The following is a 161,636-nucleotide window of genomic DNA, read 5'->3' as shown; positions in this document are numbered from 1 at the left end:
AGCTTCAAAAACTCGTTCCATGGTCAACAGATCTACCCGAATCATGTTATTTAGCTAATCATAAGGAATAACAAAAGTTTAAATGATCCACACCTTGAAAAGCAGGTGTGGATCATTTTACGCTTACGCTTAATTTGACGAAGCCGGTTCATAATTTGACACATATGGTTAATAATTTGACGAAGTTGAATGATAATTTGACATACCTGTGTCAGGCACACCAAAAAAAGACATGCACGCTCGCATGTCTACAAATCCATCAACTTTCTACCCACTCTTTACGGAGAGTAAATAAATCTTTCAGTTCATCTGTTGATAATTCAGTGATCCAATTCTCGCTCTGTATTACCTTTTCAGACAGCTCTTTTTTACTTTCGAGCATCAAGTCGATCTTTTCTTCCAGTGTGCCAAGGGTTATCATCTTATGAACCGTTACAAACTTCTTCTGCCCGATGCGGTGGGCACGGTCGGTGGCCTGGTTTTCAACTGCAGGGTTCCACCATCTGTCATAGTGAATAACATGGTTTGCTTCTGTTAGATTCAGACCTGTTCCGCCGGCTTTTAGCGACAAGATGAAAATAGCATTATCTCCGTTTTGGAAACTGTCTATCATCTCATCACGTTTTTGTTTGGATAAACTGCCGTGTAAGAACAATACAGGTTTGCCAAACTTCTTTTCTACGTACTTCTTAATCAGCTCACCCATAAAGATAAACTGAGTGAAGATCAGACATTTTTCATCCTTTTCAAAAATGGCTTCCAGCAGCTCGATCGTCTTCGAAAACTTAGCTGACTGCTCTTCCAGTTTTGTCAGCTTATCATTCTTCGTATAAAGAGCGGGGTGATCACAGATTTGTTTTAGTTTCCCAAGCATAGCCAGCAGCAAGCCGCGCCTCTGCATGCCTGTTACTTTCTCAAGCTGCTCAAACGTATCCTGTACAAGTCTCTCATATAATGAAGCCTGTTCTTTTGAGAGAGGACAGTATTCTTTGATCTCTTGTTTCTCAGGCAGGTTTAGCTGGACAGCAGGATCCATCTTTGTACGCCGCAGCAAGAAAGGGTGCACAAGCTTCTTTAATTGCTGCAGTCGTACACTGTCATTTTCCTTTTCAACCGGAAGGACAAATTTCTTCTGGAAAGATGGCTCACTTCCCAAATAACCTGGATTAAGAAAATCAAAAATCGCCCATAGTTCAAGCAGCCGATTTTCAACAGGCGTTCCTGTTAATGCGATCTTATGGCGGCCGTTCAACTTCCGGATGCTTCTCGATTGTTTCGTATAACTGTTTTTAATATTTTGGGCTTCATCGAGCACAATCGTCTCCCAGAACGTACCGCCCATTTCTGTAAAATCAAGCTGGCAGGTTGTATACGATGTAATAACAACATCGTAATCCTTATACCATGCCTCGAATTCTTCTCCTTTTTTTCGGTTAGATCCGTAGTGCAATCCAACAGTTAGTGATGGAGAAAAATGCTCCAGCTCTTTTTGCCAGTTTCCAATTACAGACGTAGGGCAAATCAGCAGAAACGTACCTTCCTGTTCCCCTTTTTCTTTTACCTTTAAAAAATAATCGATCGTCTGAACGGTTTTTCCAAGTCCCATGTCATCGGCAAGACAGCCTCCAAGCCCGAACTTCCGAAGAAAATACATCCAGGAGCTTCCTGTCTTTTGATATTCCCTAAGCGTTCCTAGCAGGTTCTCGGCTTTCGGTTCAACCGGAATCGTTTTAATTTCGGACAGTTGATCCATCCAAAGGTTGAGAGGTTCATCCCACTCCATATCGAGCATCGGGCCCTCAAATTCGATTCCTTCAAGTTGATCTTCAGCTGGGTTTGATTCCATATTTAAAAGATGCTGTTCAAGTACATCTTTTAACTGAATCCCTGTACGGTCTACATTTTTGATTAAATGACGGACTTGTTTCATCCATTCTGGGTCTACTCTGTACCATTGTCCGTTTCTGCGGACAAGTCTTCTGCTGCCATCCACAAGCTTACGGAATTCTTCCTCCGAAAGTTCTTCATCTCCAGTTGAAAGCCTCCAGTCAAATTGCATGATTGCATTTAACCCTAAAAAGGACGGTGCTCCGCCTCCGGTTTGAGGTTTAGTTTTGATCTTTGCCTTAACCTTTGGCTGCAGTTCCTGAACGGTTTGCCACCATTCCGGAAGAATACTTGATATTCCAATCTGGCGAAGGAGCTCACTTTTTGAAGTGAGAAAGTCCCATGCTTCTTTTTCTGTGATTTCTTCTCTAATTTCCTTTCGGCTGCCAACCTTAAGCCAGGAAATAAGCTTAGTAACAAGCTCGATATCACTCTCCAGCGTTTCTTGATACGGTTTCCACTCATCTGGTAATAGAGTGCTTTTCCCTTTGTAAGGAACACGAATACCTTCTTCTTTCTCCTGCAAGAAGACATTCAGATTCCATATATCTTTATCTTCCTCATCAGGCTCAGATAGCTCAACTATCAGTTTGAAAGGTTTAGGATCTTCTCTCCAGCCTATTTTAATCAGCCATTCTTCTTCATCCAAATGCCCTAATGCAGATATAACCTGCCTTGAGTTGCCACTTACCATTTCTTTGTTAAAAGATGACGGCATTACAGAAAAATCAGTGTCCGGCAAAGTTGAAAGTGCTTCATTTATCCAAGGAGAGTCTATGCGTTTCCCCTCAGCTTTCCATGACCAATCACCTGATTTCCATGCTTCAAAATCAGGTGACACGAGATCAGCTTTCATTAATTTAGCATAATGGTTTGCTTCTTCAACCAATTCCCAAGAATCTTTTTCCCAATTGCTTTCAGAAAGAAAAAAATCAGGATAGCGATTGAACAGCACAAAAGCTTCTCCCCCGTTTAAATATACATTTTGGTCATCATCTATATCCAGAAGCGTTCCATAAAAAGATGGCTGATGCCACGTAAATAAAAGAGGTTTCCAATCGTTCACATGCACTCTTTTCCTATGTTTGGTGGCCCATAAAACCATATTTCCATGAAGCCATTTTGCGTGAAGTAAAAGATTGCTTGTATCGATCATGAAATAAATTTTCCTTTCCTTAACTCTTCCTGAAATGCTCTTAATCTGCCATATACTGTGGCGATCTGGTTTATATATTGAGAAAAGCGTTCTTCCTCACCAAGATCAAAATAAAGAGTCCGGAGCGTTTTTAGATGCTTAATCGCAGATTGATATGATTTTCTCGTCCGTTCATTGATCAGCCTGTCAATTGTTTGGTGATAGATCGGAAGGACCGTTTCCTTTTGAAAAGAGAGAACTTCTTTTAAATCCTTTCTCTGAATGAGCTCAGGTGAATAACCCATGATTACTTGAAGCTCCACCCATCTCTCATGCTCCCCGATCACCATCAAATATTCTCCATATTCATAAAAGGTTATCGGTAAAAATTCGATAAGCATTTCTTCGTACTGATCTTCATCACCGGTGTGCTGCGCATACTTCCAGAAGTAATTTAAGTACTCATGAAAAAATTCACGTGCATCAGAATGGTAATAATAAGAGCTTACACCTTGTAAAAATTTTGGTTTTAAATAAAGGAGCCATGACAAAAGACGTTCCCATTCCTGCTTATCAACCAAAAGTTTCATCCATACAAGGTAATGCACCATTTCTGCTTTCTTTTCATTCTGACCCAATCGTTCAAAAGCAAGATCATCTTCCTGGCGTGCAAAAGCAAAATGGACAAGAGCGAGCTCGAGCATTTGAGATGATTTGCCTGATTCTTTTTCTTCGAGCAATTGTTTTTCATATTTTTCGATCCAAGTTTTCTCAGAATAGAGAAGAGACCAGCTGATCTGGAATAGATAAAATAATAAATAACCCCATTTAGGCGGGATCTCATAAAGACTTTGAAAGTTTCGGAGGCTCTCTTCGACTAATTTTTTGTTCTCGTTTAGGAGTTTTTCACTATTTATCTCCTTTAATGCCACATAAATCTGATCAGATAATTTTTCAACTGTAGCATCAAAATTCGCCTGTAAATAAGAGGCAACACCATATTGTGCTTCAAACGAAAATAAGCGAATAAGAGTTTCGATTTGCACATGATATCTATAAAGCAATGCAATATCTTCATCAAAAAATTGTCCAGCATTTAAGAGTGCGGGATAATAATCGCGGTAGATATGTACAAAGGTGTAACTCGTATCTTTTCCGTCAGCAAGATCCCGAAAGGAGACGGTTTGCATTTTCCGTTTTTCGAAAGTCTCGAACCGTTCTGAAAAATACTCACGCCACAACTGAACCGAATGTGTATTTTGAACTTTTTTCTCAGGGGAATCATATTGTGTCCGATTTTTTTCATGGTGTTCCTCTGGTTGTTTCATTCCGTCTCCCCTCCTTCAAGTTTTATTACCAATTATAGCAAATTACAGGTTTGCTCATTCATTGCATATCATTTCTATTTTAAAGTAAATCCCCTCTGTTGACCAAAAAAAACAACTTTATTCCTCTTAAACTAATTATTTTCCGTCCGATATCATTAGTAGCAGGTTTGATTTTTTACATCTTTTAATATCTCTGCTGTTGTCTCATTTTGTAATTATTTGTAAACAACGAGTCGTGAATATGATATGCTATGTAAAAAATCGACGAATGAGCAAACTTTTCTAAAGGGAAGGACTCAAACCTATAATGGCTAATTTAAAGGATATGCCAGCCATTTGCAGAATGAACTCCTTCGTCAGTAATAATTGCAAGGGAGATATACATATGAAGGAGAATACCATTCAAGAACGGATTAGCGTCTTAAGGGAAGAACTATATCGTACTTCTCTGCAGCTGAACCATGAACTGGCACATCCGAAATTAGTAAAAGTTAGTCAGCAGCTCGATCAGCTTCTCAACAAATTTACTATTTCACGACAAAAAAACATATAAAAAATGGCCCCTCTTGGCCATTTTTTAAATCTCTTCTTCATAATATTTATTTTTCTTCTGCTCAATCTCATCAATAATCCGCTCAATTTCTTCCTCTGCAAGCTGACTGGAAATCATGTCTTTTCTTAGCAATCTTTCTATTGCCTCGTGTTCAGCATACAAAGCCTCGATAGAAGCAATATGTCTTGTGTCTTCCTCCACTCAGGGTGCTCCTCATACATCGTCATCCCTTGTACTAACAAAGAAAAACACGACAGAGAATGCAAAAATAATAATATCTTCTCGTCCAGGAAATTCTCCCGGTAAACTTAGCGCAAGTGCAATAGACAGGCTAAAACATCCCAATAAGAATGTATGTTTATTTTAGTAGTTGGACTCATAATTAATGAGTGATGCATAATGACCTCCACTCAATCTATTTCTCTAGCTATATTTCCCTTTCCTTTCCAAGCTTAGTCAAATAGGAAACACTGACCATTCGACATACTATAATCGAGTGTTGTTGAATCTTGTAACATTATCACTTCTTTCCACGAAACCCTTTTTCTTTTCATAAAAATAATGCATATTTATTGAGACAAAATCTCTGATGAAAGTTGTGAAATGATACATGCTGCTACAATTAATTGAAGAAAAACGCGAAGTCTTGCTTTGTCTGGGAAAAACATATGGACTTACAGCGAAGGAAACAGTTATATGCAGTCAAGAACTAGATCAACTATTAAACCGTCTTGATGATAAGGAAGATAGAAACGACAATTAACAAACTTTGTCTATTTCCTGGGAAATTTGTCGATAAAATCGTAACCTTCTTAAGAATTTTATCTCCTTCCTCTTCTATCCATTTACTACCTTATTTACCTATTATTATATAAATATAATATTGTAATCTCTTTGTTACCTTCTCCTAACCCGTTTGTCATATTCGATTAGTATAATTGGCAACCGAGGCGTATTTAACCAATTATACATATTAGGAGGAGTTATCATGATAAAAAAATGGGTAATTACAGGGGCTATGGCATTCGGATTGCTCGTTTCTGCTCCCGTTAGCGGAATTGCAGCAATGGGTGATCACACTCTTCGACCAGGTGTATGGGACAACGATGTTTATGAACTTCAAGGCAAATTAAAAGCAATGGGATATTTCGATTTTGCTGTAACGACAGGTTATTATGGCCCAGTTACGAAAGATGCCGTAATTAAATATCAAAAAGCAAAAGGATTATCAGTAGATGGTATTGCAGGGCCACAAACATTTAACAGCATTCAAAACAATATACAAAGAAAAGGTATGACGGTTGCAGCTACGGCATATACAGCGAATTGTGATGGATGCAGCGGAATTACTTCCAGCGGGACAAACCTTAAAGAGATTCCTTACGCAAAAGTAATTGCAGTTGATCCAGATGTCATTCCAATGGGTTCAGTTGTATATGTACCAGGTTATGGTTATGCTGTAGCAGCAGATACTGGGGGAGGCATCAACGGGAACGAGATTGATGTTTACATGAAAAATTACTCAGATGCTGTCAACTGGGGAAGAAAGAACGTAAATATTACGATCATTAACTAATGAAGATGGGGCTCTTTCCCCATCTTTTTTCATTTTTTCAATTCCTTACAAAAATAACTAGAAAAAGAATATGAAAATGCTCTTCTTCTAAACTATAATAGATTTCATGAATTTAAAATAAGTGAAGGTGAATATATGTTTCTTTGGGTTGCAATCATCATGGGTATAATAGAAGGTTTAACAGAGTTTCTCCCTGTTTCGTCTACGGGACATTTAATTATTGCCGGACACATGCTTGATTTTACAGGTGACAAAGCCAAAACCTTTGAGATCGTGATCCAGCTAGGTTCCATTCTTGCGGTTGTTGTTCTCTACTGGAATCGTCTTTGGAGTTTGCTTGGTGTCGGCAAGGTGGCAAAAAAGGAAAACTCTCTAAACCTTGGGCATATTTTTATAGCAATTATGCCAGCAGTAGTGATTGGACTCTTGGTTCATGATTTTATTAAGGCACATCTATTTTCTCCAAACACAGTTATTATCGGACTCGTAATTGGCGGTTTCTTAATGATTTTTGCTGAAAAAGTTCAAAACAAGCAAGGTGTAAATGCTGCAGACCTTGATGATATGACTTATAAACAAGCTTTAAAGATCGGATTGTTTCAATGTTTATCTCTTTGGCCAGGTTTTTCACGCTCTGGAGCAACCATTTCAGGCGGTTTGATCTCAGGATTAAATCATCGTACAGCTGCAGATTTCTCGTTTATTCAGGCCGTTCCGATTATGATCGCGGCATCTGGCCTTGATCTGTATAAAAGCCGTGACATTTTAAGTGCTTCAGACCTTCCATTCTTTTTAACTGGATTTGTAACAGCATTTTTAGTTGCAGCCGTAGCTATTCTTTTCTTTGTAAAATTAATCGCAAAAGTGAAATTAACGCCTTTTGCTTATTACCGTTTTATTATTGCGGCTGTACTGGCTGTATTCTTCTATCTATAAAATCTTTACTCGAGCTCACCATTCTGTTAATGGTGAGCTCTTTTTTCATTACAAAAATTTCAAAAATATTACAATTTATTATTTTCTAAATATTGTAATAATGGTATGGTTATTTTATATACCGCTCGAAAGGAAGATTTTCATGAATATATTAAGCCAAGTAAAATTAGTAAAAAATGCTATTGCTGGAGTTTTAACAGGTAAAGATGAACTAGTTGAATTAACGATGATTGCTTTAGTGAACAAAGGACATCTTTTGTTAGAGGATGTACCTGGTACTGGGAAAACTGTACTTGCTAAAAGTCTCGCACGTCTTATCGGCGGTGATTTCAAACGTATCCAGTTTACACCTGATATCCTTCCTGCAGATATCACAGGTATACAGTTTTTCCATCCAAAACATCAGGAATTTGAAATGCGCCCGGGTCCTGTTATGACTAACATTCTGTTAGCCGATGAGATTAACCGTGCAACTCCACGTGCTCAATCGAGTTTGTTAGAAGTAATGGAAGAGCGTCAAGTAACCATTGACGGTGAAACGTTAAAGCTGCCTTCTCCATTTTTGGTAATCGCCACACAAAATCCAATTGAATCACACGGAACGTTTCCCCTTCCTGAAGCCCAGCTCGATCGTTTCTTTATGAAGCTGCCTTCTGGATACCCTGACTTTGCTCAAGAAAAAGAAATGCTGCATATGTACCGCGTTCAAAATCCTCAAGAGCTTCTCAAACCGGTTTTCAGCCTTGGAGATATCCTTCAGATGCAAGAAGAAGTTCAACATATTTTTGTAAGTGATGAGATTGAAAACTATCTGCTATCCATTGTTCATACTACACGCCAGCATGAGTTTATCGAAAATGGTGTTTCCCCTCGCGGAACCCTTGCTTTTATGAAGGCTGCACAAGGCGCTGCTTATGTAAACGGAAGAACATTCGTTACTCCGGATGACGTACAGCTGGTAGCTCCTTATGTTCTCTCCCATCGCTTGGTTCTTACAATGGAAGGCACCATGAGAAAAACAAAAGAGCAGGTACTAAAAGAAATCCTGGAGTCCATTGATGTACCTGTTGAATCTGAGGCAGGCAGATAATCATGCAATGGATTAATCAGATCTGGATCAAGCCAATTTTTAAAGCGCTTGTATTATTCAGTCCTTTAATTCTCGTTATAGGATTTTATCGTAATATCTCATTTCTTTTTGTTTTAGGTCTGGTCATTTTATTTTTATATGGTGCAACGTTATTACAGTTCAAGTCATCTGCTCAAGATTTGAAACTAGATTCAAATAAGCAGATTTACCGTCTGTTTCCTGGAGATTCTGATGAATTTTATATAAAACTAATTCATAAGGGAAAATGGCCTTCATTCAGGGGTGAACTCTTATTTACACATCGAGATGTTATTTCCGAAACAAATATTGATGCATCTGAGAATTCAAAAGGAAGAATCGAAATAAAACGTCCATTTGCTATTTATAGAAAAACTGCGTATACACTAACCGTTCATTTTGTAGCAAAAAAAAGAGGTACTACAAGAATTTCTAACATTTCTCTGCAGATACAAGATCCGCTTCAGACTAGTGGTCAAGCTTTAGCATTCCAGGAACTATTTCCCGCTGAAATTATTGTTTATCCTAGACCCCTTCCTGTTCACAAGATAGAGCATCTTTTCCATCAAGGAAGCGGTGAAGCAGCACGTCCATTTGCACTGTTTGAGAATGTCTCACTACCAGCTGGAAACCGTGATTATGCGTCTGGAGACTCCTTTCACAAATTACATTGGAAAGCGACAGCCAGAACAGGAACTCTTCAAACAAAGATTTTTGAAAAAACTGTAGTTTACCATTGGACATTTGTATATACTATTCTGCCTGATCATAAAGATATGAAATCTTCTATCCAAATGGAAAGCGAGATTAGTTATCTTGCCTATATGTGTCAATTCGCTGCTGAGAGAAACATTCCATTTGAAGTCTATATCAACTTTAAAGTGCCTGGTCCATTTGGACTCTATCATGTATCTACCGGAAGTGGTCCTCAACATTTAAGTAAAGTACTAGAAGGACTCGCCCGTATTGACCGCTCCAATGTTACCGTAAAACCACATATAATGTGGACAAAAATGGACCGGAACTTAGCTGGATCTGTACCATTTATTATCCTTCTCGGGACTATTCCAAATGATTCAAGCACACAATTCATTACGGATAAATGGATAAAGTCAGGCGGGAAAATCTTTTTAGTGAATCAAACCGGAACTGAAGCATACTTGATGCCATACACTTCAAGGGAGGTAGTTCCATGTTAAATAGACAGAAAATTATTTTATATGGAATGAATTTACTATTTGATTCCATACTTCTCTTTTTATTTTATGTTTTGCTTTTACAAGGTGCATCATGGCTGGATTTTGCCTTATATGCAGCAGTATTGCTGCCTTTAATAGCTTTTAGTGGAGCATTATATATTTTCAAACCTAATCTATTAAAACTGACGCTGGCATTTTCAGTTCTCATATCCACTTTGTTATTTTGGTTTATAACTTCTTCTATTCTTTTATCTGCAATACTTGCTGTCATTCTTACTTGGAGAAGTACAGAAAATTGGCAGGACCCATTAAAAACAGATTTGGAAATTATCTTAACAATTAGTGCCGTTTTTGCACTGTTTCTTTCCTTCTTTTTTAAAGATGGATTCACAGTCATGTATGGAGCCGTTTGGATTCAATTCATGCTAATGCTCGGAATAAAGATGACTGTTCATTATTTTAAGAATTCTGATGCTGAAAAAGTATGGAGAGACTTTTCCGTTCCACTAGCTCTTGTTTCATTGAGCGGTGTTATCTTTGCTTTTTTAGTACCCATTAAACAATTTATCTACTGGCTTTTAGATGGCGTGTTATTTTTAATGTATTACATCTTAGCAGTACCATTATGGAAGTTATTCAGTTTGTTCGCTATACCAATTTCCTATTTAATCAAACTCTTTAAAAAAGAGGAAGAAGAAGGCAAATCAGAATTAGGGGTAGCTGAAGAGATCCTCGAACAAGAGCCTCAAGAGTTACTTTCTACGAACTACACTTTACTCTGGTGGACTGCGGTTGCCTTACTTGCAATCATAGTACTTATTTATATCTGGAGAAAAAAATTATTGTTTAATTTTAGAGCGGACGCAGTGTTAACAGGTAATGTATCAGCATTAACCAGTTCAGATTTAAACGGATCAGCTTTTGGTAAGAGAAAATGGCTCCAGTCAAAAGACAGAACAAGAAAAAAGTTTTTGCACTTTGAAAAAGTGATGGATAAACGTGGATATGCAAGACTTCCAGGAGAATCTGCCCCTTTATGGTTTGAACGATTAAAACTTTTTGGTAAAGAAGCCGAATCCGTTTTACATGCCTATGAAAAGGTGCGTTATGGTGAGAAAAAAATAACTGATGAAGAGTTCAACCTTTACGCAAAGGCCATAAAAAAACTCGAAAAATCAGAGCATCTCCAGAAAAAAAAGTCTGAATAAGGCTTCTTTTTGTGTTCCTTTCTTTTCATTCCTACCTTTCTATATTAGACTTGGTATATAGAAACAGTCGGAATTAAGTAATAAGGAGGGTCACAAATGACACCAAAAATATATGTCATCCATGAAAACAGCGAATGGACGGCACCTTTATTCCAGCGCTTTGAAGAATTAGGTCTTCCCTATGAAGATTGGCACATGTCAAAAGGACATATTGATTTAACAAAATCACCTCCTGAAGGCGTTTTTTATAACCGTATGAGTGCTTCTTCTCATACAAGAGGACACCGGTATGCACCTGAATATACTTCAGCTGTATTGGCTTGGCTTGAGAGCTACGGCAGAAAAGTGTTCAATAACAACCGTGCGCTGCAGCTTGAAATCAGTAAAGTAAATCAATACAGTGCTTTAAAAGCATTTGATATTCCTGTCCCCCGTACCATTGCGGCATATGGAAAAGAAGAGCTTTTAGAAGCTGCAGCCGGCTTTGATGGGCCGTTTATTACGAAACATAACCGGGCCGGCAAAGGTCTTGGAGTCCAGTTGTTTCAAACAAAGTCTGCTCTGGAACCTTACGTGAATGGGGATACTTTTTATGATTCCATCGACGGTATTACCCTCTTGCAAGAATATATAGAAGCACCTGAACCATTTATCATACGCTGTGAATTTATTGGCGGAAAGTTTCTCTATGCCGTAAAAGTGGATACTTCAGAAGGATTTGAACTTTGTCCAGCAGATGCCTGCCAGATTGGGGATCAATTTTGTCCGATTAGCGATCAGCCTGAAGAATCCGAACCAAAGTTTAAAATCCTAGAAAACTTTACCCTGCCTTATCAATCAAACTTTGAGGCATTCTTAAAAGCAAATGGCATTACATTTGCGGGGATTGAAATCATTACGGATAAATCCGGAAATGTGTATGCGTATGATGTGAATACGAACACAAATTACAACCGTGAAGCTGAAGAGAAAGCTGGCATCTTTGGGATGAAAGCAATCGCAGAGTTTTTAGGAAAAGAATTAAAGAATTAAAGAATTAAACCATTAGTTCGTTCAGAAGCAAGATCCGCCACTTATCAATGAACAAAAAAAAGGTGAAGAGGCTTAAATGACGCCCTTCACCTTTTTATGTATGATCCACAACCTCAGGAGTTTGATTCAAACTTTCCCATAAATAATACGTAATGTATGTTCTCCATGGTTGCCAATCTTCAGCTAGGAGCCTCACATCTTCTTCAGTAGGCTTTTCTTGAAGTTTCCAAACATTACGTACTGCATTCCTTAATCCAATGTCGGCTGCAGGAAGAATGTCCGGACGGCCCATGCCGAAAATCAAAAGACATTCGATCGTCCACTTCCCTATACCTCTGATCGGAAGAAGTTTTTGCAGGATCTCCTCATCAGATTTATTCCATAAAGCTTCTAAATCAAGCTGGCCGTCAGTGATCATCCTTGCAAGGTCAATGATATATTCCGCTTTCCTTTGGCTGAATTGCATTTGACGGAGATCTTCATACGTTAATTTCGCAGTACTTTCTGGGGAAGGAAAGATTTGAAAGACATCCCCTCCTACCCCCACCTCTTTCCCAGCAAGCTTGATCAGCCGTTCTGTTAATGTACCCGCAAATGTTAAGTTTACCTGCTGACCGATTATGATTTTAATAATAGCTTCGAACAGGTCTGTTTCAGTTAAAAGCTTCAAACCTTTAAAACGGCTTAGCACTGAACCTAATTGTTCATGATCAGAAAAATGGTCATAAAGCGAAGAGAGATCGAGTTCGGTAGAGAAGAGTTGTTGGATTTTCATCTTTGCTTTTGCTTCTGAAATTTCACCGTCTAACGGAATTACCTCACAAGAAAGAAGCGGTTTCTCAACAGATCCATTTGTGTTGACTTTAACATAGCAAAAAACATGTTCGATACGCACAATCTTTTCATACTGTGTAAAATCATAGGAGAGTTTTAAAACATGCGTCTTTCCGGTGACTGTTAAACGTTTCATCATTTTTTGAAAATCGAATGGCGGCTTAGGTGAAATCGTAAAATTCATTCTTCGTTCCATCTCCTCTAAGACTTTCTAAAGCTATCTGTTCGTTTCTAGTTCTCTTTGATCTGCATCGTTTTTTTCATTTTGACTTTTTAAATAAGGATTATCTTCCAATCTGTCTACCGTATGTTTGTATGAATAACCTTTTGTAATCGCAGCCGCAAAAACTATGACAACAAATATGATAATAACGATCGAAATGAGGATTGAAATCATTAAAGTACTCATGGGTGCTCCTTTTTCAAAAAAATGTCTTTATACATGTATCATAGCATATCTTATTAATAAAAAAGCAGCCTATGCCACTTTATGTGACTATAGACTGCCAGTGTGTTGCTTAAAGTTTTTCTTCGTATTTTTCATGCATGATTAAACGGTTTATATCAAAGCGATCAGTAGGCTTTGCAGGGCCGTCAGCATAACCTAGAGTAATCATCATTACTGGAATGAAACGTTCAGGTATGCCAAGTGCCGGCAGAATAGCTGCGTGATCAAAGCCTGTCATCGGACAAGAATCTATACCAAGCGCTTTTGCTGCTAACATAAGCTGCATAGCACCAAGTGATGCATTTTTAAGAGCTTCTCTTTCACCTAATGGCCGGCCCTGTGAATAGGCGCTTTTGATGTTCTTAAGCAAAATATTTCGCGCTTCTTCAGGTGCTTTTTCAAATACTTCTGCTGCCACTTTATCCGCTTCCGTGTCTCCCAGAACAATCACCACGGCAGATGCATCTAGAACATGCTTCTGATTATAAGCGATCGGAAACAATTTTTCTTTTTGTTCTTTTGAAGTAACCACGATAAAGCGCCAGTGCTGAAGATTCCAAGCAGATGGTGCTTTTCCTGCCATCTCTAAAATTTTATGAAGAGTCTCATTAGGGATCTCTTTATCCTTCTGATAAAGTCTTACTGATGCTCTTTCTTCCATAACTTTAAAAGTTTCATTCATTCTCTCTTCACTCCTTAAAAACAGTAAAAGGTGTCTAAACTTCAGACACCTTTTTTATGATTCCTCTTTAAACGGTTCGTTATCAGTACAAAGTTTATGCGTTGCGTTTAGCAGATGCTAAATCTTTTGCAAGATCAGATGCAGTCTCTCTTGCTGCGTCGAGAATTTCCTCAGCGCGGTCTGGAGCCGCTGCCATGCCTTCTGTATATAAATGGTGATAATCGGTAATTCCGATAAAGGCCATTACACCTTGAAGGTAGCCATTCGTGAATTCAAAGCTTTGAGCAGGTCCTTCAGAATAAACTCCGCCGCGTGACTGAATGTGTACTGCTGTTTTTCCGCCAAGAAGTCCTTCTGGTCCGTTTTCAGTGTATTTAAAAGTCTTTCCAGCCATTACGATGTTATCGATATAGGCCTTTAACATTGGCGGGTAGCTCAAGTTCCACATTGGCGTGTTGAAAACATACATATCCGCAGAAAGGAATTGTTCTAAAACTTCTCCCATACGTGTTGTCTTCTCTACTTGTGACGGAGACAGCTCAACCCCAGCTGCTAATTTACCCCAAGCATCCAAAACATCAGCATCGATTAACGGTATATTTTCTTCATAAAGATTTACTGTTTCGATCTCGATATTTTCATTTTGATTGGAAAGTTCGTTTAAGAAATGACGTCCTAAGCGAAGACCGAATGATTGATCAAGAGGTTTTGGATTTGAGTTAATGTAAAGTACTTTCATGTGAATTTTCTCTCCTTCTGGTGTGTGGTATTTGATTCTATTTGCAGTGAACTTTTTGAATTAACTTCTTTTAAGTAAGTTATTTCTTTTATATCTTAAAACCATCACTTACTTTTGTCAAGCGGTGAACTTTTTATTATTATCATTAACTGAGTTAGTAAAATTTTCCCAATAAAAAACGCTCTCCAGCATAAACTAGAGAGCGAAAGGGGAGCAAATTTGATGTTCTTATTAAAAAGAACTTGTACCTTTATAAAAGTTATATTCTTCGAGGCCGTCAAAACATTGCAAACGGTCCCCTATCGTTAAACCAAAGTCAATGTAAGCATGACTTTTTGCTGTTAAAAAGTTTTTATCTTCAACAATCTGTTTGGACACATACGTACCATTCAGCCAGTTCGCTGTTTTAGTAAACTCTTCTTCTCGTAAAGAAACGGTATAGGTTCTGCCGCTTAGAATACCGGCTCTTCCCAAAATGACTGCACCGTTTCCGATCGCCGCAATTTTCATTCCTTCTCTGTCAAACACTTGCAGTAAATGTAGAAGTCTTGGATTTCCTTGAGTAAACGCTTGCTTCCCGCCTGGTATAATGAGCATCTCGTAATCCATGGGACTAATGTTTTTCATCTTAATGGTAGGCTGCATCATTAATCCGCATTCACTCGTAACAGTTCCCGGTAAAAGTGAAAAAGGTAGCACTTCATATTTTTTACCTATAATAGATAAAGCTGTCATGATTTCCACTTCTCTAAATTGCGGATACAAATAGACAAGTACTTTCTTTTTCACACGATTCACCCGTTCCTGTTACTAAATTCCCCGTCTTTCGTTTGAAAGTGGGTGTAATCTTATTTTAACAGGAGGCTGCCAAGCTTTGTATTGGGAAAATTGAAGGAGAACATGTGCTTTCTTTTTAGTCATAAACAAGCAGTTTTCCCAACTTATGCTGGTAAGAACTGTCCGCATTTAGAAAAAAGTGTGTTTGGACGCATCTGATTGTTTATTTGTATGTAATACTTTTCGGTTAGTATACGCTATGATAAAAGATAGTAAAAACATAGTTGCTACAAGCATGTAGGTCGTACGGATCCCGTATTCCTCAGCAAACCAGCCGAGCACTAAAGTTGCAATACCAAACGTACCATATACGAGTGTACCGTGTGACGCATAAACTTTAGCAAGCTGCTTATCTTTATGTGTCTGTTGAATCAACGTATTTTGCGAAACATCTCTCGCCATTTGGGGAAATCCAAAAATAAATGATACCCATAATGCTGACCAAGCAGATGTAGTGAGTCCAAACCAAACATTTAAACCAAGTAAACATAAGGTTGAAATCATGATAACCGATCCAAGATAAGGTTCCATTTTTTTCGAAAATCGGTACACGACAATACCTGCGACCATCATACCAGCAAAAAAAGCTGCATTGATATATCCCCACCACTCTTCGCCTTTACCGATAGCAGTATCTACATATACATATAAAATAGCTGCGATCCATACACCATGGCCGAAATTCTCCAAGACATCCATTAAGGTAAGTGTGGTTAGCTTTCTTGATCGAAAAATAAGAAACCAGCCTTCCTTAATCGTTAGCCATTTAGAATCGCTTTTTTGTTGCTGAGCACCTTTTTCATTTATTTGAATTTGAGCCGTCAAAATAGAAGAAATCAAAAATAGTCCGAACGTTAGCAACAGCATATTCTGTTCTCCCCATACCACTAGTAGAATGCTCCCCAATGGCCAGGAAAGCAGCATGGATGTTTGATTTGTGATACTAATAAAGCTGTTTGCTTTTACTAGATCTTCGTCTTTTACCAAGTCAGGTATCATAGACCGCCGTGCTGGATTCCCGATCCCTTCGAGCATTGAAATGATGATAATAAATATGTATAAAAGAATATAAGTTATTTGAGTATCTATCCCATAGCTGGCTAACAAACAAAGGAAAAGCAAAAGGAGAGTCTTCGCGGTCAAGGTTGTTGTCAATAAGGTATATCTTCTGTACTTTTCAATGAATAGTGGAGCAATAAATCCTGAGATCAGCAAGGACATAGTTTTCGCAAAAGGAATCAATGCCATATGCAGGACAGATCCAGTTTCTTTATAGACAAGAGTAATCAAACATATGATATATAAAATATCTCCTAAATTCCCAAACGTTTGACCGCTCCATAAAAAATGAAAAGAACGTTTTGCACTGACCACATGGCATCATCCTCTATATGGTAATTATTTGTTTTATGATAGCATACGAAATAGTGGGTTGCGGTAAATGGCGCTCATCCAGCGAGTATAAATCTCGCTGGACGAGCATAAATCTTCACGAGCGAGCATAAATCTTCCCGGGCGAGCATAAATCTTCCCGGGCGAGCATAAATCTCCCTGGTCGAGCATAAATTCCCCCGATCCAATCGTAAAAATAAGCGGATATCCCTTTAAAAGCAAAAAACTGACTCCAAATCTTTTGAGTCAGTTTCGAAAACCTCTTATTTGTGGCCTTTTCCTTTAGTAAGATGGCATGCTACGCCTTTTCCTAGAGCTCCAGGTTTAGACATTCGCTCTATATACTCCAAACCTCTTGCACATTGCGTTTTGCAGGCGATGCATGTTTCGCTTGTGACCATCTTCAGCGTGTGCTGATACTTATTTATTGCACTATCATACTTATTAAATTTCTTCGCTTTCTTTTTCGCCATCTTTATGCCCTCCCCCCGGAATCCTAAACACAGTGTATGTAAGAGGAAGGGCTTTTGACATAAAGAAAAAGTAAAAAACTACCCGATATACAGGTAGTCTTCATCAAATTCCAGCTTAAATTCAACAGCATTAAGTACTGCGAGTGAAAAAATATAATCACTGTCAAACTTATCATAAGAAAGCATAAACTCACGCAATGGCATGTTGTATTTGTTCCAAACGACTTCCATTAGCCACTTCTGGCTGATCTCAAAATACTCACCGTTATAACGGTTAACCTTAATGGTATTGCCTACATACATCCATAACACTCCCTTTCAAAGAGGTTAATTATGCATTAGGTCTACACGGTTGTACCTTCATTATAAGACTTCTGTCAGAAAAGTCAAAAAATAATTTTCTGGATTAAAATACGGTTAGAATTACTACTTGTCACAAATAGTGGAAAGCCAATTCCAACTATTGTAGGGAACAATACAAATAGAATGAATTCAGGGGAAAATTTTAAAATACTACTCATTTCCTATGACAAAACAACCATTATATGGTAATGTCAAAAAGATATATTAGAACGTGTAAAACGTTGTTAAACGGGTATAGAAAATAAAAGCTGATGATATAGACAAAGGAGTAGTTCGTATTGCGTATCGTAAAAGAAAATATTTTAGCATTATGTCTTCTCCTCTCTATCCCTTTGCTGAATATCATCTACCAGGTATTAAATGATGGGGAACGAGGAGCGAGACAACTCATTACAGCAGTAGATCATCAAATCCCTTTTGTAGAGATTTTTGTAGTACCTTACCTTTTATGGTATGCGTTTATCTTTTTAATGTTTGTTTATTTCTGTATTTATGACAGAGCCATTTATTATCGTGCGTTGTTGAGTTTTTGTGTAGGAATGCTGGTTTGTTATGTGATTTATTTCTTCTTTCAGACAACTGTTCCTCGTCCGGAACTTATGGGAAATGGTATACTGACACGAATGGTTCAATATGTATATGGAGCGGACCAGCCGTTCAATTGCTTCCCAAGTATTCATGTTTTAAGCAGTTATTTAATGATTTTAGGAATCCGGCATAGCAAATTGTGGACCATAAAAAAAGATATCATCGTTTCAATAATTGCTTACAGCATTATCCTTTCAACACTGTTTGTTAAACAGCATGTTGTGCTTGATGTAGTGGCTGGTGTGTTATTAGGGAGTCTGTTATTTAAATTGTTCTATTACCTAGAAGCCGAAACAGTATTCAGCTTTTTTAAACGGATGTTTAAAACAAAACTTCAAAGCTCAGAAAAGAGCTAATATAGAAAAGGAACTGCAGCATATTGCCGTTCTTTTTTTTTGCTTAAATTTGACTGTTTTTTGTTGAGCAGGCATATCTCTAAAAAATTTAAAATAAAAATAAAATGGGAAGGAGTGATATCGATGAGCAATAATCAAAATGAAACAGAAGAACAAATTCGGGCAGACAGTTTGCACCAAATATGTAAGCATCATATGCATTACCATGTCATAATTAAAACAAATGATGGTCAGCAAACAGAAGGAATCATCACGGATTTAGACAAGAAAAATGTGTATATGCTTGTTCCACAGGACATGATGCCTGCAGATGAACAAGAAAGTCCCCAATTAGGACAGCAGCAAACTGGACAGCAACAAGGCTCTCAGCAAAATCAACGGCAGTTTGGAAGACCGCGTTTCCGAAGATTTTTCAGGCAAATCTTTCCGTTGGCAACAATAGCGGCTCTGTCTCTTTATCCTTATTACAGACCTTATCCCTATCCACCGTATCCTTATCCTTACTATCCCTATCCGTACCCATATCCATATCCTTATTATTAAAAATGACCGCCTGAAAACACTCAGGCGGACTTTTTATGATTTTTAATTTGCATTTACGGGAAGAGTCTTATAGGCATAACTTTAAAGGAGGTAACATTTTGGCTAACATTTTAGTTGTTTATTACAGTTCATACGGACACATTCATGAGATGGCACTTGCTGCTGCTGAGGGAGTTAAACAGGTGGATGGAACGGAAGTAAAAGTGGTAAAAGTTCCTGAATTTGAAGTTACTAAACAATACATGTCCCAGCAAGAAGCTTATGTTAAATCCCAAGAAGCGCAGGCAGATATAGCTGAAGTAACACTTGATGATCTGAAATGGGCAGATGGAATTGTTTGGGGCATACCTACCCGATACGGCATGATGCCTGCTCAAATTAAACAGCTATTGGATTCGGCCGGTGGTCTTTGGGCTAATGGTGACCTTGAAGGCAAGGCAACTTCAGTTATTACAAGCTCTAACACAATCCATGGCGGTCAGGAATCCACAGCGATAACTTCTTTCATACCGCTTATGCACTTTGGGATGATCTATGTTGGTCTACCTTATGGTGAGAATCCTGAGCAAATGACTGCAGAAGGTATAGGGGGTTCTCCGTATGCGGCTTCAACAGTTGCTGGTGCAGATGGAAGCAAACAGCCGATTGATGCTGAGAAAAAAATGGCTTCCCGTTTAGGTGCACGTGTGGCAAAAGTCGCAAAAGCTCTAAAAGGAAACATTTAAATTCGGACAACCTCTCAAATGTTCAAAATCCCCGTACGGTTGTTGTACGGGGACTTTGGCTATTATTTTTATTTAGTTAGGGTGCTGTGTGAATACCCTCACTCAAGTTGTATTAGTGGGGGTATTACTGATTTCAAAATGATTTACTTATTTAATGGGAATTCAGCAACTTCCTTCATACCATCAAAAATTAAAACTGAACCATCAGAAGCATACTCTCTTACTTTTTTAAAATCTGCGCCCTTTTTAATTTGATATTCAACGCTAAATACAACGCTTTTTTCTATTCTTAAATTACCACCAGTAGATCCTCCAGCTGGAAGCATCTTTAGCTCCTGTGAATTATGAAACTTCTCCATAACCATAACTGAAGAAAGTTTTTTACCCGCAATAACAGCGATTTCTATCGGTGGCATTTGGTAGTGATACCCTCTGAAATTAGGTATTTTTTCACTTTTGAGAGGTTTTTTATTCGTAATTAAGAAGTCGTATCTTAAAGTATTTGCAATACGCAAAACATGAACCTCGTACTTCGCGACTTTAAAATTGCTCTCTGCAGCTTCTGCTCTTTGTATTCCAAAGTGAGTCAAAAGGCAAAGTGTGAAAAAAATACTTAATAACTTTTTCATATACCCTCCAAAACAAATTATTTATTAAATAGTTTTTTCATCGAGCATTTCTTCTATCCAAGAATGTATCAATATAATTGTGTTTACTAATGAATGTACGAAAATAGATATTAAGTTACATAAATAAAAAAGCACCCTTTAATAGGTGCTTCGGTGACTTGATTTTTAGTTTAAGAAGTTATAGCTCTCCATTTTAAGCTTGAGTAGTAAGCTTTATAATGATTTGAAACTTTAAAACCTAATCCTTAAGATTAAATTAGACGTGTATGATTACAAAATCAGTATACTTGCCGATGATGATGCTTATGATAAAAGAAAGATTTCATAGAAGAAGGTGAGTACTTGAAAATCCTAATAAAAATGTTCCTATTATTAGTTCTTTTACCTTTATCTTCATGTGATGTGATCGAATTAATGGATATTAAAGGTGAAAAACTATGGGTTACAGTCCTTCATAGTGAAGAAAGAATATTAAAGATTAACTCTATAACAAAAAATGATAAAGAGTTACAGATTTCTGCGGTAATTGATGCTTATGACCAACAAGGTAACTTTGATTATACGTATATTTTCCAAATGAATGGAGAAAAAGAAAAAGGAATTACAATAGAGGACGGACAACCTCTAACTATTCTTACTGATGGCATAGAAAATGAAATGTCACTGAAATTGAGTAAGGAAGAAAAAATCCGTGTAAAAAAACATGTTTTATCACAATTAATTAAGATAAAGTAACTCTTAACACAATTCCTTTTCCTTCGGTTGAACTTTCAAATAATTGTTAATCTAACAATCTTAACCGAACTTCTTCATTTTCATCACTATATCCAAGACATACGCGTAATTCTGCTTGATTGTTAGTGCCATCTACCAATCCAGCAGTAGAAAACTGATAAAATGGATTCGGATCATACATTCTTTCATTAACTACTGTTTTTGGAGTTGTACCAGTACCATCTTCTTCATAAATAGTTAACATAAAAGAGTTATAGGCTACATTCCCAGTAACTTCAACTGCAAAATCACCACCACCTGAAGAACGATCAATACACCTGGAATCATACATATACAAATGAAAAAAAGAATTATCATATAATTCATCCCACTCACCTGGACCTAATTCAGGTGCAGCCAATACAGCATTTGGAATTAACAAAAGTAATCCTAACATTGCAAAGATACTACTTATAGCCTTTTTAGTTTTCATTTTATCTCCTCCTATGAAAAATTTTTAAAACCTCTTTATAAGAATTCAAAGCAATTAGTTCGCCACCTTTAATTTATTTCAAAATAATGTAAAAATAGTAATATATTACTATAACACCTCAAGTAATCATAAAACAAAACCAAGAACCTATAAGTTCTTGGTTTTGTTGCCATTTTACACTTTTCTGTATTTTTTAAAGACAATGTACGAAAATGGTTATAACCTTACATTCATTTTGTTGAATATAAAGATTTTCATCTTCATCTATCCAAATGTATACTGAAATCATACATTCAATGTACGATTATTAGATGAAAGAAGTGAAGATATGTCAGAGAAAGCCCTTTACAACGTGCAGCCACTCAGAACCCAAGAAGAAATCGACGACTTGAAATGGAGCCTGGAACGCTACTGCGGCCGACGAGACCACTTTTTGTTTGTTTTCGGCATCAATACCGGCTTACGGGTCTCGGATCTCCTTCCGTTAAAAGTGGCGGACGTCCGGGACCGGACACATGTCGTGATCATTGAGAAGAAGACCGGAAAGAAGAAACGCTTTCCCATCATGGCTTTACAAAGTGAGATTGTTCACTATACAGCTGGCATGCGGTCGGATGAATATCTTTTTGCGTCTAGAAAAGGAAATGGCCCGATTACGACCACGCAGGCCTATCGGGCACTCGTAAAAGCAGCAAGTATGATTGACCGCGATGATATCGGTACCCATACGATGCGTAAGACGTTCGGCTACCACTATTACAAGCGAACGAAAGACATCGTGACACTCATGGAGATCTTTAATCACTCTGCGCCTTCCATCACGAAGCGTTATATCGGGATTACACAAGATGAGATTGATCAGAGTTTAAAGGATTTCTTGTTGTAAAAGAAACGTTTTTCACTTCATTTTTTTATTGTCATAACCCGAATTATGTATTAAGTTTTGAAATAAAGAACGCGATGAGAACGTTGTAATATTTTTCTTGTTTGCACTATTGTTTGCAGGAATTACGTTTCGTCTCCATAATTCTATATCCAAAGAACGTTAACAAAGAACGGAGGGATAAAATGGATATTACAGATCACAAAGCCTACGTTACAAATGAGTTAAGTAAGATACTGAACATCGGAACCAGCACATTAAGGAAATGGTGTTTGGCATTAGAGAAGAATGATTATGAATTCATGAGAACGGATCAAAACAAACGCTTATATGTAGAAAGAGACGTTATTGCTCTTCGTCACTTTCAAGCTCTCGTACAGCAGAACAACATGTCTCTGGAGAACGCCGCACTTATTGTTTCATCAAAGTTTAACAAAGACCGTTCTTCTACAGGAACGCCATCTGTTCTCCAAAATAACGAAGAAAATAAACGTTCTTCAGAGCGTTCCGAACCCGTTCTCGAACAATTAGTTGAACACATTAAGATGCAGCAGGAATACATTGAGCGACAAGAACAATTTAACAAAGAACTCCTGACACGTTTAGATAAACAGCAGAAATACATAGAAGAACGCCTTAACGAACGAGATAAAGCGTTGACTTCTTCAATCAGAGAGCTTCAAAAGAGTAATGAGGAAATAAAACAACTGAACGCTGCAGAACCAGAAAAGAAGAGCTTATTATCGAGATTATTAGGAAAGTGACACACTCTGAGGTTAGTTGTCGAAGGAATACGGGAATGTTTTATATGAGCTTGGCCATACTATGAAGAAAGGCTGTATAGGTTCGGACTATACAGCCTTAGAGAAGAAGCAACAGGATTGTTGGGGGTTCGGACCTCAACAATCTTTTTTGTTATCTCATCAATTTATTTAGTTCATCTTTGACTAAGACAAAATTATCATCACAAAGATCTTTTAAATAACCAGCCTTTTGTTGATCTAACACACCTACAACAACATTCTTCCCAAGTTGGCGAACAATATTAATTGCAGACTCATAATCAGAATCGGCACTAAATAGAACAGCTTCATCGTAAGCATTAGTAAACGCTAAGGAGACTAAATCGACAGCAACATTCACATCAGTACCTTTTTCTATATAAAGAGTGGTACCATCTTCTTTTTTGCCATCTGCCTTTAAATATCCCATTTTGGCGATACATTTAGGTACCGTTTTATTTAAGGTATCAACAAATCTTTTTGTACTTGCTGCTTTTTGCTTTTCTTGATCACTTGCAGCCGTATAATAATAAAATTTTTGCAAATATCCAGCGCATTTTTCAGTTGCTAATTTTTTATAATCAATTCTCTGAATACTTCCGTATAACCGAGTTAAAGCGCCTTCAAAGTTATTTCCGTCAATAAAAATCATTACTCTTTTCAACTCTGTAATGCCCCCTAAAAACGTCTAAAGGCGCCAGCTTCGACTGCTGACGCCCTTTAATAGTTCTCTGTACAACCGGATTCCGAATATCCAATTGTCTTAATTCTCTTGTAGGTCCATCTCCGAATGATGAGCCTTTAGATTCTCTGATAGTCAAAGGTCCGAACCCTTCAACTTGTTGCTCTTAGCATACAAAACGTTGAACAACCTGTCAACACTTTTGTTCAACTCTGGACTGGCTTTCGAGCTGTTCGATGTTTCTCAGAGAATACAAATCTTAATACATAATATTCTTCGGTTTTTAAGAATCAATATCGACAAAAACACTGTAGTATGTGCCGTGAACTAATTCCCGATGCAGCACAGACACCCTCTCAAACACAATCTCTTTATTAATCGCTTGAAAAAGTTTAACCTTCAGTTATAATGGTTATAACAGATATAACCGTTAGTCATATTATATAATAACAACGAGTATAACTGTTACAATACGAGGACACACTTGTTGGAAAGGAATGATCAGAAATGAGTGTGACAATGATGCAACCAATCGAAAGAAAGATCACGAAGATCGGAAACAGCCTTGGCGTGACGATTCCGTTGGAAGCTTTAAAAGAAGCGAATGTTCAGTTGGGTGATTCTGTGATCATCAACGTGCAGGATGGAGATATCGTAGTTCGTAAGAACACGACGGTGACGTTGCCGAAAGGAATCAACCCGAAGTTTGCTGAAGCCATGAGTCGTACACTGAATCGTTATGAGGAAACCCTTCGGGCCTTAAAAGATCGTTAATATGAGAGAAGTTATCTATCTAACCGAACAAGATGTAGAGTTGATCAATCACACAGTGATTGAGATGTTTAGTCCTGGAGAAATGCTCGGCGTTAAAGACCGGAGCTTGCTTCAGTCAGCATTAGCCAGACCACAGCAGTCTGTTCTAGGGGAAGATGCGTATAAGAGCATCTTTGAGAAGGCAGCCGCACTGTTTGAATCTCTCGCACAGAACCATGCAATGCATAATGCGAACAAACGAACAGCTTTCACCGCACTCGATCACTTTTTGTACTACAATGGCTATGAGTTTAGGATGGATCCAAATGATGCCGTGGTGTTCACCGTGGATGTCGTGTTGAAGAAGATTCCGTTTGAACAGCTGGCGGAAAAGATTAAATCTCATTCTAGAAAACTTTAATAAGAACTTATCATTACTGGACGTGGCTCTTGGCCACGTTTTTTTGTTGTCAAAAAAAGAAAAGGAAGGGAGAATCCCTTCCTAGATGTGTCCTTTTTCTTTTAAACTCGTGTACTCAGCCTTCGCGTTGATGATCAGGTGATCCAGCACCTCAACCCCGATAACTCTGCCGGCTTCCACCAGCCTCTGTGTGACGGAGATGTCTTCAAATGATGGCTCTGTATCCTGGCTCGGATGCTGATGGTATACGATGATCGATGACGCGTTGTTAAGAATCGCACACTTAAACACCTCGCGCGGATGAACGACACTCGTGTTTAAAGCTCCCACATGACAGCGATGGACGGCTACCACACGGTTCTTTGTGTTCAGGCACATCACGAAGAACACCTCACGGTCATCTTCTCCGATGAATGATGCTGCAACTTTCGCCCCGTCCTCCGGACAGCGAACGATGTAGCTCTTGCCGTCCACCTCCGAGATCACTTGCTTGATGCGTTGGATTTCATAAACTTTCTTCATAGCCTTTCAGCTCCTTTCTTTGTTTGAAGGAGCTTCAATCTTTGCGAAAAGAGGTGTCAAGGGACGTGAAGTTTGTGCAAGTTTTTTGGGGTCTATCAAAAAAGTTCACAAAGTTTGCTGAAGGGAAACGGAAGCATCCCTTTACAGCTCTCATGAGCGAACGATTACACTGAGGAGAACAAAGAAAAGAACCCATATAGTCCGGAAACCAGTGGGTTTTAGTTGTTTTTAAATTATTTTAAACTGTTCCCAATACTAGTGAGCTCATTTAAGTTTAAATTAGTGGCTTGAATTCTATATCCAATATTGTTTTCATTCCATCCTAATTGCAGAAGACTATCATCCCAGCTTCTCTCTGAAGACTCACGTTCATAAACAACAGTACCTTTAACCCAATTAGCTTTAATATCTTGAACTTTAGTGGAGCCACTTGGAATTCCCTTTGGTGCTACAGGAACGTTACTACCACTAAAATAACCTTGAATTATAATGAATTCGTGTTTCCCGTTAGTGTAAGTTGATTGAAGAACATCGTTTTTTGCATGAGCAGATGCTTTAGTATCAGGTCGATAATATTCTATTTTTTGTAGTTTATATCCGGTGGGACTATATCCTGGAGCCTTAACGTTAAAATTAGCTTCTACTTCTTCAAAGGACCTATACTCTTTGCGCTTTGTTTGTATTACAGTGTCGGATTTCTTGGTTTGAGGTAATTTGGCTATAATAATAGGAGATTTAGGATTACTGGGAATAATTTGTGGTTTATCGTCATTCTTAAAGTTATTATTATTTTGAATGGCTGAGGGAACTTGTTCTTCAATTGAATCTAATATAATAAATTCGCGATTTTCTTTTGAAGCATCTATAGATGTAGCTGATTTTGCTTGATTGACTTTTTTTATATCATCATATGTCAAAAACAGAAATAAACCCGCAAGACAGCAGCCACATATACTAAAGCCCATTAATCTTCTGTACTTCTTCATCTTAGTGAACTCCTTTCTTACATCTTTATAAAAAATTATAACATACATATCTTTCCACATGTTCATTGAAACATTCTTGAATACAGTAAAAGAACGAAGAACAATAAAGTTCAACGTCCTAGTAAAAAGTTATTCTTCTAATGATTCACTAATGATAGTTAATTCCTCTAAATTTAGAGCTTCAGTTGTAATTCGATAACCAATTCCTTCCTTACGCCATCCCAATTGAAGTAATTTCTCTTCCCATTCCTTTTTAGCATGTTTTACATCTTCTAAGGAATCTCCACCAGTATACTTAATTGTCCCTTTAGTCCAATTACCTTTTTCATTTTGTATTGAAACTTCACCTTCAAGTGTACCTTTTGGTCCTTTAGGGACATATTCACCACCAAAATAGCCTTGATGAACTTCAAATTCATTTTTACCATCACTATAGGTAGCTAACAACATATCATTCTTAGCTTTTTTAGGAGCACTAGTATTTGGCTTATAATATTCAATTTGCTTTAGACTGTAACCATTAGGAACTTTCTTAGGGATCTTAACAGTAAAATTCGCAATCTTTCTTACATCATCAAAGTTGTTAAATACTGTCCGGTTCACAGTTATAATACCTAGACCAGTCTCAAAAGTATTGTTTGTTACCATTTTTTACACCTCCTTTAATTAGACGAAACAAGAACCGCAGCTTCCTCTATAATCACCACATGGTGAACATGTATCTGCATTACAAGCAGTTCCGTAAACGTATCTAAATTCCGTTACGCTATCACACTTTCGCTTTTGATGTGTCCAACATTGTGTACTACTCCGTGTTCCAGAACAATTTCCATTACAGTCACAATATAAGTCTCGACTTACACATTGCCAAGCTCCACAAGCCATTCATATCACCTCCTTAAAAGAGTAGATTAAGAGAATTTCAAGGTATTCTTTTGTGAATTTGTAAAGGAATAATATTTATCCCATATGTTTCTATACAAAAATCATTAATGCGTATTACTTGCTCTCCTGATTGAAAAGCAAGTTCCTGAAACAGTTTTCTCTCCTCAATAGAACAATTTTCATTAATACAGCTGGCGTAATATAATTGAAAACATCTAGCTTTTAAAATGCATTCGTATATAACATGTGGAACAGCCAATACAAATCCCTTCTCCCCGTTTTATTTATACAAGTAAAAAGGGCTGATAATCATGAATTAACAACCCTTTATTTAACTTTTTTCATAAACTCCCAAAAACCAGGTGTTTGAAACTCCTCGAATCTATCAACAATTTTTATTATTTGAATCTTCATTTCCTGCTCTAAGTCTTCTCGATCTTTAGGAGCAAGCATCTTGCTTGATTTTTTTATTTTCGCATCGAATTGTTTGATGATTTTTCCGTTTGCTTCTTTATTCGATTTTGCTTCCTTTACAAGATTGTATAAACATCCCATTACAACACCTCTATTTATATTTTTTCTATTAGGTCATCAACAATCTGTTCTAAATGTCTGATGTTTTTTTCCATACGAATTAACAAATAAACCGTTACAGCGATAGGAAAACCCAAGCTTCCAATCAAACTAATCCAGATTTCTTCATTCACTGTACTCACTCCTTATAACAGTTTTTGAGTTTTTCTAATGCCTTTTTATAACTTTTTGAAACAGCTTGCTGGGTCACTCCTAACACGGTGGCAATCTCTTTATGTGTTGAGCCGTTGAAAAAATACAATTCTAAAATAAGCATCTGTTTTTCAGTCAATTGTTTGAATCCGTTGTACAGACTGGGATTTTCGATATGATCAAACAACTTATTTCTTCTGTTCATAAAACTTCCATAAACATTTTCATCACTAACACATCTCATTTCTAAAAAAGTATTTTCGGAGTCACCTTTAATTGGTTGATCTAATAAAAGTTGCACACGTTGATTCTCCATTTTTAATCTATTTCTGTAGTTTGAAGCAAAATATTTTAGGGTCTTAGAGATATAATTAATAAATCTTATTTCTGTAAGAAATTTTGAAAAAGCTTGATCTAAGAGAAAATTGTTTTCTTTGGAAGAAAAACAAACAGCATTAACAAAGAGAATGTAATGTTCTTCATTACTTAAAAAACTGTTAATAATGGGGTTTGATAATGGTTGTTGATTTTCACGAATAAATGATTCAAACTTTGCTTTTAAAAGAGGGTGTGTGTTTTCGTAGGGATAGATGTATTCATTCACTAGATTCCTCACTCCTTACTTTTTAAAAAGGGGAATAAACCTAAAAATAACAACCAAAACACAAACATATGTTCTGTTTTTATAATACCATTTAATTTTAGATTAATGAGGCACAAATAAAAAAACGCTGCATGGCAACGTTTCTAAATAAAATTTTATCTTAAATTAAAAAACACCTAACTAGTTAACATAATGAACCTTTTAGGAACCCATCCAAAAACCAAAACCCTGAATTTAGCCGTTTTAGGTCAAATTCAGGGTTTTTCAGGTCGGGAAATAACGTAAAAATACACCTCATCATGAAAAAGGTGGATCTTCCGTTTTCTCTGTATTTCGTTGATTTTTAATGCGATCAGTTCGTTGACAATCCCCCATTTGGTATCAGTTCCTGCCACGCCAGATACCGTGGCAGCCACGACTGCTGCTGCCCATCCTCCCTATATTTAAAAAAACGCTTACCATAAGTAAACAGGAAATATATAGAAAAGGTATTTGAAACGAAAAGTTCCACAATCCAACTCTAATAATGTCTTGGTATTACTCTACAGGTTGAGCATGAAATTCGTACAAAAGACAGCGATACTCTAAACCAATATTTTAATATTGTAGGTATTCTTTCTTTATATTTTCGGTCAACTTCTCAAGCTTATTATCTAAAATTATATAAGTTTCATCACATAATTCCTCAATATCAGCTTGGTTGTGGCTAGTTAACAGAATCGTGTGCCCTTTTTGTTGTAGGGACATGATAATATCCTTTATTTCTCTGTATGATTTAATGTCTAATGCATTGAATGGCTCATCTAATATAATAATATCTTGATTTTCCATAATTGCTTGAGCAATACCTAACTTTTTCTTCATTCCCATTGAAAAATGTTTAACTCTTGTTTTATTATCCGGATCTAATCCAACTAATTCAAGGGTTTCTCTTATTTTTGAGTCATCAATAACGTTATTTATTTTTGCTAAAAATTGCAGATTTTTGAATGCACTATAAATACTTATATAACCTGGATCATTTATTAAGGCTCCAGTATTGCTAGGAAAATCTATATCCTTACCGATTTTTTTTCCACGAACGAATATTTCTCCTTTGTCAGCGTTAATAAATCCTGCAATTAGTTTGAACAAAACAGACTTACCACTACCATTAGATCCTACAATACCGATTGTTTGACCTTTCTTAATACTTAAATCAATATTCTGCAATAAGTTTATTCCTTTAAAAGACTTACTGACATTTCTCATTTCAATAATGTATTCCAATGTAATCACCCTTTATTTATAGATTCTTTGAAAAGCACCATTTCTTATTATTGTGTATATTACTAAACACGAAGTAAGTAACACAGTTATAGAAATTAAATAAGGTACACCAGACTTTCCTATAAATTCCTGTATCCTAGTCAAAGATGACATGCCGAAGGGAAGATATTTTACTATTGGTGTATTAAAAATACATAAGACATAGGTAAAGCCAATAGCTAAGAAACCAAAAGTAATTGTTTTGGTATAGCAGTACAAAAGAAATATACAAAGGAAGCAAACGAACAATTCTAATATCTTTGTACTCAACATGATAAATACTGACAAGAGTGGGTTTACGTTACCAATCTTCAAATCTTTTAAAACATAATCATAACCATCAAATGATAGACCAGAGATAAGAGAAATACTCAAGGTTACAACAATAGTGGTTATTACATATATAGAAATAAATATTAAAGCAGATCGTATTAAAGACATTAACCAGAACGTCTTATGTCTTATTCGTATTAGTATTAAGGAACTTCTCTCTGTACTTTCTTTCTCCAAAAAGTAACATAAAAAGTAAAGCGGAACGCCATTATATACTATCATACGAAGAAAATCTAAATAATAAAAATAACCGGTACCATGTCCAGAAAACTGAAAAAATAGCAAATCAAAAAAAGTTGTAATATTATTGCTTCTTAAAACAGTTGTCAGAACTGTAAAAAGAGATAGAGAAATAATAAATATTAAATTTTTTCTAGAAAGTAATACACTTAAAGTCCATTTGTCGAAGAAGTTCAAAGCTGGCTTCTTAAGATGCAAGTAGATTTTTCTGCTCCAATATTTTTTAATTACTATTAAAATAATGGATATGGCTAACAGCTCCACTATAAATAATCTGTAGTGTTGACTCTCTAACACTACAAAAGCATGATGTAAGATTATATAATCATTAAAAAAGATATACGGATAAGTTAAGTCTAGATCAGAGCGTATGCTTAATAACATTAATATGTATAAAAATACTAGAGATACAATAACAAGAATTTCATTAAAAAATTGTTTAAAAAAAAGAAAAATTACTCCTAAAAACGTAAAGCCTGAAATCATATAAAGAATGATACTTACACTCGCAAAAAATGGATTAGAAAAGTAAGGGACAAATAACTTTATGGTAAACCTTTCATCCATAGAGATATCAGTATATGTATTTTCCAGACTAAGGCCAAATCCAAATATTGAGGTGATCAAAACATGAAAGAATACAAATATGGTTGAAATAACCAATAAAGAAATGATATTCGAGATAAAGTATTTGAAATATGTACCCGATCTAATCCACACTGTTTCTTCATTTTGTCTGAAGATATTAAAAATCAAAAAGAGAAAGCTAAGTATCATAAAATATAAAATGTAATAATGATCTGTTAATGAAAGAATAAAATACTCCCAATAAGAGATATTTTTACTAGCTGCTTCACCTTTTAGATGTATGGAGTAAAGAGAAAAGACTAAACATACAAACCATACATTTCTCGATGTGAATCTGTCTACATTCTTTTTTATTAAACTTGCTATCATAGCAGTGGATTACTCCTTTTAATCATTTCTCATAGATGGATATTTTTTTTATAAACATGAAGTAGAAAACCACACCACAAGTAACCACTAGTAATAACGTTGGACCAACTAGTAGTCGGGGAACAGTAATTACTGTTTGTGATAGAGTATGGGGGGCAAAAGACGTCGATAACCTATAATACGGCACACCAGAAATAGCAAGAATAAAGCTTTCTAGCATAGAGTAAACAAATGGTCCTGTTAAGACGATAAAAATGTTATTTACAAATAAAGAAAGAGAAAATCCAAAGGTAGCTACTAAAAATCCTAGTACCATTCTCCAAAAACTTAAAATAAGACCATACAAAAAAGGATGATTTACAAGGTAGTATCCCCCGAAAGCTTTAATTGCATAATCATCCCCAGCTTTTTGAACCTCAGGTAAAAAAAACAAACTTATAACTAATCCAACGAAAGACACTAAGAAAACGATTAAAGCGCCACCGATTGAAGAAACCAACCATTTAGTTAGAATGTATTTCTTTTGTGATACTCTTGTCTGAGTGTACATTATAAATCCATTCTTTCTTTCAAAGTACATTAGCCAGATAGTGGGAATTACAGCGAACAATGGAAAAATAACTACAAATAGCCCTACGGATTCTTCCCATATTTCAACATTGTAGTTATAGCTATAGCCAGAAGTTACAGGGATAATCATCAAACAAGAATATAAGATAGCGATTATTACACTGATTATGTACGGGTACTTTAATTTTTTTATTTCTGTTGAAATTAAATTATGCATGTTCTACACTCCTTAAAAGATATAGAGCACCTTAGAACACTATTAACTTTAATGTCTAAGGTACTCTATTATAATATAGAATTAGTTGTCACTTTTCCAGGAGCCAGTTACCTGAACATCTACAGGTGTGTTCCAATCGTTTGAAAATTGCAATCTCATTTTATCATCTTTTATGTGATTTACATGTCCATCCAGAGCTGAGTTAGTACCATCATCTATATTACGGTCCCAATCTCCACCATTTCCTTGTGCATCTAGCATTCTAACATCAACAACATAGTCTCCACCTACAGATGTAGATTTTATGTATCCATTTGCTCCACTTGTTGATTTGGTCTGATCATAACCTGTGTAACCACTACCATTAGTGTCACCAACTGTAGTACTATAGCTAGTATAAGACGTACCTGCATACACACTAGCTGATGTTGCTAATGCCAAAACCCCTGTTAATAGTGCTAGCTTCTTTTTCTTCATTTGTAAACCTCCTAATATATTAATCGTATATGTAAACTTTTTACATGATACAAAGTAAATTATAACCATTTTTTACAAATCTTTTATCGGGAAAATTGACTGAATTTAGTATAAATGAAACATAGTGGAAGAGGTCTATTTTCCCAACTTAGATGTTTTATATTGTTCTATGGGTTTATTGGCTTTAATTGTATTTTCTAAATAAATCCCAAAGTGCAAGCTCAATAATATCCTGTTTATTTAATTTATGACCCGCAGCAAATGCATCCAGTGCCTTCCCTACCCCTTTATTCAGCGAAAATGTCTTCCGCACTTTTTCTTCCGATTTGATCTTATCAAATACTAACACGTCGAGCGACGGCAAGAACCAACCAGTTTCTTCAATTCTCTCATTCAAGTACCTACTACTCTTTTTTATACTTTTATAAATCATAAACACTCAACCAATTTTTTCTTTTAAATTCAAAAAATAGCAGCATCCCTAACACCATATATAAAATACAAGCTTTAAAAACACTCTCTAAGCGCTTTTAAAAAATTTCAAATAGTTTTCTTCCCTCGATATAAAAAATCCCTTAAAACAAAAATAAACAACGCTCAACCATATAATCATTATCATCAACGATCCTATCTTCATTTCCAACCTAATAAATTCCAAAAACATCCTCTTTATACATCTGGTGCCCCTCCGTTCAACAAGTACCAAAAGACCTCGTGGACCCATGTACGTTGGGTCTACGAGGTCTTTTGGTGATTACAATGTTTAATGGAGGGGCACCAGTCTCTATACAATAGGAAAAGAGAGCGAAATCGAACCATAAATAAAAAGTAAATTGAGTTCCCTTTCATTTCGTTTTTAGTAACACTTCTAGTTACAGTATTACTTTGCATAAAAAACATGTAATATACAAATCTCTTCACCAACAACGTTTGTTTTATCTATTCTTCTTTAACACTTAACTTTCAAAAGTGGCGGACGTCCGGGACCGGACACATGTCGTGATCATTGAGAAGAAGACCGGAAAGAAGAAACGCTTTCCCATCATGGCTTTACAAAGTGAGATTGTTCACTATACAGCTGGCATGCGGTCGGATGAATATCTTTTTGCGTCTAGAAAAGGAAATGGCCCGATTACGACCACGCAGGCCTATCGGGCACTCGTAAAAGCAGCAAGTATGATTGACCGCGATGATATTGGAACACATACAATGCGAAAGACATTTGGTTATCACTATTACAAACGGACGAAAGACATAGTAACACTTATGGAGATTTTTAATCATTCAGCTCCTTCCATCACGAAGCGTTATATTGGGATCACGCAAGATGAAATTGATCAAAGCTTAAAAGACTTTCTACTATAGAAAAGAAAGAAGCATAATAAAAATGACCTGATTACTGTTTAATAATTTCATTTAAAGTATTTGATTCTGTCTTGTTTAATTTCACATAACTTCCTCTGGAGCTAATAGTAGAAGTTTCATCACCATTATCAAAAACAGAATACTCTACTTCTTCATTCTCATAATGAACAATCAGTAAAATAGTTTCTGTACCATTATTAATTTTTTTATCTTTTTTCCAAGATAGGTCATTAGAAAAATCAGAGAATTTATCTATACTTTTTTCATCCGAAATCTTATGTGCTTTTATATATTGTTTATCTATGACCTCAATACTCTTAATTTCTTTACTGTTGCAACCAACTAAAATTAAGCAATAAACGGTACAAATTAATAGCATTTTTCTTTTCAGATTCATATTTCCCCCCCTTAAAATATGTAGTTTTTAACACTTAACATACAGTAATAAATATAAATAAGATGCGGAAATAAAGTATTTCGCATCTTATTTATATTTAAGTTTTTGTTATTTATTATCCTTCTTAAGGAGTAAAGTTATTTTTAAAAATATGTTTCCATTGACTTCCACGTCTATCATATGTAGTTTCCATAGTTGCTCCTAAAGTTGTACCTTCAGCTATAATTTCAACCCAAGTTGATGGAACTGAAAGATCAAAGGTATTAGTAGTTACTGTATACTCTTTAGTTTGTTGTTTTAAGTAATTAGAACAACCCAGTCTGACCAATCTCTTAGCGATAGTTACTGATGAATCAATTCTTGTCCATCCTCCTGTCGCTCTTGTTAATTTATAATAATCAATACCATCCTTGGTGTTTTTAGTAAAATAAATAGTTGAATATGATTTGTAACTACCTGTAGGATCGGTTTCTGAATCAGCCTGTTGAAGAGATGCTAATGTACTAAAGTCCCCATTAGTTGAAGTTACAGTCCCATCTATAACAAATGTTGTTAATGCTACATCATGGAATACTTCGTCACCTTGTGTTTTATATTAAGAATCTGCGCAGTTGATACTTCTTCTGCGTTTGTTTCAATGGGCAAACTACTTAGATCTACTTCTGAAACTTTATTTTTAGCTTTTTCAAACAACTTGTTTAAATCTTTTTCTTCATCCTTTTGATATAATACTCTGACTTCTTTGTTGTTCTTTGTTTCATCCATTGCAAAAGATGAAGTCGCAAAACCAACAGTTAATAAACATACAACAAAGCTTTTGGTTAATGTTTTGTAAAAATTCAAATAAACACTTCCTTTCAATGTATTATTTATATTCTACCACTATTTCCCATAATATTTTAAATATTGTAAATATTTTAAAACAAGATAGACTCTCCTGACTTCTATTATTCCTTTGTTTAGATTGATTTTCATTACCACTAAAAATAGGAAAACCACTACAAGCCCTCGTCAGGGTAAGGAAAGTTAGCCAACAAGCTACGTACTAACTTGTGAACTGAATACCTTCTCATTCCTATATCGATTATCACTCTTTCTCCGTAATATCAAGCCATTCGATAATCTTTGCGTTCTTTAGGTTATATCCGGCTCCTGGATAGCCTTTTTCTTTGGCTACAGCAAGAGCTGAGTTTAGCTACAAACTGCGGAATTATCCAAGAACGAGAATTAGAATTCGTGTAAAAACCACTGATGGATTATACATCAGTGGTTTTTTAGTTGTTCAATTTTCTTTTAAATTAAAATAAATTGGTGCTTGTTCTTGCGAGTATATGCCTGAAAACGCTAGAAGTAAGAATATAATTCCACAGATAAACAAGATTAAATATTTAAATGTCCTACCATGAACTATCAAATAATAACCTCCATTTCTTTTATATTAATATATTTAAATATTTTGAAAATATTAGTACTTTCAAAAATAAAATAAGCCTCTCCAATTCAGGAGAGGCTTTTATATTAAGCTTTTACATCATAACCTTGCTCTTCGATTGCATCACGCATTTGCGAATCTGTTACCTTTGTTTCATCTACTTCTACGTCTACTGTTCCTGTTTCAAGGTGTACAGTGACATTTTTTACACCCTCAAGTTCTGTTAGTGCATTTGTTACAGCACTTTTGCAATGTCCACAAGTCATACCTTCTACTTTTAATGTTTTCTTTTCCATCATTAATTCCTCCTGTTTTTTAGTTAGGCTGTTTTCGCAAACTTTGTTGTTTTTGAATGTGGTTAATTTCCGCTGCAGTGGCTCGCTTTCCACAGGGCGTGCGGTAAGCCCCCTCCGTACTGCGTACATTGAGTGGTCTCACCTGCCCCGCTCGTCCTGCAGGAGTCTCGCCCTTCCGCTCCAATTAACTATTCAATGAAGAACCTTGAAAATCTCCCAGTAGCAATACTCTTTTAGAAATTAGCCTTTAGTTAAGTTTTATTCTTTTTAATCGTAATGCATTGGAAACAACGGATACTGAGCTGAATGCCATAGCAGCACCCGCTACCCAAGGCTCAAGCAAGCCGAGAGCCGCAATCGGAATTCCGGCAGTGTTATAAAATAGAGCCCAGAACAAGTTCTGTCTAATGTTTCTCATTGTTTTCCGGCTTAATTCAATCGCTTTAGGAATATGATTCAAGTCACCGCCGACAAGCGTAACATCGGCTGCTTCAATCGCTACATCTGTCCCTGTACCGATTGCCATCCCGATATCCGCTGTAGCAAGGGCTGGTGCATCATTAATGCCGTCGCCAACCATGGCAACCTTTTTCCCTTGTTTTTGTAGCTCTTTAACTTTGTTTGCTTTTTCCTCTGGAAGTACTTCTGCAAAAACACCTTGGATTCCAACTTCTTTTGCGATTGCATTGGCCGTTCTTTCGTTGTCACCTGTGATCATATATACTTCAATACCCATGTTAAACAAACGTTTAATCGCTTGTTTAGATGAATCCTTCACAGTATCGGCTACAGCAATGATTATAACAAGATCTCCATCAACTGCTGCTAGCATTGCGGTCTTTCCTTCACCTTCAAGCTGAATAATTGTGTCTTCATGCTGATCATACGAAACGGCTTTTTCTTTCATAAGTTTTCTTGTTCCAACAAGTATGTTTTTACCATCAACAACCGCTTCGATTCCGTGTCCCGGAATAGCTGAAAACGAATCTGCTTCCTTCCAGGCAATATCTTCTCTTTTACCATACTCAACAATGGCTTCAGCCAATGGATGTTCCGAATTTTTTTCAGCTGAAATCACTTCAGCTATAAACCCTTCTTTTAATTCGATAACATCGGTTACTTCTGGCTTTCCTTTCGTAACCGTACCCGTCTTATCTAGAAGAACCGCGTTGATTTTATGAGCTCCTTCCAGATATTCTCCGCCTTTAAAAAGGATCCCTTGTTCAGCACCTTTACCCGTTCCAACCATAATGGAAGTAGGTGTTGCGAGTCCTAATGCACAAGGACATGCGATTACTAAAATAGCTATAGCAACTTCCAGGGACTGCGGCAGGTTTCCTGGTGAAACGAAGAAATACCATGCAATAAAAGCGAGAATGGAAATAGCAACAACAATCGGAACAAAAATTCCTGAAATGTAGTCAGCCATTCTTTGAATCGGTGCCTTAGATCCCTGGGCTTCCTCAACGATCTTAATGATACCGGCAAGTGCGGTTTCTTTTCCGACTTTTTGGGCTTCCATTCGCAATGTTCCATTTTTATTGATAGTTGAGCCGATAACTAATTCATCCTCAGTCTTATCTACAGGAATAGATTCCCCAGTTATCATACTTTCATCTACTGATGAGTTTCCTGAAATCACTTTGCCATCGACAGGGATCTTTTCACCCGGTTTTACAATCAATATATCGCCAACAGCTACTTGATCTAAAGGAATCTTAACTTCTTCGCCATCCCGGATAATAGTTGCTTCTTTAGCCTGGAGGTTCAATAGTTTTGATATGGCTTCTGTCGTTCTCCCTTTTGCAAGTGTTTCAAAATACTTGCCTACTAAAATTAATGTGATCAGCACCGCACTCGTTTCAAAATACAGCTGAGGCATATATTCAGAATTACCGATCGTCTTAAATGCTTCAACAACACTATAAAAGAATGCCGCCGAAGTTCCTAATGCTACGAGCACATCCATGTTCGCACTCTTATTTCTAAGTGCACGATACGCACCAACGTAGAATGGACCGCCAATATAAAACTGAACAATAGATGCCAGCACTAGCTGAAACCATGGGTTCATTAAAAGATGAGGCATCGGCAGCCCCGTATCAAATGGCATGTGAGCGATCATTGTATAGAGAAGAGGGAGTGATAAAACAATAGAAAGGATCAGCTTTCTTTTCTTTGATGACATCTCCTCTTCTTTTTTAGTTTTCTTTGTATCACGATCCTGTTTGATCGAACCTTTATACCCGAGCTTTTCAACTTTGGTTAAAATAGCCTCTACTGATACAACAGCTGGATTATATTCAACTGTACCTGTTTCACCAGTGAGATTAACAGATGCTTTTGAGATACCTTCCATCCGGTTGAGACTCTTTTCAATACGAGTAGAACATGCTGCACATGTCATACCTGAGATGTCCAGCTCCGCTTTTTCTTTTGCAACTCCATAACCCAGCTTTACAATTTTCTGTTCAATATCTGTTAGTGATGTTATACTTGGATCATATTTTACTGAGGCTTTTTCCATGGCTAAGTTAACGTTTGCATCCACACTCTCCATTTTGTTTAAAACCTTTTCGATCCGTACTGCACATGCTGAACAAGTCATTCCGGATATATCTAAATTCGTTTCCTTTTGGCTCATGGTGTTCACCTGCCTTCTTAAGATTTAGAGAACTGTTTAATCACTTTCATAAGTTCATCGATGGAAGCTTCACCATCTCCGGACTTAATTGCATCGGCCACACAATGATGGGTATGATTCTCCATCAATTGAAAGCCTACTCTTTTCAAACCAGCGGTCACAGCTGATATCTGAACAAGCACATCAATACAATAGCGGTCTTCCTCAATCATTTTTTGAAGCCCGCGAATTTGGCCTTCTATCTTTTTTAAACGATTGTTTAAATCCTGTTTGTCACTATCACAGCGATGTGTTTTTTGATTCATCCTTCATCATCCTTCCCTATAGGGATACTTTCTTAATTAAAAATTATACTATACCCCCCTATAGTATGCAAATGATTTGATTATGATCTCACTTTTTTTACAATTACATAAATACCTATAGCTGAAATAACACTTAATATAATCTTTCCTTCAGTGTTCCATTCCGTAACATTGTAAACAGAGTAAGCTTCTAACAGCAGAGCCGGAAGCTTGCCAATTGAACTGGCAGCAACAAATATACCCGCTGACACTGCTCCGATCGCTCCTGCAAAAGTCACGAGACCAGAAGGAACAAACGGAAGCAGACGCAAGGATAAGATTAATATAAATGCCTCTTTTCCTTTTGCTTCAAGAAGCCTTACCACCTGGGGGTAGTCTCCGAGTTTTTTTCTGGAGACTTTTTTAAACCCTTTACGATATAGAACAAATGATACAGCGGCTCCAACCGCTTCCCCTATAAACGATATAAGTGTCCCATTCCAAAAGCCAAAGAAAAGAATGTTAGCAGCTGTCAAAAACACAGATGGGACAACACCTAAAATCGCGATCACAACATTTAATAGAATAGAAATAAGAATTGCCCATTCACTGAATTCTTTAAAAAACGTTACTAGCGATTCAGACATACATGAGATCCCCCTCTAAATTAAGCTCACACTAAAGAAAACTCGGCTGACGCCAAGCTCTTCTAGTCAGCCTTAGTTGAACTTATACTATATACCTAAACGTGTTTCCTGCGTCGTTTATCGGGCAGTTAACAAGTTATACTTCCTTATCGTGCTAAAAAAGCCACGCATTTGCATGGCTTAGTTTCTTATTATTTATTTCGATTATGAAGCAAGACTGTTAAGCTGATTAGTGTAACAAGGATGGTTGCGCCCATATCTGAAAGGATGGCGATCCATAATGTCAGCCAGCCCGGAATTGTCAGAAGAAGTGCAAATAATTTCAATCCAAGTGAGAGTCCGATGTTCCACTTAATAACCGTGTTTACTTTACGAGAAACCTCTACTGCATCTGGCAGTTTTCCTAAGTGATCTTGCATGAGTACAATATCGGCTGTTTCAATGGCACTGTCTGTTCCTTTACCCATCGCAATACCCAGATCCGCTGTAGCTAGGGCTGGTGCATCATTGATGCCATCACCAATCATGGCAACTTTTTGTTTTGCTTTTAATTCTTTTACCTTTTTTACCTTATCCTCAGGAAGAAGTCCGCCAAAGAATGCTGATACACCCGTTTTTTTCGCCACTTTTTCTGCAACTAAGGGATGGTCTCCTGTTAACATGACTGTTTTATTAATACCGTTTTTATGAAGATCACGAATGATGTTTGTACTTTCTTTTCGAATTTCATCAGCAATTGCAAAAATACCTAGTATTTCTCTATCTTTAGCAACAAGTACAATTGTGTTGCCTTCTTGTTTATATTGTTTTATTATTTTTGCGGATTCTTCATCTGCATCTGTTTCACCGATGATTTTTTCATTGCCAAGTCTGTACGTAACACCATCTATCGCCGCTGTAATCCCTTGGCCTGAAACAGTCTTAATCTCATCAACTTCAATTTCAGCAACACCAAGTTCTTTACAGCGCTTGATCACAGCTTTTGCTAATGGATGAGATGAGGATTTTTCAATTGCAAATGCCACCTTGTAGAAATCAGGATGAAAAGATGAATCAGCCACCACATGAGGTTCGCCTAATGTTAATGTACCTGTTTTGTCAAAAACCATTACTTCGATCTTGGACAGCTGCTCTAAATATGCTCCTCCTTTGATCAGAATTCCATTACGGGCATTGACCGTAATCCCCGAAAGGATAGCGATTGGAGATGACAAGATTAGAGCACATGGACATCCTACTATCAATACAGCCAGCCCTTGGTAGAACCACTCACTCCACGCTCCATCCAAAAAAAGAGGTGGAACGAGCATTACAAGTGCCGAGATAATCATAATTGCAGGCGTATAATAGTTCGCAAACCGGTTGATTAACAGTTCTGTCGGTGTCTTGGATTCCTGAGCTTCCTGTACTAAAGCCAGGATTTTAGAAAGGGCTGATTGGTTATACGTTTTTGTAACTTTAACATGCAGGACCCCTTCATTATTGATGCTTCCGCCAAATACAGGTTCTCCGCTTTCCTTTTCAACAGGCAGTGATTCTCCTGTAATCGCAGCTTCGTTTACAGAGCTTTTTCCGGAGACTACCACACCGTCTGAAGGAATCTTTTGACCAGTTTTTACAAGTACAACATCGTCCACCTTTAATGCCTCTAAAGATATGATTTCTGGTTTTCCGTCTTTTAATAAAACAGCTTCCTTTGGAGCAACTTCAAGAAGTGTTTCCATAGATCTGCGTGCTTTCTCCATTCCATAGGATTCAAGCAGCTCATTAATCCCAAACAGAATCGCAACAAGTGCCGCCTCTCTCCATTCACCAATGGAAACAGCCCCGATTAAAGCCACTGTCATTAATGTGTTAATGTCGAATTTTAATTTAGTTAAATTACGAAGTCCCTTTATAAACGTCGGGTATCCGGAAAGTATTGTCGCAATTCCGTAAAAGACTATTGGCAAAGCAGGAAGCTCTGTATACCATTCAGAAGCCAGCGCAGCGATAAACGATGCAACTGAAACATAAAGAAAGATCATGAGCCAGTTCGGTCCTTTTGGCTTTCCATCCGCTTCAAATCGAACCTTTTCTGTAGATAAGATTGAACGGACAGCCTCCATATCCACTTCTTCATTTAACAGGATTTTGCTTGAATTAAACTGAACCTTTGTATCTTCACCGCCAGGCAGCTGCTGAATTTGCTCCTGCAGTTTTAATGCACAATGACCACATGATAATCCCGTAATCTTATGTTCCTTCATAGTTGTTCCTCCTCTCTCTAGTCGTGTCTAGCATGGTGGATCGATTGATGCAAGAGAGTCATCACATGCTCATCATCTATCGAATAGTACAGGGTTGTTCCTGCACGTCTGAATTTTACAAGTCTAAGGTTTTTTAGAAAACGCAGTTGATGTGATACGGTTGACTGCATAAGGGATAGTTCTTCCGCAATTTCGGAGACACTGCATTCTTTTTCTCCTAATAAATGAAGTATGCGAATCCGTGTCGGGTCTGAGAGTGCTTTAAATGTTTGCGATACAATAAATAGTGTTTCCTCATCAAGTTGTTCATATTTTTCTTTGTTTTCATTCATGAACAGACACCCCCATTATCCCTATACTTCAATATATGAATATATGCTCATATATGTCACTCATAGTGTAACGGAAATTTAGAAATTGTGCAAAAATATAAAAAGAAGATGGGGGACCCATCTTCTTTAAGCCGTGCTTTCTTCCGTTCTTCTCAACTTTTGTTTTTTTCCATATGTTAATGTCCGCCATATCCATTCCAGCGGCCCCATGTAGAAATGTTTTAGCCACCACTTTGAGAAAAGCACCTGTAAACCGAAGATAAAAACCGCAAGAATAACGCCTGCAAAAGGACCGTATTTCCCGTAATGGCCGAATCCATAGCTGTAAAAAATGAAGGTGCAGACGATTGATTGAGTTATGTAATTCGTAAAAGCCATTCTCCCTGTAATTCGGAACATCTTAAACAGACGTTTAAATTTTCCGTTTCTATAAAGAAGCACAATCGTGCACATATAAAAAATACTCATCATTGCCCCGCCAAATTCATAACCCCATGACATAAATGTATCATACCGCCAATCTTCTCCTTTCAAAGGAAAGAAAATAACCGGTATAATCTTGCTTCCTGGTCCCAATACGAGAGTCAGTACCCATAGTTTCCATAATGCTCGATTCGCAAATGGCCGCTTATTGGCTGCATAAGCACCGAACAGGAACATAGGCAGTATCCCGAATATAAAGAATAAGAAGTATTGGTTTAGATCTGTCCATTCTCGAATCCGTTCCTGCATGATTTCTGAAAATGTACCCTCACTATAGATTTGTATGGATTGTTTAATCTCCGCTTCATGCTGTCCATTAAGAGTTTCTTGATAGCTTAAACCAGCTCCGCTTGTCCAGTAATCGTAGGTTAATGTGGTCATAAACAGACTGTATGCTGTAATCATTACAAGCCCTGTTATCAAGAGTGCATTCTTTGGTAATCTATAAAACAAAAGCATGATTACTCCTACAGCCGCATATGTGATTAAAATGTCGCCATACCAAAAGAATTGAACATGCAAAATTCCAAACAACAACAGCACAAACTGCCTTCTTAAAAAAAACGGCGCAAACCTCCGATCATTTTCTTCAGCTCTTTCAGCCATCAAAATAATGCCAAAACCAAATAGAAAAGAAAACATCGTAATAAAATTTCCCTGAACCAAAAACTCAAGCAAAACATTTGTCCATACATTGTAAGACTGATCAAAATATTCATAGCTTAATGCTCGAATAGGTGAATCAGGACCTGAAAAAGACTTCATATTCACGAGTAAGATACCGAAAATTGCAATTCCCCGCAGGATATCCAGAGATTCAATTCTTTGCTTTTCTCCTGTTGGTTTCCACTTCATAAATTAATCAACTCAAAATTTTTTTCCATGCTCCCACTCCCTTTGGTTTATTTTACCTCAAATAGGCAAAAAAGTTAGAATACGAATTAATTTTTGCTATTCTATAAAGAACAGATAAAGTGATTTGGGAAGGATGAAACCTGTTTTGAGAAAATACACCTTAACGATTGTTTCGGCTGTTTCAATTGCAGCAACCCTTTTATGGCTTTTCGGTCTTGGCTGGACATTTCAAGATCAATTTTCTTCAAATAAAAAATTTGAGCAGCCTAAAGAGAAAACAGAATCAGCTATATCTAAAAAGCAAGATGGCACGCTTACGATATTCGCCATGGGAGATTCGCTGACACGAGGAACAGGTGATGCTGACGGAAAGGGCTACACCGGATATTTATTAGAACGATTAAAAGAAAAATCAGAACAGGAAGTCAACCTCATCAATACAGCTGTAAAAGGAGAGACCTCTCGTGGTCTTTTTAAACAGCTGCAGCAAAGCGAAATTCAGCGTCAGGCAAAGCAAGCTGATGTCATTGTAATGACAATTGGAGGAAATGATTTGTTTCAGCAGGGTACGACTTTAGAGTCTTTAGATATGAACGCCATCAACAGTAAAAAACAGATTTATTTAAGCAACGTTAAAAAAATCTATAGCCAGCTCCGGGATTTAAATAAAGAAGCTGTTATCTATCATGTGGGACTCTATAACCCTTTCAGCAATCTTCCAGATGCGAAGACCACCTCTTCCATTGTGAGAGACTGGAATTTCCAGACAGCAAATACGGCAGCAGAGTTTGAGAACATCGTCTATGTTCCAACGTTTGACCTTTTTCAGCTGCAAGTTGAAAACTATTTATACACTGATCAATTTCACCCTAACAAAGAAGGGTATAAATTAATGGCAGAACGGGTTGCCTCGCTGATCAATTTTGAACAGGAGGAAAAAGAATCGTGAGCATGAAACCTGCACTAGAAGTTGAAAACCTGACAAAGAAGATTAAACGAAAACTCATTATAAAAGGTGTTTCCTTTACTCTTTATCCAGGTGAAGTATTTGGTTTTCTCGGTCCGAACGGTGCTGGTAAAACGACAACGATCCGGATGATTGTCGGGTTAATTTCCCCGACTTCAGGAACGATTAAAATTGGCGGCAAAAACGTCCGAACAGAATTTACAGAAGCAATGAAACACTTGGGGTGTATCGTTGAGAACCCTGAACTTTATCCGTATCTAACTGGATGGGAGAATCTCGAACACTTTGCAAAAATGGATCCTTCCATTCCAACAAACAGATTGCAGGAAGTCGTAACGCTCGTTGGATTAACGAACCGGATCCATGATCGTGTGAGTACATATTCACTTGGTATGAGACAGCGGCTAGGAATTGCACAGGCTCTTTTAGGAAAACCAAAAGTCCTCATTTTGGACGAGCCGACAAATGGTCTTGATCCTGCCGGTATTCGCGAGATGCGCGAGTTTATCCGCCAGCTTGCAAGAGAAGAAAACCTAAGTGTTCTCGTCTCTTCCCATTTACTGAGTGAGATACAGCTCATGTGCGACCGAGTAGCCATCATCTCAAAAGGTGCTGTTATCCGTACTGATTCAGTACAAAATCTTTTAGCTGAACAAGAAAGAGTTATCTGGAAAGCTGAACCTTTATCTCTCGCTAAAGAGCTTTTACAAGAAGAAACAGAAGTTCAGGAAGGTTTAGATGGTACACTGATCACGCTTTATAACGAACCGCTGCTTCCAGAGTGGAACCAGAAACTCGTACAGGCAGGCGTTAAAGTAAAAGAAATGAGAACTCAGCTTCCTTCTCTTGAAGATTTGTTTTTAGAAGTGACAGGAGGCGAAAGTATTGATTAATCTTGTCCGCAACGAAATGCTAAAGCTGCTTCGAAAGAAAAGGTTGTTTGTAATCATACTTATCATCGCTTTTCTCGTACCGCTTTTTACATACGCACAGTTTAAAGAGATACAAGATCAGCGAAAAAAAATGGGTACACAAGACTGGCGCACTGTGCTCCAGCAAGAGATCACAGATACCCAAAACAGGTTGAGTTCGAGCCGTATTCAAGATGAATGGCGGAAATATTTAAAGATCAGATTATCTCAGCAGCAATATTATTTAGAGAATGATATTGATCCTCGAGCTCCTGGAGCACCAACTTTTATGCGGGTGTTTGTGGAGAACTCGATCGATCTTTTACTGCCTCTTTTAGTTATGGTAATCGTTGCTGATCTTGTTTCCTCTGAAGCCAGTGGCGGAACCATCAAACTATTATTAACAAGGCCGGTAAAAAGGTGGCGTATTCTATTAAGCAAGTATTTGGCTATGCTGCTGTCGGTATCTTTTATTGTTTTATCAGTCGCTGTGCTGTCTTACGCGATATCTGGATTGGTCTTCGGTTACGGAGGCTGGAATATGCCGCTCTTAACAGGATTTGCTGTTTCAGGTGATGAACTGCTGACTGATAATGTACACATTGTGCCTCAGTGGCAATATATCTTGATGGAGTTTGGCCTCGTTTGGTACGTATGTTTAATCGTTGGTACATTAACCTTCATGCTGTCGGTCTTATTAAGAAGCACCGCGGCTGTAATGGGTATTATGCTCGCTTCACTTATCGCAGGAGCAATCTTGATCAATATGGTCTCCTCATGGGAAAGCGCGAAGTACTTTTTCATGGTGAATCTAAACCTCACAAACTATATTAGCGGTATGGCTACACCAATTGAAGGAATGTCATTAGGCTTCTCTATGAGTGTCCTTGCAGTATGGGGCATTGCCGGGTTCATCATCGCATTTGTTACCTTTTCAAAAAGGGATATCTATTAAAAATAAAAACGAAAAAGGAAACCAGTTTGATGACCGGTTTCCTTTTTTTACGATTAATTTGTCCGCTTTGAAAGATAATCTGTCGACTTTTTTAATTAATCTGTCCACTTGAAGGATTAATCTGTCCATTTTCCTGAATAATTTGTCCAATTGGCCGAAGTCTCTCTCTACCTATATTTTAAAGTGTTTAATCATTTCAGATAATGCCTGAGAAGCGTCATTCAGTTCTTCTGCTGACTGCGAAACTGTTGCCAGCGCACGAACTTGTTCTTCAGACGAAGCACTAACTTCTTCACTTGCTGCGGCTGATTGTTCTGCAACTGCTGCAATACTTTGAATGGAGGCAACTACTTCTTCTTTATAGTTGTTGATAATGTCTACTTCACTCGTAATCTGCTGAATGGATTTTACCATCTGATCCATCGTTCCTGCAATTTCATCAAAAGCACGTTCAGTATCTGTGACGGTATTATTTTGATCTTTGGCGATTTGCTTTGTTTGTTCCATCTCCTTAACCGCACGAACAGACTCTGCACCAATGCCTGTAATTGTTTTTCTTACTTTGTCAGCCGCGATTGATGATTGTTCAGCTAGTTTACGGACCTCATCAGCAACAACCGCAAAACCTCTTCCGCTTTCACCAGCTCTTGCTGCTTCAATACTAGCGTTTAAAGCTAGAAGATTCGTCTGCTCAGAAATTTCAGTAATAGACTGAATCACTTGCTCAATTTCTTCTACCTTCCCAGCTAATCCAGAGATCACTTCCTCAATATTGTGAAGCACCTCATTGCTTTCACCTGTTTTCGCACGAAGAACCTGCATTTGTGAAAGACCGTTTTTATTTGCTGTCTCAGCAAGTATGGATAGACGTGCCATCATCTCAGCCTGTTCGTTTACCTTTTCAATTTGTGAAGACAGATCCAAAGTTCTGCGGTTAGTTTCATCAGCATCCTCTGCCTGCGTTGTAGCACCTGACGCGATTTCTGCTACAGCTCTTGAGACTTCTTCACTGGCTGCAATCGTTTCTTCTGAGACTGCACTTAAATTGGAAGTGGATTCATTGACTGTGACAACCGACTGGCTTACTGAAGTAATCAGCCCTCTCATGTTTTCAACCATCGCATTAAAATGGTGGGTCAGCGTACCTACTTCATCCTTGGTTTTTGCTTCTACTGATACTGTAAGATCACCTTCTGCAACAAGCTGAACTTGTTTTTGCAGGTTGCGGATCGGATTCGAAATGCTTTTAGCAAGGAAGTAAGTTACTGCTAATGCAATCAATACAGCAATTGAAGCAAATACTAAAATTATATTAAAAAGCTCTTGAGCATCCTTTAAAAGTTCATTCGTCTCATAAACAAACCCGAGCTTCCATCCTGTGTCTGCAATCGTCGTATAATAAAGTTCACGGTCTTTATTTTGGTATTGGTATGAAATATTTCCTTTTTCATTTTTGTACATAGCCTTGGTAAAAGATTCTTTACTTAAGTCTTTCCCTTGCTGAGTCGGATGTACGAGTGCCATTCCTTTTGGGTCAAGAAGAACGGGATATCCACTGTAGCTTACTTTGGTCTGGTTGATCATGCTGGAAAGTCCCGCAAGGCTTAAGTCCAGACCAACTACTCCCAATACATCCTTTGTTGCAGGATCTAAAACAGGTTTTGCTACTGTTACTACATATTCTCCGGAACTGGCATCTTCATATGGTTCTGTCCACATAATTTTATCAGGTGACTGAACAGCAGTTTGATACCATGGACGCCCAGTGGGATCAAAACCTTCAGGTAGCTCTAATACCGGTGAAGTTTTAAATTGTTTCGTTTCCGCTCCAACATAAAGAACAGCTACGTTTTTGTTCAGTTCTAAGAAATGTTTAAAGTCCTGATCAACGATCGGCCAGGATTCGTTAAGTCCTTTAGCTTCATCCGTTTTTACCGTTTTCAAATAGTCAATAAGCCTGCTGTCGCGGCTATAACGATCGATTGTGTTTCCGAATGATTGTAAATAAAGCTCAGTTGAAGATTTCACGTCATTTGCTAAGCCTGTTGCTTGTTCTTGAACATTCTCAGTGATCTGCTGTTTCGTTTGAAAATAAGAAAATAGTGACGCTGATATTAGCGCTACAGCTACAAGAAGACTTACAGACAGCATGATCTTCGTTTGTATTTTTTTAAACATTTGGTGGCCCCCTATTCTGCATCTCTGCTAAATATCGACAAATAATTACAGAATGTTTACACAATAGGTCTAAACCGGGACGAAAGGATTACTTTTATATAAAAGGCACTAGAAATCTAATGCTTTTTGCCTATAAGAAACATTCATTCAAAAAAAAAAAAAAACGCCCAAAGGCGGTTTTTTTTCTATTATGCTTCGTTATTAGAAGGCTCTGGCGCCTTTTCATTGGCAGCTTTTTCTTCCGCCAACTTCCTCTTTTTAAGAGTACCCAATCCAAGAACAACAACAATCATTAAGATTTCAAATCCATATTTAATAAAATCATTATCAAAGTATGGTTTCATAAACTTCTCGCCAACGATCATCTTTGAAGCTGTCCATGCGAGGACCCCTGCACCGATCGTGATGATAAAAGGATACTTTTCCATCAATTTTAAGAAAAGTGTACTTCCCCAAACAACGATTGGAACTGATATCAATAAACCGATAACTACGAGTAAAAAGTCTCCATGTGCAGCTCCTGCAACTGCCAGTACGTTGTCTAGACCCATTACAGCATCTGCGATAATGATCGTTCTAATTGCTGCCCACATACCGTTTTGCGCTTCAATATCATGATCTTTTTCTTCAATCATTAGTTTGTACGCAATGTATAAAAGAATAAGTCCACCGGCTAATAGCAAACCAGGAATCTTTAATAACCATACAACGGCCAGAGTTGCTGCTGCACGAATTATGATAGCACCGACTGTACCCCACATGATTACCTTTTTCTGGTTTTCTTTTGGTAAGTTTCTTGCTGCTAAACCGATAACAATTGCATTATCTCCAGCCAACACTAAATCTATGATAACGATCGCTAGTAAGGCTGACCAAAAATCTGGTGCGAATAAATCCATTCAAAAAATCCTCCCTGTTGAACATCTGTAGAATAGTATACCCTATGATTTTGTAAAAACATAATGAAATAACTTTTAAAAAACACCATAAAAAGGCTGTCAGAATGTTTTTTTGCCCTGACAGGCTTATCCACTTTTTCATATATATAATGAAAGGGGGTGTTTTTTCATGTGCTCTTGCGGATGTTCTATTAAATGTAAATCATGTATTCTTTTTTGTGGCGTCCCTATACTTTGCCGAAAAGTAAATCCTTGCTGCTGCCCAATTGTTTCAACGCCGTCTACACCTTCAACCTCTCCTTTTATTACTTGCTGCAGCTCTAAATTTTGCTCCAGCCAAACAAGAAGGTCCTCATCCTGCTGCAATGGCTAGGATGTTCCATCTAAAATATATTATCAGTTAACAACTTAACCATACTACGGATAAAAGAACCTTTTGTTTCAAAAAAAGCGTTCTTTTTTTTTATTACGGGAATAATGCAGGATAGGATGATACGCCGCAATCACGGAGGCTTACTTTATGCGCTGGATATTGAAACAGTGGTTCCGCCGTTTTTTTGAAGACAAAGTGTTTGATCTCTCAGCCCAGCTTGCTTATTATTTTCTGGTTTCTTTGTTTCCTTTTATCTTTCTGATTTTTACAGTTTTAGGCTTTTTGCCGATTTCTTCTGCGTATGTGATCTCTCTTTTTCAGTCTATTGCGCCAGAAGAAGCATATACCTTACTAGAGTATAATTTAATCGCCGTTTTAGACGAGTACCGCGGTGATGTTTTTTCAATATCATTAATTATTATGATTTGGCTTGCAACAATAGGCACGCATGCGATTATCCGTGTATTCAACCAAGCCTATCAGGTGGAAGAAAGCCGTCCCTTTTTAAAAGAATTAGCATTGGGTATGTTTTTAACATTCGGGTTAGTTGTTGCGGTAATAACAGCTTTATTGCTGCCAGTTTTTGGTCGGACGGTTGGAATTTACATATTTGAACAGACAGGCTATTCACATCCCGTTTGGCACATATGGGAAACGGCACGGTATATAATTGGTTTCTCAATACTTCTCTTTATCTTTTCAGCTCTATATATGTTCGCTCCAAACGTGAAGCTCTCGTTTCGAAATGTCTGGCCAGGTGCCGTCTTTTCCACGGGAGGCTGGCATATTTTTTCATATCTTTTTTCATCATATGTATCCATTTTTGATTATGGACAAATATACGGAAACATGGGGGCATTGTTAACACTAATGATTTGGTTTTACCTTTCCGCCATGATTTTAATTGCAGGCGGACACCTTAATGCCATCCTGACTTTAAGAAGAACCGTAAGAAAATAAAAAGATTTTTGAAAACTTTCCTTTCTGGAATTGACTTTTTCACTTTATCGTAACATCATTGTGTATATATAAAGAATTTTCATCTCTTTTTCCGGTCATAATGGGTATTAGCCCTCACTTGAAAATACCGGATAATTTTACGGAGATTGGAGCCGGAAGATGACTGTAAAGAACGTTGTTTTGTTACTTTTATTGCTTGCAGGAATCGTCATATTTGTCTTCTACAGTATACCTCTCCTTCTCGCATTAATTACCGCGATAATGCTTGAACCTGTAGTGAAATTGTTCATAAGACTATTTAGAGGCAGACGATTGCTTGCCGTCACTATTTCATTCGTGCTATTTTTAGCTGGTTTTGGAATCCTATCATACTGGCTGACTACGACACTTGTTATTCAAGTGATCGAGTTTATTACAGTTCTTCCATCGTACTCAGTCCATTTGTTTGAAGTGGCTGAAAATACGTTTTATGAAATGGAAAACTTCTATGCAACTCTCCCCCCAGAAGTCGTTCAGACTCTTGAAGAAGGTTTAGTAGGCTTAAAGGAATATGGGGTTGAAACCGCAAAAGGATTAACATCAGGAATTTTAGGATTAATAACCGCTATTCCAGGTATGCTGATCTATTTTATTATTTATGTTGTCGCTGTATTTTTATTTTCATTGGATCTGCCTCGCCTTTACGCAGAATTTCTTAATCTGTTTACAACTTCTGCCCGTGAAAAGGTTGAACTTGTATTCAGTCAACTCTCAAGAGCAACAGTAGGATTTTTTAGAGCCCAGATCATTTTAAGCTTTATTACATATGTTTTAGCTCTAGTGGGCCTTATGATTCTGGATGTTGAATATGCCGTAATCATCGCTCTTTTAATTGTCATTGTTGATATCCTGCCAATATTAGGAACTGGCTCATTTCTTGTTCCGTGGGCTGCCTATTCGCTGTTTATCAACAATAATGACCACCTTGCTTTTGGTTTGATGATCATGTTCGGTGTTATTACGATTGTAAGAAGAATTATAGAACCAAAGATCCTTGGATCAAGTCTTGGCATATCGGCATTAGCTGCTCTCGTATCCCTTTACATTGGATTTCAGCTTCTTGGATTCATAGGGTTAATCGTAGGTCCAGCGGTTGTTATCATATACGAAGCGCTTAGAAGTGCAGGCTTTATTAAAATAAAAATAGACTTTTAAACGGTAAAAACGTGTTTTCTGTTCATAGGAAATGCGTTTTTTCATTTTTTAGGTTAGAAAACCATGTAAGGTTGGGAATTATAAAGAGGAGGTAGAAAAATGCGAAATTCATACGAATAGTTTATATGGTGAATTTTTATTGGAGGAATCTTGATGAGCACAGCAGCAAAAGAACGCGATTATTATTTTGACAACGCGAAATTTATTTTAATCTTTCTGGTCGTGTTCGGGCATTTCATTTCACCGATAAAAAGTCAAAACGAATGGCTTTATACGATCTACAATTTCATTTACACGTTTCACATGCCTGCTTTCATACTTATTGCCGGATTTTTTACAAAAGGTGTTTGGCGGGACGGCTATCTGTCCAAGATCTTTAAAAAAGTTTTAATCCCTTACCTGGTATTTCAGTTGGTTTACAGTTTTTTTTATTATGATCTTTACGGAAAAAGCGAAGTGAAACTTGACTTCTTTTCTCCGCACTGGACATTATGGTTTTTACTGAGTCTAGTATTCTGGAACATTCTTTTGAAGTTATTTGTTAAAATAAAGTACCCACTTGTTCTGGCTATAGGAATCGGTGTAGCTGTCGGCTATATTCACGATATCGGAACATTTCTGAGTCTGCTTCGAACCTTTGTCTTTTTCCCGGTGTTCTTGCTAGGTCATTTGCTCGAAAGAAGAGACTTCAAAAAAATCTTAAAACCGTCCGCTAAAGTAGCGGCTGCGGCATTTTTAATCGTGCTGTTTATCACCTATCATTTTATTTTTCCAAATGGGACGAAGGAATGGCTGCTCGCTTCATCGTCATACTCTGAAATACTCGGATATAACGACTGGTATGGCGGACCGATTCGTCTCGCTATGTATGGCATTATGTTTGCCGCAACATTCAGCTTTTTAGCACTTCTTCCGAGGCGAAAAATGTTTTTTACAGAGTTTGGTGAACGCACATTGTACATTTATCTGCTTCACGGCTTTGTATTGAAGTATTTGTTTACAACCGATCTATTTGCATCAATCGAAGAGAACGGCGCCTACTTTATGCTCCTGTTTCTTGCTGTAATTGTCACACTCTTTTTAGCAAGTAAACCCGTTATCGCTTTAGCACAGCCGTTCATTGAACTCCGCTGGTCAAGACTGAAACGAATGATAAAGCCAAAACCATCACGGCCGCAGGAAAGCAAAAGTTAATAATCACAGAAAAACACCGCTGGACATTCCTGTCCCATGCGGTGTTTCTTTTCTTTAAAAATCTAGTTTAAACTTGCTGCACCAGCACTTACATCTAAGTCGTATGCTCCACTTCCTCTACTCGAGGAAACCTTAACTTGATACACACCCGTTTGTGTCGGCTTGAAAAACGCGTGATCTTGTCTTTCATTTTGCGACGAACTTACAACCGTTTTTCCGCTTGGGTCGATTAGTGAAACAGAGTAGTTATGTGAGGCCGGGAAAATGAACCAGCCTGGGCTGTAGTTTTCCGTAACCACGGTCATAGAAATCGGATATGCTGTAGATGTTACATTTAATGAGAAAGTTTGAGATCCTCCAGAACTTAAAGTACCTCGCTTATAGAAATGATCCGGCACTGAAGGCCCTGAACCAGTGAATCCCCCAGCCGTTTTTACTGCTGCATGACCATCTAAGCGTCCATACCCGTATTCATTGTCTTTACCCGCTTTTCCAAAATCGATCGCTGTTGAGTAAAGGGCATTCTTGATTTGCGGCTCAGTCATTGATGGATTTGCATCATGCATAAGTGCAATTGTTCCGGCTGTAAATGGTGTTGCCATACTCGTACCGCTATATGTTACATATTGATTCCCTGAGTTAGCTTTTGCTGCTGTAATATTATAGCCTGGCGCAAAAATATCTGGCTTTACTCTGCCGTCAGCTGTTGGACCGCGAGAAGAGAAATACGTGATGTTGAAACCTCCTTCGTTTAGATCAGCACCTGCGCCAACTGTGATTGCTTTATCTGCTGCACCCGGTGATCCGATCGTTGAAGCCGAAGGACCAGAGTTTCCTGCTGCAACTGCAACAGCAAGTCCAGCAGCTGATGCGTTATTTACCGCAACAGATGTAGCATCTGTTCCATCTGAACTTCCTGATGTCCCGAGACTTAATGAAAGGACCTCAATACCATACGTATCTTTGTTTTGAACAGCCCAGTCGATTCCCGCCGTAACCGTACTCATGCTGCCAGACCCTTGGCTGTCCAGTACTTTAACACCAACTAATGCAGCTCCTGGTGCAACGCCTTTATGTACAGGATTTGAATCTCCTTCACCTGCAACAATGCTCGCACAGTGCGTTCCATGTCCCTGGTCATCATAAGGGGTTTTACGATTGTTTACAAGGTCCTTCCACCCGATCACTTTTCCGCCATCCAAATCAACGTGTGCAGCATCAATACCTGTATCAATAACTGCTACTACACTATCTGTCTTTGAATAAGAACGCTCATTACCGTCTCTGTCACCCGTTACACCGTAATCAGCCCGGGCTTTTGCCGTTCCGAACCAGCTGTTCGCTGTTTCAAGATTCATTTGAATCGGAGCATCATATTCTACTTGTTTTACAAACGGAAGATGCTCCAGCAGCATGATCTGCTTTTTTGTCATCGTTGCGGCCATTCCATTAATAACCTTGTATTCGAATGATTTTTTGAATACCCCAAGTTTTGATGCAAGTTTTTCAAAAGCTTTACCCGCAGCAAATTCCTCATTAAATTGAATGATAACCGGAACCTTCTCTTCGTCTGTAAGCTCCTGAAGCTTACTTTCCAAGTTATCGAAAAGTTTATTATTATTTAAGTTTACGAGTGCCTCTGTAATCTTTTGGTCCGTTACCTCTTTTGGACTTTCCGCCATTACTGAGAATGGGGTAAGCATAATCGATGTTGCTAACAGTGTTGTAGCTGCCATTTTTTTCTTATTCACCTTAAATAACCTCCTGTTTAATATGAATTCTGAAAATTGTGTCATTTCTTGGTGATTACTTCCATATTAAACAGAAAACGGATAGATGAGGATGAGGTATATGTTTTATTTTCCTTCGTGGGCTATAGAACTAGTTTTTGAGCGATTTTGATGTGTAAACTCATTTTTAGTAGGTTGGTTTCAAATAAAAAGGTGTAAAATCTACTGTAAAGGTACTATGCGATGCCAGATTAAAATAAAGTAAGCTATTTTTGGTTCCATTTCACTAATTTGAAACTAGATTGCTAATCATATAAAAATAGATGATAATCACATAAAAAATCATACTCATCAAATAAAAAGTTAAAATATAGTAATTATTATTGTTCAAGGATGCAGCATAACCAAATAAGAAAGCCTGCTCCACAGGGCAGGCTTCCTTTATCAACGTTCATCCATGTCTATAATATTCTTCTTTTGCTTCAGCAAGCACGCGCAGAGGCAGTTTATCTGCGAGTTTAAATGCGTCTTTTTCGTTAAGTTCTAAAGCCTTTACGAGTTTCTCGATCTTCTCTTCTGAGGGAATCATTCTTCCTTTTTCGATATCTGCCATATACTGCGGCGTAATGCTTAATCTTCTGGCAAGTTCAGATTTACTTAGCCCCTTTTGCTTCCTGGAGTTCTCTATAAATCTTCCAAATTCACTCATTGCGATAACCTCCTTCTCTTTTTGAATAAAATAGTTTAAATTGCATGATAAGGTACGCAGCCAACCGGCTTGTCATATTTCGAAAATCAAGCGTCGGATCGATCTCGACGATATCCATTCCTTTTACAAACGGATTTCCGCCAAGCCATTGAATACCTTCTATCAACGAATCACTGTCTAGCCCGCCAGGTCCAATCGCTGGACAGCCTGGTGCATATGCCTGATCGAGGACATCCATATCCAAAGAAATATATATGTTGTCTGTTGTCTGTTTTAACTGTTCAACTGATTTTTTCAGCAAAGTTAGAAGGCCTTCACGTTTGATGTCTCCCATCGTATAAACGGTAACACCATGATCCTTTGCATAGTCATGATAGAGTTTGCCATTTGAAAAATCCCGAATACCAAGCTGTACAAGCTGGTCGCCGCTGATCACACCATTTTCAATAAGCTGGCGGAAAGGCGTTCCATTAGAAGGTCCTCCGTCTTCTGTGTTTCTCAGGTCAAAATGTGCATCAAACTGGATAATGCCAACCCGTCCTCTGTTCTCCTGAAAAGCTTTTATCGCTCCTGCAGAAACAGAGTGGTCACCACCTAATGTTATGACTAATGCTTCGCTATGTTGCTTTTGAATTTCTTTTAACGCTGAATAAATACGGTTTTGGGATTGAATCAGATCCGTTACATGCATTTCAATATCACCAAAATCGGTAATCATGTTATCCCACATGTCCGCTTCCTCTTCAATGCTATAGGTTGAAAAGGAATGCATCATTGTGCGGATAGTCTGCGGTGCTAAAGACGCCCCAGAATGTGAGATGGATGTCTTTGAAAGAGGAGCGCCTGCGATCGCTACCCCTTTCACTTCCTCACCTGACCAAGTTTTTAACAGCTGTCCTGCCTTCTTAATCCCGCGATCTGTAAATGGCGCCTCACCTGATTTACGAAGAAAGGGTATAGTTTGCATGTGAATCCGCCTTTCCAGCCACCAGTACACCGTTTTTCCAAACTTTATTTACGTGGTTTACACCATAATGATAAGGAACATATTTGTAGTTCGGCACATCCCACAGCACGAGGTCTGCATTTCTGCCTTCCATCAAGCTCCCCCCCACATCACCGCGGCCAATCGCGTAAGCCGCGTTAACCGTTACAGCATTCCAGATTTCTTCTGGTGTCATCTTCAGCTTAAGAGCAGCTAAATTCATAATGAATTGTAAGTTTTCAGTTGGTGAGCTTCCTGGATTAAAGTCGGTTGAAAGTGCAACTGAAGCACCGCTTGAAATCATCTCTCTCGCCGGAGCAAATTGATCTTTCCCGAGATAAAATGTTGTTCCTGGCAGCAGAACTGCAATCGTATCAGACTCCCCAAGCATACGGACGCCTTCCTTGCTTGCTCCTACTAGATGATCCGCAGAAACAGCCCCAATTTCACAAGCCATTTCTGTTCCGCCAAGCGGATCGATTTCATCTGCATGAATTTTTACGCCGAATCCAGCGGTTTTTGCTTTTTGTAAAAAAGTTCTGGACTGCTCTACCGTAAAGACACCTGTTTCACAAAAGATATCTACAAATTCAGCGAGACCTTCTTTTGAAATGTCCTTCAGCATAGAAAGCATTTCTTCTAAAAAAGCGTCCGGTCTTCCCTTATAGTTTTCCGGAAAGGCATGCGCTCCTAAGAAAGTTGAAACCAGATCAATCGGGTGAGATTCATTCAGCTTTTTCGCTACACGAAGCTGCTTCATTTCTGTTTCTTTATCAAGTCCGTAGCCGCTTTTCGCTTCCATAGTCGTAATACCGTATGTTAAACATCTGTTTAAATGAAACATCCCTTTATCAAAAAGTGCTTCTTCACTCGTATCTCTCGTCGCTCGGACAGTTGATAGAATTCCGCCGCCTTTGGCCAGGATTTCCAAGTAAGGAACGCCCTGCTGTTTTAGTGCAAGCTCATGCTCACGTGATCCCCCAAACACTAAATGTGTATGGGGATCGACCAACCCTGGGGACAGAAGCTTGCCTGTTGCATCTACCGTTTCCTTCGCTTTTAAATCGGAAGCTTCCTCACGTGTTCCAATAAAAGCAATCTTGCCATCCTTTATTCCCACAGCACCGTTATCAATAATTTTAAGTTCATTCATTTGGGAACCGCGAAGTGCTCTGCCTTCGCTTTCTGGTACGACAATCTGTGAAGCAAATATTAATGTATCTAGCATTCGTCACACTCCTTTTTAGTGATTATCCTCATTTCTAAAAGATTGTTGCTTTGAATCGATTTCGTGAGTATCCTTCTTTGACAAGTTAATTGGTATCTCCTGTCCTTTATTTATGCAATTTTACGGTACGTGTTCTTATATTTATTACACGTTCGCTCAGACTCATTGAGGTTTCGCTCAAAAACGGCGAGTTACGCTCAAGATTCTCTCGTTTCGCTCAAACTACCTTTAGTTTCGCTCAAAATCTTCCTTTTTCGCTCAAAGTAACAAAAAACGAGGATAGAACTCGAGTGGCTCACCGCACGCCGCGCGGAAAGCGAGCACGTGTGAGCGGAAATCAACCAATTCTGCTAGCAACAATGTCAAATACAGCCTTAGTTATTGATCATCGGCAGATCTACGCCTTTATCTTTAGCCGTTTTAATAGCTAGATCATATCCTGCATCAGCATGTCTGACGATTCCCATTCCAGGGTCACTTGTCAATACACGCTCCAATCTTTTCGCTGCTTCTTCAGTTCCATCTGCCACAACAACCATTCCGGCATGAAGAGAGTAGCCCATACCTACACCGCCTCCATGATGAACAGATACCCAGCTTGCACCGTTAACTGCATTGATCATCGCGTTCAGGATCGGCCAGTCTGCTACCGCATCACTTCCATCCATCATTCCTTCAGTCTCACGGTTTGGCGATGCAACGGACCCGCAATCCAGGTGATCGCGTCCGATAACAATCGGTGCAGATAACTCCCCATTAGCGACCATCTCATTAATGATTTTTCCAAACTTCGCACGTTCTCCGTACCCTAACCAGCAGATACGGGACGGAAGCCCTTGGAACTGCACTTTTTCCTGTGCCATCTTGATCCATTTGCAAAGATGTTCATTATTACTGAACTCTCGTAAAATAACTTCATCTGTTTTTCGAATATCCTCAGGATCACCTGATAAAGCAACCCATCTGAATGGTCCTTTTCCTTCACAAAATAACGGGCGGATAAAAGCAGGAACGAAACCAGGGAAATCAAACGCATTCTTAACACCTTCATCAAAGGCCACTTGACGGATGTTGTTGCCATAATCAAAAACAACAGCACCCTTTTTTTGCATCTCAAGCATCGCCTTTACATGGACTGCCATAGACTGCTTAGACTTTTCGATATACTGCTCAGGGTTTCTTTTACGCAGCTCTGCCCCTTCTTCCATAGAAAATCCTGCCGGCAAATAACCGTGAAGCGGATCATGTGCGGAAGTCTGGTCTGTTACAAGGTCAGGAATCTCACCCATCTCGATCATTTTCGGCAAAAGTTCAGCTGCATTTCCAAGCAGTCCTATGGATAACGGTTCACCTTTTGCTGCATACTCCTTCGCCATAGCTAAAGCTTCATCTAAGCTGTCTGTCTTTTTATCTAAGTACCTTGTATCAAGACGGCGCTGAATTCTTGTTTCATCAACATCAATTGCGATGACTACACCGTCGTTCATCGTTACAGCCAATGGCTGAGCACCACCCATACCGCCAAGGCCAGCTGTAAGAGTAATCGTTCCTTTTAAAGAACCGTTAAAATGCTTGCGAGCTGCTTCAGCAAATGTTTCATATGTTCCTTGCAGAATTCCTTGTGTACCAATATAGATCCAGCTTCCGGCCGTCATCTGTCCATACATCATAAGACCTCTTTTTTCGAGATCACGGAATGTTTCCCAATTTGCCCATGCAGGAACAAGGTTGGAGTTTGCCAGCAAAACGCGCGGTGCATCCGTATGTGATTTAAAAACAGCGACAGGTTTCCCGGACTGTACGAGAAGTGTTTCATCATTCTCAAGTCTTTCTAATGTTTCAACGATTTTATGATAGGAATCCCAGTTACGGGCAGCCTTTCCAATCCCGCCATACACGACAAGCTCATCTGGGTTTTCTGCGACTTGTGCGTCCAAGTTATTCATAAGCATGCGGATTGCAGCTTCCTGCACCCAGCCCATTGCAGAAAGTTCAGTTCCTCTTGCAGCTGATATTGAATGTTTTACGTTTGACATATAAAATTCCTCCTTTTAATGTGCTAATTTTTTCGTTTTAGTTCCAATTAAAATATCATTCCATGAACCATCTAAAATCCAGGATGCAACAGCCTCCATATCGCGGTGGAACATACGGTCACATTGAATCGTCGGACATACTTTTCTGCCATGTTCATAAACTTTCTTTGTCTTTGGTGCAAGTTTTTCAGGTCCTCTGAAATCTGCCGCCTGCATCGCACAAATTAATTCCACAGCAAGCACACGTCTTGCATTGGCGATAATCTGCGCAGCATGTCTTGAAGCGATCGTACCCATGCTCACATGGTCTTCCTGATTGGCTGATGACGGGATAGAATCTACACTCGCCGGGTGAGCCAGCGTCTTATTCTCAGAGACTAGTGATGCTGCAGCATACTGCATGATCATGGCACCAGACTCCAGACCAGGGTTCGGACTTAAAAATCCAGGCAGATCATTTAATTGAGGGTTAACCATCCGTTCGATGCGGCGTTCTGAAATATTAGCCCACTCTGCTGCGGCAAGTTTCAAGAAGTCCATCGCAAATGCGATCGGCTGCCCGTGAAAATTGCCTCCTGAGATGATTTTGTTTCCCTCATCAAAAATAAGCGGATTATCTGTTGCTGCGTTCATCTCGATCTCAAGCTTTTCTTTTACATAGCCGAGTACCTGCCACGAAGCACCATGCACTTGGGGAATACAACGTAAAGAATAGGCATCCTGCACTCTTATTTCTCCCTGCTTCGTCGTCAGCTGGCTTCCATCTAAGTAGTTTCGAACCCTTTCCGCTACATCAACTTGCTCTTTGTATCCTCTTGCAATATGGACGTCTTCATCAAATGCATCTGTAATCCCTCTTAAACTCTCAGTCGTTAAGGAAGCAATCGCGTCAGCCATCAGGCCGATTCGTTCAGCCTCTAAATAAGCGGCTATCCCTTGAGCCGTCATCGCCTGTGTACCGTTAATGAGCGCAAGTCCTTCTTTCGCTGTCAGAACAACAGGCTCGATCCCTGCTCTCTTCAGCGCATCCTGTCCAGGCATGCGTTCTCCCTGGTAATACGCCTCACCCTCTCCTACTAAGACGAGAGCTAAATGAGACAGAGGTGCTAGATCTCCGCTTGCTCCAAGTGAACCTTGCTGCGGAACAACTGGATACACCCCATGTGCAACAAGATCTAGCAATCTTTCAATAACAACCGGACGAATACCGGATAACCCTTTTAATAGTGCATTTGCTCTTAAAATAAGCATGAGTTTGCTGACGGTCTCCGGAAAAGGATCACCGATTCCGCACGCATGGCTTCTAATTAAATTTAACTGCAAGGTCTCCACATCATCTCTCGAAATGAATACATCGCTAAATTTTCCGAAACCTGTTGTAATTCCATAAACAACTTTTCCTGATGCTACTATTTCTTCAACTGCTTTTCGGCTGTAAGCCACTTTTTTCATACTGATCGGACACGCTTCTACCGGTTCATTATCATGCAGAATCCGCTTAATCTCTTCCATTGAAAGCGTATTTCCCGTTAAAGTAACCATCTTTATCCCTCTTTTCTAATATGATTCTCTGTTATAAAACCTCAAAATAATTGTTGATTCGGAAACGAACAACACTTGCACGAGACTGCGAGTTGGGACGAGTAACCCTAGGAAGCATTCTCACCTACATGAGTAACGAGAAAACAAACTGACGCAAGGATTTGCAGCTTATCAATCAAAAAAGAAAACTTGGCTCACGAGTTCTGTCAGCCTTAGTTGCACTTATACTTTCAACCTAAACTTTTTCACTACGCAAATTTACATCTTGTTAAAAAGTTATGCTTGAAAGTGCAAACAAAAAGAGCGCACCGAAAGAAAACCTTCCGAATACGCCCCCTTATCACTAATAACTATGGGCACTTTTTATATATGATTGATTCCAAGACCGATCGCTTCATGCTCAAGTCCTTTTACGGGAGCACCGATCGTTCCATATAATGCAACCGCAATCCAGTCGCCTTCTTCTTTTTTTTCATAAGGATTTCCGCGGACAACGATAAATCGGAGACCAACTGTCCGGAGAACCGTTCCGAGCTGAACCTGCCCTCGTGTCACACCATGAAAAGCTTCCATGATGGCATGATAAAGTGAATGTGTTTCACGATAAATACCCGTCTGAATCACTTTTTCATTTTTGGCCGCGGTTTCGATAGCAGCTACTACCTTCTGAGAATCCATAGAACCGGCTTTGCCTATGCAATACTTCCAGCCCTGTTTTTCAATCTGTGAAAGATAGCTCTCTTCAAGCACACCTAAAATGGCCATCTTTCCAATAAGTTTTTCATTCGATAATGCCATTTCTTCAACACACTCTTTCTTTCTGCTCACAACTATTAACTACCTCTAGTGTATGCGTTTACATTTTGTCCGTCAATTCCCTTTCAACAACTTATCACAGCAGTACAATAAAGAAGTAAAAAGTATGTATAATCTAGCAATCTAGCGGTAAAACTGTTTCTAAGAAAAGAATGGAATGAGGGTTGCTGAATGTTACATGTACAAAAGGAGATTACGCTTGCTTCAATGTCGAGAACACCACAGTTTGAAGAAGATGTGAATGACTTTTTTATTGCTTATGATAAAGAACATAACCCTTTATTGCTTTTACCTACAACAAAGGGCTTTCTGCCAGAAGGACAGCTATACAGCATCTCTTTTATAAAAAAAGAAAACAACTCATATCAGTACACACTTTCAGACAAAATTATGCCATTCCCTCTGGACGACTCAACTTTAATACATGACCAGCTCGGCTTCTTTTTTGGTCCGGAAAACAATATGCTTAAAACCTTTTTTAAAGGTGACATATATGGTGCATATGTAGTCTGGACAAAGCATATGGTTAAACAGCTGATCAATGAAACGCTGCAAGACTGGCATAACAGCTCAGACATTCAGCAGCGTGAAAAACATAGGGACAGGCTCACCCAATTATTACAGGCTTAAAGACTTATGAGGACGATGACGTTTGACCGTTATTCGTCCCTTTCTTTTTGAACTGTTTCCTTATAAATGTTACTGCAAACAGGAGAGGGATATAACTTACTGCAAGGTAAAAACCTATTATGTTCGTGAAGTTATTAATCATATTGATCTTGAATCGCGTATTTAAAAAAATACACGCTGTAAGTACGATTGCCAGTAAGAAGATCAGCGTAAAGATACAAGAAAGATTTCTTTAATTTTTTGCATACCAGTCTCACCCTTCCATTACACTCAGTATCTTGTTTAGCATTCCCACCAGGTTGCTCGTTATCCAATTTTAGCCATAAAAAAGGCTAGTTCTAAAAAGGTTAAACCTTTAGAACCAGCTTTTATTGTTTTATCCTGTAAATACTTCACCGTCAGGATAGCGGATATTTTCTCTTGTTTGTTTTGCAAGACTGAACGCGAGTGTTAAAGGACCGAGTTTACCAAAAACCATTACAGTACAAATGACTAATTTTCCGATGAACGTCAGGTCAGGGGTTAATCCCATACTTAGTCCGACAGTTCCAAATGCGGATATGACCTCAAAAAGAATCATCATAAAAGGATCGCCTTTTTGCACATACGTTACTATAAACAATGCTGCAAAGATAAATAAAATCGAAATGGTCGTAATCGCTAATGCACGGTAAACAATTGCATTGCGGATCGTACGTTTCATCAATACTGTATCATCTTTTCCTTTTAGAAAAGCAACTACAGTAAAAAGAATCACTACGAATGTAGTAAGCTTGATTCCCCCGCCCGTAGATGTACTTCCTGCTCCTACAAACATCAATAGAATCATTAAAAGTGATGTATCTGGATTAATCGCAGTCATATCAATTGAGTTAAAACCTGCAGTTCTTGGTGATACTCCTTGAAAATACGCTGCCCAAAGCTTATCAGCCCCGGATAGCATACCTAATGTTTTTGGATTATTAAACTCAAATAGGTAAACAAACAAAATCGCCAAAATATTTATAGCAAAGGTAGAAATAATCATTACCTTCGAATGAAGAGACAACTCTTTCCATTTACGGCTAACCCATAAATCGACGAGAACTGTAAAACCAATTCCTCCTGTTATAAAGAGAAATGAAATTACAATGTTCACCATTGGATCCCCCACATAACCCATCAATCCATCAGACCAAAGAGCAAAACCAGCATTATTGTACGCAGAGATGACGTGGAAAATACTATAATAAATCCCTTTAGAGAACCCCATCTCAGGTACCCAGCGTAAAGACAAAAAGAAAACGGCAATGATCTGTATACTTATCGAAAATACAAATAAGTTACGGACGAGCCTGATAACTCCCCCTATTGATGGCTGGTTCAAAGCCTCTTGCATCAGGACTCGCTGCTTAACAGATATTTTTCTTCCCATCATAATAACGACGAGAGAAGCAAAGGACATAACACCAAGTCCACCGATCTGTATTAAAAATAAAATAACGATTTCTCCAAATAAAGTAAATGTTGAGCCCGGATCAACAGTTGCTAAACCTGTTACGGTGGCTGCAGATGTTGCAATAAATAGTGCATCAATCCAGCGTAATGATTCTTGATGGGCTGCAGGCAATTTTAATAAACAAGCCCCAAGTATGATTAAAAACAAAAACAGTGTTGCTAAAAATTGAGGAGGGTTTAATTTAATCGGATTATGCAATCTGGATTTATTGACATGCAGTCCCACTGCTTACACTCCCTCATCCTCAAAGCGGTTCAAGTCTTCATTGCGCCCTATCACAACGAGGACATCTCCATATTGAAGAGATACATCTGCAATCGGGGAGACAAGAATGTCATCTCCCCGTTTAATTGCAACGATATTACATCCGAAACGAGCTCGAACATCTAAATCGGTGAGCGTTTTATTTACTATTTTCTCTGTAACACCAATCTCTACAATACTGTGTTCATGTGATAACTCAATAAAGTCGATAATTTTTTCAGAAGAGATAAGCTGTGCTACCCGAAGCGCCATATCACGTTCTGGATGAATAATACGGTCTGCTCCTAGCTTCTCTAATACTTTATGGTGGTAATCATTTTGTGCTTTTACCCAAACTTTATTTACACCTGCTTCTTTTAATAAAAGAGTGGTTAAGATGCTTGCCTGAATATCTTCACCGATCGAAACGATAACATGGTTAAAGTTTCTGATTCCAAGAGACTTCATCACTTTTTCATCTGTAGAATTTGCTTGAACAGCCTGAGTGGCAATTGTAGCAAATTCATTTACTTTTTCCATATCATTGTCTATAGCCAGCACATCATAGCCCATCTTGGCGAATTCCCGGCAGATACTGCCTCCAAAACGGCCTAACCCTATAACTGCAAACTGTTTTTTCATATCATTTCTCCCCTTAAAATCCATGAAGTTTTCCTTCGTTGTTTTCTAGCCTTTCTGGTTAAGAGGTTCACAAAAAGCTGTAAAAAACAAAAAAAGACCACACAAAAAAGCGGGTCCGGTTTTTCACCAATTTGACCTCTCCAGTGACATGACGCTTACGGGGTTAGCTGTCGGATTAGGGATTGGAGTATCCCTTTTTGCTTATTGGCAAAATTCACCCCAAAAGATTGGTTCCCCCGTTTTACAGTTTTCTTTATATAAAGAAATTGACTGTAAATTCAGCGATCTAAAGCCTGCTAAATTTTGAATTACATATACTGTAATCCTCCGACTTTTAATTGTCAATCCATTTTTATAGTGTTAACAAATACTTTACATTTTTCCTGAAAATTGCAGTCCAAGAACGATCAAACCGATAAGCCAGACATAGATCGCAAACCCTTTTAACGTACCGGTTTGCAATAATTTGATCATCCATTTTACTGCAATATACCCAAACAAAGCAGATGCTAATGTACCGATAGCAAGTGCTGAAAAGGAGATCGTCTGATGGGTGCCGGTAAATAGATCTTTTGACTGCAAGACTACCCCACCGGCAATGGATGGAATCGATAAAAGAAAGGAAAAGTAAGCCGCGGCTTTTTTATCTATCTTGCAAAACAGGGCTGCAGCAATCGTTAAACCTGACCTGGAAACAGCAGGCAGGATAGCCGCTCCTTGAAAGGTTCCAATTAACAGGGCATCACGAATCGTTATTTCTTCTATCCCCTTATATCCGTTTCGTTTAAATGAATCTGCCCACCAAAGCAGAAGGCCTGTAAGGAGAAATTCCCATCCTACAGTAACGCCTGTTTTTGAGATTTCTTCAAAAAAATCTTTAAATGCAAGTCCAATAATGGCTGTAGGAATAGTACCTGCAATAAGTAAAATCCCTGTTTTGCTAAAAGGTTTTTTTAAAACCTGTAATATTTCTTTGCTGTACACAGTCATAACGGCGATCAGTGTACCAATATGAAGCATGCTGTCCAGGAAAAGTCCAGCTTCCTCAAGCTCAAAGATCTTTCTTCCCAGCAGCAGATGACCGGTTGAACTTACCGGCAAGAATTCTGTCAATCCTTGTACAATACCTAAGATAAGGGCTTCAATCCAGTCCATAAAAAATCCCCCTCGTTATATGGTCTCGTACAACCCTATTCCTGAGGGGGATTATCTATTCTTGTTTTTTGATAAGCGTCGAATCTCTTCGTCTGTCTTGTTACTCCGATACTCAAGTATGTGGAATACTATCCGTTCCTCGAAACTTCACTTCCTCGACCTTCTTGCTTCTTAAAAAACAACTGTTTTGGATAAGAGGGGAAGCTCTTCTTTAGAGGACGCCCGAAAACAGGCGGGCAAACGATTCTTTCGTCCTTTCCCAAAGTCCTCTTTTATAAAATTCTACAGGACGAATCTTTATTGATTCTTCCATGTCTTCATCATATTGCCCAACCAGATCGTTAACCGATTTGGTATTCATCAAGAACACGTTAACTTCAAAGTTAAGATGGAAACTCCTCATATCCATGTTCGCCGTTCCAACCGATGCGGTGTCTCCATCAATAATAATAACTTTTTGATGTAAAAAGCCTTTCTGATAAGAATAAATTTCAATTCCTGAACGCAGCAGCTCTGGAAAATATGATCTGGTTGCGTATTGAGTCAAAAAGCCGTCATTAATTTCTGGAACCATCAAACGGACTTGAACGCCTTTTTTAGCAGCCACCCTTAAAGCAGTCCGGATCGCTTCGTTCGGCACAAAATAAGGTGTAGCGATCCATATAGATTTTTCTGCACACGATATTAATGAATAATATAAATCACTCATGATCCCAAGCTGTGTATCCGGACCACTCGCAACAACGTGAACAGTTCCGTCCCCCTCAGCTGGGTATGCTTCCGTTAGATGTGGATCTTCGAGCAGATCTTCACCACATACGTATTCCCAGTCCATCAGGAAAATCGCATGCAGAACCTGTACAGCCTCACCTTCCATTACCATATGTGTATCACGCCAAAAACCGATTTCAGGATCTTCTCCTAAATATTCGACTCCTACATTTAGTCCGCCAACAAATCCAATCTTCCCATCAATTACAATAATTTTTCTATGATTTCTGAAGTTAAGCTTCTGATTAAAGAATCCGTACCTTACAGGCAAAAAGGCTTCAACGAGGATGCCCGCTTTCTTCATCCGGTCAATATCATATTGGTGAAGAGACAGACTACCTATTCCATCAAATAAAAACCTTACCTTAACACCTTCATTTGCTTTTTTAATTAAAAGGTCAATAATATCCTTTCCTAATCTGTCAGAACGAAAGATATAATATTGAATATGTATATATTCTTTCGCTTCTTGCAGTCTTTGAATAATTTCGGGAAAGGTCTCTTGTCCATTTTTTAAAATCTTTGTCCCGGTATGCCGGTTAATCTTTGTTAATGTAATGTGGTGTGCATGCTTGGCAAAGCATTGCTGATGTCTTTTCAAATCACTGAAATCCGGCTTCTCATCTTGTTTTGAAACCCTGATCCATTCTTCACGGTCGTTTTTCCGTTTTGATTTGAACAGATGACCCTTCAAATAAAGCTGGCCGGAATACAGATAAAACATATACCCGATAAAAGGAAATAATATAAGAACATAGATCCATAACAGTGTATGCTGTGCAGTTCGGTTTTCCAGCATCAATGAATAGATGGTGTATAAAATAACCGCTATGTACAGGAGCCCGAATGCCGTTTTTATAATGACATATCCTTCTGCAAAGAAAACGATGTATAGGCAGATAAGCAATAGTACAGTAAGGAAAAATTCCCAGATACGTTTCATTCGCTTCATGCAATAGCTCCTTTTTCACATTCTTCTCTTCTCTCTTTTATTCCCTTCCCCTTGTAATTAAAACAAGCGCTTCTCTCTTTTTATACCATTTTTTCTTACTATTTGCAGAATCCATGCTTGTTATGAAAGTGGAATTTACGAATGGGTAAGCGGGAGTACTTTTCCTTAAATATCGTTCAGTTTCGGAGATCGAAACTGTTCCTTATTAATACAGCATGGGGTATTATAAGCAAAATCAACAGAGGTAATCCACAAATTTTGGGCTTCAATCCACGAGCTCTCGGCTTGAATCCAAAAATTCCACCCTTGAATCCACGAGTTTTTATGACTTATCCACGAGTCTACAATCCTCGACAAGTTTTTCCGCTCATATACCCCACACGCAGACCATAAAAATAAACTCCAGAGTGGTTTTTACCGCCTCTGGAGCCAATCTGTTCCTCAGTCTATTCGGCTTTCACATCTTTTTGATTCCAATAGTACTCTGCCACTGCTTCCGCAATGGCCTCGGCACTTCTATACAGCTCATCCATGTTATTATCGACTCCGCCAAATTCGATCAACAGCGAATTATCAGATAGATCCTGGTTATATACTCCATTTGTTCCTTCTGACTTGTTTTTTCCAATGATTCCGCGGCTTAAGCCAGGATACTTTTCATCCAGAATTTTATGAATTTCCTGTGCGACAGCTTGGTTCTTTTCGAAGTTTGGATTTCCTTTCCCAATAACGAACAGCACTTTTGCATAGGATTTTCCCTCTATCGTTGCTGTTGTTGTCTTCTTGCGGGATGAGTCTCTGTGAAGATCAAAAATTAATTCCAAGTCGTTATTGCTGGCCATCGCGCTTTGTACAAGCGTTCTGGACATCGGATAGCTCTTGCGGTAATCCGTGTTGTTCTTTCTTAGGAATTCGGTCATGTCTGTCATATCGACAGAAGCCCCAATTCCCCTGGATTCCAGTTCTTCACCAAGTTTTTTCCCAACCATCGTAATATTTACTTTTGAATGAATGGCATGATCAGGATTCGTCACACCTTTTAAATGGGGCAAGAATGATTCCCAGCTGTGCGAATGATAGATGTAAGCAACCTTTTTACCGTCTGTAGTTTGTCCTGGAGGATTTTGTGGTTCAGAAGGTTCAGGGTCTTCTAGTCTTTCAATATCCTGTACTTCTGCATCTTCTCCACTTAACAGCAGTTCCATCGGCGGTGGTGACTCGTAACCAATATTGGTGTAGTCTGTCCCTTCCCCGGCAACAATGATCGTTGAATCATAAAGTGCAAAACCAGGAAGTTCGTTCCCAAGCAAGCTTCGGATATCTCCAGGCTTTATGCTCGTTGCGAGCTCCAGCATTATACTCGATAAGGCTGGAGGTTCACTTTCCTTTGGAAGCTCTTGCGTAAAATAACGGTTTTCCCAGCCTATAAAATAAACGAGCGCCTCCCCTGAAAATTCTGTTAGCCACTTATGCATTGTGGACGAGCTAAGCCTGTACTTGTGCTCAAAGGAAGTGATGAAACTAGTGGCAATGACAATAAAAAGCATGGCTCCTGCTACTAAAAGAGGTAAACGTTTCATATTTAATTGCGGGGTAAACATTTGTCGTCCTCCACTTCTTAATTCGTTTCTATCACATCCTATGCACTTAGAAATTCAAATAGAATCAAATCTATGAAAAAATAATAGAGAATTCTTGGTGCTGCTCATTCATTCAACCCATATAAAATTGTTAAATACTCTAAAATCTAAATGAAAAAAAACCAGCCTATTTAGCTGGTTTTCGAGGAAAGTATATATTCTTCTGCATCTGCTTGAGTGCCGATTGCTAGCTTTTCATAAATATCTATAAAAGCTCCCAATTCTTCTGGAGATAAATGATTCAGGTAATTGCTGATAGAGTCGACTCTCTCATTTTCAGCTTCCCTTAAAATTTCATGCCCTTCATCAGTGATTTCAAGATATACGATACGACGGTCTAGTTCACTTCGGTAACGACGTACAAAACCACGCTTGTACAATCGATCTGCCCCCACAGTGATTGCACTTGGCTTAACACCCATATAATCGGCTAACTTTGACACTGTCCATTTATTTCTTACACATAACGTTTTTAACAAGACGAATTGTGTTTTTGTTAATTCTTTTTCAATCGCAATTTCCGGGTGCAGCCGCTTCGAAACAATGTAATGTACTCTTTCCAATCTCTCCACATAGGATTTCAAATCCTTATTCCCCATACTGTGAACCTCCAACCTCTAGTTGTAATGCGAACATTATACTAAGATTATACAAAAGTTTTCACAACATTTGAACTATTTTTTACAAATAATGTGCAAAACAATTGACGATTGGCATATACTCCCATTATGATACAATCAAATATATTTGAACGTTTTAGGAGTGTTAAACATGCAAGAAATTTATTACATTCGAGAGATTGAACAACTAAAGATTATTAGTGACCCCTTACGCATTAAAATCCTATGGGAGATCTTGGACGATGCAAAGACAGGAAAAATACTGGCCGACATTCTGGAGGTCCCTGCTCCAAAGATTCACTACCATCTAAAAGAAATGGAACGCGTTGGCTTGTTAAACGTTGAAAGAACGGAAGAGAAAAACGGCATTATACAAAAGTTCTACAGACCTGTCGCTCAATCTTTTTCAATTACGGAGATCCTGCCCGATCAGCGTAATGCAGTAAAAGATGAACTATCTGATGCTTTAAAGGAGAATATTTTAGTTTCCCTTGATAAAACAAAGTCAATGATCCGAAAGTTAGACCCTGAGGTTCTTGCCTATTCAGACTCTCCGCTTAAGTTTGGATACAGACACGTAAAACTTTCACCTGACCAAGTTAAACAGCTCCGTGACAAAGCAAAAGAAATTTCAGAAATGATATCAGAATTTAAAAAAAATGAACAGGAAGAAGGTGAAATGTATCATTATTTCATGCTTTCGTTTCCATTAAAAGATACACCTTACCCAGAAGAGGAGATTGATTAGTATGGCACAAGCAGCTGTAATAGCAGAACAGCCTAAAATAGTATCCCTTTTTAAGCAACGTTCTTTCATATTTATTTGGGCAATAACGATTTGTTCTTCTTTTTCTATCGCAATTTTTCAATTTTCTCAAAGCTGGTATGTCGTAAAAACACTTGATAAGGAAGCTTCACTTGGAATTGTTTTTATTGCGGCAAATGTTCCGCGAATTTTATTTATGGCGATCGGAGGTGTGCTCGCAGACAGAATCAGCAGGACAAAAATCTTATTCGCAGCTAATCTTCTAAGAACACTGTTATTATGCGGCTTGCTAATCATGCTGGCTGCAGGACATTTATCGCTTCTTTCCTTTATCCTCTTCGGATTATTTTTTGGAGCATTAGATGCTTTCGTATGGCCTGCAAATGGCTCTTTGCTCCCAAATGTCGTTGATAATTCTCAATTAACCCGAGCTAACTCAGTTATACAGACCACCCAGCAAAGCTCATTGATTCTTGGACCTATGATAGGAGGAATACTTGTAGCAAGCAGTGGCGGCTACATGTTTTCATTTGGTGTACCAGCAGCTATGTTATTAATCTCTGCGATTCTTGCCTTCTTATTAAATGTTCCTGCTTCAGAAAGTAAGGGCGCAAAAAAAACTGGGATATGGCACTCCATTAAAGAAGGACTTGATGTAGTAAAACAATCCGCCTTTTTAAAAGCTCTCTTTTTAAGTACAATTTTTCTAAATGTTTTTGTAGTCGGTCCTTTAATGATGGGTTTACCCATCTTCGTAAAAAATATTTTGGACGGCAGTGCACTTGATTTTAGTTTTATTGAAGGATCAATGGCTGCTGGTATGCTGATCAGTTCAGTCATTATCGGTATTCTAAACATCAAAAGAAGACGCGGGTTAATGGTAACAATCTCTTTGTTTGCGATGAACATTTTCTTTTTCTGGTTTAGCCAAAGCTCTTCACTTTATCTTTGTATGATGGCAATCTTTTTTATCGGGGTCACCTTCCCCGCTACAAATATTCCGCTTATCTCAGCCGTTCAGTCATCTGTTGATAAAAAGCTGCTTGGACGGCTGATGGGTCTTTTAACAATGGCAAGCATGGGGCTCGCTCCTCTTTCTTTAGCTGCAACTTCCACGCTTATCTCATATGGATTTACCATTGATAAAATCATGGCTGGAGGAGCACTTTCATTAATTATCGTTAACACTTTAATCATGTGGAAACTTCCTGCATTAAGAAAAATGGAATAGGCGGTGTAAATGATGAATGTATTAATCATTGGCGGTACACGTTTTTTAGGCAGACACTTGGCGGAATCTTTTTTGAACAACAAACATGATGTAACGTTGTTCCATCGAGGAAAGACAGAAGCACCAGGAGGTTTTCCAGGGGTTAAAGAAATCATTGGAGATCGGACCAAGGATACCCATCTTTTAGAAGGGGAAAATTGGGATATAGTTGTGGATACTTGCGGTTATTTTCCGAAACAAGTTCGGAAAACAGCAGAAACTCTTAATAAAAATGTTTCTTCCTATATATTCGTTTCTTCCGTTTCTGTTTATGAAGATCAATCAGCCCGAAATATTACTGAAGAAGCTAAGACAGCTGTTTTAAAAGATCCTGATGTAACCGAAATCGGTGAGAACTATGGTGCACTAAAAGCTGCTTGTGAAAAAGAGGTTGAAGCAGTATTTGGTGAAAAAACCTTGATTATTCGACCAGGATTGATTGTCGGACCACATGATTATACAGATCGATTTACATATTGGCCTGACAGGGGTAGTCGCGGCGGAGACATCCTTATTCCTGATATGATGGATCCCACTATACGTTTTATAGACGTACGTGATTTAGTAAATTGGATCGTACGGATGGCTGAAAATGGGGAAAGCGGCGTCTATCAAGCAATTGGTGGAGTTTATAATTTTAATGAGTTTATAAGAAAATGCATCACTGATAAAAATCAATCAAAAACCGTTCCTGTTTCAGAATCATTTTTAACCGATGAAAATGTTGGGGAATGGGTTGAAATCCCGCTTTGGATCGCAAGTGAGGAATATAAAGGATTAGATTATGCAGACGATGCTAAAGCAATTAACAAAGGACTTACTTTCCGATCTGTGGAAGAAACGATCTGTGATACTGCAGAGTGGTCACTTTCAAGAAAATTAACTCCAGATCAATGGAAAGCCGGATTGCATCCAGATAAAGAAAAAACTTTACTGCAAAAATGGAAAGAAAAAGTTAAATAAAACAAAAGCTGGCTGTTAGGTTTCATCCCCTGAATCAGCCAGCTTTATTTGATGAAATTGAAAAATACATGAATGCCCATGGCACTTGTCCATACCATTTGTCCCTTCAAGACATATAGTAGGATTGTGAGATATAAATCTCGCCTGCTGACAAGAGGTCGGCAGAGCAATTCCCTACCCCCATTTCTTCATCATGCGTTCGGTTTTCTTTACCATAATCCTATTCGTTAGGATTATGGCTTTTTTATTGTAAAAGGCGAACGTTTAACCGTATGGTTAAACTGTAGATATTTACTTAAATGGGCAGGAAGGTCTCCTTTTTGAAATACATATTGAATATCTGATAGAGGAATCTCCAATCTTGACAATGCAGGATATAGAGGCAGGATTTCTTTTGGTTCATAATTCTGCTGGTTGCTTGAAATAGCTTCGTTCGTTTCTTTCTCAACAGAAAGCCTGTAGGCATTTATCTCTTGAATTTGTTGTACCATCATTAAGTACTCTGCCTTTAGCCGTTCTAATTGATCAATTTTTTTCTCCATGCTGTTTTTCGCAGCATCCAATTCACGGTCACGCGATTTGTACACTGTTTTTATGTATTCAGAAAGCCTGTCGTCCTTATTCTCTTTTAATTCATCTAAATGTTCCATCGCTGCACGTTCTTTTTCCATAGCAGCAAGATAATTATTTTTAGCTTCTGTTAAATGTTCCATTGTAACTTTCGTATTTCTAACGCCATAGGCATTTAACAATTCTTCATATTCATTAGAAGCCCATTCTTTTTGTTTATGCAGCTGCTGCCACTTTTCATGAGCACGGGCGATATCTACATCATATTCTTTTTTCATTTGCTTAAAATGATTTAATTCAGGATACATAACAATCTCCCTTCATCTTTCAACATTCATATTATTCGGGAAGGATTTGAGTTTAACGTCTCGAAACAAAAAATAACTACATCTATTTAGCGAGGTTAAAATTATGAAAATTATAGCCATAAGACACTGCCGGGCAGCCGGACAAGAAAGAGAAGCTCCTTTAACGAAAGAAGGGGTACTGCAATCAAAAGACCTTGCCCATTTTTTAGCAAAATATCAATTTGATCGCGTCATCTCCAGTCCCTTTAAAAGAGCAATCGATACGATAAAGCCCTATGCAGACATGCATGATACAAAAATTAAACTCGATGAACGATTATCTGAACGCATTCTTTCGACTCAAACCGATCCTGATTGGGATTGGAAGACGCATTTAGAACGGACATACAAAGAAGAACATTTAAAATTCCCTGGAGGCGAGTCGACATTTGAAGCGAAACAGCGAGTGCATTCTTTAATACAGGCACTCCAAGCTGCAGGACACAATTCTGTTTTATTTGTCACACACGGAAACCTGTTAAGTTTATTGATTAATCTTTATGAGCCCTCTTTTGGTTTTAAGGAATGGGAACTCTTATCAAACCCTGATGTGTATTTAATTGATCTCAAAAATAATGGTGTAACCAACTTGTGGGTGTCTTAAACTGGTACATAATTCCAGACCCCCAACCCTCCTACTAAAGTCCCGAAACATGTACACGTAAGATAAATCATTAGGAGGGGAAACATCTTATGAAAAAGATTGTAATTGCATCAGTATTAGGCGCTTCCCTATTCAGCGCAAACGCAGGAATCTCTGAAGCGGCATCAACTTGCCCATTTGCTTCTTTTAATAATAATCAGCAGCAAGCACAAGCTGCTCCAGCTCCAGCACCACAACAACAACAGCAACAAGCTGCACCGGCACCAGCTCCGGCTCCGGCACCTCAGCAAGAGCAAACAAAAGCTCCAGCTGAAGAAGCACCAAAAGCTGAAGCAAGTGCAGAACTTACTGCAGATGAGCAGCAAATGCTTGACTTAGTAAACCAGGAACGCCAAAAGCAAGGTTTACCAGCATTAAAAGCTGATCCAGAATTAACTAAAGTAGCTCGTGTTAAAGCAAAAGACATGATCGACAACAACTATTTCGATCATAACTCACCAACTTATGGGTCTCCCTTTGATATGATGAAGAAGTTTGGTGTTGAATATAACACAGCTGGTGAAAACCTAGCAGGGAACTCTTCTGTAGAAGGTGCTCACCAAAGCTTAATGAACTCTCAAGGTCACCGTGAAAACATTTTAAAATCTGACTACACGAACGTTGGTATTGGTGTAGTTGAGGGTGGACAATATGGTAAGATGTTCGTTCAATTGTTTAAAGGGTAATATTCTTTGAATACAAAAAGCTTTCCCGATTTGGGAAAGCTTTTTATTTTTCTTGATTCAAAGGCAAAGAGATAATAAAGTTTGTTCCTCTTCCCTTTTTACTCTGTACATCCAGTTTACCATTATGATGTTTGATAATATTATTGCTGACCATCAAGCCAAGTCCAGTACCTTCCTCTTTCGTAGTGAAAAAAGGCTTTCCGATCTTTTTCAGAACCCATTCATCCATTCCGCACCCGTAATCGCGTATCTGAATCTGAACATATTCGCTTTCCCTGCAAGTCTTTATGTTTACTTCAACGGCATCCCCTATAGACGATGCTTCAATCGCATTTTTAATAAAGTTAATAAAAACTTGTTTTAATTGCATAGGATCACAAAATAAATGAGGGATATCTTCATCAACATCCGTTAAGATCTCAATATTTTTAATAATTGCCTGTGTGTTCAATAAATCAACAGTATCCCTGATTATTCCTGTAATAGAAGCCTTTTCAAAGTTCTGAGAATTACTTTTGGATAGAACTAAGAACTCTTTAATGATATGTTCAATCCGGTCGACTTCTGACAAAATAATAGATAAATACTGATTAAAATCATCGGTTTGATTTTGAATTAGTTGAACAAACCCTTTTAATGAAGTTAATGGGTTTCGGATTTCATGGGCTACACCAGCAGCAAGTTCTCCTACAACATTTAGTGTTTCTGCTTTCAGAAGTTTTTGTTCAGTCAACTTTTGATCGGTTATGTCTTTTAATATCGTCACATGCAATTGATCAACGATGTCCTTTTCACATGAATATTCAAGTTCTTTTATATAGCCTTCTGGTGTTCTATAACGAAACTCCCCTCTAATTTTATTGCCATGCATGACTTCTTTCCATTTTCTTCGAATAACATCCCTTCCATTTTTCATAAAAAAAGACTCTGCATTTTCGCCTATTAATTTATCTCTGGTAAGTTCCAGCAGTTCACATGCTCTTTCATTCACTTCTGCTATCTCCATATTTGAACGGCATAGAACAATCGCCTCGAGTGCATGATTAAACAACTGTTTAAATTTATTATCTTGGATGACCTGTGGCTGGGCATGTTTTGACAGTATATAAGAAGTACCGACCACCTCATGAATCTCCTCGTTTTCTCCTGAAACAGGGTATAAAGTAGTTCGTAAGGTTTGATCTGCAAGCTTTATATCGGCTGTCTGCATCTGTCCCGAGAAAGCTTTTTCTATTTGAGACGTCCAGCTTGATACTAGATCTTTGGAATATAAGTCGTAAAGTTTTGTTCCTGGAGCTGGTTTAACTGAAACTCCACGAGCATCATGCATTGCCCCTGAAGAATGAGTAAATATATAATCACCTTTTTCTTCTCTTTTCAACCCAAAAAGATGGATGGGGCAATGGGAAAGTGTATTGTGAAAATCTGCAATACGTCTTATATCGACTTCTTCATATTGCTTGTTCATTAAGTTGTCCCCTTCTCTTACAGAATTGATACTGGCTTAGTCTAAAAAAAGGTCGGTCTCTCAGTTATCTCCGTTAATACCTTTATTTCGACAAAAATGAAATCTTCCCTATTGGTCAACTTTCCCATTTTTTCATCTTGGCGATGTAGGTCTTTGGCATTATTTTCACTGATGAAATTTTACATAATATAATAAAAAAACCTTTGTCATTTATCTACAAAGGCTTTTAATGGCAATATCATTAATTCATTTCCTCTATTTCTTCTTCCATAAAGTCATAGTCCATCGGACCTATATGTATCTTCTGAATGAGACCTTCTTCATCGATAAAATAGCTGGTTGGTATAGATACTGCTCTATATTGTTTTCCAATCGTATTCTTCTCATCGAGCGGAATTAAAAATGAAAGGCCGTACTCATGAACAAAATCCTTAATTTTTTCCGGTTTTGTTTCTGAGTACTCCAGGTTAACTGCCAGAACCTCTACATTTTTATTTTTGTAATCATTATAAAACTTCTGCATTTCCGGCATTTCCTCACGGCAAGGCGGACACCATGTTGCCCAGAAATTTAATATAATTTTTTTTCCTCGATAATCTTTAAGTGAGGTTTGTGTACCATCGAGTGTATTAAGGGTAAAATCTGGTGCCTTGCTTCCTGGTTTCAAGCCGGTGTTTTGTTCAGTTGGTGTCTTTTTTGCGGCTTCTTCTTTTTCTTGTTGAGTGGTATAAAATGCAAGACCAATCAGTCCGGCAAATATGAGTATGAGAATAACAGGCTTGAACTTCAAACGAATTCCTCTTTTCGCTATAATTTTCTCGCGCACATTGAATGGTTACATCATATCAAATAGAGACAGGTTTTTGTCTGTGGAAGCTTAGCTTAAATCATACAGTTGTTTATAAAAAATTTTTTACATTATTGTTTTTCATTCTTTTATCATTAAGTTTCCCCTTATCTTTCCGATATAAAAGAATATCTAGCGAGTAGGAGCTTCAGAAATAAAAGATAAAGTGAGGAACATCATTATGGATCGCACAAGCATAATAGGGGTTATACTCGGTATCATTGCAATCGGTGTCGGAATGGTTTTAAAAGGAGTCAGTCCCATATCATTGCTAAACCCTGCAGCCTTGTTAATTATTTTTGCTGGAACAGCAGCAGCTATACTCATCGCATTTCCAATGAATGAAATAAAGAAAATACCAGCTTTGTTCAAAGTGCTTTTTCAGGAACAAAAACTGATTGATATGAAGGATCTTGTAACGATTTTCATTGAATGGGCAACCATTGCGAGAAAAGAAGGACTTCTGGCTTTGGAACCAAAAGCAGAAGAAGTTGATGATCCGTTTTTACAGCAAGGAATTAAGATGATTGTTGATGGGCAGCCGCCAGAATTCATTAAAGACGTTCTTTTAAAAGATCTTGAAACAATGGAAGAACGTCATGCAAGTAATGCTACAATATTTACCCAAGCAGGGACTTACGCTCCAACACTTGGTGTATTGGGTGCCGTCGTTGGCCTGGTCGCTGCGCTTAGTAATATGGCTGACATCGTAGCACTAGGTTCTGCGATCTCTGCGGCGTTTATTGCAACTTTGTTCGGGATTTTTTCAGGGTATGTATTATGGCATCCATTCGCCAATAAATTAAAGCGCAAGTCTAAAAAAGAAGTCATGATTAAAGAGATTATGATTGAAGGGCTATTATCTATACAGGATGGCACATCACCGAAAATTTTAGAAGAAAAACTGTTAACCTATATTCCAACTAGTGAACGCGACCAATATAAAGCGGGTGGTAATGTTGGCTAAAAAGAAAAAGCATCATGATGAACATGTTGATGAGTCCTGGCTCATTCCTTATGCGGACATGCTTACTCTGCTCCTTGCTCTATTCATCGTTCTGTTTGCAATGAGTGAAATTGATGCCCAAAAATTTAAGCAGATGGCAAGTGCGTTTCGCAACGAATTTACAAGCGGGACCGGAGTGATGGAAGAACAGGCGCCCATCCCTACGCCAGACTCAAATCCAATTCCTGATGCACAAAAAGATGTAATTTCAAAGGAAGAAAAAGAACGGCTTGAAGAAGCCAAAAAAGAGCTTGAAGCATTAGAAGATCTTGAAAAAAGAATCAATGCGTTTATTCAGGCGAATAACCTGACCACCAGCTTGCAAACGAAGCTTACGGAGAACGGATTGCTCATCACTATTTTAGACAATGCTTTATTTGATTCAGGGAGCGCAACTGTTAAACCAGGTTCTCGTGAAATCGGCAAAAAGCTGTCTGATCTTCTTGTTACAAACCCCCCGCGAAATATTGTGATTGCCGGACATACGGATAACGTGCCGATTAGCACGGCGAGTTTTCAGTCCAACTGGGAGCTGAGTGCGTTTCGCGGGATTAACTTTATGCGGGTTCTGCTTGAAAATCCAGGTTTAAAGCCGAATCAATTAAGTGCCAGCGGTTATGGAGAATACCGGCCAAAAGCGGATAATAAAACAGCAGAAGGAAGAGCGAAAAACCGCCGGGTAGAAGTATTGGTTCTGCCGAATGTAAACTTACAGTCTGTGAAATAAAGTTAGGTTTTCCTTTATATTTTTGCTAGTAAATCCTGAGTTCCGCTCGTAAATATTGTTAGTTATACATCGTATGAATGAAAAAGTAAAAAAAGCTGGCGAAAACGTGGTTAATAGACCACAATTTATGCCAGCTTTTCGTTATTTAATGAGGATACTCCTCTTTATCAATTGCTTTACCTGTGTTATAGCTGTCTAAAAAGTGGATGCGCTCCAGCATGGTCGGATGGCCGTACAAGAACCACTTCACAATTTTAGGTGGATTCACTTCACTTAACGATACAGTGGCCAGCTGTTGAAAAGCCCCTACTGCAGCTTCAGGGTTCTTCGTCATCTCAATGGCATACAGGTCAGCGTCACGTTCTGCTTTTCTTGAAACGGCATTCTCCACCGGAGATATAGCAAAGCTAAGCAGTGAGAATATTAAAAACAGTACAGGAAGAGCAGCAAGGTCCCCAATCCCTTTTACTCCCCATGACTTTCCGTACTTTTCAACCCACTTCCGATAGATGACACTGCCAATCCATAGACCTAAAAACGAAAGAACAATCGACGAGATCAGGTTCCAGTACAAATGATTCATGACGTAATGTCCCATTTCATGTGCCATGACAAACAATACTTGATTGTCGCTTAATTTATTTAAGGTTGTATCCCAAAGCACGATTCTTAAATTAGATCCAATTCCGTTCACATAGGCGTTTAGTGCGTTTGTTTTTTCGGACATGTTCACTTCATATACGTTTTCAGCAGGAATATCGGCTTTTTCCGCAATGTTAAGGATCTTCTCTTTTAATGCTTCATCTTGGAGCGGATAGAACTTGTTATATAGAGGATCGATAACAACTGGCTGGATAAAGTACAAAAATAAAGTAAACGGTACCGACACCAGCCAAGCATACACCCACCATTTTTTTTCATACTTTTTGATCAGCCAGTACATAACCGCAACCATTATTGTTGTCAGCAGCCAGCTTATCCAAAAATCAACAAAACCGTCCCTCATCCAACTATGAAAGGATTGAACGGAAATGTTATAGCTTTTGGATACCGTAAAACTGTAATAACGCAGCGGGAAAGTCAAAACCCAGCTTGCAAAAGAAAGCAGCAAGACATAGACAGCCGTATGAACAATAGAAAACTTAGTTAGCCCGCTTGATGCCTTGCGAAACCATTTTGACAATCCAAAGCCTAACACAAATAAATAGATCAGCCATTCAAGCGGAACAGAAATAAAGTACAAAAAGTCTTTTATCCTCGAGAAATCGGTGCTCAGTTCCAGCTCTTTCTCCGTCATAAACATGGCGGGGTCTGCCGCTGATCCTTTCAACTGGATAGGCAGTGCAGAATCCGCACCTTGAAAGAGATAATACCACATCAACGCTCCATATATCGCAAAGCCCATCAAAAACAAAAAGGATTTTCTCAAAACACATGCCCCCTTTTTTACCTACTATAAAGTTTAGGGCAATTTGTCCAAATTAGAACAAATCTAAAGATAATTTTTATAAAGCGTTTGTTAATGTAGGTATTACGATCAGATTTTCGTGTTCAACTTCTATTCGATTTGGCTGTATATAGACAGCTTTTAATCCCATCAATAGAGCAGGTGCAATCTCATTAATAAAATTGTCTCCGATTGACACGGCCTCTTGTGGCTGAACACCACACTCATCCAAGATAGCCTGTATCTTTTCCTTTGTTTTTAAAGGCTTCTGTCCTTCTGAATAAAGGGCATGAAAAATCCCGTCCAGCTCCAGTTCATTTAGAAGTCTTTGGACATCTTCTCTTTCACTGTTCGTCAGAAGGACGAGCTTCTTTTCTTCTTTTAAACGTATTAAAGCGTCTTTTAGTCCCGGTGTTTTCGTTAAATTGAACTGATCTGTCACCATATATTCTTTTGTGGCGTTATAGCATTCCCATGTATCGCTTTGCTTCAACCCAAAATGCATAGCTGTCGCATACGGGAGCCACCAACCATCTCCAATAGCAATTAAGCGCTCAAAATCATAAACGAGCTCTCTAGGGTATTCTTTTTTTACTTTTTCAGAGGGCCATTCTTCCCCATCAAAAGTCATCACCTTTGTTACCTGCAGTGTCATTGGATCAACGGTTACGCTGACATCGTTTTGAATATCATAGACCTTCCCGATTGCGACGGGATGATTTCCTTTTTTCATACTTTCATATGTATCCCAAAATGCTTGTTTTTTATCGTCAGCAACACGCTGCTGCATCAGCCTGCAATAATAATTAAAATGGTCGGTATCTTCATAAAGAGTACCGTCCAGGTCAAAAATAAGCAGCTTTGCTTCATCAATCAAGTGTTTCATGCTGAACACCTCCTGCAATTATTGTAGGATTCTGCTTCATCAAAAGTAAAGAAAAGTACATTGACAGGAATTTACTAATCCTGTATGTTATAAGTGTACTATACATAATAATACACACGTAGTTTTTAAAGGTGGGATAATATGATTTTAAATTTAGATCCCCGAAGCAATACGCCAATATGGGAACAAGTCGTCCATCAAATTAAAGAGCTAATTTTGAAGGAGATCTTGCAGCCTGAAGATAAATTGCCTTCGGTCAGAGAATTATCAGGAACATTATTGATAAATCCAAACACAGTAAGCAAAGCGTACCAAGAGCTGGAACGACAAGGCATCATTGAGACGCTGCGCGGAAAAGGCACATTCGTATCTGCTTCTATCACTCCGAGAGCCGATGAACAAAAGATCACCGAAATGAAGCAGCAGATCAAACAGCTAGTTATTGAGGCCTCTTATTTAGGTATCGATCAGCAAACATTGGCCGAATGGATTAAAAAGTTTTCTGCAGAGCTTGGAGGGAGTAACAAATATGTTAAAAATGATTAATGTAAGCAAAATGATAGATGGACACCAGGTATTAGAACATGTAAATATTACACTCGAGCCTGGTATGATTGCAGGTATTGTCGGCAGAAACGGTGTCGGGAAATCTACTTTGCTCAGAACAATTGCTGGGATACTGGACCCTGACGAAGGTGAAGTAACTTTTAATAAAATTAATATTCACCAGCAGCCCGAGATTAAGCAAAAGCTTACCTATGTTCCCGATTCTACTGAAATTTTAAAGACTTACAGTGTTAAAGAAATTGTGAAACTGTATGATGCGATCTATGAGGACTTTGACGTTATGTATTTTTACTCGCTGATGGACCGTTTCAAGCTGCCAAAAAACAGAAAGCTCAGATCCTTTTCAAAGGGTATGAAAGCATTATTTCTTATGATTCTTTCCTTCTCTACAAAAGCTGATTTCATTATTTTAGATGAGCCTACAAATGGACTTGATCCTATCGTGAAACGAAATATCCTTCAATTTATTATTGAAGAAGTGAGTGAACGCAAGCTTTGTGTGCTCATTTCTACTCATCATCTCGAGGAAGTTGAAAAGATCGCTGATGTACTCATCATGATGAAAGAAGGCCGTATCGAGTCAACAACTTCTATCGAAGATGCCAAATCATCTTTCAGAAAAGTTCAGGCTGTTTATAAGCATTCTCTGCCTGAAAGAATCGCAAACTTAAACAATGTTACAATTCTTTCTCAAACTGGTAGAGTGTATACACTGATGATAAAAGGCAATATCGAGGACACTATGGAAAAAATGCAGCAAGAACATCCTCTTTTATTAGAAGAGCTTCCGATGACACTAGAAGATATATTTATTTCATCGCTTGGAGGGGAATCACATGTTTCATAAAGCTTTATGGATGCGAAATCAAAAACTCGGCGGACCTGCCGTTTGGGCAATCTACCTTTCTTTATTCTTTTTTCTTCCTTTTTCTTTTTATGGGAGAGCTCAAAGTCTTCAAACACAAGTAGATCGCTTTCATATAGATGAAACACAATTAAACTTTAGTTTTCATGGTGTTGAAATTGCCTTGTTTATGACGCTGATTCTTGTTGGGTTTGCCTCTTTGCTGATTGGACAGGAGCGAACCACCCATTCCACGGATCTGACATTTTCACTGCCTTTTAATAGAAAGGATATCTTTCTGACGAAATGGATGTTCGGTGTTGTACATATAACAACTGGACTTCTACTTAATTTATTGTTATGTATGCTCATCGTAAGATTTACGATTCTAAATGAAATAGCTGATGCATCATTCTTGCTTGAGTTCATGATTCTAGTCGTTCCTTTTTCCATTGCCATATTCACATTCAGTATGTTCATAGGAACCATAGCCGGCAGCATCATATCTCAATTTATTCTAAGTTTTATTTTTCTGTTTTTCCCAATCGGTTTCTTTTCACTATTGGGTACGTTTTTGATGTATCATGGCGTTCAATTAGACATGAATTACGCACTAAACGGTACTTTTAAATCGTTCGGAGCTTTCATTCACACCGCTACACTACCGATCCCCGTATTTGAATTTGCATATTATACGGATGTGGTGAATGAAATGAATGGATCCGTAACAGATTACACAAGAATGCCAGATTATCTTGTGCTGCTTTCTCCGCTTATTTATTTCGCGGTAACGTTTCCTCTTGGAATTTGGTTGTTTAGCCGTACGAAGAACGAAAATAATGGGAGATTGCTTGTTTTTGAAAAGGGCAAGAGATTCTTTAGCTTTGGTGTAGTGCTTTGTTTTGCTCTTGCTTTTGGTATGGCGGGCGGTGGTCTTTTCGGCTCTTTTGATCAGTCGTCTTTAATCGGCTATTATTTTTCTGCAGCCATAGGCGGAGTTCTTAGTTATCTTGTATTAAGAAAGATCATGAATATTCGATTAGGATTAAGCAAATAAAATTAGAGCGGATCAGCATCCGCTCTTTTTGTTTGCTATTTTTTTCGCTGGGCATCATGTGTAATAGCAACTTGAAAGAGGGATGACAATGGAAGGAATTCTTATCACGATTTACAGGACGGTATTGGGTTTCGCCTTTTTGCTGCTCTTAATGCGATTATTAGGGAAAAAACAGCTCGGAGAACTGACCTTCTTCAATTACGCAACCGGGATCGCGATGGGGAACATCATCGGTGATATGGTTGTTCATAAAGAAATCACAGTTTGGGAAAGCTTAGCTGCCTTAAGCTTTTGGGTGATATCTGTGTTTTTTATAGAATTCCTCAATAAGCGCTCTCCCCTTCTATCAAAACTGACAACAGGACAGCCTACCATTCTCATAAAAAAGGACAGCTCATGCAGAAAGAGATCAAAAAACTTCAATTGTCCATGGATGATTTATTGATGCATTTTACGAATAAATTCTGTTTTTGATATCCAGGAAGTTGAATATGCGATTATGGAACCAAACGGAAAGCTCAGTGTATTGAAAAAGCCGCTTAAGGATATCGTAACAAAAGAAGATCTAAACATTCCTCCAAAGTCAGGACAATACTTGCCGGCAATGCTAGTCTCCAACGGCGAAAAGATAGAGCAGGTATTTCAGGAATTCCATCTAACAGATGAATGGTTTCGATCGCAGCTTGAAAGTGCCGGCTATCAAGATATAAAAGACGTTTTTTTTGCTCAATTAACAGAAGATGGTGAAGTTTACTTTGTTAAAAAAGAGAAAAGCAGCTGACATTACTAGTCAGCCGCTTTATTAGCGCTAGCGTCCTTTTTTCACTTCGTGCAATAGATCAGGAAAGTTTGTAAATATGCCGGTTACGCCCCACTCGATCAGTTTTTGCATTTCTTCTTTTTCATTCACCGTGTAAGGGTGGATCTCAAGTCCATTTTGTACCGTCTTTTGAACATATTCCTTGTCGATCATACCGCTGTTTGGTCCGATTCCAACTGCATATTGTTTAATCGCTTGAATTTCAGCATCTGAAATAGCAGCTGGCGATGTATACCACATTAGCTGTACGAGCTTTATAGAAGGATCGATCTTACTCATCTTTAGCAAACTCTCAGAACTGAATGACTGAACGAGCAGCATATCTTTATTGATTCTGTATTTATCAACCAGCTCTGAAAGTTTCTCTTCCATGCCAGGATAGACAGCTGGTGACTTCGTTTCGATATAGTAGTTGGCGTTCTTTCCGAACGTCTGGAACACTTCTTCTAAGGTAGGCACTTTAAGGCCATTATATTCAGGGTTGGCTTTTTCCGGATATTTTTCATTAAACCAGCTTCCTGCATCAAGGTCTTTGATCTCTTTAAGTGTATAATCTTTTACCAAGCCTGTTCCATTCGTTGTACGGTCAAGCGTTTCATCATGCATCGCGATGAGCTCTCCGTCTTTTGTCATCTGCAGATCTACTTCAATGTAGTCCCCGTGCATCTTTTCGCCCATTTTATAAGAAGTCAAAGTATGTTCAGGTGCATGGCCAGAAGCTCCACGATGCGCTACATTCAAGATGTCTTTTTCTTTTTCAGCCGCAATGGCAGAAAATCCTGACCCAATTACTGTCATGCTTAATGCAAAAGCTCCGATCGTTGCTATAAATCCTTTTTTCATGATTTTCCATCTCTCCCCTTCTGATCAGTGAACTACCATGCCACTTTACCAAGGGAGTATGAACAGCCGGTTACACCTGAGTAAATCAAGTGTAAAGAATCCATAAATAAAAAAAGCCAGTTCGACATTTTCGAACCAGCTTCTGTAAAGGTTATTCTGTTTCTAAAAATTTCTGAATAGCAAACGCTACCCCGCTTTCGTCATTCTCTTTTGTAACAAAAGCAGCCATTTCTTTGATATCATCTACTGCATTCCCCATCGCTACAGGAAAACCAGCAATCTCGAGCATTGAAACATCGTTATAGTTATCACCTATTGCCATCGTGTTTTCCAAAGGTATGCCTTTTAATTTGGCAAATCTTTTTAGAGCGACCCCTTTTTGTGCTTCACTGTTTGTGATCTCAAGGTTGTTGTCAGCTGATGAACTGACTGCAAGTGCATCAACAGCTTGCAAATGCTGAAAAGCACGCTTCAATTTCGCGTTGTCACTTGAAAAGGCAAGAAACTTATAGACTTCTATATCTTTTTGATTCAGAAGTTTTTCAAAATCTCCTACTACACTTACAAGTCCTAAACGGAAACGGCGCAATGCAGCTTTTTGTACATCATCATCAGTCGCCTCAGGATTTGAAGTGATTACGATATCCTTCATCACTTCATAAGCCTTTTCACGATCATCCGTATAAGTTCCTTTGCTTGTATACAATTCATAATAGATATCTTCTTCATCTAAAATTCTTTTTATATCTTCATACTGTGAAAATTGTAAAGGAATCGAAGATAGAATCTCCCATTCTTTTGACCTGATTTCAGCTCCATTCACACAAATAAGCGGCAGGTGCAGCTCAGCATCTTCAAGAGTATGCCTTGCTTCATCATAAGAACGTCCAGTTGCGATAACAACATGATGTCCGTCATTTAAAGCTTCTTTAATAACCTTGCTGTTTTCTTTTGTAACTTTCAACTGTTTATTAACCAGTGTTCCGTCCATATCAATCGCGATCAGTTTCATCAAATCATCCTTTATTGCTTAGTCCATTAGTAAGTTTACCCATAAGTGAAAGAGATCTAATCAACGTATGTGCTTTTCACTCTCGTTCACCAAATAAAAAAAGAGCTTTAAAAGCTCCTTTAAAAATTTCCTGAATTAATCTTTGTAGATAAATGATTGTACCATATCTGTTACAGCGTGAAAAATTTCAACGGCTTGAAATGACAATACAGAAAGAGCTGAGATTGAAAACAAACCTATAAGTACAAATCTTAGTAAATGAGGCATTCTTAATCTCCTCCTTTTACTTGTGATTATACTTTCCTTTGTTATAAAAAATCAATTCATAAGGTTAATTATTTATAAAGTAAATTATGATATTTGTCTACAAAAACGTATAACCGTATAAAACTAGGATTGAAGTTAATACGACCATAATAACATTAAGGTTCAGCCAAGCTGCGATAAATGCAGCTGCAGCACCTATTACACCATACAAAACAGAATCCGGACTGATCGTCAGCACACCTGGAAAAATAAGTGCACCTAAGATAGCAAACGGAACATTTTTCAATATACCTTGAACTCTTGGATGCAAGTTATTCGTGTGAAACAGGACGAGCGGAAGCATTCTTGGAATATACGTTACAATACCCATTCCGATAATTACCCAAATCAGATTATCATTCATTCCGTTCGTCTCCTTTCACAAAAAACTCAATCGAAACAGCTGCGATCAATGTCGATAAAATAATCCCCCAGCCCCCGCTGAGAACCGGGATAAAAGAGAATAAAGAATTTAAGACAGCCGCACAGCCTGCGAGTGCAATGACTTTCCTGCTTTTTTTCGCTGCGGGTACGAGTAAAGCAATGAACATTGCATATAGCGCAATACCCATACTTGCCTGAAGTGATTCCGGCAATCCAGACCCCATCACATACCCTATACCCGAAAAAATAACCCAGCAGCTATAGGCAACTAGACCGAGACCTAACAAGTAACTTCCGTTTATCTTCTTCTCTTGGGAAGTTGCCGCTACCGAAAATGTCTCATCTGTAATAAAAAACGCATAGATCGCTTTCAGCCATTTCGGTTCATCTTCAGCTTGTTCTTTTAAAGAAGCGGTCATCAGCAAATGACGGATGTTCATAATAAAGGTTGTGAGAATAAGTTCAGCTGCACCACTAGCGGCCGCGATCATAGACAAAGCGATATACTGTGAAGCACCAGCAAATACGATAATACTCATTCCAACCGTCTCAAAAAGGCTTAAACCGGCAGCTTTTGCGAGCAGGCCAAACGTGAACGCAACAGGCATATACCCGATTGCAATCGGCAGTCCAGCTTGTAACCCCTTTTTCCAAAAAGCAGGGGTTTGTTCTCTGGGTAATGCAGGGCTAGGAAGCATCTTTATCTCATCTCCGTCTTTATATGTTGTTGTGTAAATTGTGTATGAATTGAAGGGGGTCTGTCCCGGGGACAGACCCCCTTCAATTCTCAAATCATTTATTTACCGCCAGTGATTGTACGTAGAATCAGGTCGACACTATCAGAGGCTTTAAAGCTTTCCATATTCCTTTGCATGTTTTCTTTATCAGTTTTCAATTCCTTTAATGATTGAAACAACGTATCTTTCGTTAAATCTTCCTCATATAGCACGTGGCAAAATCCTTGTTTTTCGAAGGATTGTGCATTTAAGATCTGGTCTCCCCGGCTCGCGGCTCTTGTCAGAGGAATTAGCAGCATCGGGATTTTAAGTGTCAGCCACTCAAAAATACTATTGGAACCAGCACGCGAAATCACAAAGTCTGTAGCTGCAACTACATCCGGCAGTTCTTTTTGAATATACTCAAATTGACGATAGCCTTCTGTTTGCTGCAGTCCTTCATCCATGTTTCCTTTTCCGCAAATATGAACGATTTGATACGAACGGAGCAATTCAGGAAGTGCTTCACGCACAGCTTCATTGATCTTGCGCGCTCCTAAACTTCCTCCCATAATTGTTAATACAGGCAGATGGCTTCTAAAACCTAAAAATGAAAGACCATTTTCTTTTGATCCCTGTAGAAGCTCGTCACGAATTGGGGAGCCCGTCACAATTGCCTGCCCTGCCGCAAAATGCTTTTTCGCTTCATCAAATGTAACAAAAATCTTGGAAGCAAACTTTGAAGAGATTTTATTTGCAAGACCTGGCGTAATATCTGACTCATGAATGTATACAGGAATTTTACGCAGCCATGCCGCTATAACAACAGGAACTGCTACGAATCCCCCTTTTGAAAAAACTGCATCCGGCTTGATTTTACCAAGTTTTAAATAAGCTTGTGCTACACCGGCAGCTACTTTGAAGGGATCTTTAATATTTTTCAGATCGAAATAGCGTCTCAGCTTACCGCTTGAAATTCCGTAATACGGTACATTTGTTCCTTCTTCTATTAAACTTTTTTCTATTCCATCAACAGAACCTATATAATGCAGGTCCCATCCCATTTTTTCTAATTTCGGTATTAATGCTAAATGCGGGGTTACGTGTCCTGCAGAACCGCCGCCAGTTAAAACTAGTTTCTTCAAACTGCATTCCTCACTTTTTTGTAATCCGGCTCTATAAAACGGATTTTATCTTATCGCCATTTTAATATATGTTGCTAAAAAAAGAAAATGGAAATAGCCTGATATTTGTGTGAATTCTCGGTAACTTTCGTTAGTTGATTATTTTAGGATAAACAGACTGTCGAAATATATCTGTTCGTGTCGTTTCGTGGTTATATGTAAATTAACGTGGAATTATTTAAATGAAGCCAGGAATTATCTCTTGTAACGTGGGATTAATTGCAATTTCCGTGGGATTATCTTTTTTTCAAAGGAAAAAGCGGTCCAGATAGACCGCTTTACCACTCTCAAACTGTACTCTTCTCTTTTTTCCGTGCTGGCGGAACATGAATCGCTTTTCCACTTGCACTTTCGATAGCTTCGAGCCACCCTTCGTTTAGTGCCGGATGCGCATATACTGGATATGCGAGATCTTCCTCACGAGCAACCATTTCTAATGCGTAAGTGCCTGCCTGGATCATTTCAACTGCACCTGCTCCCATCATATGAATCCCAAGGATCACATCTGTTTTTGCATCCATTACCATCTTCGCGAGGCCTTCTTTTTGGCCTAGAATAGAAGCAGATCCGTTTCCACTCATAGAGAACTGACCCGTTTTGACCTCATATCCTTCATCCATCGCTTTCTCTTCTGTTAAACCGACTGTCGCGATCGGCGGGTTTGTATGCACCACATAAGGCACTAAGCTGAGATTATAGGCTGTTGACTGTCCTGCCATATGTTCAGCAGCCGTTTTCCCTTGTTTGATCGCTTTTGACGCGAGCTTCATGCCAATCGTACAGTCACCTGCTGCATAGATATTAGATACACTCGTCTGGCTATGTTCATTTACAATGATAAATCCGTTATCATCACGCTCAATATGAAGGGCTTCAAGTCCAAGCCCGTCAACGTTTGGTGAATAGCCTGCTGCATAAAGGACATGTGTAGATTCGAACGAAACTTTTTCATCTGCATCCTTTGTAAACGTTATTGTAACAGAGCCTTCAGATTCTTCAGCGCTTTCCCACCCATGAGTTTTAAATACTTTTATCTTATTTTTCTTTAAAACTCGCAGCAGTTCTTTTTCTATACTGCTGTCAAAGCTAAACCCGTCAGCCGGGGTGATTAAAGTAACTTCACTGCCAAGCTGTTTATAAGCCATGGCGGCTTCTAATGCAAAATAATCATCGCCGTATACAACCATACTTTTCGGCAGCTCATGCAGCTCCCATAATGTATGAGGGGTCATTACCCGGTTTGATAGTTTTGCCTCTTTCGGCAATAACGGGCTGCTTCCTGTTGCAATCAGTGCATGTTCAAATTCATACATCTCAAAATGATGGCCTGAATCAATACCGATTCTCTCACCTGACATAAATGAAGCTGAACCGGTTAAGTGCTCGATTTTATTGGCCTTAATGAGCGATTCTACACCTTTTTGAAGTCCTGTTACTACAGAAGAATAGTAGTTTGTAAATGTTTCATATTCAAATGTCGCTTCAGGTACTGAGATGCCCATATGTTTATATTGAGACAGTCCGGAATAGTTCGCTGCTGTTAGCGTTAAGCTCTTTGATGGAATACAGCCTTTATGAAGGCACACCCCTCCAAGCTTTTCTTTTTCGATCAGCGTCACTTCGAGTCCAAGCTGAGCTGCACGGATAGCAGCATGATAGCCGCCAGGTCCGCCTCCTATAATTACAAGCTGTCTTTTTGTTGCAAAATCACCTACAACCATTTATATCAGCTCCAGTGTCATGAAGTAAGGGTTCTCGATGAGTTCTTTTACACGGTTCGTGAACATAACGGCTGTTGCGCCATCCGCTACACGGTGGTCAAAGGACATAGATACGTTCATCATCGAACGAATGACAATCTCATTCCCTGCCACAACAGGTGTTTTCTTCGTTTTATGGAAAGCCATCAGTGCAACTTCCGGATGATTGATGATCGGTGTTGCTGCGATCGATCCAAGCGGTCCAACGTTTGAAATCGTAAATGTACCGCCAATCATATCTGAACCTTTTAACTTGTTTGTTTTCGCACGAGTGATCTTATCCTTCATATCAGCTGCGATGTCTCTTACGTTTCGCTGCTCCACATGTGAGATGACTGGTACGATCAAACCTTCATCAGAATCTGTTGCGATTCCGATATTTACATTTTTCTCAAGACGGATGACTTCTTTTTCTTCATCAAGCTTCGCATTGAAAATCGGGAAGTCCTTAAGGGCAATCTGAATCGCTTTTACGAAAAATGCTGCAACAGAGACGTTCATTCCGCGCTTATTCTCAGGGTCCATCGCTTTAAGCTGCTTCTTCAAATCCATTACAGCTGTTACATCAATTTCTTCAAAATGTGTAACATGCGGAATCGTTGCAAGTGACTGAACCATTTTCTTCGCGATCTGCTTTCTGCGCCCTTTAAACGGAATCTCTTGCGCATCTTTTGAAGTGAACGATGGAGCTTCACCCGTTCTTTCAGGGGCTGCACCCCCTGTCTTCTCTTCAGCTTTTGTAGCAGAACCATTTTCGATGAAGTTATAAACGTCCTGATCCGTAACACGTCCGCCAGGTCCTGATCCTTGGATTTGTTCGATATCCACACCGTTTTCACGGGCTATTTTTCTTGTGAAAGGAGCAGCGAGAATACGCTTGTTAAGTGTTGCGACGCCTCCTGCAAAGACTGTATTTTTAGGTGCAGCCACGATCTTATCTACTACAGGCTGTTCTTCAATGTTCGCAGGTTCTTCTATTTTTTTCTCCGATTGTATGGATGAAGACGCTTCGATCGTTAAAATGACAGATCCAACTGTTACAACGTCCCCTTCTTTTACCTTAATGTCTTTAATGGTGCCGGCTGCAGGTGAAGGAAGTTCTGCCGTCACTTTGTCTGTTTGCACTTCTACAAGCGGCTGGTCAATCTTAACTGTATCCCCCGCTTTTACAAAAAAGTGAATGACTTCTCCCTCATGCATGCCCTCTCCAATATCATGCAGTTTCACTTCTACCATGTGTTCCACCTCCTAGAATTGAGTGACTTTTTCGATTGCCTGTACTACACGGTCTGCACTCGGCAGGTAGTGGTCTTCTAAAGCAAACATCGGTACTGGTGTATCAAAACCTGTTACACGTTCAACAGGTGCTTTCATATATAAGAAAGATGTATCGTTAATAAGCGACATGATCGTTTCCCCGAGTCCTCCTGTTCCCGGTGCTTCGTGAACGATAACGGCACGGCCTGTTTTCTGAACGCTCTCTGCGATCATATCCTTATCAAGCGGATAAAGTGTACGAAGATCGATCACATCACACTTGATGCCCTTTTCTTCAGCGGCTTTTGCTGCTTTCGTTACAACATCCATCATCGCACCATATGCAAAAATTGAAACGTCACTTCCTTCGTGCAGACGGGCTGCTTTTCCAAGCGGTACATTGTACTTCCCTTCAGGTACATCCATCTTCGTGCTTCTATAACAGCGCATCGGCTCAAGGAATAAAACCGGATCTGGATCTTCAATCGCAGAAATCAGCATTCCTTTTGCATCATACGGATTAGATGGAACAACAACTTTCATTCCAGGCATTCCTGTAAAAAGTGCTTCAACTGAGTCTGAATGGATTTCAGGGGCACGCACTCCTGCTCCAAAAGGTGCACGAATAACCATTGGCACTGTAAAAGCACCTAGCGTTCTTGCGCGAATTCTTGATGCATGTGTCATGATCTGGTTAAAAGCCGGATAGATGAAGCCTAAAAACTGCATCTCAGCAATCGGTTTAAACCCGTTCATCGCAAGTCCGATAGACGTACCAATGATTCCTGACTCAGCAAGTGGGGTATCGATTACTCTTTTATCCCCAAACTCTCCAACAAGTCCGTCAGTGGCACGGAATACGCCGCCATTTTGCCCGACATCTTCTCCAAGAACGATCACGTTCTCTTGTTCCTTCATCATGACTCTCATGCCATCTGTCACAGCTTGAACCATCGTTAATTTTTTTGTATCAACTGCAGTCGTCATTAGCGATCACCTCTTGAATGTGCATATGCTTCTTTTTGGCTTTCAATCGGCCAAGGGTTCTCAGCAAACACATGATCAAATACATCGTTATAATGTGGTGCATCTGTCTCTTCCATTTCTTTTACTGCTGCTTCAATTTCAGCTGTTAAAGACTCCTGTAGGTCTCCAGCCCACTTCTCATCCCACATGTTTTCGTTCTTCATAAAACGTTCTAGTCTAAGAATAGGGTCTGTTTTTTCGCGTCTAGTTGCAGACTCGTTCTGGTCTCTGTATTTAGATGGGTCATCTGCTGTTGTATGTGCGCCGTAACGCCACGTTACTGCTTCGATCAGTGTCGGTCCTTCGCCCTTTCTTGCACGCTCAACCGCTGTACGTGTGTGGAAGTAAACAGCGAACACATCATTACCATCCAATCGGACTCCTTCCATCTCATAAGCAACTGCTTTTTGAGCGATTGTTTTACTTTTCATCTGCTTTTCAATTGGAACTGAAATGGCGAATCCGTTGTTTTGGTTAAAGAAAACAACAGGAGCATTGAACACACTCGCAAAGTTTAAACCCTCATGAAAATCTCCCTCAGATGTAGCACCATCTCCAAAATAAACGATGGATGCACGGTCCGTTCCTTTTAACTTCTCAGCCCATGCAGCACCTGTCGCATGAAGAAGCTGTGATGCAATTGGTACTGCCGGTGGAAAGATGTTCTTCCCTTCAGGCGGAATACATCCTTCTTGACGCCCTTTCCAATAAAGAAATAGCGTTTTTAATGAATGGCCAAATGTCATTGTTGCAGCATGGTCTCGATAAGTCGGGAACATCCAGTCGCCTTCCCCCATCGCCAAAGCACTACCGATTTGAGAAGCTTCCTGACCTTCAAATGGCACGTACGTACCAATTCTTCCTTGACGCTGAAGGTTAACACCTTTACGGTCAAACAAACGTGAACGAAGCATTTTTGTATAAAGTTCTTTTGTAAGTTCTTCTGTTATCTCGCTGCGGTATGTTTCGTCGTTCCATTCACCGTTTTCATTAATAATCTGCAATTTCGGAAATTGCTTTTCCATGAATGAATCCCTCCCTAGTTTCGAACCTGCCATTTTGGTCTTCTGTTATGAGCAAAAAAGCTGTTGCGTTTTGATCGTGCAGCTAATTTTTCTTCACAAAAACGGTTGGCTGCTTCCATAGTCGAAATGCTGTTTTTCGTACTTTCACTGTAAATCTGGATTAAGCTGTCATAGATTGCTCTTGTTTTTGTCAGCACACGTGCTTTGTTTGGTCCATATAATTCATCAGCAACCTGAATCAATCCGCCTGCGTTAACGATATAATCCGGGCCGTAAAGAATGCCTTTTTGCTGCAGATATAAACCGTGTTTATCTTCAAGGAGCTGATTGTTCGCACTTCCTACAATCGCTTTAACCTTCAGCTGTTCAATCGTTTCATCATGGATGATCCCGCCTAATGCGCACGGTATAAAGATATCTGCGTCCACACCATAGATGTCACTGCCTTCAACCACTTCCACATTACCCGGCAGCATTTCAGCTCTTTCCTGGATCTGCTTAAGCGCTCTTTCGTTGATATCTGTAACATAAATCTGTGCACCAGCTGCCAAAAGCTGCTCTGCTACCTTAAAGCCAACTTTACCTAAGCCTTGGATGGAATATGATCTTCCCGCTAGTTCATCCGTACCTTCTAATGTCTGAATCGTAGCCTGCAGACCATAGATGACACCCTGCGCAGTAGGAACTGAAGAGTCGCCGCTTCCGCCGTACTCTTCAGGAACCCCAACAATGCAGTTCGTTTCTTTTGAAGCATGAACAAAGTCATCAGGTGTTGTTCCCATGTCTGTCCCCGTAAAAAAACGTCCGTTTAATGAATCGACGAACTGGCCGAAAGCACGGAAAAGCTCCGGAGAGCGGTCAGTTGTAGGGTCACCGATAATAACTGATTTTCCTCCTCCAAAATCCACATCTGCTCCTGCACATTTGTACGTCATGCCCTTTGAAAGACGAAGGACGTCTTCAAGTGCTTCATCAACTGATGCGTAAGGTCTCATTCTGCATCCGCCAAGAGCTGGTCCAAGGGTTGTATTATGTATTGCGATAATCGCCTTAAGACCTGTGGATGGATCATTACAAAATACGACTTGCTCGTGCTGTGAAATTTTTTCAAACATGCTGAATCCCCCTAGTATGTCTATTTCGCTTTGATTCTTCTTTGCTTTGCTGCTTTAAAGTGAAAGCGCTTTCATTTTTGATTAAAAAAATATTAAGCGTTCATTTCTTTAATTTTTTGTGAGATCGCTGCTCTTGGCAGGATATATTGAGTGACTTCACCTTCACCTGCAAGTGCTTTTCCGTTATGAACGGTAACATCACATATAACTGCTTTACCTTTTAATTCGCGCAATGTCGCTGTGACAATAAGTTCTGCGCCTTCAGGGGTCGGAGCCATATGTTTTGCAGCTACGCCTCCGCCAATGCCTTCTTCATGATCTTCAAGATATGGCAATATGATCTGTCTTGCTGCCCATTCCATATGGTAGACCATACTGACCGTCGAATATGCCGGATGGACCAGCTTACCTTCAAATTGAGCAAACATGTCGGGTGTCACTGTAGCTGTAATGGTGGCTTTTTGACCAACCTCCATACCTGGTTTCATGCATACACCTCATATCTTTCATCTAATTTATATAACGTTTTCTTAACGTTATCATATCATTTTGTGTGATAGTCGGTCAATGAATCGCCAGAATAGTTCCATTTGTAAGAAATGTGAAAAATATGCAAAAATAGTGGTGGAGGTGTAATTATTATGAAAGATTGTTTATTTTGCAACCCGATGAGTTTTCCTGAACAAAAAATAGTTTATGAGAATGAAAGCTGTTTTTTTATTCAAAGTCCAAGGGCACAGGATATTTTGGAAGGTGCGGGCTTAATCATTCCAAAAGCACATACCGAAACAGTATTTGATCTAAGCGAAAAAGAATGGCTGGATACATATGACCTGATGCAAAAAGCGAAGAAATTGCTGGATGAAACTTACGGTCCTGAGGGTTACAGCACTGGATGGAACGTAAAGCCTGTCGGCGGTCAAAGCATTCCGCATGCCCACTTTCATATTATCCCTCGTTTTGCAGATGAACCGTTTGCCGGCAAAGGAATCCGGGCGTGGATCAAATCGGAAGCGAATCGAAGGCCAGGAAGGCAGATTGAGGCTGAAGTGAAGTAGAAACATAGAAGGCCGACTAAAAAGTATAATAGTTGGCCTTCTCCTGTGTTTGTGGGATGATTTTACGGTACGTGTTCTTTTATTTATTACACGTTCGCTCAAAAACGGCAGGTTTTCGCTCGAACACTACTTCTTTTCGCTCAAGAATCCCCCGTTTTGCTCAGGATTCCTCCGTTTCGCTCAAGAACACCTCTGTTTCGCTCAATCCTGTTAGTTTCGCATATTTTTCGGATGGTTTAAGCTAACTTGCTCCAAAATCTCCATCACTCTCGCGTGGTCTTTCGGTGAATCATCCTTGTGCTGCCACAATACTTCTCCATCACGCGAAAACAGCCACGAACTTCCCTGAACGTTTACATCCTGATTTTTAACAGCGCTAAAGAAAAGCTCTCTTTTCTTCTCTTCCTTTGGAATGATGTCGCTTATTTTAGCTTTTCCGCTTAAAATCCCAGCACCGACATACATCAAACTCCTCAATGTAGTGAATCGGTGGTTTCCCATCTCACGGTACACATTCAGTTCAGGATCGCCGTAAATCTCAAAAGGAAATGGACCATGAACGTTTAAAAACTTTTCAATCTGTTCACGATCAGCTGGAGAAACAATGACTAGCTTTACTGAACGAGCTTCAAAAGTATCGTATGACTTGCGCAACTGCGCAAGAAAATGCTGACATAACGGTCAGCCAAGGTGTCTGACTAAAGCAACGAGCGTCTTATCCTCACCAAGCAAATCACGCAGAACAACAGCCTCTGAACTTTCAATTGAAACTATTTTTTGATTCAAGTCCATCGAAAAAGTCTCCCTTTTATACGTTCGGATAATCCTGCGAAAGAGGATGCAGCATGATTTCATCAACAACCATATGCTTTGGTGCGCTTGCCATGTACGCAACTGCCTCAGCAATATCAGTCACCTTCAGCCAGTCTTCTTTAAAATCAAGGCCAGGTTCACTGTCAGCAAAATACGTATCGATTGCCCCAGGATTTACCGTACCTACTCGTACGCCAAACTCTCGAAGCTCTTGAGCAAGCGACCCAGAGAAGCCTTGAATAGCATATTTTGTAGCCGTGTATACGGAACCGTTTGAGATCGTTCTGCGCCCAACATCGGAAGAAATTGTGATAATCGTTCCTTCTTTGCGCTCTTTCATGTGTGGAACAACAGCTGTACTACATAAGAATACACCTTGTACGTTCACCTCAAACATTTTTTGGAAATCAGCTAAAGAGTGTTCTTCAGCCAATTTAAACTGGCCGACACCAGCATTGTTTACCAAAATATCAACTTGTCCAAAGTAATCAAACGTTTGTTTAAAAAGATTTGCAACGTCTGTTTCGTTTGAAACATCCGCTTTTACTGCCAAAACATCAAAACCTTTATTTTTTAACTCATCAGCCGTTTTAAATATGCCATCAGATGAACCGACGACCGTTAATTTCGCACCGAGAGTTCCTAATTTTTCAGCGATTGCTTTACCGCACCCACGGGAAGCTCCTGTTACTAGTGCTACTTTATCTTCAAGTGTCATACGAACCTTCCTTTCACATTCTTTATTTCTCTGCTCTATTAAAACACAAAAAAGACGCAGAACCAAATATGGTCTGCGTCTTAGGGAATTAACCTGTAATCATTTTAAATACGCCAAGTGTGTTCAAGAAAACGATAAAAATAATAATTGGCACAATGTAACGCACAAGCATCAGCCATAGAGCGAATCCTTTCACTGTTACAGATGATCCTGCTCTGAACTCTTGCACTAATAGATCTTTTGGATATCTATAACCTACAAATAAGGCGATAAATAGAGCACCTAGCGGAAGAAGGATATTACTAACCAGGAAGTCTAATAGATCAAAGATCGTTTTGCCGAAAAGTGTTACATCTGAAAGGACACCCATAGAAAGTGCTGATGGGATACCTGCAGCAAAAATCAGCAAGCCGATAATCCAAGACCATTTTGCACGGTTCGTTAACGTACCTTTAGTGATAGATGCAACAATGATTTCAAGCATGGAGAACGCTGAAGTTAATGTTGCAAATAAGAAAAGAGCTAAGAAAATAATAAAGAAAAATTGACCAAAGACGATTTGATCAAATACAGCCGGAAGAACTACGAATAATAGTCCTGGTCCTTCAGCTGGCTCAAGCCCTAATGAGAATACACCAGGGAAGATTGCCAATCCGGCAAGCAATGAAATAAGTATATTAAGTAAAACAATCGTTGTTGCAGATTTCGTTAAGCTTTCATTCTTACCTAGATAAGAGCTGTACGTAACCATTACAGAAATACCTACACTTAACGAGAAGAAAGACTGACCGAGCGCGAATAGAATATCATCTCCGCCGATCTCTGAGAAATCAGGAAGTAAGAAGAACTTAACACCTTCCATTGCATTGTCCAATGTTAATGAACGAACGATCAATACAATAAACAAAACAAAAAGTGCAGGCATCATGATCTGGTTTGCTTTTTCGATACCATTCTTAATACCGCGGCTAACAACAAGGATTGTAATGATCATAAAGATAAACTGTGAAATCAGAACCGGCCAAGGGCTTGAGATCGACTCCCCAAACATTGCTCCAAAATCATTTTTGAAGAAATCACCCGAAAAACTCTTGCCTAGATAAAGTACGATCCATCCGCCGATTACACTATAAAAGGATAATAGAATAAATGCAGTTACTACACCCATTTTTCCAAGCCAAGGCCAAGCTGATCCTGGCGCTAATGCACGGTAAGCCGAAACAGCTTCTTTCTGTGAACCACGGCCGATTACAAATTCAGCCATTAAAAGCGGAAAACCTACTAAAAAAGTAAACAATAAAAAGATAAGGAAAAAGGCTCCTCCACCGCTTGTTCCAACGACGTAAGGGAACTTCCAAATAGCTCCGAGTCCAATTGCGGATCCTGCTGCTGCTAAAATAAAGGCTAACTTCGACGTCCACTGATCTTGCTGATTCATTATCTAAACTTCCCCCTCTAATACATTTATAACTAGCTTATATTAAACGTTTGTTTAACAATCTAACTGTTTCTTTCGCTTCTTGCATCATCGTTTCGAGCAGTTCTTTTACCGATGGAATATCGGATATTGCACCAGCAATCTGCCCGCTGTTAATAAAACCGTTCTCTAAATCTCCTTTTACTGCCCCTAAAATATGACGGTCTTCTGTTGTTTGTTCAAGAAACTCTTCGGGTGTAACACCGTTTTTTTCAAGCTGAATCAGCTTTTGGGCATAAGGTGTATCGTAAATTCTTCTAATTTTCCCTACTGAACGGCCGACGATCATGGTTTTCGTATCATCCGCTTCAAGAAGAGATGTTTTATAAGCCTCGTGGAACGGAGCTTCTTTTGTAGCAATAAAACGTGTACCCATTTGCACCCCCTGAGCACCAAGGGCAAATGCTGCCGCCAGTCCGCTCCCATCCGCGATTCCTCCGGCAGCGATAACAGGAATGGAAACACTCCGGGAAACTTGCGGAAGCAAGACCATCGTTGTTGTTTCATACGGCGAGTTTAAACCTGCCGCTTCATACCCTTCTGCCACCAGCAGATCAGCCCCGGCTGCTTCTGCTTTTTTAGCATGATAGACAGAGGCGATAACCGTAATCACCTTAATTCCGTGCTCTTTTAATTTCGGTATGTAAGGCGCCGGGTTGCCCGCTGACAGGGAAACAACTTGAACGTTATGCTTGATTACAAGTTTAAGAATCTCATTTACATTTGATGCAACGGTTAAAGGTACATTAACAGCAAATGGGCGGTCTGTCATCCCTTTTGTTGCAATTACCAGATTTTCTACCTCAGCAGGTGACATGGTACCGGCACCGATTGTTCCTAATCCGCCGGCGTTCGAGATAGCAGCGGCAAGCTCAGCGTTACTTACGTTTCCCATTCCCCCTTGGATAATAGGAAACTCGATGTTTAGCTTTTCGCAAACCGGATTCAAATTTTTCACCTCCCTTTTAATCCTTTGCTATACTGAACCTATCAACCTATTTTCTAGGGAGGCTCATATGAAATACTCATTTAACGGAAAAACTCCAGAAGTTCATGAAAGCGCTTTTATCGCACCGGGTGCCCATATTATTGGTGACGTCACAATCGGTGAAGGTTCAAGCGTCTGGTTTAACAGCGTCCTTCGCGGCGATGAAGGTCCCATCTCAATCGGTAAAAAAACAAACGTTCAAGACAACTGCACTCTTCACCTCTATGAAGGATACCCGCTTATCCTTGAGGACGAAGTTTCAATCGGCCATAACGTCATTCTTCATGGCTGTACGATAAAAAAAGGCGCACTTGTCGGCATGGGCTCAACGATTCTGGATGGCGTTGAGATCGGCGAACAAGCTTTTATCGGTGCAAACACATTGATTCCTCCAGGTAAAAAAATCCCGCCACGAGTTATGGTCATGGGTTCACCCGGCAAAGTGATCCGGGAACTGAACGATGAAGACTTGAAGCTACTGCGGCTCACCATCGATACGTATTACGAAAAAGGTAAGCAGTTCGCCGCCGAACTAAAAAAGTAAGGAACAAGCACTTTCGTTTATAGAAGCGAAAGTGCTTTTCACTTAAACATTGTCGCTACTAGAAGTGGTTGAAGGTACTCGCTTTCCGCGGGGTGTGCGGTAAGCCTCCTCGGCGCTTTGCGCCCATAGGAGTCTCACCTGTCCCGCTGATCCCGCAGGAGTCTCGCACCTTGCACTCCAATCAACTATTCAGCGATGAACTTAAAAGCATCCAAAAGTAACAATCTTTAAGAAAACAGCCTTTGGAAAAGAACTACTAAGACCGGTTCTCCTGAATGAGCGGATGATTCAGCGCATCAAATTTCGAATTCTTTTTTAGGGCATTTCCATCTGAATAGATGCTTTCAAAGAAACGGCTTGCCGGTCCAGCGAGTGCACGGTAATAATCACTGAACAATGATGCTGCGTGATCACCAAGCCATTCTGCAGGCAGCAGCTCCTGAGGCAAACCTGGATCGATAAAAAGGAACTTGCGGTATTCGTGGACCAGCTTCGTCCGTTCCACAAAGCATTCCCCGTCCGTCATTTCGCCCTTTTCGATCTTATTCTTATCGATTACATACTTTTGTGAATAAGTAACGATGAACTCATTGTACTTTGTATTTATATCGTTTAAATCCCAGCATTCTGAAACAAGTTTTTCGTTCTCGTTCGGACCGTTATAAACAGCCGTAAAGGAATGAACATAGTCTTCAATCGCATACTTATCAATCATTAGCTGAATTTGCTCGGATGACTGGTGAGGCGAGATCCAAAAACTGTTTGCCAGGAGCCCGAACCCGCTCCAGACAAGTTCTTTTCGCAATTCATCACGTATGCTTCTCTTCTCTTCTGGAATGGTATAAGTAAACATCAGCCATTCCCCGTTCCATGGTTCCTGCTGCACTTTGAAGATCCTTTTCGCAGCCTCATCCATACGCTTTTTACCGCGTTCGGTTAAATAATAATAACTTTTGTTTCCTTGCTTTCTAGCCGCGATCCAGCCTTGTTTGTTCATTCTCGATATCGCTGCCCTTACAGCTTGTTCATTATGGCCAAACTCTTCTAAAAGACGGATCAGGCTGCCGATCCAAATTTCGCTCCCATAATGACGGATATAATCCCCATAAAGGGTAAAAATCATGGAACGCGTGTTTAAACTGTTTTGCATTGTATCTAACCTCATTTGTACCTGTAATTGTCTGTACAATCCTACCAGAACAATAGAAGCGAAAACAAGTTACTCTCCTTTAAATACAGGTGGTCTTTTTTCTCCAAAAGCGACGAGCGCTTCCATACGGTCTTTTGTCGGGATCGTCACTTCGTATGCTTTCGCTTCGATAGCAAGTCCTGTCTGCAGATCTACTTCGGTTCCGTGTTTGATCGCATATTTTGCTTGCTGGACAGCGACAGGTCCATTCTTCATGATAAGCGCCGCATAGTTCTCACAGACAGCCATCAGTTCTTCTCTGGATGTTACTTGGTTTAAGATACCATACGAGAATGCCTCTTCGGCCATCATCTTTTTCGCTGTTAAAATTAGTTCCATCGCTTTCGCCTGACCGATCAATCTTGGCAAGCGCTGTGTTCCGCCAGCTCCGGGAATGATCGCCCAGCTAAGTTCGGTTAGCCCCATAGATGCTTCTCTTAAAGAGACGCGCAGATCACAAGCTAATGCAAGTTCAAAACCGCCGCCAAACGCATGACCATTAATCGCACAAATGGTAGGCTGAGGCAAAGCTTCTACAGCAGAAAACACGTCACGAATCTTTCGTACGTTGCGGCGCACTTCTGATTCCGTCAGCGTACGGCGCTCTTTTAAATCAGCACCGGCACTAAAGGCCTTTTCTCCTGCTCCTGTAAAAATAACAACTCGGACATCATTGTTGTGGTGAATGTCTTCAACCGTTTCTTCAAGTTCTTTTAATGTTGCATAGTTAAAACAGTTAAGCACTTCAGGTCGATTCAATGTCACATAAGCAATGTAATCTTTTACTTCATATAAAATGGCACTCATCGGATAACCCTCCTACTCATTGATTGCTTCAATTACTGAAGCGATTCCCTGACCTACACCAATACACATTGTAGCAAGACCATAGCGTGACCCTTGCTTTTTCATTTCATGGATTAAAGTCGTTAATATTCTCGCACCACTTGCCCCAAGTGGATGACCGAATGCAATAGCACCGCCGTTTACGTTTACTTTTTCTGAGTCGAGTCCAAGCTCGTTCATGCAAGCCAACGATTGTGAGGCAAATGCTTCATTCAATTCGATTAAGTCCAGATCACTTACAGATAAGCCTGCACGTTTTAATGCTTTACGTGTTGCTTCAATCGGACCAACACCCATGATCGCAGGCTCTAATCCTGCAACACCTGAAGAAATATATCTCGCTAAGGGTTTTATGCCTAGCTCATCTGCTTTTTCGCGGCTCATTAACAAAAGTGCTGATGCTCCGTCATTAACGCCAGAAGCGTTTCCTGCTGTTACTGTTCCATCTTTAAACAATGGTTTAAGTGTACCGAGCTTTTCAAGAGAGGTTTCAGGACGCGGATGTTCATCATTTGTGATCCATGTTTCATTTCCTTTTTTGTCAACTAATCTCACAGGTACGATCTCTTCTTTAAATCGGTTTAGTTCCATCGCTCTTTTAGCTTTTTGCTGAGAACTATATGCGAACTGATCTTGAGCTACTCTTGAGATCTCATATTTCTTCGCAACATTCTCAGCCGTTTCAGGCATAGAATCTGTACCGTATTTTTCATGCATAAGTGGATTTACAAAGCGCCAGCCGATCGTAGTATCGAACATCTTCATATCACCTCGCGGATATTCTACCTCAGGCTTACCCATTACAAGAGGGGCACGCGTCATACTCTCTGTTCCGCCAGCGATGAAGACGTCGCCTTCACCTGCCATGATAGCACGTGCTGCATAAATGACTGCATCCATGCCAGATCCACACAGGCGGTTGATCGTTGTTCCACCAACTTCAACCGGCAGACCTGCTAAAAGTGCAGACATCCGCGCTACGTTACGATTGTCTTCTCCAGCTCCGTTCGCGTTACCGAAAATGACCTCTTCAATTTCTGATTGAGGCAATGATGCGTTTCTTTCTAGAAGAGCTGAAATAACGGCTGCTCCAAGATCATCCGGTCTTACAGATTTTAGAGACCCTTTATAGCGGCCGATTGGCGTTCTGACAGCGTCAACAATAACGACTTCTTTCATTACTTCTTCACCCCGCTGCCTTCATTGGTGTAATCATAAACCCCTTTGCCTGATTTGCGTCCGAGTCTTCCTGCTTTCACATACTTTACAAGAAGCGGAGCCGGACGGTATTTTTCCCCTAATGTTTTATGAAGGTAGTTCAAGTTGTTTAAACGCGTATCGAGCCCTACTAAGTCTCCGAGCTCGAATGGACCCATCGGGAAGTTCAAGCCTAGTTTAATCGCTTTATCGATATCTTCGGGTGTTCCGACACCCTCTTGCAGCATGTAGAAGGCTTCGTTCCCGATCATGGCAGAGATACGGCTCGTTACAAAACCAGGAAACTCGTTTACCGTTACCGTTTCTTTGCCCATTTTTACAGCTGCTTCTTTTGCAAGTTCAACCGTTTCATCGTCCGTTTCATGGCCGCGCACGATCTCTACAAGAGGCATTCTATGAACTGGATTAAAGAAATGCATGGCAATTACTTTTTCAGGACGCTTCGTAAATGATCCGATTTCCGTCGGGCTCATTGTCGACGTGTTTGTAGCAAGCACACAATGACTTGGTGCTGAATGGTCTAATTCTTCAAAAACAGCACGCTTAATCTCTATATTTTCTGGAACAGCTTCAATGACAAGGTCTGCACCGCTGGCAGCTGCTGTTAGATGCACAGTATAAGAAAGTCTTTCTTGTGCTGCACTTGCATCCTCTTGTGACAGTTTTCCACGAGATACCGCTTTTGAAAAAATAGAATCGATCTCTTTCTTTGCGTTGGCCAGCTGATCTTGCTTTACATCAACAAGCTGAACATCAAATCCGCCAACCGCACAAACGTAGGCAATCCCTCTTCCCATTACACCAGATCCGATGACTACTGCATTTTGCAACATGGTTTCTCCTGCCTTTCTTTTAAACAAGTGTTTAACGTTTTTGATTATACTTTGTTGCATTGAAAGAGGTTAATTTCCGCTGCAGGACTCGCTTTCCGCAGGGTGTGCATTCGCCGCTTTGCGTCATTGAATGGTCTCTCCTGCCCCACTCATCCTGCAGGAGTCTCGCCCTTCCGCTCCAATTAACTGTTCAAAGTAGATTTTAAAGAATCTCTTCGTAGCAACATTTTTTTAGAAAACAGCCTTGTATAAAAAGCGAGCACATCGGCCCGCTTTTGTTTTTTTATGTCTTTTTAAAGGCTTTTAGGACCTTGTTGCTTCATTGACAAGTTGATTGAAGTGCAAGGTGCGAGACTCCTCGAAAATGAAAATCACATTTTCTTCGTGCGATGTAACGCCGCCGAAGCCTTCCTTGTCCTGCGGGACGAGCGGTCAGGTGGAGACTCCTAAGGGCGCAAAGCGGCAGGAGGCTCACCGCACGCCCCGCGGAAAGCGAGCATCCTGAAACGGAAATCATCTACTCCCATGAGCAACAAAGCTTAAACTATAAGTTTTACAGATTAAAAGGATTCAACGGACGAGATCCTGTATAGGAAACGACACTCTTTGTTTCTGTATAAAGGTCAAGCGTTTCAATACAAAGCTCGCGTCCGAATCCAGATTGCTTGTAGCCACCGAACGGTGTACCTGGGAAAGCGGAGAACGGAGAGTTGATCATGATCGTTCCTGCCTGAATCATGCCAGCCACACGCGTTGCTTTTGCATGATCCTTTGTCCAGATCGCAGCAGCCAAACCGAAGTCTGTATTATTTGCTAACCGAACCGCTTCTTTTTCGTCCTTAAATGTGGATACAACGACAACCGGTCCAAAGATTTCTTCCTTAACGACCTTCATGTCTTCGTTTACATCCGTAATGATCGTCGGCAAGTACCAGTGACCATTTTCAAAGCCATCTACTTTAGCACGTCCGCCGCCTAAAGCAATCGTTGCGCCTTCTTCTTCAGCAGATTTCACATAGCTGTCGATCACTTGAAGTTGACGCTCAGAGATGATCGCACCTACATGTGTTCCTTGATCAAGAGGGTTGCCAAGAACAAGTCTCTTCGCCTTCTCAACAAACTTTTCCATAAACGCATCGTAAACACTTTCCTGAATGTAAAGACGAGAACGTGCTTCACAAGATTGACCAGTGTTATAGAAAATACCGAATAAAGAACCATCTACTGCAGCATCAATGTCTGTATCTTCAAAAACAAGGTTAGGAGATTTGCCGCCAAGCTCAAGTGTTACACGTTTAAGCGTCTGTGAAGCTTTCGCCATGATATCTTTACCAGTTCCTGTTTCACCAGTAAATGCCACTTTATCAACACCTTCGTGCTCTGCTAAATAAGCACCCACTGTTGAACCGTCGCCAGTAATGATGTTAACAACACCCTCCGGAACACCGGCTTCGTGGCAGATCTCTGTCATAACAATCGCTGTTAATGGCGTTAAGCTCGCAGGTTTTAAGATTACAGAGCATCCTGTTGCGATAGCCGGAGCGATCTTCCATGCTGCCATCATCATCGGATAGTTCCAAGGAATGATCTGTGCACAAACACCAAGCGGCTCTTTCAGTGTATAGTTCATGAACGGCCCTGGCATCGGGTTCACAGCACCGCGGTGGCTGACGATTGCACCTGCATAGAACTCAAAATCTTCGATCGCCTGCATCACTTGTCCTTGTGCTGCGCTTAACGATTTACCGCTGTTCAGGATTTCAAGCTCCACAATCTCGTTGAAACGAGAACGCATGATGCTCGCAATTTTATTCATTGTACGTGAACGCTTATTAACAGGAGAGCGCTTCCATTTTCCTGTTTCAAATGCTGTTCTAGCCGCTTCAACGGCACGGTCCACATCTGCTTTAGTCGCTTTTGCTACTTTAGCTAACGGTTCGCCAGTCGCAGGGTTGTAAGTAACAAAATACTCCCCTTCAGATCCACCGGTGCTTTGTCCTCCAATTACCATATCGTATTGATCACGCTTTACTGCCTTTACTTCTGTATTTGCTGTACTCATACTCTCCACTCCCTTTTCTATGATGTCTATTTTCCTGTGAATGCCGGTTTTCTCTTTTCTAAAAATGCTGCAAGACCTTCCTGGTGGTCAACTGACTCTCCAGCAATCTTTTGAGCTTGCGCTTCATACTCGAGAACTTCGTTCAGATCGCTTTCCCAGCTTTTATTCATATAGCGTTTAATGAGTCCAATCGCTTTTGTAGGCATGTGTGAAAGCTTTTCAGCGAACGTTTCCACCTCAAGCATGAACTCTTCTTCGCTGACTGTTTTCGTTACGAGACCAAATTCTTTTGCTTGCTGTGCAGTGATTTTTTCGCCAAGCACTGCGAGCTCCATTGCTTTTGCGTGTCCGACTATTCGAGGCAAGAAGTAGAGATTGCCTGAATCAGGAACTAAACCAACATGGATGAACGCTTCAATAAAACTAGCTTTCTCGCTCGCAATCCTGAAGTCACAAGCTAATGCCAGGCTCATACCGGCACCGGCTGCTACACCGTTAACTGCTGCAATTACGGGCTTTTCCATTGCAACAAGCGCCTGCACCATCGGGTTGTATCCTTTGCGCAGAACTTCACCATAATCCGTATCTGTCGTTGAACCAGAAAGATCCTGTCCCGAACAGAAAGCACGCCCAGCCCCTGTAATGACAACAGCTCTTACATTGCTGTCCTTGTTTGCTTCTTTAATCGCAGCGACCATCTCTTTATGCATAAGTGAAGTAAACGCATTTAGTTTATCCGGACGGTTCAGTGTAATCCATGCTGTCTTTCCTCTTGTTTCATAGCTAATCGTTTCAAACATGGTTTTCCCCCCTACTTCCCTTTAAACTCTGCAGGACGTTTTTCAACAAAAGCTTTCATGCCTTCTTTCTGATCCTGTGACGAGAATAATAGGTAAAAGTTTTTTCGTTCAAACTGCATGCCTTCGTATGTTGAATAATCGATAGATTTATAGACGGTTTCTTTAATTAAACGGACCGATAACGGCGCTCTGGATGCAACAAGTTTGGCATACTTTTTTGCTTCTTCTAAAACAAGCTCAGGTGCAACAACACGGTTGATCACACCATATCCCAAAGCTTCATCCGCTGTCATCGGATCTCCCAGCCAGAGCCATTCCAGGGCTTTTTTCTGTCCCATAAGCTTCGTTAACTTCACAGTCCCGCCAGCACCCGGCATGACGCCTAGCTTTATCTCCGGGAACCCGAATTGCGCGTTTTCAGCTGCAAAAAGGATGTCTGCACATAAGGCAAGCTCAAAACCTCCGCCAAAACAGTAGCCGTTAACAGCACCGATAATCGGCTTTTTTATTGTTGCCAGACGGTCCCATTCTTTAAACTGATTTAATAGTTCAAGAGAAACACTATCGTCTTCTTTCATTTCATCAATGTCGGCACCAGCGGCAAATGCTCGGCTGTTACCTGTTAAAACAATTGCTTTCACCTCATCATTACGGTCAAATCCTTCAAAAGCATCTAAAAGCTCCGTAACCATCGGCCGGTTGATCGCGTTAAGAACACGAGGCCTGTTTAATTGAATTAAGGCAATCCCATCTTCAACTGAGGTTAGAATTGTTTCATAATTACTCATTGATTTCCTCACCGATCATGAGCGTTACAAGTTCAGCTGCAAAGCTCATCAAGTCTTTTCCAGAAGCTTTTCCTTCGTCAGATTTCATCGCTGCTTTTAAAGCATCATGGTCGTCATAGTACATTTCACAAAGGATGTGATAGTCGCTTCTCCCCATTGGAGAACCAACAATCTTAGTCACTTCCATTTTGCGAAGTCCAGGGATCTTCTTTGTGATTTCTGTATGATGTCCAAAATAGTGCTCGTCGAACTGTTCTATGTTTTCCGGTGTTTTGTAAAGTGCGATTAATTTTACCATGTGTGTTTCCTCCCTATTTTTAAACTCATATTTTTCGTCTACCCCATATCAGCAACAGGTTTCATTGCTTCAAAAGGGTTCTTGCAGGACTTGCAATACAGGATGCTTCGGCATGCTGTAGGCCCAAAGATGTTTTCCATCGTAACATAGGTTGACCCGCAGTACGGACAGTCTATCTCCCAAGGCTCGCCCATCACGTGGTTTGCCGGAGGCGGAGAAATTCCGAACTCTTTTAATCTCTCACGTCCTTCAGGTGTGATCCGGTCTGTCGTCCATGAGGGTGTAAATACAAAATTCACTTCAGCCGATTCAATTCCTTCTACTGATTCTAATGCTTTTTTAATGTCTCTTTCGATAATGTGCAAGGCAGGACAGCCGGAAAAGGTAGGCAGAACAGAAACTTTTGCTTTTCCATCGGTCACTTCTACTTCGTGTATCATCCCAAGGTCTAATATGCTGACGGAGGCGATTTCAGGATCTTTAACATCCCCAAGCGCGTCCATTACGGTATCGGTCATGCTGTTTTTTATTTCGGACACGTGGTTCATCTCCTTTCTTATCGTCTTACCAGCCAGTTGCAGGGTTTGTAGCATACACTTCTGAAAGTGTTGAAAGTGCTTGTTTCAAATCGTCAGTATGGACACCGTTGCGTCCGTTTCCTCTTTCCATTCGAGGCTCGCCAGGATAGCCCGCTCCAACTTCCTTTAGCACGGCTTCCATCTTGTTCGTCCACCGCTTTTTCATAACCGCTTCATCATCGATGAGGTTAGCTTTAACGATTTCTGCATATGAAGGACCAAGTGTAAGAACTCCTCCGAAATCTTTCCAAACCTTTTCAATGGCTGCGTTCATGCGCTGGATTGCCTCATCGGTACTCGTCATCAGCTGCTTAAACCATATTTCCCAGTGCATGAGGTGATAATATTGCTCTGTCATGATTTTTCTTGCGGCCTCAGCTAATGGCCCATAAGAAGAATGACGAAGCGAATCTAAGCGAATTTGCTTGTGCACCGCATAAAAGTAATTGCGGACAACGGCAAAAGCCCAGTCATATTCAGGTTCTTTCAAATAAGTTCCCGGCCCGTTCACTTCTTCTAAAATGATGGCATTACGGAATTGGTCAGGGGAGCGAAGGTGAGCAAGTCTGTCCGCTTCCCCTTCTCCCAAGTCTTCTAAAAGATGGTAGTAAAGGTTCGCATGACCCATCATGTCCTGGCTTATTGATGAAAAAGCAACGTCTTCTTCAATATGCGGTGCTAGCCCCAGCCATTCTGAACCACGGAACGAGAGAATAAAATCATCATCTCCCATCTGGTAGAGGAGCTCGATCAATGCAGCTTTCTCTTGTGGCTTTAACGTTTCCTGTGTCATTAATTGTCTCCCCTTCCGCCTAGGATGTGCTGTTCTGTAAACTGCTCCTGGTTGTAGTCACGCCATTTTTTCTTTAGATACCCGTATCCTTTTGTCTCTCTGTACTCCTTATCAAGCCTCTTGAGCATCTCTCTTTCATCCTGGTTCAATCCGCGGATGTTCTCTCTTTTCACAACCCATATGTCAGCAACCGTCTCTCTTCTGAAAAAGTTTTCTTTTGCCATGATCAGTGCCATATCTGCGTTAGGCGCGAGCAGGCTGAAGCTGTGCTGGAACGGTGATTTATCTGTCTTTTTACTGAATACTTCATATACGTTGTAAAATTCATTTTTCGGTTCGTTCACGTTGGTTGTCTCTCCCTTCCGCTGTTAGATCGCTTTTTTAGCAGCCAATGCCTCACGTACCCACTCGTTATTTTTGTACGAACGGCGGCGAAGATCTAAACGATTCTGAGATTGTGGTCCGTTTCCGGAAACGATCTGCTTAAACTTGCTCCAGTCAGCATCCATATAGATCCACATTTTGCTTTCTTCATCAAAACGAATCGTGTCATCCGGAATCGTCAGTCCGAGCGACCAAATACGCGGAATGTATTTAGTGAAGAATTCTTGTCTTAGATCTTCATTCGTTTTTGTACGGATTTTGTACATGATGTTCTTATCCGCATTAGAGTTACCTGTTTCTTTTGCCGATTTCGGTCCAAAGAACATGATAAGAGACTCCCACCAGCGGTTAAGGGCATCCTGCAGCATCTGGCGCTGTTCAGGCGTTCCTTCTGCCATCGCTAAAATAATACTCTCTCCATGCTGCGCGTGGAATACTTCTTCTGCACAAATACGCTTCAGCGCACGCGCGTATGGACCATAAGAAGAATCAAGCATCATACTCTGGGAAATGATTGCTGCTCCATCCACGAGCCATGCAATGATTCCAGCGTCTCCCCATGTTGGTGCATCCATATGGAAAACGTTGTGAAATTTCAGTTTTCCTGAAAAAAGATCCTCCATGATGTCGTGGCGTGTCTTTCCAAGCGGTGCCATCAGGTCTTCTGCAACACGAAGCAGCAATTGGCCGTGGCCCATTTCGTCCTGCACCTTGGCCATGATTGCCAATTTCCGGTGTAAAGACGGAGCTTTTGGCACCCACTCTTTCTCTGGAAGCGCTCCCATAATTTCTGAAATTCCATGCATAGAAATCAAACGGATCAGCTGCAGACGGTAATCATCAGGCATCCAGTCATCTGGTTCAATCTTTTCACCAGCATTGATACGGTCTAAAAAATGCTGCATTTTTTCTTCTTCACTAAGTTGATTAAAGCTAACACCAACTGTCATGCTATTCTCCTCCTGTTGTATTACGTTTTATTACCGTAATTATAAAATATCGTCATGCTTTTAAACAATGGTTATACACCCATTTTTTTCTGAGCATGCCTTACAACTCTGATTGCCTTTCCTTCAGAACGCGGTATAACTTTTGGCGGAAACACTTTGATCTTCATCGTTACAAGGCAAGTGTCTTTGATTTTTTTTGAAATGGTTTGTTTTAGCAGCTCGGTCGCTGAGTGTGCTTCATCACCTTTCGTTAGAGCATAAAGCTTCTCACTCATCTCGACATGAAGCTCGATGTGCTCTCTGAATCCTTCTGTCTGTATATGGATCTGATAATGTGGAACGATTTCCTCAACGGAAAGCAGGCAGTTCTCGATCTCAGAAGGGAATACATTAACCCCTCTGACAATAATCATGTCGTCGATTCGCCCCTTAACCCTGCTCATTCGGACAGATGTTCTTCCGCAGGTGCATGGAGTGCGGTCAAGAGAAGCAATATCACCCGTACGGTAACGGATAATCGGAAAAGCTTCCTTCGTTAAACTCGTAAATACAAGCTCGCCATATTCTCCGTCCGGCATTGGTTCAAGCGTATCTGGATTAATAATTTCAGCTATAAAGTGGTCATCCATAATATGCAATCCGTTCTGTGCTTCGTGACATTCCATCGCCACACCAGGTCCCATAACCTCACTGAGACCGTAAATATCCATAGCCTTAATCCCTAGCTTTTCTTCTAGTGTCGCACGCATTTCTTCAGACCAAGGTTCCGCACCAAAAATGCCGTACTGAAGGGAAGTAGCTCTTGGGTCCTTTCCGAGATCCTCCATCTTTTCAGCAATTGTTAAGATATAAGATGGAGTTCCGCAGATGACTTGCGGTTTAAAGTCTTCAATCAGTAAAATCTGCCGCTCCGTGTTACCTCCTGATACAGGAACCGTAACCATTCCAAGACGTTCTGATCCGTTATGGAGACCAAGTCCGCCTGTAAAAAGCCCGTATCCATAGGCGTTATGAAGTACGTTTCCTGGCTCACCACCCGCAATGGCAATCGACCGTGCTACAATATCACTCCATCTTTCTATGTCACCTTCTGTATAACCGACAACTGTGGGCTTTCCGCTTGTTCCAGAGGATGCGTGAAGACGGACCAAATGATCTTGAGGAACTGCAAAAAGACCGAATGGATAGTGATCTCGAAGGTCTTTTTTTACGGTAAAAGGCAGTTTTTTCAGGTCTTCTAGTTTTTCAATAGATGATGGGTGTATCTCTCTTTCGTCAAAGGCATTTTTGTAAAAAGATACATTCTCGTAAACTGCATGTACCGTCTGTTTTAAACGATGAAGCTGCAGCTCTTCTTTCTCTTCACCATTCATGCATTCCACTTTAGGATGAAGAATCATTCGTTGTTCATCTCCTTTCGCGATATGTAAGCGATTACATTTTATTAAGAAAACTTGGCTGACCTTTTTTGTCAGCCTTACTTGCCCTTATACTATGAACTTAAAATTGATACTTCTTCGATTGTCACCTTGTTAATAAGTCATTTTACATAGCGGAATAAAAAATATGACGTTTTTATAGCGTTATTAGATAATAGTGTAATGTAATTTGACTTAAGCTTATCATTTATATTAATTTTCTGTCAAATGAAAATAAGTGCTTAAGTGCCTTGTTTTAAAGTCTATTCGTGAAGACTTATAAATTTTTTTGAGGACTTATAAAAAGTTTTGAAGACTTATAAATTATTTTGAAGACTGATAAAAATTTTTGAAGACTTATAATCAGTGGATACACTTTCCATTTTAAAAAACCGCCCTCAAAAGAAGGCGGTTTTCACATATTGTATCTATTAATATAGAAGATCCAAGAATTCCTGACGTGAAATATTACCGAAGTAATGCTGCAGATCAATGTCTTCGAGTACATTTTCAATCTCTTCACGGTCATAGCGCACACCGTTCAGTTTGTTCTCGATATCGGATACGTCACCTACTCCAAAGAAATCTCCAAAAATCTTACTCTCTTGAATAATTCCTTTTACGATGTGAAGGCGGACATCAACAGAACCTGCCGCAAAACGGTTAGACAGCTCAACATTAAACTTCGGTGACTTCCCGTAGTTCCAATCCCAATTTGCATATCGTTCTCTGGAAATTTTCCGGATTTCTTTCCAGTCACTTTCCGTTAACTCGTATTTTGGAATCGAATCAAACTCCTCAAATAAATACGTTAGAAGAGTTTCTTTAAATTCTTCCATTGTCATGTCTTCATCCAAGTGCTCGCGAATATTCGTAACACGGCTGCGAATCGACTTGATTCCTTTAGACTCGATCTTGTCCATACGAACGTTAAGTGCGGAAACTACATTTTCAATCTCTGAATCAAAAAGCAGCGTTCCGTGGCTGAACATACGGCCTTTTGTAGAGAACTGAGCATTTCCCGAAATCTTCTTGCCGTCAGCCAAGATGTCGTTGCGTCCGCTCAATTCCGCGTTCACACCTAGCTTTTTAAGAGCTTTTACAACAGGGTCAGTAAATTTTTTAAAGTCATGAAAAGAATTACCGTCATCCTTTGTGATAAAGCTGAAGTTTAAGTTTCCAAGATCATGATAGACTGCTCCGCCGCCCGATAAGCGGCGCACTACATGAATCCCCTGGTCACGCACGTATTCCGTGTTGATCTCTTCAACTGTATTTTGGTTCTTACCGATGATAATAGATGGTTCATTTATATAAAAAAGCAAATACGTTTCATTGATGTCCAAATGCTTCAAAGCGAATTCTTCAATCGCCAAATTCACTCTTGGGTCTGTAATATTTTCATTATCAATAAAAAGCATAGTTTTTCTCCTCTTTCAGTCCCTATCTTTAAGCTCCCCACGTCCAGCCGGAAGAGGCAAGCTCCACTTTATTGTTATACACCTCTTTCGCCTCTGTGACAAGCTGTGATAACTGACCAAAATGAGGAAGATGAGTGAGGAGCAGCTGATGGGCTTTTGATTGATGGGCTAGCTTACCGCAATCTTCAGAGGTCATGTGACCAGGACCGCTCCCATCCATTCCCTTATAAAAATTACATTCTGCAATAAGCAAATCAGCATGTTGACTGAAAGCGATCAACTCAGGAATCAATGCAGTGTCCGCCGTGTAAACAATCGTATCTTTCCCATCTGTAATACGCATTGCATAGCATACGGCAGCATGTTTTGTTAGCTGAAATGTAATCGTAAACGGACCGACCTTCAATTCACGCGAAGGATCGTATGACATTCCTTTCGTATGATGAAGATGAGTAAGTGAAAGTAAACCTGCTTCATCTTCTTTATGTCCATAGATCGGCAGAGTCTTCATGCCTTCCTGTAAAAAGGATTGGATAAGCCGGCTGTATTGAAGAACTCCAATATCCGCCACATGGTCTGCATGATAATGAGATAAAACAACAGCATCCAGCTCTTCTGGTTTTATGTATTTTTGTAATTGAGCAAGCACTCCGCTTCCGCAATCAATAAGCAAATTAAAGCCTTCACTTTGTAATAGATAGCCTGAAGTCGCTTCTCCTGCACCAGGATATCCTCCCCAAAAGCCTAAGACTGTAAGTTTCATATTTCGATTTCCTCCGTTTTCTTATTCGCTAACTTTAGACTATCAGAATCATGTTTAGTCTTCCATTTTCAAAACAAAAAACACCGAAAAATCGGTGTTTTATTTATTCCACTTTAATCATTCAGAAACATTCTTTCCGGTCCAACCCGTATATTGATGAGTGTGCCCATCATTAAAAGAAGTTGTACCGGTTATCATATGATAATGTGTTCCATCCGCTGTATAGATGGGAGGTCCGGTTGTTCCCGAAAAACGGTGAACATGACCGTCATCAAATGTAGTTGTTCCTTCATAGTTATGAACATGCCCCATTGTGTTTTTTGCCGAACTTGTCACCCCTTGCACCGTATGTGAATGCCCATCATTTACTGAAGTCTGGGTAGAATATTGATGGACATGAACATTCCTGCCCCTCCATTTTATATGTTGAATATCGTGACCGTGCACTAGACTTCCCCCTTTCATTTTTTCTTCCTATTTCTTTTCTATGTTTGTGATTTTAAAAAATACATAACAAAACAAAAAACCCTGCAGCTCTTTATAAAGCTGCAGGGTATGCGTCCGAAATACTATTCTTTTACCGCACCAGATGTCAGTCCGGAAACAATCTTGCGTTGGAACGCCAGAACCATAATAACGAGAGGTACCGTTACAATGACAGTTGCTGCTGTAACCTCACCCCACGGAATCGTGAACTGTCCTTCAAACATCGCGATACCGACTGGAACGGTTTTATAAGCATCATCTGTGTTGATCGTTAGAGCAAACAAGAACTCGTTCCATGCTGAGATAAATACAAGAATGGCTGTTGTAAAAATTCCTGGAATCGCAAGCGGCAGTATAACTCTCCAATATGTTTGCATCAAAGATGCGCCGTCAATCTTCGCCGCTTCTTCTAGATCAAAAGGAATCTTTCTAAAAAATGTTACTAGCAGCCAGATTGAAAGCGGCAAGGTAAACGTCGTATATGGAATGATCAAACCAAGATAGCTGTTTGTTAATCCAAGGTTCTTCAATACAATATAAATCGGCGAAATCGTTGCGATCTGTGGAAACATCGATACCGAAAGCACCAAGCCTAAGATGAATGTTTTTCCTTTAAACTTTAAGCGTGCAATTGCATATGCGGCAAAGCTGGCAACAAGGACAGCATAAACCGTTGTAATTGTTGAAACTACCAAGCTGTTCCACAAATATTTTAAAAATGGATAGTTTACAAATACAGATTCATAATTTTCCAAGGTCATATTATCCGTAAACGGTATGAACGCACGATCACCAAACAACTCGGCAACCGGTTTAATTGAGCTTGCCAGTACCCATAAAAACGGAAACATGACAAGGAAGACAAACAATGCTAAGAATACATAAAACATTGGGCCCGCTTTTTTGTTCATTTCCTATTCACTCCTTTGTTGTTTCCGTTTTTTATTTATCATTTAAAAGGTCACGACCTAAGAATTTAATATAGATCATGGAAATTATAGCGACACAGATAAACACAATTACGGACAACGCCGAACCTTCACCGAAATTGGTTTGTGCAAACATAACTTTATAGGCCAAAATAGAGATTGTTTCAGTAGAGTTCGCTGGACCTCCGCCCGTTAACACGTAGATCAAGTCAAATACACGGAATGCATCCAATGTTCGGAACAATAAGGCAACAAGAATGCTTGATTTTAATAATGGCAATGTAATTTTCAAGAACTGCTTCCACTTGCTCGCTCCATCGATCGCCGCTGCTTCATACAGTGAACTTGGAATCGTCTGTAATCCAGCCAGCAAGAGTAAAGCCATATAAGGTGTCGTTTTCCATACATCCGCAAAAATTACCGAGAACATCGCACCATTGCTGCTTGTTAAAAGATCTGTCATTCGGTCAAACAGTCCGATTTCCTCAAACGCTTTCGCTACAATCCCGTTTTGGCCATCATATAAATACTTCCACATGAAGGCTGATACAGCTGTCGGAATCGCCCAAGGTATAAGGATTGTCGCACGGACAAGTCCTCTTCCGAAGAAAGCCTTGTTAATCAGGATCGCAATTGCGAGACCAATTACAAGTTCTGCGAAAACAGAAATTACAGTGAAGACTGTAGTATTTGAGATTGCCTTCCACATACGTCCATCAGATAAATTTTCTTTATAATGTTTAAGACCGATAAAATTCGGTGTAATGACTGAATCACTTAATGAAGAAGATAGACCAATAAGATCATCTGGATTCTCCAGCTCACCTTTCAGTTCGCGGACTCGATCTGTCGTATCATCTACTGTCTTTTCAAGATCAAGAGCGACTTCTTTGTCCAGCTTTGCTACAGCAAGCTCCTCACTGACAGGTTTCATAACCATCAGTTTTTCGTCGACCTGTTCATATTGATCCTTTAACTCACTGTCTTTCTTTAACTCCGAATCTATTTTTTCTAAATTTGCCTGAATCTCTGCTAGCTCTTCCTTCGTTTTACCAGTAGCATTGTCTGCTTCTTCCTCTAGCGAATTAATTAAGAACGGATAATTGTCTAGATAAGTATGAAGATTCACTTTGTACGAAGTATAAGCTTCAGACTTCGCTGGATTGTTCAGCCTTAAATCGAACATGCTGTAATAAAAAGATTGGAAAACCGGCCAAATTGCGATAACAAAAATAAGAATCATGGCCGGTGCAATAAGCAGATAGCCGATTGAACGTTCAGACAGCTTCTTTTTGCTCTTTGTTTTCGTTTTTGCCTCAATAGGTTTTGGGTTATTAGGCATTAAGTTAGGTTTCAAAAGGGTCAGCTCCTTGCTATTCGAATGCAATCGACGGACGGGCGTTGAAACGTCCATCCATTTCACTCTTATGGAATCGATACCAGCTATAGAGAAAGGGGAGCCTTCCAACAGAAGGCATGCCCCTATGTCTCAAAAAATTCGTTTACTTTTCAAGTTTCTCTGAAATTTCTTTTTGCATATTCTTTGCAGCTTCTTCAGGTGTGATCTTCTTAGCAATGGCTTGAGATACCTGAACTTGGATGATGTCAGAAATCTCTGGGTAGTTCGGTGCTACCGGACGAGATACCGCAGCTTCAAGAGCTTTTACAAATCCTTCATCTTTGTAGTAAGGGTTTGCTTTTAGAATTTCTTCATCTTCGTAAAGAGAAAGAATCGTTGGTGCGTGTCCGCCTTTGATCGCGTCGATCTTCTGTCCTTCTTCACCAGCCATAAAGCTTAAGAACTTCCATGCTTCTTCAGGATGCTTCGTGTTCTTGTTAATACCAGCCATCCATCCGCCAAGTGTTGCTGCAGATCCTGCATCTCCAGCTGGAAGTGGAGCAGCTGCTACTTTACCTGCAATTTTAGATTGCGTCTCATCGTTTGCTAACGCATATTGATATGGCCAGTTTCGAATAAGACCAGCTTGACCATTGATGAATGCTGTATGAGATTCTGGCTCAGCAAATGTTGTGATGTTTTGCGGTACAACATCAGAGTTTACGATCTCAACTAGCTTAGAGATCCCTTTGATCGCTTCTGGAGAATCTACTTTTACTTCACCATTTTCGTCGATGATTTCTCCGCCGTAAGAAGCGATGAATTCAACAGCGTTACATACAAGACCTTCATATTGCTTCGCTTGCATTAAGTAACCGAACTGAGTTCCACCTTGCCCTTTTGTTTCTTTTGCTTTTGCTAATAGCTCATCCCATGTTTTTGGAACTTCACCTTCTGGAACAAGGTCGGTACGATAGAACAGCATTCCAGCATCGATGAACTTTGGGAGTGCCCATTGCTTGCCTTTAAACTTCGCAGCACTGATTGCACCTTCGTTATAAGTGCCAAGATCAATTCCGTCTTTTTCAATAAAACGATCTAACGGCATCAAGAATCCAGCTTGTGCAAATTCAGCCGGCCAGATAACATCCAAGTCAATAACATCGATTTCATCTGAGTTTGCGTTAAATGATGTTACATATTGATCATGCTGCTTTCCTGTATCCGCTGGCATTTCCTTAAATTCTACGTCAATGTTAGGGTACTTTTTTTCAAAAGCTTCCACCATTGCTGTAGTCCCTTGTGTATCATCTTTACCACGCGCATAAACGATTTTTACTTTTTCGTCTTTATCCCCGCCGCCAGAATTACTGCTGCCTTCTTCTTTGTCTGAGCAAGCTGCAAGCACAAGTGAAAGCGCAAGCGAAGTCGAAATCACTTTTGAAATCTTCTTAAGCTTTTTCATGTTTAATCCCCCTACTCTCCTGTTTTGTAAACGATTTCATTTTAAGCTATGTGGAAGAACGCTGAATCATTTTTAATGGTAAAATGACTTCTTTTCTTACAGATGCCCTTTTTGACTTAATGGATTCAATCATTAATCCCATTGCTTGACTGGCAATCGATTCAATCGGCTGTTCCACCGTCGTCAATTCCATCAGTTCTGCCAGAGGCTGATTATCAAATCCGATAACAGCAAGGTCTTGGGGCACATTCCAGCCTGCATCTCCAGCCGCTTTAACAATGCCCGCTGCCACCTCATCACTTCCCGTAAAAAGTGCCTGCGGCGGATCTTCAAGGTTCCTCAGTGTTTCAAACGTATTTTTTCCGTCTTGCACACTGTAAGCACCACCGAAATACCATTCATCCTTCATCTGGAGCCCCGCTTCATTTAGTGCTTTTAGAAATCCGATCCTTCTGTCATGAGCAACTCTTGAACTCTTATGATCGCCTGTACAATATCCAAGCTTTGTATATCCCTGTTCGATCAGGTGCTTCGTGCCTATGTAGCCACCTTCGATCTGGTCTAAAAAAACGAGGGGAACTTGTGCAGAGTCAGAGTATTCATTGCAAACAACAATAGGACCGTAAGCTAAATAAGGCTCAATCTCACTCCAGTCATTTTCGATTGATGTTAAGATCAAACCATCCACTTGCTTCGTCTTTAAAAGCTCCAAAAAGCTGCGTTCCTGTTCCTTTTTATAACTGGTCTGACACAAAATCAGCTGATAGCCTTTTTTGGCAGCCTCTTTTTCCATCACTTCAACCAAGTGGCTGAAAAAAGGATTTGTAATACGAGGAACATAGACTGCAATCGTTTCAGTTTGCTGTCTTCGCAATCTTCTTGCTGATGAATTTGGAACATAGTTGAGTTCTTTCATAGCTTTTGACACAAGCCGTTTTTTTTCTTCTGTTACATAAGGATGCTGATTGATCACCCTTGAAACAGTAGTACGGGACAGCCCTGCCATTTTCGCCACATCTTGAATGGTTGCCATCAGATTCTCCTCTTTAGAACTTTCTGGAATCGAATTCATGAAATCGTTTTCATAATCAGAGTATAGTTCAACTATCAACTGCAGGTCAATGGCTTTTTTCAGAAAGTTTTGTAATTAAAGATTTATCAGTAAGCAGGATATCTTAAGAAACAGACGAACTTATGATAAAATACATAAACGATTTGCTTACTTGAAAGGAGCCGGACAATGATTAAAGTAAAAAACTTAAAAAAGTCCTTCGGTAATTTGGAAGTATTAAAGGACATCAATGCAGAAATTAAACCACAGGAAGTAGTATGTGTGATCGGTCCTTCTGGCTCAGGCAAGAGTACATTTCTCCGATGCATCAATAAGCTTGAGGAAATAACAGGCGGTCAAGTGTTAGTAGATGGAACAGATATTACGGATCCAAAAACAAACATCAATAAAATTCGCGAAGACGTTGGCATGGTGTTTCAGCAGTTCAACCTCTTCCCGCATAAAACAGTACTTGAAAACGTAACACTTGCACCATTGAAAGTAAGAAATGCGAATAAAGAGGAAGCTCGCGATAAAGCGTTAAAACTGCTTGCAAAAGTAGGTCTGCAGGATAAATCGAACGCCTACCCATCCCAATTAAGCGGCGGCCAAAAACAGCGTGTTGCGATTGCCCGCGCACTTGCAATGGATCCAAAAATCATGCTTTTTGATGAACCTACATCTGCACTCGATCCAGAGATGGTCGGAGAAGTTTTGGAGGTTATGAAAGATCTCGCCCGTGAAGGAATGACGATGGTCGTTGTGACCCATGAAATGGGGTTTGCACGTGAAGTCGGGGACCGGGTCTTATTCATGGATGGCGGATACATTGTTGAAGAAAACGTTCCTTCCGAATTATTCGGAAATGCACAGCATGAACGTACAAAGCTGTTTTTAAGTAAAGTTTTATAACACTATGAGACAAACTGGCTTACAATTGCATGTGAGCTGGTTTTTTTTGTGTTGTAATGAATTGCGATCGAATACCCCTTCTTGTATTTGTTGGATTTTATGGGCCGTAAATCAACATTTTTGAGCCGTAAAATATTTTTATGGGCCGTAAAAATATTTTATAAGCCGTAATTCACCATTTATAGGCTTTTCGACAAATTTACCCTTATCATTAATCAAAAATACCTCTGTAGCCCTGAATGTTCCCTAACAAGAAACAAGAAACTGGACCCCAGCAGGAGTCCAGTTCTTCACCATAATTTTATTTAATCAAACCTTTGCGCTTTAAGAAATCTCTAGCTACTTTACGCGGATCTTCTTTATCCAGATCGACTTTTGCGTTCATTTCAGCCATTTCTTCCTCTGAAATCTTCCCTCCCAGCTCATTTAGCACTCCTTCAAGCTCTGGATATTTCTCCAGAGTTTCCTCTCTAACAATTGGAGCAGCAAAATAAGGCGGGAAGAATTTCTTATCATCCTTTAATGTAATTAAATTAAAACGTACAATCCTACCATCCGTTGTAAACGCAGGAACCGCATCTACTTTCCCTTCTTTAACTGCAGTATACATCAAGTTCGGATCCAGGCTTCTTTTTTCCTTAAAGTTTAATTTGTATGTTTCAACAAACGGATTGTAGCCGTCTTCTCGTTCAAAAAATTCTGTTGGTCCGCCAAATATCAATTGATTTGATTTTGGAGCTAATTCTGAAATCGTTTTTACATTTATTTGTTTTGCCGTGTCAGGGTTTAAAGCTAGGGCATATGTGTTTTCAAATCCAAGAGGCTTCGTCCACTTCAAGTCATATTTTTCTGCATAGCCTTCTTTAACTGTTTCGTAGATTTCCTCAGGACTCATACCGGGATCATACTTCTCTTTTAAAATGGTTAAATATCCTGTCCCGGTATATTCAACAAACAAATCGATGTCACCTTTCTTGATTGCTTCGGTTAAGATAGGCGTCTCACCAATTGCCTCTTTAACCATTACGGGATAATCCGTTTTATCTTTCACATATTCAGAAATGATATAAGGAAGGATATATTGCTCTGTCCACTTCTTACCCGTAATAACGATCGCATCTTCATCAGTACCGCCGCGGAGCGCAAAAAATAGCACAAGTGCTGCAATAGGAACAGCAATGAGAAGAGGTAACTTCCATGAACCACGCTTTGTTGAGGCTTTAGGCTCTGTCGCCGTTTCAATACGGCGCAAAACAAAATCGAATAAGATCGCCAATAAAGCTGCCGGAATCGCTCCTGCTAATACAAGTTCATTTCGTGTTGTTGAAAGACCGCGATATATCAGATCTCCAAGTCCCCCTGCTCCAATAAAGGCGGCTAACGTAGCAACACCAATTGTAAGGACTGTTGCCGTTCGAAGTCCAGCCATAATAATCGGCAAAGCAAGCGGCAGTTCGATCATTCTTAAGATCTGAGAATTCGTCATCCCCATACCTTTACCAGCTTCGACAGCTGACTTATCAACGCCTGTTATCCCTGTGTACGTATTTCTTAAAATCGGCAGAAGTGCATAAACAGTAAGGGCTATGATGGCTGTTGTGCTTCCTATACCGAAGACTGGGAGCAAAAATCCGAAGAGCGCCAAACTTGGTATCGTTTGAAAGATAGCAGCAACACCGATAACAGGTTCTGCAATCCCTTTTCGTCTTGAAATAAAGATTCCTAGCGGGATAGCGATAACAGCCGCTATTAAAATTGATACAAGAGATAGGAATAAATGCTGCTGTAGCCCTGTTAGAATCTCAGGCCACCGGTTCACCAATGTATCCATGAAGTTATTCATTACCCGCAGCACCTCCTTCCAGAGGTTTTTGGGCGGTGATATTTAATCCCGCAAGTCCTCGCATCATCGTAGCACGTGTAATCAGTCCAAGCAGTTTTCCATCTTCTAAAACTGGAATCATATTTACTTGATTTGTTGCAAAGATCTCCGCCACTTCTGTATAGGACGTATTTGGAGTAACAGTGATCATATCTTTCACCATTAAATCTCCAACGGTTTTTTCTTCCTCGGCATAATGCCTTTCAATACTTTCAAGCGTAATAATACCATGCAGCTTATTCTGCTGGTCTGTAATAAGGAGGCTGTCTACTCCGTAACGTTTCATCAATTTTAAAGCCTCAGCAAGCCCTCTTGTTTGCTTTGATGTTATAGGATTTTTTCTCATTAAATCAATGGCTTCAGGCATGGAAGCTTCTGCAGAAAGTCTGTCTTCACCTATAAAATCTTTAACAAAGTCATTGGCAGGATGACGCAGAATTCGTTCTGGCGTATCGAATTGAATGATTTCACCTTTATTTAAAATCGCGATCCGGTCTGCAATCTTAATCGCTTCATCCATATCATGTGTAACGAATACAATAGTTTTCTTAATGGTATCCTGCAATTTTACAAGCTCATCCTGAAGTTGTTCTCTGCTGATTGGATCGAGCGCTGAGAACGGTTCATCCATCAAGATGATAGGAGGTTCAGCTGCGAGGGCACGAATAACCCCTATACGCTGCTGTTGACCGCCGCTTAGCTCAGAAGGATAGCGTTTTCTGAAGGTTTTCGGATCTAACCCTACTAAATCAAGCAGTTCATCTACTCTGCCATCATACTTTTCTTTCTCCCAGCCTTTTAAGCGTGGAACGAGAGAAATATTGTCTTCAATCGTCATGTGAGGCAGAAGTCCGATCTGCTGAATCACGTATCCGATATTCCTCCTCAGCTCAACGGGGTTTTGGTTTGCAATGTCTTCTCCATCAATTAAAATCGTCCCTTTTGATGGTTCGATCAAACGGTTTATCATTCTCATGGTTGTTGTTTTCCCACAACCACTAGGCCCAATCAACGCGACTAACTCCCCTTTTTTAATCTGAAAGTCAATGTTTTTCAGTGCCTCAAAACCGTCAGGGAACGTTTTCCCTACGTTTTTGAAAGTAATCAAATTTTGTTCTCTCCTTTACGTAAAATAAGCTGCATCCATTAGAATGTCCAATTATTATCTTTCCCTTGCTTGCTTGCTTGAAAACCTCTTTTTATGAATGTATCAGTTTAAAAGTTTTCATTCTTTTATTCTTGGACATACCAACTACAAATATATTCGTAGAAAAAAACACTTGGATTTACGTCTCCAAGTGTTTTTTATAAATTATACTGTTAGCACATCTGCTCTTCTGTTCTTTTTTCTCATTTGTACTGCAAAATAACTCCATGTTCCTATCATACATAATCCTAAGAAACCAACCAATATCCATACGTTGAAGATAAAACTGCTCATGTCTCCGCTTGAGATCACGGCTTTTAATCCTGATACTGAATATGTCATAGGGAGCCATGTATTAAAAACTTGCAGTCCGTTTGGAATAAGCTCCAGCGGGAATGTTCCTGCACTCGTCGTAAGCTGAAGAATCAAAATGATAATCGCTACAAATCGGCCAGGATCACCTAAAACGGTTACGAGCAATTGTATAAGTGCTAGAAACGTAAGACTCGTGATAACGCTAAGTCCGATAAATGCGGGTAGACTGCTCACTTCGATGTTTAAACCAAAAAGCAATACTGCATCAGCAATCAGCGCTTGAACAACACCTACCGCTGCTAAAAATGAAAATTTGCTCGCAAACCATCCGAATCCAGATCGAGGCTCTCCTGCTTTATCACGCAGCGGGAACACGATGGACATCAATAATGCTCCGACAAACAAACCTAGTGATAAGAAGTAAGGAGCAAAACCAGTTCCATAGTTTGGAACATCAGAAAAACTCTTTGTTTTTACAGAAACAGGGTTGGCGATTCGTTCAAACATTTCACTATCAGGATCAAGCTCACCTGTTTTGTCTGCTGCTTCACTCAATTTAGAAGATAATTTTCCGCTTCCTTCAAGGAGCTTTTGTTCACCGTTATGAATTTCATTTACATGACTGGTAACCTCTTGCCAGCCTGAAGATACCGTTGCCGTTCCATCAGCAAGCTTTCCGCTAGCAGCGAGTAATTGCTGTGAACCAGCCGAGGCTTCAACCAGTTTTGATTGGAATGTTTGGGTCCCCGTGTTTACTTTTGCCTGACCGCTCGCAAGCTGATCAACACCGTCTGCCAATTTAAGCTGGCCGTTATGAAGCTGTTCTGCTCCTTGTGCCATAACGGTCTGGGAATTGCTTAATTTTTTCGTACCAGCTGCGAGTTCATTGGCTCCTCCTGCAATTTTTCCTGTTGAAGCAGTTAAGCTATCCAGCCCATTATTCACACCACTGCTAATAGCCGCTATCTCTTTTAAAGAAGCCGCAATTTGTTCATCAGACATGTTGCTTTGATTTTGAATCAAATGGTTGATCTGCTGTTCAAGCTGTTTTGATCCTGCAGCTGTTTTTTGGGCTCCTGCGTTCCATTCATTCACAGACCCCGCTAAAGTATTAGCTCCATTTGACAGTTTCTCAGCACCGTCTTTTAGCTCGATGCTTCCATCCTTAATCTTTTCAGAACCCGTTGTCGCCTGACTAAGCCCGCTTTTTAATGATTGAGCTCCTACGCTAAGCTGCCCTTGACCATCAGCTAGCTGTTTATGTGCAGCAAGTAATTGATCCAACCCGCTGTCAAACTCGGTCATTTTAGAATTGAATAAAGCTGCCCCACTTTCTAACTCTTTAATATTAGGGTTTTTTTCAGTCATACCCGCCGCAAGCTGACCACTTCCAGCAGCCGCTTTTTCTAAGCCATCTGTTACTTGATTTGATCCATCAGCAGCTTGTTCCAAACCTCCAGCAAGCTGCTCTACTTGCTCGAACATTACCTCCGCATACGTTTTAGTAAGTTCATTCGAAAGACTTTCTTTCATTTTATCGACGGCAGTACCACCAATTTGTGCGGCTAAAAAGTTAAAGCCTGCGTTTGGCGAATATATAATCTCAGGCTTGTTTTTTGATTCACCTGATAATGATGTAGCTTTCTCAGAAAAATCTTCTGGAATCTCAATCATCATGTAATAATCGTTATGTTCAAGTCCTTGCTTTGCTTTTTCTTCACTTACAAATTTCCACTTAAACTGAGGATTTTCTCTCAGCTTTTCAACAAACTCATCCCCGACTGTTAAGTTTTCTCCGTTGTATTCATAGCCTTCATCCTGGTTGACTACAGCAACTGGCAGATCCTCCATCTTGTCATACGGGTCCCAGAAGGCCCACAAGAACATTCCACTGTATAACACGGGTATAAAAAGGACCGCTAAGACAGGTACAGCAATTTTTCTATTTGAAAAAACCGCTCTAAATTGAGCTCCTATACTTTTCAACACGATGTTTCACTCTCCTTCAATACTTTATGACTATTTTGGTCATTCGGTCATTTCACTCCAAAAAAAGAGACCTCTAAATGTCTACTTTTTACAAAATGACCGAAACTAATTTTTGGTCAGAACTTAATGTACCACGATTTTTTCACTTCTGCAATACTATGATTTTCTTAATCCATCCATCACAAACATTTCAAGGACTTCTAGCATTTTTTCTTTTTGAATCGCAGGATTGTCTCTTTCCCAGTCAAAGATAAGAGCCAGATACAGTTTAACCATCATGAAAGCTACAATATCTGTTGGACATTCTTTAATCTCGCCTTTTTCTACGGCTATATCCAGCTCTTTTTGAACAAAGTTCAGGACAGCTTTTTCAATTCTTTGCAATGCATCCGTTACAGGGGAAGTGTTCATTTCTTTTACTTCCTGTGAAAGCTTCACAGCTAACTGATGTGTTTTACGGAATTCTATAACTTCATACAATGCATAATGAAGGTTCTCATAAAACGGCCGGTCTTCTTTGATCGCTTTTGATGCTGCCAGCTTCGTTTCTTTTACAAGGTTTGTAATAATCTCAGAGAACAGTTCTTCTTTATTTGCGAAAAAAGTATAGATAGTTCCTTTTCCAACATTTGCGATCTTTGCGATTTGATCAACTGTACTGGCTTTATAGCCAAACATTGAAAAAGAACGTTCAGCTGCTTCTAATATACTTTTTCTCCGATCCATTATATTTTCACCTCTTTTTGCAGCTGATTTGATTTCGTACTTAAAGGCAAAGTTAATAGCACTCTTGTCCCCTCGTTCAATTCACTCTCATAGTGCAGTTTTCCACCCATGTCCCGAATGAGCTTATAAGTCACCATCATTCCGAGACCAGTCCCTTTTGCTTTCGTCGTGTAAAATGGAAGTCCGATCTGTTCCAGTTCTTTTTCTGTCATACCCTTACCATTATCCTCAATAGCAATGGTGATGTTTCTTTTTGTTATTTTGTACTTATAAAGATGAATTGAACCAGTATTGTCTATAGCTTCGATACCATTTTTAATAATATTAATTAGTCCTTGCTTCAATTTTTGCTCATCCGTAAATACCCAATAAGGTCCAATTTCACTCACAGTCAATTCTACATTGTGTATGGAGCCATACGGAGCTGTTAATGAAACTACATCTGTTAACACCGTTTCTAGCCTGATTTTTTCAAGCTTTGGAACATCTGGCTTAACCATTGATAGATAATCCGTAATGATCTTGTTCGTCCGGTCAAGCTCTTCAATTAAAAGCGGGGAATGCTCCTTCAATTTTTCGTCGCTGGTCGTACTTCCTAAAAACTGGATCATCCCTCTGATCGTCGTCATCGGATTTCTGACTTCATGAGCGATGGCTGCTGCCATCTGTCCAGCTACCGCCAGCTTATCCAGATAAACGGTCTCTTTTAATTGCATGTTTATTTTAACAAGTCTCTCAACAAGAAAAATACAAGAAAAGAAAGCAATCAAGAAACTTGAGAAATAAACGAGATAGAAATCTACAGTCAAAAATTCTAAATAAGTATGAATGATCAAGATATAAAATAACGTATAGATCACACCAATATAAATGGCTGAAATCCACCTGCGTTTATCTTCGTCAAAAAAGCCTTGATAGATCAAAGAGATAAAATAAGCAAGAAAAGTTAGAACAATCCCTAGCCAAACAAAATCTCCGCCCATTGCTACCCTGGCAGCAATAACAAACAAAGAACAAATAGCACCTGGAAGCCAGCCCACATAAAGTGTAACGATCATAATCGGAACATTTCTCAGGTCAAAATAAGAGTCTTTCAATGTTTCAATAGGAAACAGCATACAAACAAGAGCACCTATTCCGCTTATTACCCCAAAGATAATCTTGTTTTTAAAGCTTGGTATTACACCCGGATGAAGAGGGAAGAACATATTTAAGAGGTGGGTAAAAGAGAAAACAATTGCAATATTAACGAATAACGGTTCTACAAACGCTTGCATGATGCTCCCCTCCCCCTTTTTCTTCCTTCAGTATAGCAGAATCATTCTACAGGAAAATAAGAAAAACGACAAACTTATCCGTTTGCCGTCTCATGAAAATCATGGAATTCGTTCTTTATTTGGATAAAAGTCTTTCTACAGCATTTCTAGCTGAATCTACGCAATCCGGAAGCCCGACACCATCATAAGGAGCACCGGCTAAAAGGACACCCGGAAGCTCTTTTTCAAAAGTTCCTCTAAGCTGCTTTACATACTCTTCATGGCCAACTTCATATTGCGGCATCGAATCAATCATTCGTGATACATAATATTTTTCAGGTTTAGTATCCACACCCATGATCTTTTTTAAATCATCCAGTACTTTGCTTAAGATTGCTTCATCGGATTCGTGAACAATCTCCTGATCATCAGCACGGCCGACATAACATCTTAACAACACCTTCCCTTTAGGAGTGGTATGTGGCCATTTACGGCTAGTCCACGTACAAGCCGTAATAGATGTTTTCTCACTTTTTGCGATAACAAAACCCGTACCTTCTAATGAAAATGGTACTTCATCTTCATTAAATTCCATCGCAACTGTTGCAACCGAGGTAGGTTTCGTTTTATGAAAATCAGATGGAAACATTTTCTCGCCAAAAAGTTTTTTCGTTACTGTATACGGAGTCGTTACAATTAAGTGGTCTGCAGCCAGAACTGTCCCATCCTCTAATGTAACGGAGTATGTCCCCTCTTCTAAACGCTTTACTGAATCCGCTTTTGCACCCATCTTAATGTTCTCTTCAGGCAGAGAGTTTCTAAGCGCAGAAATAATGGAAGATAATCCATTTTTCAAAGTTAAAAACGCGCCTTTTTTCTTTTCCGTTTGCTGAGTCTTCATAGGCTTAGGCTGCGATTTTTTCATGCCTAAAATTAAACTTCTATGCTTTTTTTCCGTCTCAACGAATTGCGGAAAAGTAGACTGCAAACTTAGTTGATCGATTTTACCGGCATAGATTCCAGACAGCAAAGGTTCGATCAGACGGTCTACCACTTCGTCTCCAAGCCTTCTTCTAAAAAAATGCCCTACAGAAACATCTCTACTGGAATCTGAACGCTTCGGCAGAACAAGGTCAAGACCAGCTCTGGCTTTCCCAAATATTGAAAAAAGCGGGGTGAATGCAAACGGCATTATCTTAGTTGGAACACCCATAACCGCTCCCTCGGGAATTGGATGAAGTCTCATATTATGAAGAATGTAAGCCTGTCCCGTTTCATTCGATACCAGGTCTTTTTCTAGTCCTACCTCTTTAACAAGATCAGTCATAACGGTTTTTCGAGCCAGATAGGAGTCAGGACCCCTTTCAATCACAAAACCATCCTCTGTAATGGTTTCAATTTTTCCGCCCAGCCTGCTGCTGCTTTCCAATAAAGTAAAAGTTACTGGCTTTCCTGTTTCTTTTGCATACTTTTGCACATAAAAGGCAGCGGATAAACCTGTAATGCCGCCGCCCAAAATGATCACGTGCTTTCGCTCGCTCATCTTATTCACATTCTTCCTTTTGCTAATGCTTTTTCAACTGTTGTTGCCAAGCAGTCAATAAATTCAGGTTTTGCATTCGGCATTTCAGGACGGTAATAGTTCACGCCCAATTCATCTGTAACGATTTTGCACTCATAATCATTGTCATATAAAACTTCTAAATGATCCGCAACAAACCCAACAGGACAATAGATGAAATGCTTATATCCGTACTCATTATACAGATCGCGCGTCAGATCCTGAACATCTGGTCCGATCCAAGGCTCTGGTGTATTCCCTGCACTTTGCCAGCCAATTGTATAGTGGGAAACGTTGGCTTCTTTCGCAATCAAATCAGCTGTTTCCTGTAATTGAGACGGGTAAGGATCGCCCATCTGCAGAATCATTTTCGGCAGACTGTGCGCTGAGAATATTACAACCGCTTGATCATGTTCATTTTCAGGAATGTTTTTAAACGTTTGTTTAATTCCATCCGCCCAATATTGAACATACTTCGGCTCATCATACCAGCTGTCAATTGTCACAAACTTCGGTCCGCTAATTTTGAAAGATTCCTCTACAGCACGTCCGTTATATGATTTAACACTAAAAGTAGAATAGTGAGGGGCAAGGACAAGTGTTACCGCTTCGTCGATCCCATCATCTTTCATCTGATGAACAGCATCTTCAATAAAAGGATCGATGTGCTTTAAACCTAAATAGCTTTTAAACTCTTTATCCGGATGACGGCGGTTCATTTCTTCTTCAAGTTTCTGCGCTTGATCTTCTGTAATCTTAGCAAGAGGTGAGATTCCGCCGATCTGCTCGTATCTTTCTGTCAATTCCTGAAGCTGTTCAGGTGAAGGTTTCCGGCCGCGTCTAATATGTGTGTAGTAGCTTTCTACTTCATCCAGACTTCTTGGCGTTCCATATGCCATCACTAACAAACCTGTTTTCTTTTTCGTCACTTATAATCACCCTAGTTTTTCAGATGTGTATTCATGGACAAAGGTGGTTAATTGTTTCAATGTTGCGATGTTAACCTCCGGGAAAATACCTTTACCCACGTTAAAGATGAATCCTGGCTCTTCCATTCCTTCATCTAAAATCTCTTTTGTTCTTGCTTCGATCACTTCCCAAGGAGCTAGCAGAATAGAAGGATCCAAGTTTCCTTGAAGTGCCTTTGTTACACCCATCTGACGCGCTTCTCTTGGAGAGAGTCTCCAGTCAAGACCGATAACATCGAGCGGCAGCTCGTTCCACTCCATCACCAAGTGGCGTGCACCTGTTCCGTAAAGGATCAACGGTACTCCTTCTCCGCGAAGTTCAGAAAAGATTCTGTCCATAACAGGCATAATGTATCTTGCATAATCCTGTGCATTCAATGCGCCAACCCAGGAATCGAAAATCTGAAACGCTTGTGCACCAGCTGCGATCTGTGCTTTCGCATACGCAATCGTCATGTCTCCTAGCTTGTCCATCAGCATAAACCAGCTCTCTGGATCAGAAAACATGAGCTGCTTTGTTTTATGGTAATCCCGTGAAGGACCTCCTTCAACCATATAACTTGCAAGTGTAAAAGGTGCACCTGCAAAAGTAATGAGAGGAACTTCCAATTGTTGACGCAAAATTTTAATTGTTTCGAGTACATACGGTACATCCTTCTCAGGGTCAATCGTTCCAAGCCTTTCAACAGCTTCGCGTGTTCTTACAGGCTTATCAATAACAGGTCCTATCCCCGCTTTGATTTCTACATCAACGCCGATTGCAGGAACCGGAGACATAATATCTTTATAGAGAATCGCTGCATCCACACCGTGCTGATCAACTGGCAGCTTCGTAACGCCTGCACACATCTCCGGTCTATGAGTGATGTCAAACAGTGAATACTTCTCCTTCAGTTTACGGTACTCAGGCTGAGAACGGCCCGCCTGTCTCATGTACCAAACAGGAATATGTGAATTTTTCTCCTTACGACACGCCTTCAAGAACTCTTCATTCATTGTCAAAACGTACACACCTTTCTATCAAGACCAAAAGCTGCAGCACTATTGTTATCTCCTAGCCACTGAAACTTAAAACCTATAAACGTCAATATCCATACACATTGTAAGGGAATTCATAATAAAAGTATAGGCTGAAAGCTCAATTGTCATCATTTTGGCAAATTGCTGTAGCCATCGTTCAAGTTAGCCGCTTTCCGCGGGCATGCAGTGATCCTTCTCGGCGCTATGCACCCTTAGGAGTCTTATTCAAGGAAGCATGTGTGCTCCTGCGTCTACAAGCAAATCCTGCCGAAAGGGGGTTCCTCGTCACATGCGTTTCGAGAAGTACTCTCAGGTTGTTGGCACACTGATTCCGCAGGAGTCTCGCACTGCGTCCCAACCAACTTCTCAATTAAACGTCTTATTAGAACTATCCAAGACCAACACTCTTCTAGAAAAGAGCCTTTTACCAGTCACCCTCTTCCCTCTATAACCTTAGTGGTATGCACTTCGTATAACTTACGGCTAAATTTTATTAGTGAAAGCACTATCTTTCGAGAATTCCATTGACTCGCTTCTGGGACAATTGTTTAATGATTGTAATAAAAGTCAGAAAATTCCGTTAAGGAGTGTGTGAAATGTCCCTTAGTAAAAAAACAATAACCGGCTCGGCCGTATGTACTGCTTTACTTCTATCACAGTTATACCCAGCCGCCGATCTTTCCGTAAATGCTTTATCATCAAATGAACTGGCAAAAGAACATAATCATGAAAATTTTGATATCCGCAAAAACCTATCCGCAGTCCTTCCCACTGATTCACAAATAAAAGCAGCAGATTCATTTATCCAAGTAGCTGGCACTGGAACAAGGATCTCCTGGAATTCAACTTTTGGCACACCTTCTTTTATTTCAAAAAATAAAGGATACTTAACTCCTCCATCCAGTTATAACAGTGAGACTATAGCTCGGAAATGGCTTAAAGAAAACTCACAAATGTTCGGACTCTCTTCCAATCAAGCAGACTCTCTTTCTGTCATAAAGAATCATTCTATCCCTGGGAGCGGTCTCCAAACGGTTGTTTTTCAGCAAACCTTCTCTGGTATTGAATCCGCAAACGGCGGACGGATTATTGTTTCTGTCAATAAAGATGGACGCATTCTTTCCGTTGCATCAAATGCTTCAAAGGCGTCAAAACTGGATGAAACACATCAACTATCAAGCAAAGATGCTCTTCTATCAGTAGTTAAGGAACATCTTCCTGAATTAAATTACACGCCTGTATTGAACGGTACAAAACAAGGCTGGGAGGAATATGCTGGGGGCGATACCCTTCCGACCGTTCAGCGCGTTAAAAAATCTGCCTTTGTAACAGCTGATGGTGTAAGACCTGCTTACCGCGTACTTTTTATCGAAAAACTGAACAAAGGCAAGGAAGTAGTTCTGGATGGAGTAACAGGCAAAACTCTTTTTGAACGATCACTTGTTCAAAATCTTAATCCGGAAGGTTTAATCTTTGAAAATTATCCTGGTTCCCCGACTGGTGGCACCCAGGTTGTGAAATCCTTAAAAGGTGACCCTGCAGCTTCACCGCAAGGCTGGCTGCTGCCAGCAAATGATGCTGGTGTAACAACACTTGGAAACAATGCAGACACCTATGCAAACTGGAGTAACTTTCTCGTTCCAGAAGGAGCAGGAATTATCAGACCGGTAAATCCGCTCGGGCAATTTAAATATCCGTTTAAAAATGCCTGGAACAAAACTGAAGGACAAACTGCTCCGCCTTCTTATGCAGAAGATGTACACAGTGCTGCAACTAATTTGTTCTATCACCATAACCTGTTTCACGATTATTTTTACAAGCTCGGTTGGACAGAATCCGCGGGTAACCTGCAAGCTGCGAACTTCGGAAAAGGCGGTATGGAAGGTGATCCTATATTGGGGCTTGTTCAGGCTGGCGCAGCATCAGGCGGAGAACCGACATATACAGGCCGTGACAACGCCTATATGCTCACACTTCCCGATGGAATTCCTGCGTGGAGCGGTATGTTTTTATGGGAGCCGATTAAAGGGGCTTTCGAAGGCGAATATACAGATGGTGATTTCGATGCAGGGATCATTTATCACGAATACAGCCATGCCCTTTCCAATCGGTATGTAGCAGGAGGCGAATCGTTGAACAGCCATCAGTCCGGATCCATGGGTGAAGCTTGGGGTGATTGGTTCGGCATGCACTATCTTGTTAAAAATGGGCTTCAAAAAGAGCCTGTTGTCGGTGCGTATGTAACAGGAAATCCTGAAAGAGGGATCCGAAGCTGGGCACTCGATGATGCTCCGCTTCAGTTTGGTGATATTGGCTTTGATATCGTTGGTCCTGAAGTCCACGCCGATGGTGAGATTTGGGCGGCTATCCTTTGGCACGTAAGAGAAAGTTTAATAGGAGAACTAGGAAAAGAAGAAGGTGAAGCTGTCGCAGAACATATCGTAATGGATGCAATGCCGATCTCTGCGCCTGATCCATCGATGGATGATATGCGTACAGCTATCCTTGCAGCTGATCAAGACCGATACGGTGGAGAACACTATGATCTTTTATGGAAAGCTTTTGCACAAAGAGGTCTGGGAGCTTCAGCGAAATCATTGTCTGGTGACGATACAGACCCAGTCCCAGCCTATGACCACCCAGTATCCGGACAAAACGGTATGCTTGCGGGAAAGATTATGAATTCTTCAACAAAAAAACCGGTAAAAGATGCAAAAATTATTATCGGACAATATGAAGCTCGTACAAGTCCAGTAGCTTTATCAAGTGACACCGGCGGATTCAGCCTGCCTGTCGTCTCAGGAACCTATGATATTACCATTCAGGCTCGCGGCTTTGGTTCAACAACATTTAAGAATGTAGAAATTACAGCTGGTGAGATCGAATCATTTCATGTGAATCTGTCACCTAACCTGGCTTCTACAGCGAATGGAGCTGGACTGGTTTCGGTATCCGATGAAACAGAAACACATCCTGTAAAAAATGCACTGGATGATACAGAAGCGACCGTGTATGCTTCACAAACAAAAGAAGAAGGCTTTACGGGGTCTGAATTTGTTGTGGATCTTGCAGGGGACAGACCAGCAACTGTTTCAAGTGTTCAAGTAAGTGCATTTAAAGACATTGCAAAAGCCCGGTTTTCAGCTCTAAAAGACTTTACGGTCCAAACATCGCTTGACGGCGAAAACTGGACAACAGTAAAAGACGGTACGTTCAATGCAGGTAAACCTCGTCCTGCAACACCTGATCTGCATTATAAAACGTTCGACCTTGCTGAACCTGTAAAAGCAAATTTTGTAAAATTCATCGCGATTAATGCTCAGGATAACTCTCTTGGTCATGTACAAGTAGCTGAAGTGCAAGTTTTTGCAGAACGTTCCTCAAAAGTTGAGGCATTGCCGCCTGTTGTTACGGAACCTTTTACGACTGAAGGCTTGATTCTAGCTGGCAACCCGGCAACAGGGATCGGAAGCTTAGCTGACTTGGACGCAACCGGAAGTGTGACACAGAACGAATTTGTTACAACACAAAATCCTGAACCTGCATCACAAGGTGTTGATGGATATGTAGTGACCCTACCTGAACAATACCGCGATGGACTGCACAATGTTACAGTCACTGGTCCTGAAGACAGTACACACGATCTGGATGTTTATTTCTATGATTCATCATTTAACCAAATCGGCAGCATCGCAACAGCGGGAGCGAATGAGTCAGGAGTTGTTCCTGGTGGTACATCTTATATCTATGTAGGACTGTATTCAGGAGCAAGTATTCCATTTAAAGTACTTGTGAAAAGTCCTTTTGCAGAATAAATGAACTTTTGCGGACGCCAAGTAACTTTTTTAATAAATAAAGTAGAAAAGATGGGTTTGGCGCCCATCTTTTTTGTTTATTTCACTATTTATGGGCCCTCATACGGCCCCTTCCAGATACATTGGAAGTTTAATCCCACGTTAATTTAGATAATCCCACGTTATTTTTAAAAATCCCACGTTAGCGCCATAAAATCCCACGTTAATTAGAATAAAAACGATTTTCGTCAACTTTCGACAACCATCACATTTATTCAAGCAAAAGGCTCTTTTTTTAAAGATTGTTGCTTCTGGGGGGTAGTTACATGCCTCCAGCGGCATATTGATTGGAGTGTAAGGTGCGAGACTCCTGCGGGATTAGCGTGCCAACCACCTGAGAATACTTCTCGCAAGGCATGCGACGAGGAAGCCCGCTTGGTAGAATTTTCTTACAGACGCAGGAGCACAAATTCTTCCTTGAATACGAGTCTTTACCCATCTTCCTCCAAAAAGCTCACCTTACCCCTCGCGGAAAGCGAGCATCCTGAAACGGAGATTAACTACTTTCAAAAAACAACAATGATTACGAAAACAGCCAAGCAAAAAAAGAAGATGGAACCAGCCATCTTCCTCATCTTATTCATCTTTCTTCTTTTTCTTCTCTTTTTTCTTCCCTTTTCCCCGCTTTTCGTTTTTATTATCGTCATCATCACCAAAGCCCGGGAAAAACGAGATAGAAACTGTATTTGAAGGGCGTCCTTCCTCTTTGGTAAGAGAATTGTATGGGACAACATAAAAATCAGGCAGCGTAAACAGATGTTTGCCGGAAGCGATATACTCTCCCTTTCCTTTAACCGTATCTAGATGTGTCTTCTCTCCTTCGTTTACTGCAAAAATTTTATATTGAAGACGCTTGTCTTTAGAAGATGTCCAGTTTAACTTTATAGAAGGCATTCCGTAATCGCCCATACCAAATTCAGCAGAAAGATCATTAATTTCTATTAGTTCGATGGGCGGCTCCAGATCCTTAACACCGCTTGGCTTTTTAAAACTTAGTCCTTGCTGTGAAGGCATTTGGTTAATCACTTGTTTAAATAAAAGTGTCGGCTGAGCACTGCCGCTGTTCAAATAAGATTCTTTCGTTGTTTTATCATACCCGATCCAGACCGCCCCGACCACTTGAGGGGTATATCCAACAAACCACGTATCTTTATTGCCTTTACCGACATCCGGATAGTTGGTCGTTCCAGTTTTCCCTGCGATCTCCATATTTTCAGGACCATCTGAACCGGTTCCGTTTTTTACGACCTCCTGAAGCATACGCGTCATGTACCACGCGTTTTGTTTCGTCCATACTTTCTTTTCTTCACGCTTTGCCTTGCCGATGAGTTCACCCTTATGATCATATATCTTACTGATCACAAAAGGTTCAACCGTTTTTCCTTCATGCAGAAAACTCCGATATCCTTTTAGCATTTGGAGAGGACTTACACCATGATCGATTCCGCCAAGTGCAATGCCCAGTCCTTTATCCTCAATCGGCATGCCGAGATTGTCCAAATACTCTTTTGAATAGGAAATACCGATCTCATTCAACAGCCAAACGGCAGATGAATTGACGGAATGCGTGATCGCTTCCACCATTGAAACGCTTTCTTCATACCGGCCATTGTAGTTTTTAGGCTCATATCCGTTATAGCTCAATTCCTCATCCCGAAGCATGGAATAAGGTTTATAGTTATCAGACTCCAGTGCGGGCCCATACACGGCTAATGGTTTAAAAGTTGAACCTGGCTGCCGGTTCACAACGACCCGGTTCAACCCTTCTGTTACATAGTTCCTTCCACCTTGAACTGCAAGCAGCCCGCCCGTCTCGCTATCCATAAGAACCATTGCGCCCTCAGGCTTTTCCTTGCCCGTTCCGATAAAGTACTTTCCTTCCTGAAAATTTTTGTAAACTGAATTCTGTGCCGCAGGATCCATAGGTACAACAATCTTATAACCGCCCTGCCTTAATTCTTCTCTCGATATGTGATACTTTTCTCTTGCTTCTCTTATAACCATATCAATATAAGTTGAATATGCAGGATTTAATTCTTCCTGATGAAAGTTCACTGCGATCGTTTGTCCTTGGGCTCTCACTGTCTCGGTCGGAGATAAATAGTTTTGCTTCTCCATGAGCGTCAGTACAAGATCACGACGCTCCTTGGCTGCATCTGGATGTTTAATCGGAGAATAATAGCTTGGTGCTTTTGGAAGACCCGCAAGCATCGCCCCCTCAGCTACCGTCAATTCTCTGACATCTTTATTAAAATAGGTTTTTGCTGCAAGCTGAATGCCGTACGCACCATGCCCAAAATAGATTTGATTCAGGTACATCTCGAGGATCTTATCTTTTGTATATCTTCGTTCAAGATTAATTGCGATAACCGCTTCTTTCGTTTTGCGGAGCCAGGATTTCTCATGAGATAAAAAAACATTTTTTGCAAGCTGCTGGGTGATCGTACTTCCACCTTCTACCTTGCTGCCAGCTAAAATATCTTTATAAATAGCACGTGAGATGGCTTTTACATCAATTCCATTATGTTTATAAAAACGGGAATCTTCAACTGCCACGAAAGCTTCCTCTACATGATCAGGAATATCTTCGATGCTTACAATTTCCCGGTTTTCATCATATATTTTTGTGATTTTTTCACCTTTTTCGTTCACTAAAATGGTTGCTGAATCCATTACCAGATCTTTTTCATCAATCACATAATCTCCAGCCATGATGATAAAAAGATAGGCAAAAAAACCGATGATCAGTGAACCGGTTAAAATACCGAGTGCGATGAGACTTTTCTTCACCATAACAAAACCTCGTTTCTTTCTAGGTCGAAAAGTACATTTTATATAATTTTCCCTCAGATGGAAAGTATATTACAAGCAGTAAGATTCTTACACTGTTTAACCGGCAAGTTCGTTGGGTAAAACAAAAGTAAATCAATTTAAAGGCAGGGATTGCATATGAAGACTTATATCACGTACGGTACGACGGATTATTTATCCAGCTATCAAGAAAAATACAGCCAAGCTCTCCTGCTAGAAGGTGATTCTAACTCTGCACTGGTTTACGAAACAGATGGAGAGAATCCTTTTTCAGAAAAACATGAATATGAGGTCATTAATCAAAGAGGTTCACTGTCTGGTGCAGGATTTGTCGTTATGAACCACATCCCTGTAACAGAAGACGGTAGAAGTCTATTTGAAGAGCGTTTTCAGAATCGTGCAGGGCTTGTTGAAAATGAACCGGGCTTTATAGGTATTCGTGTACTCCGCCCGCTTCACCAGGATCCATATATCGTTATGACATTATGGAAATCACATGCTGATTTCATTAACTGGCAGCAATCAAAAGCCTATGAAGAAGCACATAAAGACAGAGGAACATCTAAAGGCCTGCCTGAGAACCTTTTCTCTGGCAAGTCATTTGTCAAAGAATACATGGTTGTTGAATAAGTATGAACCATTCAGAATTAAGCCGTGTTTCTGTTATCTTGAATCCTAAAGCGGGACAGGGACGCCTTCTATCTAATTGGAATGAAGTACTTACAGAGTTAAAGAGTCGTTTTAGTGATGTGCAGGTATTCGAAACAACTGAGCCTGGGGAAGGTGCATCTTTTGTAAAACAGCTGTACAAGCAAACCGATGTTATCATTGCAGCTGGCGGAGACGGTACTGTACATGAAATAGCAGAAGCATTATTATCTTTAGACGGAAATAAACCTGCTTTTGGCATACTCCCTGGCGGAACATGCAATGATTTTTCAAGGGCACTTGGCATGAATCAAAATCCTGTCAATGCGGCAAGTCAGCTTAGTGAAAAAAAGATTCGGTGTATAGATATCGGTGAATTCGATGGACATTTTTTCACTAACTTTTGGGGCATTGGATTAATTACGCATGTATCCAAATCCATCGATCCGAATACAAAAGAAAGATTTGGGAGGCTATCTTATTATTTATCAGCAGCAAAATCCATGCAGACATGGGAGCCTTTTGAAATATCTATACAATCAAAGGAATTTCAGTTCCATGGCAAGGCAGCCATGTTTTTAGCTGTAAATGGGCCTTTTACGGGCGGAATACGTCCTTTTTTCCCTGATACTGATATTCAGGATGGAAAACTTGACTGCTTACTGATTGAAGAACCATCTATTTCTTTCATCTGGGATGTCCTGCAAAACCGTTTATCGGATACATCTGTTGAAGGACAAGGCTACCACTATTTTCAAAGCTCTGAAATTCAAATAAGAACAGCTCCCCATCAGCTGATTGATTGTGATGGAGAGCGTGAACACGAAACACCTTCTGTTGTAAAATGTCTTCAACAGAAATTATCTGTTCTTACTGGGGATGTTTCCTTTTAAATAAAGGAAGCGTTCTTTTTTTGTAGGCCCGTATAGATTCACGGCCTCCAATACATAATAGCAGCCAAACGGTTCCAGCTGAAAAGCCTGCCAGTACATCAGATGGATAGTGAACCCCTAGATAGATTCGGCTAAAGCCAATAAGTAATATTAATGCTATAAAGGCCATACTCAGCGATACTTTTATTGATTTTCCGCGCTGGCTTCTCACCAACAGGTATCCTAAAAAACCGTAATAAATTAAGCTTCCCATGGCATGACCGCTTGGATAACTAAAGCCTTGTTCTACAATAAGGCTGTTTTCTGGACGAATTCTTCCAAACCAATGCTTTAAGCCAAGGTTTAACAGACCGCCTCCCGCTACGGCAATGATATAAAAGATAGCTCCCCAATAATTTTTCCGCTTTACGATCAGCCAGATCATACTCCCTATTAATAATAGAGTCAATATGGTTTTACCGCCTAAAAAGGTAATAAATTTCATGACTTCTGTTATTGTTCCAGTCCGTATATTCGAAACGTATTGAATAATGACTTGATCAAACCGAAAACGTTCCTGTTCCATCAGATCTTCTGATAGTTCAAAAAACATGTTTAATGAAAAAAATGAGAGCATCAAGCCTGCTAGAATATAAATAACGGGGAGTATTGGAAAAGGTAATTTATTGGCTAGGTCTCGTAACATAAGATCTCCTCATTTTAGAAATATATATCCCAAGTTTTCACCGTTTGAACAAGTACTAAACTCCTTTATCAGCTGACTGCGCTTTTTATATAAAAGTAAAAAAGCTGCCTGTTATACAAGCAGCCTTTGGCGTACAGTTTTATTTAACAAGCTTAACAAGCATATGTGCCAGCTTATGGCGCTCTTCTTGCTCTCCTACTTTCCATAATTCTTTTAAGAGGTTCTCTTCAGAGTTGCGCGGCTCCTCATGCTCAGCCAGATAATCTGCCACTTTTTCTGCTGTTTTGGCAAGAGTTTCTTCGCTCATCCCCATCTTTTCGCCAACTTTTATTTTGCTGTGAAGATAGCTTTTAAACTCTTCAAAGTTAGACAAGATCTCATCCTTTTTGCTTTCACTCATTCGGCTTGCTGTATCCTCTACCTTGCCCATGTCAACATCCCGTTCTTTGTCTACCATGTGTCTGTTTTCCATTTTTATTACCTCCTTAAGAGTTTGTGTTGTATGACCTTTGTTTAATGATTGTGTCAGGCCTGTTATCCTTTTACCGTTTTTTGCAAGGCTTAAACGTATTTATACAGTTTGATTTATTTTAGAGTTACCTATTCTTTCATTCGGTTTACTATCCTTAGAAAAAGGGAAGGATACTTTTGTAGAACAAGATTCAGGAGGTTATACAAATGGAAAAAGACTTACAAGCACTAATCGACGGACTAAACGAGGATCTTGCAAATGAATACTCAGCAATCATCATGTACAACCATAACGCTGCTACAGTTTCAGGGTTGTACCGTCAGATCCTAAAACCTTTCTTTCAAAGTGAAATCACTGATGAGCAAGGACATGCCCTTTATTTAGCAGAAAAGATTAAAACATTAGGAGGCACTCCTACAACTCAGCCAAAACCAGTTAAACAAGTTGAAAGTGTTCGTGAAATGCTGGAGGAAGCTCGAAACGCAGAAGAGGATACGATCAGACGCTACGAAGAGCGTAAGGAGCAAGCTTCAAATCTTAAATTGACTGAATTAGTCGTTCAGCTCGAAGATATGATTGCAGATGAAACGAAGCATAAAGAAGAGATGGACCGCTTACTAAGCGACAGCCGCTTCTAAACACATATATCATTAAAGAGCCGCTAACATTTTAGCGGCTCTTTCTTTCATTTAGTGGCGGCTGAGCTTTTACGGTACGTGTTCTTTTATTTATTACACGTTCGCCCGGTGGGAAGCCCGTTTCACCCCAAAAGACCCCAAGACTAATGAGTTTTGCCCCGTGAGTTGCTGCTTTCACCCAATGACACCTTATTTTCACCCGTACCACCTAATACGGAGCGATTTTGAAGAACAAAATCGTCATTTTTACTTTTTGTTCATTGTCTCATCAAACAAAAACCGAAGTTGATCAAACAAAAATAAAAAAGCTGCTTAGAAAAGCCAGCTTTTTTCCTATATATCTCTATTTTGTTCCATTAGAACTCGCCAGCGGAAACAATTCTGTGCCACTTCCCCTAAATCCTCCAAGAAATGATAATTGGCATAAGCTCCGACGACAGCACCAAGACCCGGTACCATTTGAAGCATTTTTATTAAATCAATATGATCTCTGTAATCCTGCTGCAGCTCTTGCCAATTTATTGTATCAATCGCGCCGGGATGTTCCGGGAACTCATGAATCGTCTCTTTCCAAAACACAATCTTTTCAAAGGCTTCTTTCCTTTTGTGCGGATCGGAAAAAGCAAGACGAAACACATGCAGGATAAAGATTCGCTCTTTATAATCTTTAACATCCAGACCATAAATACTTGCCGCTTCAAAGAGAAATTTCATCTTTATACCCAGCAGCAATGGAAAATCCGCAAGGCCCAGCAATATTCCGCCGGCTCCTGTTCCTGCCCCTTCTACAGCTGCTGTTTTTTTGTAAAAGGCAAGACGCTCCATCAGTTTTTCATCTCTTTCATGAAGCTCAGCACTCATTTGGGTTGTCCGTTTAGTCGTATACTCGGAACCTAATAAAGTAGCCTTGATCATCTGCTTCATGCTGGTTGTGATTACATCATGTACCTTTTGAGGTATTTTCTCGTTTATTTTAGTCTGTATTGACTTAGCAGCTTTGTTCCAAAGTGTTGGACGCTTCGTCATCTCTATTTCCCAATTCTTAAGCTCTTCAAAGACCTTTTGTTCATAAGTGCTCATCTTACTCCTCCTCTCCTTAACATACGAAAAATCCTTCTTACAGGTTTCAATTGAATGGCAAACTTCCTACAGTTCCCTTTTCGTTGGAATGCCTAATGGAAAATTAAAAAGATTTTCAGGGTCATATTTTGTTTTCACTTTAATCAGACGAGGCAGATTTTCAAAATAGCATTGTTCGAGCCAATCCTTAATGCAATTATCATGAAAGTTTACATAAGCACCATCAGCAAACGACAATAGAGTATTTCTTAATCTTTCTACCCACTTTGTATTGACTCTTGCTTCTTGCTCATTTTCCCACTTCGTAATATACAACAAACTGAAAAGCGCTTTTCGATGAACATAAGCTGTCTGTGTCGGACAAACTTCACCTGCCCTCCCGGATAATGCCTGGAGCTGCACTTTATTTTCAGAGCTTGGAGAGTTAGCTAAGAAATCTTTTAATATCTTTATTCCTTTTGGCGGGAGCAGCTTGTTTGCAAAAGCGCCTGTATTTTTAAAAGGATGGGCATCCGGATCGCCATGGTTAACCGCATATTCTTCCATCCCCGGCATCATCCCGCCGAACATTTTAACTGCATCCATATATGAAACGTTTTTGATTTCTACTTTTTTCGGAGGATAGGCATCGATTAATGGCTGTACAAATTGCCATAACTCGAGAGCAGTTCCTGTAAACTCCCCTAAAGCTCTGATCTCCCCCTTATCTTTCGTTAAAAGATCAATAATTGCAGTCAGTCTTTTGTCCGTAAATGGTGCCCAATTCTGCCAGGCCATAACAACAGGTTCAAATCCTTTCCAGTCCCAAGTGATATTTAACGTTGCTACTCTGTCTACCTGAATCACATGAAACAAAAAGGAAGTAACGACACCAAAGTTTCCTCCTCCACCCCCTTGTGACGCCCAAAATAAATCAGCATTTTTCTCTCTGTTTGCCACAATAATATTCCCTTTGGAATCTACCATCTCTAATTCGATTAATTGATCGATCAGCATTCCGTATGGCCGGGTTAGCATCCCCCAGCCACCTCCAAGTGTCAGTCCTGACAAACCTACAGACGGACAAGTCCCCGCAGGAATTGTATACCCTTCTTCAAATAACTTTTCATAAAGCGGAAACAAAAGAGACCCTGCTCCTAGTTTTGCAGTTTTTGTCTGATGATTTACTTTTATCTCATTCATCTCGCTAATATCAATAACCAGTCCCCCGTCCAGAGAGGAATAAGCTTCATAGCTATGCCTGCCTGTACGAATCCTAAACTTAACCTTTCTCTCTTTAGCCCAGCAGATTGCATGGGATACATCTTTTGCTGTTGTGCAAAAATTTATAACGCTTGGAAAAAGATCATAACGCGTATTAAATTCTTCCCGTGCAAGATCGTATTCCGGATCACCGGGTATAACAATTCTGCCAGTCAGCCAGCATTTCTTCATCACGTAGCGCTCCCTCCAAAAAACTGCTTAACGTAACATATGAAAGAAGCCCACATATTGTTAAACAAAAAATCTTCCTAACCCATAAGGCTAGGAAGATAGTGTAATATGTTTTTTTGTCATGGATGGCAGGCGGAACAGACTGTACCCGAATGCCGCCACCGGCATCAATAGTGCAATCACCCAGTCACCCGATAAGAGTCCGTAAAAAACTCCATATAGCAGCCCCTGCAGCAGCAAAAGACCCCGCAGCCATTTAACGAATGCAGCCTGCTTTCCATCAGACTCGATTGGATAGATGATAAAACTTACATTCCATCGGTATTGGGTATAGAGAGTAAACAGCTGCAAAGTGAGCATCTGAAAGAATAATATTACAACGGCAATCTGCCACCAGCCTGCAGGAATCAGATAAAGAAAAAGGAAACCAATTAGAATCAGTCTTATGTACAAACCTAAATAATCCCCTGAACGAATAAATGTTTTCATAAAAAGCGCAGTCATCACATTCTTTTTTTTAAAAGAGAAAGAACCGAGACTGTTCAGCCATGGCCTCTTATGAACCGTTTGTTTCAGTGCAGGAACATCTGTAAAGTAGTTTACAAGCCGGTATCCCTTCATTTTAAGATTCTGTTCTTCTGCTAACAGCATCTCCCATTGATAGCCGTGCACCTTTCTAAATACACCAAACACAAAGTTCTTCAATACATACATGATGGCAAACATCGCGATTAAAAAGATATATGCTTCATTAAAAAGCAGGTATACATAAACAAAATTCACGATAAATCTCATGATACGGTAGTTCAATTGATGACTTTTGTAAGGAAGCCTTCTTTCTTCCCAAGAAACATATAGATTAAATATTTTTGCGGTGATTAAAAAGAAAGCAAATACCACATACATTTTCCAGCCGTCAATTATGAAAACCTGTACAATGGGCCAAGTCAGGGTAAATAAAAAGAGTGTCATGAATGAACCGCTCGCGATGGCCGAAGACAGACTTTGTGAAAAATATTGCTTCATACCTGATTCAACGGGAAGTAAAAAAACAAGGTCTCCCTCTTTTAATAAAGTCCTGATCGGGCTTTTTGTCAGCCAGAAAGAAAACAGCAGTGTTAAAATCAGCACAGCAGGAAAGCTTTCCGGAAGTGCCTTTAGAAGTTTTGCATAATAGATGCTGCCCACAACGATGAGTAAAATTAATGAAACAATAAGTCCGCTGTTTGCCATCAAACTAAAGTATTTTAATGTTTGAGTTAAATGAGCATTGCGTCGTTTGCGCCATAATTTTTTTACATCAATCATGATACTTTTCCTCTTGCAACATAAAGATAGATCTCATCAAGGGTAGCATCCTTTAAACCGCTTCTTTCTCTCAGTTCTCCTAATGTTCCGCTCAATATTAGTCTTCCTTCATGCATGATTAAAAAGCGGTCACAGTACTTTTCAGCTGTTGATAAAATATGCGTAGACATTAAAACGCCCGCACCGCTATTTTTAAAGGCAACCATATATTCTAGGAAAGACTGAATGCCAAGAGGATCCAGACCAACGAATGGCTCGTCGACGATATACAGCCTTGGCTCAACTAGAAGGGCACAAAGAATCATAACCTTTTGTTTCATTCCTTTAGAGAATTGGTTGGGGAACCACTTAATCTTATTATCCATACGAAATTCTTCTAGCAGCGGCCGGACTCTCGTCAGAAAAGTCTGTTCTTCGAGTCCATAAGCCATTGCTGTTAACTCGAGATGTTCCCACAATGTAAGTTCATCATAAAGAACGGGCATCTCCGGAATATAAGTAAACTGGCTGCGATAAATTTCAGGTTCATCTCTGAAGGTTTGTCCCATAATTTTGGAATTCCCGGACATCGGCTCCATCAGTCCAAGAACATGTTTAATCGTCGTACTTTTCCCAGCTCCGTTTAATCCGATCAGCCCGACAATTTCACTTTCTTTTACTGAAAAATTCAAGTTATGAATGACAGGCTGGTTTGGCATATAGCCGCCCGTTAAATCCTTGACTTCGAGGATAGGCCTCATTTGATCCCCTCCCTTTTCTTTTTTTTAATCTTGTTTACTATTATTTACCATAATATTAGTTTTAGCCTTTAAGAAGCCGGCATTGGAGTTGGTGTAGGTTTTGCATAACCTTCTTTATACTTCTCATCAATCATTTTTCGAATATCCAGCGCACTTTTGCCTTCTGCAGCCTGACTCATGCTGATTGCAGCAATTTCAAGGCAAGTACCGCATTTTGTGCCATGGTCGTCCCACACTATTTTTCCATCTTCCTTATTATCTGCTACAAAACAATCATAATTATTTTTATGCCCGGCAGAATCACCGCACCCGCAATAGCAAGGCATAGATTCAAGCAATTTTTTATATTTTGGTGTTTCTGCATAAATAGCAGCAATTTCTTCAGGCTGTTTATCTAAGAATTTAGGCAATACATCGATCGATGCCGTCAATTCTTGTATATCACCGTTCGGAAGATGATTCTCATGCTCATTATGTGATGTTTCATTATTCGTTCCCTGTGATTGCTCTTGATGATTCTTATGCTCTTCTTTCTCATTCCCATTCCCGCAGCCTGAGATAAGAAAACCAGCAGCAAGAGTCATCGTCATAACTAGATGTCTTCTTTGCAAAGAGGTCCCTCCTATTGTTCATTCTTTCCTAATAATAGCTCAATTCACAGTAGTTTTTCCAATTTTATATGTATAACATGGGAGATCGTATGGACAAAATATAGGTGAAGAAGGTATCCCCCCTTCTTCAGGGAGATAGATACAAGGTTTTAGATTTTTTATTAAATGCTTTCATTTAAGGAGATGGTTCTCTTGGACTATTCAGTGCTCGAGCAATTTCAAATTCTTAAACTAGAGGTGCATGGCTAAAAAATCTTATTGTTTTGTTTTCATGTTCTCCTTTCTTCTCTAACCTCTATAAGAAGGAGAGTTCTATTATTACATAGGACTCTTCTTCTTTATTTTTGGCTGTTTTCGTAATACTCTGTTGCTGGATGGAGTGGTTGATTAGCGCTTATTGCTTAAACGGGCTCGTTTTCCGCTGAATGTGCAGTGAGCCACTGGAGATTGTCCCCGTTTTTATGTAAGAAGAGGTACTTTGAGCGAAGAATGAAGATTTTGAGCGAAACTATAGTCAGTTTGAGCGCAGCGAGAGAATCTTGAGCGTAACTCGGCGTTTTTGAGCGGTACTCAATAAATCTGAGCGAACGTGTAATAAAAATAAGAACACGTACCGTTAAACTGGATTAACAAAGGACATTTGATACGGGCTAAAAGGACGCTTCTGCTATTCAATCCAAAAACACAAATCATTTAGAAAACAACCTTATTTTTCTCGTCGTTAATGTGTGTTATGATAGGTAAAAAAAATGAGGTGAGCCGCTTGTCACACGATTCAAACTGCATTTTTTGTAAAATTGTTGAGGGTGAAATCCCATCCTACAAAGTGTATGAAGATGAAAACGTCCTTGCCTTCCTGGATATCAGTCAGGTTACAAAAGGACATACGCTGATTATCCCGAAAGAGCATGCAAAAGATATTTTCGAGCTGACTGAAGAAACAGCAGCTAAGCTGTTTTCTGCCGTGCCGAAAATAGCCAAAAGCATTAAACAAACATATAACCCGATTGGATTGAACCTTTTAAACAACAATGGCGAAGCAGCTGGTCAATCTGTCTTCCATTACCACATGCATTTCATACCGCGTTATGGTTCTGGCGATGGTTTTGGTGCAGTCTGGAAAACACAGGAGCTTCCTGCAAACGAAATGGCTGAAATCGCTCAAAACATTAAAGAAAACGTTAAGAACTGACACTTACATAGTAAAACTGCCTATCTTAAATCCAGGCAGTTTTTTCATATTCCAAGCAGTAAATCATCGGAGGAGGAGAAGAGATGGAACGAATTTATTTTCAGGCAGGACCAACTACTCTGCCTAAAGAAGTTATGATTCGTGCTAAGTCAGAATGGGAAGATTTTCAAGGAACTGGTCTTAATATTATGGAACACAGCCATAGAGGGGAAACGTATGAAAATATTCATGAACAAGCTAAGGAGAAGATGCGGGATTTATTAAACATCCCAGAAACACATGATGTTTTATTTTTACAAGGCGGAGCAAGTCTGCAGTTTGCTATGGTGCCAATGAATTTAATCATCTCTGGTAAAACAGCTAAGTACGTATTAACCGGTTCTTGGTCAGAAAAAGCATTTAAAGAAGCCTCAAAAATCGGTTCGAGTGAAGCGGTTATCTCAGGAAAAGAAACAAAATACCGGACGCTTCCGAAAATGAATTATGAATCAAGCGATCAAGACGCTTATCTGCATATCACTTCTAACAACACAATCTATGGCACTCAATGGCCAGACTTAAATGAATTTTCTCACCCGAATCTAGTTGCCGACATGTCCAGTGATATTATGAGCAAGCCCTTTAACGTCTCCAAATATGCGTTAATCTATGCCGGAGCTCAAAAAAACCTGGGTCCAGCCGGCGTTACTGCTGTAATCATCCGAAAAGACTTATTAATAGAGAATGAAGATCTCCCTTCTATTTTGTCGTATCAGGTTCATGCAAAGAACAATTCTCTTTACAATACTCCCCCAGTCTATTCGATTTACCTTCTTAATCTTGTTCTTCAGTGGATTGAGGAACAAGGCGGAGTTAAAGAAATGCAATTAAGAAATGAAAAGAAAGCCCAAACCATCTATCACGCGATTGATAACAGCGGCGGTTTTTATAATGGGTATGCGACTCCTGATTCCCGTTCACACATGAATGTAACTTTCACTTTAAGTGATCAGGAATTAGAAAATCAATTTATTAAAGAAGCTGAAGAAAGCAGTATTTTCGGTTTAAAAGGACATCGCTCAGTTGGCGGTTTCCGGGCATCTATCTATAACGCTGTTCCTCAGGAATCATGTGACAGACTTGCACAATTCATGCAACAGTTTCAGGAAAAATACGGTAATTAAGTTTAAAACCTTTAAAGATTTTAATAATTTTGGTACATTAGAGTTACTTTCGCAATAGGCCATGAGGGCACTATTGGAAAGAAATTTAGGCTTAGATTAGCTGAGGAGAGATTAGAAATGAAAACAAAATCATTAGCTTTAACTTCTGTACTTATTGCACTGGGGTATGTCTTTCACACGGTTGTACCGCCATTATTTTTCGGAATGAAACCTGATTTGCTTCTGGTTATGATGTTTTTAGCTATCATGCTTGCACCAACGAAGCAAAATGTATTAATTGCAAGTATGGCAGCTGGTGTCATTTCTGCATTAACAACAGGTATGGCTGGAGGACAGATCGCAAACATCGTGGAAAAACCGATTACAGCTTTTATCTTTTTAGGCCTGTTTGTCTTAGCACAAAAAGTAAAAGTTAATACAATTAGTGCCGTTCTGTTAACCGTTATTGGAACGATTGTCAGCGGAACACTATTCTTGCTTGTTGCAATGGTTGTAGCCGGTCTGCCTGGCTCATTGTTCAGCTTTATTGGAATGATTGTTCTACCAACAAGCGCGATAAGCGGATTAATCATGTTCTTCATTTATCCAGTTGCCAACCGATTCTCAAAACGCTCAAACTTAACTGCATAAAATTTATAATAAAAAGCCAGTTCCTTAAGGAGCTGGCTTTATGTATGTGTCTTCCTCTGTTTCTTCCCACTCTTGAAATGCCGTGATCTCACCGGATAATGTTTTAAATAAGAATGCAAGTACCGTAGCATCATCCAATAATCCTGCACCAATCAGAAAATCAGGAACCGCATCAATCGGACTTACAAAATATAAAAGGCCCGCTACAATAAGAAGCATCGATTTTTTGGAGACGTTTCGATAATCTCCCTTTTTATATGACCTTACTAAGCGAACAAGGGCTTTAACTTGAGCACCCAAATCTCGCAAACCCTGTTTATCGGTTTGAGTCGTTTTGTCTTCAGCCTTTGTAACAAGCTCACCCGTTTGCGTAGGACTTTCTAATACGGCATTTGCTTTTTCTTTCATCTTATTAAAATAATTGCCGATCGTATTTTGCTTCATGCTCATTTCCCTCCTGCCTTTTTTTATTATGTATACCCTCTTTTTATATCCTTCGTCAATCATTATCATTAATTTCTCTTTTTCGTATTCGATTAAATGAATCGCCAAACAACGCTAAAAATCTACTGAATCAGACAAACATAGTGTTTGTTTTTAAAAGCTCGATCTTTGAACAAGTTTACCTTCGTCACTGTCACAGCAAGGTTCTAAATCCTTCGTACGGTTATTTTCCACAATGTGTATCTTGTCCAAACATGACGAAATCTATCGGGAAATATTTTTATATTCGTCATTATTTTTCATAGGATTATAAGGGATTTTCACGAATTTATTAGATAATAAAAGAATGAGGAGGAATTTTCAGATGTCAAAATCAAAATCCATGGTAGTAGGTTTTGCATTGGGAACGGTTGTAACAGCAGCTGCTACATTACTTTCTACTCCTAAAGCAGGTAAAGAGGTAAGGAAAGACCTAAAAGAAAATATGGGAAAAATGAAATCTACGTTCTCCAGCATTAAGCGTGACGGCATTCAGCTAAGAGCAAAAATCAAATTTGCCAATAAAGAAAAGGAAGAGGCACTGCAAGAAACTGCTGCTTCGATCATTGAAAATACAGAAGAAGAAATGGAGCAAGAAATTAAATAACATGAAGAAAATTCTCCATTAGAGGAGAATTTTTTTCTTTTTTTATAAACATATGTATATTCTTACTTTGTCACTATATCTGCTAAAAGTTATCATTCTATTTTACTAAAAAGAAAGTAAAAATTGAAAAATTTTACTTTCTTATTATAGGAAATACTGGCATAATGAGGAATAGGATGTGTTTTATAAGATGGAGGGGCATTTTAAAAATGAACAAAGATCAATTATATAGTTTTCAAGAAGCCATGATCTATAGTCACAAACTTTCTCAAATTAGTAAAGCTTTATGGAAAAGTGTCGAAAAGGACTGGCAAAACTGGATTAAAGATTATGGACTAAATATTAATGAACACCATATCCTTTGGATTGCTCATCATCTCGAAGGCGCTTCGATTTCTGATATTGCTAAGTTCGGTGTTATGCATGTTTCTACAGCCTTTAACTTTTCAAAAAAACTGGAAGAACAAGGCTATCTTACATTTTCTAAAAAAGAAGACGACAAGAGAAATACATATATCTGTTTAACATCTAAAGGTGAAGAACTTCTGTTACAAACACTAAATACATATGATCCTTCTAAATTTGGTGTATTCAGCGCGTCTATGCCTATTAAAGAACTTTTTGGAAGATTCCCTGAGTTTCCGGAGCTAATGTCGATCATTCGCAATTTATACGGTGATGATTTTATGTCTATCTTTAACAAGCTGGAAGAGAAAATTGAAGAGACTATTGAAGAACAAGCATCTGCACCTGTTATCGCAGCTGAGGAAATTGCCTCTTCTCATTCGTAACGACACGAAAGCTCGTATAGTTTTTTCATTAATGAAATATATTTTTCCTGATGAAGCAAAGCCAGGATCGTTTCTTTCGGTTTAAGCTTTGGTGTCAGCATACCTGCAAAGTGAATTAATAGCGGCATGTAATGAACAAAACCTGCTTCTTCTTGCATAAAAAATAGTTTCTCAAGCTCATCGCAAAGTTGAATGATATCATTCACTTCTTGTTCGGTGAGCTTTTTTTCCATGACTAGCCTGAAGAATGGATACGAAGTGAGATCGACACTTTCAATGGTTAACAGATTATAAAATTCAAGTCTTTCTAGCCTCTCTTCAACCGTCTCCATACATACCCTGCTTTCTAGTCATACTATGTCTATATTATAATCCAACTTTCACCATTTGGATATGATTTTAATTCCGTTTGTCCGATGGCCTGCGTTATATTTTGGCTAGCAAAAAGCACTCTCATCTACAAAGCTGCAGATCAAAGTGCTTACTCTTATTTCGTATAAACTCCGAACTTAATGGAGTTCTTCTTTAGGTCAAATTCTTCTGTTTTAACCGCGTATCCTGGTTTTGTAGGCATTTCTGTAACCTTCATCAGTATACTTTCATCATTCGGATAAACTTCTACCCATTCTGGAAACTCAATCGTCTTTTTCAATAGAGTAAAGACTTCATCGCCTGGCAGCGGAAAGCGCCCAACTTGAATATCTTTTTCTTTTAATAAAAGATCACCATTATCCATTACCTCAGGTTCAAATGTAATTTGATAAGGAAGTTCCTGATTAAACGCAACGAAGGATCCGTTCAAGACAGCTTCATCACGTAAATTAACATAAACATTTACATTTGGCGCCTTTTTCTTCAGTTCTTTATTTAAAAGATCTTCCACCTGTTCCTTTTCCGTATGTATGCTTAATAATTTTTGGTTCGCCCGTAAATCTGAACTTAGTTTGCTGCGGTCGAGATGGCCCCCATTTGGATCTGTGAAAAGTAAAGCGACGACCGCTGCCGGAATTGCCAGTGTAAGAATTAAAAGTACGATGAATGCTGCTTTCCATTTATTACGCATCTTCTCTCCCCTTGTGATAAGTATTTTATTCTATTCATATTCCACATATTTTGGTAAAGTTAAACAAGTAGTTCATGTTGGAGGTTTATATATGGCCGGCTATTTATTTGTTTTTCTAGCACCTGTATTTTTATTTGTATTCAATTCACTCACATACAAGCTCTGTGATAAAAAAAACTTGTCCGTAAAACAGGAAGATTCGGTTTATCGCACCATAAATATTTCTATTACCATTCTTCTCATTTCTTCCTATATTTCAAACGTCTTTTAAAGAAAACTTGGCTGACGGCACACCCTATCAGTCAGACCTAATAGTAAAAGGGGGAACCAGACTTCATTCCCCCTTGTGTATACCTTAACAAACATACGATGCACCTATTGATCAAGAGTAGTAAAAACAACACTAACGAATCTGCCTGAATAATTCAAGTCCTATACAGCTCCATTCAAAAGAATAGGTACTGCAAGACTAGCTTTTATGTTAGCAGAAACATGCAGCACCTACGATAATCAATAAGATAAACAACACTACAATCAACGCAAAGCCTCTTCCATGTCCGTGTCCTGAACCCATGTTGCCACCTCCTTCTTTAATCTGTACACTATCCTATGCATCACGAGTAAGACACGCATAGGCATTTGCCCTCATATTGCTTAAATTTTCATACTTTCATCATTTGCAGTTAGCAGCTCCTACAATGATGAGAAGGACAAAAAGAACAATAATAATTGCGAATCCTCCCCCGCATCCGTAACCATAACCGTAACTCATCATCATACCTCCCCTTTTCTTTTCTCCGTATCATATGGTGATTCGCCCTGTTTTGATTAGACGAATGTCCCGGGTTTTAAATTTTTTTTTAAAACGGCTTGGCTCAAAATATAATGTGTAAATTTTCTCATATTTCATTTATTGAATAGGAATATCGACAACGTTTATGCTATAGTTAGAGATGTTAAATTATTACTTCACAGTAGGAGTGTTTGAAATGAAAAAATGGATGTTATCTTTAGGGCTAACAGCGGGACTAATCTCTTTATCCGCTTGTAATAACGCTGGTGCTGACTCAGAAGCAATTGTTGAATCAAAAGCTGGAGATATTACAAAAGAACAGTTTTACAATAAAATGAAAGAACAATATGGTGATCAAGTACTAAACCAAATGATCGATGAAATGGTACTTGAAGATAAATACAAAGTTACAGATAAAGAGATTGATAAAGAAATCGACAAGATTAAAGAAGAGCTTGGCGGGGAAGATGCTTTTAAACAAGCACTTGAGCAAAACGGCTTATCTGATGAGAAACAGCTTAAAGAACGCGTAAAATCTATGCTTTTAAATGAAAAAGCTGCGACAGAAGGCGTTAAGATCTCAGAAGATGAAATGAAGAAAGTATTCGAAGAAAAATACAAAACAGAAGTTAAGGCGAGCCACATCCTAGTTGATGATGAAAAGACAGCTAAAGAAGTTCAAAAGAAACTAAAAGAGGGCGGAGACTTTGCTAAACTAGCAGAAGAGTACTCTAAAGACCCTGGTTCTAAATCTAAAGGCGGAGACCTAGGCTTCTTCGGAAAAGGTGCGATGGTACCTGAATTTGAAAAAGTAGCGTTTACTCTTGATAAAGGTGAAACAAGCGACCTTGTTAAGTCTGATTACGGAGTTCATATCATTAAAGTAACGGACAAGCGTGAAAACAAGTTCGAAGACAAGAAAGAACAAGTTGAACAAGAGTTAAAACAGCAAAAAGCAAAACCAATCACAGAAATCCTTGAAAACCTTCGCAAAAAAGCGGACGTTAAGATCAAAGACAAAGAACTAAAAGAAAAGATCGAAAAGAAAGCGGAACAACCACAGCAGCCGACAGTACCACAGCAATAATATTGAAAAAACCAGGCCTTTAGGGGTCTGGTTTTTGTACATATTCCACCCTTTTTTAGAAAAACACGATCAGACACGTTGAGGTCTTTTACGGTACGTGTTCTTTTATTTATTACACGTTCGCTCAGTAAAGCGAGTTTTCGCTCCATAGACTGCTCGCTTCGCTCAAACCATGCCAAGTTTCGCTCAAACTTCATAGAGTTTCACGCAAAAACCTCTCATTTCCACTCCAAAAAGGTAATTCTACTTGTAAATACCACATTAAAAACGTACAGATCATACAGAATTTTATTAAAAAACGAAAAGCTGACAGCAAAAGGGCATATTTCATATCCTTTTGAGTCAGCCTCTACCTTTTTCTCTATCTTTTCATTCTCCAGAAGCTTTATGCGTTGGCTCGGCTTCTTCTTCAATAGTCATGTTCAGACGCTCATTCATTTCTTTAGCTTCATCAAAAGCTTTCGCTATTTCGATACGCTTCATGAACACCTTTCCTTCTTCTTCGATAACCTTTTGCTCCAGAGCACGGTCTTCCTGGAAAAGTGTTGTTCCCCTGTATCCGCTATAAATAATGCCGCAAAGCACAAAATACACCCACCATGGAGTCATTGCAAAAAATTCGCTGACTCCTGCTGAATATTCTTTTAAAACAAATGCCGCAATAAGTATCGCACCAAAAAATAAAGCAGCGTATCCTTTCATCGATAAACTCCCCCTTTTGTTAGACAAGCTTTTATTCAAGTCTATGAGGGATTGATTAAAGATATGTCACGAAAGTGCAGGTTCTGCTTTTCTATCTGTCTTGGCTTTTAATTTTACTTTTTTATCAAAAGCACGGAACATGATATAGTACATTCCTGCACTCAATACTGCTAATATAAAGAGCAAATAAAACGTATTTTCAAAGCCAATCCACATCGTTAATGGAATAGAGATTGGAGCAATCGTACGGCCGATTGAAAAACGCAAACCTGCCGCAGCAAAATATTGACCTCTCATATTTTCTGGAGCGAGCTTTGAGATAAAGCTTTCCTGAATCCCTACCACCATTAATTCAGCAGTCGTGAAAATGATCATGGCAGCAAACAGAACCCACATTATCGTCGTTCCACCAAAAACGAGCATGGAAACTCCGTATAAAAGCGCAGAAAGAATAAAGACTCTTCCCTCGTTAAAGCGGTTCATCCATTTTGCCATCCAAACAGTACAAAGCGCAACCATCAACCCATTTAATGAAATCAGATAACCGAATACTTTTTCACCGGTTAACGAGAGGTTCCAGTTTCCGATAGCTAGTAAAGTTTGCTCTGGCACTTTTTCCGTTAAGTATACAGCGAGTAATAAATCCATTTGCATAAAGGTTTGAGCAACAAGAATACCTGCAAGTATAAAAAGTAAAAACAGCTTGTCACTGGCAATAACTCTGTAATCCTTTAGTTGTTCCCAAACCGCTTCATGCCATTTTTTATCCGAACCAACTTGATCAAGCACTTCCTTCTTAACCGGAACAGTTTCTCTGATGTATTTAGCAAGTACAAAAGCAAGAACAATACTCACTGCTAAACAAGCAAGAAGCAGTTCAAACCTATGTGAAAAGAAGAATACACTTCCTAACACCGGTCCAAATACTACAGAAATATTGATTGAAGTATAGAAAACCGCAAACACTTCACTTCGGTGTTTCTCTTCCACCACATCCGCAATCATTGCATGGCTTGCAGGCCAGTAAAGAGAACCAAACAGGCCTAAAGCGGAAAATGAAATAAATGTTAAAATAGGTGAATCCAGCCAAGGGGAATTTGCAAGTACAAAAAATACGAATGTAGCAGCCTGCCCCCAGGCAGAAATGACCATCATCTTTTTTCGGCCAAATCTATCGGCGCAATAACCGCCGACGAGGTTTGTGATTACACCGACAACCTGTGATAGTACAAGTAATATTCCTGCTGTTTCCTTACCGAGCTCATCTGAAAAATAGATGGCCATAAACGGGAAAAACATCCAAAATAATAGATTTACAAAAAATTCTCCGATTAGACGTACTTTAATATTTGCATCCCAGTCTTTCCATTTCATGTTGTTCACTCTTTTCTTCGTTATATATCCGACACTGTATTGCGTCCACCTGTCTTTTGAGCATTTTTCAGAGTAAACATGGGACTCTCAACAAACAGAAAAAGCCCATGAATACACACCTATAAAATGTGCACACCACAGACTTTTTCATAAAAAGGCTGAAGATGACACATGAAAGATCGATTGCTCAAAAGAAGGTAGAATACATAGCAAAATAAACCTTTCCTTAAAAGGATTGGACGTTATTTAGCTTGCTTCCCTGCCTTAATTTGAACAATGCTTTTCATGAGTCATTGCCTCCTGAACGTTTTCTTTTATTTCCAATTCCAAATTTAACATAATTTCTAATTATTCACAATCGTTTTGATGAAAATTAATTTTTAGCAAATTCTGTTTGGAATTGCGGCTTATATAATGAACGGTTTTCTAAAGCAAACTGTTTTTCCGTGAATTCTCCCGGCTGTACTTTTTCAAGTGCACGATCCATCATATTCATCCTTGCATCAAAGTTATCGATCATATGAAGAATCTCAGCTTCCCTGATCAATGGCTGTTTTGGACTTCCCCATTCTGGCTTGCTATGATGACTTAGTACGAGATGCTGAAGCACAGTCACTTCTTCCCCTTCAATCTCGAGTTCATTGGCTGCCATTCCGATTTCGTTTACCATGATCGTAATATGTCCCAGTAATTTACCTTCTAATGTATAAGAAGCGGCAACAGGACCTGAGAGTTCAATCACTTTGCCAAGGTCATGCAATATTATCCCGGAATATAGAAGATCTGTGTCCAGTGAAGGATACAGTTTGCTGAATGCCTTTGCCATATTTAGCATGGATACTACATGGAACGCAAGGCCAGAAACAAATTCATGATGATTCTTTACGGCGGCAGGATACTCTAAAAAATCAGTTTGATATTTTTTAAGCAGGTGCCTTGTGATCCGCTGTATATTCGGATTTTTCATCTCAAATATGTATTTGGTGATCGTTTCTACCATCGCTTCTTGTGTTAGCGGAGCTGTTTCAAGAAAATCACTTACTTTAACACCGTCAAGTTCCGTTGCAGGGCGGATCGCTTTAAGCTTAAGCTGCATTTTTCCTCTGTAATTACCCATTTCACCAGAAATCTTTACGATTGCTTGAGCTGCGTAAAGCTCTTCATCTTCAGGAGAGCAATCCCAAAGTTTTGCTTCTACATCTCCCGATTGATCTTGGAGGATCAGCGTTAAAAACGGCTTCCCATTACTGGCCGTTCCTTTTACAGATGATTTGATAAGAAAAAATCCGTCAACCATCTCTCCTACTTTATAAAAAGCAAGTCCTTTTTTCATTTTCCACCCCGCCTTTCTTTGTTTTAAGTATAGCATATCAGCCTATTTAACTATTCTTATGAACACTAAAAAACACATTTGTATTGGCTTATTATTCTTTATTCTGCAAGTCGTTTATTAGTATTTTTATCTGGAAAGCCACACCGTTTTTCGTATTAAGCGCTGTTGCTTTGCCTCCATGCAGCTCAGCAATCCGTTTTACAATAGCGAGTCCGAGCCCAAACTGCCCCTTGTTCCCTTTTCTGAACGGCTGAAAGATCTCGTCTCCTGTTACGCCTGTCAGCTGTTCTCCATCGTTAAAGACCTCGACGATGAAATAGCTGCCTTTATAGAAAGCTGAAAGTCTAATCGTTTCACTGGCATAACGAAGCGCATTTTGAACCAGATTATCGAGCAGAATACTCCACTGTTCATGGTCACCGTGGATCTTGTAATGGCTGCCTGTAATTTCAAAGTTTATATCTTCCCGCTGATATCTAAAACGCTCCACAATATCCTCAGCCAGTTCTCCAAACTCAAACGTCTCTTTAGAAAGTACATCCAGCTTCAATGCATCGAGTTTTGTATAGTAAAGCATGTTTTGCACACGCTTTTCCATCCTTTGTGTTTCTTTTAAAATAACATCCATCATGTCTTCCGTCGTTTTCTTTGGCATAATGCCATCCTTCACAGACTGGGCATAGCTCTTAATCGTCATGATTGGTGTTTTCAGCTCATGAGATGTGTGCTGGATGAAAGTTTTTTGTGCATAGTCGTGTCTCAGGAGATTTTGCCTCATATCCTCAAACTGTTTTGACAAGACATAAAATTCGTCATCCCCTTTCCAATGAAAGGGCTCCTGCCAATTTCTTTTGGCGATCTGCTCAAAACGTCTACCTAATATGGTGAGCGGAAAACGGAGATACCTTGCCAGCCAGATTGCTGGTATGATTGAAAAGACTCCCGTGAACAGCAAGATCAAAACAAGTCTGAGCCAGAGCCTGTTTACCATTTGATCACGATACGTGTCCCACATATAGGAAATCAAGTAGACGATTTCACCTTTTGTATTCGTTCCTTTAGAGATCACATAAAAAAGAGTGGCTCCTTCATACGTAAGCTCATATCTTCCTTTATTATCTTTTTGTTCATATGCTTTTTCAGCCATCTCCACTAAAACTTCCTTAGGTACAAAATCTCCTTGTAGTTGATTGGCATACTGTTCCGCAATCAGAATGTGTCCAACATCGCGTGCTGCGCTTCTTCTTTCAATAAAATCTTTTGGTGTTTCTCCTGGAAATTGCTTCTGAGGATTAATCTCCCCTTTTTGCTCGTTTTCAATGATTCGATAGGTTTCCTCTGTAAGGGTATCTTTAATGGACAATGGATAGATAATAGCGGTTAATAAGCCGATCGTAAACAACAACAGACCAAACGAAAGCCAGATGCGCTGCGTGAGATTCAACCGGATCATGATGGAATGATCCTATAACCAGAACCATAGACGGTTTCCAAGTTCAGCCGCGGCATTTTCTTGCGCACGCGCCTGATCACATCGTCAACCGCACGTTCAGACCCAAAATAGTCGTCACCCCAAACATATTCCAGAATCTCTTCTCTTTTTCTTGATTTGCCTTTGTTTTCGATCAAGTAGAGCAGAACGTCTATTTCTTTCCCTGTTAAATTAATGATTTCTCCATCACGTGTAATCCTTCTGGAGATTGGATCTATCGTGTAGCCTGTTATTTCAATAATCTGCGGCATTCGATTGCCTGTTTCATAGATTCTTGTTAAAAGTTTCT

The 161,636-nt window shown here is 39.6% G+C and carries 166 protein-coding genes, 1 pseudogene and 1 riboswitch (1 of these 168 only partly in view); of the genes and pseudogenes, 49 read left to right on the top strand and 118 right to left on the bottom strand.

Annotated elements, in window-relative coordinates; all coding sequences use genetic code 11:
• Positions 1–259: 259 nt before the first annotated feature.
• Together M3196_RS15285 and M3196_RS15280 are read right to left on the bottom strand one after the other, a co-directional pair.
• Entirely contained in the window at positions 260–2,953 is a 2,694-nt protein-coding gene (locus tag M3196_RS15285; protein ID WP_251323176.1) for a DEAD/DEAH box helicase, read from the bottom strand.
• Positions 2,954–3,039: 86 nt separating this feature from the next.
• Positions 3,040–4,350 carry a hypothetical protein gene (locus tag M3196_RS15280; protein WP_251323175.1) on the bottom strand — a complete coding sequence of 437 codons (1,311 nt, stop codon included), beginning with the start codon at positions 4,348–4,350 and terminating at the stop codon, positions 3,040–3,042.
• 385 nt (positions 4,351–4,735) lie between these two features.
• Between M3196_RS15280 and M3196_RS15275 the strand changes: the two genes are divergently transcribed.
• On the top strand, positions 4,736–4,903 hold the full coding sequence (locus tag M3196_RS15275) for an aspartyl-phosphate phosphatase Spo0E family protein (RefSeq protein ID WP_251323174.1): 168 nt from the start codon (positions 4,736–4,738) through the stop codon (positions 4,901–4,903).
• 24 nt (positions 4,904–4,927) lie between these two features.
• On the opposite strand, the gene M3196_RS15270 is transcribed toward M3196_RS15275, so the two are convergent.
• The gene (locus M3196_RS15270; RefSeq protein WP_251323173.1) at positions 4,928–5,104 is read right to left on the bottom strand and encodes a hypothetical protein; all 177 of its coding nucleotides are present in this window, start codon (positions 5,102–5,104) and stop codon (positions 4,928–4,930) included.
• Positions 5,105–5,513: 409 nt separating this feature from the next.
• On the opposite strand from M3196_RS15270, the gene M3196_RS15265 reads away from it, so the two are divergent.
• The 7 genes from M3196_RS15265 (at position 5,514) to M3196_RS15230 (ending at position 11,962) form a co-directional block, all read left to right on the top strand.
• Entirely contained in the window at positions 5,514–5,666 is a 153-nt protein-coding gene (locus M3196_RS15265; RefSeq protein WP_251323172.1) for an aspartyl-phosphate phosphatase Spo0E family protein, read from the top strand.
• A gap of 225 nt (positions 5,667–5,891) precedes the next feature.
• Positions 5,892–6,479: a 3D domain-containing protein gene (locus M3196_RS22245; RefSeq protein ID WP_425311009.1), complete on the top strand. Its 588-nt coding sequence runs from the start codon at positions 5,892–5,894 to the stop codon at positions 6,477–6,479.
• Positions 6,480–6,614: 135 nt separating this feature from the next.
• Positions 6,615–7,415 carry an undecaprenyl-diphosphate phosphatase gene (gene bacA / locus M3196_RS15250; protein WP_251323171.1) on the top strand — a complete coding sequence of 267 codons (801 nt, stop codon included), beginning with the start codon at positions 6,615–6,617 and terminating at the stop codon, positions 7,413–7,415.
• 100 nt (positions 7,416–7,515) lie between these two features.
• On the top strand, positions 7,516–8,505 hold the full coding sequence (locus tag M3196_RS15245) for an AAA family ATPase (RefSeq protein WP_276531386.1): 990 nt from the start codon (positions 7,516–7,518) through the stop codon (positions 8,503–8,505).
• Positions 8,506–8,507: 2 nt separating this feature from the next.
• Positions 8,508–9,722 carry a DUF58 domain-containing protein gene (locus tag M3196_RS15240; RefSeq protein WP_251323169.1) on the top strand — a complete coding sequence of 405 codons (1,215 nt, stop codon included), beginning with the start codon at positions 8,508–8,510 and terminating at the stop codon, positions 9,720–9,722.
• Positions 9,716–10,930: a hypothetical protein gene (locus M3196_RS15235; RefSeq protein WP_251323168.1), complete on the top strand. Its 1,215-nt coding sequence runs from the start codon at positions 9,716–9,718 to the stop codon at positions 10,928–10,930. The genes M3196_RS15240 and M3196_RS15235 overlap by 7 nt, the downstream gene beginning before the upstream one ends.
• Positions 10,931–11,026: 96 nt before the next feature.
• Positions 11,027–11,962 carry an ATP-grasp domain-containing protein gene (locus M3196_RS15230; RefSeq protein ID WP_251323167.1) on the top strand — a complete coding sequence of 312 codons (936 nt, stop codon included), beginning with the start codon at positions 11,027–11,029 and terminating at the stop codon, positions 11,960–11,962.
• Between the two features lie 94 nt (positions 11,963–12,056).
• On the opposite strand, the gene M3196_RS15225 is transcribed toward M3196_RS15230, so the two are convergent.
• From M3196_RS15225 to M3196_RS15190, 8 genes are all read right to left on the bottom strand, one after another.
• On the bottom strand, positions 12,057–12,980 hold the full coding sequence (locus M3196_RS15225) for a DNA-3-methyladenine glycosylase family protein (RefSeq protein ID WP_251323166.1): 924 nt from the start codon (positions 12,978–12,980) through the stop codon (positions 12,057–12,059).
• A gap of 33 nt (positions 12,981–13,013) precedes the next feature.
• Entirely contained in the window at positions 13,014–13,205 is a 192-nt protein-coding gene (gene ytzI / locus M3196_RS15220; RefSeq protein WP_251323165.1) for a YtzI protein, read from the bottom strand.
• 109 nt (positions 13,206–13,314) lie between these two features.
• Positions 13,315–13,926 carry a nitroreductase family protein gene (locus M3196_RS15215; RefSeq protein ID WP_251323164.1) on the bottom strand — a complete coding sequence of 204 codons (612 nt, stop codon included), beginning with the start codon at positions 13,924–13,926 and terminating at the stop codon, positions 13,315–13,317.
• 94 nt (positions 13,927–14,020) lie between these two features.
• Positions 14,021–14,665 carry an FMN-dependent NADH-azoreductase gene (locus M3196_RS15210; RefSeq protein WP_251323163.1) on the bottom strand — a complete coding sequence of 215 codons (645 nt, stop codon included), beginning with the start codon at positions 14,663–14,665 and terminating at the stop codon, positions 14,021–14,023.
• A 231-nt stretch (positions 14,666–14,896) separates the two neighbouring features.
• Entirely contained in the window at positions 14,897–15,454 is a 558-nt protein-coding gene (locus M3196_RS15205) for a DJ-1/PfpI family protein (protein ID WP_251323162.1), read from the bottom strand.
• A gap of 177 nt (positions 15,455–15,631) precedes the next feature.
• Positions 15,632–16,876, bottom strand: a complete 1,245-nt coding sequence (locus tag M3196_RS15200) for an MFS transporter (RefSeq protein WP_251323161.1) — start codon at positions 16,874–16,876, stop codon at positions 15,632–15,634.
• A 281-nt stretch (positions 16,877–17,157) separates the two neighbouring features.
• Complete coding sequence (locus M3196_RS15195) at positions 17,158–17,367, bottom strand: hypothetical protein (protein WP_251323160.1); 210 nt, start codon at positions 17,365–17,367, stop codon at positions 17,158–17,160.
• A 78-nt stretch (positions 17,368–17,445) separates the two neighbouring features.
• On the bottom strand, positions 17,446–17,670 hold the full coding sequence (locus M3196_RS15190) for a hypothetical protein (protein WP_251323159.1): 225 nt from the start codon (positions 17,668–17,670) through the stop codon (positions 17,446–17,448).
• 338 nt (positions 17,671–18,008) lie between these two features.
• Between M3196_RS15190 and M3196_RS15185 the strand changes: the two genes are divergently transcribed.
• From M3196_RS15185 to wrbA, 3 genes are all read left to right on the top strand, one after another.
• Positions 18,009–18,674 (top strand): phosphatase PAP2 family protein, encoded by a 666-nt coding sequence (locus M3196_RS15185; RefSeq protein WP_251323158.1) that lies wholly within the window; start codon positions 18,009–18,011, stop codon positions 18,672–18,674.
• 123 nt (positions 18,675–18,797) lie between these two features.
• Positions 18,798–19,217 (top strand): hypothetical protein, encoded by a 420-nt coding sequence (locus M3196_RS15180; RefSeq protein ID WP_251323157.1) that lies wholly within the window; start codon positions 18,798–18,800, stop codon positions 19,215–19,217.
• Positions 19,218–19,315: 98 nt separating this feature from the next.
• Positions 19,316–19,942 carry an NAD(P)H:quinone oxidoreductase gene (wrbA, locus tag M3196_RS15175; protein WP_251323156.1) on the top strand — a complete coding sequence of 209 codons (627 nt, stop codon included), beginning with the start codon at positions 19,316–19,318 and terminating at the stop codon, positions 19,940–19,942.
• A 143-nt stretch (positions 19,943–20,085) separates the two neighbouring features.
• Here the strand turns inward: wrbA and M3196_RS15170 are convergent, their stop codons facing one another.
• The gene (locus M3196_RS15170; protein WP_251323155.1) at positions 20,086–20,571 is read right to left on the bottom strand and encodes a hypothetical protein; all 486 of its coding nucleotides are present in this window, start codon (positions 20,569–20,571) and stop codon (positions 20,086–20,088) included.
• A gap of 342 nt (positions 20,572–20,913) precedes the next feature.
• On the opposite strand from M3196_RS15170, the gene M3196_RS15165 reads away from it, so the two are divergent.
• Positions 20,914–21,306 carry a hypothetical protein gene (locus M3196_RS15165; protein WP_251323154.1) on the top strand — a complete coding sequence of 131 codons (393 nt, stop codon included), beginning with the start codon at positions 20,914–20,916 and terminating at the stop codon, positions 21,304–21,306.
• A 46-nt stretch (positions 21,307–21,352) separates the two neighbouring features.
• On the opposite strand, the gene M3196_RS15160 is transcribed toward M3196_RS15165, so the two are convergent.
• Positions 21,353–21,778, bottom strand: coding sequence for a hypothetical protein (locus M3196_RS15160; RefSeq protein ID WP_251323153.1), 426 nt, complete (start codon positions 21,776–21,778; stop codon positions 21,353–21,355).
• Positions 21,779–22,106: 328 nt separating this feature from the next.
• On the opposite strand from M3196_RS15160, the gene M3196_RS15155 reads away from it, so the two are divergent.
• Positions 22,107–22,664 carry a site-specific integrase gene (locus tag M3196_RS15155; protein WP_251323152.1) on the top strand — a complete coding sequence of 186 codons (558 nt, stop codon included), beginning with the start codon at positions 22,107–22,109 and terminating at the stop codon, positions 22,662–22,664.
• 182 nt (positions 22,665–22,846) lie between these two features.
• Positions 22,847–23,425: a MerR family transcriptional regulator gene (locus M3196_RS15150; protein WP_251323151.1), complete on the top strand. Its 579-nt coding sequence runs from the start codon at positions 22,847–22,849 to the stop codon at positions 23,423–23,425.
• A 151-nt stretch (positions 23,426–23,576) separates the two neighbouring features.
• Here the strand turns inward: M3196_RS15150 and M3196_RS15145 are convergent, their stop codons facing one another.
• Entirely contained in the window at positions 23,577–24,107 is a 531-nt protein-coding gene (locus tag M3196_RS15145) for an NYN domain-containing protein (protein ID WP_251323150.1), read from the bottom strand.
• Positions 24,108–24,632: 525 nt separating this feature from the next.
• On the opposite strand from M3196_RS15145, the gene M3196_RS15140 reads away from it, so the two are divergent.
• The gene (locus M3196_RS15140; RefSeq protein WP_251323149.1) at positions 24,633–24,899 is read left to right on the top strand and encodes an AbrB/MazE/SpoVT family DNA-binding domain-containing protein; all 267 of its coding nucleotides are present in this window, start codon (positions 24,633–24,635) and stop codon (positions 24,897–24,899) included.
• 1 nt (position 24,900) lies between these two features.
• Positions 24,901–25,299, top strand: a complete 399-nt coding sequence (locus tag M3196_RS15135) for a type II toxin-antitoxin system death-on-curing family toxin (protein ID WP_251323148.1) — start codon at positions 24,901–24,903, stop codon at positions 25,297–25,299.
• Between the two features lie 81 nt (positions 25,300–25,380).
• On the opposite strand, the gene M3196_RS15130 is transcribed toward M3196_RS15135, so the two are convergent.
• The 11 genes from M3196_RS15130 to M3196_RS15080 form a co-directional block, all read right to left on the bottom strand.
• Positions 25,381–25,821, bottom strand: a complete 441-nt coding sequence (locus M3196_RS15130; RefSeq protein ID WP_251323147.1) for a JAB domain-containing protein — start codon at positions 25,819–25,821, stop codon at positions 25,381–25,383.
• Between the two features lie 233 nt (positions 25,822–26,054).
• A complete protein-coding gene (locus M3196_RS15125) occupies positions 26,055–26,807 on the bottom strand; it encodes a hypothetical protein (RefSeq protein ID WP_251323146.1) in 753 nt (250 codons plus the stop codon).
• A 129-nt stretch (positions 26,808–26,936) separates the two neighbouring features.
• Positions 26,937–27,455 (bottom strand): hypothetical protein, encoded by a 519-nt coding sequence (locus M3196_RS15120; protein WP_251323145.1) that lies wholly within the window; start codon positions 27,453–27,455, stop codon positions 26,937–26,939.
• Between the two features lie 564 nt (positions 27,456–28,019).
• Positions 28,020–28,247, bottom strand: coding sequence for a helix-turn-helix domain-containing protein (locus M3196_RS15115; RefSeq protein WP_251323144.1), 228 nt, complete (start codon positions 28,245–28,247; stop codon positions 28,020–28,022).
• A gap of 14 nt (positions 28,248–28,261) precedes the next feature.
• The gene (locus tag M3196_RS15110; protein WP_251323143.1) at positions 28,262–28,399 is read right to left on the bottom strand and encodes a YvrJ family protein; all 138 of its coding nucleotides are present in this window, start codon (positions 28,397–28,399) and stop codon (positions 28,262–28,264) included.
• Between the two features lie 5 nt (positions 28,400–28,404).
• Positions 28,405–29,022: a sigma-70 family RNA polymerase sigma factor gene (locus tag M3196_RS15105; protein ID WP_251323142.1), complete on the bottom strand. Its 618-nt coding sequence runs from the start codon at positions 29,020–29,022 to the stop codon at positions 28,405–28,407.
• A 597-nt stretch (positions 29,023–29,619) separates the two neighbouring features.
• On the bottom strand, positions 29,620–30,273 hold the full coding sequence (locus M3196_RS15100) for an ABC transporter ATP-binding protein (RefSeq protein ID WP_425311014.1): 654 nt from the start codon (positions 30,271–30,273) through the stop codon (positions 29,620–29,622).
• A 30-nt stretch (positions 30,274–30,303) separates the two neighbouring features.
• Positions 30,304–31,860 carry a hypothetical protein gene (locus tag M3196_RS15095; protein WP_251323140.1) on the bottom strand — a complete coding sequence of 519 codons (1,557 nt, stop codon included), beginning with the start codon at positions 31,858–31,860 and terminating at the stop codon, positions 30,304–30,306.
• A 22-nt stretch (positions 31,861–31,882) separates the two neighbouring features.
• Positions 31,883–32,647 (bottom strand): hypothetical protein, encoded by a 765-nt coding sequence (locus M3196_RS15090; protein WP_251323139.1) that lies wholly within the window; start codon positions 32,645–32,647, stop codon positions 31,883–31,885.
• Between the two features lie 81 nt (positions 32,648–32,728).
• Positions 32,729–33,124: a hypothetical protein gene (locus M3196_RS15085; protein WP_251323138.1), complete on the bottom strand. Its 396-nt coding sequence runs from the start codon at positions 33,122–33,124 to the stop codon at positions 32,729–32,731.
• A 184-nt stretch (positions 33,125–33,308) separates the two neighbouring features.
• Complete coding sequence (locus M3196_RS15080; protein ID WP_251323137.1) at positions 33,309–33,521, bottom strand: hypothetical protein; 213 nt, start codon at positions 33,519–33,521, stop codon at positions 33,309–33,311.
• A gap of 572 nt (positions 33,522–34,093) precedes the next feature.
• Between M3196_RS15080 and M3196_RS15075 the strand changes: the two genes are divergently transcribed.
• Entirely contained in the window at positions 34,094–34,489 is a 396-nt protein-coding gene (locus M3196_RS15075) for a tyrosine-type recombinase/integrase (protein ID WP_338082952.1), read from the top strand.
• Positions 34,490–34,520: 31 nt separating this feature from the next.
• On the opposite strand, the gene M3196_RS15070 is transcribed toward M3196_RS15075, so the two are convergent.
• From M3196_RS15070 to M3196_RS15030, 9 genes are all read right to left on the bottom strand, one after another.
• On the bottom strand, positions 34,521–34,886 hold the full coding sequence (locus M3196_RS15070) for a hypothetical protein (RefSeq protein WP_251323135.1): 366 nt from the start codon (positions 34,884–34,886) through the stop codon (positions 34,521–34,523).
• A gap of 558 nt (positions 34,887–35,444) precedes the next feature.
• Positions 35,445–35,729 carry a hypothetical protein gene (locus M3196_RS15065; protein WP_251323134.1) on the bottom strand — a complete coding sequence of 95 codons (285 nt, stop codon included), beginning with the start codon at positions 35,727–35,729 and terminating at the stop codon, positions 35,445–35,447.
• Positions 35,730–36,404: 675 nt separating this feature from the next.
• Positions 36,405–36,614, bottom strand: coding sequence for a copper chaperone CopZ (copZ, locus tag M3196_RS15060; protein WP_251323133.1), 210 nt, complete (start codon positions 36,612–36,614; stop codon positions 36,405–36,407).
• A 247-nt stretch (positions 36,615–36,861) separates the two neighbouring features.
• On the bottom strand, positions 36,862–39,258 hold the full coding sequence (locus M3196_RS15055) for a heavy metal translocating P-type ATPase (protein ID WP_251323132.1): 2,397 nt from the start codon (positions 39,256–39,258) through the stop codon (positions 36,862–36,864).
• A 17-nt stretch (positions 39,259–39,275) separates the two neighbouring features.
• Positions 39,276–39,563, bottom strand: coding sequence for a metal-sensing transcriptional repressor (locus tag M3196_RS15050; protein ID WP_251323131.1), 288 nt, complete (start codon positions 39,561–39,563; stop codon positions 39,276–39,278).
• A gap of 80 nt (positions 39,564–39,643) precedes the next feature.
• Positions 39,644–40,189: a TVP38/TMEM64 family protein gene (locus tag M3196_RS15045; protein WP_251323130.1), complete on the bottom strand. Its 546-nt coding sequence runs from the start codon at positions 40,187–40,189 to the stop codon at positions 39,644–39,646.
• A 191-nt stretch (positions 40,190–40,380) separates the two neighbouring features.
• The gene (locus tag M3196_RS15040) at positions 40,381–42,438 is read right to left on the bottom strand and encodes a heavy metal translocating P-type ATPase (RefSeq protein WP_251323129.1); all 2,058 of its coding nucleotides are present in this window, start codon (positions 42,436–42,438) and stop codon (positions 40,381–40,383) included.
• A gap of 17 nt (positions 42,439–42,455) precedes the next feature.
• Positions 42,456–42,770: an ArsR/SmtB family transcription factor gene (locus M3196_RS15035; RefSeq protein ID WP_251323128.1), complete on the bottom strand. Its 315-nt coding sequence runs from the start codon at positions 42,768–42,770 to the stop codon at positions 42,456–42,458.
• Positions 42,771–42,896: 126 nt separating this feature from the next.
• Positions 42,897–44,108 carry a DUF418 domain-containing protein gene (locus tag M3196_RS15030; RefSeq protein ID WP_251323127.1) on the bottom strand — a complete coding sequence of 404 codons (1,212 nt, stop codon included), beginning with the start codon at positions 44,106–44,108 and terminating at the stop codon, positions 42,897–42,899.
• A 145-nt stretch (positions 44,109–44,253) separates the two neighbouring features.
• Between M3196_RS15030 and M3196_RS15025 the strand changes: the two genes are divergently transcribed.
• Genes M3196_RS15025 through M3196_RS15015 form a run of 3 tightly spaced genes read left to right on the top strand, consistent with a single transcriptional unit; the run spans position 44,254 to position 46,941 of the window.
• Positions 44,254–45,057 (top strand): SGNH/GDSL hydrolase family protein, encoded by an 804-nt coding sequence (locus M3196_RS15025; protein WP_251323126.1) that lies wholly within the window; start codon positions 44,254–44,256, stop codon positions 45,055–45,057.
• A 2-nt stretch (positions 45,058–45,059) separates the two neighbouring features.
• Positions 45,060–45,968 carry an ABC transporter ATP-binding protein gene (locus tag M3196_RS15020; protein WP_276531395.1) on the top strand — a complete coding sequence of 303 codons (909 nt, stop codon included), beginning with the start codon at positions 45,060–45,062 and terminating at the stop codon, positions 45,966–45,968.
• Positions 45,961–46,941 (top strand): ABC transporter permease, encoded by a 981-nt coding sequence (locus M3196_RS15015; protein WP_251323124.1) that lies wholly within the window; start codon positions 45,961–45,963, stop codon positions 46,939–46,941. Before M3196_RS15020 ends, M3196_RS15015 begins: the two co-directional genes overlap by 8 nt.
• Positions 46,942–47,112: 171 nt before the next feature.
• On the opposite strand, the gene M3196_RS15010 is transcribed toward M3196_RS15015, so the two are convergent.
• The 3 genes from M3196_RS15010 to M3196_RS15000 all read right to left on the bottom strand — a co-directional run bounded on the left by M3196_RS15010 (position 47,113) and on the right by M3196_RS15000 (position 50,384).
• Positions 47,113–49,119 carry a methyl-accepting chemotaxis protein gene (locus tag M3196_RS15010; protein WP_251323123.1) on the bottom strand — a complete coding sequence of 669 codons (2,007 nt, stop codon included), beginning with the start codon at positions 49,117–49,119 and terminating at the stop codon, positions 47,113–47,115.
• A gap of 188 nt (positions 49,120–49,307) precedes the next feature.
• Entirely contained in the window at positions 49,308–50,018 is a 711-nt protein-coding gene (locus tag M3196_RS15005; RefSeq protein ID WP_251323122.1) for a TerC family protein, read from the bottom strand.
• A 138-nt stretch (positions 50,019–50,156) separates the two neighbouring features.
• Positions 50,157–50,384, bottom strand: coding sequence for a hypothetical protein (locus tag M3196_RS15000; RefSeq protein ID WP_251323121.1), 228 nt, complete (start codon positions 50,382–50,384; stop codon positions 50,157–50,159).
• Positions 50,385–50,538: 154 nt separating this feature from the next.
• Here M3196_RS15000 and M3196_RS14995 point away from each other — a divergent pair, with 154 nt between their 5' ends.
• The 3 genes from M3196_RS14995 to M3196_RS14985 all read left to right on the top strand — a co-directional run bounded on the left by M3196_RS14995 (position 50,539) and on the right by M3196_RS14985 (position 53,739).
• Positions 50,539–51,351: a YihY/virulence factor BrkB family protein gene (locus tag M3196_RS14995; protein WP_251323120.1), complete on the top strand. Its 813-nt coding sequence runs from the start codon at positions 50,539–50,541 to the stop codon at positions 51,349–51,351.
• A 159-nt stretch (positions 51,352–51,510) separates the two neighbouring features.
• On the top strand, positions 51,511–52,545 hold the full coding sequence (gene ytvI, locus M3196_RS14990) for a sporulation integral membrane protein YtvI (RefSeq protein WP_251323119.1): 1,035 nt from the start codon (positions 51,511–51,513) through the stop codon (positions 52,543–52,545).
• Between the two features lie 153 nt (positions 52,546–52,698).
• Positions 52,699–53,739, top strand: a complete 1,041-nt coding sequence (locus M3196_RS14985) for an acyltransferase family protein (RefSeq protein ID WP_251323118.1) — start codon at positions 52,699–52,701, stop codon at positions 53,737–53,739.
• Between the two features lie 62 nt (positions 53,740–53,801).
• On the opposite strand, the gene M3196_RS14980 is transcribed toward M3196_RS14985, so the two are convergent.
• The 7 genes from M3196_RS14980 to hutP form a co-directional block, all read right to left on the bottom strand.
• Positions 53,802–55,490 carry a S8 family serine peptidase gene (locus tag M3196_RS14980; RefSeq protein WP_251323117.1) on the bottom strand — a complete coding sequence of 563 codons (1,689 nt, stop codon included), beginning with the start codon at positions 55,488–55,490 and terminating at the stop codon, positions 53,802–53,804.
• 430 nt (positions 55,491–55,920) lie between these two features.
• Entirely contained in the window at positions 55,921–56,178 is a 258-nt protein-coding gene (locus M3196_RS14975; protein WP_251323116.1) for a helix-turn-helix domain-containing protein, read from the bottom strand.
• Entirely contained in the window at positions 56,171–57,145 is a 975-nt protein-coding gene (gene hutG / locus M3196_RS14970; protein ID WP_251323115.1) for a formimidoylglutamase, read from the bottom strand. Before hutG ends, M3196_RS14975 begins: the two co-directional genes overlap by 8 nt.
• Entirely contained in the window at positions 57,120–58,391 is a 1,272-nt protein-coding gene (gene hutI, locus M3196_RS14965) for an imidazolonepropionase (RefSeq protein ID WP_251323114.1), read from the bottom strand. The genes hutG and hutI overlap by 26 nt, the downstream gene beginning before the upstream one ends.
• A gap of 374 nt (positions 58,392–58,765) precedes the next feature.
• Positions 58,766–60,427, bottom strand: a complete 1,662-nt coding sequence (gene hutU / locus M3196_RS14960) for a urocanate hydratase (protein WP_251323113.1) — start codon at positions 60,425–60,427, stop codon at positions 58,766–58,768.
• Between the two features lie 15 nt (positions 60,428–60,442).
• Positions 60,443–61,969: a histidine ammonia-lyase gene (gene hutH, locus M3196_RS14955; protein ID WP_251323112.1), complete on the bottom strand. Its 1,527-nt coding sequence runs from the start codon at positions 61,967–61,969 to the stop codon at positions 60,443–60,445.
• Positions 61,970–62,332: 363 nt separating this feature from the next.
• Positions 62,333–62,767, bottom strand: a complete 435-nt coding sequence (hutP, locus tag M3196_RS14950; RefSeq protein ID WP_251323186.1) for a hut operon transcriptional regulator HutP — start codon at positions 62,765–62,767, stop codon at positions 62,333–62,335.
• A 189-nt stretch (positions 62,768–62,956) separates the two neighbouring features.
• On the opposite strand from hutP, the gene M3196_RS14945 reads away from it, so the two are divergent.
• Positions 62,957–63,415 carry a hypothetical protein gene (locus M3196_RS14945; protein ID WP_251323111.1) on the top strand — a complete coding sequence of 153 codons (459 nt, stop codon included), beginning with the start codon at positions 62,957–62,959 and terminating at the stop codon, positions 63,413–63,415.
• 376 nt (positions 63,416–63,791) lie between these two features.
• Here M3196_RS14945 and M3196_RS14940 read toward each other — a convergent pair whose 3' ends face one another.
• The 6 genes from M3196_RS14940 to M3196_RS14915 form a co-directional block, all read right to left on the bottom strand.
• Positions 63,792–65,138 (bottom strand): TrkH family potassium uptake protein, encoded by a 1,347-nt coding sequence (locus tag M3196_RS14940; RefSeq protein WP_338082951.1) that lies wholly within the window; start codon positions 65,136–65,138, stop codon positions 63,792–63,794.
• A 3-nt stretch (positions 65,139–65,141) separates the two neighbouring features.
• Positions 65,142–65,798, bottom strand: coding sequence for a potassium channel family protein (locus M3196_RS14935; RefSeq protein WP_251323110.1), 657 nt, complete (start codon positions 65,796–65,798; stop codon positions 65,142–65,144).
• A 136-nt stretch (positions 65,799–65,934) separates the two neighbouring features.
• A riboswitch (cyclic di-AMP (ydaO/yuaA leader) is annotated at positions 65,935–66,092 on the bottom strand.
• A 78-nt stretch (positions 66,093–66,170) separates the two neighbouring features.
• Complete coding sequence (locus M3196_RS14930) at positions 66,171–66,953, bottom strand: undecaprenyl-diphosphate phosphatase (protein WP_251323109.1); 783 nt, start codon at positions 66,951–66,953, stop codon at positions 66,171–66,173.
• A 211-nt stretch (positions 66,954–67,164) separates the two neighbouring features.
• Entirely contained in the window at positions 67,165–68,667 is a 1,503-nt protein-coding gene (cls, locus tag M3196_RS14925) for a cardiolipin synthase (RefSeq protein WP_425311013.1), read from the bottom strand.
• A 455-nt stretch (positions 68,668–69,122) separates the two neighbouring features.
• On the bottom strand, positions 69,123–70,277 hold the full coding sequence (gene spoIIP / locus M3196_RS14920) for a stage II sporulation protein P (protein WP_251323107.1): 1,155 nt from the start codon (positions 70,275–70,277) through the stop codon (positions 69,123–69,125).
• 170 nt (positions 70,278–70,447) lie between these two features.
• Entirely contained in the window at positions 70,448–70,915 is a 468-nt protein-coding gene (locus tag M3196_RS14915) for a MarR family winged helix-turn-helix transcriptional regulator (protein WP_251323106.1), read from the bottom strand.
• A gap of 172 nt (positions 70,916–71,087) precedes the next feature.
• On the opposite strand from M3196_RS14915, the gene M3196_RS14910 reads away from it, so the two are divergent.
• From M3196_RS14910 to M3196_RS14900, 3 genes are read left to right on the top strand one after another with little or no spacing between them, the layout of a single operon-like run.
• Positions 71,088–71,684, top strand: coding sequence for a winged helix-turn-helix domain-containing protein (locus tag M3196_RS14910; protein ID WP_251323105.1), 597 nt, complete (start codon positions 71,088–71,090; stop codon positions 71,682–71,684).
• A gap of 1 nt (position 71,685) precedes the next feature.
• Positions 71,686–72,933, top strand: coding sequence for an MFS transporter (locus M3196_RS14905; protein ID WP_251323104.1), 1,248 nt, complete (start codon positions 71,686–71,688; stop codon positions 72,931–72,933).
• Between the two features lie 9 nt (positions 72,934–72,942).
• Positions 72,943–73,935, top strand: a complete 993-nt coding sequence (locus M3196_RS14900; protein ID WP_251323103.1) for an NAD-dependent epimerase/dehydratase family protein — start codon at positions 72,943–72,945, stop codon at positions 73,933–73,935.
• Between the two features lie 233 nt (positions 73,936–74,168).
• Here the strand turns inward: M3196_RS14900 and M3196_RS14895 are convergent, their stop codons facing one another.
• Complete coding sequence (locus tag M3196_RS14895) at positions 74,169–74,813, bottom strand: hypothetical protein (RefSeq protein ID WP_251323102.1); 645 nt, start codon at positions 74,811–74,813, stop codon at positions 74,169–74,171.
• A 103-nt stretch (positions 74,814–74,916) separates the two neighbouring features.
• On the opposite strand from M3196_RS14895, the gene M3196_RS14890 reads away from it, so the two are divergent.
• Both M3196_RS14890 and M3196_RS14885 read left to right on the top strand, forming a co-directional pair.
• Positions 74,917–75,456, top strand: coding sequence for a histidine phosphatase family protein (locus M3196_RS14890; protein WP_251323101.1), 540 nt, complete (start codon positions 74,917–74,919; stop codon positions 75,454–75,456).
• A gap of 89 nt (positions 75,457–75,545) precedes the next feature.
• On the top strand, positions 75,546–76,181 hold the full coding sequence (locus M3196_RS14885) for a CAP domain-containing protein (RefSeq protein ID WP_251323100.1): 636 nt from the start codon (positions 75,546–75,548) through the stop codon (positions 76,179–76,181).
• 43 nt (positions 76,182–76,224) lie between these two features.
• Here M3196_RS14885 and M3196_RS14880 read toward each other — a convergent pair whose 3' ends face one another.
• Positions 76,225–77,649 carry an ATP-binding protein gene (locus tag M3196_RS14880; protein ID WP_251323099.1) on the bottom strand — a complete coding sequence of 475 codons (1,425 nt, stop codon included), beginning with the start codon at positions 77,647–77,649 and terminating at the stop codon, positions 76,225–76,227.
• Positions 77,650–77,890: 241 nt separating this feature from the next.
• A complete protein-coding gene (locus M3196_RS14875) occupies positions 77,891–78,439 on the bottom strand; it encodes a peroxiredoxin family protein (RefSeq protein WP_251323098.1) in 549 nt (182 codons plus the stop codon).
• Positions 78,440–78,677: 238 nt separating this feature from the next.
• On the opposite strand from M3196_RS14875, the gene motA reads away from it, so the two are divergent.
• Both motA and motB read left to right on the top strand, forming a co-directional pair.
• Positions 78,678–79,463, top strand: coding sequence for a flagellar motor stator protein MotA (motA, locus tag M3196_RS14870; RefSeq protein ID WP_251323097.1), 786 nt, complete (start codon positions 78,678–78,680; stop codon positions 79,461–79,463).
• Positions 79,453–80,229, top strand: a complete 777-nt coding sequence (gene motB / locus M3196_RS14865; RefSeq protein WP_251323096.1) for a flagellar motor protein MotB — start codon at positions 79,453–79,455, stop codon at positions 80,227–80,229. Before motA ends, motB begins: the two co-directional genes overlap by 11 nt.
• Positions 80,230–80,374: 145 nt before the next feature.
• On the opposite strand, the gene M3196_RS14860 is transcribed toward motB, so the two are convergent.
• A complete protein-coding gene (locus M3196_RS14860) occupies positions 80,375–81,658 on the bottom strand; it encodes a M48 family metallopeptidase (protein ID WP_251323095.1) in 1,284 nt (427 codons plus the stop codon).
• A gap of 76 nt (positions 81,659–81,734) precedes the next feature.
• On the bottom strand, positions 81,735–82,562 hold the full coding sequence (locus M3196_RS14855) for an HAD family hydrolase (protein ID WP_251323094.1): 828 nt from the start codon (positions 82,560–82,562) through the stop codon (positions 81,735–81,737).
• Positions 82,563–82,703: 141 nt separating this feature from the next.
• Between M3196_RS14855 and M3196_RS14850 the strand changes: the two genes are divergently transcribed.
• From M3196_RS14850 to M3196_RS14830, 5 genes are all read left to right on the top strand, one after another.
• Positions 82,704–83,108 (top strand): GntR family transcriptional regulator, encoded by a 405-nt coding sequence (locus tag M3196_RS14850; RefSeq protein ID WP_251323093.1) that lies wholly within the window; start codon positions 82,704–82,706, stop codon positions 83,106–83,108.
• Positions 83,092–83,976, top strand: a complete 885-nt coding sequence (locus M3196_RS14845; RefSeq protein WP_251323092.1) for an ABC transporter ATP-binding protein — start codon at positions 83,092–83,094, stop codon at positions 83,974–83,976. Before M3196_RS14850 ends, M3196_RS14845 begins: the two co-directional genes overlap by 17 nt.
• Entirely contained in the window at positions 83,966–85,030 is a 1,065-nt protein-coding gene (locus M3196_RS14840; protein WP_251323091.1) for a hypothetical protein, read from the top strand. Before M3196_RS14845 ends, M3196_RS14840 begins: the two co-directional genes overlap by 11 nt.
• A gap of 88 nt (positions 85,031–85,118) precedes the next feature.
• Positions 85,119–85,475 carry a DUF421 domain-containing protein gene (locus tag M3196_RS14835; protein WP_251323090.1) on the top strand — a complete coding sequence of 119 codons (357 nt, stop codon included), beginning with the start codon at positions 85,119–85,121 and terminating at the stop codon, positions 85,473–85,475.
• A 3-nt stretch (positions 85,476–85,478) separates the two neighbouring features.
• Positions 85,479–85,811: a DUF421 domain-containing protein gene (locus tag M3196_RS14830; protein WP_338082956.1), complete on the top strand. Its 333-nt coding sequence runs from the start codon at positions 85,479–85,481 to the stop codon at positions 85,809–85,811.
• A 27-nt stretch (positions 85,812–85,838) separates the two neighbouring features.
• Here M3196_RS14830 and M3196_RS14825 read toward each other — a convergent pair whose 3' ends face one another.
• The 12 genes from M3196_RS14825 to M3196_RS14775 form a co-directional block, all read right to left on the bottom strand.
• A complete protein-coding gene (locus M3196_RS14825) occupies positions 85,839–86,693 on the bottom strand; it encodes a glycerophosphodiester phosphodiesterase (protein ID WP_425311008.1) in 855 nt (284 codons plus the stop codon).
• Between the two features lie 151 nt (positions 86,694–86,844).
• On the bottom strand, positions 86,845–87,705 hold the full coding sequence (locus M3196_RS14820; protein WP_251323088.1) for a Cof-type HAD-IIB family hydrolase: 861 nt from the start codon (positions 87,703–87,705) through the stop codon (positions 86,845–86,847).
• Positions 87,706–87,840: 135 nt separating this feature from the next.
• Positions 87,841–87,972, bottom strand: a complete 132-nt coding sequence (locus M3196_RS22000) for a hypothetical protein (protein ID WP_276531385.1) — start codon at positions 87,970–87,972, stop codon at positions 87,841–87,843.
• Positions 87,973–88,069: 97 nt separating this feature from the next.
• Positions 88,070–88,375, bottom strand: coding sequence for an AzlD domain-containing protein (locus M3196_RS14815; protein ID WP_251323087.1), 306 nt, complete (start codon positions 88,373–88,375; stop codon positions 88,070–88,072).
• Complete coding sequence (locus M3196_RS14810) at positions 88,368–89,093, bottom strand: AzlC family ABC transporter permease (RefSeq protein WP_251323086.1); 726 nt, start codon at positions 89,091–89,093, stop codon at positions 88,368–88,370. The genes M3196_RS14815 and M3196_RS14810 overlap by 8 nt, the downstream gene beginning before the upstream one ends.
• A 98-nt stretch (positions 89,094–89,191) precedes the next feature.
• The gene (locus M3196_RS14805; protein WP_251323085.1) at positions 89,192–90,256 is read right to left on the bottom strand and encodes an undecaprenyldiphospho-muramoylpentapeptide beta-N-acetylglucosaminyltransferase; all 1,065 of its coding nucleotides are present in this window, start codon (positions 90,254–90,256) and stop codon (positions 89,192–89,194) included.
• Between the two features lie 326 nt (positions 90,257–90,582).
• On the bottom strand, positions 90,583–92,016 hold the full coding sequence (gene lpdA / locus M3196_RS14800; RefSeq protein WP_251323084.1) for a dihydrolipoyl dehydrogenase: 1,434 nt from the start codon (positions 92,014–92,016) through the stop codon (positions 90,583–90,585).
• Positions 92,017–93,291, bottom strand: a complete 1,275-nt coding sequence (locus tag M3196_RS14795) for a dihydrolipoamide acetyltransferase family protein (protein WP_251323083.1) — start codon at positions 93,289–93,291, stop codon at positions 92,017–92,019.
• A 12-nt stretch (positions 93,292–93,303) separates the two neighbouring features.
• Positions 93,304–94,299: an alpha-ketoacid dehydrogenase subunit beta gene (locus M3196_RS14790; RefSeq protein ID WP_251323082.1), complete on the bottom strand. Its 996-nt coding sequence runs from the start codon at positions 94,297–94,299 to the stop codon at positions 93,304–93,306.
• The gene (gene pdhA, locus M3196_RS14785; protein WP_251323081.1) at positions 94,299–95,363 is read right to left on the bottom strand and encodes a pyruvate dehydrogenase (acetyl-transferring) E1 component subunit alpha; all 1,065 of its coding nucleotides are present in this window, start codon (positions 95,361–95,363) and stop codon (positions 94,299–94,301) included. The genes M3196_RS14790 and pdhA overlap by 1 nt, the downstream gene beginning before the upstream one ends.
• 14 nt (positions 95,364–95,377) lie before the next feature.
• Positions 95,378–96,478, bottom strand: a complete 1,101-nt coding sequence (locus tag M3196_RS14780; protein ID WP_251323080.1) for a Leu/Phe/Val dehydrogenase — start codon at positions 96,476–96,478, stop codon at positions 95,378–95,380.
• A 92-nt stretch (positions 96,479–96,570) separates the two neighbouring features.
• A complete protein-coding gene (locus M3196_RS14775) occupies positions 96,571–96,966 on the bottom strand; it encodes a thioesterase family protein (protein WP_251323079.1) in 396 nt (131 codons plus the stop codon).
• Between the two features lie 153 nt (positions 96,967–97,119).
• Here M3196_RS14775 and M3196_RS14770 point away from each other — a divergent pair, with 153 nt between their 5' ends.
• The gene (locus tag M3196_RS14770; protein ID WP_251323078.1) at positions 97,120–97,536 is read left to right on the top strand and encodes an HIT family protein; all 417 of its coding nucleotides are present in this window, start codon (positions 97,120–97,122) and stop codon (positions 97,534–97,536) included.
• 210 nt (positions 97,537–97,746) lie between these two features.
• On the opposite strand, the pseudogene M3196_RS14765 reads toward M3196_RS14770, so the two are convergent.
• From M3196_RS14765 to M3196_RS14750, 4 genes and pseudogenes are all read right to left on the bottom strand, one after another.
• Positions 97,747–98,205 (bottom strand): annotated as a pseudogene (locus M3196_RS14765) (peroxiredoxin-like family protein); the annotation flags it as partial.
• A gap of 139 nt (positions 98,206–98,344) precedes the next feature.
• On the bottom strand, positions 98,345–99,067 hold the full coding sequence (locus M3196_RS14760; RefSeq protein ID WP_251323076.1) for an SDR family oxidoreductase: 723 nt from the start codon (positions 99,065–99,067) through the stop codon (positions 98,345–98,347).
• Between the two features lie 88 nt (positions 99,068–99,155).
• Positions 99,156–100,505, bottom strand: a complete 1,350-nt coding sequence (locus M3196_RS14755) for a sodium-dependent transporter (protein ID WP_251323075.1) — start codon at positions 100,503–100,505, stop codon at positions 99,156–99,158.
• A gap of 37 nt (positions 100,506–100,542) precedes the next feature.
• A complete protein-coding gene (locus tag M3196_RS14750) occupies positions 100,543–101,514 on the bottom strand; it encodes an NAD(P)H-dependent flavin oxidoreductase (protein ID WP_338082955.1) in 972 nt (323 codons plus the stop codon).
• Between the two features lie 46 nt (positions 101,515–101,560).
• Here M3196_RS14750 and M3196_RS14745 point away from each other — a divergent pair, with 46 nt between their 5' ends.
• Positions 101,561–102,076 (top strand): gamma carbonic anhydrase family protein, encoded by a 516-nt coding sequence (locus M3196_RS14745; RefSeq protein WP_251323073.1) that lies wholly within the window; start codon positions 101,561–101,563, stop codon positions 102,074–102,076.
• 256 nt (positions 102,077–102,332) lie between these two features.
• On the opposite strand, the gene paaX is transcribed toward M3196_RS14745, so the two are convergent.
• The 20 genes from paaX to M3196_RS14645 all read right to left on the bottom strand — a co-directional run bounded on the left by paaX (position 102,333) and on the right by M3196_RS14645 (position 121,669).
• On the bottom strand, positions 102,333–103,226 hold the full coding sequence (gene paaX, locus M3196_RS14740; RefSeq protein WP_251323072.1) for a phenylacetic acid degradation operon negative regulatory protein PaaX: 894 nt from the start codon (positions 103,224–103,226) through the stop codon (positions 102,333–102,335).
• Positions 103,227–103,295: 69 nt separating this feature from the next.
• The gene (locus M3196_RS14735) at positions 103,296–104,072 is read right to left on the bottom strand and encodes an enoyl-CoA hydratase-related protein (protein ID WP_251323071.1); all 777 of its coding nucleotides are present in this window, start codon (positions 104,070–104,072) and stop codon (positions 103,296–103,298) included.
• Between the two features lie 12 nt (positions 104,073–104,084).
• Entirely contained in the window at positions 104,085–105,290 is a 1,206-nt protein-coding gene (locus M3196_RS14730) for an acetyl-CoA C-acyltransferase (RefSeq protein ID WP_251323070.1), read from the bottom strand.
• Positions 105,290–106,162 carry a 3-hydroxyacyl-CoA dehydrogenase gene (locus M3196_RS14725; RefSeq protein ID WP_251323069.1) on the bottom strand — a complete coding sequence of 291 codons (873 nt, stop codon included), beginning with the start codon at positions 106,160–106,162 and terminating at the stop codon, positions 105,290–105,292. The genes M3196_RS14730 and M3196_RS14725 overlap by 1 nt, the downstream gene beginning before the upstream one ends.
• Positions 106,163–106,715: 553 nt before the next feature.
• Complete coding sequence (locus M3196_RS14720) at positions 106,716–108,224, bottom strand: aldehyde dehydrogenase family protein (RefSeq protein ID WP_251323068.1); 1,509 nt, start codon at positions 108,222–108,224, stop codon at positions 106,716–106,718.
• A gap of 26 nt (positions 108,225–108,250) precedes the next feature.
• Complete coding sequence (locus M3196_RS14715; RefSeq protein ID WP_251323067.1) at positions 108,251–109,024, bottom strand: enoyl-CoA hydratase-related protein; 774 nt, start codon at positions 109,022–109,024, stop codon at positions 108,251–108,253.
• An 11-nt stretch (positions 109,025–109,035) separates the two neighbouring features.
• A complete protein-coding gene (locus M3196_RS14710) occupies positions 109,036–109,812 on the bottom strand; it encodes an enoyl-CoA hydratase/isomerase family protein (RefSeq protein ID WP_251323066.1) in 777 nt (258 codons plus the stop codon).
• Positions 109,805–110,110 (bottom strand): EthD family reductase, encoded by a 306-nt coding sequence (locus M3196_RS14705; protein WP_251323065.1) that lies wholly within the window; start codon positions 110,108–110,110, stop codon positions 109,805–109,807. The genes M3196_RS14710 and M3196_RS14705 overlap by 8 nt, the downstream gene beginning before the upstream one ends.
• 38 nt (positions 110,111–110,148) lie before the next feature.
• Positions 110,149–110,658: a 1,2-phenylacetyl-CoA epoxidase subunit PaaD gene (paaD, locus tag M3196_RS14700; protein WP_425311007.1), complete on the bottom strand. Its 510-nt coding sequence runs from the start codon at positions 110,656–110,658 to the stop codon at positions 110,149–110,151.
• A gap of 16 nt (positions 110,659–110,674) precedes the next feature.
• Positions 110,675–111,481 (bottom strand): 1,2-phenylacetyl-CoA epoxidase subunit PaaC, encoded by an 807-nt coding sequence (gene paaC, locus M3196_RS14695; protein WP_251323064.1) that lies wholly within the window; start codon positions 111,479–111,481, stop codon positions 110,675–110,677.
• Positions 111,481–111,825, bottom strand: a complete 345-nt coding sequence (gene paaB / locus M3196_RS14690) for a 1,2-phenylacetyl-CoA epoxidase subunit PaaB (protein WP_077363378.1) — start codon at positions 111,823–111,825, stop codon at positions 111,481–111,483. The genes paaC and paaB overlap by 1 nt, the downstream gene beginning before the upstream one ends.
• Before the next feature lie 24 nt (positions 111,826–111,849).
• Positions 111,850–112,815, bottom strand: a complete 966-nt coding sequence (gene paaA / locus M3196_RS14685; protein ID WP_251323063.1) for a 1,2-phenylacetyl-CoA epoxidase subunit PaaA — start codon at positions 112,813–112,815, stop codon at positions 111,850–111,852.
• A 71-nt stretch (positions 112,816–112,886) separates the two neighbouring features.
• A complete protein-coding gene (locus tag M3196_RS14680; RefSeq protein WP_251323062.1) occupies positions 112,887–114,215 on the bottom strand; it encodes a phenylacetate--CoA ligase family protein in 1,329 nt (442 codons plus the stop codon).
• 449 nt (positions 114,216–114,664) lie between these two features.
• Entirely contained in the window at positions 114,665–115,654 is a 990-nt protein-coding gene (locus tag M3196_RS14675) for a lipoate--protein ligase (protein WP_251323061.1), read from the bottom strand.
• A 28-nt stretch (positions 115,655–115,682) separates the two neighbouring features.
• Positions 115,683–116,417 carry an MBL fold metallo-hydrolase gene (locus M3196_RS14670; RefSeq protein ID WP_251323060.1) on the bottom strand — a complete coding sequence of 245 codons (735 nt, stop codon included), beginning with the start codon at positions 116,415–116,417 and terminating at the stop codon, positions 115,683–115,685.
• 117 nt (positions 116,418–116,534) lie between these two features.
• On the bottom strand, positions 116,535–116,864 hold the full coding sequence (locus M3196_RS14665; RefSeq protein WP_251323059.1) for a YmaF family protein: 330 nt from the start codon (positions 116,862–116,864) through the stop codon (positions 116,535–116,537).
• 122 nt (positions 116,865–116,986) lie between these two features.
• Complete coding sequence (locus tag M3196_RS14660; RefSeq protein ID WP_251323058.1) at positions 116,987–117,814, bottom strand: carbohydrate ABC transporter permease; 828 nt, start codon at positions 117,812–117,814, stop codon at positions 116,987–116,989.
• A 31-nt stretch (positions 117,815–117,845) separates the two neighbouring features.
• Positions 117,846–119,174 carry an ABC transporter permease subunit gene (locus tag M3196_RS14655; RefSeq protein WP_251323182.1) on the bottom strand — a complete coding sequence of 443 codons (1,329 nt, stop codon included), beginning with the start codon at positions 119,172–119,174 and terminating at the stop codon, positions 117,846–117,848.
• A gap of 160 nt (positions 119,175–119,334) precedes the next feature.
• Positions 119,335–120,636: an ABC transporter substrate-binding protein gene (locus M3196_RS14650; protein WP_251323057.1), complete on the bottom strand. Its 1,302-nt coding sequence runs from the start codon at positions 120,634–120,636 to the stop codon at positions 119,335–119,337.
• A 46-nt stretch (positions 120,637–120,682) separates the two neighbouring features.
• Complete coding sequence (locus M3196_RS14645) at positions 120,683–121,669, bottom strand: LacI family DNA-binding transcriptional regulator (RefSeq protein ID WP_251323056.1); 987 nt, start codon at positions 121,667–121,669, stop codon at positions 120,683–120,685.
• Positions 121,670–121,876: 207 nt separating this feature from the next.
• On the opposite strand from M3196_RS14645, the gene M3196_RS14640 reads away from it, so the two are divergent.
• Positions 121,877–122,599, top strand: a complete 723-nt coding sequence (locus M3196_RS14640; protein WP_251323055.1) for an amino acid ABC transporter ATP-binding protein — start codon at positions 121,877–121,879, stop codon at positions 122,597–122,599.
• A 301-nt stretch (positions 122,600–122,900) separates the two neighbouring features.
• On the opposite strand, the gene M3196_RS14635 is transcribed toward M3196_RS14640, so the two are convergent.
• From M3196_RS14635 to hemE, 8 genes are all read right to left on the bottom strand, one after another.
• Positions 122,901–124,442 carry a glycine betaine ABC transporter substrate-binding protein gene (locus M3196_RS14635; protein ID WP_251323054.1) on the bottom strand — a complete coding sequence of 514 codons (1,542 nt, stop codon included), beginning with the start codon at positions 124,440–124,442 and terminating at the stop codon, positions 122,901–122,903.
• The gene (locus M3196_RS14630) at positions 124,435–125,589 is read right to left on the bottom strand and encodes an ABC transporter ATP-binding protein (protein WP_251323053.1); all 1,155 of its coding nucleotides are present in this window, start codon (positions 125,587–125,589) and stop codon (positions 124,435–124,437) included. The genes M3196_RS14635 and M3196_RS14630 overlap by 8 nt, the downstream gene beginning before the upstream one ends.
• A 204-nt stretch (positions 125,590–125,793) precedes the next feature.
• Positions 125,794–127,932 (bottom strand): YhgE/Pip family protein, encoded by a 2,139-nt coding sequence (locus M3196_RS14625; RefSeq protein ID WP_251323052.1) that lies wholly within the window; start codon positions 127,930–127,932, stop codon positions 125,794–125,796.
• A gap of 156 nt (positions 127,933–128,088) precedes the next feature.
• The gene (locus tag M3196_RS14620) at positions 128,089–128,658 is read right to left on the bottom strand and encodes a TetR/AcrR family transcriptional regulator (protein ID WP_251323051.1); all 570 of its coding nucleotides are present in this window, start codon (positions 128,656–128,658) and stop codon (positions 128,089–128,091) included.
• The gene (locus M3196_RS14615) at positions 128,658–129,935 is read right to left on the bottom strand and encodes an ATP-binding protein (RefSeq protein WP_251323050.1); all 1,278 of its coding nucleotides are present in this window, start codon (positions 129,933–129,935) and stop codon (positions 128,658–128,660) included. The genes M3196_RS14620 and M3196_RS14615 overlap by 1 nt, the downstream gene beginning before the upstream one ends.
• Before the next feature lie 115 nt (positions 129,936–130,050).
• Entirely contained in the window at positions 130,051–131,457 is a 1,407-nt protein-coding gene (gene hemY, locus M3196_RS14610; RefSeq protein WP_251323049.1) for a protoporphyrinogen oxidase, read from the bottom strand.
• 5 nt (positions 131,458–131,462) lie between these two features.
• Positions 131,463–132,404, bottom strand: coding sequence for a ferrochelatase (gene hemH, locus M3196_RS14605; protein ID WP_251323048.1), 942 nt, complete (start codon positions 132,402–132,404; stop codon positions 131,463–131,465).
• 6 nt (positions 132,405–132,410) lie between these two features.
• Positions 132,411–133,439, bottom strand: coding sequence for a uroporphyrinogen decarboxylase (gene hemE, locus M3196_RS14600; protein ID WP_251323181.1), 1,029 nt, complete (start codon positions 133,437–133,439; stop codon positions 132,411–132,413).
• A gap of 620 nt (positions 133,440–134,059) precedes the next feature.
• On the opposite strand from hemE, the gene M3196_RS14595 reads away from it, so the two are divergent.
• On the top strand, positions 134,060–137,278 hold the full coding sequence (locus M3196_RS14595) for a M36 family metallopeptidase (RefSeq protein ID WP_251323047.1): 3,219 nt from the start codon (positions 134,060–134,062) through the stop codon (positions 137,276–137,278).
• Between the two features lie 615 nt (positions 137,279–137,893).
• Here M3196_RS14595 and M3196_RS14590 read toward each other — a convergent pair.
• Positions 137,894–140,110 (bottom strand): transglycosylase domain-containing protein, encoded by a 2,217-nt coding sequence (locus tag M3196_RS14590; protein ID WP_251323046.1) that lies wholly within the window; start codon positions 140,108–140,110, stop codon positions 137,894–137,896.
• A gap of 156 nt (positions 140,111–140,266) precedes the next feature.
• On the opposite strand from M3196_RS14590, the gene M3196_RS14585 reads away from it, so the two are divergent.
• Together M3196_RS14585 and M3196_RS14580 are read left to right on the top strand one after the other, a co-directional pair.
• Positions 140,267–140,758 carry an antibiotic biosynthesis monooxygenase family protein gene (locus M3196_RS14585; RefSeq protein ID WP_251323045.1) on the top strand — a complete coding sequence of 164 codons (492 nt, stop codon included), beginning with the start codon at positions 140,267–140,269 and terminating at the stop codon, positions 140,756–140,758.
• A gap of 2 nt (positions 140,759–140,760) precedes the next feature.
• Positions 140,761–141,669: a diacylglycerol/lipid kinase family protein gene (locus tag M3196_RS14580; RefSeq protein WP_251323044.1), complete on the top strand. Its 909-nt coding sequence runs from the start codon at positions 140,761–140,763 to the stop codon at positions 141,667–141,669.
• Here M3196_RS14580 and M3196_RS14575 read toward each other — a convergent pair.
• On the bottom strand, positions 141,647–142,354 hold the full coding sequence (locus M3196_RS14575) for a phosphatase PAP2 family protein (RefSeq protein ID WP_251323043.1): 708 nt from the start codon (positions 142,352–142,354) through the stop codon (positions 141,647–141,649). The two genes, M3196_RS14580 and M3196_RS14575, sit on opposite strands and share 23 nt — an antisense overlap.
• A 139-nt stretch (positions 142,355–142,493) precedes the next feature.
• The gene (locus M3196_RS14570) at positions 142,494–142,811 is read right to left on the bottom strand and encodes a DUF3243 domain-containing protein (protein ID WP_425311012.1); all 318 of its coding nucleotides are present in this window, start codon (positions 142,809–142,811) and stop codon (positions 142,494–142,496) included.
• Between the two features lie 221 nt (positions 142,812–143,032).
• Between M3196_RS14570 and M3196_RS14565 the strand changes: the two genes are divergently transcribed.
• Positions 143,033–143,464 (top strand): ferritin-like domain-containing protein, encoded by a 432-nt coding sequence (locus M3196_RS14565; protein WP_191754781.1) that lies wholly within the window; start codon positions 143,033–143,035, stop codon positions 143,462–143,464.
• A 31-nt stretch (positions 143,465–143,495) separates the two neighbouring features.
• Here M3196_RS14565 and M3196_RS14560 read toward each other — a convergent pair whose 3' ends face one another.
• The 6 genes from M3196_RS14560 to M3196_RS14535 all read right to left on the bottom strand — a co-directional run bounded on the left by M3196_RS14560 (position 143,496) and on the right by M3196_RS14535 (position 148,637).
• Entirely contained in the window at positions 143,496–143,642 is a 147-nt protein-coding gene (locus M3196_RS14560) for a hypothetical protein (protein WP_251323041.1), read from the bottom strand.
• 155 nt (positions 143,643–143,797) lie between these two features.
• Entirely contained in the window at positions 143,798–144,544 is a 747-nt protein-coding gene (locus M3196_RS14555; protein ID WP_251323040.1) for an EcsC family protein, read from the bottom strand.
• 66 nt (positions 144,545–144,610) lie between these two features.
• Complete coding sequence (locus M3196_RS14550; RefSeq protein ID WP_251323180.1) at positions 144,611–145,978, bottom strand: FAD-binding oxidoreductase; 1,368 nt, start codon at positions 145,976–145,978, stop codon at positions 144,611–144,613.
• 90 nt (positions 145,979–146,068) lie between these two features.
• Positions 146,069–147,286: an ABC transporter permease gene (locus tag M3196_RS14545; protein ID WP_251323039.1), complete on the bottom strand. Its 1,218-nt coding sequence runs from the start codon at positions 147,284–147,286 to the stop codon at positions 146,069–146,071.
• Positions 147,283–148,026: an ABC transporter ATP-binding protein gene (locus tag M3196_RS14540; protein WP_251323038.1), complete on the bottom strand. Its 744-nt coding sequence runs from the start codon at positions 148,024–148,026 to the stop codon at positions 147,283–147,285. Before M3196_RS14540 ends, M3196_RS14545 begins: the two co-directional genes overlap by 4 nt.
• A 68-nt stretch (positions 148,027–148,094) precedes the next feature.
• Positions 148,095–148,637, bottom strand: a complete 543-nt coding sequence (locus tag M3196_RS14535; protein ID WP_251323037.1) for a PCYCGC domain-containing protein — start codon at positions 148,635–148,637, stop codon at positions 148,095–148,097.
• Between the two features lie 733 nt (positions 148,638–149,370).
• On the opposite strand from M3196_RS14535, the gene M3196_RS14530 reads away from it, so the two are divergent.
• The 3 genes from M3196_RS14530 to M3196_RS14520 all read left to right on the top strand — a co-directional run bounded on the left by M3196_RS14530 (position 149,371) and on the right by M3196_RS14520 (position 151,622).
• A complete protein-coding gene (locus M3196_RS14530; RefSeq protein WP_251323036.1) occupies positions 149,371–149,829 on the top strand; it encodes an HIT family protein in 459 nt (152 codons plus the stop codon).
• Between the two features lie 83 nt (positions 149,830–149,912).
• The gene (gene serC / locus M3196_RS14525; protein WP_251323035.1) at positions 149,913–150,992 is read left to right on the top strand and encodes a phosphoserine transaminase; all 1,080 of its coding nucleotides are present in this window, start codon (positions 149,913–149,915) and stop codon (positions 150,990–150,992) included.
• A gap of 117 nt (positions 150,993–151,109) precedes the next feature.
• Entirely contained in the window at positions 151,110–151,622 is a 513-nt protein-coding gene (locus M3196_RS14520; protein ID WP_251323034.1) for a tryptophan transporter, read from the top strand.
• 24 nt (positions 151,623–151,646) lie between these two features.
• Here the strand turns inward: M3196_RS14520 and M3196_RS14515 are convergent, their stop codons facing one another.
• Complete coding sequence (locus tag M3196_RS14515) at positions 151,647–152,066, bottom strand: YkvA family protein (protein ID WP_251323033.1); 420 nt, start codon at positions 152,064–152,066, stop codon at positions 151,647–151,649.
• 364 nt (positions 152,067–152,430) lie between these two features.
• Here M3196_RS14515 and M3196_RS14510 point away from each other — a divergent pair, with 364 nt between their 5' ends.
• Together M3196_RS14510 and M3196_RS14505 are read left to right on the top strand one after the other, a co-directional pair.
• Positions 152,431–152,712, top strand: coding sequence for a YtxH domain-containing protein (locus M3196_RS14510; RefSeq protein WP_251323032.1), 282 nt, complete (start codon positions 152,431–152,433; stop codon positions 152,710–152,712).
• Positions 152,713–152,921: 209 nt separating this feature from the next.
• Positions 152,922–153,503, top strand: coding sequence for an HTH-type transcriptional regulator Hpr (locus M3196_RS14505; protein ID WP_251323031.1), 582 nt, complete (start codon positions 152,922–152,924; stop codon positions 153,501–153,503).
• Here the strand turns inward: M3196_RS14505 and M3196_RS14500 are convergent.
• The 4 genes from M3196_RS14500 to M3196_RS14480 form a co-directional block, all read right to left on the bottom strand.
• Entirely contained in the window at positions 153,494–153,835 is a 342-nt protein-coding gene (locus M3196_RS14500) for a DUF1878 family protein (protein WP_251323030.1), read from the bottom strand. The genes M3196_RS14505 and M3196_RS14500 overlap by 10 nt on opposite strands.
• Positions 153,836–153,990: 155 nt before the next feature.
• Complete coding sequence (locus tag M3196_RS14495) at positions 153,991–154,566, bottom strand: YpmS family protein (protein WP_251323029.1); 576 nt, start codon at positions 154,564–154,566, stop codon at positions 153,991–153,993.
• A 481-nt stretch (positions 154,567–155,047) separates the two neighbouring features.
• Entirely contained in the window at positions 155,048–155,140 is a 93-nt protein-coding gene (locus tag M3196_RS14485) for a YjcZ family sporulation protein (protein WP_077363456.1), read from the bottom strand.
• 99 nt (positions 155,141–155,239) lie between these two features.
• On the bottom strand, positions 155,240–155,338 hold the full coding sequence (locus M3196_RS14480; RefSeq protein WP_276531383.1) for a YjcZ family sporulation protein: 99 nt from the start codon (positions 155,336–155,338) through the stop codon (positions 155,240–155,242).
• A 217-nt stretch (positions 155,339–155,555) separates the two neighbouring features.
• On the opposite strand from M3196_RS14480, the gene M3196_RS14475 reads away from it, so the two are divergent.
• Positions 155,556–156,446: a peptidylprolyl isomerase gene (locus M3196_RS14475; RefSeq protein ID WP_251323026.1), complete on the top strand. Its 891-nt coding sequence runs from the start codon at positions 155,556–155,558 to the stop codon at positions 156,444–156,446.
• A 369-nt stretch (positions 156,447–156,815) separates the two neighbouring features.
• Here M3196_RS14475 and M3196_RS14470 read toward each other — a convergent pair whose 3' ends face one another.
• The 5 genes from M3196_RS14470 to M3196_RS14450 form a co-directional block, all read right to left on the bottom strand.
• Positions 156,816–157,148: a sporulation YhaL family protein gene (locus M3196_RS14470; protein ID WP_251323025.1), complete on the bottom strand. Its 333-nt coding sequence runs from the start codon at positions 157,146–157,148 to the stop codon at positions 156,816–156,818.
• Between the two features lie 66 nt (positions 157,149–157,214).
• Complete coding sequence (locus tag M3196_RS14465) at positions 157,215–158,522, bottom strand: MDR family MFS transporter (RefSeq protein ID WP_251323024.1); 1,308 nt, start codon at positions 158,520–158,522, stop codon at positions 157,215–157,217.
• Positions 158,523–158,895: 373 nt separating this feature from the next.
• Positions 158,896–159,855, bottom strand: coding sequence for a 3'-5' exoribonuclease YhaM (gene yhaM / locus M3196_RS14460; protein WP_251323023.1), 960 nt, complete (start codon positions 159,853–159,855; stop codon positions 158,896–158,898).
• A 91-nt stretch (positions 159,856–159,946) separates the two neighbouring features.
• Positions 159,947–161,308: a HAMP domain-containing sensor histidine kinase gene (locus M3196_RS14455; protein ID WP_251323022.1), complete on the bottom strand. Its 1,362-nt coding sequence runs from the start codon at positions 161,306–161,308 to the stop codon at positions 159,947–159,949.
• Positions 161,305–161,636, bottom strand: the 3' portion of a protein-coding gene (locus M3196_RS14450; protein ID WP_251323021.1) for a response regulator transcription factor. It continues 346 nt past the right edge of the window; only the last 332 of its 678 coding nucleotides appear in the window; the start codon falls outside the window, past its right edge; its stop codon occupies positions 161,305–161,307. Before M3196_RS14450 ends, M3196_RS14455 begins: the two co-directional genes overlap by 4 nt.

It is taken from the genome of Fictibacillus nanhaiensis (genome assembly GCF_023715445.1).
Lineage (GTDB): Bacteria > Bacillota > Bacilli > Bacillales > Fictibacillaceae > Fictibacillus > Fictibacillus nanhaiensis_D.
Note: the sequence above shows the minus strand (reverse complement) of the source record. Positions and strands in the feature narration are given on the sequence as shown.

What these genes read in the sequence shown, in the direction of transcription:
- serC (WP_251323035.1), top strand. Translation starts at nt 149,913, where the DNA reads ATGGAACGAATTTATTTTCAGGCAGGACCAACTACTCTGCCTAAAGAA.
- M3196_RS14635 (WP_251323054.1), bottom strand. Translation starts at nt 124,442, where the DNA reads ATGAATAACTTCATGGATACATTGGTGAACCGGTGGCCTGAGATTCTA.
- M3196_RS15170 (WP_251323155.1), bottom strand. Translation starts at nt 20,571, where the DNA reads ATGAAAAAGTTATTAAGTATTTTTTTCACACTTTGCCTTTTGACTCAC.
- M3196_RS14780 (WP_251323080.1), bottom strand. Translation starts at nt 96,478, where the DNA reads ATGTTTGAAAAAATTTCACAGCACGAGCAAGTCGTATTTTGTAATGAT.
- M3196_RS14910 (WP_251323105.1), top strand. Translation starts at nt 71,088, where the DNA reads ATGCAAGAAATTTATTACATTCGAGAGATTGAACAACTAAAGATTATT.
- M3196_RS14660 (WP_251323058.1), bottom strand. Translation starts at nt 117,814, where the DNA reads ATGAACAAAAAAGCGGGCCCAATGTTTTATGTATTCTTAGCATTGTTT.
- M3196_RS15140 (WP_251323149.1), top strand. Translation starts at nt 24,633, where the DNA reads ATGAGTGTGACAATGATGCAACCAATCGAAAGAAAGATCACGAAGATC.
- M3196_RS15115 (WP_251323144.1), bottom strand. Translation starts at nt 28,247, where the DNA reads ATGGGATGTTTATACAATCTTGTAAAGGAAGCAAAATCGAATAAAGAA.
- M3196_RS14825 (WP_425311008.1), bottom strand. Translation starts at nt 86,693, where the DNA reads ATGAAAAAAGGATTTATAGCAACGATCGGAGCTTTTGCATTAAGCATG.
- M3196_RS14500 (WP_251323030.1), bottom strand. Translation starts at nt 153,835, where the DNA reads ATGGAGACGGTTGAAGAGAGGCTAGAAAGACTTGAATTTTATAATCTG.
- M3196_RS15045 (WP_251323130.1), bottom strand. Translation starts at nt 40,189, where the DNA reads ATGTCTGAATCGCTAGTAACGTTTTTTAAAGAATTCAGTGAATGGGCA.
- M3196_RS15275 (WP_251323174.1), top strand. Translation starts at nt 4,736, where the DNA reads ATGAAGGAGAATACCATTCAAGAACGGATTAGCGTCTTAAGGGAAGAA.
- M3196_RS14480 (WP_276531383.1), bottom strand. Translation starts at nt 155,338, where the DNA reads ATGAGTTACGGTTATGGTTACGGATGCGGGGGAGGATTCGCAATTATT.
- M3196_RS14760 (WP_251323076.1), bottom strand. Translation starts at nt 99,067, where the DNA reads ATGACACTTGAAGATAAAGTAGCACTAGTAACAGGAGCTTCCCGTGGG.
- M3196_RS14855 (WP_251323094.1), bottom strand. Translation starts at nt 82,562, where the DNA reads ATGAAACACTTGATTGATGAAGCAAAGCTGCTTATTTTTGACCTGGAC.
- M3196_RS14890 (WP_251323101.1), top strand. Translation starts at nt 74,917, where the DNA reads ATGAAAATTATAGCCATAAGACACTGCCGGGCAGCCGGACAAGAAAGA.
- M3196_RS14985 (WP_251323118.1), top strand. Translation starts at nt 52,699, where the DNA reads ATGAGCACAGCAGCAAAAGAACGCGATTATTATTTTGACAACGCGAAA.
- M3196_RS14655 (WP_251323182.1), bottom strand. Translation starts at nt 119,174, where the DNA reads ATGCCTAATAACCCAAAACCTATTGAGGCAAAAACGAAAACAAAGAGC.
- M3196_RS15180 (WP_251323157.1), top strand. Translation starts at nt 18,798, where the DNA reads ATGAGCAATAATCAAAATGAAACAGAAGAACAAATTCGGGCAGACAGT.
- copZ (WP_251323133.1), bottom strand. Translation starts at nt 36,614, where the DNA reads ATGGAAAAGAAAACATTAAAAGTAGAAGGTATGACTTGTGGACATTGC.
- M3196_RS14895 (WP_251323102.1), bottom strand. Translation starts at nt 74,813, where the DNA reads ATGTATCCTGAATTAAATCATTTTAAGCAAATGAAAAAAGAATATGAT.
- M3196_RS14710 (WP_251323066.1), bottom strand. Translation starts at nt 109,812, where the DNA reads ATGAGTAATTATGAAACAATTCTAACCTCAGTTGAAGATGGGATTGCC.
- M3196_RS14720 (WP_251323068.1), bottom strand. Translation starts at nt 108,224, where the DNA reads ATGAGTACAGCAAATACAGAAGTAAAGGCAGTAAAGCGTGATCAATAC.
- M3196_RS14575 (WP_251323043.1), bottom strand. Translation starts at nt 142,354, where the DNA reads ATGTTACGAGACCTAGCCAATAAATTACCTTTTCCAATACTCCCCGTT.
- lpdA (WP_251323084.1), bottom strand. Translation starts at nt 92,016, where the DNA reads ATGGTTGTAGGTGATTTTGCAACAAAAAGACAGCTTGTAATTATAGGA.
- M3196_RS15150 (WP_251323151.1), top strand. Translation starts at nt 22,847, where the DNA reads ATGGATATTACAGATCACAAAGCCTACGTTACAAATGAGTTAAGTAAG.
- M3196_RS14795 (WP_251323083.1), bottom strand. Translation starts at nt 93,291, where the DNA reads ATGGTAGAAGTGAAACTGCATGATATTGGAGAGGGCATGCATGAGGGA.
- M3196_RS14815 (WP_251323087.1), bottom strand. Translation starts at nt 88,375, where the DNA reads ATGAATGATAATCTGATTTGGGTAATTATCGGAATGGGTATTGTAACG.
- M3196_RS15010 (WP_251323123.1), bottom strand. Translation starts at nt 49,119, where the DNA reads ATGTTTAAAAAAATACAAACGAAGATCATGCTGTCTGTAAGTCTTCTT.
- M3196_RS14915 (WP_251323106.1), bottom strand. Translation starts at nt 70,915, where the DNA reads ATGGGGAATAAGGATTTGAAATCCTATGTGGAGAGATTGGAAAGAGTA.
- M3196_RS14570 (WP_425311012.1), bottom strand. Translation starts at nt 142,811, where the DNA reads ATGGTAGACAAAGAACGGGATGTTGACATGGGCAAGGTAGAGGATACA.
- M3196_RS14485 (WP_077363456.1), bottom strand. Translation starts at nt 155,140, where the DNA reads ATGGGTTCAGGACACGGACATGGAAGAGGCTTTGCGTTGATTGTAGTG.
- yhaM (WP_251323023.1), bottom strand. Translation starts at nt 159,855, where the DNA reads ATGAAAAAAGGACTTGCTTTTTATAAAGTAGGAGAGATGGTTGACGGA.
- M3196_RS15235 (WP_251323168.1), top strand. Translation starts at nt 9,716, where the DNA reads ATGTTAAATAGACAGAAAATTATTTTATATGGAATGAATTTACTATTT.
- M3196_RS14905 (WP_251323104.1), top strand. Translation starts at nt 71,686, where the DNA reads ATGGCACAAGCAGCTGTAATAGCAGAACAGCCTAAAATAGTATCCCTT.
- M3196_RS14790 (WP_251323082.1), bottom strand. Translation starts at nt 94,299, where the DNA reads ATGACGACTGCAGTTGATACAAAAAAATTAACGATGGTTCAAGCTGTG.
- M3196_RS15135 (WP_251323148.1), top strand. Translation starts at nt 24,901, where the DNA reads ATGAGAGAAGTTATCTATCTAACCGAACAAGATGTAGAGTTGATCAAT.
- cls (WP_425311013.1), bottom strand. Translation starts at nt 68,667, where the DNA reads ATGAAACGTATCTGGGAATTTTTCCTTACTGTACTATTGCTTATCTGC.
- M3196_RS15125 (WP_251323146.1), bottom strand. Translation starts at nt 26,807, where the DNA reads ATGAAGAAGTACAGAAGATTAATGGGCTTTAGTATATGTGGCTGCTGT.
- M3196_RS14650 (WP_251323057.1), bottom strand. Translation starts at nt 120,636, where the DNA reads ATGAAAAAGCTTAAGAAGATTTCAAAAGTGATTTCGACTTCGCTTGCG.
- M3196_RS14540 (WP_251323038.1), bottom strand. Translation starts at nt 148,026, where the DNA reads ATGAGGCCTATCCTCGAAGTCAAGGATTTAACGGGCGGCTATATGCCA.
- M3196_RS14475 (WP_251323026.1), top strand. Translation starts at nt 155,556, where the DNA reads ATGAAAAAATGGATGTTATCTTTAGGGCTAACAGCGGGACTAATCTCT.
- M3196_RS14530 (WP_251323036.1), top strand. Translation starts at nt 149,371, where the DNA reads ATGATAGGTAAAAAAAATGAGGTGAGCCGCTTGTCACACGATTCAAAC.
- hemE (WP_251323181.1), bottom strand. Translation starts at nt 133,439, where the DNA reads ATGAATGAAGAGTTCTTGAAGGCGTGTCGTAAGGAGAAAAATTCACAT.
- paaX (WP_251323072.1), bottom strand. Translation starts at nt 103,226, where the DNA reads ATGCAAAACAGTTTAAACACGCGTTCCATGATTTTTACCCTTTATGGG.
- hutU (WP_251323113.1), bottom strand. Translation starts at nt 60,427, where the DNA reads ATGTCAAACGTAAAACATTCAATATCAGCTGCAAGAGGAACTGAACTT.
- M3196_RS14545 (WP_251323039.1), bottom strand. Translation starts at nt 147,286, where the DNA reads ATGATTGATGTAAAAAAATTATGGCGCAAACGACGCAATGCTCATTTA.
- M3196_RS14725 (WP_251323069.1), bottom strand. Translation starts at nt 106,162, where the DNA reads ATGTTGCAAAATGCAGTAGTCATCGGATCTGGTGTAATGGGAAGAGGG.
- M3196_RS14975 (WP_251323116.1), bottom strand. Translation starts at nt 56,178, where the DNA reads ATGAGTGAATTTGGAAGATTTATAGAGAACTCCAGGAAGCAAAAGGGG.
- M3196_RS15245 (WP_276531386.1), top strand. Translation starts at nt 7,516, where the DNA reads ATGGTATGGTTATTTTATATACCGCTCGAAAGGAAGATTTTCATGAAT.
- M3196_RS15155 (WP_251323152.1), top strand. Translation starts at nt 22,107, where the DNA reads ATGTCAGAGAAAGCCCTTTACAACGTGCAGCCACTCAGAACCCAAGAA.
- M3196_RS14470 (WP_251323025.1), bottom strand. Translation starts at nt 157,148, where the DNA reads ATGAAAGGATACGCTGCTTTATTTTTTGGTGCGATACTTATTGCGGCA.
- M3196_RS14505 (WP_251323031.1), top strand. Translation starts at nt 152,922, where the DNA reads ATGAACAAAGATCAATTATATAGTTTTCAAGAAGCCATGATCTATAGT.
- hutG (WP_251323115.1), bottom strand. Translation starts at nt 57,145, where the DNA reads ATGCAAACTATACCCTTTCTTCGTAAATCAGGTGAGGCGCCATTTACA.
- spoIIP (WP_251323107.1), bottom strand. Translation starts at nt 70,277, where the DNA reads ATGTTTACCCCGCAATTAAATATGAAACGTTTACCTCTTTTAGTAGCA.
- M3196_RS15030 (WP_251323127.1), bottom strand. Translation starts at nt 44,108, where the DNA reads ATGAAGTGGAAACCAACAGGAGAAAAGCAAAGAATTGAATCTCTGGAT.
- M3196_RS15130 (WP_251323147.1), bottom strand. Translation starts at nt 25,821, where the DNA reads ATGAAGAAAGTTTATGAAATCCAACGCATCAAGCAAGTGATCTCGGAG.
- M3196_RS15120 (WP_251323145.1), bottom strand. Translation starts at nt 27,455, where the DNA reads ATGGTAACAAACAATACTTTTGAGACTGGTCTAGGTATTATAACTGTG.
- M3196_RS14550 (WP_251323180.1), bottom strand. Translation starts at nt 145,978, where the DNA reads ATGAAGAAATGCTGGCTGACTGGCAGAATTGTTATACCCGGTGATCCG.
- M3196_RS15230 (WP_251323167.1), top strand. Translation starts at nt 11,027, where the DNA reads ATGACACCAAAAATATATGTCATCCATGAAAACAGCGAATGGACGGCA.
- M3196_RS14615 (WP_251323050.1), bottom strand. Translation starts at nt 129,935, where the DNA reads ATGCAAGCGTTTGTAGAACCGTTATTCGTTAATATTGCAATTGTTTTC.
- M3196_RS14835 (WP_251323090.1), top strand. Translation starts at nt 85,119, where the DNA reads ATGGAAGGAATTCTTATCACGATTTACAGGACGGTATTGGGTTTCGCC.
- M3196_RS14850 (WP_251323093.1), top strand. Translation starts at nt 82,704, where the DNA reads ATGATTTTAAATTTAGATCCCCGAAGCAATACGCCAATATGGGAACAA.
- hutI (WP_251323114.1), bottom strand. Translation starts at nt 58,391, where the DNA reads ATGCTAGATACATTAATATTTGCTTCACAGATTGTCGTACCAGAAAGC.
- M3196_RS14900 (WP_251323103.1), top strand. Translation starts at nt 72,943, where the DNA reads ATGATGAATGTATTAATCATTGGCGGTACACGTTTTTTAGGCAGACAC.
- M3196_RS14880 (WP_251323099.1), bottom strand. Translation starts at nt 77,649, where the DNA reads ATGAACAAGCAATATGAAGAAGTCGATATAAGACGTATTGCAGATTTT.
- M3196_RS14565 (WP_191754781.1), top strand. Translation starts at nt 143,033, where the DNA reads ATGGAAAAAGACTTACAAGCACTAATCGACGGACTAAACGAGGATCTT.
- hutP (WP_251323186.1), bottom strand. Translation starts at nt 62,767, where the DNA reads ATGGCATTATCGAATGAAAAACTTATTGGAAAGATGGCCATTTTAGGT.
- M3196_RS22000 (WP_276531385.1), bottom strand. Translation starts at nt 87,972, where the DNA reads ATGCCTCATTTACTAAGATTTGTACTTATAGGTTTGTTTTCAATCTCA.
- M3196_RS15215 (WP_251323164.1), bottom strand. Translation starts at nt 13,926, where the DNA reads ATGAATGAAACTTTTAAAGTTATGGAAGAAAGAGCATCAGTAAGACTT.
- M3196_RS14520 (WP_251323034.1), top strand. Translation starts at nt 151,110, where the DNA reads ATGAAAACAAAATCATTAGCTTTAACTTCTGTACTTATTGCACTGGGG.
- M3196_RS14995 (WP_251323120.1), top strand. Translation starts at nt 50,539, where the DNA reads ATGCGCTGGATATTGAAACAGTGGTTCCGCCGTTTTTTTGAAGACAAA.
- M3196_RS15055 (WP_251323132.1), bottom strand. Translation starts at nt 39,258, where the DNA reads ATGAGCCAAAAGGAAACGAATTTAGATATATCCGGAATGACTTGTTCA.
- M3196_RS14620 (WP_251323051.1), bottom strand. Translation starts at nt 128,658, where the DNA reads ATGGATCGGAGAAAAAGTATATTAGAAGCAGCTGAACGTTCTTTTTCA.
- paaD (WP_425311007.1), bottom strand. Translation starts at nt 110,658, where the DNA reads ATGAACCACGTGTCCGAAATAAAAAACAGCATGACCGATACCGTAATG.
- ytvI (WP_251323119.1), top strand. Translation starts at nt 51,511, where the DNA reads ATGACTGTAAAGAACGTTGTTTTGTTACTTTTATTGCTTGCAGGAATC.
- M3196_RS14510 (WP_251323032.1), top strand. Translation starts at nt 152,431, where the DNA reads ATGTCAAAATCAAAATCCATGGTAGTAGGTTTTGCATTGGGAACGGTT.
- M3196_RS15085 (WP_251323138.1), bottom strand. Translation starts at nt 33,124, where the DNA reads ATGAAGAAAAAGAAGCTAGCACTATTAACAGGGGTTTTGGCATTAGCA.
- M3196_RS15050 (WP_251323131.1), bottom strand. Translation starts at nt 39,563, where the DNA reads ATGAATCAAAAAACACATCGCTGTGATAGTGACAAACAGGATTTAAAC.
- M3196_RS14845 (WP_251323092.1), top strand. Translation starts at nt 83,092, where the DNA reads ATGTTAAAAATGATTAATGTAAGCAAAATGATAGATGGACACCAGGTA.
- bacA (WP_251323171.1), top strand. Translation starts at nt 6,615, where the DNA reads ATGTTTCTTTGGGTTGCAATCATCATGGGTATAATAGAAGGTTTAACA.
- M3196_RS14770 (WP_251323078.1), top strand. Translation starts at nt 97,120, where the DNA reads ATGAAAGATTGTTTATTTTGCAACCCGATGAGTTTTCCTGAACAAAAA.
- M3196_RS14580 (WP_251323044.1), top strand. Translation starts at nt 140,761, where the DNA reads ATGAACCATTCAGAATTAAGCCGTGTTTCTGTTATCTTGAATCCTAAA.
- ytzI (WP_251323165.1), bottom strand. Translation starts at nt 13,205, where the DNA reads ATGAGTACTTTAATGATTTCAATCCTCATTTCGATCGTTATTATCATA.
- M3196_RS14455 (WP_251323022.1), bottom strand. Translation starts at nt 161,308, where the DNA reads ATGATCCGGTTGAATCTCACGCAGCGCATCTGGCTTTCGTTTGGTCTG.
- M3196_RS14840 (WP_251323091.1), top strand. Translation starts at nt 83,966, where the DNA reads ATGTTTCATAAAGCTTTATGGATGCGAAATCAAAAACTCGGCGGACCT.
- M3196_RS15195 (WP_251323160.1), bottom strand. Translation starts at nt 17,367, where the DNA reads ATGGCGAAAAAGAAAGCGAAGAAATTTAATAAGTATGATAGTGCAATA.
- M3196_RS14590 (WP_251323046.1), bottom strand. Translation starts at nt 140,110, where the DNA reads ATGGTGAAGAAAAGTCTCATCGCACTCGGTATTTTAACCGGTTCACTG.
- M3196_RS15070 (WP_251323135.1), bottom strand. Translation starts at nt 34,886, where the DNA reads ATGAATCTGAAAAGAAAAATGCTATTAATTTGTACCGTTTATTGCTTA.
- M3196_RS14935 (WP_251323110.1), bottom strand. Translation starts at nt 65,798, where the DNA reads ATGAAAAAACAGTTTGCAGTTATAGGGTTAGGCCGTTTTGGAGGCAGT.
- M3196_RS14755 (WP_251323075.1), bottom strand. Translation starts at nt 100,505, where the DNA reads ATGAATCAGCAAGATCAGTGGACGTCGAAGTTAGCCTTTATTTTAGCA.
- M3196_RS15280 (WP_251323175.1), bottom strand. Translation starts at nt 4,350, where the DNA reads ATGAAACAACCAGAGGAACACCATGAAAAAAATCGGACACAATATGAT.
- M3196_RS14680 (WP_251323062.1), bottom strand. Translation starts at nt 114,215, where the DNA reads ATGATTCTTCATCCTAAAGTGGAATGCATGAATGGTGAAGAGAAAGAA.
- M3196_RS14820 (WP_251323088.1), bottom strand. Translation starts at nt 87,705, where the DNA reads ATGAAACTGATCGCGATTGATATGGACGGAACACTGGTTAATAAACAG.
- M3196_RS14745 (WP_251323073.1), top strand. Translation starts at nt 101,561, where the DNA reads ATGAAATACTCATTTAACGGAAAAACTCCAGAAGTTCATGAAAGCGCT.
- M3196_RS15100 (WP_425311014.1), bottom strand. Translation starts at nt 30,273, where the DNA reads ATGAGAAATGTCAGTAAGTCTTTTAAAGGAATAAACTTATTGCAGAAT.
- M3196_RS15095 (WP_251323140.1), bottom strand. Translation starts at nt 31,860, where the DNA reads ATGATAGCAAGTTTAATAAAAAAGAATGTAGACAGATTCACATCGAGA.
- M3196_RS14495 (WP_251323029.1), bottom strand. Translation starts at nt 154,566, where the DNA reads ATGCGTAATAAATGGAAAGCAGCATTCATCGTACTTTTAATTCTTACA.
- paaC (WP_251323064.1), bottom strand. Translation starts at nt 111,481, where the DNA reads ATGACACAGGAAACGTTAAAGCCACAAGAGAAAGCTGCATTGATCGAG.
- M3196_RS15090 (WP_251323139.1), bottom strand. Translation starts at nt 32,647, where the DNA reads ATGCATAATTTAATTTCAACAGAAATAAAAAAATTAAAGTACCCGTAC.
- M3196_RS15210 (WP_251323163.1), bottom strand. Translation starts at nt 14,665, where the DNA reads ATGAAAGTACTTTACATTAACTCAAATCCAAAACCTCTTGATCAATCA.
- M3196_RS14735 (WP_251323071.1), bottom strand. Translation starts at nt 104,072, where the DNA reads ATGAGTGCCATTTTATATGAAGTAAAAGATTACATTGCTTATGTGACA.
- M3196_RS14515 (WP_251323033.1), bottom strand. Translation starts at nt 152,066, where the DNA reads ATGAAGCAAAATACGATCGGCAATTATTTTAATAAGATGAAAGAAAAA.
- M3196_RS14585 (WP_251323045.1), top strand. Translation starts at nt 140,267, where the DNA reads ATGAAGACTTATATCACGTACGGTACGACGGATTATTTATCCAGCTAT.
- M3196_RS14775 (WP_251323079.1), bottom strand. Translation starts at nt 96,966, where the DNA reads ATGAAACCAGGTATGGAGGTTGGTCAAAAAGCCACCATTACAGCTACA.
- M3196_RS14810 (WP_251323086.1), bottom strand. Translation starts at nt 89,093, where the DNA reads ATGCTTCCTAGCCCTGCATTACCCAGAGAACAAACCCCTGCTTTTTGG.
- M3196_RS15225 (WP_251323166.1), bottom strand. Translation starts at nt 12,980, where the DNA reads ATGAATTTTACGATTTCACCTAAGCCGCCATTCGATTTTCAAAAAATG.
- M3196_RS15040 (WP_251323129.1), bottom strand. Translation starts at nt 42,438, where the DNA reads ATGAAGGAACATAAGATTACGGGATTATCATGTGGTCATTGTGCATTA.
- motB (WP_251323096.1), top strand. Translation starts at nt 79,453, where the DNA reads ATGTTGGCTAAAAAGAAAAAGCATCATGATGAACATGTTGATGAGTCC.
- M3196_RS14730 (WP_251323070.1), bottom strand. Translation starts at nt 105,290, where the DNA reads ATGAAAGAAGTCGTTATTGTTGACGCTGTCAGAACGCCAATCGGCCGC.
- M3196_RS14645 (WP_251323056.1), bottom strand. Translation starts at nt 121,669, where the DNA reads ATGGCAACCATTCAAGATGTGGCGAAAATGGCAGGGCTGTCCCGTACT.
- hutH (WP_251323112.1), bottom strand. Translation starts at nt 61,969, where the DNA reads ATGGTTACTTTAACGGGAAATACGCTTTCAATGGAAGAGATTAAGCGG.
- motA (WP_251323097.1), top strand. Translation starts at nt 78,678, where the DNA reads ATGGATCGCACAAGCATAATAGGGGTTATACTCGGTATCATTGCAATC.
- M3196_RS15035 (WP_251323128.1), bottom strand. Translation starts at nt 42,770, where the DNA reads ATGAATGAAAACAAAGAAAAATATGAACAACTTGATGAGGAAACACTA.
- M3196_RS14555 (WP_251323040.1), bottom strand. Translation starts at nt 144,544, where the DNA reads ATGAGCACTTATGAACAAAAGGTCTTTGAAGAGCTTAAGAATTGGGAA.
- M3196_RS14715 (WP_251323067.1), bottom strand. Translation starts at nt 109,024, where the DNA reads ATGTTTGAAACGATTAGCTATGAAACAAGAGGAAAGACAGCATGGATT.
- M3196_RS14945 (WP_251323111.1), top strand. Translation starts at nt 62,957, where the DNA reads ATGTTACATGTACAAAAGGAGATTACGCTTGCTTCAATGTCGAGAACA.
- M3196_RS15265 (WP_251323172.1), top strand. Translation starts at nt 5,514, where the DNA reads ATGCTGCTACAATTAATTGAAGAAAAACGCGAAGTCTTGCTTTGTCTG.
- M3196_RS14930 (WP_251323109.1), bottom strand. Translation starts at nt 66,953, where the DNA reads ATGGACTGGATTGAAGCCCTTATCTTAGGTATTGTACAAGGATTGACA.
- M3196_RS14705 (WP_251323065.1), bottom strand. Translation starts at nt 110,110, where the DNA reads ATGGTAAAATTAATCGCACTTTACAAAACACCGGAAAACATAGAACAG.
- M3196_RS14640 (WP_251323055.1), top strand. Translation starts at nt 121,877, where the DNA reads ATGATTAAAGTAAAAAACTTAAAAAAGTCCTTCGGTAATTTGGAAGTA.
- paaA (WP_251323063.1), bottom strand. Translation starts at nt 112,815, where the DNA reads ATGACAGTTGGTGTTAGCTTTAATCAACTTAGTGAAGAAGAAAAAATG.
- M3196_RS15020 (WP_276531395.1), top strand. Translation starts at nt 45,060, where the DNA reads ATGAAACCTGCACTAGAAGTTGAAAACCTGACAAAGAAGATTAAACGA.
- hemY (WP_251323049.1), bottom strand. Translation starts at nt 131,457, where the DNA reads ATGAGCGAGCGAAAGCACGTGATCATTTTGGGCGGCGGCATTACAGGT.
- M3196_RS14465 (WP_251323024.1), bottom strand. Translation starts at nt 158,522, where the DNA reads ATGAAATGGAAAGACTGGGATGCAAATATTAAAGTACGTCTAATCGGA.
- pdhA (WP_251323081.1), bottom strand. Translation starts at nt 95,363, where the DNA reads ATGGAAAAGCAATTTCCGAAATTGCAGATTATTAATGAAAACGGTGAA.
- M3196_RS14675 (WP_251323061.1), bottom strand. Translation starts at nt 115,654, where the DNA reads ATGCTTTTTATTGATAATGAAAATATTACAGACCCAAGAGTGAATTTG.
- M3196_RS22245 (WP_425311009.1), top strand. Translation starts at nt 5,892, where the DNA reads ATGATAAAAAAATGGGTAATTACAGGGGCTATGGCATTCGGATTGCTC.
- M3196_RS14670 (WP_251323060.1), bottom strand. Translation starts at nt 116,417, where the DNA reads ATGAAACTTACAGTCTTAGGCTTTTGGGGAGGATATCCTGGTGCAGGA.
- M3196_RS15160 (WP_251323153.1), bottom strand. Translation starts at nt 21,778, where the DNA reads ATGAAAACTAAAAAGGCTATAAGTAGTATCTTTGCAATGTTAGGATTA.
- M3196_RS15240 (WP_251323169.1), top strand. Translation starts at nt 8,508, where the DNA reads ATGCAATGGATTAATCAGATCTGGATCAAGCCAATTTTTAAAGCGCTT.
- M3196_RS15005 (WP_251323122.1), bottom strand. Translation starts at nt 50,018, where the DNA reads ATGGATTTATTCGCACCAGATTTTTGGTCAGCCTTACTAGCGATCGTT.
- M3196_RS14595 (WP_251323047.1), top strand. Translation starts at nt 134,060, where the DNA reads ATGTCCCTTAGTAAAAAAACAATAACCGGCTCGGCCGTATGTACTGCT.
- M3196_RS14885 (WP_251323100.1), top strand. Translation starts at nt 75,546, where the DNA reads ATGAAAAAGATTGTAATTGCATCAGTATTAGGCGCTTCCCTATTCAGC.
- M3196_RS15190 (WP_251323159.1), bottom strand. Translation starts at nt 17,670, where the DNA reads ATGTATGTAGGCAATACCATTAAGGTTAACCGTTATAACGGTGAGTAT.